This window comes from Spirillospora sp. NPDC049024, from assembly GCF_040649235.1.
Classification (GTDB): Bacteria; Actinomycetota; Actinomycetes; order Streptosporangiales; family Streptosporangiaceae; genus Spirillospora.
In genome coordinates this window covers 1-223,702 of the sequence record NZ_JBEZFD010000011.1, presented here as the reverse complement: position 1 = coordinate 223,702, position 223,702 = coordinate 1, and the positions used below count along the sequence as shown (strand labels likewise).

General features: G+C 72.5%; 206 protein-coding genes, 1 tRNA gene, 1 other RNA gene and 3 pseudogenes (1 of these 211 cut by a window edge). 104 read left to right on the top strand and 107 right to left on the bottom strand.

Annotated elements, in window-relative coordinates:
• On the top strand, positions 1 to 515 hold the 3' portion of the coding sequence (locus tag AB0C21_RS22020; RefSeq protein ID WP_500206501.1) for a glycosyltransferase family 2 protein. 463 nt of this gene lie to the left of the window's left edge; only the last 515 of its 978 coding nucleotides appear in the window; the start codon falls outside the window, past its left edge; its stop codon occupies positions 513 to 515.
• Positions 516 to 545: 30 nt separating this feature from the next.
• Here AB0C21_RS22020 and AB0C21_RS22015 read toward each other — a convergent pair whose 3' ends face one another.
• From AB0C21_RS22015 to AB0C21_RS22005, 3 genes are all read right to left on the bottom strand, one after another.
• Positions 546 to 1,463 (bottom strand): ROK family protein, encoded by a 918-nt coding sequence (locus AB0C21_RS22015; RefSeq protein WP_500206499.1) that lies wholly within the window; start codon positions 1,461 to 1,463, stop codon positions 546 to 548.
• Positions 1,460 to 2,587, bottom strand: coding sequence for a mannose-6-phosphate isomerase, class I (gene manA, locus AB0C21_RS22010; RefSeq protein ID WP_500206497.1), 1,128 nt, complete (start codon positions 2,585 to 2,587; stop codon positions 1,460 to 1,462). The genes AB0C21_RS22015 and manA overlap by 4 nt, the downstream gene beginning before the upstream one ends.
• 445 nt (positions 2,588 to 3,032) lie before the next feature.
• A complete protein-coding gene (locus AB0C21_RS22005) occupies positions 3,033 to 4,235 on the bottom strand; it encodes an MFS transporter (RefSeq protein WP_500206495.1) in 1,203 nt (400 codons plus the stop codon).
• A 105-nt stretch (positions 4,236 to 4,340) separates the two neighbouring features.
• On the opposite strand from AB0C21_RS22005, the gene AB0C21_RS22000 reads away from it, so the two are divergent.
• The 4 genes from AB0C21_RS22000 to AB0C21_RS21985 all read left to right on the top strand — a co-directional run bounded on the left by AB0C21_RS22000 (position 4,341) and on the right by AB0C21_RS21985 (position 7,875).
• Entirely contained in the window at positions 4,341 to 4,820 is a 480-nt protein-coding gene (locus AB0C21_RS22000; protein ID WP_500206493.1) for an Lrp/AsnC family transcriptional regulator, read from the top strand.
• A gap of 79 nt (positions 4,821 to 4,899) precedes the next feature.
• On the top strand, positions 4,900 to 6,633 hold the full coding sequence (locus tag AB0C21_RS21995; RefSeq protein WP_500206491.1) for an AMP-binding protein: 1,734 nt from the start codon (positions 4,900 to 4,902) through the stop codon (positions 6,631 to 6,633).
• Between the two features lie 8 nt (positions 6,634 to 6,641).
• Positions 6,642 to 7,541 (top strand): phosphotransferase family protein, encoded by a 900-nt coding sequence (locus AB0C21_RS21990; protein ID WP_500206489.1) that lies wholly within the window; start codon positions 6,642 to 6,644, stop codon positions 7,539 to 7,541.
• Between the two features lie 67 nt (positions 7,542 to 7,608).
• Positions 7,609 to 7,875: a TFIIB-type zinc ribbon-containing protein gene (locus tag AB0C21_RS21985; RefSeq protein WP_149262329.1), complete on the top strand. Its 267-nt coding sequence runs from the start codon at positions 7,609 to 7,611 to the stop codon at positions 7,873 to 7,875.
• A gap of 55 nt (positions 7,876 to 7,930) precedes the next feature.
• Here the strand turns inward: AB0C21_RS21985 and AB0C21_RS21980 are convergent, their stop codons facing one another.
• Genes AB0C21_RS21980 through AB0C21_RS21970 form a run of 3 tightly spaced genes read right to left on the bottom strand, consistent with a single transcriptional unit; the run spans position 7,931 to position 12,810 of the window.
• The gene (locus AB0C21_RS21980) at positions 7,931 to 10,486 is read right to left on the bottom strand and encodes a polynucleotide kinase-phosphatase (RefSeq protein WP_500206488.1); all 2,556 of its coding nucleotides are present in this window, start codon (positions 10,484 to 10,486) and stop codon (positions 7,931 to 7,933) included.
• Entirely contained in the window at positions 10,483 to 11,931 is a 1,449-nt protein-coding gene (locus AB0C21_RS21975) for a 3' terminal RNA ribose 2'-O-methyltransferase Hen1 (protein ID WP_500206486.1), read from the bottom strand. Before AB0C21_RS21975 ends, AB0C21_RS21980 begins: the two co-directional genes overlap by 4 nt.
• 57 nt (positions 11,932 to 11,988) lie before the next feature.
• A complete protein-coding gene (locus AB0C21_RS21970; protein WP_500206485.1) occupies positions 11,989 to 12,810 on the bottom strand; it encodes a DUF3152 domain-containing protein in 822 nt (273 codons plus the stop codon).
• A 119-nt stretch (positions 12,811 to 12,929) separates the two neighbouring features.
• On the opposite strand from AB0C21_RS21970, the gene AB0C21_RS21965 reads away from it, so the two are divergent.
• Positions 12,930 to 13,760, top strand: coding sequence for a TIGR02452 family protein (locus tag AB0C21_RS21965; protein ID WP_500206483.1), 831 nt, complete (start codon positions 12,930 to 12,932; stop codon positions 13,758 to 13,760).
• A gap of 13 nt (positions 13,761 to 13,773) precedes the next feature.
• On the opposite strand, the gene AB0C21_RS21960 is transcribed toward AB0C21_RS21965, so the two are convergent.
• Positions 13,774 to 14,538, bottom strand: a complete 765-nt coding sequence (locus AB0C21_RS21960; RefSeq protein ID WP_500206482.1) for a TetR/AcrR family transcriptional regulator C-terminal domain-containing protein — start codon at positions 14,536 to 14,538, stop codon at positions 13,774 to 13,776.
• Between the two features lie 167 nt (positions 14,539 to 14,705).
• Between AB0C21_RS21960 and AB0C21_RS21955 the strand changes: the two genes are divergently transcribed.
• The gene (locus tag AB0C21_RS21955; RefSeq protein ID WP_500206480.1) at positions 14,706 to 16,412 is read left to right on the top strand and encodes an MFS transporter; all 1,707 of its coding nucleotides are present in this window, start codon (positions 14,706 to 14,708) and stop codon (positions 16,410 to 16,412) included.
• Between the two features lie 69 nt (positions 16,413 to 16,481).
• Here the strand turns inward: AB0C21_RS21955 and AB0C21_RS21950 are convergent, their stop codons facing one another.
• The gene (locus AB0C21_RS21950; protein WP_500206478.1) at positions 16,482 to 17,408 is read right to left on the bottom strand and encodes an LLM class F420-dependent oxidoreductase; all 927 of its coding nucleotides are present in this window, start codon (positions 17,406 to 17,408) and stop codon (positions 16,482 to 16,484) included.
• A 142-nt stretch (positions 17,409 to 17,550) separates the two neighbouring features.
• On the opposite strand from AB0C21_RS21950, the gene AB0C21_RS21945 reads away from it, so the two are divergent.
• Positions 17,551 to 18,582, top strand: a complete 1,032-nt coding sequence (locus tag AB0C21_RS21945) for a glycoside hydrolase domain-containing protein (protein WP_500206476.1) — start codon at positions 17,551 to 17,553, stop codon at positions 18,580 to 18,582.
• A 1-nt stretch (position 18,583) separates the two neighbouring features.
• Here the strand turns inward: AB0C21_RS21945 and AB0C21_RS21940 are convergent, their stop codons facing one another.
• From AB0C21_RS21940 to AB0C21_RS21930, 3 genes are all read right to left on the bottom strand, one after another.
• Complete coding sequence (locus AB0C21_RS21940) at positions 18,584 to 19,759, bottom strand: GNAT family N-acetyltransferase (RefSeq protein ID WP_500206474.1); 1,176 nt, start codon at positions 19,757 to 19,759, stop codon at positions 18,584 to 18,586.
• A gap of 312 nt (positions 19,760 to 20,071) precedes the next feature.
• Positions 20,072 to 21,862 (bottom strand): helix-turn-helix domain-containing protein, encoded by a 1,791-nt coding sequence (locus AB0C21_RS21935; RefSeq protein ID WP_500206471.1) that lies wholly within the window; start codon positions 21,860 to 21,862, stop codon positions 20,072 to 20,074.
• 753 nt (positions 21,863 to 22,615) lie between these two features.
• A complete protein-coding gene (locus tag AB0C21_RS21930) occupies positions 22,616 to 23,014 on the bottom strand; it encodes a ribbon-helix-helix domain-containing protein (RefSeq protein ID WP_500206469.1) in 399 nt (132 codons plus the stop codon).
• Positions 23,015 to 23,667: 653 nt separating this feature from the next.
• On the opposite strand from AB0C21_RS21930, the gene AB0C21_RS21925 reads away from it, so the two are divergent.
• Positions 23,668 to 24,045, top strand: coding sequence for a hypothetical protein (locus tag AB0C21_RS21925; protein ID WP_500206467.1), 378 nt, complete (start codon positions 23,668 to 23,670; stop codon positions 24,043 to 24,045).
• 175 nt (positions 24,046 to 24,220) lie between these two features.
• On the opposite strand, the gene AB0C21_RS21920 is transcribed toward AB0C21_RS21925, so the two are convergent.
• Positions 24,221 to 25,558: a class I SAM-dependent RNA methyltransferase gene (locus AB0C21_RS21920; protein ID WP_500206465.1), complete on the bottom strand. Its 1,338-nt coding sequence runs from the start codon at positions 25,556 to 25,558 to the stop codon at positions 24,221 to 24,223.
• Positions 25,551 to 27,584 carry an APC family permease gene (locus AB0C21_RS21915; RefSeq protein WP_500206463.1) on the bottom strand — a complete coding sequence of 678 codons (2,034 nt, stop codon included), beginning with the start codon at positions 27,582 to 27,584 and terminating at the stop codon, positions 25,551 to 25,553. The genes AB0C21_RS21920 and AB0C21_RS21915 overlap by 8 nt, the downstream gene beginning before the upstream one ends.
• A 262-nt stretch (positions 27,585 to 27,846) precedes the next feature.
• On the opposite strand from AB0C21_RS21915, the gene AB0C21_RS21910 reads away from it, so the two are divergent.
• Entirely contained in the window at positions 27,847 to 28,512 is a 666-nt protein-coding gene (locus tag AB0C21_RS21910) for a potassium channel family protein (protein ID WP_149262315.1), read from the top strand.
• Positions 28,512 to 29,171: a potassium channel family protein gene (locus AB0C21_RS21905; RefSeq protein ID WP_149262314.1), complete on the top strand. Its 660-nt coding sequence runs from the start codon at positions 28,512 to 28,514 to the stop codon at positions 29,169 to 29,171. The genes AB0C21_RS21910 and AB0C21_RS21905 overlap by 1 nt, the downstream gene beginning before the upstream one ends.
• A 2-nt stretch (positions 29,172 to 29,173) precedes the next feature.
• Here the strand turns inward: AB0C21_RS21905 and AB0C21_RS21900 are convergent, their stop codons facing one another.
• Entirely contained in the window at positions 29,174 to 29,869 is a 696-nt protein-coding gene (locus AB0C21_RS21900) for a DUF3159 domain-containing protein (RefSeq protein WP_500206460.1), read from the bottom strand.
• Positions 29,870 to 29,897: 28 nt separating this feature from the next.
• Entirely contained in the window at positions 29,898 to 30,320 is a 423-nt protein-coding gene (locus AB0C21_RS21895; RefSeq protein ID WP_149262312.1) for an OB-fold nucleic acid binding domain-containing protein, read from the bottom strand.
• Positions 30,321 to 30,460: 140 nt separating this feature from the next.
• Between AB0C21_RS21895 and AB0C21_RS21890 the strand changes: the two genes are divergently transcribed.
• Entirely contained in the window at positions 30,461 to 31,936 is a 1,476-nt protein-coding gene (locus AB0C21_RS21890) for an MFS transporter (RefSeq protein WP_500206458.1), read from the top strand.
• 153 nt (positions 31,937 to 32,089) lie between these two features.
• A complete protein-coding gene (locus AB0C21_RS21885) occupies positions 32,090 to 33,028 on the top strand; it encodes a hypothetical protein (protein WP_500206455.1) in 939 nt (312 codons plus the stop codon).
• Positions 33,029 to 33,071: 43 nt separating this feature from the next.
• On the opposite strand, the gene AB0C21_RS21880 is transcribed toward AB0C21_RS21885, so the two are convergent.
• The 3 genes from AB0C21_RS21880 to AB0C21_RS21870 form a co-directional block, all read right to left on the bottom strand.
• On the bottom strand, positions 33,072 to 33,890 hold the full coding sequence (locus AB0C21_RS21880) for a hypothetical protein (RefSeq protein ID WP_500206453.1): 819 nt from the start codon (positions 33,888 to 33,890) through the stop codon (positions 33,072 to 33,074).
• Positions 33,891 to 33,964: 74 nt separating this feature from the next.
• Positions 33,965 to 35,323 (bottom strand): FtsX-like permease family protein, encoded by a 1,359-nt coding sequence (locus tag AB0C21_RS21875; protein WP_500206451.1) that lies wholly within the window; start codon positions 35,321 to 35,323, stop codon positions 33,965 to 33,967.
• A 2-nt stretch (positions 35,324 to 35,325) separates the two neighbouring features.
• Entirely contained in the window at positions 35,326 to 36,123 is a 798-nt protein-coding gene (locus tag AB0C21_RS21870; protein ID WP_500206449.1) for an ABC transporter ATP-binding protein, read from the bottom strand.
• A 227-nt stretch (positions 36,124 to 36,350) separates the two neighbouring features.
• Here AB0C21_RS21870 and AB0C21_RS21865 point away from each other — a divergent pair, with 227 nt between their 5' ends.
• Both AB0C21_RS21865 and AB0C21_RS21860 read left to right on the top strand, forming a co-directional pair.
• The gene (locus AB0C21_RS21865) at positions 36,351 to 37,631 is read left to right on the top strand and encodes an ArsB/NhaD family transporter (RefSeq protein WP_500206447.1); all 1,281 of its coding nucleotides are present in this window, start codon (positions 36,351 to 36,353) and stop codon (positions 37,629 to 37,631) included.
• An 88-nt stretch (positions 37,632 to 37,719) separates the two neighbouring features.
• Positions 37,720 to 38,379 carry a PIG-L deacetylase family protein gene (locus AB0C21_RS21860; RefSeq protein WP_500206640.1) on the top strand — a complete coding sequence of 220 codons (660 nt, stop codon included), beginning with the start codon at positions 37,720 to 37,722 and terminating at the stop codon, positions 38,377 to 38,379.
• Here AB0C21_RS21860 and AB0C21_RS21855 read toward each other — a convergent pair.
• The 3 genes from AB0C21_RS21855 to dut form a co-directional block, all read right to left on the bottom strand.
• Positions 38,376 to 38,456 (bottom strand): 50S ribosomal protein bL37, encoded by an 81-nt coding sequence (locus AB0C21_RS21855; RefSeq protein WP_486303772.1) that lies wholly within the window; start codon positions 38,454 to 38,456, stop codon positions 38,376 to 38,378. The genes AB0C21_RS21860 and AB0C21_RS21855 overlap by 4 nt on opposite strands.
• A gap of 121 nt (positions 38,457 to 38,577) precedes the next feature.
• Entirely contained in the window at positions 38,578 to 39,402 is an 825-nt protein-coding gene (locus AB0C21_RS21850; protein ID WP_500206445.1) for a DUF3710 domain-containing protein, read from the bottom strand.
• Between the two features lie 3 nt (positions 39,403 to 39,405).
• Positions 39,406 to 39,906 (bottom strand): dUTP diphosphatase, encoded by a 501-nt coding sequence (dut, locus tag AB0C21_RS21845; RefSeq protein ID WP_149262305.1) that lies wholly within the window; start codon positions 39,904 to 39,906, stop codon positions 39,406 to 39,408.
• A gap of 221 nt (positions 39,907 to 40,127) precedes the next feature.
• On the opposite strand from dut, the gene AB0C21_RS21840 reads away from it, so the two are divergent.
• The 9 genes from AB0C21_RS21840 to AB0C21_RS21800 all read left to right on the top strand — a co-directional run bounded on the left by AB0C21_RS21840 (position 40,128) and on the right by AB0C21_RS21800 (position 45,632).
• On the top strand, positions 40,128 to 40,826 hold the full coding sequence (locus AB0C21_RS21840) for a hypothetical protein (protein WP_353819917.1): 699 nt from the start codon (positions 40,128 to 40,130) through the stop codon (positions 40,824 to 40,826).
• Positions 40,823 to 41,383 carry a MauE/DoxX family redox-associated membrane protein gene (locus AB0C21_RS21835; protein ID WP_500206442.1) on the top strand — a complete coding sequence of 187 codons (561 nt, stop codon included), beginning with the start codon at positions 40,823 to 40,825 and terminating at the stop codon, positions 41,381 to 41,383. Before AB0C21_RS21840 ends, AB0C21_RS21835 begins: the two co-directional genes overlap by 4 nt.
• Positions 41,380 to 41,841 carry a hypothetical protein gene (locus AB0C21_RS21830; RefSeq protein WP_500206440.1) on the top strand — a complete coding sequence of 154 codons (462 nt, stop codon included), beginning with the start codon at positions 41,380 to 41,382 and terminating at the stop codon, positions 41,839 to 41,841. The genes AB0C21_RS21835 and AB0C21_RS21830 overlap by 4 nt, the downstream gene beginning before the upstream one ends.
• Positions 41,838 to 42,392 (top strand): hypothetical protein, encoded by a 555-nt coding sequence (locus AB0C21_RS21825; RefSeq protein WP_149262301.1) that lies wholly within the window; start codon positions 41,838 to 41,840, stop codon positions 42,390 to 42,392. Before AB0C21_RS21830 ends, AB0C21_RS21825 begins: the two co-directional genes overlap by 4 nt.
• On the top strand, positions 42,380 to 42,547 hold the full coding sequence (locus tag AB0C21_RS21820; protein WP_168221296.1) for a hypothetical protein: 168 nt from the start codon (positions 42,380 to 42,382) through the stop codon (positions 42,545 to 42,547). The genes AB0C21_RS21825 and AB0C21_RS21820 overlap by 13 nt, the downstream gene beginning before the upstream one ends.
• 18 nt (positions 42,548 to 42,565) lie before the next feature.
• The gene (locus tag AB0C21_RS21815; RefSeq protein WP_500206437.1) at positions 42,566 to 43,120 is read left to right on the top strand and encodes a hypothetical protein; all 555 of its coding nucleotides are present in this window, start codon (positions 42,566 to 42,568) and stop codon (positions 43,118 to 43,120) included.
• Positions 43,121 to 43,155: 35 nt separating this feature from the next.
• Positions 43,156 to 43,518, top strand: a complete 363-nt coding sequence (locus AB0C21_RS21810; RefSeq protein ID WP_500206435.1) for a DUF6412 domain-containing protein — start codon at positions 43,156 to 43,158, stop codon at positions 43,516 to 43,518.
• A gap of 46 nt (positions 43,519 to 43,564) precedes the next feature.
• On the top strand, positions 43,565 to 44,254 hold the full coding sequence (locus tag AB0C21_RS21805) for a YidC/Oxa1 family membrane protein insertase (protein ID WP_500206434.1): 690 nt from the start codon (positions 43,565 to 43,567) through the stop codon (positions 44,252 to 44,254).
• A gap of 76 nt (positions 44,255 to 44,330) precedes the next feature.
• Positions 44,331 to 45,632, top strand: a complete 1,302-nt coding sequence (locus AB0C21_RS21800; protein ID WP_500206432.1) for a cytochrome P450 — start codon at positions 44,331 to 44,333, stop codon at positions 45,630 to 45,632.
• A 34-nt stretch (positions 45,633 to 45,666) separates the two neighbouring features.
• Here AB0C21_RS21800 and AB0C21_RS21795 read toward each other — a convergent pair whose 3' ends face one another.
• Positions 45,667 to 46,554 carry a metal-dependent hydrolase gene (locus AB0C21_RS21795; protein WP_500206430.1) on the bottom strand — a complete coding sequence of 296 codons (888 nt, stop codon included), beginning with the start codon at positions 46,552 to 46,554 and terminating at the stop codon, positions 45,667 to 45,669.
• A 121-nt stretch (positions 46,555 to 46,675) separates the two neighbouring features.
• The gene (gene valS / locus AB0C21_RS21790) at positions 46,676 to 49,201 is read right to left on the bottom strand and encodes a valine--tRNA ligase (RefSeq protein WP_500206428.1); all 2,526 of its coding nucleotides are present in this window, start codon (positions 49,199 to 49,201) and stop codon (positions 46,676 to 46,678) included.
• 128 nt (positions 49,202 to 49,329) lie between these two features.
• Between valS and AB0C21_RS21785 the strand changes: the two genes are divergently transcribed.
• The gene (locus AB0C21_RS21785) at positions 49,330 to 49,617 is read left to right on the top strand and encodes a DUF4235 domain-containing protein (protein ID WP_500206427.1); all 288 of its coding nucleotides are present in this window, start codon (positions 49,330 to 49,332) and stop codon (positions 49,615 to 49,617) included.
• 225 nt (positions 49,618 to 49,842) lie between these two features.
• Here AB0C21_RS21785 and AB0C21_RS21780 read toward each other — a convergent pair whose 3' ends face one another.
• Positions 49,843 to 50,658: a hypothetical protein gene (locus tag AB0C21_RS21780; RefSeq protein WP_500206425.1), complete on the bottom strand. Its 816-nt coding sequence runs from the start codon at positions 50,656 to 50,658 to the stop codon at positions 49,843 to 49,845.
• Positions 50,659 to 50,710: 52 nt separating this feature from the next.
• The gene (locus AB0C21_RS21775) at positions 50,711 to 51,007 is read right to left on the bottom strand and encodes a DUF4193 domain-containing protein (RefSeq protein ID WP_117404125.1); all 297 of its coding nucleotides are present in this window, start codon (positions 51,005 to 51,007) and stop codon (positions 50,711 to 50,713) included.
• Positions 51,008 to 51,511: 504 nt separating this feature from the next.
• On the opposite strand from AB0C21_RS21775, the gene AB0C21_RS21770 reads away from it, so the two are divergent.
• Together AB0C21_RS21770 and AB0C21_RS21765 are read left to right on the top strand one after the other, a co-directional pair.
• On the top strand, positions 51,512 to 53,176 hold the full coding sequence (locus AB0C21_RS21770) for a serine/threonine protein kinase (protein ID WP_500206422.1): 1,665 nt from the start codon (positions 51,512 to 51,514) through the stop codon (positions 53,174 to 53,176).
• A 37-nt stretch (positions 53,177 to 53,213) separates the two neighbouring features.
• A complete protein-coding gene (locus AB0C21_RS21765) occupies positions 53,214 to 55,943 on the top strand; it encodes an ABC transporter substrate-binding protein (RefSeq protein ID WP_500206421.1) in 2,730 nt (909 codons plus the stop codon).
• A gap of 31 nt (positions 55,944 to 55,974) precedes the next feature.
• Here the strand turns inward: AB0C21_RS21765 and AB0C21_RS21760 are convergent, their stop codons facing one another.
• On the bottom strand, positions 55,975 to 57,231 hold the full coding sequence (locus tag AB0C21_RS21760; protein WP_500206638.1) for a sensor histidine kinase: 1,257 nt from the start codon (positions 57,229 to 57,231) through the stop codon (positions 55,975 to 55,977).
• A gap of 104 nt (positions 57,232 to 57,335) precedes the next feature.
• A complete protein-coding gene (locus AB0C21_RS21755) occupies positions 57,336 to 57,989 on the bottom strand; it encodes a response regulator transcription factor (protein ID WP_500206419.1) in 654 nt (217 codons plus the stop codon).
• 302 nt (positions 57,990 to 58,291) lie between these two features.
• Here AB0C21_RS21755 and AB0C21_RS21750 point away from each other — a divergent pair, with 302 nt between their 5' ends.
• Positions 58,292 to 58,468, top strand: coding sequence for a hypothetical protein (locus AB0C21_RS21750; RefSeq protein WP_500206417.1), 177 nt, complete (start codon positions 58,292 to 58,294; stop codon positions 58,466 to 58,468).
• 133 nt (positions 58,469 to 58,601) lie between these two features.
• Here the strand turns inward: AB0C21_RS21750 and AB0C21_RS21745 are convergent, their stop codons facing one another.
• The 3 genes from AB0C21_RS21745 to AB0C21_RS21735 are packed head-to-tail and all read right to left on the bottom strand — an operon-like array spanning position 58,602 to position 61,615.
• Positions 58,602 to 59,411, bottom strand: a complete 810-nt coding sequence (locus tag AB0C21_RS21745) for an inositol monophosphatase family protein (RefSeq protein WP_500206415.1) — start codon at positions 59,409 to 59,411, stop codon at positions 58,602 to 58,604.
• Positions 59,408 to 60,316 (bottom strand): ferrochelatase, encoded by a 909-nt coding sequence (locus AB0C21_RS21740; protein ID WP_500206413.1) that lies wholly within the window; start codon positions 60,314 to 60,316, stop codon positions 59,408 to 59,410. Before AB0C21_RS21740 ends, AB0C21_RS21745 begins: the two co-directional genes overlap by 4 nt.
• Before the next feature lie 45 nt (positions 60,317 to 60,361).
• Complete coding sequence (locus AB0C21_RS21735; RefSeq protein ID WP_500206411.1) at positions 60,362 to 61,615, bottom strand: lytic transglycosylase domain-containing protein; 1,254 nt, start codon at positions 61,613 to 61,615, stop codon at positions 60,362 to 60,364.
• A gap of 142 nt (positions 61,616 to 61,757) precedes the next feature.
• Here AB0C21_RS21735 and AB0C21_RS21730 point away from each other — a divergent pair, with 142 nt between their 5' ends.
• Positions 61,758 to 63,068: a D-arabinono-1,4-lactone oxidase gene (locus AB0C21_RS21730; protein ID WP_500206409.1), complete on the top strand. Its 1,311-nt coding sequence runs from the start codon at positions 61,758 to 61,760 to the stop codon at positions 63,066 to 63,068.
• Here AB0C21_RS21730 and AB0C21_RS21725 read toward each other — a convergent pair.
• Positions 63,065 to 63,979 carry a hypothetical protein gene (locus tag AB0C21_RS21725; protein ID WP_500206408.1) on the bottom strand — a complete coding sequence of 305 codons (915 nt, stop codon included), beginning with the start codon at positions 63,977 to 63,979 and terminating at the stop codon, positions 63,065 to 63,067. The genes AB0C21_RS21730 and AB0C21_RS21725 overlap by 4 nt on opposite strands.
• Positions 63,980 to 64,433: 454 nt before the next feature.
• Between AB0C21_RS21725 and sepH the strand changes: the two genes are divergently transcribed.
• Entirely contained in the window at positions 64,434 to 66,329 is a 1,896-nt protein-coding gene (gene sepH, locus AB0C21_RS21720) for a septation protein SepH (protein ID WP_500206406.1), read from the top strand.
• Here the strand turns inward: sepH and AB0C21_RS21715 are convergent.
• Complete coding sequence (locus AB0C21_RS21715; protein ID WP_500206404.1) at positions 66,301 to 67,743, bottom strand: PH domain-containing protein; 1,443 nt, start codon at positions 67,741 to 67,743, stop codon at positions 66,301 to 66,303. The two genes, sepH and AB0C21_RS21715, sit on opposite strands and share 29 nt — an antisense overlap.
• Positions 67,740 to 68,300: a PH domain-containing protein gene (locus AB0C21_RS21710; RefSeq protein WP_353819902.1), complete on the bottom strand. Its 561-nt coding sequence runs from the start codon at positions 68,298 to 68,300 to the stop codon at positions 67,740 to 67,742. The genes AB0C21_RS21715 and AB0C21_RS21710 overlap by 4 nt, the downstream gene beginning before the upstream one ends.
• Before the next feature lie 335 nt (positions 68,301 to 68,635).
• On the opposite strand from AB0C21_RS21710, the gene AB0C21_RS21705 reads away from it, so the two are divergent.
• Both AB0C21_RS21705 and AB0C21_RS21700 read left to right on the top strand, forming a co-directional pair.
• Positions 68,636 to 69,628, top strand: coding sequence for an ATP-binding cassette domain-containing protein (locus AB0C21_RS21705; RefSeq protein ID WP_500206402.1), 993 nt, complete (start codon positions 68,636 to 68,638; stop codon positions 69,626 to 69,628).
• Positions 69,625 to 70,434, top strand: a complete 810-nt coding sequence (locus AB0C21_RS21700) for an ABC transporter permease (RefSeq protein ID WP_149262283.1) — start codon at positions 69,625 to 69,627, stop codon at positions 70,432 to 70,434. Before AB0C21_RS21705 ends, AB0C21_RS21700 begins: the two co-directional genes overlap by 4 nt.
• An 85-nt stretch (positions 70,435 to 70,519) precedes the next feature.
• Here AB0C21_RS21700 and AB0C21_RS21695 read toward each other — a convergent pair whose 3' ends face one another.
• Positions 70,520 to 71,893, bottom strand: coding sequence for an NAD(P)/FAD-dependent oxidoreductase (locus AB0C21_RS21695; RefSeq protein WP_149262282.1), 1,374 nt, complete (start codon positions 71,891 to 71,893; stop codon positions 70,520 to 70,522).
• A gap of 394 nt (positions 71,894 to 72,287) precedes the next feature.
• Here AB0C21_RS21695 and AB0C21_RS21690 point away from each other — a divergent pair, with 394 nt between their 5' ends.
• The 3 genes from AB0C21_RS21690 (at position 72,288) to AB0C21_RS21680 (ending at position 77,389) form a co-directional block, all read left to right on the top strand.
• Positions 72,288 to 72,869: a YbhB/YbcL family Raf kinase inhibitor-like protein gene (locus AB0C21_RS21690; protein ID WP_149262426.1), complete on the top strand. Its 582-nt coding sequence runs from the start codon at positions 72,288 to 72,290 to the stop codon at positions 72,867 to 72,869.
• Between the two features lie 268 nt (positions 72,870 to 73,137).
• Positions 73,138 to 75,012 (top strand): hypothetical protein, encoded by a 1,875-nt coding sequence (locus tag AB0C21_RS21685; RefSeq protein ID WP_500206399.1) that lies wholly within the window; start codon positions 73,138 to 73,140, stop codon positions 75,010 to 75,012.
• 139 nt (positions 75,013 to 75,151) lie between these two features.
• The gene (locus tag AB0C21_RS21680) at positions 75,152 to 77,389 is read left to right on the top strand and encodes a SulP family inorganic anion transporter (protein ID WP_500206397.1); all 2,238 of its coding nucleotides are present in this window, start codon (positions 75,152 to 75,154) and stop codon (positions 77,387 to 77,389) included.
• Between the two features lie 43 nt (positions 77,390 to 77,432).
• On the opposite strand, the gene AB0C21_RS21675 is transcribed toward AB0C21_RS21680, so the two are convergent.
• Both AB0C21_RS21675 and AB0C21_RS21670 read right to left on the bottom strand, forming a co-directional pair.
• Positions 77,433 to 77,639: a hypothetical protein gene (locus tag AB0C21_RS21675; protein ID WP_500206396.1), complete on the bottom strand. Its 207-nt coding sequence runs from the start codon at positions 77,637 to 77,639 to the stop codon at positions 77,433 to 77,435.
• Between the two features lie 188 nt (positions 77,640 to 77,827).
• The gene (locus AB0C21_RS21670) at positions 77,828 to 80,266 is read right to left on the bottom strand and encodes a glycoside hydrolase family 5 protein (RefSeq protein WP_500206394.1); all 2,439 of its coding nucleotides are present in this window, start codon (positions 80,264 to 80,266) and stop codon (positions 77,828 to 77,830) included.
• Between the two features lie 302 nt (positions 80,267 to 80,568).
• Here AB0C21_RS21670 and AB0C21_RS21665 point away from each other — a divergent pair, with 302 nt between their 5' ends.
• Positions 80,569 to 82,203: an amidohydrolase family protein gene (locus AB0C21_RS21665; RefSeq protein WP_500206392.1), complete on the top strand. Its 1,635-nt coding sequence runs from the start codon at positions 80,569 to 80,571 to the stop codon at positions 82,201 to 82,203.
• A gap of 52 nt (positions 82,204 to 82,255) precedes the next feature.
• Here the strand turns inward: AB0C21_RS21665 and AB0C21_RS21660 are convergent, their stop codons facing one another.
• Positions 82,256 to 82,606, bottom strand: a complete 351-nt coding sequence (locus tag AB0C21_RS21660; protein WP_500206391.1) for a hypothetical protein — start codon at positions 82,604 to 82,606, stop codon at positions 82,256 to 82,258.
• Positions 82,607 to 82,931: 325 nt separating this feature from the next.
• Between AB0C21_RS21660 and AB0C21_RS21655 the strand changes: the two genes are divergently transcribed.
• On the top strand, positions 82,932 to 83,420 hold the full coding sequence (locus AB0C21_RS21655) for a hypothetical protein (RefSeq protein ID WP_500206389.1): 489 nt from the start codon (positions 82,932 to 82,934) through the stop codon (positions 83,418 to 83,420).
• Between the two features lie 57 nt (positions 83,421 to 83,477).
• Here the strand turns inward: AB0C21_RS21655 and AB0C21_RS21650 are convergent, their stop codons facing one another.
• Entirely contained in the window at positions 83,478 to 84,506 is a 1,029-nt protein-coding gene (locus AB0C21_RS21650; protein ID WP_500206387.1) for a hypothetical protein, read from the bottom strand.
• 582 nt (positions 84,507 to 85,088) lie between these two features.
• Here AB0C21_RS21650 and AB0C21_RS21645 point away from each other — a divergent pair.
• Both AB0C21_RS21645 and AB0C21_RS21640 read left to right on the top strand, forming a co-directional pair.
• Positions 85,089 to 86,249, top strand: a complete 1,161-nt coding sequence (locus AB0C21_RS21645; RefSeq protein ID WP_500206386.1) for an AlbA family DNA-binding domain-containing protein — start codon at positions 85,089 to 85,091, stop codon at positions 86,247 to 86,249.
• A gap of 456 nt (positions 86,250 to 86,705) precedes the next feature.
• Positions 86,706 to 87,272, top strand: a complete 567-nt coding sequence (locus tag AB0C21_RS21640; protein ID WP_500206384.1) for an HD domain-containing protein — start codon at positions 86,706 to 86,708, stop codon at positions 87,270 to 87,272.
• Here AB0C21_RS21640 and AB0C21_RS21635 read toward each other — a convergent pair.
• Together AB0C21_RS21635 and AB0C21_RS21630 are read right to left on the bottom strand one after the other, a co-directional pair.
• Positions 87,264 to 87,734, bottom strand: a complete 471-nt coding sequence (locus tag AB0C21_RS21635) for an NUDIX domain-containing protein (protein WP_500206382.1) — start codon at positions 87,732 to 87,734, stop codon at positions 87,264 to 87,266. The genes AB0C21_RS21640 and AB0C21_RS21635 overlap by 9 nt on opposite strands.
• The gene (locus AB0C21_RS21630; RefSeq protein WP_500206380.1) at positions 87,721 to 88,479 is read right to left on the bottom strand and encodes a helix-turn-helix domain-containing protein; all 759 of its coding nucleotides are present in this window, start codon (positions 88,477 to 88,479) and stop codon (positions 87,721 to 87,723) included. Before AB0C21_RS21630 ends, AB0C21_RS21635 begins: the two co-directional genes overlap by 14 nt.
• Before the next feature lie 164 nt (positions 88,480 to 88,643).
• Between AB0C21_RS21630 and AB0C21_RS21625 the strand changes: the two genes are divergently transcribed.
• The 13 genes from AB0C21_RS21625 (at position 88,644) to AB0C21_RS21565 (ending at position 97,012) form a co-directional block, all read left to right on the top strand.
• Entirely contained in the window at positions 88,644 to 88,964 is a 321-nt protein-coding gene (locus AB0C21_RS21625) for a hypothetical protein (RefSeq protein ID WP_500206379.1), read from the top strand.
• Between the two features lie 234 nt (positions 88,965 to 89,198).
• Positions 89,199 to 89,438 (top strand): hypothetical protein, encoded by a 240-nt coding sequence (locus tag AB0C21_RS21620; protein WP_500206377.1) that lies wholly within the window; start codon positions 89,199 to 89,201, stop codon positions 89,436 to 89,438.
• 79 nt (positions 89,439 to 89,517) lie between these two features.
• A complete protein-coding gene (locus AB0C21_RS21615) occupies positions 89,518 to 90,522 on the top strand; it encodes a hypothetical protein (RefSeq protein WP_500206375.1) in 1,005 nt (334 codons plus the stop codon).
• Positions 90,523 to 90,746: 224 nt separating this feature from the next.
• The gene (locus AB0C21_RS21610; RefSeq protein WP_500206373.1) at positions 90,747 to 91,556 is read left to right on the top strand and encodes an FtsK/SpoIIIE domain-containing protein; all 810 of its coding nucleotides are present in this window, start codon (positions 90,747 to 90,749) and stop codon (positions 91,554 to 91,556) included.
• Positions 91,557 to 91,574: 18 nt separating this feature from the next.
• Positions 91,575 to 91,892 carry a hypothetical protein gene (locus tag AB0C21_RS21605; protein WP_500206371.1) on the top strand — a complete coding sequence of 106 codons (318 nt, stop codon included), beginning with the start codon at positions 91,575 to 91,577 and terminating at the stop codon, positions 91,890 to 91,892.
• Complete coding sequence (locus AB0C21_RS21600; RefSeq protein ID WP_500206369.1) at positions 91,889 to 92,230, top strand: hypothetical protein; 342 nt, start codon at positions 91,889 to 91,891, stop codon at positions 92,228 to 92,230. The genes AB0C21_RS21605 and AB0C21_RS21600 overlap by 4 nt, the downstream gene beginning before the upstream one ends.
• 85 nt (positions 92,231 to 92,315) lie before the next feature.
• Positions 92,316 to 92,756, top strand: a complete 441-nt coding sequence (locus AB0C21_RS21595) for an RRQRL motif-containing zinc-binding protein (protein ID WP_500206368.1) — start codon at positions 92,316 to 92,318, stop codon at positions 92,754 to 92,756.
• Complete coding sequence (locus AB0C21_RS21590) at positions 92,753 to 93,049, top strand: hypothetical protein (protein WP_500206367.1); 297 nt, start codon at positions 92,753 to 92,755, stop codon at positions 93,047 to 93,049. The genes AB0C21_RS21595 and AB0C21_RS21590 overlap by 4 nt, the downstream gene beginning before the upstream one ends.
• Positions 93,046 to 93,333 carry a hypothetical protein gene (locus AB0C21_RS21585; protein ID WP_500206366.1) on the top strand — a complete coding sequence of 96 codons (288 nt, stop codon included), beginning with the start codon at positions 93,046 to 93,048 and terminating at the stop codon, positions 93,331 to 93,333. The genes AB0C21_RS21590 and AB0C21_RS21585 overlap by 4 nt, the downstream gene beginning before the upstream one ends.
• Complete coding sequence (locus AB0C21_RS21580; RefSeq protein ID WP_500206364.1) at positions 93,323 to 94,012, top strand: hypothetical protein; 690 nt, start codon at positions 93,323 to 93,325, stop codon at positions 94,010 to 94,012. The genes AB0C21_RS21585 and AB0C21_RS21580 overlap by 11 nt, the downstream gene beginning before the upstream one ends.
• A 164-nt stretch (positions 94,013 to 94,176) precedes the next feature.
• Complete coding sequence (locus tag AB0C21_RS21575) at positions 94,177 to 95,616, top strand: replication initiator (RefSeq protein ID WP_500206363.1); 1,440 nt, start codon at positions 94,177 to 94,179, stop codon at positions 95,614 to 95,616.
• A gap of 17 nt (positions 95,617 to 95,633) precedes the next feature.
• Entirely contained in the window at positions 95,634 to 95,822 is a 189-nt protein-coding gene (locus AB0C21_RS21570) for a helix-turn-helix transcriptional regulator (RefSeq protein ID WP_500206361.1), read from the top strand.
• On the top strand, positions 95,819 to 97,012 hold the full coding sequence (locus tag AB0C21_RS21565) for a tyrosine-type recombinase/integrase (RefSeq protein WP_500206359.1): 1,194 nt from the start codon (positions 95,819 to 95,821) through the stop codon (positions 97,010 to 97,012). Before AB0C21_RS21570 ends, AB0C21_RS21565 begins: the two co-directional genes overlap by 4 nt.
• Positions 97,013 to 97,067: 55 nt before the next feature.
• Here the strand turns inward: AB0C21_RS21565 and rnpB are convergent.
• The 5 genes from rnpB to AB0C21_RS21540 form a co-directional block, all read right to left on the bottom strand.
• An RNA gene (rnpB, locus tag AB0C21_RS21560) (RNase P RNA component class A) lies at positions 97,068 to 97,464 on the bottom strand.
• An 82-nt stretch (positions 97,465 to 97,546) separates the two neighbouring features.
• A complete protein-coding gene (locus tag AB0C21_RS21555; protein WP_500206358.1) occupies positions 97,547 to 97,870 on the bottom strand; it encodes a hypothetical protein in 324 nt (107 codons plus the stop codon).
• A gap of 53 nt (positions 97,871 to 97,923) precedes the next feature.
• Positions 97,924 to 99,027 (bottom strand): bifunctional RNase H/acid phosphatase, encoded by a 1,104-nt coding sequence (locus AB0C21_RS21550; protein ID WP_500206356.1) that lies wholly within the window; start codon positions 99,025 to 99,027, stop codon positions 97,924 to 97,926.
• Complete coding sequence (locus tag AB0C21_RS21545; RefSeq protein WP_149262273.1) at positions 99,024 to 99,767, bottom strand: zinc ribbon domain-containing protein; 744 nt, start codon at positions 99,765 to 99,767, stop codon at positions 99,024 to 99,026. Before AB0C21_RS21545 ends, AB0C21_RS21550 begins: the two co-directional genes overlap by 4 nt.
• Positions 99,764 to 100,585 carry a Nif3-like dinuclear metal center hexameric protein gene (locus AB0C21_RS21540; RefSeq protein ID WP_500206354.1) on the bottom strand — a complete coding sequence of 274 codons (822 nt, stop codon included), beginning with the start codon at positions 100,583 to 100,585 and terminating at the stop codon, positions 99,764 to 99,766. The genes AB0C21_RS21545 and AB0C21_RS21540 overlap by 4 nt, the downstream gene beginning before the upstream one ends.
• A 113-nt stretch (positions 100,586 to 100,698) precedes the next feature.
• Between AB0C21_RS21540 and AB0C21_RS21535 the strand changes: the two genes are divergently transcribed.
• From AB0C21_RS21535 to AB0C21_RS21515, 5 genes and pseudogenes are all read left to right on the top strand, one after another.
• Complete coding sequence (locus tag AB0C21_RS21535; protein ID WP_500206352.1) at positions 100,699 to 101,250, top strand: pyridoxamine 5'-phosphate oxidase family protein; 552 nt, start codon at positions 100,699 to 100,701, stop codon at positions 101,248 to 101,250.
• 45 nt (positions 101,251 to 101,295) lie between these two features.
• Positions 101,296 to 101,640, top strand: coding sequence for a DUF6191 domain-containing protein (locus AB0C21_RS21530; protein WP_500206351.1), 345 nt, complete (start codon positions 101,296 to 101,298; stop codon positions 101,638 to 101,640).
• 52 nt (positions 101,641 to 101,692) lie between these two features.
• The gene (locus AB0C21_RS21525; RefSeq protein ID WP_149262269.1) at positions 101,693 to 102,091 is read left to right on the top strand and encodes a hypothetical protein; all 399 of its coding nucleotides are present in this window, start codon (positions 101,693 to 101,695) and stop codon (positions 102,089 to 102,091) included.
• A 69-nt stretch (positions 102,092 to 102,160) separates the two neighbouring features.
• Positions 102,161 to 102,256: pseudogene (locus AB0C21_RS21520) on the top strand (DUF2510 domain-containing protein); the annotation flags it as partial.
• A 594-nt stretch (positions 102,257 to 102,850) separates the two neighbouring features.
• On the top strand, positions 102,851 to 103,840 hold the full coding sequence (locus AB0C21_RS21515; RefSeq protein WP_500206636.1) for a M48 family metalloprotease: 990 nt from the start codon (positions 102,851 to 102,853) through the stop codon (positions 103,838 to 103,840).
• A 5-nt stretch (positions 103,841 to 103,845) separates the two neighbouring features.
• Here AB0C21_RS21515 and AB0C21_RS21510 read toward each other — a convergent pair whose 3' ends face one another.
• A complete protein-coding gene (locus tag AB0C21_RS21510; protein WP_500206348.1) occupies positions 103,846 to 106,035 on the bottom strand; it encodes a hypothetical protein in 2,190 nt (729 codons plus the stop codon).
• Positions 106,036 to 106,283: 248 nt separating this feature from the next.
• Between AB0C21_RS21510 and AB0C21_RS21505 the strand changes: the two genes are divergently transcribed.
• The gene (locus AB0C21_RS21505) at positions 106,284 to 109,007 is read left to right on the top strand and encodes an ATP-binding protein (protein ID WP_500206346.1); all 2,724 of its coding nucleotides are present in this window, start codon (positions 106,284 to 106,286) and stop codon (positions 109,005 to 109,007) included.
• Positions 109,008 to 109,017: 10 nt separating this feature from the next.
• Here AB0C21_RS21505 and AB0C21_RS21500 read toward each other — a convergent pair whose 3' ends face one another.
• Genes AB0C21_RS21500 through AB0C21_RS21480 form a run of 5 tightly spaced genes read right to left on the bottom strand, consistent with a single transcriptional unit; the run spans position 109,018 to position 122,475 of the window.
• Complete coding sequence (locus AB0C21_RS21500) at positions 109,018 to 109,407, bottom strand: RidA family protein (RefSeq protein ID WP_500206345.1); 390 nt, start codon at positions 109,405 to 109,407, stop codon at positions 109,018 to 109,020.
• A 44-nt stretch (positions 109,408 to 109,451) separates the two neighbouring features.
• Positions 109,452 to 110,183, bottom strand: coding sequence for a maleylpyruvate isomerase family mycothiol-dependent enzyme (locus AB0C21_RS21495; protein ID WP_500206343.1), 732 nt, complete (start codon positions 110,181 to 110,183; stop codon positions 109,452 to 109,454).
• Positions 110,184 to 110,238: 55 nt separating this feature from the next.
• Entirely contained in the window at positions 110,239 to 111,438 is a 1,200-nt protein-coding gene (locus tag AB0C21_RS21490) for a glycosyltransferase (RefSeq protein ID WP_500206341.1), read from the bottom strand.
• A 46-nt stretch (positions 111,439 to 111,484) separates the two neighbouring features.
• Complete coding sequence (locus tag AB0C21_RS21485) at positions 111,485 to 115,801, bottom strand: beta-ketoacyl synthase N-terminal-like domain-containing protein (protein WP_500206340.1); 4,317 nt, start codon at positions 115,799 to 115,801, stop codon at positions 111,485 to 111,487.
• On the bottom strand, positions 115,798 to 122,475 hold the full coding sequence (locus AB0C21_RS21480) for an SDR family NAD(P)-dependent oxidoreductase (RefSeq protein ID WP_500206338.1): 6,678 nt from the start codon (positions 122,473 to 122,475) through the stop codon (positions 115,798 to 115,800). Before AB0C21_RS21480 ends, AB0C21_RS21485 begins: the two co-directional genes overlap by 4 nt.
• A 273-nt stretch (positions 122,476 to 122,748) precedes the next feature.
• On the opposite strand from AB0C21_RS21480, the gene AB0C21_RS21475 reads away from it, so the two are divergent.
• Both AB0C21_RS21475 and AB0C21_RS21470 read left to right on the top strand, forming a co-directional pair.
• Positions 122,749 to 124,509 (top strand): RelA/SpoT family protein, encoded by a 1,761-nt coding sequence (locus tag AB0C21_RS21475; protein ID WP_500206336.1) that lies wholly within the window; start codon positions 122,749 to 122,751, stop codon positions 124,507 to 124,509.
• A gap of 32 nt (positions 124,510 to 124,541) precedes the next feature.
• Entirely contained in the window at positions 124,542 to 124,985 is a 444-nt protein-coding gene (locus AB0C21_RS21470; protein ID WP_149262260.1) for a universal stress protein, read from the top strand.
• Between the two features lie 116 nt (positions 124,986 to 125,101).
• Here AB0C21_RS21470 and AB0C21_RS21465 read toward each other — a convergent pair whose 3' ends face one another.
• Together AB0C21_RS21465 and glnII are read right to left on the bottom strand one after the other, a co-directional pair.
• The gene (locus AB0C21_RS21465; protein ID WP_500206334.1) at positions 125,102 to 125,737 is read right to left on the bottom strand and encodes a hypothetical protein; all 636 of its coding nucleotides are present in this window, start codon (positions 125,735 to 125,737) and stop codon (positions 125,102 to 125,104) included.
• Between the two features lie 208 nt (positions 125,738 to 125,945).
• The gene (gene glnII, locus AB0C21_RS21460) at positions 125,946 to 126,962 is read right to left on the bottom strand and encodes a glutamine synthetase (RefSeq protein WP_500206333.1); all 1,017 of its coding nucleotides are present in this window, start codon (positions 126,960 to 126,962) and stop codon (positions 125,946 to 125,948) included.
• Positions 126,963 to 127,400: 438 nt separating this feature from the next.
• Between glnII and AB0C21_RS21455 the strand changes: the two genes are divergently transcribed.
• A complete protein-coding gene (locus AB0C21_RS21455; protein WP_500206331.1) occupies positions 127,401 to 128,417 on the top strand; it encodes a right-handed parallel beta-helix repeat-containing protein in 1,017 nt (338 codons plus the stop codon).
• A 52-nt stretch (positions 128,418 to 128,469) separates the two neighbouring features.
• Here AB0C21_RS21455 and AB0C21_RS21450 read toward each other — a convergent pair whose 3' ends face one another.
• Complete coding sequence (locus AB0C21_RS21450; RefSeq protein ID WP_500206329.1) at positions 128,470 to 129,429, bottom strand: ArsR/SmtB family transcription factor; 960 nt, start codon at positions 129,427 to 129,429, stop codon at positions 128,470 to 128,472.
• Between the two features lie 75 nt (positions 129,430 to 129,504).
• On the opposite strand from AB0C21_RS21450, the gene AB0C21_RS21445 reads away from it, so the two are divergent.
• Both AB0C21_RS21445 and AB0C21_RS21440 read left to right on the top strand, forming a co-directional pair.
• Positions 129,505 to 130,884, top strand: a complete 1,380-nt coding sequence (locus tag AB0C21_RS21445; RefSeq protein WP_500206327.1) for an alpha/beta hydrolase family protein — start codon at positions 129,505 to 129,507, stop codon at positions 130,882 to 130,884.
• A 116-nt stretch (positions 130,885 to 131,000) separates the two neighbouring features.
• Positions 131,001 to 131,687, top strand: a complete 687-nt coding sequence (locus tag AB0C21_RS21440) for a DUF899 domain-containing protein (protein WP_500206326.1) — start codon at positions 131,001 to 131,003, stop codon at positions 131,685 to 131,687.
• Between the two features lie 68 nt (positions 131,688 to 131,755).
• Here AB0C21_RS21440 and AB0C21_RS21435 read toward each other — a convergent pair whose 3' ends face one another.
• Complete coding sequence (locus tag AB0C21_RS21435) at positions 131,756 to 132,361, bottom strand: hypothetical protein (protein WP_500206324.1); 606 nt, start codon at positions 132,359 to 132,361, stop codon at positions 131,756 to 131,758.
• Between the two features lie 190 nt (positions 132,362 to 132,551).
• On the opposite strand from AB0C21_RS21435, the gene AB0C21_RS21430 reads away from it, so the two are divergent.
• Positions 132,552 to 133,136, top strand: coding sequence for a DUF1877 family protein (locus tag AB0C21_RS21430; protein ID WP_500206322.1), 585 nt, complete (start codon positions 132,552 to 132,554; stop codon positions 133,134 to 133,136).
• Between the two features lie 81 nt (positions 133,137 to 133,217).
• Here the strand turns inward: AB0C21_RS21430 and AB0C21_RS21425 are convergent, their stop codons facing one another.
• Together AB0C21_RS21425 and AB0C21_RS21420 are read right to left on the bottom strand one after the other, a co-directional pair.
• Positions 133,218 to 133,565, bottom strand: coding sequence for a hypothetical protein (locus AB0C21_RS21425; RefSeq protein WP_500206320.1), 348 nt, complete (start codon positions 133,563 to 133,565; stop codon positions 133,218 to 133,220).
• 161 nt (positions 133,566 to 133,726) lie between these two features.
• A pseudogene (locus tag AB0C21_RS21420) lies at positions 133,727 to 133,852 on the bottom strand (DNA-binding transcriptional regulator); the annotation flags it as partial.
• A 62-nt stretch (positions 133,853 to 133,914) separates the two neighbouring features.
• On the opposite strand from AB0C21_RS21420, the pseudogene AB0C21_RS21415 reads away from it, so the two are divergent.
• A pseudogene (locus AB0C21_RS21415) lies at positions 133,915 to 134,307 on the top strand (epoxide hydrolase N-terminal domain-containing protein); the annotation flags it as partial.
• Between the two features lie 891 nt (positions 134,308 to 135,198).
• Here AB0C21_RS21415 and AB0C21_RS21410 read toward each other — a convergent pair.
• The 11 genes from AB0C21_RS21410 to AB0C21_RS21360 form a co-directional block, all read right to left on the bottom strand.
• A complete protein-coding gene (locus AB0C21_RS21410; RefSeq protein WP_500206318.1) occupies positions 135,199 to 135,825 on the bottom strand; it encodes an SMI1/KNR4 family protein in 627 nt (208 codons plus the stop codon).
• Positions 135,826 to 136,106: 281 nt separating this feature from the next.
• On the bottom strand, positions 136,107 to 136,460 hold the full coding sequence (locus AB0C21_RS21405; RefSeq protein ID WP_500206316.1) for a hypothetical protein: 354 nt from the start codon (positions 136,458 to 136,460) through the stop codon (positions 136,107 to 136,109).
• Between the two features lie 131 nt (positions 136,461 to 136,591).
• A tRNA-Val gene (locus AB0C21_RS21400) sits at positions 136,592 to 136,663 on the bottom strand.
• Between the two features lie 64 nt (positions 136,664 to 136,727).
• A complete protein-coding gene (locus AB0C21_RS21395; RefSeq protein ID WP_500206314.1) occupies positions 136,728 to 137,120 on the bottom strand; it encodes a nuclear transport factor 2 family protein in 393 nt (130 codons plus the stop codon).
• 70 nt (positions 137,121 to 137,190) lie between these two features.
• Positions 137,191 to 138,300, bottom strand: a complete 1,110-nt coding sequence (locus tag AB0C21_RS21390; RefSeq protein WP_500206313.1) for a geranylgeranyl reductase family protein — start codon at positions 138,298 to 138,300, stop codon at positions 137,191 to 137,193.
• Positions 138,300 to 138,938 carry a dienelactone hydrolase family protein gene (locus tag AB0C21_RS21385; protein WP_500206312.1) on the bottom strand — a complete coding sequence of 213 codons (639 nt, stop codon included), beginning with the start codon at positions 138,936 to 138,938 and terminating at the stop codon, positions 138,300 to 138,302. Before AB0C21_RS21385 ends, AB0C21_RS21390 begins: the two co-directional genes overlap by 1 nt.
• Positions 138,935 to 139,354, bottom strand: coding sequence for a CBS domain-containing protein (locus AB0C21_RS21380; RefSeq protein WP_500206310.1), 420 nt, complete (start codon positions 139,352 to 139,354; stop codon positions 138,935 to 138,937). The genes AB0C21_RS21385 and AB0C21_RS21380 overlap by 4 nt, the downstream gene beginning before the upstream one ends.
• Positions 139,355 to 139,424: 70 nt before the next feature.
• On the bottom strand, positions 139,425 to 140,333 hold the full coding sequence (locus AB0C21_RS21375; RefSeq protein WP_500206309.1) for a PAC2 family protein: 909 nt from the start codon (positions 140,331 to 140,333) through the stop codon (positions 139,425 to 139,427).
• Between the two features lie 121 nt (positions 140,334 to 140,454).
• A complete protein-coding gene (gene cbbX, locus AB0C21_RS21370) occupies positions 140,455 to 141,429 on the bottom strand; it encodes a CbbX protein (protein ID WP_500206307.1) in 975 nt (324 codons plus the stop codon).
• Positions 141,426 to 141,854 (bottom strand): ribulose bisphosphate carboxylase small subunit, encoded by a 429-nt coding sequence (locus tag AB0C21_RS21365; protein WP_500206305.1) that lies wholly within the window; start codon positions 141,852 to 141,854, stop codon positions 141,426 to 141,428. The genes cbbX and AB0C21_RS21365 overlap by 4 nt, the downstream gene beginning before the upstream one ends.
• Position 141,855: 1 nt before the next feature.
• On the bottom strand, positions 141,856 to 143,289 hold the full coding sequence (locus AB0C21_RS21360; protein WP_500206303.1) for a form I ribulose bisphosphate carboxylase large subunit: 1,434 nt from the start codon (positions 143,287 to 143,289) through the stop codon (positions 141,856 to 141,858).
• Between the two features lie 209 nt (positions 143,290 to 143,498).
• Here AB0C21_RS21360 and AB0C21_RS21355 point away from each other — a divergent pair, with 209 nt between their 5' ends.
• Entirely contained in the window at positions 143,499 to 144,422 is a 924-nt protein-coding gene (locus tag AB0C21_RS21355) for a LysR substrate-binding domain-containing protein (RefSeq protein WP_500206302.1), read from the top strand.
• Here AB0C21_RS21355 and AB0C21_RS21350 read toward each other — a convergent pair.
• Entirely contained in the window at positions 144,379 to 144,555 is a 177-nt protein-coding gene (locus AB0C21_RS21350; RefSeq protein WP_160161069.1) for a hypothetical protein, read from the bottom strand. The genes AB0C21_RS21355 and AB0C21_RS21350 overlap by 44 nt on opposite strands.
• A gap of 125 nt (positions 144,556 to 144,680) precedes the next feature.
• On the opposite strand from AB0C21_RS21350, the gene AB0C21_RS21345 reads away from it, so the two are divergent.
• On the top strand, positions 144,681 to 145,859 hold the full coding sequence (locus tag AB0C21_RS21345) for a saccharopine dehydrogenase family protein (RefSeq protein ID WP_500206300.1): 1,179 nt from the start codon (positions 144,681 to 144,683) through the stop codon (positions 145,857 to 145,859).
• Positions 145,860 to 145,868: 9 nt separating this feature from the next.
• On the opposite strand, the gene AB0C21_RS21340 is transcribed toward AB0C21_RS21345, so the two are convergent.
• Both AB0C21_RS21340 and AB0C21_RS21335 read right to left on the bottom strand, forming a co-directional pair.
• The gene (locus tag AB0C21_RS21340) at positions 145,869 to 147,008 is read right to left on the bottom strand and encodes a GAF domain-containing sensor histidine kinase (protein ID WP_500206298.1); all 1,140 of its coding nucleotides are present in this window, start codon (positions 147,006 to 147,008) and stop codon (positions 145,869 to 145,871) included.
• Positions 147,005 to 147,661, bottom strand: coding sequence for a response regulator (locus AB0C21_RS21335; RefSeq protein ID WP_149262242.1), 657 nt, complete (start codon positions 147,659 to 147,661; stop codon positions 147,005 to 147,007). Before AB0C21_RS21335 ends, AB0C21_RS21340 begins: the two co-directional genes overlap by 4 nt.
• A 180-nt stretch (positions 147,662 to 147,841) precedes the next feature.
• On the opposite strand from AB0C21_RS21335, the gene AB0C21_RS21330 reads away from it, so the two are divergent.
• On the top strand, positions 147,842 to 148,792 hold the full coding sequence (locus AB0C21_RS21330; protein WP_500206296.1) for a phosphoribulokinase: 951 nt from the start codon (positions 147,842 to 147,844) through the stop codon (positions 148,790 to 148,792).
• Between the two features lie 218 nt (positions 148,793 to 149,010).
• Here AB0C21_RS21330 and AB0C21_RS21325 read toward each other — a convergent pair whose 3' ends face one another.
• The 6 genes from AB0C21_RS21325 to AB0C21_RS21300 form a co-directional block, all read right to left on the bottom strand.
• Entirely contained in the window at positions 149,011 to 150,069 is a 1,059-nt protein-coding gene (locus tag AB0C21_RS21325; protein ID WP_500206295.1) for an ion channel, read from the bottom strand.
• Between the two features lie 106 nt (positions 150,070 to 150,175).
• Entirely contained in the window at positions 150,176 to 150,526 is a 351-nt protein-coding gene (locus AB0C21_RS21320; RefSeq protein WP_149262239.1) for a hypothetical protein, read from the bottom strand.
• Between the two features lie 81 nt (positions 150,527 to 150,607).
• Positions 150,608 to 151,081: a peroxiredoxin gene (locus AB0C21_RS21315; RefSeq protein ID WP_149262238.1), complete on the bottom strand. Its 474-nt coding sequence runs from the start codon at positions 151,079 to 151,081 to the stop codon at positions 150,608 to 150,610.
• A 19-nt stretch (positions 151,082 to 151,100) separates the two neighbouring features.
• Positions 151,101 to 151,529, bottom strand: coding sequence for a DUF3052 domain-containing protein (locus AB0C21_RS21310; RefSeq protein WP_149262237.1), 429 nt, complete (start codon positions 151,527 to 151,529; stop codon positions 151,101 to 151,103).
• A gap of 542 nt (positions 151,530 to 152,071) precedes the next feature.
• The gene (locus AB0C21_RS21305; RefSeq protein ID WP_149262236.1) at positions 152,072 to 152,479 is read right to left on the bottom strand and encodes a YjbQ family protein; all 408 of its coding nucleotides are present in this window, start codon (positions 152,477 to 152,479) and stop codon (positions 152,072 to 152,074) included.
• Positions 152,480 to 152,566: 87 nt separating this feature from the next.
• Entirely contained in the window at positions 152,567 to 152,764 is a 198-nt protein-coding gene (locus AB0C21_RS21300) for a DUF1918 domain-containing protein (RefSeq protein WP_500206292.1), read from the bottom strand.
• Between the two features lie 334 nt (positions 152,765 to 153,098).
• Here AB0C21_RS21300 and aceE point away from each other — a divergent pair, with 334 nt between their 5' ends.
• Positions 153,099 to 155,888: a pyruvate dehydrogenase (acetyl-transferring), homodimeric type gene (aceE, locus tag AB0C21_RS21295; RefSeq protein ID WP_500206289.1), complete on the top strand. Its 2,790-nt coding sequence runs from the start codon at positions 153,099 to 153,101 to the stop codon at positions 155,886 to 155,888.
• A 102-nt stretch (positions 155,889 to 155,990) separates the two neighbouring features.
• On the opposite strand, the gene AB0C21_RS21290 is transcribed toward aceE, so the two are convergent.
• Together AB0C21_RS21290 and AB0C21_RS21285 are read right to left on the bottom strand one after the other, a co-directional pair.
• Positions 155,991 to 156,365: a VOC family protein gene (locus AB0C21_RS21290; protein ID WP_500206287.1), complete on the bottom strand. Its 375-nt coding sequence runs from the start codon at positions 156,363 to 156,365 to the stop codon at positions 155,991 to 155,993.
• Positions 156,366 to 156,466: 101 nt separating this feature from the next.
• Positions 156,467 to 157,363: an NAD-dependent epimerase/dehydratase family protein gene (locus AB0C21_RS21285; protein WP_500206285.1), complete on the bottom strand. Its 897-nt coding sequence runs from the start codon at positions 157,361 to 157,363 to the stop codon at positions 156,467 to 156,469.
• Positions 157,364 to 157,490: 127 nt separating this feature from the next.
• Here AB0C21_RS21285 and pdxR point away from each other — a divergent pair, with 127 nt between their 5' ends.
• From pdxR to AB0C21_RS21270, 3 genes are all read left to right on the top strand, one after another.
• On the top strand, positions 157,491 to 158,927 hold the full coding sequence (pdxR, locus tag AB0C21_RS21280; protein ID WP_500206283.1) for a MocR-like pyridoxine biosynthesis transcription factor PdxR: 1,437 nt from the start codon (positions 157,491 to 157,493) through the stop codon (positions 158,925 to 158,927).
• 99 nt (positions 158,928 to 159,026) lie between these two features.
• Positions 159,027 to 159,425, top strand: a complete 399-nt coding sequence (locus AB0C21_RS21275; RefSeq protein ID WP_500206281.1) for a cupin domain-containing protein — start codon at positions 159,027 to 159,029, stop codon at positions 159,423 to 159,425.
• A gap of 45 nt (positions 159,426 to 159,470) precedes the next feature.
• Positions 159,471 to 160,940, top strand: a complete 1,470-nt coding sequence (locus AB0C21_RS21270) for an amidase (RefSeq protein ID WP_500206279.1) — start codon at positions 159,471 to 159,473, stop codon at positions 160,938 to 160,940.
• A gap of 309 nt (positions 160,941 to 161,249) precedes the next feature.
• Here AB0C21_RS21270 and AB0C21_RS21265 read toward each other — a convergent pair whose 3' ends face one another.
• Together AB0C21_RS21265 and AB0C21_RS21260 are read right to left on the bottom strand one after the other, a co-directional pair.
• Positions 161,250 to 161,624: a VOC family protein gene (locus AB0C21_RS21265; protein WP_500206278.1), complete on the bottom strand. Its 375-nt coding sequence runs from the start codon at positions 161,622 to 161,624 to the stop codon at positions 161,250 to 161,252.
• Positions 161,621 to 162,097: an ATP-binding protein gene (locus tag AB0C21_RS21260; RefSeq protein WP_500206276.1), complete on the bottom strand. Its 477-nt coding sequence runs from the start codon at positions 162,095 to 162,097 to the stop codon at positions 161,621 to 161,623. The genes AB0C21_RS21265 and AB0C21_RS21260 overlap by 4 nt, the downstream gene beginning before the upstream one ends.
• A 234-nt stretch (positions 162,098 to 162,331) precedes the next feature.
• Here AB0C21_RS21260 and AB0C21_RS21255 point away from each other — a divergent pair, with 234 nt between their 5' ends.
• From AB0C21_RS21255 to AB0C21_RS21220, 8 genes are all read left to right on the top strand, one after another.
• Entirely contained in the window at positions 162,332 to 163,186 is an 855-nt protein-coding gene (locus AB0C21_RS21255; RefSeq protein ID WP_500206275.1) for a helix-turn-helix domain-containing protein, read from the top strand.
• The gene (locus tag AB0C21_RS21250; protein WP_500206273.1) at positions 163,183 to 163,380 is read left to right on the top strand and encodes a DUF397 domain-containing protein; all 198 of its coding nucleotides are present in this window, start codon (positions 163,183 to 163,185) and stop codon (positions 163,378 to 163,380) included. Before AB0C21_RS21255 ends, AB0C21_RS21250 begins: the two co-directional genes overlap by 4 nt.
• Complete coding sequence (locus tag AB0C21_RS21245; RefSeq protein WP_500206272.1) at positions 163,377 to 163,562, top strand: DUF397 domain-containing protein; 186 nt, start codon at positions 163,377 to 163,379, stop codon at positions 163,560 to 163,562. The genes AB0C21_RS21250 and AB0C21_RS21245 overlap by 4 nt, the downstream gene beginning before the upstream one ends.
• Positions 163,559 to 163,744, top strand: a complete 186-nt coding sequence (locus tag AB0C21_RS21240; protein ID WP_500206271.1) for a DUF397 domain-containing protein — start codon at positions 163,559 to 163,561, stop codon at positions 163,742 to 163,744. The genes AB0C21_RS21245 and AB0C21_RS21240 overlap by 4 nt, the downstream gene beginning before the upstream one ends.
• A gap of 265 nt (positions 163,745 to 164,009) precedes the next feature.
• Positions 164,010 to 164,780 (top strand): carbon-nitrogen hydrolase family protein, encoded by a 771-nt coding sequence (locus AB0C21_RS21235; protein WP_500206270.1) that lies wholly within the window; start codon positions 164,010 to 164,012, stop codon positions 164,778 to 164,780.
• Between the two features lie 395 nt (positions 164,781 to 165,175).
• On the top strand, positions 165,176 to 166,504 hold the full coding sequence (locus AB0C21_RS21230) for an HNH endonuclease signature motif containing protein (protein ID WP_500206269.1): 1,329 nt from the start codon (positions 165,176 to 165,178) through the stop codon (positions 166,502 to 166,504).
• A gap of 384 nt (positions 166,505 to 166,888) precedes the next feature.
• On the top strand, positions 166,889 to 167,023 hold the full coding sequence (locus AB0C21_RS21225; RefSeq protein WP_500206268.1) for a hypothetical protein: 135 nt from the start codon (positions 166,889 to 166,891) through the stop codon (positions 167,021 to 167,023).
• Positions 167,024 to 167,479: 456 nt separating this feature from the next.
• Positions 167,480 to 167,725, top strand: a complete 246-nt coding sequence (locus AB0C21_RS21220) for a hypothetical protein (RefSeq protein ID WP_500206267.1) — start codon at positions 167,480 to 167,482, stop codon at positions 167,723 to 167,725.
• Between the two features lie 96 nt (positions 167,726 to 167,821).
• On the opposite strand, the gene AB0C21_RS21215 is transcribed toward AB0C21_RS21220, so the two are convergent.
• The 4 genes from AB0C21_RS21215 to AB0C21_RS21200 all read right to left on the bottom strand — a co-directional run bounded on the left by AB0C21_RS21215 (position 167,822) and on the right by AB0C21_RS21200 (position 170,812).
• Complete coding sequence (locus tag AB0C21_RS21215; RefSeq protein WP_500206265.1) at positions 167,822 to 168,895, bottom strand: hypothetical protein; 1,074 nt, start codon at positions 168,893 to 168,895, stop codon at positions 167,822 to 167,824.
• Positions 168,896 to 169,079: 184 nt separating this feature from the next.
• The gene (locus AB0C21_RS21210) at positions 169,080 to 169,265 is read right to left on the bottom strand and encodes a hypothetical protein (RefSeq protein WP_500206263.1); all 186 of its coding nucleotides are present in this window, start codon (positions 169,263 to 169,265) and stop codon (positions 169,080 to 169,082) included.
• A 126-nt stretch (positions 169,266 to 169,391) separates the two neighbouring features.
• Entirely contained in the window at positions 169,392 to 170,039 is a 648-nt protein-coding gene (locus AB0C21_RS21205; RefSeq protein ID WP_500206261.1) for a response regulator transcription factor, read from the bottom strand.
• Positions 170,036 to 170,812 (bottom strand): sensor histidine kinase, encoded by a 777-nt coding sequence (locus tag AB0C21_RS21200; RefSeq protein WP_500206260.1) that lies wholly within the window; start codon positions 170,810 to 170,812, stop codon positions 170,036 to 170,038. Before AB0C21_RS21200 ends, AB0C21_RS21205 begins: the two co-directional genes overlap by 4 nt.
• A 139-nt stretch (positions 170,813 to 170,951) precedes the next feature.
• Between AB0C21_RS21200 and AB0C21_RS21195 the strand changes: the two genes are divergently transcribed.
• From AB0C21_RS21195 to AB0C21_RS21185, 3 genes are all read left to right on the top strand, one after another.
• A complete protein-coding gene (locus AB0C21_RS21195) occupies positions 170,952 to 171,626 on the top strand; it encodes an ABC transporter ATP-binding protein (protein WP_149262215.1) in 675 nt (224 codons plus the stop codon).
• Positions 171,623 to 173,923 carry an ABC transporter permease gene (locus tag AB0C21_RS21190; RefSeq protein WP_500206258.1) on the top strand — a complete coding sequence of 767 codons (2,301 nt, stop codon included), beginning with the start codon at positions 171,623 to 171,625 and terminating at the stop codon, positions 173,921 to 173,923. The genes AB0C21_RS21195 and AB0C21_RS21190 overlap by 4 nt, the downstream gene beginning before the upstream one ends.
• 99 nt (positions 173,924 to 174,022) lie before the next feature.
• Entirely contained in the window at positions 174,023 to 174,652 is a 630-nt protein-coding gene (locus tag AB0C21_RS21185) for a dihydrofolate reductase family protein (RefSeq protein WP_500206256.1), read from the top strand.
• A gap of 13 nt (positions 174,653 to 174,665) precedes the next feature.
• On the opposite strand, the gene AB0C21_RS21180 is transcribed toward AB0C21_RS21185, so the two are convergent.
• Both AB0C21_RS21180 and AB0C21_RS21175 read right to left on the bottom strand, forming a co-directional pair.
• On the bottom strand, positions 174,666 to 176,897 hold the full coding sequence (locus tag AB0C21_RS21180) for a sensor histidine kinase (RefSeq protein ID WP_500206254.1): 2,232 nt from the start codon (positions 176,895 to 176,897) through the stop codon (positions 174,666 to 174,668).
• On the bottom strand, positions 176,887 to 177,576 hold the full coding sequence (locus AB0C21_RS21175) for a response regulator transcription factor (protein WP_500206252.1): 690 nt from the start codon (positions 177,574 to 177,576) through the stop codon (positions 176,887 to 176,889). Before AB0C21_RS21175 ends, AB0C21_RS21180 begins: the two co-directional genes overlap by 11 nt.
• 93 nt (positions 177,577 to 177,669) lie before the next feature.
• On the opposite strand from AB0C21_RS21175, the gene AB0C21_RS21170 reads away from it, so the two are divergent.
• Positions 177,670 to 178,434 carry a L,D-transpeptidase gene (locus tag AB0C21_RS21170; RefSeq protein ID WP_500206251.1) on the top strand — a complete coding sequence of 255 codons (765 nt, stop codon included), beginning with the start codon at positions 177,670 to 177,672 and terminating at the stop codon, positions 178,432 to 178,434.
• 22 nt (positions 178,435 to 178,456) lie between these two features.
• A complete protein-coding gene (locus AB0C21_RS21165) occupies positions 178,457 to 178,747 on the top strand; it encodes a hypothetical protein (protein WP_500206249.1) in 291 nt (96 codons plus the stop codon).
• Between the two features lie 53 nt (positions 178,748 to 178,800).
• On the opposite strand, the gene AB0C21_RS21160 is transcribed toward AB0C21_RS21165, so the two are convergent.
• The 6 genes from AB0C21_RS21160 to AB0C21_RS21135 form a co-directional block, all read right to left on the bottom strand.
• Positions 178,801 to 179,946 (bottom strand): hypothetical protein, encoded by a 1,146-nt coding sequence (locus AB0C21_RS21160; RefSeq protein WP_500206247.1) that lies wholly within the window; start codon positions 179,944 to 179,946, stop codon positions 178,801 to 178,803.
• Entirely contained in the window at positions 179,943 to 180,500 is a 558-nt protein-coding gene (locus tag AB0C21_RS21155; protein WP_500206245.1) for an RNA polymerase sigma factor, read from the bottom strand. Before AB0C21_RS21155 ends, AB0C21_RS21160 begins: the two co-directional genes overlap by 4 nt.
• Positions 180,501 to 180,605: 105 nt before the next feature.
• Positions 180,606 to 181,313, bottom strand: coding sequence for a helix-turn-helix transcriptional regulator (locus tag AB0C21_RS21150; RefSeq protein ID WP_500206243.1), 708 nt, complete (start codon positions 181,311 to 181,313; stop codon positions 180,606 to 180,608).
• A gap of 55 nt (positions 181,314 to 181,368) precedes the next feature.
• Positions 181,369 to 183,168, bottom strand: coding sequence for a WD40 repeat domain-containing serine/threonine protein kinase (locus AB0C21_RS21145; RefSeq protein ID WP_500206241.1), 1,800 nt, complete (start codon positions 183,166 to 183,168; stop codon positions 181,369 to 181,371).
• Positions 183,168 to 185,102, bottom strand: coding sequence for a WD40 repeat domain-containing serine/threonine protein kinase (locus tag AB0C21_RS21140; protein WP_500206240.1), 1,935 nt, complete (start codon positions 185,100 to 185,102; stop codon positions 183,168 to 183,170). The genes AB0C21_RS21145 and AB0C21_RS21140 overlap by 1 nt, the downstream gene beginning before the upstream one ends.
• Positions 185,103 to 185,202: 100 nt before the next feature.
• On the bottom strand, positions 185,203 to 186,153 hold the full coding sequence (locus tag AB0C21_RS21135; RefSeq protein ID WP_500206238.1) for an alpha/beta fold hydrolase: 951 nt from the start codon (positions 186,151 to 186,153) through the stop codon (positions 185,203 to 185,205).
• Between the two features lie 183 nt (positions 186,154 to 186,336).
• Between AB0C21_RS21135 and AB0C21_RS21130 the strand changes: the two genes are divergently transcribed.
• Both AB0C21_RS21130 and AB0C21_RS21125 read left to right on the top strand, forming a co-directional pair.
• A complete protein-coding gene (locus tag AB0C21_RS21130; protein WP_500206236.1) occupies positions 186,337 to 187,125 on the top strand; it encodes a 3-hydroxybutyrate dehydrogenase in 789 nt (262 codons plus the stop codon).
• Between the two features lie 11 nt (positions 187,126 to 187,136).
• Positions 187,137 to 189,020 carry a helix-turn-helix domain-containing protein gene (locus AB0C21_RS21125; protein ID WP_500206235.1) on the top strand — a complete coding sequence of 628 codons (1,884 nt, stop codon included), beginning with the start codon at positions 187,137 to 187,139 and terminating at the stop codon, positions 189,018 to 189,020.
• Positions 189,021 to 189,142: 122 nt separating this feature from the next.
• Here AB0C21_RS21125 and AB0C21_RS21120 read toward each other — a convergent pair whose 3' ends face one another.
• The 5 genes from AB0C21_RS21120 to AB0C21_RS21100 all read right to left on the bottom strand — a co-directional run bounded on the left by AB0C21_RS21120 (position 189,143) and on the right by AB0C21_RS21100 (position 193,795).
• On the bottom strand, positions 189,143 to 190,132 hold the full coding sequence (locus AB0C21_RS21120; RefSeq protein ID WP_500206233.1) for a branched-chain amino acid ABC transporter permease: 990 nt from the start codon (positions 190,130 to 190,132) through the stop codon (positions 189,143 to 189,145).
• An 88-nt stretch (positions 190,133 to 190,220) separates the two neighbouring features.
• A complete protein-coding gene (locus AB0C21_RS21115; RefSeq protein ID WP_500206232.1) occupies positions 190,221 to 191,081 on the bottom strand; it encodes a branched-chain amino acid ABC transporter permease in 861 nt (286 codons plus the stop codon).
• A 12-nt stretch (positions 191,082 to 191,093) separates the two neighbouring features.
• Complete coding sequence (locus tag AB0C21_RS21110) at positions 191,094 to 192,332, bottom strand: ABC transporter substrate-binding protein (RefSeq protein ID WP_500206230.1); 1,239 nt, start codon at positions 192,330 to 192,332, stop codon at positions 191,094 to 191,096.
• Positions 192,333 to 192,342: 10 nt separating this feature from the next.
• The gene (locus AB0C21_RS21105; RefSeq protein WP_500206229.1) at positions 192,343 to 193,035 is read right to left on the bottom strand and encodes an ABC transporter ATP-binding protein; all 693 of its coding nucleotides are present in this window, start codon (positions 193,033 to 193,035) and stop codon (positions 192,343 to 192,345) included.
• A complete protein-coding gene (locus tag AB0C21_RS21100; protein ID WP_500206227.1) occupies positions 193,022 to 193,795 on the bottom strand; it encodes an ABC transporter ATP-binding protein in 774 nt (257 codons plus the stop codon). Before AB0C21_RS21100 ends, AB0C21_RS21105 begins: the two co-directional genes overlap by 14 nt.
• A 261-nt stretch (positions 193,796 to 194,056) precedes the next feature.
• Here AB0C21_RS21100 and AB0C21_RS21095 point away from each other — a divergent pair, with 261 nt between their 5' ends.
• Positions 194,057 to 195,418 carry a tannase/feruloyl esterase family alpha/beta hydrolase gene (locus AB0C21_RS21095; protein WP_500206225.1) on the top strand — a complete coding sequence of 454 codons (1,362 nt, stop codon included), beginning with the start codon at positions 194,057 to 194,059 and terminating at the stop codon, positions 195,416 to 195,418.
• 9 nt (positions 195,419 to 195,427) lie between these two features.
• Complete coding sequence (locus AB0C21_RS21090; protein WP_500206224.1) at positions 195,428 to 196,429, top strand: extracellular catalytic domain type 2 short-chain-length polyhydroxyalkanoate depolymerase; 1,002 nt, start codon at positions 195,428 to 195,430, stop codon at positions 196,427 to 196,429.
• Positions 196,430 to 196,432: 3 nt separating this feature from the next.
• On the opposite strand, the gene AB0C21_RS21085 is transcribed toward AB0C21_RS21090, so the two are convergent.
• Positions 196,433 to 197,461 (bottom strand): PHP domain-containing protein, encoded by a 1,029-nt coding sequence (locus AB0C21_RS21085; protein WP_500206223.1) that lies wholly within the window; start codon positions 197,459 to 197,461, stop codon positions 196,433 to 196,435.
• Between the two features lie 84 nt (positions 197,462 to 197,545).
• Between AB0C21_RS21085 and AB0C21_RS21080 the strand changes: the two genes are divergently transcribed.
• From AB0C21_RS21080 to AB0C21_RS21035, 10 genes are all read left to right on the top strand, one after another.
• The gene (locus AB0C21_RS21080) at positions 197,546 to 198,841 is read left to right on the top strand and encodes a sensor histidine kinase (RefSeq protein ID WP_500206221.1); all 1,296 of its coding nucleotides are present in this window, start codon (positions 197,546 to 197,548) and stop codon (positions 198,839 to 198,841) included.
• Entirely contained in the window at positions 198,838 to 199,503 is a 666-nt protein-coding gene (locus AB0C21_RS21075; RefSeq protein WP_500206220.1) for a response regulator, read from the top strand. The genes AB0C21_RS21080 and AB0C21_RS21075 overlap by 4 nt, the downstream gene beginning before the upstream one ends.
• A gap of 150 nt (positions 199,504 to 199,653) precedes the next feature.
• Positions 199,654 to 200,619 (top strand): alpha/beta hydrolase, encoded by a 966-nt coding sequence (locus AB0C21_RS21070; protein ID WP_500206218.1) that lies wholly within the window; start codon positions 199,654 to 199,656, stop codon positions 200,617 to 200,619.
• On the top strand, positions 200,612 to 201,835 hold the full coding sequence (locus tag AB0C21_RS21065) for an acyltransferase family protein (RefSeq protein WP_500206216.1): 1,224 nt from the start codon (positions 200,612 to 200,614) through the stop codon (positions 201,833 to 201,835). The genes AB0C21_RS21070 and AB0C21_RS21065 overlap by 8 nt, the downstream gene beginning before the upstream one ends.
• A 54-nt stretch (positions 201,836 to 201,889) precedes the next feature.
• Positions 201,890 to 202,915 (top strand): alpha/beta hydrolase, encoded by a 1,026-nt coding sequence (locus AB0C21_RS21060; protein ID WP_500206215.1) that lies wholly within the window; start codon positions 201,890 to 201,892, stop codon positions 202,913 to 202,915.
• 114 nt (positions 202,916 to 203,029) lie between these two features.
• Positions 203,030 to 204,160: a PucR family transcriptional regulator gene (locus AB0C21_RS21055; protein ID WP_500206634.1), complete on the top strand. Its 1,131-nt coding sequence runs from the start codon at positions 203,030 to 203,032 to the stop codon at positions 204,158 to 204,160.
• A 138-nt stretch (positions 204,161 to 204,298) separates the two neighbouring features.
• Complete coding sequence (locus AB0C21_RS21050; RefSeq protein ID WP_500206214.1) at positions 204,299 to 205,228, top strand: ACP S-malonyltransferase; 930 nt, start codon at positions 204,299 to 204,301, stop codon at positions 205,226 to 205,228.
• Complete coding sequence (locus AB0C21_RS21045) at positions 205,225 to 206,190, top strand: beta-ketoacyl-ACP synthase III (protein ID WP_500206212.1); 966 nt, start codon at positions 205,225 to 205,227, stop codon at positions 206,188 to 206,190. Before AB0C21_RS21050 ends, AB0C21_RS21045 begins: the two co-directional genes overlap by 4 nt.
• A 56-nt stretch (positions 206,191 to 206,246) precedes the next feature.
• Positions 206,247 to 206,498 (top strand): acyl carrier protein, encoded by a 252-nt coding sequence (locus tag AB0C21_RS21040; RefSeq protein WP_141583250.1) that lies wholly within the window; start codon positions 206,247 to 206,249, stop codon positions 206,496 to 206,498.
• 79 nt (positions 206,499 to 206,577) lie between these two features.
• Positions 206,578 to 207,885 (top strand): beta-ketoacyl-[acyl-carrier-protein] synthase family protein, encoded by a 1,308-nt coding sequence (locus AB0C21_RS21035; RefSeq protein WP_500206210.1) that lies wholly within the window; start codon positions 206,578 to 206,580, stop codon positions 207,883 to 207,885.
• A 90-nt stretch (positions 207,886 to 207,975) separates the two neighbouring features.
• Here the strand turns inward: AB0C21_RS21035 and AB0C21_RS21030 are convergent, their stop codons facing one another.
• The 3 genes from AB0C21_RS21030 to AB0C21_RS21020 form a co-directional block, all read right to left on the bottom strand.
• The gene (locus tag AB0C21_RS21030) at positions 207,976 to 209,133 is read right to left on the bottom strand and encodes a SpoIIE family protein phosphatase (protein ID WP_500206209.1); all 1,158 of its coding nucleotides are present in this window, start codon (positions 209,131 to 209,133) and stop codon (positions 207,976 to 207,978) included.
• Positions 209,117 to 209,944 (bottom strand): alpha/beta fold hydrolase, encoded by an 828-nt coding sequence (locus AB0C21_RS21025; protein WP_500206208.1) that lies wholly within the window; start codon positions 209,942 to 209,944, stop codon positions 209,117 to 209,119. The genes AB0C21_RS21030 and AB0C21_RS21025 overlap by 17 nt, the downstream gene beginning before the upstream one ends.
• 157 nt (positions 209,945 to 210,101) lie before the next feature.
• Complete coding sequence (locus tag AB0C21_RS21020; protein WP_149262183.1) at positions 210,102 to 210,596, bottom strand: DUF3145 domain-containing protein; 495 nt, start codon at positions 210,594 to 210,596, stop codon at positions 210,102 to 210,104.
• Between the two features lie 330 nt (positions 210,597 to 210,926).
• Between AB0C21_RS21020 and AB0C21_RS21015 the strand changes: the two genes are divergently transcribed.
• The 4 genes from AB0C21_RS21015 to AB0C21_RS21000 are packed head-to-tail and all read left to right on the top strand — an operon-like array spanning position 210,927 to position 215,646.
• On the top strand, positions 210,927 to 212,117 hold the full coding sequence (locus AB0C21_RS21015) for a S8 family peptidase (protein WP_500206206.1): 1,191 nt from the start codon (positions 210,927 to 210,929) through the stop codon (positions 212,115 to 212,117).
• A 33-nt stretch (positions 212,118 to 212,150) separates the two neighbouring features.
• The gene (locus AB0C21_RS21010; RefSeq protein WP_149262180.1) at positions 212,151 to 212,690 is read left to right on the top strand and encodes an RNA polymerase sigma factor; all 540 of its coding nucleotides are present in this window, start codon (positions 212,151 to 212,153) and stop codon (positions 212,688 to 212,690) included.
• Positions 212,687 to 213,133, top strand: coding sequence for a hypothetical protein (locus AB0C21_RS21005; RefSeq protein WP_500206204.1), 447 nt, complete (start codon positions 212,687 to 212,689; stop codon positions 213,131 to 213,133). The genes AB0C21_RS21010 and AB0C21_RS21005 overlap by 4 nt, the downstream gene beginning before the upstream one ends.
• Positions 213,130 to 215,646 carry a CHAT domain-containing protein gene (locus AB0C21_RS21000; RefSeq protein WP_500206202.1) on the top strand — a complete coding sequence of 839 codons (2,517 nt, stop codon included), beginning with the start codon at positions 213,130 to 213,132 and terminating at the stop codon, positions 215,644 to 215,646. The genes AB0C21_RS21005 and AB0C21_RS21000 overlap by 4 nt, the downstream gene beginning before the upstream one ends.
• A 19-nt stretch (positions 215,647 to 215,665) precedes the next feature.
• Here AB0C21_RS21000 and AB0C21_RS20995 read toward each other — a convergent pair whose 3' ends face one another.
• The 4 genes from AB0C21_RS20995 to AB0C21_RS20980 form a co-directional block, all read right to left on the bottom strand.
• Positions 215,666 to 216,496, bottom strand: coding sequence for a sulfurtransferase (locus tag AB0C21_RS20995; RefSeq protein WP_500206200.1), 831 nt, complete (start codon positions 216,494 to 216,496; stop codon positions 215,666 to 215,668).
• Between the two features lie 73 nt (positions 216,497 to 216,569).
• Positions 216,570 to 217,727 carry an alkaline phosphatase family protein gene (locus AB0C21_RS20990; protein WP_500206198.1) on the bottom strand — a complete coding sequence of 386 codons (1,158 nt, stop codon included), beginning with the start codon at positions 217,725 to 217,727 and terminating at the stop codon, positions 216,570 to 216,572.
• 5 nt (positions 217,728 to 217,732) lie between these two features.
• Positions 217,733 to 218,314 carry a DUF5998 family protein gene (locus AB0C21_RS20985; protein WP_149262178.1) on the bottom strand — a complete coding sequence of 194 codons (582 nt, stop codon included), beginning with the start codon at positions 218,312 to 218,314 and terminating at the stop codon, positions 217,733 to 217,735.
• A gap of 425 nt (positions 218,315 to 218,739) precedes the next feature.
• Positions 218,740 to 221,178, bottom strand: coding sequence for a bifunctional acetate--CoA ligase family protein/GNAT family N-acetyltransferase (locus AB0C21_RS20980; RefSeq protein ID WP_500206196.1), 2,439 nt, complete (start codon positions 221,176 to 221,178; stop codon positions 218,740 to 218,742).
• Between the two features lie 166 nt (positions 221,179 to 221,344).
• Between AB0C21_RS20980 and AB0C21_RS20975 the strand changes: the two genes are divergently transcribed.
• Complete coding sequence (locus AB0C21_RS20975; RefSeq protein WP_149262176.1) at positions 221,345 to 222,268, top strand: carbohydrate kinase family protein; 924 nt, start codon at positions 221,345 to 221,347, stop codon at positions 222,266 to 222,268.
• A 31-nt stretch (positions 222,269 to 222,299) separates the two neighbouring features.
• Here the strand turns inward: AB0C21_RS20975 and AB0C21_RS20970 are convergent, their stop codons facing one another.
• On the bottom strand, positions 222,300 to 223,325 hold the full coding sequence (locus AB0C21_RS20970; protein WP_200842178.1) for a LysR family transcriptional regulator: 1,026 nt from the start codon (positions 223,323 to 223,325) through the stop codon (positions 222,300 to 222,302).
• Positions 223,326 to 223,702: the final 377 nt, after the last annotated feature.

Genomic DNA, 223,702 nt, shown 5'->3' with positions numbered 1-223,702 from the left:
TCCGCCGCGACGTGTTCCAGGCCGCCGGCGGGTTCGACGAGGCGCTCCGCGACTGCGAGGACGTCGAGTACGCGAGCCGGCTGCACGGGCGCTGCCGCGTCGTGCTCACCGACGCCGTCCAGGGCCGGCACGACGACGGGAGCCGGCTGGCGGGGATCCTCGCCGAGCAGTGGCGCCGGGCCGTCCCGCTCGTGCCGCTGCTGCTCGCCGCGGCCCGGCGGGGCGGCGGGCAGCCCGAGCACGCCAACCGCCCGGCCGGCATCCTCGCCGTGGCGCTGGCGCCGGTGCCGCTGCCGCTCGCCGTCCTGCATCCGGCGTTCCTGGCGCTGAGCGCGGCGTGCGTCCTGGCCTTCGCGGTCTCCGACCCGCCGCTCGTCCGGTTCGTCCACCGGCACCGGGGAACCGCGTTCACCGCCTACTTCCTGCTGGTGCACCTGGCCGTGCACGCCGTCCTCGTCTCGGGGATGGCGTTCGGCGCGCTGCGCCTGTTGCGCCGTCCCGCGCGCGCCGGCTGAGCCACCGCACGCCCGCACCGGCGGTCGGGGTCACAGGGTGGGGCGGAGGGGTTCGCCGGAGGCGAGGAGGGCGAGGGCCGCGGCGCCGTAGAGGCCGGCGTCGCGGTCCAGGGCGGTGGAGGAGACGCGCAGGTCGCGCAGGTGCGGCATGCCCGCCCGGACGCCGATCGCGGTGCGCAGCGGGTCGAGGAGCAGGTCGCCCGCGGCCGCCACGCCGCCGCCGATGACGACGTCGCGGATGTCGAGGACGGAGGCGGTGTTGAGGATCGCGGTGGCGAGGGCGCCGGCGGCGCGGTGGAAGGCCGCGAGCGGGATCGGGGCGCCGGCGCGGGCGGCGGCGGCCAGGGCCCGGGCGTCGGGGCGGCCCGTCGCGGGGGCGAGCGTCCAGCCCTGGGCGAGGGCCCAGCGGACCATGCTGGGGCCGCCGGCGATCGTCTCCAGGCAGCCGCGGGCGCCGCAGACGCAGGGCTCGCCGTCGAGGTCGACGATGACGTGGCCGATGTGGCCCGCGTTGCCGGTGCGCCCCGTCCAGGGGCGGCCGTCGATGACGAGACCGCCGCCGACGCCCGTCGACACGACCATGCCGAGCAGGGAGTCGCACTCGTGCCCGCCGCGCCACCACTCGCCGAGCGCCATGCACTGGGCGTCGCCCGCGAGGGTGACCGGGACGCCGGGGACGAGGCGCTGCACGGCCGCGACGAGCGGGTAGCCGCGCCAGCGGGGGATGTTGATCGGGCTGACCGTGCCGGCCTCGGTGTCGATCGGGCCCGCCGAGCCGATGCCGACGCCGGTCAGCCCCGGGCCGGCGAAGTCGGCGACGAGGCCGCGGAGGGTGGCGGTGGGCGCCTGGCCGACGGGGTGCTCGGCGCGGTCGAGGAGCTTCCCGGCGGCGTCGACGCGGGCCACGGCGAACTTGGTGCCGCCGATGTCGAGGGCGAGGACGGTCATGATCCGATCCCCGGGAGCGCGCGGTAGAGCGTGCCGTGTCCGGTGAGGCGGGCGGCGGGGGCGCCGGCGGGGATGAAGGCGGCCTGGCCGCGGGTGAGGACCAGGGCCGGGTCGGCGGTGAGGCGGGCCTCGCCCTCCAGGCAGAGGAGCGTCTGCGGGAGGCCGGCGGGCAGGGCTTCGGGGGTTTCCGTGAGGTCGTGGCGGACGAGGGTGAACTCCTCGGCGGCCGTCCGGTACCGGCGGTCGGCCGTGGGCTCGACGCGGTGCGGCTTGGACGGCGCGAACTCGACCACGCGCATCAGTTCGGGGACGTCGATGTGCTTGCCGGTGAGCCCGCAGCGCACCACGTTGTCGGAGTTCGCCATGACCTCGATCGCGAGGCCGCCGAGGTAGGAGTGGGGCACTCCGGCGCCCAGGAAGAGGGCCTCGCCGGGCTTGAGCCGGACGTGGTCGAGCAGGAGCGCGGCGAGGACCCCGGGATCGCCGGGGTGGGCGCGGGCGATGTCGGCGTAGACGCCGGTCAGGGCCGGTTCGACCGCGTCCTGGACGGCCCTGGAACGCGCGTCGAGCATCTGGGTGAGGACGGTTCGGAGCGCCTCGGCGGGCGGCGCGGTGCGGAGCGTTCCGATCCACGGGTCCAGTTCGGGGACCTTCAGGTCTTCGAGCAGGTCGGCGGTCTCGGCGGGGTCGCGGAATCCGCAGAGGCCGTGGAACTCGGTGAGGGCGCAGACCATCTCGGGCTTGTGGAAGGGGTCCTTGTAGGTGCGGGTGGGGTCGTCGGCGGGGATGCCCTGCGCCTCCTCCTGGGCGAACCCTGCCTCGGCCTGCGCCGCGGTCGGGTGCACCTGGAGCGACAGCGGCCGCTCGACGGCCAGCACCTTGAGCAGGTACGGCAGCGTGGGGCCGAACCGGTCCACGCACGCGGCGCCCAGCATCCCGACCGGGTCGCGGTCGATGAGGGCGCCGAGAGGCGTCCCGTCCACACGGGACGGGGCGGCGGGATGCGCGCCCGCCCACAGCTCGGCCTGCGGGCGCCCGGTCGGCTCGACGCCGAGCAGTTCGGGCAGCGCGGTCCGCGATCCCCAGTCGTAGGGACGGATCGCGGTGGTCAGCGGCAATGGCACCAACCTGCGCGATCTCCTTGCTCGGGGCACCGTGACCGGACGACGGCGCGCGTGAGGGACAGCGTACAAGCGCCGAGGGGCGAGGCGAACGCGGCTCGGTCGGCCGCGCCGCCGTTTTCGAGTGAACCTGGAGGGTCCTCTCAGCGAACTCATAAGCGGGCCCGGTGTGCGATCGGGCGAGCCTTTAGGATGAGCCCCAGGGGGTGGTGGACGTGGGTAAGCACAACAAACCGGCGACGCGGTCGTGCCCCGGCTGCAACGGGACCGGCACCAGTACCGCCACCCATGAGCGGTGCAACGTGTGCCGGGGCACCGGCCGCATCTGACGCCGGGTCACCGCCGCCGGGTCACCGCCGCCGGGTCACCGCCGCCGGATCACCGCCGCCGGATCACCGCCGCCGGATCACCGCCGCCGGATCACCGCCGCCGGATCACCGCCGCCGGATCACCGCCGCCGGATCTCCGGCTCGACCGGCGCCGGCACCGGCACCGCCTCGGGCGCGCGGCGCCGGGCCTGGCCCAGCGCGACGGCGACCGCCCCGGCGCAGGACGCCCAGGCCAGGGCGGCGTACCCGCCCGCCGACAGGACGGCCGTCGACAGCAGGCTCGCGGCCGCTGCGACCATCCAGACGGCCGCGTCGACGGCGCCCTCGACGTGCGGGCGCTCCGGCTCCGGCAGGTCGCGGGCGAGGCGGGCGCTGCCGCCGACGAAGCAGAGGTTCCACCCGTAGCCGAGCAGGAAGAGCGCCGCGACGCGCCCCTGGGATCCGGACGCGACCGCCGCGAGCGCCGTGGACAGGGCCAGGGTGGCCAGGCCCGCGAGGATCACGGGCCGCGCACCGTACCGGTCGGCCATCCGCCCCGTCACCGGTGACAGGGCGAACATGCCGAGCGTGTGCGCGGCCAGCGTCATGCCGACCGCGCCGAGCCCGTCGCCGTGCATGTGCATGTCCAGCGGCGCGGCCGTCATGACGGCGACCATCACGACCTGCGCGGTGACCATCACCACGAGCGCGGAGCGGGCGGCCGGGGTCTGGGCCAGCCTGCGCAGCGGCGGCGGCGAGCCCTGCGCTCCCGCCCGGCCGCCCGGCCCGCCGGTGGCCGCCGCGGCGGCGAGCGCGCAGGTAAGGACGGCCAGCAGGAACGGGCCGGTGAACGGGGGAAGGCCGGCGCCCGCGGCCGCCGCGCCGGACGGGTCGAGCAGCAGCGGCCCGCCGACCGCCCCGGCCGCCGCGCACCACACCACGAGCCCGATGGCGAAGCCGCGCCGTCCCGCGGGGTGCAGGTCGGCCGCCGCGTACCGGGAGAGCTGGGCGCCCGCGTTGCCGAGGCCGAGCAGCAGCATTCCGAGGCACAGCCCCACGACGTCGCCGTTCGCGACCGCCAGGGCGGCCAGGCAGGCGCCCGCCGCCGCCGCGGCGTAGCCGAGCACGAAGGCGCGCCGCCGGCTCGCCCGTACGAGCCGGGTGAGCGCCAGGGCGCCGATGCCCGTCCCGACGATGCCGACCGTGTTCGGCACGCCTCCCCATGCGGCGCCGAGCCGGTCGGCGGCGACCAGCGTCGCGGTGGCGCTCGCCGCGGCCATGGCCGCGTTCATCAGTGCGGTGCCCGAGCAGAGGGCCGCCATCGGGCGGGATCGCTTCTCCATGCTTTAACGCTAGAAATGCCCATGCCCGGATGGAATGGATGATCACTGGCATTCGGCCCATTCTGCTTGTAGTTTGCAAAGCAGATGCGGGAAGGGACTTTCAAGATGGATCAGACCGACTGGAGCATCCTCGCCGAGCTGCAGCGGGACGGCCGCCTGTCGTTCAACCGGCTGGCGTCCCTGGTGAACCTGTCGCCCCCCGCGGTCGCCGAGCGGGTGCGGCGCCTCGAGGAGTCCGGCGTGATCATCGGCTACCGGGCGCGCGTCGACCCGGCCAGGGTCGGCCAGCCGCTGACCGCCTTCGTGCAGATGCGCTGCGCCCACGGCCGCTGCCTGCTCAAGACGTCCGCCGCCGAGGACCTGCCCGAGGTCACCGAGGTCCACAAGCTGAGCGGCAGCTGGTGCTCGATGCTGAAGGTGCGCGTCGCGTCGATGCAGCACATGGAGGGGCTCCTGGAGCGCCTCGGCGAGCACGGCGAGATGAACTCGCACATCGTCCTGTCGACCGCCTACGAGGGCCGCGCGGTGGAACCCCCCGCCCCCGAGACCCGCGCGGTCACGCGGTCGGAGGGCTGGACCCGCTGACCCGGCGGACCCGATCGCCCGCCCGTGTTCACCTCGCTTCGCGGCGCGCACGGGGCCGAAGATGATTCAATCGGGCGTTATGTGGCACTCGTCACTGCGCTCTTCGCCCTGGCGGCAGTGGTATCAGCGGGGCGTCCCCTGGAAGCTCGACATCCCGGACGTCCCCGTCACACGGCTGCTCGACGATGCCGCGGACCGGTACCCGCGCAGGCCCGCGCTGATCTTCTTCGGGCGGCGGATCTCCTACCGCGAGCTGCGCGAGGCCGCGGACCGCTTCGCCGACGGGCTGCACCGGCTGGGCGTGCAGCCCGGCGACCGGGTCGCGCTGATCCTGCCGAACTGCCCGCAGCTGGTCATCGCGTTCTACGGCGTGCTGCGCAGGGGGGCCGTCGCGGTGCAGCACAACCCCCTCTACACCGAGGAGGAGATGCTCCGGCAGCTCGCCGACTGCGGCGCGCGCGTCGCGGTCGTGCTGGATCGTTCCTACAAGACGGTGAAGGCCGTGCGGTCCCGGCTGGGGCTGGAGCACATCGTCGTGACGTCTCTGGTCGACTTCCTTCCGGCCGCGAAGCGGATCGCCCTGCGGCTCCCGCTCGTCCAGGCGCAGCGGCGGCGCGCGGCAATCTCCGCGGACGTGCCGCACGACCCCGGCCTCGTCCCGTTCAAGGAGTTGCAGAGGCCGCCCGCGCGCCGCGTCCGGCAACTGCCCTTGGAGCCGTCGCGGCACCTGGCCGCCATCCAGTACACCGGCGGGACGGAGGGGCGTCCCAAGGGCGCGATGCTGACGCACCGGAACCTCGTCGCCAACGCCTGCCAGCAGCACGCGTGGGACCTCGACGGGCGCCCCGGCGAGGACGTGACCCTGGCGGTGCTGCCGCTGTTCCACTCGTTCGGGCTGATGAGCTGCCTCGTCGCGCCCGTGATGACGGCCGGGGCCGTGGTGCTGCTCCCCCGCTACGACGGCGACCGCGTGCTCCGGGCGATCCGCAAGTACCGGCCGACCATCTTCCCCGGGGTGCCGACCCTGTACGCGCAGGTGCTCGACAGCCCGGGGTTCCGGCCGGACGACCTGCGCTCGCTGCGCATCTTCATCTCCGGCGCGATGGGGCTGACGCAGAGCACGATCGACCGGCTCGAGAAGGTCGGGGCCAGGGGGCTCATCAACTGCTACGGGCTCACCGAGGCGTCCCCGGCCGTCACGGGCAACCCGCTGGGGGGCGGGGCGCGCAACCTCACGGTCGGGCTGCCGCTGCCCATGACCGACGTCGTCATCGTCGACCAGGACGAGCCGACCAAGGTCCTGCCGCCGGGCGGGACGGGCGAGGTCGTCGTGCGCGGCCCGCAGGTGTTCGCGGGCTACTGGAACGCGCCCCTCGCCACGGCGCAGACCCTGTCGAAGGGCTGGCTCCGCACGGGTGACATCGGGGTGATGGACGAGAAGGGTTTCATCACCATCGTGGACCGCCAGCGGGACATGATCAAGGTGAGCGGCTTCACCGTGTCCCCGTCCGAGGTGGAGAAGGTGCTGCGCCGCCATCCCGCCGTGCACGACTGCGCCGTGGTCGGCGTCCCGGACGCGCGGCGCGGCGAGCGCATCATCGCCCACGTGGTCGAACACCCCGCCTACCCCTTCTCCGAGGACGAGCTGCGCCGGCATTGCGAGCGCTTCCTGTCGCACTACAAGGTGCCCTCCGAGTTCCTCCCCCGGACGGAGCTGCCCCGGAACATGCTGGGCAAAGTCGTCCGGCAGCGGCTGCGGGACGAGTTCGCCGCCTCGGCCGCGGAGCGGATGGGCCCCGCACGGAGTGGTTGACTGGTCGGGTGCACACCGGGACCGTCCAGTCGGAGCTCTTCACACGGCTCGTTCAGATCGGCCGCCGCCAAGGCGCGGAGGACGGGGAGCCGGAGACCCTCTACGACCGGCACGGTGTCCTCGTGGTGCGCGTCGGTGACGTGGTGGTGAAGGCGCACCAGGCCGACCGGGACCACGGAGACGCGTTCCTCCACCGGGTCCGCTTGGCGGGCACGCTTCCGGATCTGATCCTCGGGCCCTTGGGGCCCCCGCTGAGCGTGGACGGCCGCACGGTCACGCTCGCCATGTTCGGTGAGCCCGTGGACCCGTCCGGGGAACTCCCCTGGGAGGAAGGCGCCCGGCTCTTGGCGGGCCTCCACTCGGCGCCCGTCCCTGCCGACGCACCGGTGTGGGGACGTCCGACGCGGGTGGCCCGCCTGGTCTCCCGCCTGGAGGACGGCCCCGCCGAGGACGCGGTGCGCCGGGCGTTCGCCACCCTGCCCGCCTGGATACGCGGCGAGGAGGACGAGCCCCCGGGCCGCGGCCGGCGCCTCATCCACGGCGACTGGCATCTGGGGCAGATGGTCCGCGCGCCGGGCGGGCGATGGCGGCTCATCGACATCGAGGACCTCGGCATGGGCGACCCCGCATGGGACCTCGCGCGTCCCGCGGCGCTCTATTCCGGCGGGGTCCTCTCCCCGCACGAATGGGAGCTTTTCCTGGGCGCGTACAGGGAGGCCGGCGGCCCGGCCGTCCCCGCGCAGGGCAATCCGTGGGCGGCCCTGGACGTTCCCGCCCGAAGTCTTGCGATCCAGATCGCCGCCACGTGCGTCATATCCGCGGGGAGGGAAGAGCGTGCACTCGACGGTGCGGAGCAGGCGATGGTCGACGCCTGCGTGAGAATATCCGCGGCGGGGGACGCGGCATGACGTGGCGCGGAACCTGCCCTACATTTAGCCTCTACCTGGGGATCCATACCGGAAGGACGACAAGGCGATGCACTGCCCTAAGTGTCGTGGCGTGATGCGGACCTACACCCGCAGCGGCGTCCACATCGAGCAATGTGACAGCTGCCGGGGCATCTTCCTCGACTACGGCGAGCTGGAGGCTTTGGCCCAGATGGAGTCGCAGTACCGCGCGGCGCCTCCGCCCGCCTCGGCGCCCGGGTGGGGAGCGCCCGCGCCGGCGGTCCACCACCATCACCACGGCGGGCACCACCGCCCGCACCACGGCGGCGTGTTCCACATGCTCTTCTCCACCTGACCGGGCGGCCGCGGCCCGCCCCGGGTGAGGCGGGCCGTGGCTTGCGCACGACCGGTCAGAGGCGCGGGTCCACCGGCTCGGACTCCAGCGCCAGGACGGCGAAGACCGCCTGGTGGACGCGCCACAGCGGCTCCCCGCCCGCGAGCCGGTCGAGGGCCTCGGCGCCGAGCGCGTGCTCCCGCATCGCCAGGGACCGCTTGCGCCCGAGCGACCGGCGGCGCAGCCGGTCGAGGTGCCTCGGCTCGCGGTAGTCGGGCCCGTAGATGATGCGCAGGTACTCCGGGCCGCGGCACTTGATCCCGGGCTGGACCTTGACGCCCTCCGGGAGCGGCCCCAGCGGCTTGACGACCATGCCCTCGCCGCCCGCCGCGGTGAGCTTCTCCCACCACTCGGTGGCCGCGGCCTCCGACTCCGGCGACCCCAGGTCGACGGTCATCGCACCCGTCCGCCGGACGAGCCCGCTCGCGTCGCTCTCCGCGAGCCGCCCGGCGACGGCCATGTGCCACTCGTGGTCGCGCAGGCCCGCCCAGACGCGGCCTTCCCCGGCGAGGACCTGGAACGGCGCGTAGCGCAGGCCGGTCAGCCCGTCCACCGTCCAGCAGTAGCGCGCGTACGCGTCGCGGAACCGGAACGCGTTCGCGGCCCGCCGGTCGATGTGCTCGCGCAGGTCGCCGACGTCGAGGCCGCGCCCCTCCGCCCGTGCCAGCACATCGGCCGCCACCGGCAGGGCGGCGCAGGCCGCCGCGCCGGTCGCCGCGTACTGCGTGCGGATGAGGTCCATCGCCTTCGCCGACCACGGCAGCAGCTCGCCGTCGAGGACGAGCCATCCGGTCTCCAGCTCGTCCCACAGCCCCGCGGCGCCGATGGCGGCGCGGAGCCGGTCGAGCACCTCGCCGGTTCGGGACGGGTCGCGGAAGAAGGAGCGCCCGGTGCGGGTGTAGACGGCGCCGGTCGTCCCGTCGGCCACGCCGAAGCGCTCCGCGGCCACCGAGGCGTCGCGGCACACGACCGCCACGGCGCGCGAGCCCATGTGCTTCTCCTCGCACACCGTGCGCAGGACGCCCTTCTCCCGGTACGCGGCGAGGGCCTCGGCCGGGTGCTCCAGGTAACCCGGCAGCGACGACGTCTCGGCGGGGGCCATGGTGGGCGGCAGGTAGACGAGCCAGCGCGGGTCGACGGCGAACCGGCTCATCACCTCCAGCGCGGCCAGCGCGTTCTCCTCCCGGACGGAGACGCGGCCCATCAGGCGGGTCTCGACGCCCTGGTTCCCGAGGACGTCCCCGATGTTGAGGACGTCGTTCTCCCGGTGACCGCCCGCGCTGCCCGCGGCCGGCGCCTCCAGCGGACGCGTCGGCTCGTACCAGACCTGCCGCGCCGGAACCGACACCAGCTCGCGCTCCGGATACCGCAGCGCCGTCAGCTTCCCGCCGAACACCGCGCCGGTGTCCAGGCAGATGGTGTTGTTCACCCATTCCGCCTCCGGGACGGGCGTGTGCCCGTACACGACCATCGCCTTGCCCCGGTAGTCGCGCGCCCACGGGTACCGCACGGGCAGCCCGTACTCGTCGGTCTCCCCGGTGGTGTCGCCGTAGAGCGCGAACGAGCGGACCCGTCCGGACGCGCGGCCGTGGTAGTCCTCCTTGAGCCCGGCGTGGGCCACGACGAGGCGGCCCCCGTCCAGGACGTAGTGGGCGATGAGGCCGTCCATGAACCGCAGCGCGTCGTCGCGGAAGCCCTCGTCCTCGGCGGCGAGCTGCTCCAGCGACTCGGCGAGCCCGTGCGCGGTGCGCACCTTGCGCCCGCGCAGCGCGCGGACGAGCTTCGCCTCGTGGTTGCCCGAGACGCAGAGGGCGTCGCCGGCGGCCACCATCCCCATCACCAGGCGCAGCACACCCGGTGTGTCGGGCCCGCGGTCGACCAGGTCGCCGACGAAGACGGCGGACCGCCCGCCGGGGTGGTTCGCCCCCACCGCGCGGCCCTGCGCGTCCCTGAGGATCTCGTAGCCGAGGCCGGCGAGGAGGTCCTCCAGCTCCGCGCGGCAGCCGTGCACGTCGCCGATGACGTCGAACGGGCCGGTCAGCTCGCGCCGGTCGTTCCACGCCTTCTCGTACCGGATCGTCGCGGCGTCGATCTCCTCCGGGCCGGTCAGGAGGTGGACGCGGCGGAACTCGCGGCCCAGCGACCGCATGCCGCGCCTCAGCTCGCGCCGCTGGCGCGGGATGACGTGCGGGGCGAGGTCGCGGTCCGGCCGCCCGGCGTTGCGCTCGGCGGCGAGGCTCTCGGGGACGTCCAGCACGATCGCGACCGACAGGACGTCGTGCTCCCTGGCCAGCCGCAGCAGCGACTCGCGCGCCTTGCTCTGCACGTTGGTCGCGTCCACCACGGTCAGCAGGCCGCGCCGCAGCCGCTTGCCCACGATGTAGTGGAGCAGGTCGAACGCGTCGCCGGTGGCCGACTGGTCGTTCTCGTCGTCCGACACGACCCCGCGGCAGAAGTCCGAGGACACCACCTGGGTCGGCTTGAAGTGCTTGCGCGCGAAGTGCGACTTGCCCGACCCGGACACGCCGACGAGCACGACGAGCCCCATCTCGGGGACCTTGATCTCGGTCATCGGGTGAACACTCCCATCTGCGTCGGCGCGCCGACCTCGGGGTCGTCGTCGCCGACGGGCACGTGGCGGACGCGGTAGCCGTGCTCGGCGGCGACCCGGTCCGCCCAGGCGCGGAACTCGGCCCGCGTCCATTCGAAGCGGTGGTCGGGGTGGCGCATCGCCCCGGGCGCCAGCCCCTCGTAGCGGACGTTGTGCTCGGCGTTCGGCGTCGTCACGACCACCACGCGGGGCGCGGCGTGGCCGAACACGACCCGCTCGACGGCGGTGAGGCGCGGCGGGTCGACGTGCTCGATGACCTCCATCAGCACGGCCGCCTCGTAGCCGCGGAACCGTTCGTCCGCGTAGGTCAGCGCCCCCTGGAAGACCTCCCGGACGCGGGCGCTCTCGCGGTGCGGCTGCTTGTCCAGGCCCGATCGTTTGTCCAGGCGCAGGCGCCGCGAGGCGTGGCCGAGCGCGCGGTACGAGACGTCCGATCCGGAGAGCTCGCTGAAGAACTCGTCCTTGGCCAGCCGGGCCAGCAGCTTCCCGGACCCGCAGCCGAGGTCGATGACCCGGCGGGCGTTCTCGTCCCGCAGCGCCTGCTCCACCGACCGGAGGCGCAGTTCCGAGAGCGGGACGGGCGCGTCCTCCGGCGCCGCCTCTTCCTGGCCCTCCTCGGCGGGGGCCTCCTCCTCGACCTCGATCGGGTCGAGTTCCTCGTCGGGCGCGTCCTCGGCGTCGGCGAGACGCCCGAGCGCGCTCCGGACGAGGGCTCGCCGGTTCGCCAGGTAGCGGCGGGTGATGGAACCGCGGTCGGGATGCGCGGCCAGCCAGCCCTCCCCCGCCCGGATGAGCTTGTCGACCTCGTCGGGCGCCATCCAGTAGTGCTTGGCGTCGTCCAGAACGGGGAGCAGCACGTAGAGCTGGTTGAGGGCGTCGGCGAGGCGCAGCGTCCCGGTCAGCGTGAGCGTCACGTACCGGGAGTCGCCCCAGTCGGGGAAGTCCGGGTCGAGCGGGACGGGCACGGCCGACACGTCCCAGCCGAGCGGGGCGAAGAAGCGCTCCGCCTGGCCGGGGCCGCCCCTGCACGGCAGGGCCGGAAGGACGATCTCCAGCGGGATCGGCGTCTCCGCGAGTTCGGGGCGCAGGTCGCAGCGGCCGCGCATGGCGGTGCGGAAGACGTTCGCCATGGCCGACGCCAGAAGCGACGACGCCGCGTACGGGCGGTCGTTCACGTACTGGCCGAGTGAGAAGTCCGGCGTGCCTCTGCCGCGCGTGCGCACGAGCTCGACCGGGTCGACGTCCAGCAGCAGGGCCGCCGTGCAGCGCTGCTCCTCCACGTCGGGGTAGAAGACGTGCGCCGTGCCGTAGGACTGCTCGAAGCGCTGCACCCGGCCCGGATGCTTGTGCAGGAGGAAGCCCAGGTCGGTCGCCTGGCTCATGGTCGTGGTGATCGTCAGAAGCACGCCCCAAGTGTGGCTGAACGCACCGGACACCCCCATTGATTTTCTGGCGGCGCGGGCTCAGGGCACCGAGGGGCCTTTCACGAACCGGCGCTTGCCGTCGTAGGGCCAGCCGTTGATCCGGCAGCCCTTCAGCCCGAAGATCTGCTGCTGCATGACCGGCGCGAGACGGCCGGGCCCCGCGCACGTCATGTGGCCGAACCCGAGCCGGTGACCGACCTCGTGGTTGATGGTCAGCGCGTGGTAGTGCTCCGGCCGGCCGCGGTAGTAGGTGGTGAGCAACAGCCAGCGCTTCAGGTTGACGACGACCTGCTTGCCCGCGCTGCAGTTCACCTTGCCCTCGGTCGTCATGCCGTAGGCGCCGCAGATCTTGTCGACGGTGCCGGGCGAGGCCAGTTTCACCACGAAGTCGTACGGGCCCGAGCTGACGCGCTTGAAGGCCCACCGCCCGCCTGCGGTCCATCCCTTGGGGTCCGCCAGAATGGCGTCCACGCTTCGCGCGAAGGCCGCAGGGTCCTGCCGTAGACCGCCCTCTACTTCGACCATGTAGCGCATGAGCTTGCCGTGCCCGTGGACCCTGCCGCTTGAGGTGGGACGGGTGAACCTCCCGGTCCCGTTGGCGGGGATGTACGGGGGGCGCTTGGGCTTGACGATGGGCGGGGAGGACGGCTCCGTCTCAACCCTGGCCTGGCTTCCCTGCCCCCGCGCCTCCCCTTCGCCGCTCCTGGGGGACGTCGCACCGGACACTCCGGAACTCGGCCGCAGGTACCAGGCGAGCGCCCCGCCGGCCCCGATCACCAGCACGAGCGCCACGACCGCCGCGACCAGCCCGTACACCCGGCCCCGGCGCGCCCGCTCGAACTCCGCATCCAGGTCGGGCATCCCCCTGCCGGATCCGCCGGTACGCGCTCTGGTCCGCTGCATCGTCGGCCCAGCATGCCAGAAATGATCTTTAAAGGGTTTGCGACCGGGTTTCCCGGGCCAGCAGAATCCAAGGCGACATGAGCAGACATCCCCGCCGGACGACCGCGCAGGAGACCGTGGCCGTCCTCGAACGCGGCGACTACACGGCCCCCTCCGGGCGCACCGTCTCGATCGCCGACGACCTCGCCCGCGCCGTCCAAGGCACCGTCCTGTACCGCCCGGGAGAGCTGGACACGCTTCTCAAGAACCTCCCCGCGTCCCGCGGCGGCCGCGAGACCCTCATCGAGGTCACCGGCGAGACGACGCTCGCCGCCGCGCGGCGCCTGTGCGCCCCGGGGACGACGCCGTTCGCGCTCAACTTCGCCTCCGCGAAGAACCCGGGCGGCGGGTTCCTGAACGGGGCGCACGCCCAGGAGGAAGGGCTGGCCCGCTCGTCGGGCCTGTACAGGTCGCTGCGCTCGGCCAGGGAGTACTACGACTTCCACCGCGCGCAGGGAGACCTCCTCTACAGCGACCACATGATCTACTCGCCGGACGTGCCGGTGTTCCGGGACGACTCCGGGCGGCTGCTGGAGGAGCCGTACGGCGTGACGTTCCTGACCTCGCCCGCCCCGAACCGCGGCGCGATCCGGGACGCCGCCAAGGCCGAGCAGGTCCCCGCGGTGCTGCGGCTGCGCGCTCGCAAGGTGCTCGCCGTGGCGCTCGCCAACGGGCACTCCCGGCTCGTCCTCGGCGCGTGGGGCTGCGGAGTGTTCCGCAACGACCCGGCCGAGGTCGCCGAGGTGTTCGCCGAGGCGCTGCGTCCGGGCGGGGCGTTCGCCGGCCGGTTCGAGCACGTCGTCTTCGCCGTGTGGGACACCGCCGCGGGCGCCCCGAGGCACACGGCCTTCCAGCGCGTCTTCGCCTGACCGTCCTGCTCGCCTAACCGTCCTCCTCCGGGCGGGACGGCTCCTCGATGTAGGAGGCGATTCCCCGGATGAGCAGGTCGAGGCCGAACTCGAAGCGCTCGTCGCCGCCCTCCGAGGTGAGCTCCTCCCCCATCTCGGAGATCATGGGGTAGCGGTCCTTGGGCAGGGCGGCGAAGTACTCCCGGATCTGCTCGATGTACGCGTGGAGGTGCGCCCACGGGTCCTCCGCCCCCGCGGGGGCCTTGGCGTGGTAGACCGTGTCCTCGATGGCGTCGGCGTCGAGGAACATGCCGAGGGTGTCCACGGCGATGGCGGCGATCCTCTTCGGGACGCCTCCGGCGCGCATGAGGGCGAGCTGCGCCTCGGCGATGTCCAGCAGGTGGGGGCCGGTGGGGATGAGGCCCATCGACACCATCGCGATGTCGCGGTGCGAGGTGTAGACGCGGCGGATCTCGGACGCCAGCTCCTTCAGCTGCTCCTGCCAGCGCGCCGGGTCCGGGACGGGGAGCCGGACCTCGGCCGCCACCCGGTCGAGCATCAGCTCGCGCAGCTCCTCCTTGCCCGAGACGTGCGCGTAGAGGGACGCCGGTCCGGTGCCGAGCTCCTGGGCGACCCGGCGCATGGTCACCGCCTCCAGCCCCTCGGCGTCCAGGACGCGGATCGCCGTGTCGACGATGAGCTCCTGCGTGAGCGGCTGCCTGGCCGGCGCGGGCTTGCGCGGCCGGCGACCGGGCGGCGTCGGCATGTCCGGGCGTGCGGCTCGGCCGGATCCAGCCACGTCGGGACCTCCCAATCTCGCGATACATCTTGACTATCGCGAATCGCGATATATCTTCTCTATTGCAGAGAGGATTCCTCGAACACGAACATCGTACTTGACACGAACAGCGTTCGCCCATAGAACGTTGTTCGTAGACAACGAACACTGTTCCCCCGGAGTTCACGATGACCGACACGATCACCTCCCCCTCCCGGGGCACCGCGGACGCCGGCTACCGCTGGCGCTGGGTGGCCCTGTTCGTGATCCTCGCGGGCGAGGTCATGGACATGCTGGACGCGTTGATCACCAACATCGCGGCCCCCACGATCCGCGCCGAGCTCGGCGGGTCGGCCGCCACCATCCAGTGGCTCGCCGCCGGCTACACCCTCGCCATGGCCGTCGGGCTCATCACCGGCGGGCGCCTCGGCGACCTCTACGGCCGCAGGCGGATGTTCCTCGTCGGCGCGGCCGGCTTCACGGTCGGCTCGCTGCTGTGCGGCGTCGCCGTCTCGCCCGGGATGCTGATCGCCGCCCGCGGCATGCAGGGCCTGTTCGGCGCGCTGATGCTGCCGCAGGGCATCGGGATGATCAAGCAGATGTTCTCGGAGAAGGAGATGGGCGCGGCGTTCGCCATGTTCGGGCCGGTGATGGGGCTGTCGTCGGTCGGCGGCCCGGTGCTGGCCGGCTGGCTGGTCGACGCCGACCTGTTCGGCACCGGCTGGCGGATGATCTTCCTGATCAACCTGCCGCTGGGCGCCGCCGCCGTGCTGGCCGGGCTGAGGTTCCTGCCCACCGGGCGCGCCGAGCACGCGTCCCGCCTCGACCTCACCGGCGCGGCCCTCGCCTCCCTCGGCGCCGGCCTGCTGGTCTACCCGCTCGTCCAGGGCCGCGAGCACGACTGGCCCGCCTGGACGTTCGCCATGATGGCCGCCTCCCTGGTCGTCTGGGGCGTGTTCGCCTGGTACGAGGTCCGCATGCAGCGCTCGGGCGGCGACCCGCTGATCGTGCCGAGCCTGTTCCGCAAGCGCGGCTTCACCGGCGGCCTCGTCGTCGGCCTCGTGTTCTTCTCCGGCGTCGCCGGCCTCGGCCTGGTGCTGTCGCTGTTCTTCCAGCTGGGGCTCGGCTACTCCCCGCTGAAGGCCGGGCTCGCGCAGATCCCCTGGTCGGTCGGCATCGTCATCGGGTTCGGCGTCATGCAGGCCGTGCAGCGGCTCGGCCGCAAGCTGATCCACGCGGGCGCCGTCATCATGGCCGCCGGGATCGCCGGGCTCTACTTCACGCTCCAGTACGCCGGGACCGACGTCACCCCCTGGCAGCTCGTCCCCGCCCTGACCGTCACCGGGCTCGGCATGGGACTGCTGATGGGGCCGTTCTTCGACACCGTGCTGGCGGGCGTCGAGCCCGAGGAGACCGGCTCGGCGGGCGGCACGCTCACCGCCGTCCAGCAACTCGGTGCCGCGCTCGGCGCCGCCGTCCTCGGCACGGTCTTCTTCGGGCTGCTCGGCGGGCACGTGGCATCGGCCGCGGACGACGGCGCCGCCGGCCTGCGCCGCGACCTCGCCGCCGCGTCCGTCCCGGCCGCGCAGCAGGAGCGCGTCGTGGACGGCCTGCGCGACTGCGGCCGCGACCGGGCCACCGCCAAGGACGCCGCCGCGGTGCCCGCGTCCTGCCACCGGCTCGAAGAGGACGTGAAGGCCGCCGTCGCCGCCGCACCGCAGTCGGCGCCCGCCGTCCAGAAGGCGGTCGCCGAGGCCGGCGGGCACGCGGCCAGGACCGGGTTCGGCGACGCCATGAAGATCACGCTGTGGGTGGAGGTCGGGCTCCTCGCCCTGACCTTCCTGGTGACGTTCCTGCTTCCGATGCACGCGCGGCCGGAGGAAGAGGCCGCCTGACCGAAGCGGGAGGGCCCGCGCCGGGACTCCCCCGGCGCGGGCCCTCCGCCGTCCGATGGCGCGCCGCCGTCAGACCTTGCTCTGGACCTCCGAGGCCAGCAGCTCCAGGTGCTCCAGGTCGTGCATGTCGAGGACCTGCAGGTAGACGCACTCCGCGCCCAGCTCGCCGAACTTCCCGATCTTGTCGACCAGCTCCTGCGGCGTGCCGGCGAGGCCGTTCTCGCGCAGCTCGGGCACCTCGCGCCCGATGGCCTCGGCGCGTCGCCGCACCTCCGCCTCGTCCCGTCCGCAGCACACGACCTGCGCGGCCGAGTAGACGATCGGCTCGGTCCGGCCCGCCTCGGCGCACGCCGCGCGGACGCGCTCGAACGCGCCGCCGGTGTCCTCGACCCCGTGGAACGGGACGTTGTACTCGTCGGCGTAGGCGGCGGCGAGGCGCGGCGTCCGCTTGGCCCCGAACCCGCCGATGATGATCGGCGGACCGCCCGGCCGCACGGGCTTGGGCAGCGCGGGCGACCCGGTCAGGGTGTAGTGCTCGCCGCTGAAGGAGAAGGTCTCGCCGGACGGCGTCCCCCACAGGCCGGCGAGGATCTGCAACTGCTCCTCAAGCCGCTCGAACCGCTCGCCCAGGCTCGGGAACGGGATGCCGTACGCGGTGTGCTCCTCCTCGAACCACCCCGTCCCGAGGCCGAGGTCGACCCGTCCGCCGCTCATCTGGTCGACCTGCGCGACCGAGATCGCCAGCGGCCCCGGGTACCGGAACGTCCCGGCCGTCACCAGCGTGCCGAGCCTGATCCGGCTGGTCTCCCGGGCTATCGCGCCCAGGGTGATCCACGAGTCGGTCGGGCCCGGCTCACCGCTCACGTCGCCCATCTTGACGAAGTGGTCCGAGCGGAAGAACGCGTCGAAGCCGAGGTCCTCGGCGGCCTTGGCCACGGCCAGCTGCGTCTCGTAGGTCGCCCCCTGCTGGGGCTCGGTGAAGATTCGAAGTCGCATGCTCCCATCCTCGTACGGATCCCGCCGGGGTCGCGCCGCGGGCGGCGCTTACGGACGGTCAACCTCCGCAAACTCCTGCGCCCTATGAGCAAAGGCTGTTAAATCGCCAGGAACCCGACAACCCCCGACACATGGAGCTGACATGGCTGTCTTCGGCGTCGACTACGCGTGGGGCCGCCCCGGCGCGTCCGCGCTGAAACGCGCCGGGGCGAAGTTCGCGTGCCGCTACCTGTCGCACGACACCACCGGCAAGAACCTGACCCGCAAGGAGGCCGACGAGCTGTCCGCCGCGGGCATCTGGCTGGTGGTCGTCTGGGAGTCGACGGCCAAGCGGCCGCTCGCCGGACGGTCCGCGGGCGCGACCGACGCCCGTGACGCCGCCGCCCAGGCCAAGGCGCTCGGCATGCCGGACGACCGTCCCATCTACTTCGCCGCCGACTGGGACGCCACCTCCGGCCAGCAGGACGAGATCAACGCCTACCTGGACGGCGCGGCGAGCGTCCTCGGCCGCGACCGGGTCGGCCTCTACGGCGGCTACGGCCCCGTCAAGCGCGCCTTCGACGCCAAGAAGATCGCCTTCGGGTGGCAGACCTACGCGTGGTCGGGCGGCAGGTGGGACGCACGCGCCCAGCTCCAGCAGTACTCCAACGACCACACGATCAACGGCGTCGGCGTCGACTACGACCGCGCCGTCAAGAGCGACTACGGGCAGTGGCGCGTCGGCGTCTCGCCCGAGGGAGAGGACGACATGCCCGACTACGTGTCCGTCGGCACCGGTGGCGACCACCAGGAGCTGCCTCCCGGCAAGTGGACCGAGGTCACCTGGAGCAAGGAGTACTCCGACAAGGAGCACCAGCACAACGACCCGGGCGGCCCCAGCCTGCTGACCGGGTCCGCCCGCTACAGCCTGTCGGTGAGCGCGGCCCTGAGCGGCGTCCCCGCGGGCACGCTCATCCAGGCCCGGGTGGTCGAGGTCGCGGACGGCGACGCCTCCGACTACCAGATCGGCCCCGTCCAGGACTACATCTCCGTCGGCGACGTCACCAACCTCGTCTACGGCCTCGCCGCCGACACCGTCGAGGCGGGCAAGCGCGTCCGCTTCCAGCTGCTCCACCAGGGCGCCGCCGCCGCGACGATCTCCAAGGCCAGCGCCAAGGTCTTCTTCTGGCGGTGACTCAGAAGTCGTCGTTGATGTAGGGCGCCGAAGGAACGGCCAGGGCGGCCGCCAGCCGGGCGGCCGCACCGGCCGTGTGCTCGGCGACGGCCCCGATCCGGGCCAGGGTGACCGGACTCTGGCCGCCCAGATAGACGGCCGCGAGATCGGCCGCGCTGAAACTCAGGTCCGGGGCCTCGGAGGTCGACTCGCAAACAGGCGCCGCGCCGGTCTTGAGCATCCAGCGCCCCGCGTTCGCCGGAATCCTCGAATCCTCCACCTCCAGGACGAAGGCGTCCTCGGTGGCCCAGGAACGGGCGCGCAGAGCCGCCGGCACGTCGATCAGCCGCAGCCACAGGGCGCCGAACTCCCTCTTGACGGTGACCCGGTCGGGGTCGGCGACCATGTGCGGGAGCAGGTCGTCCACCGGACGGCCCAGCGCCTCGACGCGGGACGTCAGGTCGATCGACGCCAGGAACCCCCAGAGCGCGGCCTCCACCTGAGGCGTGTCGGCGACAAGATCGACCACCCTGACCGTCCCCTCGCGGACCCGGTAGACCGCGTAACCCTCCGGGTGGACGACGATGCGCGGCGCGGTGTACCCGGGCGAGTCCCGGTCGACCGGCCGCAGGATGGCCCGCGCCCACCAGTCGGGATCGCGCACGAGCCCTCCCGGCCGCAGCGAGCGCCGGTGGATGGGATCGAGCACCTCAGGCGCGGACGCGGCATCGACGAGCCGCAGCGGCCGGTCGTCCGGGGTCGTCCGGAACTCCAGCGGACGCGACGTGTCCACCTCCAGGTCGATCGCCCACGTGGCCTGCCCGAACCCGTACCGCCCGTAGATGGCGCCTTGCGACGCCCAGAGCGCCGCCACCGGACGCCCCGCCGCGATGGCGTCGGCGTCCATCCGATCCATCATGGACGTCAGGATCCCCCGGCGCCGATGCGTGGGCAGCACCCCGACGAACGTGATCGCCGAGCAGTCGAGCACCGCTCCCGGGACCGCGAGCCCCATCGGCATGGCCGCCAACTGCCCGACCCTCGTGTCGCCGTCATAGGCGCCGATCCGCTCGGCACGGGTGAGCGGCCACCCGTCCCGCTCGGGGTCGCCGTCGTCCATGGGGAGGTGGAACACCATCCCCGCGAAGTCGACCATGTCGCGAGCATCGGCCTCGGGCACGTCCCTGATCTCGGTCACCCTTCCACGCTAAGCCGCACCGCAACCGATTTTCCGAGGTCAGCCCCGTACGAGGGTGGCGAAGCACTCCCTGTGGAGAGTGCTCGGAAAAGCGTGCTGCTAGGAAGTGCGGAGGTTGCCGGGGTTATCAGCCATGCGCAGTAGGCGCGTCGCTCGTGCGCGTCAACTGCTTCAAGCGTTGGCGACGCTGCGGTGTGGTCCGGTGTGGGCGGTTTGAACCGCGCGGTGAGGTCATCACCCATGCCCCGGTGCCGTCACCGCGCAGGCTCCGCAAAAACATTCGCGTACCACAGCCCAGCCAGGCAGGCCGGGTTAAGCTGCGGCGTCGTAGAAGGGGCGAATGTCACCGTTGGGCGCGAAGCGAAACCCTAACGTCCAGTCACTGAACTTTCTGGTGACGGGGTCGGGATGTTCGTGCAGGCGGGCCAGTAGTTGCTCGGAGAGGTCCGCCTCCGCAGGGGTGTCGACGAGGCGCGGTTGAGCGGTGACGGTGAGCAGGTAAACCAAAGCGCGGGCGACAGGGTAAAAAGACGATTCGGTCTTCTCCGCCAGGTCGCGCAAGGTGGGCTCCAGCGCAGTGCGTATCTGTTTGGCCTTGGCTTCGGCGCCGACGGCGCCGAAACAGTCGCCGATAGCGAAGAGGGCGGCGTGTGTCTCCGAAACCAGGGGGAGGGTCGGGCCGTCGGATTTGAGCCGCTCGTGCAGACGGTTGGTGTGAGTGGTGAGGGTGCGTTCGACGCCACTGTCGCGGTGCTGGAGGAAGCCGAGGGCGAACAGGGCCCGGCATCGCAGCCACGACTCCGCTTTGGAGTGTTTGAGAACTTTGTCGAGCGCTCGAGTCACCGGCTGTGCCCAGCCACCGGTCAGCAGTGTGTCGATGGCTTGGCGCCGGTGCACGCCGGCGTTCTGCAGTAGCGCATGGACGAACAGGGTGATGGTGGCGTTCTGGATGTTGCTGGGCAGATTCTGCTTTCGCAGGTAGTCGGTGGCGTCCTGGACGACGACCTGGCAAGGGTCGTCGATGGCACGCAGATCGTTGCAGACGGGCAGTTCGTGCTGCATCAGGTAGCGTAAAGTCGCCGCTACCCAGCGGAGTCCCGTCGCCGCCTCGGGATGCTCCGCCTCGTTCTCGAAGTCGTTGATCATTTGCTGCAGTTCGCCTTCGACTTCGTCGCGGGAGTGTCCGCGGCCGTCGAGGGTGCGTTCCCACAGGCCGAGCGTGGCGGTACCGCGCTCACGGACCGTTGCCCTGGTGTTACGAGCCCGGGTGAGCAGGAGCCGCTGGATGGTCGCGGCATTGGGCACCGTCCAGGGCGCCGGAAGGCTGATGATCATCTCGAGATCCAGCGAACGGCCGGGATAGACGCTCCGTTCGCGGAGCTCCTCGGCGTCCTCCAGCATCTGGGCGACCCAGACGCTCAGTTCGTCGGCGATCGGCGAATCCTTGCTGATCTTGACCAGTTTGGTGATCGTCCGCCAGACCCTGAATCCCAGTGGCATCTCATGCAGCTCACGCTCGAGAACGTCCTCCATCTCGTCGAAAGCGAAGCCGGCGAGGCTTCCGAGCAGCACGAGGGCGTCGATGTTCCGGGGAGTAGGGGGCGCCGCCCCGATCAGGATCAGCTTGGCGACCAGTCGCTTAATCTGCTCTCTGTAGCGGCTGCGGACCTCGTTGACATGCCCGGTGTTCTGCACCGCCCAGAATGTCGACAGCAGCGCCGACGCATGGGTTAGTACCGCGATCTCGCTGTCCAGCGGAGTGTCCAGCAGCTTGCTCGTCCAGGTGGGAGGGATCTTGGCGGCCAGGCTGGTGCGGCCCGTCAGCCCGCGGAGGCGGACGGCGAGGGAGCTGAGGCCGCCGGTACGGTCCAGCTCGGGAGCGATGCCCACGATGACCTCGTCGAGCTCCTGGAGATGGCGATCTTCGAGCTTCCCGTTGAGCAGGGTCGAGAAGTTCGGTGGCTTGATGCTCAGAGCTCGGGCGACCGCGCCCTGCGAGACCCCGTGATGGCGCATCAGCCAGGCGAGGTTCGCCAGTGTGGCATAGGAGATCAGCTGGTCTGCTGATCGAATATCGGTGATCTCAACCTCACGCAACGGCATTATGGTGATGTACCACCACCGTTATAAGTCAATCATCACTCCTTATGCGGGAAGATATGAGTCACCCCTGGACAGCGCAACACATTGCGTTTCTGACCTGCGACGATGCGCCGGAGTTAGTCTGCCGTGAAGGGGTTCAAGAGGGTTGACTGGCCGATGCCGGTCATGCAACCTGGACGGAACTAAAAGGTCATCGGGGCTCCCTTTCAAAGGCTCGGAGAGCGCCGATGGGACAGAACACTTCCGGGGAGCGACCATGCAGACTGATCGACCGGCTCGGGCATCAGCGATCGAGACTTGTGCCGATCCGGACGAGCAGTGGTGGTACTGCTTCTTCTGCGAGCGGTCCTGGCCGATGGAGCAGTGGCGGCACTCCGTCCAAGGCGCCGATCGTCCGAGCGCCTCCTGGCGCAGCAATCACTACTGCCCGAACGGACACGAGCACGCCGGAGTCGGCCCACACGTATGGCGTGTACCCCGCACCAGTACGGCTCATCGCGCTGACGGCTCGCGGATCACTCCGTTCACCCTGCAGGGAACCGGGGGATGCGGAGGGAGGGAATGAGAGCGGCGCAGCGGGACGGCCACGGAAGGCCATTGACGTGAGCATGGTGGTCCACGAGTACCGATATCCGGCGAGGTGAGGCCTCACCGCTTCACTGGCAAGGCCTCACCTGATCCACAAGTCGGCCGGACGGCCTGGGGAGTGGGTCTCATCTGCGTCCCCCGCGCCCGGTGCACCGGGCCTCTGATCTAGATCACGTAGACCTTGTGAACGCTCTTGTCCGGTTCGATGACCGCGATCTGATTACCGGCCGCAATCTCGTCCTCGAGAAACTTCCAGACCTTGATGGCGGTCCGCACGCCTTCGGTGATCGACAGACCCTTTCTCTCCACCAGCTGACTGAAGATCTCTGAGATCTCCGGGCTGAGGTTCACCGAGAGCCGGACCGGCCGCTCCTTGCCCTGCTGCTTCTTCGTCGTCCTGTCCTTCGCCTGGGGGGTGGACTTCCCTGTGGGCGATGCCATCAGATGCCTCTCCCGGACTCCGTCTTCCGAACGGTCGCGATCTTCATGGCTTTGATCATAGGAACCCGGCAGTACATGGCCGGTGTGCGCGGTGGAGACAGAAAGGCCGCCGACCGCGCTCACCTGGCGCGCCGGTGCCATCGGTATGGCGCGCCGGCCTGCAGGCGGCGCGTGAGCAGACGATCCATGACAATCGGTCCTCCGATCTTGGAACTTACGCAGGGTGGCGCTGATCTCACCTTGTGCACACTAGGAGTGTGGGCCTGGTACGCACCACCTCCAAGTGAAGAACGGTCTAGTTACATAGAAATTACGTGCTGGATACGCCTGGAAGGCGTACACGCGACGTGCTCGCACACATACTGCCTGATCGGAGCCTGCAGATCCACTCACACAGCCCATCAACTCAGACACGGAGGGCAATATTCCCGCCCTCACCTGCAGTTATGTTGTCCATAACGATCACAGTAGATCACCAGACACCGCTAGAGATGCCCCGACATCCAACGAGACATCGATCACAGTCGTACTGGGTGATGAGGTCTTGCTCATCGCATCACCATCTGATGTGGTTTTCATGTGTACTGAAGTACACTCTCGCCATCAACGAGAGGGCCGATCGAACCGGCCTCCGTCCAGCATCCGCTCACAAGCTCGACACGCCCGCCCCTGAAGGGTGCGGCAGGTGCGACCACGATTCCAGGGCCACCGTGCCGTCACCGACTCGACGGGACACCGACCGGCTGCTCACCCTGCAGCCCCCAGGAGGCCAACCCATGTCCGACAAGTCCACTCGCGCCGGGAGTGGCAGCCCGGCGGAGAAGAAACCGGCGCGGGGACCGATCAAGAAGCTCAGAGAGATCGTTCAGCGCAGAGACCTCATCAGCGAGGACCCGCCCCCCGTCGAAGGGACCTCCGCGGAGCCGATCGGCCGGGGCGAGGACCTCGGCCACGTGCGCAAGCAGCGCCAGTGGTTCGGGATCGGCCTGTTCGCGCTGCTGGTCCTGATCATTACGGCGGACCTGATCGGAGCGGCGATCCTGTCCGGCGAGGAGTGGGAGCGCTTCAGTGGCGAGATGCACGACGTTCGCGCGTGGATCTTCTTCATCGTGGGCTCCGTGGTCGGCTTCTACTTCGGCCGCTCGCAGAACTAAGCACCCTCGCGACACGAGAACACGACCGGCCAGACTTCCCCACACGGCGAGTCGCCACGGGCTCGACCATCGTCCGTCGAATGGTCGAGCCTTCGTGTGTCACCACCACGGGGCGCGCGTTGCGCGCCTGACCGGAATAGTCCCGCCGGTGGAGTTATGGCGCTCAGGGCGGCGGTCAGCCCCGTACGAGGGTGGCGAGGCACTCTACGTGGTGGGTCATGGGGAAGGCGTCGAAGGCTCGGAAGGACTCCAGGGTCCAGCCGCGGTCGCTGAAGTAGGCGAGGTCGCGGGCCAGGGTGGCGGGGTCGCAGGAGACGTAGGCGATCTTGCGGTCGGCGAGGCGGGTGATGTGCTCGACGACCTCGCGGCCCGCGCCGGTGCGGGGCGGGTCGAGGACGACCACGTCGGCGCGGCGGACCTTGGCGCCGCCCTGGTGGCCCGCGCCGCGCTTGTTCTGCGTGCGGGAGCCCGAGGACGCGCGGCCGAACTCCAGGTCGGCGACGACCTCCTCCACGGGGCCGCGCTCGATCGAGACGTTCGGCAGGTCGCGCAGGTTGAAGCGGGCGTCGCGGACGGCCTGGCCGTCGGACTCGATGCCCACGACGAGTCCGTCGTCGCCGACGCGCTCGGCCAGGACGCCGGCGAACAGGCCGACGCCGCAGTACAGGTCGAGGGCGATGTCGCCGGGCTTCGGTTCGAGGGCCTCGAGCACGGCGTCGGCGAGCAGTTGGGCGGCGCCCGGGTGCACCTGCCAGAAGCCGCTGCCGCTGACCTGGTAGAGCCGTCCGGAGACCTCTTCGCGGACGTACGGGAGGCCGGCGCCGGGTTCGGGCTTGCCGCGCACGAGGCGGACCGGGACGTCCAGGCGCGGGACGCGGATCTTGCGGCGGTCGCGGCCGCGCAGCACGACCAGGCGGTCGCCCGTGGTCGCCGAGACCACGCCCTCGACGCCGGACGCGCCCGGCCAGCGCTTGCGCTCGATGCCCATCAGCTCCACGCCGGGGTGGGCGATCAGGCACTCGTCCACGGGCTCGATGTCGTGCGAGCGGTGCTTGCGCAGGCCGACGACGCCGGAGGAGACGGAGAACTGGACGCGGGTGCGCCAGCCGAGCCCCGGCGGGGGCGTCACCTCGCCGTCGACCGGGTACGGGACCTCCTCGACGACGACCGTGCGGGTGATCCCGGCGAGCCGTTCGAGCTGCTCCTGCACGACCGCGGCCTTGAGCGCCCGCTGGGCGGGCAGGGAGGCGTGCTGCCAGTCGCAGCCGCCGCACCGGCCGGGGCCGGCGAACGGGCAGGGCGGCTGCACCCGGTCCGGCGACGCCTCGATGATCTCCACGGCGTCGGCGCGGAGGAAGTTCTTCGTGCGGTCGGTGACGCGGGCCCTCACCCGTTCGCCGGGCAGGGCGTGCCGGACGAAGACCACGCGCCCCTCGTGCCGGGCGACGCAGAAACCGCCGTTGGCGACGTTGCCGACCTCCAGTTCGAGGACGTCGGGTTCGAGTTCAGTCACGGTCCGAAACACTACCGGCACCGGGGCGTGCCCCGGTCCGCGGCGGGCGCCGCGACGAGCCCGGCCCCGGCGGCTCCTTGCGTCCCTTGAGGCGGTCGGAGGACTGCAGCTGCCACGCGACGCTCGTCACCATCACGCCGGGCTGGAACAGCAGCCGGCCCTTCAGCCGCAGCGCGCTCTGGTTGTGCAGGAGCTGCTCCCACCAGTGGCCGACGACGTACTCGGGGATGAACACGGTGACGACGTCGCGGGGGCTCTTGCGCCGGATGCCCTTGACGTAGGACAGCACCGGACGGGTGATCTCCCGGTACGGCGAGTCGAGGATCTTCAGCGGGACGGGGATGTCGAGGGCGTCCCACTCCTCCTGGAGGCGCTGCGACTCCTCGGCGTCCACGGCCACGGTCACCGCCTCCAGCGTGGAGGGGCGGGTGGCGCGGGCGTAGGCCAGCGCCCGCAGCGTCGGCTTGTGGATCTTGGAGACGAGCACGATGCCGTGGTTGCGGGCGGGCAGCGCGACGTCCTCGCCGGAGGGCACCAGCTCGGCGGCGACCCGGTCGTAGTGCCGCCTGATCGCCTTCATCAGCAGGAACAGCAGCGGCATCGCGATGCAGACGATGTAGGCGCCGAGCGCGAACTTGGTGATCAGCACGACGACCAGGACGATGCCGGTGAGGGAGGCGCCGAAGGCGTTGATCCCGCGGGAGGTGCGCATCCGGCGGCGCTGCGCCGCGTCGTCCTCGGCGGCGAGGAGCCGGTTCCAGTGCCGGACCATGCCGACCTGGCTGACGGTGAACGACACGAAGACGCCGACGGTGTAGAGCGGGATCAGCCGGCTGACGGACGCGTCGTAGGCGTAGATCAGCAGCCCGGCCATGGTGGCCAGGATGATGATGCCGTTGCTGTAGGCGAGCCGGTCGCCGCGGGTGTGCAGCTGGCGCGGCAGGTAGCGGTTGCGCGCGAGCACCGAGCCGAGCACCGGGAACCCGTTGAACGCGGTGTTGGCGGCGAGGAACAGGATCAGCGCGGTCATCGCGGTGACCAGCGCGAACCCGGGGGTGAAGTTGCTGAACACGGTGTGCGCCACCTGGGCGATCACCGGGTCGGCGTCGGTGACCGGCTTGCCGGTGGACGGGTCGATCAGGTGGCTGCCCTGGTCGGGCTCGGCGAACTTGGCGTCGGTGATGTAGGCGAACGCGGTCACGCCGCCGAACAGCGTCATCGCGACGAGCCCGAGCATCAGCAGGGTCGTGGCGGCGTTCTCGCCCTTGGGCTTGCGGAACGCGGGCACGCCGTTGCTGATCGCCTCGACCCCGGTCAGCGCGGCGCAGCCGGAGGAGAAGGCCCGCAGCAGCAGGAACACGAGGGCGAACCCGGCGAGGCCCATCTCGTCGCCGCGGACCTCGTAGTGCGCCGTCTCGGCCTCCAGGTTGGTGCCCGCGGCCAGGCGGACCAGGCCCCACGCCAGCATGCTGAAGATCGCGAACATGAACAGGTACGTCGGGATCGCGAAGGCGACCCCGGCCTCCTTGAGGCCGCGCAGGTTCCCGAGGGTGAGCAGCACGACGATGGCGATCGCGACCAGGACCTCGTGCGGCTGCATGAACTTCAGCAGCGCGCCGAGGTTCTCCACCCCGGACGACACCGACACCGCCACGGTCAGGACGTAGTCGACCAGCAGCGCGCTGGCCACGAGGACGCCCCAGTTGTCGCCGAGGTTGGTGGTGGCGACCTCGAAGTCGCCGCCGCCGCTCTGGTAGGCCCGGACGTTCTGCCGGTAGGAGGCGACCACGGTCAGCAGGATGACCACGACGGCCGCGGCGAGCCACGGGGTGTAGTGGTACATCACCAGGCCTCCCGCGCCGAGCGCGAGGAGGATCTCCTGCGGGGCGTAGGCGACCGACGAGAGCGCGTCGCTCGCGAAGACGGGCAGCGCGATGCGCTTCTTCAGCAGCTGCTCGTGCTGCTGGGCGCTGCTCAGCGCGCGGCCGAGGAGGAGCCGCTTCGCGAGGTCCGGAACCTTTGACACGCAACGAGACTCTAGCCGCTGCGGACCGGGGCGGATCCCCGGGCCGCCGTCCGCTTCGGGGGGCGCCGGGACGGGCGGCGTCGCCGCCCCCGGGGAATGCTGGTTGGGTAGTACTCGCCTGGGCGGATGTGTAGGTTTGCAGCCCGGCAGGGATCATTCACAGGAAACGGTCCTCGGGTGCGGCACGGTGTCGGCGGCGAATGCCGTGCACGGCGCGGGGGGTACAGGGGGCGCGTCCTCCTGGACGGAAGAGGGAACGGCCGTGCATATCGTGATCATGGGATGCGGGCGGGTCGGCTCGACGCTCGCCCACATCCTGGAGGACAAGGGTCACTCGGTGGCCATCATCGACCAGAGCCCGGAGGCGTTCCGCCGGCTGCGCAGCGGGTTCCGGGGCCGCCGCATCACGGGGTTCGGGTTCGACCGCGAGGTGATCGCCGAGGCGGGCATCGAGCGCGCGTCGGCGTTCGTGGCCGTCAGCAGCGGCGACAACTCCAACATCATCTCCGCGCGGGTGGCGCGCGAGACGTTCGGCGTCGACAACGTCGTGGCCCGGATCTACGACCCGCGCCGGGCGGAGGTCTACCAGCGCCTCGGCATCCCCACGGTCGCGACCGTCCGGTGGACGGCCGACCAGATCCTGCGCCGCCTGCTCCCCGAGGGCGCCGAGCCGCTGTGGCGCGACCCGACCGGCGCGGTCGTCCTCGCCGAACTGGACTCCGGCCACCTGTGGGTGGGCGAGAAGGTCGGCGCGCTGGAGGAGCACGCGCGGACCCGCGTGGCGTTCCTGTCCCGCATGGGCGAGGCGCTCGTCCCCGAGCGGGACACGGTGATCCAGGACGGCGACATCGTGCACATCATGGCCGAGGCCGACGATCTGGAGCGGGTCAACGCCGCCGTCGCGGCGCGAGACGGAGAGGACGCCTGATGCGGGTCGCGATCGCGGGGGCCGGCGCGGTGGGCCGGTCCATCGCCCAGGAGCTGCTGGAGAACGGCCACGAGGTGCTCCTGATCGACAAGAGCCCGAAGGCCATCAAGGTGGAGATGGTGCCGCGCGCCGAGTGGCTGCTCGCCGACGCGTGCGAGATCTCCGCGCTGGACGACGCGGCGCTGGAGCGCTGCCAGGTCGTGGTCGCCTCGTCCGGCGACGACAAGGTCAACCTGGTCGTGTCGCTGCTGGCCAAGACCGAGTACGGGGTCCCCCGGGTGGTCGCGCGGATCAACCACCCGAACAACGAGTGGCTGTTCAACGAGTCGTGGGGTGTGGACGTCGCGGTCTCCACCCCGCGGCTGCTGTCGGCGCTGGTCGAGGAGGCCGTCAGCGTCGGCGACCTCGTCCGGCTGATGACGTTCCGCCAGGGCGAGGCCAACCTGGTGGAGCTGACGCTGCCCGACGACGCCCCGCTCGGCGGCGCGCGGGTCGGCTCCGTGGACTGGCCGCGCGACACCGCCCTGGTGGCGATCCTGCGGGAGGGCCGGGTGCTGGTCCCCTCGTCCGACGACACCCTGGAGCCGGGCGACGAGCTGATGTTCGTGGCCAGCCAGGACGTCGAAGACGAACTCGCGGAGCTCCTAGGCGGCAGGTAGGGCTAGGCGGGCTCTTCGCTCTCGGCCGGAGCGCCGCCCCGGATGGGGGTGCGGCCGCGGGTGAGGAGCCAGACCATGGCGGCCAGGGCGGCGACCTGGAGCGGCCAGCCCATCGCGATCTTGGCGGTGCCGAGCAGGCCGCTCTGGTCGCCGTCGGCGAGGTAGATCGGGTACTGGACGGCGACGCGCACGGCGCAGGGCAGCACGAGCAGCCAGGTGAGCCGGGAGCACAGCCTCACGATGCCGGGGTCGGACCGCCAGGCGGTCGGGTCGCCGGTGACCGATCCGATGATGAAGCCGACGATCGGCCAGCGCACCGCGATCGAGAAGATCATCGCGGCGCCGTAGCCCGCGTTGAGCAGGATGCCGGGCAGGAAGGCGTTCTCGGCCTTGCCCGAGCGCAGCGCGAAGAACGCGGCGATCGCGATGCCGAACAGGCTGTTCAGGACGAACTGCGGGCTGGAGCGCTGCGCGAGCCGGACCAGCAGCAGCAGCACCGCGGCGCCGACCCCGGCGCCGACGGCGAGCTTGACATCCTCCGCGGCCATGTAGGTGCCGGTGAAGGCGATCGTCGGCACCGCCGCCTCGACCATGCCGCGCACGCCGCCGAGCGCCTTGTTGAGCTGGGCCCGGACGGCCGCCTCGACGGTGTCGTGGGCGGCGGCCTCCCGCGCGGTGTCCGTTTCCAGTTCGCTCACGTCGCTCTCCCGGCGGCTCGTCGCGGCCTCACGCGCCGCCGCGCAACTCGTATCGCGGATTGAACATGACCTTGCGCCCGTCCTGCTCGCTCACCAATCCCTCGGCGCGCAGCCGGCGCCCCGGGTCGATCCCGGCGATCTTGCGGCGGCCGAGCCAGACCAGGTTGATCACATCGGTGCCGTCGTAGAGCTCGGCCTCCAGGGCGGGGGCGCCGCCCCGGGGACGGAGCGTCACCGTACGCAGCGTACCCGCTACGCAGTGCCGCTTGCGCGTGCCGCACTCGGTGATCGGCGTCGCACCCTCGTCGCCGGTGGTCTTCTGCAGCTCCTCGGCCTCGAGCTCGGCCTTGCTGGACGCCATGCGCCGCAGAAAGCGCCGCAGCCCGCCCTTGCCGCGCTCCCGCTCGCGGGGCTCCGCCCCCGGCGGCGTGCTGGCCGAAACCTCGTCCATACCTCGAAGCGTATGGCATCCCCGGACGAAGCGGACCCCTTGCCCCGCCGCCGGATCGAAGCCGGTTCCACTGTGGAATGAAGCATTCCGTTCTACTATTATCGGAACAGAGCATTCCGCTCCAAGTGGAAGGACGGATCATGACCGCCACCCTCGAAACCCCGGCCGCCGGGACCGGGACCCGCCCCGGCGACGGCGCCGCGCAGGCCCCGCGCCGCTGGCTCGGCCTCTCGGCGATCCTGGCCGCCACCCTGCTGAACCTGCTCGACTCCACCGTGGTGAACGTGGCCGCGCCCGCGATCCGCGCGGACCTCGGCGGGTCGTACTCCGCGCTGCAGTGGACGGCCGCCGGCTACACGCTCGCCCTCGCGGTGGCGCTGCTGACCGGCGGCCGGCTCGGCGACATGTTCGGGCGGCGGCCCGTCCTGCTCGCGGGGGCGGCCGGGTTCATGGCGATGTCGGTGGCGTGCGCGTTCGCCTGGTCGCCGGAGAGCCTGATCGCCGCCCGGGTCGCGCAGGGGCTGTGCGCCGCGGTGATGGTCCCGCAGGGGTTCGGGCTGATCCGGGACCTGTTCGGCCGGGACACCGGGAAGGCGTTCGCGCTGTTCGGGCCGGTGATCGGGCTGGCCACCATCCTCGGTCCGGTGGTCGCGGGCCTGCTGATCGACGCCGACCTCTTCGGCACCGGCTGGCGCGCGATCTTCCTGGTGAACGTGCCGGTCGGCGCCTACGCGCTGGCCGTGGGCGCCCGGGCGCTGCCCGCCCCGGCGGCCGCGGACCGGTCGGGCGGCCTGGACGGCGCCGGGATGCTGCTCGGCGGCCTCGGCATGAGCATGCTGGTGTACCCGCTCGTCCAGGGCCGCGAGCTCGGCTGGCCCGCCTGGTCGCTCGCGCTGCTCGCCGGCTCGGTCCCCGTCCTCGCCCTGTTCGCCCTGCACCAGCTGCGCCGCACCCGCCGGGGCCGGACGCCGCTGGTCCGGCTGAGCGTGTTCGCCAACCGGGCCTACGCCTCCGGGGTCCTGTTCGTCATCGTCTTCTTCGGCGCGATCGCCGGGTTCTCGCTCGCCACCGGCCTCTTCCTCCAGCTCGGCCTCGGCTACACGCCGCTGGCCGCGAGCCTGGCCATGTCGTCCTGGGCGGTCGGGGCGTTCGCCGGGTCGGCGTTCAGCGGCATGACCATGACCAGGCTCGGCCGCAGGATCCTGCACCTCGGCCTGGCGCTGATGGCCGCGGGCCTGACCGCCCTGTACGCGGTGTTCGAGGCGGTCGGGACGGGCGTCGGCGGCTGGCACCTGGCCGCGCCGCTGCTGCTGTTCGGCGCCGGCATGGGCATGATCTTCGTCCCGCTGTTCGACGTCATCGTCGCGGGCATCGCCGACCACGAGGTGGGCTCCGGCTCGGCCGCGCTGGAGTCGGTCCAGCAGCTCGGCGCGTCCCTCGGCATCGCGGTCCTCGGCACGGTCTTCTTCGGGGCGATCGGCGCCCCGGTGGCCGGGCGCTTCCTGGCGCCGGCCGCACTGGAGGCCGCGGAGCAGGTCACCGCCCTGACCGCCGGCCTCACCGCCGCCGCGTTCCTGATCGCCTTCCTGCTCCCCCGAGGCGCCCGCGCGCACTGATCCCACCCGGTCCCGCGCCCGGCCCGCCGTCCGTCAGGGGCGGCGGGCCGGGCATCCGCGCGGCCGGCCCGCTCCGCCCTCCGGACCGGCACCGATGGTCGAGATGTCGACGCTCGGCGGACAGATGATCACGGTCGCCGGTACCGTGCGCGGATGATCACTCCTGTGGAGGGCGGCCCGTACCGGTGCGCCCTGGTCATCCAGTGGGAAGACGAGGTCGACGACTCGCTCCTGAGCGCGCTCGCCGACGCGACGGGCCTGACGTTCGCGTACTACGGAAACGGCGGTTTCGGCGGTGAGACGCTCGCGGACGTGTACGTCGACGACTCGGGCCGGAACCTTCTGATCGAGGTGACGGCCGACGAGGCCGAGGCGAAGGCCGTGTTCGTCCGCGCGGAGTCCGCGGAGAAGGCCGTCGCGATCCGGGCGGTCGTGGGCGAGCACTTCGAGGTCTGGACAGAGCAGACGCTGCGCGCGCAACTGGAGGAGGATCTCCCCGAAGGGCCATGGGCGCTCATCCCGATGATGATGGCCACAGGCGGCGCGGAGCCCGCTCCGGAGACCGCGGACCTGCTGCAGCGCGCTCTCGGCCACGGTGATGACAAGGTCCGGTCGGCGGCCGAGTACGCGCGGACGGTCGCCGCGGAACTGGTCCATCCGCCGGTGGTGATGCGGGAGGCGCCCCGGGAGCGGCCGACGGGCGTCCTCGCCCCCGCGCGGCCGGTGGAGGGCGAGGAGGACTGGGTCACGGTCCGGCCGGGGACCCCGGGCCGGACCATCCCACGCCCGGTCTTCTGGGTCCGCCTCGCCACCGATGACGCCGAGAAACCCGCCGTCTGGGCTTATACGGAGAACTGGAACATCGCCGTCATCGGCAGGGACACCGACGGCTCGGGCTGGAAGGAGGCCATTTACACGACCATGGACGAGGGGACCGCCCTCCACATCGTCGAGCACCCGGCGCTCGGCACCGTCGTCCATATCGCCGCGCACGGGACGCACGCCGAGGCGACGGCCGCAGCGCTCCGGGAGGCCCTCGGCGGCGAGATCCTGGACGGGCCGCCGTCCGGTCTGGAACGCACGGCCCCGTGACTCTGCCGGGGAGCGGCGAGTCGCCCGACCGGGGGTGGGCGGTTCAGGCGGTCGCGAAGCGGAAGGCGGAGATCGCGATGACCGCCGCCGCCACCGCCCAGTAGGCGCCGGAGGCGAAGGCGACGGCGCGGACCCGGCGGGCCTCGGGCAGGGCGGTGAAGGTGAGCAGCCAGGCCAGCAGCGGCAGGACGAGGATCGCGTGCATCGTCACGAAGTGCGCCGGCTTCAGCGCGGCGACGACGTGGTAGGCGGCCTGCTGGTCGCCGGACCGCACCGTCGTGACGCCGCGGGCGATCATCGCCGCACCGGAGGCCAGGGCGAGCACCAGCGCGGCGAAGCCGGAGCGGACGGCCAGCCGCATGCTCGGCGCGACCTCCTCGTTCCGGCGGAAGGACGCGACCGCGAGCGCGACCAGCGTGACCACGAGGACGCCGCCGCCCGCCGCGAGCATCCGGGTGACGGCCGTGTCGAACGCCGTCTCCTCGTTGAAGTGGGACGGCACCTTGCGCCACGCCTGGAGGGTGATGAGGGCGACCTCCACGACGCAGTCGGCCGCGAACACGCCGAGGATCGCGGTCCGCGCGCGGTCGCCGAGCCGGACGGACACGCTGACCCACGCGATCGTCAGCAGCGTCAGGCCGAACGAGAGCCCGAAGGTCACGGGCTTGCGCCACGACACCGGCCCCGTCCACGGACCGCCGTCCACCGCGAACACGGCCAGGTGCAGCAGGCCGGAGGCCATCAGCGCGGCGCCGATCGCGTAGGCGGCGCGCTCGACGCGCCGGCCGTCCGTCCAGGGAGCCCCCGGTCCCTGGACGGCCGCCGGGAACGCGCCGCGGGAAGCCTCCACCTGTCCGGCCATGGTCGGCCCCCTTTGAAGTGAGTGAGTGCTCACCCAGTATGGACGAGCACCCACGCGCGGGACAAGGGAGGCGGTCAGCGCAGGGCCGCCTCCACGGCCGGGACGGCGATCGCGCGTCGCGTCGCGGCCCAGCTCGTCACGCCGGTCAGGACGGCGGCGAGGGCGACCACCGCGAGGAACGTCCCGACGTTCCCGGGCGGGACGGCGGAGTCGCGGCGGGCGAGGCCGAACGCCACGATCGTGAAGGCCGAGGCGACCGTCCCGCAGACCACGCCGGTGACCGTCAGCACCGCCGACTCCAGCGCGGCCGCGGTGAGCACCTGGCGCGGGGTCGCGCCCGCGAGCCGGGTCTGGCCGAACTCGCGGCGCCGGTGCGCGGTCGCCGCGATCAGCGTGTTGACCAGCATGATCGCCGTGAACAGCACCACCATGCCGATGACGACGAAGTTGAGCGTCTCGATGCCCTTCTGGTCGAGCGTCTTGGAGAGGCCGGCCGCGTCCATCGCCTCGTTCTCGATGGCCTGGGCGTAGAGCGTGCCGACCGCGGTCCCGACGAACAGGATGATCGGCGTGACCGCGGAGGCCAGGGCGCCCGCCCGGCGGCGCATCGTGGCCGCCGCGAGGTCCCCGGCCGCGCCGCCGAGCGCCCGCATCGGCCCGGCCGCCAGCGCCGTCGCACCGCGCATGATCGCCGGCGCCAGCAGGGCCAGCCCGATCCCGGCGAAGATGTCGGCCTGCCCGGAGGTCGCCATGGCGTCGCTGCCCTTGCCGTCCATCACCGTGAGCGTGGTGACCACCTCGCCGACGGCGACCAGCAGGAACAGCACCGCGAACACGATCCGCTTCCGGCTGAGCCGCGCGTCCCCGATGGCGGCGGCCGTCATCGACTCGGTCACCCGGACGCGCGTGGCGCGGCGCGCGGTGATCAGCGCGGCGGCGACCGCGGACACGAGCGTCACGCCGATCCCGAGCGACAGCGCGGCGGGGCCGAAGCGGTAGCCGATGTCCGCGGGGACCTGGTCGGTGCCGTGCAGCAGCCCGAGCAGGGCACGGCCGGCCGGGTAGGCGGGCACGACCGCGAGCAGCGCCGCCGCCGCGGCCAGGCCCGCCGCCTCGCCGACGATCATCCGGGCGAGCTGCGCCGGGGTCGCGCCGACGCTCTTGAGCAGCGCGATCTCCGACGCCCGCTGCCGCACCGACAGGGTCAGCGTCGAGGTCACCGCGAACACCACCAGCAGCAGCCCCCAGCCGCCGACGACGGACGCCATCGTGACCAGGGTCTCCCGGGCCTCGCCCGTCGCCCCGCTCGCCTCGGCCGTGTCGAGCATCGAGGCGAACGCCATGATCATCGTCGCGCCGAGGAACATCGCGAGGAAACTCGCCGTGAAGGCGCTCGCGCGGCGGCGCAGGGAGCGCAGAGCCAGCTCGACCATGGTCACGCCTCCGCCATCGTGCGCTGGCGCTCGACCTCGTCGGCCAGGCGCGTCATCCGCTCCGCCACGGTCTCCGCGGTCGGCGCGGCCTGGTATCCAACGATCCGCCCGTCCGCCAGGTACAGCACGGAGTCGGCGAAGGACGCGGCGACCGGGTCGTGGGTCACCATCACCACCGTCTGCCCGAACGCCCGCACCGACTCGCGCAGCAGGCCCAGCACATCGCGGGCGCTCCGGGTGTCGAGCGCGCCGGTCGGCTCGTCGGCGAACAGCACCCGCGGCGCGGTGACCAGCGCCCGCGCGATCGCCACCCGCTGCTGCTGCCCGCCGGACAGCTCCGCGGGCAGGTGGCCGAGCCGGTCGCCGAGGCCCACCCGGTCCAGGACGGCCCGCGCCCGGTCCCTGTCCACCTTGCGGCCGGCGAGCTTCAGGGGGAGCACCGTGTTCTGCATGACCGACAGCGTCGGCAGCAGGTTGAACTGCTGGAAGACGAAGCCGATCCGCTCCCGCCGGAACCTCGTCAGCGCCGCCTCCCCGTCGCCCGTCAACTCCGCGCCGTCGACGAAGACGCGGCCCTCGGTGGGACGGTCCAGACCGGCCGCGCACTGCAGGAGGGTGCTCTTGCCGGACCCGGACGGGCCCATGACCGCGGTGAACGACCCGGTCGGCAGCGACAGCGACACCCCGTCCAGCGCCACCACCCGGTTGCCCTCGGCGCCGTACACCCTGCGCACGTTCTCCAGCCGGAGCGCCTCCCCCGGCGCCTGCCGCGCCGGCTCCGCTCCCCTGCGTCCGAACATCGTCCTCACCTCCGCCCGGCGCCCCGGGCGGGCGCCTCCGGAACACGAAGCTACGGACGCGCGGGGCCGCCGGGGATGGGTCCAGCACGCCGATGGGGGTAGGCAAAACCCCACCATCGCCGGGCCCGGTTTCGCCCGCGGAGCGCCGGGCGGGTTAGAGTCGCCCGAGGTGCGCCGGGAAGTCTGGTCGGCAGGTCCCGTCATCCGCATGCCGTCCAGGGGGTTGAGTGCAGGCCACGGCCGCGATCGTCATCTTCGTCTGCGCGTACGTGCTGATCGCGTCGGAGAAGGTGCCCCGGACGGCGGTGGCGCTCGGCGGCGCGGGCCTGATGCTCCTGCTGCACGTCACCGACGCCGAGGCCGCGTTCTTCTCCCCCGAGTCCGGGATCGACTGGAACGTCGTCTTCCTGCTGCTCGGCATGATGGTCATCGTCTCGGTGCTGCGCCGGACGGGCCTGTTCGAGTACGTGGCGATCTGGGCCGCCAAGCGCGCGCGGGGGCGCCCCTACCGGCTAATGGTGATGCTGATCGTGCTCACCGCGGTGGCGTCCGCGCTGCTGGACAACGTCACCACCGTCCTGCTGATCGCGCCCGTCACCTTCCTCGTCTGCGAGCGGCTCGCGCTGCGCCCCGAGCCGTACCTGATCGCGGAGGTCATGGCGTCCAACATCGGCGGCACCGCGACGCTGGTCGGCGACCCGCCCAACATCATCATCGCCAGCCGGGGCGGCCTGTCGTTCAACGACTTCCTGGTCAACCTGGCGCCGCTGGTCGTCGTGCTGCTGGTCGTGTTCTGCCTGCTGGCCCGGTGGCTGTTCCGCTCGGCGTTCCGCTACGACCCGGACCTCGCCGCCGAGGTCATGGAGCTGGAGGAGCGGGAGGCCATCACCGACCGCCGGCTCCTCGCCCAGGGGCTCGCCGTCCTCGCCGTCGTCATCGCGGCGTTCGTGCTGCACCCCGTCCTGCACTACGAGCCGTCCGTGGTCGCGCTGCTCGGCGCCGGGCTGCTCGTCGCCGCGACCAAGGTGACCACCGAGGAGGCCCTCAGCGAGGTCGAGTGGCCCACGCTGGTGTTCTTCGCCGGCCTCTTCGTGATGGTCGGCGGGCTGGTCGAGACCGGGGTCATCGGAGAGGTCTCCAGGGCCGCGGCGGACGCCACCGACGGCCGCCTCGGCGTCGCCGCGATGCTGCTGCTGTGGGCGTCCGCCGGGCTGTCGGCGATCGTGGACAACATCCCCTACGTCGCGACGATGAGCCCGATCGTCGCCGACCTCGTCCAGCAGCACCCCGGCGCCCAGGGGCACGTGCTGTGGTGGGCCCTCGCCCTCGGCGCCGATCTCGGCGGCAACGCCACCGCCATCGGGGCCAGCGCCAACGTGGTCGTGCTCGGCATCGCCGCCCGCAACGGCACGCCCATCAGCTTCTGGTACTTCACCCGCTACGGCATCATCGTCACCCTCGTGACGATCGCCCTGTCGACCCCCTACCTCTGGCTCCGCTATCTGTGATCGCCGGCTGCCCGCAAACGCCGGCCCGATCCGGGAGGATGGGGGGATGGACGAGGTGCCTGAGGACTGGGAACGCGCGCTCGCGATCGTGGCGCACCCCGACGACCTGGAGTACGGGACGTCGGCGGCGATCGCCAGGTGGACGGGCCAGGGCAAGAGCGTGACGGAGGTACTGGCCACCCGCGGGGAGGCCGGGATCGACTCGATGGACCCCGACGAGGTGCGGCGGATCCGCAGCGCCGAGCAGGTCGAGGCGGCGCGGATCGTCGGCGTGGACACCGTCGAGTTCCTCGACCTGCCGGACGGCATGCTGGAATACGGCCTGCCGCTGCGGCGGACGCTCGCCGCGGCGATCCGGCGGCACCGGCCCGAGGTGGTGCTGTCACTGAACTTCCGCGAGACGTTCCCCGGCGGCGGCTTCAACATGGCCGACCACCGGGTGCTCGGACTCGCGGTCGCGGACGCGATCCGGGACGCGGCGAACCGGTGGGTGTTCCGCGACCTCGGGCTCGAACCGTGGCAGGGCGTCCGGTTCGCGCTGTTCGGCGGGTCGCCGGAGCCCACCCACTACGTGGACGTCACCGGGCACCTGCGGGCCGGCATCGACTCGCTGCTCGCGCACCGCGTGTACTTCGCGGGCCTCGGCGACGGGTTCGACGCCGAGGCGTTCCTCACCGGCATGGCCGAGGAGGGCGGGAAGGCCGCGGGCGTCGAGCACGCGATGGCCTTCGAGATGATCGGGAGCTAGCGGCGGGCGTTGGGCCGCTTGCCCTTGTTGTGCTTGCTCCGCTTGCGGGCCCGGCGCTTGCGCGTCTTCTTCGACATGTCCCGATTGACCGCCCGCAGGGCGGTCCAAGGCAAGCGGTCGGCCGGGCGCAAGCGGCACGAACCCGCCCGGCCGCACGTCCGAAAAGGCGTGCGGCCGGGCGGGCCGGTGCTGGTCCGGTCAGCGGACCTCGGTGATCTCCGGGCCGCGCTCGAACGGGTCGAAGGTCTCCACGGCCTCTTCCTCCCCGTCCTCGCCGGCCTCGCTGAACTCCTTGGGGATCTGCAGCTCCAGGAGCTCGCGGGGCGGCATCGGGGCGTCGCCGCGGTGCACGACCACGCCGCTCAGCACGTCCTCCAGGACCTGCCACTGCTCCTCGTCCTCGATCGCGGCGCCCTGCACCACGGCCTGCAGGAACCAGCGGGGGCCGTCGACGCCGAGGAAGCGGATGATCTGCGGCGCCCAGCCCTGCTCGACGAACTCCGCCGGGATCTGCTCGCGGACCTCCTGCGGCATCTCGGCGAGGACCTCCTCGGTCAGCGCCGCGGGGACCATCGCCAGCAGCTCGGGGCCGAACGGGCCCTCGCCCTCCTGGGTCTGGCCCTGAGCCTCCTCCTGGATGTCCTTGGCGGTCTCACGGCGCACGTCCTCCCAGATGCCGCTGCGCTTCGGCGCGGCGAACACCTGGAGCTGCATGGCGCTCTCCTCGTACTGCACCAGCACGGCGACGGGCCGCCCGTCGAGCGGGTTGCCCTCCTCGTCGACCTGGGTCGCCTCGAAGTTCACCTGGAAGCCCAGCCCCGGCGCGACCGGCACCTGGAGGGATCCGAAGTCCAGCCGCTGCATCTCGGGGAAGGAGTCCTCGGAATCCCACGGGCCGCCCGCGGACTCCGCCTTGGCCGACCCCGCCTCGGCGGGAGCGTCCTCGGCGTTCTCCGCCTGCTCCTCGGTCACCTCGGGACCCTCCGCGGGCTCCTCGGCCTGCCGGCGACGTCCAAAAGCCACGACTCACACTCCTTCTCGACTGTGCTCATTGTCCCCGGATCGCGGGGCCGGGCCGAATCCGCCGGTGGAGCCGAACCCGCCGGTTCCGCGCGCCGATCCGGGAAGCTCGGTGACCTCGTGGAACACCGCGTGCTCGACCCGCTGGACGACCATCTGCGCAATGCGGTCTCCGCGCCGCAGCCTCACCGTGGCGCGGGGGTCGGTGTTCAGCAGGGTCACCTTGATCTCACCCCGATAGCCGGCGTCGACCGTACCGGGTGCGTTGACGATGGTCACCCCCAACCTAGCGCCCAATCCGGAGCGGGGGTGAATGAAAGCGGCGTAGCCGTCCGGCAGCGCGATCGCCATCCCGGTGGGGACGACGGCGCGCTCCCCCGGCGCCAGTTCCACGTCGGCGGCCGCGACCAGATCGGCGCCCGCGTCGCCCGCGTGGGCGTACCGCGGCAGGGGCAGCTCCGGATCCAGCCGCCGGACCAGCACATCGACCTTGCTCACGGGCTCCACCTCACGCGTACCTGCCGGAGAACCACACGACCCTACCCAGGCGGCGGGCGGCGGCCGCGGCCGAAACGCCGCCGCCGCGCGAGTCCGGCAGTTGACCCTACCCGTTCCCGGCCATGACCACTTCCGGAAGGTTTGGCCCCGAAGTGAAGTATCACGCGTAGCGTCACCATTGTTACCCGCGGTGGCTCTTGGGGGACGCGTTTCCCCAGGAAGGGGACGACATGGGCACACGCGAGCGGGCCGTCACCCACCGGTCCCTGGACGGCGTGCGGATCCGGCTCACGGGCGACCACGACCTGCGGCGGCCGTGCACGTCGGTGGCCCGGATCGCCGGCGGCGGACGGCTCCACGAGATCTCCAGCGGCACCCGCGAGGACGCGCTGGCCTGGGCGTCCGACATCGGGGTCGACCGCTTCGAGCAGGAGTTCCGCATCCAGGGCGGGCGGCTGCGGGTCGGCCGGACGGCGACCCGCGACGCCGAGACGGGGCTGAGCGACCCCGTCCTCGCGGCCGTGTGGGAGGGCCGCCGCCACGCCGTGTTCACGCACCTCTACCACGGGCGCCCGGCGGACGCGGTGGCGTTCTTCGACACGGTGCGCCTGACCGAGCACGAGGACGGGATCACCGCCGTGCCGCGCGGCCGGGCACGCCGGCCCGAGCCCGCCGAGATGGTCAAGGAGGTGCCGGGGATCGGCCTGCTGGAGATCACCGCGCTGACCTCGGTGACGCGCAAGCGGCTGCCGCCCTGGCGCGGCGCCTCGGTCGCGGGCGGCGAACTGTTCCGGGACGCCGTGGAGGGGCAGGGCCCCTACTTCCTGCTCGCGCTGCGGTCGCTGCTGGTGACCGTCCTGCCCGAGGAGGACCGAGTGCGGGACGTCCCCCGGCGGCTCGCGGGTCTGGCGGTCGAGGCGATCCGGTGACCGGGCTGCTCGCCGGGATCGCGGCGGTCGCGGTCCCGCTCGTCCTGCTGGCGTCGCTGGCCGGGCAGGTCAGGCGCCCGGCGGCGCTGGCCGCCGCGGTGCGGGCGCACCGGGTGCTCCCCGCCGCCCTCGCCGGGGCGGTCGCGGCGGCCGTGATCGCGGCGGAGGCGCTGATCGGCGCCGCCGGCGCGGCGGCGCTCCTGCTCCGGCTGGACGGCCCGGCGCGCGCGGCCGGCGGGGCGGCTGCCGCCCTGCTGGCCCTGTACGCGGTCTACGGAGCGCACGTGGCCCGCACCCGGCGCGGCGTCCCCTGCGGATGCGGGGGCGCCGGCACGCCGATGACCGGGTGGGTCGCGGGACGCGCCGCCGCGCTCTGCGCGCTCGCCCTCCCCCTCGCCCTGCACGGGCCGCCCGCCGGGCCCACCGCGTACGAGTGGTCGATCGAGGTCGCGGCGGGCCTGGCGTTCGCCGTCCTCCTCTGGACGCTCCCGCACGCGATGACCGTTGAGAACTCGGCCGTGGCGAGCACGGCCGCGGACAGGAGGACGGCCGGATGAGCTTCCAGAACAGCGCGCTCCTGCTGTCGTGGGTGGCGATCCTGCTGCTCGCCCTGGTGGTCGCCGGCCTCGTCCGGCAGGTCCACGCGCTCAGCCCGGGGGCGTCCCGGCCCGCCGCGCTCGGCCCCGCCGCGGGCGCGCCCGCGCCCGCCTTCGACCGGCTCGGGCCCGGCCTGCTGCTCTTCCTGGACCGCGACTGCGGCGTCTGCGCCGACGTCCTCGCCGCCGTCCCGTCCGACCGGCCGCTGCACGCGATCTTCGCCGGGGCGGCGCCCGAGGACGCGTCCCGTCCGGGCGTGACCGTCCTCGCCGGCGAGCAGGACGGCCTGTTCGCCGACTACCGCGTCCCCGCCACCCCGTTCGCCGTGCTGGTCGGCGCGGACGGGCGCGTGCGGGCCGCCGAGCCCGTCGGCTCCTCCGAAGCCCTCCGCGCACTCACCCTGGAGGCCGCACGATGATCGAACTCGAAGACGTCCCGCCGCTGCGCGGCCCGCGCCCGGAAGGGGCGCAGCGCGTCCGGCGGCGCCCGGCGCCCGCGGACGAGCCGCGGTTCCGCCCGGTGCGCCGCAGCGTCCTCACCGGGCTCGCCGCGGCGGGCGCCACCGCCGGGCTGAAGGCCCTCGGCGTGTTCCCGCCCGCGCGGGAGGCGCTCGCCTCGGGCTTCCAGCTGGTCGGCTACTACGACATCTATCCGCGCTGCCCCTCCTACGCGGCCAACCACAACTGCTCCCCGGGCTGCGGGCCCAGCCTGGTGTGCAGCGTGTGCTGCCGGACGAGCGGGAAGTACAAGGGCTTCCACAAGTCGGGCGTGTCGGATCCGGGGCGCTACAAGCTGCGCCCCAACCAGTGCTACGGCGGCGGCTACGACGGCTGGCTCTGGGCCTACGCCAAGAGCTGCGGAAGCTGCAAGAAGGGCGTCACCTGGCGCTGCCACGACGGCTGGAAGAAGTCCAAGAAGGGCAACTGGTACAAGACCATCTGCCGCAAGGCGATGGCGTGCAAGAACTGACCGCGGGGCGGCTGCGGCGAGGCGCGTCCGACCCGCTCCTCCCCGTGGCCGCCCTCGCGCTCCTGGCGGTGTCGGCCGCCGCCCTGGACGCCGCCGTCCTGTGCTGGGGGTCGATCGGCGCGCTCGCCGGGTTCTCCCTGTCGGGGAGCGTTTGAACGCGCAACAGCGAATCCGTGCTGTTCTCGCCAGGTTGGCGGGCCCCCGTACGGCAGGGCGAGGTCCTGGCCGTCTTCACCCTCGGGCTCCTGCTCGGGGGCACGCTCACCGCGGCGGTGGTCTGGCTGCTGTCCGGCCTTTCCGCCCCGCTCCCGGCACCGGCCCGCACCGCCGCGATCCTCGCCCTCGCCGGGCTGGGGGCCGCGCGTGAGGCCGGGCTGGTCCGCGTCCCCCTTCCGCAGAACGCCCGCCAGATCCCCCAGGAGGTCCTGCAAGCGCACCTCCGCCGGGGCGCGCTCCAGTTCGGCTTCGAGCTCGGCACCGGCGTCCGCACCTACGTCCCGGCCACGGCCCCCTACGTCCTGGCCCTGGGCCTGCTTCTCGCCCGCGAGGACCCGCTCACCACCGTCCTGGCCGGCACGTTCTTCGGCGCCGGGCGCGCCCTGAGCGCCCTCCTGACCTACCTGGCCCGCGACGAGCACCGGGACGCCGCGCTGGCCGTCCGGATGCCGGCCGTGAAGACCGCGACGGCGATCGCCTCCCTGGCCGCCCTCGCCCTGCTGCTCCTGTGATCGAGGCCGCCCATGTCGATCAAGTCCCCTCCCGCATGGGAGACTGGGCCCACCTCGCCGTCACTGGAGAGCCGTCGCCCACCGGGAAGGCACCGTTCGTGCTCTGGTCGCTGCTGATCGCCCTGCTGCTGCGGGTGTTCGCCGTGGCCGAGTGGGCGGGGACGGCGCCCGGGCAGTCGGTCCTGGCCACGCTGGGCGCGCTGACCGTGGCGGGGCTCCTGGTGCTCGCGGCGGTGCGGGTCCGCGCGGCCCGGCAGGGGCACGGCGCGGCGCGGGCGCGGCTGCGGACGACCCTGCGCGAGAGGACGCTGCGGACCGCCTTCCTGCCGCAGCGCGATCCGGACGCGGCGGGACGGCCCCGTCCGCGCGCTCCCGGAACGGGGATCGCGGCCGCCTGAGCGCGGCCGGAACGCCATCGATCCCCCTCTTCCGGAAGGTTCTCCCATGTTCGACGTTCCCGTTTCGATCGCCGCCGCCCTCCTGGGCGGGCTGGCGGACGCCCTGGACCCGGTGGCCGGCGGCCTGGCCACCGCGCTGGCGATCGTGCTGTTCACCGCCGGGGTGCGGCTGGCGCTCGTCCCGCTCGCGGTCTCGGCCGCCAGGGGCGAGCGGGCGCGGGCCCGGCTCATGCCGAAGGTCCAGGCTCTGCAGAAGAAGCACGCGAAGAACCCGCAGCGGCTCCAGCGGGAGATGGCCGCGCTGTACGAGGCGGAGGGCGCCACGCCGGTGGCCGGGTGCCTGCCGATGGTCGCGCAGGTCCCGTTCTTCATGGTCATGTACCGGCTGTTCGTGTCGGCGACGGTCGCCGGGCACCAGAACGCGCTGCTCGCGCACACGCTGCTCGCGGCGCCGCTCGGGCAGAACTGGATCGGCGTCCTCGGCGGGGGCCTGCTCTCGCCGCCCTCGCTCGTCTTCCTCGGGCTGTTCGCGCTGCTGGCGGTCGTGGCCGCGGTCACGTCGCGGCGGGTGACCGCCGAGGGGCCGGCCGGCGCCCTCGCGCGGGTGATGCCGTTCGGGACGATCGCCGTGGCGGCGTTCGTGCCCCTCGCGGCGGGGTTGTACCTGCTCACGTCCGGTGCGTGGACGGCCGCCGAGCGCGCCGTCCTGCACCGCCGGGCCACCGCGGCGGTCTGATCGCCCTTGACGGATGTCCGGATGGCTGGGTTCGATGGCAACCGAACGGCGTTCTGACTTTCGAGGGCGGTGTGCGGTGACGACGACGGCGCGGGCGGGCACCCAGGGCGGCCCGCCGGAGGACGACCTGTCGGACCTGGCCTTCTGGTCGCTGCCGCCGGAGCGGCGGCTGGCGGCGTTCGCGCGGCTGCGCGAGCGCGAGCATCCGGCGTTCTTCCCGGAGCTCAAGCTGCCGTTCATCCGGACCGGGCCCGGCTACTACGCGCTCACCCGGCACGCGGACGTGGTGGAGGCCAGCCGGACGCCGGACGTCTTCAGCAGCGAGCCGTGCTCGAACAGCATCGCCGACCTGCCCCGGTACATGGCCCGCTACTTCGGCTCGATGATCAACATGGACGACCCGCGGCACGCCAAGATCCGCCGGATCGTGTCGCGGGCGTTCACCCCGCGCGTCCTCGCCAAGCTGGAGACCGACCTGCAGGCGACCGCGACGCGGATCGTGGACGACCTGGAGCGCAAGGGGTCGGCCGACTTCGTCACCGACGTCGCGGCGCGGCTGCCCGTGCAGGTCATCTGCGACATGATGGGCATCCCCGAGCGGGTCCGCCCGATGGTGTACGACCGGACGAACATCATCCTGGGGCTCGGCGACCCCGAGTACACCGGCGGCAAGGACGTGATCCGGGAGGGCATCACCCGGATCGGCGTCCTGTACGGGCTGCTGATGGCGATGTCCGCGGGGTACGAGCTGAACCACCTGGCGATGAAGCTCGCCCGCAGGCGCCGCCGGCACCCCGGCGACGACCTCGTGTCGCGGCTGGTCTCGGCCAACGTGGACGGGGAGTCGCTGACCGACCAGGAGATCGGCTCGTTCTTCATCCTGCTCGTCGTGGCCGGCAACGAGACGACCCGCAACGCAATGACGCACGGGCTGAAGCTGTTCACCGACAACCCCGAGCAGCGGGCCCTGCTGATGGAGGACTTCGACGCCCGCATCCCCGGCGCGGTCGAGGAGATCGTCCGGATGGCGACGCCGGTCATCCAGTTCCGGCGGACCGTGACCCGCGACCACGAGATGAACGGCCACCGGTACCGGGCGGGCGACAAGGTCCTGCTGTTCTACAACTCCGCGAACCGCGACGCGGAGGTGTTCACGGACCCGGACGTCTTCGACATCACCCGCTCCCCCAACCCGCACGTCGGGTTCGGCGGCCCCGGCCCGCACTTCTGCCTGGGCGCGAACCTGGCCCGGCAGGAGATCACGGTGATGTTCCGGGAGCTGTTCACCCGCGTCCCGAACATCCGGGCGAGCGGCGAGCCGCAGATGCTCTACTCCAACTTCATCAACGGCATCAAGCACCTGCCCTGCACGCTGTGAGCGGCGGGCCCGCGCTCCGAGGGGGCGCCGCGGCTCAGGAAGCCGGGCGTCCGGCGGCCCGCGCCGCCGGCGACACCGCGAGGTAGTCCAGCGCCCGCTGCGTCGAGCACACGCGGGACGGATGGTAGTCGCGCCGCAGGTACGCGCGGCCGGCGGAGATCATGAACCGGTTGCTGGGGAACAGCCCGCGCCGCACCGCCCGCCGGTAGTCGCGGATCCGCGGGCGGACGCCCTTCAGCGTCGGGTCGGCCCGGCACAGGAACACCGCTCCGGCGTACACCATCAGGGGCAGCGCGAGGACGCCGAGGAAGAACGCGATGAACCGCATCCAGTACCGCCCGGCCACATGCTGGTAGACGTCGAACGCGACGGACCGGTGCTCGACCTCCTCGGCGCCGTGCCAGCGCAGCAGGTCCATCATCGTCGGGTCGGCGCCTGCCTCGTCCAGTTCGCGGGCGTCCAGGATCCACTGGCCGAGGACCGCCGTGTAGTGCTCGATGCCCGCGATGACGCCGATCCGGACGAACAGCCAGCGCTTGCGGGGCAGGAACGGGATCCAGCACCGGTCGCCGAGGATCCGCCGGAACACCCACTCGATCCGGGCGGTGAGCGGCCGCGGGTCGAGGCCCTGCTCCAGCATCTGCCGGTCCAGGACGCCCTGGTGGGAGTAGGCGTGCACGGCCTCCTGACCCATGAAGCCCTTGACCTCGCGGTAGAGGCGCTCGTCGTCCTGGACGAGCGGCAGCGCCTCCTTGTAGACGTGCACGAACCACCGCTCGCCGGCGGGCAGCAGCAGATGCAGGACGTTGATGAAGTGGGTGGCGACGGGCTCGCCCGGGATCCAGTGCAGCGGCGTGTCCGCCCAGTCGAACCTCACCCGCCGCGGGGCGATGACGGGGTGCCGCTCGTCGATCTCGCTCATCCCGTCTCCCTCTCCCGCCGCGCCGGGCCGGGCCGCGCCGCGCACCCGGCGCGCACCCAATTAGACTAGTAATCTAATATGTGGACGCGCCGGATCCGCGTCAAGGCCCGGCCGGGGTGATCTACGTCGTGGGGGCGAGCACGACGTCGACGGTGAGCGCGGCGGGTGCGGACTCCAGCGTCAGCTCGGCGATCCGCCCGGCGGCGGCCAGGTCGGGCCGCGCGATGTGCGTCACCTCCGCGCCCCGGACGACCGCGCGGGACACGTCGGCGCGCATCGACGCCCTGGCCTCGGACTTGGCCTTGCGGACCTGCCGGAGCGCCTCGCCGGTGGCCGCGAGGACAGCGGGGTCGCCGCCCGGCGGCAGCTCGGCGGCGGACGGCCACTCGGCCGTGTGCACCGATCCGTGCCGCCACCACGACCAGACCTCCTCGGTCACGAACGGCAGCACGGGCGCGAACAGGCGCAGCAGGACCGACAGCGCCGAGCGCAGCGCGGCCCGCGCCGACAGCGCCTCGGGGCCGTCCCCGTAGGCGCGGGCCTTGACCAGCTCCAGGTAGTCGTCGCAGAACTCCCAGAAGAACCGCTCCGTGCGCTCCAGAGCACGCGCCCAGTCGTAGCCCTCGAACGCCTCGGTCGCCTCGTGGACGACCCCGGCCAGCGCCGCCAGCATCGCCTTGTCCAGCGGCTCGGTGACCACCGCGGCCGGGCCCGCCTCGCCGAGCCCGAGCACGAACTTCGAGGCGTTGAGGATCTTGATGGCGAGGCGGCGGCCGACCTTGATCTGGCCGGTGTCGAACGCGGTGTCGGTGCCGGGGCGCCCGCTCGCCGCCCAGTAGCGGACGGCGTCGGAGCCGTACTCGCGCAGCAGGTCGATCGGCGTGACGACGTTGCCCTTGGACTTCGACATCTTCTTGCGGTCGGGGTCGAGGATCCACCCGGACAGGGTGGTGCCCTTCCACGGCAGCGTGCCCTGCTCCAGGTGCGCGCGGACGACCGTGCAGAACAGCCACGTCCGGATGATGTCGTGCCCCTGCGGCCGCAGGTCGAAGGGGAAGACGCGGCCGAACAGGTCGGTGTCGCGCTCCCAGCCGCCCGCGATCTGCGGGGTGAGCGAGGAGGTCGCCCAGGTGTCCATGATGTCGGGGTCGCCGGTGAAGCCGCCCGGCCTGCCGCGCTGCGCCTCGGTGAAGCCGGGCGGGACGTCGGACGAGGGGTCGACCGGCAGCGCGTCCTCGGCCGGCACGATCGGGTCGGCGTGCACCGGCTCGCCGGCGTCGTCCAGCCGGTACCAGACGGGGATCGGCACGCCGAAGAACCGCTGCCGCGAGATCAGCCAGTCGCCGTTCAGCCCCTCGACCCAGTTCTCGTAGCGGGCCCGCATGTAGCCGGGGTGCCACTCCAGCTCCCGGCCGCGCGCGAGCATCTCCGCGCGGACGCCCTCGTCGCGGCCGCCGTTGCGGATGTACCACTGCCGGGTCGTGACGATCTCGAGCGGCTTGCTGCCCTTCTCGTAGAACTTCACCGGCCGGCTGATCCTGCGGGGCTCGCCGTCCAGGTCGCCGGACTCGCGCAGCAGCTCGACGACGCGCTCCTTGGCCGAGAAGACCGTCCTGCCCGCCAGCTCCGCGTACGGCTCCGCCGCGACGCCCTCCGGCGGATCGGCGGCCAGCCGCCCGTCCCAGCCGATGATCGCGCGGGTCGGCAGGTCAAGCTCGCGCCACCAGGTGACGTCCGTGACGTCGCCGAACGTGCAGATCATCGCGATCCCGGAGCCCTTGTCCGGCTCGGCCAGCCGGTGCGCGACGACCGGGACCTCCACGCCGAACAGCGGCGTGCGCACGGTCGTCCCGAACAGCTCCTGGTACCGCTCGTCGTCGGGGTGCGCGACCAGCGCGACGCAGGCGGGCAGAAGCTCCGGCCGCGTCGTCTCGATGTAGACCGGGCGCTCGTCGCCGTGGAACCGGATCCGGTAGAACGCGCCGGGGTGCTCGCGGTCCTCCAATTCGGCCTGCGCCACGGCGGTGCGGAAGGTGACGTCCCACAGCGTCGGCGCTTCGGAGAGGTACGCCTCGCCGCGCGCCAGGTTGCGCAGGAACGCGCGCTGGGACGCCGTCCGGGCGGCGCGCCCGATGGTCGTGTAGAGCAGGCTCCAGTCGACCGAGAGGCCGACGCGGCGCCACACCTCCTCGAACGCCTTCTCGTCGACCTCGGTGAGGCGCTCGCAGAGCTCGATGAAATTGCGCCGCGAGACCGGCTGCTGGCGCTTGGCGTCGGGCTTGGCCGGAGGCTCGAATCCCGGATCGTAGGGAAGGGACGGTTCGCACCGGACGCCGAAGTGGTTCTGCACGCGGCGCTCGGTCGGCAGGCCGTTATCGTCCCAGCCCATCGGGTAGAAGACCGCCCGACCGCGCATGCGGTGGTACCGGGCGATGGTGTCGGTTTGGGTGTAGGAGAAGACGTGGCCGACGTGGAGGGAGCCGCTCACGGTGGGCGGCGGGGTGTCGATCGAGTACACCTCGCCGCGCGGCCTGGTGCGGTCGAAGCGGTAGACGCCGCCCTCCTCCCAGGCGCGTACCCATGTGTCCTCCAGGCCGTCCAGGGAGGGCTTCGGAGGGACGTTCGGAGTACGCGGCTGCTCTGTCATGAGGCCAATCGTATTGACATCGGCCCGGATCGCATGCCGATTACCGGCGCCGACGCGGCGATCACCTGCACCGCCCGGGGCAGGCGGTTCCGGTAGCGTCGGAGACGACAGGACGAGAGAGGACCAACATGGCGGACAAGGGCGACATCGGCTGGCGGGTGATGGCCGGGGCGGCCGCATTCGCGGGCGGCTTCGTCGCGAAGAAAGTGATCACGCTGGCCTGGAAGAAGAGCACCGGCAAGGAGCCGCCGACCAATCCCGAGTCCCCCGAGGTGGCGCTGTCCGAGGCGATCGGGTGGGCCGTGGTGATGGGGGTCGGCATGGAGGTCGCGCGGCTGCTCGCCACCCGCGCCGCCGCCCACCAGTGGGCCAAGAGCACCGGCCAGAGCCCGTCCCATCTCAAGGCCGAGGTCTGAGACGCCCCGGACGGGGGCCCGGCCCCCGTCCGGCGGGTGAACGCGCCGTGGCCGGTCCCTTCGTCGATGGAAGGGACCGGCCACGGCGCGTTCTCGTCCGGTCGGGTCTTCGCGAAGGGGCTCGCCGGGTGCGGCGAGCCGTTCCCTCGATGCCCGGTCGTGCCGCCTAGGGGGAGGGCGGCGTACCGGGGGTTCAGACGGCGTACCAGGGGTTCGGGCTGGGTGCTAGGGGTTCAGGCGGGGCTGGTCACTGGGGAGCGGGGGCAGGCTGCCGGCGATCTCCCTGAGGTCGCCCCGGACCTTCAGGGCCAGCGCCCTGGTCGCGGAGCGGTTGAGCGCGGCCCCGGCCGCGGCGCCGGTGAGGAGGGGGCCCATGGTGGACAGGCTCCGGCCGAAGACGCGGAGCATCCGCTTGCGCAGCGCGCTCTTGGCGGCCGTGCCGAGAGCGCTGGTCAGGGAACCGCTCTCCAGGGGGTTGACACCGCGCTGCCGCGCCCAGGACGTCACGAACGCCGCGCCGCGCGCGGTCCCGCTGCCCTGGACGCTGACGCCGTAGACCTCGTGCAGCTCGGCGATCATCTTCACCTCGATGGCCGCGACGACGAGCGTCTCGGCGGCGAGCTGGGCCGGCGCCGTCAGCAGCAGCGGCGGGGCTGCGAACTCCACGGCCGCCAGCGCGCCGCCGGCGGCGCCCACGGCGGTGGTGGCGTTGCCGGCCGCCTTGACGATCCGGTCGGCGAGCTCCTCCCCCATCACCCCGTGGTGGTGGGCCTGGAGGGTCTCCAGATCGCGGATCGGGATGTGCGGGGCCGCCGCCACGAGCAGGTCGGCGAGCCACCTGCCGCGCGCGACGCCCGCGGCGCCCACTCTGCGGGCGCTCTGGCCGAGCAGTCCGGCCAGTCGCCCGAGCAGGCGGCCGCGGGTCTCGCGGTCCATGTCCTCGTCGGAGGTGAGCCTGCCGATCAGCTCACCCAGCTCCGTGGAGCCGTCGCCGCGCGCCGGCTCCACCTCGCCGCGACGCGGTTCGTCCTCTCCCGTCACCCGTCCTCTCCCGTCACGCGGCCACTCCCGGTCACCTGGCGGCGACCGCCGGTCAGGCGGCGCATTCGCGGCAGACCGGCTGACCGTTCTTCTCGGTGGCCAGCTGGCTGCGGTGGTGCACCAGGAAGCAGCGCGTGCAGGTGAACTCGTCGGCCTGCCGGGGGACCACCCGGAAGGTGAGCTCCTCGTTCGACAGGTCGGCGCCCGGCAGCTCGGCGACCTCGCCGGCGTCCAGGTCCTCGTCGATGATGCTGGCGGCCTTGTCGGCGCGCCGGGCCTGGAGCTCCTGGAGGCTGTCCTCGCTCAGGTCGTCGTCTGTCTTACGTGGGCTGTCGTAGTCGGTCGCCATCTTCTATCTCCATCCCCCTCAGTGCTTTATGCGCCCCGTCGCGCGGATCTAACGCACGGGGGGCCGTTCTTGTGCCCGATCCGGGCGGGAAATTCTGTCACGTTTGGTGACCTGCGACACACGAGGCGCGACCGTTCCCACGAGTGACTCCCGTCACCCGGCTCATTCCTCGCACTGTGTCTTCGGTCACACACCCGCCGGATGCCACGGCCCTGCAAGGGGCCGGAGCACCTGCCGGGGATCCCGCGGCGGCGGGGATCATATCGGTCCCGGGAGGGTTGTGCGCACCGACCGGCCGGGCGCGGCGGGACGGCCCGATCCGGCTGCCGGAACACCGAACCGGACGCATCAGTGAAACGTCTGAACTAACGCGATATCGTGCCCGCCTGAGGTTGGGGGCGGGCCCCCTGCGGGGGTCAGCCCGGCGATCGCCGGCAGGGGACCCCCGCGAGCGGGTCCGGCGCACAATGTCGCAGACATCACTGCGGGTCAATGGAGGGTCAGATGCCGGATGCCGCTCCGCTGGAGCCGGGCGATCCTAGGGCACTCGGACGGTACGAGGTCATTGGACGACTGGGCGCCGGGGGCCAGGGCGCCGTCTTCCTGGGCAAGGCGCCCAACGGGGAGTACGTCGCCGTCAAGCTGCTGCACGCGCAGATGGCGAACGATCCCGCCGCGCGCGCCCGGTTCACCCGCGAGGTGGCGGCGGCGCAGAAGGTCGAGCCCTTCTGCACGGCGCGGGTCCTGGAGGCCGACGTCCAGGGCGACCAGCCCTACGTCGTCAGCGAGTTCATCGACGGGCCGTCCCTGCACGACGTGGTCGCGCACGACGGACCGCGGAGCGCGGCGGAACTGGAGCGGCTCGCGATCGGCACGGTGACCGCGCTCGCGGCCATCCACGAGGCCGGGATCGTGCACCGCGACTTCAAGCCGAACAACGTCATGCTGGCCGCGGACGGCCCGCGCGTCGTCGACTTCGGCATCGCGCGGACGGTCAACTCGCAGGAGAGCGCCGTCACCGCGACGGGCATGGTGGTGGGCACGCCGGGCTACCTCGCGCCCGAGCAGCTCACCGGCGCGCCCCTGACCCCGGCGGTCGACATCTTCGCCTGGGGCGCGACCATGGTGTTCGCCGCCACCGGGCAGTCGCCGTTCGAGGCCGAGACGCTGCCGGTCATCATCAACCGGATCCTCAACGAGGAGCCCGACCTGTCGGCGCTTCCCCCGGGCCCGGTGCGCGACCTGGTCGGGCGCTGCCTGTCCAAGGACGCCGGCCTGCGCCCCCCGGCGGCGCAGCTGCTGCTGAACCTGCTCGGCCACGTCGGCGCCGCGCCCGCGAACCAGGGCGCCGGGCAGGAGGACCTGCTCAACCAGGGCACCCGGATCGCCTCGCAGCTTCCGCCGCCGCCCCCGGTGCCGCCGGCGCCGCGGCCCCAGCCGCAGCAGCAGCCGATCACCCCGCCGCCGATGCCGCTGCACCAGGGCGGGATGGGCGGCCCGGCCACGCCGCCGCCGCAGCCGATCACGCCGCCGCCGATGGCGATGTACCAGGGCGGGGCGATGCCGCCGCAGACGCCGCCGCCGCCGATGCAGATGCCGCCCGGCCCGCCGGGCCCGCAGTACGGGCCGCCGCCGAAGCAGTCCAGCTCCGCCGGGCCGATCATCGCGATCGGCTGCGGCGCGCTCGCGCTGATCGTGATCCTGGTGGTCGTGGTGCTCGCCATCATCGGCGCCAACAGCGACGACGACCCGCCGACGCCGACCTACTCGCCGCCGAACACCTACACGCCGAGCGAGACGCCGACCACGAGCACCACGGGCGGGCTGCTCGGGAACTTCACCGGCGACGGCAACCAGCCGAACGCCGGGTCGGGCCACACCCGGTTCAACGTCAAGTTCTCCCTGCTCTACTCCAGCGGCGTCGCGACGTACAGCTACCCGTCCGGCGCGCAGGACAACTGCTACACCCGGCTCTCGCTGCTGTCCGGCGACGAGAACAGCTCGAAGATCGAGTACCGGGAGACGCCGATGGCGGGGATGGACCCGAAGGAGTGCGCGTCCGGGTACGTCACGTTCATCCCGTCCTCCAGCACCACGATGCGGTGGGAGTGGCGCCAGCTCCAGTCCGAGACGACCGCGACCGCGTACGGGACCGTGTCCAAGTCATGACCGGGACCTCCAGGTCGATGTCCGAGATCTCCAAGGCATGACCGGGGTCGCCCCCCTCCGCGAGGGCGACCCCTCCCGGCTCGGCGCGTACCGGCTGACCGGCCTCCTCGGCGAGGGCGGGCAGGGCGCCGTCTACCTCGGGGAGGACGAACCGGGCCACCGGGTCGCCGTGAAGCTGCTGCACGCGCGCTTCAGCGGCGACCCGAAGGCCCGCTCGCGGTTCGCGGCCGAGGTCGCGGTCGCCAAGCGGGTGTCCGCGTTCTGCACGGCCCGCGTCCTGGACTCCGACGTCGACGGCGACCGCCCCTACATCGTCAGCGAGTACATCGACGGGCCGGCGCTGTCGCGGGTGCTGGCGCAGGACGGCCCGCGGCGCGGCGCCGACCTGGACCGGCTGGCGATCGGGACGATGACGGCGCTCGCCGCGATCCACCAGGCGGGGGTCGTGCACCGCGACTTCAAGCCCGCCAACGTGCTGCTCGCGCCGGACGGCCCGCGGGTGATCGACTTCGGCATCGCGCGGGCGCTGGACGCCACCGGGACCATGTCGAGCACCGCGGTCGGCACGCCCGCCTACATGGCGCCGGAGCAGATCTCCGGGGCGCGGGTAGGACCGGCCGCCGACGTGTTCGCGTGGGGCGCCACGATGGTCTACGCGGCGAGCGGGCGGCCGGCGTTCGGGCAGGACTCGATCCCCGCGGTGATGCACCGCATCCTGAACATGGCGCCCGACCTCGGCGAGCTTCCCGACCCGCTGCGCGGCATCGTGGCCAACTGCCTCAGCAAGGACCCGGCACTGCGCCCCGCCTCCCAGCAGGTCCTCGCGCACCTGCTGGCGCTGGCCGGAAGCCTGCCCCAGCCCGTCGGTCCGCGCGGCGGCGAGGACGCCGTGATGCTCACCCAGGGCGCCCGGACGGCGGCCGCCGAGTCCGCACGGCTGCGGACGCAGACGCCGCCGCCGGTCCCGACGCCTTTCCAGGCCGGGCCCTCCATGCCGCAGACGCCGCCGCCCATGCCCGGCCCGACGTGGCCCTCCCCCGCTCCACCGCTCAACGGGAACACGCCCCCGACGTGGGCGTCCGTCTCCGCGCCGGGAGTCGACTTCACCAAGCCGTCCGGCACCCGCAGGAAGCCCGGCATCGGCGTCCTCGCCGGTGTCGGCGGCGCCGTGCTGGCCGTGCTGACGCTCGCCGCCGCCGTGGCTTGGGTCCAGTTCCGCGGGGACGACCGCCCCAGCGCGGTGGACGACGGCGGACGGATCGGCGGGACGCTGCCGGTCATGATGGCGTCGCCGGGCACCGCGAACGGCGAGATCGACCCGTCCCACGCCGTCGCCGGCACCGAGCGGTTCCTCACCAAGCAGCTGTTCACGGGCCTCACCGAGGTCGGCGCCGACGGCGTCGCGCGCAACCGGCTCGCCACGGCGGTCAAGCCGGACGCGCGGTGCGGGACGTGGAGCATCACGATCAAGGGCGGGACGACCTTCAGCGACGGCCAGCCGGTCGACGCGGAGGCGTTCGCGCGCGGCTGGGCGCGCAGCGCGGCGGAGAAGACCGGCGCCGCGCCCTACCTGATGAACGACATCGAGGGGTACGCCTCGGTGGCGGGCGCCGGGAGCGGAGAGCTGCCCGGCGTCAAGGCGATCTCGGCGACATCGCTGGTGGTCACGCTCACCACCCCCAACTGCGACTTCGCGGCCCGGCTGTCCGAACCGGCGTTCATGCCCGCTCCGCAGACGGCGGGCAAGCCCGACGACGCGGCGTTCAACACCCGTCCGATCGGCAACGGCCCGTTCAAGGTGCAGGACTACCGCAAGGACGCGTCGGTCTCCCTCGTCCGCAACGACAGATGGGCGTTCGGCAGGACCAGGCTGGACGGCGTGACCGTGACGCTGAACGGCGACACGACCAAGAACCAGGCCTCCTACGCGGCCGGGCGGGCCGACTGGTACGCGGTCGGCACCGAGGAGATGGCGTCGGTGCCGAGGACGGGTCTGGCCTCCGGTCCCCTGCCGTTCACCCGGATGCTCGTACCGATCACCGCCCGGGGTCCGATGGCGTCGAAGGACGCGCGGCAGGCCGTCTCCTACGCCCTCGACCGGAGCAAGCTCAGCACGGCACTCGGCGGCTTCTCCAAGCCCGCGCACGGCATCGTCCCGGTGTCCGTCCCCGGATTCGGCAAGCCGGGCGTCTGCCCGTCCTGCGATGGGACGGACCCGGAGAAGGCGAAGACGCTGGCCGCCCGGGCGGGGCTGCGGCCCGGGACGGCCATCCGGCTCTACTACCGCGAGTCGCCCGTCGACCGGCGGCTCGCCGCGGTCGTGGGCGCACAACTGAGGTCGGTGCTCGGCCTGCGGGTCGAGGAGAAGCGCTACCCCATCACCGAGTTCACGAAGTACCGCGGCGACGTCATGTCCAAGGACGCGTCCGGGCTGGCCTTCCTGCCCTACGGCCCCGACTATCCGGGCGCCTACACGATGCTGTGGCCGCTTCTGGGCGGTGTCCAGAGCACCGACACGGGGTTCTACAACCTGGGCAAATGGAGTAGCGCCTCCTTCAACAGGACGGTCTCCCAAGCGCTCACGACCGCGGCGCCGGCCGAGCGCACGGCCCTGTTCCGGCAGGCCGAGAAGACGGCGCTGGACGACATGGCCCTCATCCCGCTCCTGAACGACGCCCGGGTCGCCGTGGTCCGGCCCGGCAGGTACCTCAAGCTGGGGGTGGACTACGACGGCGACCCGACCGCGGCCGCCGCCGCGCTGAAGTAGCCGCGGCGGCGCCGCGCTCAGGTGGCCGCGCTCACGCGGCGGGCGGGAGCCGGACGGTGACGATCAGCCCGCCGCCCGGCCGCGGCACCGCGTAGACGGCGCCGCGGTGCGCCAGCACCACCGAGCGGACGATCGACAGGCCGAGCCCCGCGCCCTTGGAGGACTCGACGCGGTCGGCGTTCAGCCGCCGGAACGGCTCGAACAGCCGCTCCACCTCGTAGGCGGGAACGACGGGCCCGGTGTTCTCGACCTGGACGGTGGCGTAGCCCTCCAGCATGCCGGTCCGGATCCACAGCTCGCCGCCGTCCTCGACGTTGTGCTTGATCGCGTTCTCGACGAGGTTGGACACCAGGTGCTCCAGCAGCACCGGGTCGCCGAGCGCCGTCCCGGACGTCAACTCGGGGTGGACGGCCACGTCGTTGTCGTGGTCGCGGCGCGCCGACTGCTCCAGCACCGCCGCCGCCACCTCCGCCAGGTCGACCGGCGTGCGGGCGGTCAGCTCCCGCTCGCTGCGGGCGAGCAGCAGCAGCCCCTCGATGAGCCGCTCGTGCCGGGCGTTGGTCGCCAGCAGCGTCCGGCCGACGGCGCGCAGGTCGTCGGAGGCCTCCGGGTCGCCGAGCGCCACCTCCAGCAGCGTCCGGTTGATCGCGAGCGGGGTGCGCAGCTCGTGCGAGGCGTTGGCGACGAACCGGCGCTGGGTGTCGAACGCCTGCCCGAGCCGCTCCAGCATCGCGTCGAACGTGTCGGCCAGCTCCTTGATCTCGTCGTCCGGGCCCTCCAGCGCTATCCGCTCGTGCAGCGTGCTCTCCGACAGCCGGCGCGCGGTGGTGGTGACCCGCTGCAGGGGGCTGAGGGCGCGGTCGGCGACGAACCAGCCGAGCACCAGGGTGATGACGCCCACCCCGCCGAGCGCGAGCAGCGACCGCCCGACGAGCTGCCGCATCGTCTGCTCGACGAACTGGCGCTGCAGCTCGGCCGACTCCTCGGCGGAGATGCCGAGGCCGATCACCTTGACGTTGCCGAGGATGTTGGCCATCAGCACCGACATCACGAACAGCAGCAGCGCGCCCGCCATGAAGAACAGCAGCCCGTAGAGCAGGGTGAGCCGCAGCCGCACGCTCATCCGGCCGGGCAGCACGGGCACCTGGCCGAACGGCCCGGCGCCCTCGCCGCGCCACATGCCCTTCGCGGCCGGGTACGGCTGGGGGACCTGCTGCGGGCCGGGGCGCCTCCACCGGCCGCCGCGCCGGGCCCCGGCGTCGCCGGCCTCGCCGGCCACGGCCGTCACGGACGCCGGCTGCGCGGCCCGCGCGCCGTCCCCCGCGGGCGGGTTCGGGCGGGCGCCGTCGTCCTGCGGCCCGCCCGGACGGTTCTGGGGTGCGGTCTCCTCGGTCACAGCCGGTATCCCACTCCCGGCACGGTCTCGATCACCGGGGGGTCGCCGAGCTTCTTGCGCAGCGTCATCATCGTGACCCGGACCACGTTGGTGAACGGGTCGATGTGCTCGTCCCACGCCTTCTCCAGCAGGTGCTCGGAGCTGACGACGGCGCCGTCGGCGCTCAGCAGCACCTCCAGCACCGCGAACTCCTTGCGGGTGAGCTCCACGGGGCGGCCGTCGCGCGAGACCTCGCGGCGGGCCGGGTCGAGGGTGATCCCGGCGCGCTCCAGCACGGGCGGCAGCGGCGCGGCGGCGCGCCGGCCGAGGGCCCGCACCCGGGCGATCAGCTCGGCGAACGCGAACGGCTTGGCCAGGTAGTCGTCGGCGCCGATGGACAGCCCCTCGACCCGGTCGTCCAGCTCCCCCGCCGCCGTCAGCATGATGATCCGCGCCGGGTAGCGCTGCGCCACGAGCTGCTTGCAGACGTCGTCGCCGTGCACCTTGGGCAGGTCGCGGTCCAGCACGATCACGTCGTACTCGTTGACCCCCGTGCGCTCCAGCGCGCCCGCCCCGTCGTAGGCCACGTCCACGGCCAGCGTCTGCCGGCGCAGGCCGGTGGCGATCGCGTCGGCGAGCACGCGCTCGTCCTCGACGACTAGAACACGCAAGGGTCCCCCTTCTGGTCGGGGCACGGGCGGCCCCGTGGTTCGAGAATGCACGTGGTTCGAGCATGCACGCGGTCCAAGCATGCACGCGCTCCGCGCGTGCGTGCGCCACCGCGTCCGGCCGTTCACCGTGCCCGCTTCAGATATGCCATGGAAGCCGTAAGACGCCCGTAAGCAGGTGTTCCTCTTCTGGTACGCCAGATCGTGATCTCACCGACGCAAGAATCCGCGAAAATTGCACCGGCGGACAGGTTTGACTCAAGCCTAGGCCTGGGTAGGCATGGGCACGATCCGGGAGGAGGCCCATGGGCGAGTTGTCACGCATGATCCAGCAGCGGCTCGACGACGCGTACGCGTCGCTGCGGAGCGCCCACGCGGATGGTGACACCTACATGGCGGACATTCGCCAGGAGGAGATCGACGACCTGCGCCGGATCGCAGCGAACAACGACATCGGCGTCGAACCGCCCCGCTGCGACTGACCCGCCGTCGCAAGGCGCTGTCCGTGACGGGGAGCCCGGGGCCCGGTCCCGCGCTCCCCGTTTCGGTGTCCGCCCCTGTCTCGGTGCCCGCCCGTCCTCGCCGGTCCCGGCCCTCGCCGGGCGCCGTCCCGCGTCAGTCCCTGGTCGGGTCGAGGGGGGCCAGCAGGTCGTGCAGCGCCTCGAAGGTGCCCGGTCCGGCGGCGATGGTCAGCTCGGGGCCCGGGGCCGCGCCGTGCAGGCCCTCGACGCGCCCGCCCGCCTCCCGGACGATCAGCCCGCCGGCCGCGATGTCCCAGGCCTGGACGCCGCGCTCGTAGTAGGCGTCCGCCCGCCCGGCGGCGAGGGAGCACAGGTCCACGCAGCACGACCCGCCCCGGCGGATGTCGCGGATGTTCGGCAGCACCCCGGTGAGGACCTCCGCCTGCCGCGCCCGCCGTCCCGCGTCGTAGCCGAACCCGGTGGACACGAGCGCCCTGCCGAGCGGCACGTCCGCGTTGACGCGGAGCTCGCGCGCGCCCGACCTGGTGTGCTGCAGGGCGCCGCCGCCGCGCACAGCCGTGTAGGTCTCGCCGCGGCGCGGGATCTCCACCACCCCGGCGACGGCCTCGCCGTCGACCTCGGCGGCGATGCTCACCGCCCAGTCGGGCAGGTCGTAGAGGTAGTTCACGGTCCCGTCGATCGGGTCGACCACCCAGCGCACGCCGCTCGCGCCGTCCTGAGTGCCGCCCTCCTCGCCGAGGAAGCCGTCGCCGGGCCGCACCGCCCTGATCCGCTCGATGATCAGCCGTTCGGCGGCCCGGTCCATCTGGGTGACGACGTCGGTGGGCGACGACTTGGTCTGGACGACGTCCGGGCCGCCGGCGGGGCGCTTGTCGACCAGCATCCGGCCCGCCTCGCGGGCGGTCGCCGCGGCGAGCTCCAGCAGCTCGTCGGCCAGGCTCATGAGACCTCTTCGAGAAGGTGGCGGGGAAGGGAGGCGAAGCGCGGGTCGCTTCCGGGCGTGGCGGCGCGCACGAACGCGAGCCCGAGCTCGGAGGCCCGCTCCGCGGCCTCGACGTCGAGGTCGTACTTGACCTCCATGTGGTCGGAGACGAACCCGATCGGCACCACCGCGACGGCGCGGACGCCCTGCCCGTGGAGGCCGTCCAGGTGGTCGGTGATCTGCGGGTCCAGCCACGGCTGGCTCGGGGGCCCGCTGCGGCTCTGGTACACGAGATCCCAGGGCGCCCCGGGGGCCGCCCGCTCCGCGACCGTCTGCGCGGCCGTGTGCAGCTCGGCGGTGTAGAGCTCCTGGTTGGGCTGGGACAGGGGCACGCTGTGGGCGGTGAAGACCAGCCGCGCGCCTCCGGGCAGGCGGCTCAGCGCGTCCTTGGCCGCGTCCACGAACGGATCGATGAAACCGGGCCGGTCCGCGTAGACGGGGAGCTTGTCGATCTCGGGGGCGCCCGGGACCTCCTCGCGGGCGCGCGCGATGTCGGCGAGGTACTGGTCGTTCGTCGAGTAGCCGCTGTAGGCGGACGTGACGAACGCGGCCGCGCGCCGGATCCCGTCCTCCTTCATCTGCCGGACGGTGTCGGCGAGGTAGGGGGTCCAGTTCCGGTTGCCCCAGTACACCGGCAGGTCCACGCCGTGGGCGGCGAAGTCGGCCTCGATCGCGGCCTTGAGGTCGCGGCACTGCTGGTTGATCGGGCTGACCCCGCCGAACAGGAAGTAGTGCTCCCCCACCTCCTCGAGGCGCTCCTTGGGGATGTTGCGGCCCCTGGTGACGTTCTCCAGGAACGGGACGACCTCTTCGGGCCCCTCCGGCCCTCCGAAGGACAGCAGTAGCAATGCGTCGTACGACGTCATGCGTCCATCCAATCAGCCACGGCCGCGATCACCCGCCAGGGGTGGTCACTCGTAGCGCGCCGAGTAGGCGTTCGCCAGATTGAGGACCTTCTGGACGTACCAGTCGGCGTGGTTGTACTGCCAGACGGCCCGGTAGAGCTGCTTCCCGCCGCGGCCCGCCCCGTTGGCGCACAGGTACTTGGCCGCTCCGGGGATGGCGTCGTAGGGGTTCGTGATGTCGGCCTTGCCGTCGCCGTCGCCGTCCACCCCGTACGCCTTCCAGGTGGAGGGCAGGAACTGCATCGGGCCGAGCGCGCCCGCGCTGGAGCGGCCGGCGTTGCGCCCGTGGTCGCTCTCGACCTGGCCGATCGCCGCGAGGACCGTCCAGGACAGGCCGCGGCAGCTCTTGGCCGCCTGCTTGTAGAGGTCCAGGTAGCTGCCGGGCCGGCCGCCGTCGGCGGGCGCCTGGTACTTGGTGTCGTGCAGGTTCAGGACGCTCGTGCCCGGGCCGAGGATCTTGGTCACGGCCTGGACGACCTTGCCGGGGCTCACCCCCGGCGCGTTGACGAGGACCGCCACGTTCGGGACGAGCCCCATCTCCTCGCCGGACTTCCTGCTGACGAGCATGTCGATGCCGGGCAGGCCGAGCGGCCCGGAGCCGCCCATGGTCAGCCTCGGCATCGTCCGCGCCACCACCGGGTACTGGTAGCCGCGGTTGAGCTGGAGCTGCTGGGCGGCGGCGGGCGACACGACGAACTGGTTCCCGGCCAGGGCCGCCCACAGGTCGGTCTTCTTCGCCGTCCCGGGCGGCGTCCAGGAGCGGAACGCCGAGGGGTCCACGGCGAACGCGTTCACCTGGCGGCCCTGGAGCTGGACGGCGCCGCCCGCGACCGCCGCCACGTCCCTGACCTTGCCGAGCTTCGCGATCCGGGCGATCTTGGCGGCGGGGATCGAGCCGGTGCCGACGGCGAGCACGTCCGGCGGCACCACGCGGCGCAGCGGCGCGACCTGGCCGCCGGTGGCCACGTTGACCGGGTCGCCCGGCCGCACGCTGGGCGGCGCCGCCTCTTGCGGGTCGGTCTTGCCGGGCTTCTCCGTCTTCGTGGTCAGCGCCGCGTAGACGCCGCCGGAGGTGCTGGCGACGGCCAGGACCGCGATGCCGCCGATGAGGAACGGCAGCGCCCGGCCGCCCCGCCGCTGCGGTGCGTTCTTCCCCCGCGGATCCCGCTTCTTCTTCTCGGGCCGCGGCCTCGGCGGGCGGGCGGCGGGCGCCTCGCCGCCGCCGGGCGCGCCGGTGCGCGGAGCTGAAGGAGGAGCCACAACATTTCCCCACGAGTGTCGCTACGGACGGTTGACCTGCTGTGGTTACCGGATCGTACGGTATCGCCGACTCTGTGCCCCCGATCGGGCTCCCGAAAAATGTGAACTTTCCTCACGATCGATTCGTGAGTAGAGTCACCGCATGTCCCCAGCGACCAACCAGAAGTGGCAGAACTGGGCGGGAAACCAGCAGGCCGCGCCGCACCGCGCCGCCACGCCGGGCAGCGCCGACGAGGTGGCCGCCGCCGTCCGCTCGGCCGCCGACGACGGCCTCACCATCCGCATGACCGGCACCGGGCACTCCTTCACCGGAGCGGCCGTCGCCGAGGGCGTCCTGCTCCGCCCCACCGCGCTCACCGCGGTCCGCTCCGTCGACACCGCGACGGGCCTCGTCACCGTCGAGGCGGGGCTGCCGCTGCACGCGCTCAACCGCGTCCTGGAGGAGCACGGTCTCGCGCTGGCCAACATGGGCGACATCCAGGAGCAGACCGTCGCGGGCGCGCTGCAGACCGCCACGCACGGCACCGGGCGCGACGCCGCCGGGCTCGCCTCCCAGGTCGCGGCCCTGGAACTCGTCCTGGCCGACGGCGCCCTGGTCACCTGCTCGCACGAGGAGCGTCCCGACCTGTTCGCCGCGGCCCTCGCCGGGCTCGGCGCGCTCGGCGTCGTCACCGCCATCACCTGGCGGACCGTCCCGGCGTTCCTGCTGCAGGCGCAGGAGGCGCCGATGAAGTGGGACGAGGTGCTCGCGCGCGTGGACGAGTTCGACGCCGCCAACGAGCACTTCGAGTTCTACTGGTTCCCCCACACCGAGGGCTGCCTGACCAAGCGCAACAACCGCGTCGAGGGGCCCGCGCAGCCGCTGTCCAAGTTCAAGCACTGGATGGACGACCAGTTCCTGTCGAACACGGTCTTCGGAGCCGTCAACAAGGTGACGCACCGAGCGCCCGCCACGGCGCCGTTCGTGAACGGCATCTCCGCCAAGGCGCTCGGGGCCCGCACCTACAGCGACACCTCGTACAAGGTCTTCACCAGCCCCCGGACGGTCCGCTTCAAGGAGCAGGAGTACGCGATCCCGCGCGAGGAGCTCGTGCCCGCGCTGCGCGAACTGCGCTCCCTGTTCGCCAAGCGGGACTGGCGGATCAGCTTCCCCATCGAGGTCCGGCTGCTTCCCTCCGAGGACGCCTGGCTGTCGATGGCGCACGGGCGCAGGAGCGCGTTCATCGCCGTGCACGTCTACCACCGCGACCCGCACGAGGACTACTTCCGCGGCGTCGAGGACCTCCTGACCGGGTTCGACGGCCGCCCGCACTGGGGCAAGCTCCACACCCGCGACGCCGCCTACCTGGAGAAGGCGTATCCCAGGTTCGGCGACTTCCGCGCCCTGCGCGACGAGCTGGATCCCGACCGCCGCTTCGCCAACCCCTACACGAGGCAGGTCTTCGGCGACTAGTCGCCGGGGGTGGTGCCGCCCTGCGGGTCGGGGACGCCCTGGCCGCCGTCCTGCGGGCCCTGGGTGGTCGTGGGCGCCTGCGGGGTCGTCGGCGCCGTCGTCGGCGCGGTCGTGGGCGCCTGGGTCGGCTGCTCGGTGGGCTCCGACGTCCCAGGGGACGGGGAGCTCGGGCCGCCGGAGGGCGTCTCACCCGTGGGCGTGCCGCTCGGCGAGGTGCCGGGCTCCTCTGTGGTGCCGCCGGAGGGCGCCTGCGACGGCGTGTCGGCCGGCTGCCCGCTCCCCCCGCCGTCGAAGACCTTGGTGACGGTCAGGCCCTTGCCGCTCGCGCCGCCGACGGGCTTGCCGGTGCCCGCCTCGTAGATCGTGATCCCGCCGAGGACCACGGCGAACACCGCCGCCGAGGAGACCACCAGCGTCACCCAGTGCGCCTTGGCCCACTCGACCGTGCTCTGCCACGCCGAGCGGCGGACGACCTGGCGCACCGCGTCCTCGCCGGCCTCCTCCGCGAGCGAGGCGGCGACCGTCTGCACCGGGTCCAGGCGCGTGGCGCCCGGATCTCCGCCGGGATCGAGCCGCGTGGCGTTCGGGTCGCCGCCGAGGGCCACCGGGTCGAGCCGCGTCGCGTTCGGGTCGCCGGACCACACCGCCGTGCGGGTCGGGTCGGAGCTCCTCGCCTCGTCCGCGGCCCCCTCGGCCGCGTCCCGGCGCCGGACCGCCGCCTGCAGGTGCGTCAGCTCCTTGATCTGCGCCCGGCCCTGGTCGAGGTAGTGCTTGCCCACGGCCGACCCCGCCGTGGAGATGACGCTCATCAGCGCCGCACCGATGATCGTCCCGTACACGCCCAGGTAGGACGCTCCCAGCGCGGCGACCGCCGTCGCCGCCGCACTCGCGATCAGCTGCGTCGTACTCACATCCGGCAGCTTGCGCGGCATCGCCTGACTCACCCCTTTCCTGTTGTTCCCTCTCGCCACGGACACCCCGAAGAGAAACCGATCGGGAGCACGCGGGTGTTCCTGCCCACGACGTGACGCTCGCAACGTCGGATCCGCGGGGCGTTCACGAGCCCGTCAGGAACGGTGTGGAAAAGGATGGACAAGAATCGCGCAGAGCGCCCCCTCGCCGGTCGCGGCACCGGCAAGCTTGGGCAGGTGCCCTCTTCGACCTCGTGAAGAGGGCTTCGAGAGCGGCGATGTTCGGACATGCCGGGTACGGTGCTGGCAGCAGGTGTGTCCGAAAGAGAGACTCGGGAACCCGGGGGAAGGGCACGCATGCGCCCTCGGTGGGCATCGGACGGCCGACCGGTGAGAGCACGGTCGCGCGGTCCGGCGTCCTCCGTGCCGTCTGGACAGGGCAGGAAGGACACGCATGCAGGAGCTGCGCCTCGTCGCGGTCAGCGAGGACGGTACGTACCTCGTCCTGGCCACCGCGGGCCGAGGCACCCGGTTCACCCTGCCCGTCGACGACCGGCTCCGCGCCGCGGTCCGTGGGCACTTCTCCCGCCTCGGCCAGTTCGAGATCGAAGTGGAGAGTCCCTTGCGCCCCAAGGAGATCCAGGCCCGCATCCGGTCCGGGGAGACCGCGGAGGAGATCGCCGAGTCGGCGGGCATCCCGGTCGAACGCGTCCGCTGGTTCGAGGGTCCGGTCCTGCAGGAACGCGAATACATGGCCCAGCAGGCGCAGCGCGTCGCCGTCCGCCGTCCCGGCGAGTCGACCCCGGGCCCGCCGCTCGGCGAGACCGTCGAGGAGCGCCTCGGCCGCGGCGGCGTCGACCTGGAAGAGGTCGAGTGGGACTCCTGGAAGTGCGAGGACAACACCTGGCGCGTCCGGCTGTCCTTCTTCGAGGGCGGCCGCCCGCACGCCGCCGAGTGGACGTTCGACCCGCGCCGCCGGCACGTCTCCCCGCTCGACGAGGTCGCCGCCCGGCTCACCTCCGTCGAGTGGGACGACGACGCGCTCTCCGACACCGTCACCCCGCTCGTCCCGCGCCGTCCCGCGATGAAGGTCGTCTCCAGCGACCGCGACACCGCGCCCTACGGCCGCGACACCGCGCCCTACGGCCGCGACACCGTGTCCCACGGCCGCGAAACCGTGTCCCAGGACCGCGGCATCGCGCCCGGCGGCCGCGAGTTCACCGCCCGGGGCCTGCCCGCCGAGCCGGAGCAGCCGGGGGCCCCCGAGCCGCTGCGCGCGGCGGAGCCCCGCGCGTACATCGTCGAGCGCGGCCGCATGGTCGATCCCCGGCCCGCTTTCCGCGAGGCGTCCGAGACGCCGTCGCTGCGCGAGGCCACGCAGCCCGGCCGGCCCGCGCACGGCCACGAGGCGTCTCGTCCCGGCCCGCCGGCCGAGGAGGCGGGTCAGGACGCGCCCTCCGCCGAGACGCCCGCCGACGAGGCCGTCACGCCCGTCCAGAGCGAGGAGCCGCGCGACGCCGCCGGGGCGGCGGAGCCCGCCGAGGCCACCGCATCCGCCGAGGGGCACGACGAGAGCGCGGCCGCCTTGGGGCACGAGACCGCCGAGCCCGGCGAGGCCGCCGAGGCGGTCGCCGAGAGCACCGCCGATGAGGCCGCCGCCGAAGAGGCACTGCCCGCCGAGGACGTCCAGCAGCGGGAAGACGAGGCCGCCGCCTCCGAGGAGACCGAAGCGCTCGACGCGGAGGGCCCCGGAGAGGCTCGCGAAGAGGAGCACGCTTCCGCGGAACCGGCGGAGACGGATCTCCCGGAGCAGGCGCCCGAGGCACGCGACGACCACGAGGCCGACGAAGCGCACAAGGCAGACGAAGCGCACAAGGCAGACGCCACGCCCGAGACGGACGACGCACCGGAGGCCGCGGCGTCCGCCGCGCCCGCCGAGCCGGTCGAGGCCACGCCGGAGCCGCCTGCCCCGGCCGGGCCCGCCGAGGCCCCGCAGGCGCCGCCCGCCGCCCGGCCCCGGGTCGAGGCCGACGCGCCGCGCGCCCCCGAGGAGGAGCGGAAGGCCGCGCCGGTCCGCAAGCCCGCTCCGCCCCGCGAGCCCGCCGCCGAGAGCAAGCCCGCCGCGCCGCAGCGGCAGCCCGCGCGGCCGCCCGCCAAGAAGAAGCCGGCGGGCCGGCCCGCCATGCCCGCCGCTCAGGACAAGCCGGCCACCGGCTCGCCCGCCGCCGCCGCGGCGGCCGGGGAGTCCCCCGCCGCGCAGCGTCCGGCCCGGCGGCGCAAGGCGAAGGGCAAGCGCGCCTCCGTCCCGTCCTGGGACGAGATCATGTTCGGTGCCCGCCGGCCCGAATAGGCTCGGCGTCGGCACCGGGCGTCCCGTCCAGGAACGGGGTCAGCCACTCGGGCGTGATGGCGGCGGCGAGCGCCACGGCGTCGTCCTCGGACATGTCGGTCGCCGAGCAGCCGCCGTCGCCCGCGCCCACGGCGGCGAAGAGGGTGGCGAGGCCGAGCCTGCGCTGGAAGAGCGTCTGGCGCATCCGCCAGCCGATGACGGCCGAGTGCTCGACGACGACCTGGCGGCGGCGCAGTGAGCCCGACCGCACCGTGAGGCGCTCCCCGTCGGTGGCGTGGCCGAGCTGGCGGTAGCGGTCCAGGCCCAGCGGCACCGCGAGGACGGCCGGGACCGCGCACGCGCAGGCGACCCAGGGCTGTCCCGCGAGGACGGCGAGCACGCCGACGCCGACCGGAGCCGCCATCGCGCGGACGACGCGGCGGCTCCGCGCGGCCGGCGGGTGGGCGGTCAGCGGCCCCGGGACGTTCCCGACGACGCGCGCGGCGAGGGCCTCGGCGGCGGACCGCGGCGCGGCGGGCATCAGCCGCCCCCGCTGGGCGGCGTCCCCGAGCCCGGTGATGAGGGCGCCGAGGCGGGTCACGCCCGCCGCCCGCTCGAACGGGTTGTCGGCGAGCTCGACGCCCCGGAGGCGGCGGCGTTCGAGGGAGACGCTGCGGCGGGTGACGAGGCCGCGCTCGGCGACGACCGACCCGTCCCGCTCGTGGACGGTGAAGTCCCAGTTGAAGAGGGTGAAGGCGATCACCGACATGACGGGCATCGCGATCAGCGTCAGGATGATCAGCGCGAGGACCAGGGCGGTGGGGAGCCCCACCACGTCGTGTCCCAGGCTCTCCACGCGCTCCCGCGTGATGAGGCCGAGGTCGTCGCCGAGGTTGTAGACGGTGCCGAGGAGGCTGCCCGCCAGCGCGAAGGGCGTGAGCAGGTAGGCGCCGCTGAGCGGGGCGTACAGGTACCAGCGCCGGCGCATGCGGCCGAGCACGCGCCGCGGCGGTACCTCGGCGTCGCGCGCCAGCAGGACGCCGCGCAGCCGCTCCGCCTCGGCGCGGGAGACCGCATTCAGCTCCGCCTCCCCGCCGTCCGCGCCGGCGTCGATCTGCACGACCGCCAGCCCGAGCAGCCGGTGCGGGAGGGACGCGCTGATGTCCACGCCCCGGATCCGGTCGCGCGGGATGCTCTTGACCGACCGGCCGATGAGCGCGCGCCGGAACTCGATCCGGTCGTCGTGCAGGACGTAGGTGAACGTCACCCAGTTCGCGACGTGGAAGACAAGGCCGAAGGCCAGCCCCACGAGCGTGAAGTAGAACGCCGTGGACAGCCCGCCCACGAGCAGGCCCGTCGCACCGGCGGCCAGCAGGGCGATGAGCTCGCGGACCGCGCCGACGACGAAGGTGAGCGGGTGCAGGCGTGCGGTCACGTCGCGTCGTCGCGGAGGTCGTGCGCGCGGTGCGCGAGGTCTTCGGCGAGCCGCGTCGCCACGTCCACGGGCAGGCCGGAGACCTCTGAGGAGCCGGCGTGGGAGGCGGTGTTCACCTCGATGGTGGCCAGGCCCAGCATCCGTTCGATCAGGCCCTGCTTGCTGTCGACGGTCTGGATGCGCCCGACGGGCACCAGCAGCCACTCGCGGCTGAACCAGCCGGTGCGGGTGTAGACGACGTCGGCGCTGACCTCCCAGCGGTGGACGCGGTACCGCCACACGGGCGCGACCGCGACCATGAGCAGCCCCGCGCCGCCGACGATGTAGGGCAGCCAGCCGATCCGGCCGGTCAGCCAGCCGGGCGGCGCGTCCCAGCCGGCGTCGCCGACCCAGGCGGCCACGCCGAGGGCGAGACCGAACGCGAGGCCCCACAGCAGCAGGTACTCGATGGCCCAGTGCGCGATGGCGCGGGGCGAGACCCGGTGCTCGGGCGGCCGCAGCCGCGGCGGGTGCGGCCCCCCGCCGTCCCTCCGGCGACCGCGCCGCACCGACGTCACACCGCGAGTCTAGAACCCCGGGGGTGCCCTTTCGCCGTGCCGCGGGCCGGGAACGGCCAGGGAACAGGCGGCACGATTCCCGGCGCGGCGACGTTTCTGTCAGTAGCGCGTGCGAGATTGTCGGGAGAGCAAGGAGATCCGCTGCGCAGAAGATCGTCGGCATCGCGGGTTTGTCAGTGGGGCATGCGAGGTTTGTGGCGTGGTTCACGCCGCCGGCCGTGCTGTGCCCGGGCGGCGGGAAATTCGGATGCACCTGACCCGGACTCCGTCTACTTTTGCTGGCTCCCCGGCCGCGGGGGGCACCGGCGTCCGGCAACCGAGTCCTAGGAGATCCCATGACCTACGCGATCCAGGCCGACGGCCTGGAGAAGCGGTTCGGTGAGACCCGGGCGCTGGACGGCGTCTCCCTCACCGCCGAAGCCGGCACGGTCCTCGGCGTGCTGGGGCCGAACGGCGCCGGCAAGACGACCATGACCCGGATCCTCGCCACGCTGATCGAGCCGAGCGGCGGCACCGCCCGGGTCGGCGGCTACGACGTGGTGAGGGAGGCGCACAAGGTGCGCCAGCTGATCGGGCTGACCGGCCAGTACGCCGGGGTCGACGAGATGCTGACCGGCACCGAGAACCTCGTCCTGATCGGGCGGCTGCTCGGCCTGCCGCGCCGGGAGTCCCGGGCGCGCGCCGGCGAGCTGCTGGAGCGCTTCCAGCTGACCGATGCCGCCGAGCGCGCCGCCAAGACGTACTCGGGCGGTATGCGCCGCCGCCTCGACCTGGCGGCGAGCCTCGTCGGGCGCCCGCAGATCCTGTTCCTGGACGAGCCGACCACGGGCCTCGACCCGCGCAGCCGCAACGGGCTCTGGGACATCGTCCGCGGCCTGACCGACGACGGCGTCACCGTGCTGCTCACCACGCAGTACCTGGAGGAGGCCGACCAGCTCGCCGACGACATCATCGTGATCGACCGCGGCCAGGCCATCGCGCACGGCACGTCCGACATGCTGAAGGCCCAGGTCGGCGGGCAGGTGCTGGAGGTCAGGCCGGTCGACGCGGCGGACGTGGCCGCGGTGGAGCGGATCGTCGGGGAGCTGGCCGAGGCCGTCCCGGAGGTCCGCGACGACCTGGTCAGCGCGCCGATCACCGACCCGCAGCTGATGCCCGCCGTGGTCCGCCGCCTCGACGAGGCGGGCGTCGCCGTCGGCGAGCTGTCGCTGCGCAAGTCCAGCCTGGACGAGGTGTTCTTCGCCCTCACCGGCCACCACACCGACGACATCGACGCCGAGGCCGGCGAACTGGAGAAGCAGGCCGACAAGGAAGGTGCCTCCGCATGACCACCGCGACGCTCGCGCCGCAGGAGCTGTCCAAGCGGGTCGCGCCCGCCACGGCCCTGCGCAACACGGTCACGCTGGCCTGGCGCAACCTCGTCCAGATCAAGCACAACCCGATGGAGCTGCTCGACCTGTCGATCCAGCCCATCATGTTCGTGCTGCTGTTCGCCTACGTGTTCGGCCCGCCGATGAAGGGCAGCGTCGAGGCGTACCTGCCGATCGTGATCCCCGGCATCATCGCCCAGAACGCCCTGTTCGCCGGGATGAGCACCGGGTTCGGGCTGAACACCGACATCACCAAGGGCGTGTTCGACCGGTTCCGGAGCCTGCCGATCGCGCGCAGCGCCCCGCTCGCCGGGCGGATCATCGCCGACACCGTCAAGCAGGCGTGGTCGATGACGATCCTGCTGCTGGTCGGGTTCGCGATCGGCTTCCGGGTGGAGACGAACGTGCTGGCGGTGGGCGGCGCGTTCCTGCTGCTGCTGGCCTTCGCGATCCTGTTCTCCTGGACGTCGGTCTTCATCGCGATGAAGGTCAACGAGCCGGAGAAGGTGCAGATCTTCGGCTTTGTGGTGATCTTCCCGCTGAGCTTCCTCAGCACCGCGTTCATCCCGTCCACGAAGGGCATCCCCGGCTGGCTGGCGTTCTGCATGGACAACAGCCCGGTGACCCAGCTCGTCGAGGCGATGCGCGGCCTGCTGGTCGGCGGCCCCGTCCTGCAGCACGCCTGGATCGCGCTCGCGTGGGGCGTGGGCATCTCGCTGGTGTTCGCCCCCCTGTCCCTGCGCGCCTTCAAGCAGCGCGCCTGAGAACCGGGCCTGAAAACGGGGAACGCCCCGGCGGTCGGGTGACCGCCGGGGCGTTCTCGAGCGAACCGAGGCGCGTTCGACCGGGTCAGGCCGCGTTCTGGTCGGCCTTCGCCTTCGCCTTGGCGTCGTCGAGGGCCGCGAGCTGGAAGTCGGCGCGCGGCTGCTCGATGGTCGCGAGCGAGACGGTCTCGCGCTTGAGGAACAGCGCGAGCGTCCAGTCCGCGATGACGCGGATCTTGCGGTTGAAGGTCGGGACCATCGCGCCGTGGTAGCTGCGGTGGAAGAACCACGCGGGCCAGCCCTTGAGCTTGATGCCGAGGGGGTTGGCCACGCCCTTGTGCAGGCCGAGGCCCGCGACGGCGCCGAGGTTGCCGTGCACGTAGGGCTTGAGGGTCTTGCCGCGCAGCGACCGGACGATGTTGTCGCCGAGCAGCTTGGCCTGCCGGACGGCGTGCTGGGCGTTCGGCGGGCAGAACTGGCCGTCCTCGGTGAGGTCCGGGATCGCGGCGTTGTCGCCCGCGGTGAACGCGCGGACGAGGCCCTCGATGGTGAGGTACTCGGTGCCCTTCACGCGGCCGCGCTCGTCCAGCGGCAGGTCGCCGTGCCGCACGACCGGCGACGGCTTGACGCCCGCGTTCCACACGAGGGTGCCGGCCGGGAAGCTGCTGCCGTCCGACAGCTCGATCTGCCCGTCCACCGCCGACTGCAGGAAGGTGTTCATCTTCACGGCGATGCCGCGCCCGCGCAGCTGCTCGGCGGTCCACTTGCCCATGTCGGGGCCGACCTCCGGCAGGATGCGGCCGGTCGCCTCGACCAGGATGAACCGCAGGTCCTGCGGGGTGACCTTGCGCATGTACTTGGTCGCGTCGCGGGTCATGTCCTCGAGCTCGGCGACCGCCTCGACGCCGGCGAACCCGCCGCCGACGAACACGAAGGTCAGCGCCTTGCGGCGCAGCTCGACGTCGTCGGTCGACTCGGCGATCTCCAGCTGCTCCAGGATGTGGTTGCGCAGGTGGATGGCCTCGCCGACGGTCTTCAGGCTGATGCCGTTCTCGGCGAGCCCGGGGATCGGCAGCAGCCGCGGCACCGCGCCGGCCGCCATGACCAGGTAGTCGTAGGAGATCCGCTCGGGCGGTCCGGCCAGGGGCTGGACGATCGCCCATCGCTCGTCGTGGTTCAGCTCGGTGACGCGCGCCTTGCGGACGGTGCACTTCGGCAGCACCCGGCGCAGCGGGACGACGACGTGCCGCGGGGAGATGTTCCCGGCGGCGGCCTCGGGCAGGAACGGCTGGTACGTCATGTACGAGTTGGGGTCGACGACGGTGACCCTGACCTCGCCCCTCCTCAGCTCCCGCTTCAGCTTCTTCTGCAGGCGAAGAGCGGTGTACATGCCCACATAGCCGCCACCCACGATGAGGATGTGGGGAGCGCCAGGGGTTCCCTCGGCGGTCCTGGCCATTGCGGCCCTCCAATGTCACGGTCGGCTTGTGAAGACATTCACAAACTAGCGGATGGAACGTGCCCTTCACCAACCAGGAACCAGGAAAGAACCGATGAACTTCCCGTGCGGGTAAACGAAGGGCCCGTATCGGGTGTGAAACCCGCCACTCCTTCCCCAAACACGGGATGGAACGGGGCAAAGTACGCATGACGAACGTCACAGGCCGCCCTGCCGGGCGGCGCCTCCCCGGGGCGCGGCGAACCGCCCGTCCCACCCCCGAGAAAGCCCTATGGTTGGGGCGGACGAGGAAGGGGGCGCCGGCGGCGGGACGCACGCGGCCGAGAACCGGGGGCCGAGACGACGGCGGCCCGGCGGCGCGCGGCGTACGATCTCGCCCTGGAGCGTATCGATGATGAGCAGAGACCGGCGTTCGATCATGGCCGCGGCGGGCGCCCTCGCACTCGCCGGGGCGCTCAGCGGCTGCGGGCTGATCGGCCAGCCGGAGAACGAGAGCGCCGAGCTGTCGGAGTGGTTCACCGTGACCAGCCCGGTCTTCCGCGATGGGCGGGAGTTGCCCCCGAGATACGGCTGCACGACGTACCCTGGCGGGCAGGGCAAGACCCCGCCGCTCCGGTGGTCGGCGCCCGCCGGGACCAAGTCGTTCGCGATCGTGATGGACGACCCGGACGCCTCCGGCGGCGCCAAGGTCCACTGGGTGATCGCGGGCATCGACGGCACCGTGAACGAGCTGGTCGAAGGCGCCCGGCTGGACGGGACCGTCGTGGGTTTGAACACTGGCAAGAAGGCGGGCTACGCGCCCCCGTGCCCGCCCAAGGGAGAGAAGCATCGGTACCGGTTCAGCATCTACGCGCTGGACGATCCGGCACCGTTCAAGAACGGCGCGGCTTTGAAGGACTCGCTCCCCGCGATCGCCGAGCACACGGTGGGCCGCGGGCGGATCACCGGGAACTTCGGCGGCGAGCAGGCGCGTTGACCGTGGAGCCTGAGAGCACAGGGTCAGGGCGGGGCCCCTCCGGGGGCGGAGCTGTCAGGGGTGTGCGGATCGGCGGAGTTGGCCGATCGGCACGCGCCGTGTGAGGGTAAATGTGCGCGAAGGGTGTGACAACGGTCATAGCGGTCGGACAGAATCGGGGTAAGCCAAGGCGGCGGAAACCCGTGACTATCCGGACGCTGGCGACAATCGGGACGGACCCGCGGTCCGCGCTGGCGACTCTCGCCGGGCCAAGGCATTGGGTGGTGGCATGACTTCTTACATCGTGGTCTTCGGCCTCATTGTGGTCGTCGTCCTCGTGGTCGTCCTCGTGGCCCTCGGCCTGCGAGCCAGCAGGGCGGGAGGCGATGACGACGACGACTGGATGGACGACGAGCCGCAGAAGCAGCCGCGCGGCCGCCGAGGAGTCCCTCCGCCGCAGGAGCAGATGGGCGGCCCGGACGAGTACGGCCCCGGCTACGACGAGGGCTACGACGGCGGCTACGACCGCGCGCCCGAGCCCGTCCCCGACCGCCGCGTCGCCGGCGGCGGAGGCGGCCCGCTCGCCGCTCCCACCTCCGGCCCGCCCCCGTCCGCCCCGCCTCCCCCGCCGCCGGGCCACGCGTCCGACGAGATGGAGGACGACGACTACTGGGCGACGATCACCTTCGACAAGCCCAAGTTCCCGTGGCAGCACGACGAGGGCGGCGCGCGGCAGGAGCCCGACCCGGCCGCCGACCCCCTGAACGCGCCGCAGGGCCCCCCGCCCGAGCAGCCGGCCGTCGAGCCGCCCGGCCTCACCCAGCCCGTCTCGCTGGGCGCCGACGGCACCGTCCTCAACGGCCTCGGCGGCGGGACCGGCCCGCAGCAGGCTCCCCAGGGCCCCGGCGGCTTCCAGGGCGGCTCCCCGTTCCCGGGCAACGACCCGGGCGCGACGTCGCTCGACCCCATCCCGGCCGACCTGGCCGGGCCGGGCGGCTCCGGCGTGCAGGGCCCCTTCGGCGGCCCCGGCGCGCCCGACCAGCCGGTGTACGGCGGTCAGGAGCCCCAGCCCGCGTACGGCGCCGCCGACTACGGCCCCGGCGACTCCTCCTACGGCGGCCAGGACCAGTACGGGAGCCAGGACCAGTACGGGAGCCAGGACCAGTACGGCGGGCAGGACCAGTACGGCGGAGGCCAGGACCAGTACGGCGGCGACCAGCCGCAGTACGGCGTCCCCGAGCAGCCGCAGTACGGCACCCAGGAGCCGTCCTACGGCGACTACACCTCCGACCCGCTCGGCAGCGGCCGTCCGGCCGCCGGCCCGCCGCCCGGAGGCCGCCAGGACTACGACATGCCGCTCGGCCCGTCCGGTCCCGGCGGGGCCCTCGGCGGCGACCCGCTCGGGCTGCCGCTCGGCCGTCCCGAGGAGCCGCCGGCGCCGCCCGCGCCGCCGGTCCCTTCCGCGCCCGCACCGGCGGCGCACGGCGGCCCCGGCGGAGGCTCCGACACCGACGGCCACAAGCTCCCGACCGTCGACGAACTGCTCCAGCGCATCCAGTCCGACCGCCAGCGGTCGACGGGCCCGGCGCCGTCGTCCGACCCGGGCGGCTCCTACGGCGGCTCCCTGAACGACCCGCTGAGCGACCCGCTGGGCACCGGCTCGTACGGGACGAGCTCGACCGGCGCGCCGAGCACCGGCAACACCGGCCCGTGGCCGGCGCCGTCCGGCGGTCAGGGCGGCTATGACCCGGGAGCCGGGTCCGGCCAGGGCTACGACTCCGGGATGGGCGCTCCGTCCGGGTACGGGCAGGGCCAGCAGAGCGACGGCTACCCGACCGCCCCGGCCTACGGCGACTCCCAGCGCTACGACGACCCGCTCGGCGGATTCGGCGGCGGCGGCGAGAGCGGCTCCGGCGGCTCCGGTGCCTACGGCGACTTCAGCGGCAGCAGCTACAACGGCGGAAACGACCCGCTGGCCGCGCCGCACGACCAGGGCACCGGCGGCTACCCCGACCCCAACGCCACGCAGGCGTACGGGTCGGGCTACTACGGCGGCGCGCCCCAGCAGCAGGGCGGCGGCTACCCGCAGGGCGGCCAGCAGAACGACAACCCCCCGTACGGCTCCCGCCAGCAGGCCGACGACTGGGAGAACTACCGCCGCTGACCACCGCGCGTTCTACCCGCGCATCCGACCCGCACAGTCGACCGAGGGCCGCCGGATCCGTCCGGCGGCCCTCGTCTTGTCGGGACCGAGCACCGCTGGTTCTGATTGAATACGTTGTGTGACTATAAAGCCACCGAGCGTGTCCACTCTGCGGCGCGACCTGCTCGCCTCGTTCGTCGTGTTCCTGGTCGCGATCCCGCTCTCGCTGGGCATCGCCGTCGCCTCCGGCGCGCCCGTCGCGGCCGGGCTGATCGCCGCCGTCGCCGGCGGCATCGTCGCGGGCCTGATCGGCGGCTCGCCGCTCCAGGTCAGCGGCCCGGCCGCCGGACTGACCGTCCTGGTCGCCGGCCTCGTGCAGACCTACGGCTGGCGCGCCACCTGCACGATCACCATGCTCGCCGGGCTGGTGCAGATCCTGCTCGGCGCGAGCCGGGTCGCGCGCGCCGCCCTCGTGGTCTCCCCCGCAGTCGTGCACGGGATGCTCGCCGGGGTCGGCATCCTGATCGTCCTAGCCCAGGTGCACGTGGTCCTCGGAGGCAGCCCCCAGGAGTCGGCCGTCACGAACCTGCTGGAGTTCCCCGGGCAGCTCGCGCGGCCGCACACCCAGTCCGCGCTCGTCGCCGGGCTGACGGTCCTCGTCGTGCTGGGCTGGTCCCGGCTGCCGCGGATCGCGGCGCTCCGCCTCGTCCCGGGCCCGCTGCCCGCCGTCGTCCTGGCCACCGCCGTCGCGTGGGCCCTCGACTGGCGGGTGCCGCGCGTCGACCTGCCGGCCTCGCTGCTGGACGACTGGAGCACCCCCGTCATGCCGCAGGGGACGCTGTTCGGCATCACCGGCGCGGTCCTCTCCGTGGCGCTCGTGGCCGCCGTCGAGTCCCTGCTGTGCAGCGTCGCGGTCGACCGCGCGCGGCCCGCCGGCGTCCCGCCCGCCGACCTCGACCGCGACCTGCTCGGCCAGGGCGCCGCGAACGCCGTCTCCGGCGTGCTGGGCGGCCTCCCGGTCACCGGCGTGATCGTCCGCAGCACCGCCAACGTCGAGGCGGGCGGCCGCACCCGGCTGTCCCCCGTCCTGCACGGCGTCTGGGTCCTCGTGCTCGCCCTGGCCTGCGGGCCGCTCATCGAGCAGGTCCCGCTGGCGGCGCTCGCCGCGCTGCTGGTCGTGCTCGGCGTCCGGCTGGCCGACCTGTCCCGGGTCCGCGACCTGCGCCACCACCGGGAGGCGCCGGCCTACTTCGTCACCCTCGGCGGCGTCGTGCTGTTCGGACTCGGCGAGGGCGTCCTGCTCGGCGTCGGTGTCATGGCGGTGCTGGCCCTGCGCCGGCTGACCCGGCTCTCGGTCCGGACGGAGCAGCTCGTCCCCGACCCCGCGGACGCCCTCGCCCCGCCCCGCTGGCACGTGGTCGTCGAGGGCACGTTCACCTTCCTGGGCGTCCCCCGCGTGGCCCGGGCGCTCCAGCGGATCCCGGCGGACGGCAGCGTCGATCTGGACCTCAACGTCGACTTCATGGATCATGCCGCGTTCGACGCCGTCCACCGCTGGCGGCTGGCGCACGAACGCCAAGGAGGGAGGGTCGACATCGACGAGGTACACGAGGCTTGGTATGAAAGAGCTGTGACAGGCGATATGTCCCAACCGGCCAAGACTCCGCCCCCTGCCCGCTGGTGGGCGCCGTGGTCGAACCGGCGGCGGCGCTCCGAGACCGAACTCGACGCACCCGAGATGTCCCCCGCGGACGTCCTGCTGAACGGCGTCCGCGAGTACCACGGGCGCACGGCCCAGCTGGTCCGGCCGATCATGGCCGAGCTGGCGATGGAGCAGAAACCGCAGCACCTGTTCATCACCTGCGTCGACTCGCGCATCGTGCCCAACATCATCACCGCGAGCGGCCCCGGCGACCTGTTCATCAACAGGAACGTCGGCGCCCTGGTGCCCCGGCACGGCTCCCGGACGCCCGACGACTCCGTCGCGGCCACCGTCGAGTACGCCGTCAACGTCCTGGACATCAAGACGATCACGGTGTGCGGCCACTCCAACTGCGGTGCGATGGCCGCGCTGCTCGCCGGCGGCGCCGAGGTCGAGCACCTCAAGGGCCTGTCGCGCTGGCTGAAGCACGGCAACCACAGCCTCGCCCGCTTCCTGGCCGAGAAGCCGTCCGGCGACGAGCAGCCCCTCACCCGCCTCTGCAAGATCAACGTGATGCAGCAGCTCGACAACCTGCTGACCTATCCGTGGCTCCGGGAGCGGGTCGAGGCCGGCGAGATCGAGCTCGTGGGCCTCTACCTGGACCTCGGCACCGCCACCGTCGAGGTCTTCGACCAGGCCGGCGGCGCCTTCGCCCCCGTCCTGGACGAGGCCCCGCAGCCCGGGTCCCGCACGTGAAAGCGCGGGTCGTCCCCGGCCGGACGACCCGCGCTCAAGCTTCCTACCAGCGCCCGACGAGCTCCTCGTCGGCGCGCCCGTAATCCCGTACGTACATCCCCGTCACGCGGCGCGCCCGGCGCGAACGCCGGTCCGACGCCGGAAGGAACAGCGCGTCGCGCCGGCTGGCGCGCGAGAAGTCCCACAGGTACACCAGGCTGCCCAGCATCCCGGCGACCACGATGGCCACGAACACGATGACGATCACCATCGCTCCTTTCCACGGGGCTCAGCACCCGGCCCCGCCGCCGTCACCGATCAGGGCGATCAGCTCTTACCCGAACGGTAAGCGCCCCGTATGAAACCCTCTGTGTCGTGTGACCCGTTTCAAGAGAGTCTCCGTCCCCACCCCACCACCACGGGAAATCACACACGCGGACGGCCGTCCCGCCTCGGGCCTCAGCCGATCGTCAGGCGGTACGAGCCGCGGGCGCAGCCGGTGACCCGCCAGCCGCCCTCGACCCGCCGGGTCTCGATGCGGTCGACGCCGGACCCGGCGGGGACGGGCCGGTCCTCGCCGGGCACCCAGACGTCCAGGTCGCAGACGCCGCCCGACGTCCTCCCGGTGAGGGCGAACTCCCGGGGCCCCGCGGCCTTCTCCCCCGGCCTGCCGCCGGGCACGGAACGCAGGGAGGTGAGGACGCCCGGGGCCGCGCGCGGGTAGGCGCGCGAGATCTCCTGGACGGCCACCGCGTCGCGCGGCAGGAACCGTCCCGTCGCGCAGTCGAGGTTGTTGAGTCCGTTGCCGGTCGGCTCGGCGCCGTTCTGCGGATCACCGCACGCCTGCTTCCACACCCAGAACGCTCCGCCGAGCCGGTCGTCGTCCTCTTGGCGGGCGTAACGGCGCAGCTTCCCGGCCACCGCGCCCTCGTCGCCCCAGTAGCCCCATTCGCCGCTCCACACCGGCATGTCGCGGGCGGCCCGCCGGGCGAGGACGAACCCGTGCTCGACGGAGGTCATGACGGGCAGGCCGAGCGAGGCGTCCATGGTGATCGACTCGGCGTACAGGTGGGGTGCGAACACGATGTCGGGATCGGAGGTGAAGGAGCCGCGCGGCAGCGCGTCGAACCCGGTCCCGGACCAGAAGATGCTCGGCTCGACGAACAGCGGATGGGGGCGGGCCTCGGCGGCGCGGACCGCCCGCAGGACGCGGTCGTAGAACCGGCCGAGCAGCAGCGTCGAGGTCAGCGGCGCCTGCTCGCCGAAGCCCGGTTCGTTGAGCGGGTCGAACCCGGCGACCGCGGGATCGGCGCCGACGCGTGCGGCGAGCATCCCCCACGCCTTCACCAGGCGGCTCTGCACGCCGTCGCGGTCGTAGTAGAAGTTGGTGAACGCCCGGTTCCCGGCGGGCGAGATGTCGCGCCCGGTGAACTGGCAGCGGGGCGCGCCGTCGGTCTTGGTGGCCCATGCGGGCGCGCCGTCGTAGCCGTCCATTCTGGACGTGCCGAGGGGGCAGGAGGTTCCGGCCGGGGTGGGCGCCTTGCTCCAGCCGTCCTGATGCATGTCGATCACCGTGTACAGCCCATGCCGCTTCGCCCAGGCCACGGCCTGGTCGATCTGGCGCAGGTAGCCCTCGTCGTACTGGGCGGGGCGCGGTTCGATCCGCGACCACGAGACCCCGAGGCGCACCACGTTCAGGCCGAGCGCGGCCATCTGCGCGAAGTCGTCTTCGCTGAGCGGCAGTACGGCCGGGACGCCCGGGCGCGGCGCGTAGAAGTCGACCAGCTGGTTGACGTTCACCCCGCGCAGGAGAACCTGCCGCCCCGCACCGTCGACGATCCGGGGCCGCTTTCCCCGGACGACCCGGAGCGGCGACAGCTCCGTCCCGCGGGCGGCGGCCGGACCCGCGGCGGCGGGCTTGCGGACGGCGGGCGCCGGCCCCGGCCGCGCGAAGGCCGCCACTCCCGCGGTCCCGATCAGGACGGCCGCCGCGAACAGGGCGAATGCCGGGACGGTCCGCTTCACCGGCCGACGGAGAGCGCCGCGCGCGGCGAGGAGGGCGAGCAGAGCGGGCAGCCAGCCGAAGGCGATGCCGAGCGACGCGCCCTCGGCGAGCCTGACCCACAACGCGGCCGGCGTCTGCAGCGGAGCGCCGGGCCCGTCCAGGATCACCAGCCCGGCGACCTGGACGGCGCCGAGCACGAGGCCCGCCCACATCGCGGCCAGCCACCCGCCGAGGAAGGCCCCGGCGGCCCCGCGGGAGCGGCGTGCGAAGGTCCGCTGGGTGCGGGCGAGCGCGAGGAGGAGGACCAGCAGGCCGGCGGCGAGCCCGGCCGCTCCGCCCTGCGGGGACGCGGACGGCAGCCCGTGCGGCAGATCGCGCGACCAGTGCGACGCGATCCATGGTCCGGTCGCGGCGACCCCCGCCACGTTCACGGCCGCCAGCGGCCAGTGCGCCCGGTGCGCCGGCTCCCCGCCGCCGCGCTCCCCGGTCCGCCAGGGCAGGGTCGCCGCCGCGGGGACCAGCCCGTACAGGGCCGCCTTCGGCACGGTGAAGCTCGTCGCCCACAGCACGTCCGCGAAGTTCGGCCCGGGTGCGGTCGCCGCCACCGGCATGACGGCCTTCGCGACCACGGCGGCCAGGACGAACCCCGCCCAGACCGTCGCGAACCGCGCCCGCCGTCCCAGATGCCCGAAGGCCGCGGTGACCAGCGCCGTCCCCAGGAGCAGCAAGGGGACGTAAACGACCAGAGGTACGGCCTGCCATCGGGCGGCGGGGATCCAGCGGCCGGGCGTCCCCAGCAACGCGAAGTACCCGACCGGGTCGATCAGCGCCCCGCCGAGCACGAGCATCAGGACGGCACCCACGACCGTCGGCACGAGCCGCCGCGAACCCATGCGATCTCCTAGCACCGGGGAACGTCAAAATACATGAACGAATCTCATGTTTGCCAGACCCCCGCTCGGAGAGCGAGCACCTGTCAGCGAACCGGTCGAGCGAAGGGCCTCTGGAAGCCCACGCGGACCTGAGCGGATCAATGAGGGATGCGCGGGAGGTGTCGACGCACGACCCCGACCACCCCCGGCACGGTGGGACTCAAGCACACGGGCACCAAAAATGAAAAGTATTCACTTTTGGTGCCCGGTCTGGTACTGATCTTGTGCAGACCCGAAGGCACTTCTCCCCCAAGGTGTGACGAATGCCCCTCCCCCGCCTCCGCGCCGTGCTCGCGGTACTGTCGGTCGCCCTGCTCGTGGCGCCGACGCCGTCCGCGGCCGCGGGCGACACCCCGGTCGTGGACGTCGGCGCGACCGGTGCACCGTTCACGGGCACCACCGCCGGCGGGCAGGTGCGCGGATACCTCGACGCGCACAGCCATCTGATGTCCTACCTGGGCTTCGGCGGGTCGCTGATGTGCGGTGAGACGTTCGATCCGGGCGGTCCGGCCGCCGCCCTCAAGGACTGCCCGGACCACAGCCCGAACGGCGTCCCCGCCTGGTTCGAGAACTTCACCCGCAAGGGCACCCCGATCGGCTCCCACGACACCACCGGGTGGCCGACGTTCAAGGACTGGCCGGCCCGCGACTCGTACACGCACCAGCAGGCCTGGTACAAGTGGGTCGAGCGGTCGTGGCGGGCCGGGCAGCGCGTCCTGGTGAACCAACTCGTCGACAACCGGACGCTCTGCGAGATCTACCCGCTGAAGAAGTACCCGTGTGACGAGATGGAGACCATCCGGCGCCAGGCCGCGGCCACCTACGCCCTCCAGGACTTCGTCGACCGCGAGAACGGCGGCGCGGGCAAGGGCTGGTTCCGCGTGGTGACCAGCCCTCAGCAGGCGCGGCGGGTCATCGAACAGGGCAAGCTCGCCGTCGTGCTGGGCATCGAGACCTCCGAGCCGTTCGGCTGCCGCGAGGTGTACGGCAAGCCCCGATGCACCAAGGCCGACATCGACGAGGGCCTGGACGAGGTGCAGAAGCTCGGCGTCTCGTCGATGTTCCTGTGCCACAAGTTCGACAACGCGCTGTGCGGCGTCCGGTACGACTCCGACGCCACGGGCGTCATCATGAACCTCGGCCAGTTCGTCGGGTCGGGGCGGTTCTGGCAGGCCGACCGCTGCACGGCGCCCGAGCACGACAATCCGATCATGCCGTCCGGGCAGCTCGGCGACCTGCTCGCCGGGCCGCTCAGCGGGCTGCGCGGGCTCGGCGTGACGGTGCCGGTGTATCCGAGCGCGCCGCTGTGCAACGCCAAGGGGCTCACCGACCTCGGCGCGTACACGCTGCGCAGCATGATCAGGCGCAAGATGATCGTCGAGCTGGACCACATGAGCGCCAAGGCGGCCAGCCGGTCGCTGGACCTGCTGGAGAAGGCGCACTACTCCGGCGTGGTCTCCTCGCACAGCTGGTCGGACGAGCACTACCTGAGCCGCGTCTACCGGCTCGGCGGCATGGTCACCTCCTACGCCTCGTCCGCCCCGCAGTTCATCGCGGGATGGAAGCAGGCCAGGGCGCAGGCCGCGCCCGGGTACCTGTTCGGCTACGGGTACGGCCTGGACGCCAACGGGATGGGGCCGCTGCCCGCGCCGCGGACCACCGCCGCCGAGGACCCGCTGAAGTATCCGTTCAGGTCCCCGATCGACCCCGGTGTCACGCTCACCAAGCAGAAGACCGGCGTGCGGACGTGGGACCTCAACACCGACGGCGTCGCCAACTACGGCCTCGTCCCGGACTGGATCGCCGACCTCCGGCACGTCGGCGGCCACCGGATCACCGACGACATGGCCAAGGGCGCCGAGGCGTACCTGGAAATGTGGCAGCGCGCGAAGAAGTGACCCGTTGTGGCGAACGTCGGACGGCTGGACATGGCCTAAAACAACGCAGGCATCACGGTTCCGCCAGATGACCGGGCAACGTCGAACGCAGGCGGTTTATCGTCCTCAAGACCTCGGCGCGGTTCTTGGCCGTCTTGAGCCACGTGGGCAGGCGCTCCACCAGGCTCGCAGGCGCCCACGCGACAAGGTCTCCGCGTTCGCGCAGCTTCGCGGCCACATAGGCCTCCAGCAGATCGAGATGACGGACGTTGTAGGCCCACAGCACATGTCCACAGCAACTCGCCTGCAACCACACCGGCCGCTGAAAGAAGGGATCGACCTGGCCCCCAAGGACAGCAGAGCTGACCGTCTCGTCCTTGAAGTAGCCACACGCCGCACACCGCAACCGCCGACGAAGGTCCATGAATCCACCCGAACCAGCCTCGGCGTTCTCGACAACCCCAGGACGCGGCAGGACGACAGCGCAACCCTCACACCTAGGGCACTTCACCAGCACCTCGTCAATGAAGTCGTACCCGTACTTGCGTTCCCGCCGATCTCGAAACCGATCAGGGTCCGCCGCACTCCCAATCACCCGATCAGCCTGACAGAAGACCATCCCAACCCCGACCCCTCAGGCAAGACGAACCGCCCGCGCCGGACGGCACGTGGGGCGGGGAATCGGCCTGTAAGCCGGAGTCCTCGCGGTGTGATGTGCCCTCGCGACGCCCTGCGGCCAGAATGACCGGATGCTCGCTGATGACGTAGATCTCTGGCAGCTGCTGCGGTCGCTCGATGACCCGGACCACCTGGAATTCCCCGCCGGCTTCGACCACCGACAGGTCCGGGCCTGTTTCGAGCGGCTCGCCCAGCGCCTCGACACCGACTTCGACTGCCGATGCGACGTGGACCGGCATGTTCAGGACGCCGGCCTTCACGGCCGCATCGACATCCCCTCGTCGGCCACCGCCGGCCGTCGCCGGTTGGTCATCAGCGTCAGCAACTTCGGCGGTCTGGCTGTCCTGTCCGTCGACAACCCCGGCATCTGGACCGATGCCGAAGCGGCCGAGCTGTTGCATCCCGACGACGCCCGGCCGATCCGTGCCGCTCTTGTCGACCTCGGTTACCGCCTCATCCCCGAAGAGCCCCTCTGGCGCCGGTACGACGGCGTCTGGGATCCAGCCGTCTTCGCGCCTGCGAACGCGACATGGTGGACCCGCTACTTCGACTACCTCTGAACCGAAGCACACCGAAACGACCGAGACCGGGCGGCTTTCGGGCTTGCGCCGCTTACCTCACCGGTTCGCCCTACCGGTGGCGGCCTGCCGTTTGTTGTTCCGGCGGGCGGCTGCGGGGTGGATCTCGGCGGGGGTGATGGTGACGCTGCCGACATATCCGGTGGTGGTGATCGCCCAGGCGGTGCTCTTCGGGCCGACCGCGGTGGCTATGGGAGTGTCCGGGAGGGGGGTGGCGTTGATCAGACGGCCTGTGCGGATGTCCCAGATCCGTAGTGACGTGCCCACCGTGGCCGCCAGGGCGGGACGGCCGTGGACGAGCCCGAGGGACGGGTTCTTCAGTTCGAGATCGCCCAAGCCCGGGCCGCAGGGTTCCCGGCGCGCCAGGTCCCAGACCTGGAAGTCGCGCCAGTTGACCTTGAACAGGGCCACGGGACGCCGGTTCAAAGCCCACGGGCCCCATCGGTACCCGCGGACCAGAAACGGCGGGCCGACCGGTTCATCAGAAATCGGGTCCCACAGCCTGCTGGTGTGTTCGGGACCGTCGCAGCCGAGCCAGAGGTAGGGCCGCCCACCGATCGATACCGGACTGGGGTCTGCCCATCCTTCGGGCGTGGTCCAGGTGCGCAGCACCCGGTTCCCGTTGCGCCACTCGCGGAACCTCGCAGTGCGTTCATCGCAGGTCAGAATGGTCAGGCGGCCGTCCAGCAGCGCGGGGGCCAACTCGAAGAAGGCGCCGTCATCTTCGGGTACGGGCTCCTCGATGAACTCGAGGCCTTTCGGGGTCACCCGCTGGACGCAGTACCCACTGGCTCGGAGACTGATGTAAAGGATGTAGGTGCCGTCCGGCGCGCTGAAGCCGGTGAAGTGGTCCGCGGGATCGTTCCACCACTCCTGGTGGTGATATTCCGCGTCGATGACCTCGCCCGTGGCGGCATCACGCACATCCACGCGGTTATAGCCGTCCTCGTCGCAGTACAGCCCGGTCAAGAGGATCCGGCCGTCGATGTCGACGGCGCGCAACGCGCCGGTGATGTGCTCTGAACGGCCTTCCGCAAGGCCCGGATACTCCCAACGCGATTGCCGCATGAGGAAAGTATCCTCTCGCCGCCTATGGCGATGTGCTCCAGTGCGCCAGTGGCGTCGCTCGCGTGAGCGCCGATCTGAAGAGCGTGGGGCGGACGAGTCGGCCTGTAAGCCGGGTTCTTCGCGGGCACCCAGCATGGCCTGCGCAGACACCGCCCCTGCGTCACGACCAGGCGTTTCGGCACTCGTCGACTCTCATCGCTTCGCACCTGATCGCGCGCTTATGTGCCCTGCATGTGCCCGACTTCAAGCGGTTCACCTGAGCGCTCAGCACAGCGCTTGACCAGCCAGAGCCGGTACGCGTTACTGGGGCGAGGACGTTGGTCGATCCGCCGTCAAGAGGTTGTTGACGTCAGTGCGCCCTTGGTCACGCCCGTCCAGTCGATGGCGTCTCGCTCGCCCCAGGCCGTGACTGGACTCGAACCAGTGGTGAACGATGTAGATCATTTTCGGCTGGTTCCCGACCCAGCTCAGCACGTCCCCGCTCGGCCGGGGTTGTTCTCACTGGTTCACCCTAGATGACTCTCCTTCGTGTGAGACCATCTCAACATGGGCGGATCCTCATCGGATGGCAATACTCACAACATGGACTACCGAAAACTCCCCGAATTTCATGTGCGCAATAGTCAAGCAGTGATCCACAGTAGAAATAACTGGGATTTCGAATCATCCGAGCAAGACATCAAGAGTTGTTCGATAAAGGACATCCGATCGACCATGCTCGAAATTATTGAGCCTAATTTGCCCAGCAAAAATGGACCATACTACACGGCGGGTGTCGAAATACTTGGTTCTCTGACAATTAGGGTAGATATATCCGAATCACTAGATAGTCCATGGGAATCCGGCTGGACTCATCTTGAAGTAGCGCCGGATGGCCAAATGATGCTAATAGTATCGGCTTTTGCTATGCGCGAGATGGCACCCATTGATTTCCGCGATACTATCGCAGCCCTAGGCAGCCGAGAAAATTATCAACTGATCGACATCAGCCCTTTCGATGACTACGGCACGGGTTATCGGGACGAGGACAATTCTGATGTGGAAGCCAGGCGTTTCGAGCTTTACTTTCTCGTGCCATCAGTTGTGGGAAGCATTGCGGACGTCATTAGATTTGCTCGCCAAATAGAACAAGAAGTATATTTTTATAGACTCGGCATCAGATCACCCAAAGTAGTTGAGAGAATTATACAGATGGGCCAAGTGGAGCGTCTCGTAGGTATGCGCGAAAATATTTGGCTGGATGTTAAGGCGTATGGCTACGAGATGGGCAAGAACGAAAACCAGTGGAAATTTGAACTAGCATCAGATGTTGCTTGTTTTGCCAATTCAGAGCATGGCGGCATAATAGTCGTAGGGATAGCCACCAAGAACAGGAGTGGACATAATGAGGTCCTAAAAAAAGTGACACCCGTTCCAGTTGACGAGACGCGCATTCAACGATATCTAACATCAATAGACGAGCGCGTTCATCCGCCCGTTTCGGGGCTGAATGCCGGAGAAGTTCCGTTTGATGACGGCATGGTAGTGTATCTATCAATACCTCCACAACTAGAGGAGAACAAACCCTTCCTCGTACAAGGTGCTTTTTGGGATGGAAAGTACCAAGGAGGGGCAATATTCATTCCCCGCAGAAGAGATGAATATTCGATTCCTGTCAAGGCGCGTGAGATACACACGATGCTTGTGGCTGGACGTTCTCTCCTGCGATCTGGACAGATTCCTCCACCACGTCCAGAAGGTTAAGAGCTGGACGGGTCCGGACTTGCGTGGGGGCGGGGCCTCGTAGCCTGGACCGGCGGACGGGCTGGCGCTGCCGCCTGCCCGCATTGGCCCGTCGTGAGGCCCCGCGCGGGGTCCCCGCGCAAGTCGGGAACCGGCCAGCGGCACGGACGCGGCCAGCTCGGCCCGTGACTGGTCTCCGTCTTCCCGCGGCCCCGTGAATTCTGCTGCTCTTCGCGCCTGCCGACCGGCGTCGGCCTGGTCCCGTAGCCGGCGCCCAAGCAGAGGCGGAGGGCCAGGCGCCGAGTCGGCGGCGCGTGCGGCCCGGTTCTCGGGCCGCCTTGAAGACGTACAGAAAGTCTGCACAGAAGCGGAACGGCATACCTGTCGGGTCTCAGGACCTGACAGCGGAACGGCATACCGCAGCGGCCGGAGATACCAAAACGCTGTAGGCCCGTGCGGCCGTCGGTCATACGGGCTATGGTCACGCGTATGTCTCTGATCAGGTGGGCGTACGACCTTGCTGAGGAGTGTCTTGCCCAAGACAACCCTCGTCGGTGGGCTCACTGTCAGGGAGCTGCTCGACAGGCTCGAAAGCTGCGTGACGTTGCCGGTCCTGATGCTGACCTACTCGAAGCCGCCGCGATTCTTCATGACATCGGTTACGCGACTCCTCTAGCTCGTTTGGGTTTCCATCCACTTGATGGGGCTCACTACTTGCGGAAGGCCAAGGCACCGGCACGGCTGGTCAATCTGGTTGCTCATCACTCATTCGCCGCTCTGGAAGCAAGGCTGCGCGGGATTCAAGACGAGTTCGTTGGCTTCGAGGATGAGGGTCCTACGGCTGTCAGAGACGGCTTGTGGTTGTGTGATCTGACGACGATGCCTGATGGTGCCGAGACAACGCCAGAAGAGAGACGCGCGGAGATAGAGCAGCGTTATGGTCGCCAAAGTCTCGTGGGCAGATTCGTCGCTGAGGCTGCTCACGAACAGGGGGCCGCTATCGCCCGGACCAAGAGCCGACTAAGGAATGCCGTGTCAGCCTAGGTAAGGCGTGCTCCTGTCCTCGATCGCATGCGAAATGCGCAGCATCATGGACGGATGGATGCGCAAGCCTTTGATCTCGGATGCCTCGATCCACTCCACGCGACGGGATTCTGAGCTTTCTCGCAGTTTTCCGCCGAGAGGGGCAGCATGGAAGCAAATCGAGAACTCTTGGCGCACCTCGCCATCATCGTAGGCGATCACATGGCGTGGATCCGAATAGATGCCGCTTAGTCCAGTGATACCCACGTTGATGCCGGTCTCTTCGCGGACTTCCCGGATAGCTGCATCCTCAACTGATTCACCAATGTCTTGGGCTCCGCCAGGAAGAGCCCAAAGGCCGTTGTCGGTTCGCTTGATGAGGAGCACCCGGCCGCGTTCGTCGCGGACGGCCACTGTCACTGCCACCACGATGCTGTTCGCTCGGGGGGCAGCAGGGTCATCGTAGTAGTCAGTCTTCGGCATCGCTCCATGGTACCGGGACGCTCTTGTTCCAGACTGCGTCGAAGCTTGTGGTGTAGGTACTGAACATGTCACCGGCGGACAAGCGTCGAAGGTGGAGCGCTGGCGCATGGGGAGCGGTCACACCGTACACATGCGGGTTGGCAATCAGCTCGTTGTCGAATCGGTAGATTGAGTTGTACAGCACGGTCGCATGCTGTCGAAGCTCGATTCCATCTGTATTACGGAGTGGCTGGAAGAAAGCAAGCGCGTGCCCGATCTTAGCCGGGATCGCATGCTTGCCAATGCCTTCGTCGATGCTTCGCTGGATGATGGTTTCGCTCGACGGGTCGCCAAATAGGAGACGTACCCGTGCTCCCGAGGACGCCTTGGCTTGAAGCTTGGCGAGAAGGTCGTGTTTCTCGGTGAGGAACATGCCGACGTACACGAGTATGTCGATGTTGTCCTTGGCCTTATCGAGCAATCGGTCCCAGAGCTCAGCCGGGACCATGCTGCGGTGGGGATAGACCTTGACGATCTCAGACTCGTTGACTCGGGCCGCCTGGGTCTCGGTCAGGGCATCCGGCCACAAGTACTGTTCGCCCTCGCGCAGAAGGGCGGCTATTCGGTGACGGTACTTCGGGTAGGGCTTGCGGCCTGTGGTGATCCAACGTTCGACGGTCTTGGGGTCGACGCCAAGCTCCTCTGCCAGCTGTTCCGGGGAGAGACCTTTGGACAGCATGGCGTCCTTCAAGCGCTCGTTGCTCACTGGAACTCCTTGGGGGACGACTCGGGACGACTTTATGGTATGACAGACGTCCCTAGTTGTCTCCCCTTGTAGTGAAGTCGTCCCATCACATCCAGGCACCTTTGTGACAGCCAAAGGGAAGCGCACCGAGAGGCGGTGCGGCCCTGGATCGAAGGGAGAGCTCAGTGAAGCTCTACGTGGACACCAGCGCGAAGCAGATCATGGTGTCGAAGGACCCGGTGGAGAAGACCGACCAGAACGGTCGTCAGCGGACCGAGCGGAACACGGGCCGGCCGATGTGGTCGACGCAGGTGTTCGTCCAGGACAACGACGGCGGCGAGGTCATCACCATCACGACGGCGGGTGAGAGGCCGAACGTGAAGGTGGGGCAGTTCGTCACCGTGTCCGAGCTGGAGGCCCTGCCCTGGGCGACCAACGGGCGCAACGGCGTTGCGTTCCGCGCGGTCGAGCTCAAGGCGGCCGCTTCCCCGGCGGTCTCGAAGTAACCGGGCTGTTCTTCTGCGATCAGCTCGCGGTGTCTGTCGCAGGCGCTGACCGTCTGCTCACTCCCTGAGTGACCGGGGGCGGCGTTCTCATCCGCTCCCCAACGTGTGCGGGCCGGTTCAAATGGACCGGCCGCACTGTTCCCCCATTCCCCTCCTGATAGCGGAGGGAGGTGCCGACGAATGGCACCGAAATACATCCCACCACCTGGCCGCACGAGTTACAGCGTGTGGCCCATGACCGATCTCACCGACCCGAGAAAGAAGGTCATCATGCACAACTACCACTACCTCGTCACGCTCCAGTCTCCCGAGACGGGGCAAACCATCACCGTGTCCGGCGAGATCAACATTCCGCCGACCGTTACGCGCTCCGAGTTCTTCACCAAGCTGCTCGCGCAGCTCACCGGCAAGCACTTCCCCAGCGGAGACGCCGTCGTCCTGTTCTTCGACCTGCAGCCGAACAGCCTCGGCTGACACAAGTGCGGGGCCTGGAGGACTCACATTCCTCCGGCCCCGCCAATCCGAATCCCACCAGCTCATGGAAGGACGAATCGTGTCCAAGTCTACGCGTCTGCCCGTCTTCGGGCGAGGCTCGTCCGGCCGTTCCGGTCGGCGTGGCGGAACCGTCACCCTGATCGAGGACCGCGTCACCCGGTCCTACACCCGCACGGCGAAGACTGCGCTGTACGTCGTCACGGCCGTCGTTGGCCTGCTCGCCGCGGTCGTCGCCGCCTCCTACCTGCACCCCATCGTCGCCCTGGTCGCCGGTCTGGCGATCGGGCTCGCGGTCGCGCTGCCCACCGCCGGAATCATCGCGGCCTGGCCCGTCATCCGAGTCGTCTGGTGGTGGCTGCCCGAGATCACCGTCTCCGGCCTGATCGTGGCCGGGTTTGTGATCGTCTCCGACCACACCGGCCTCGTCGGCCGGGTCGTCATCGTCGGCTTGGTGGCCGGTGTGCCCGCCGCCATCTCGCCCGTACGGCGGCGCATCGTCTCCTACGCCTGGTGCCTGATCTCCCGGCACCGTCTGCGCGCCTGCTTCAACGAATTCATCATCTCCAACCGGTCGGGGTCTCTCCCGCTCATCCTGTGGGCCATGCCCACTCCGGTCGGGGAACGCATCTGGATCTGGCTGCGTCCCGGCCTGGCGGTCTCCGATCTCGAAAACCGTCTCGACAAGATCGCGGTCGCCTGCTGGGCCGCCAACGTCACCGTGGAACGGGCCTCGTCCCGCAACGCCGCGTTTCTGCGTATCGACATCAAGCGCCGCAACGCGCTGACCGGCACCGTGAACTCGCCGCTGGTCGACATGGTCGACCCGAACACCCCTGCCACGGTCAAGACCACGACCACCGCTCCGGTGCCGACCGCGCTGGATCTGCCCGACATTCCGGCACCCTCGCCGGTGCCCGACACCATCCCGCGCATCGACAAGCGCACCGAGCGGGCCGACAAGAAGCCGGCCTCCGCACCCTCCCCGGCGCCTGCTTCGGGAGCTGCTCCGGCTCCGAAGACGGCCAAGTCCGTGACGCCGGACGACGTCCTCGACTGGGTGTAACGCCCGGTTCCCGCATCTCGGCGCCGCTGGCGTCATGCCACGACCGGTGACCGTCACCGGTGACCGGCGTCCCTGCACCTGAGGGACGCCCCTTCGCTGCCCGTTCCGGCCTGGGCATGAGGTCACCCGTCGCGGTCGGCCTCGTGCCCGGGTCCCTACCGAAGGGACCTTCTCCAATGGCATCACCGACTGTCCCGCCCTCGGCCGCCGTGCCGGTGGGACCGATGCTGTCGATGTTCGACCCCGTCTATCTGGGCGTCGACGAGTTTGGCGCACCCGTCTACGTGGTGCTGCCCTACCGAAACATGCTGATCGCCGGGGAGCCCGGCGGCGGCAAGTCCGGCCTGATCCAGAACATCACCGCGCACAGTTTCCTGGCGGCCGGTACCCGGCCGGTGCTGCTGGACCCCAAGCTCGTCGAGCTGGGCATGTGGGCCGACCTCGCCGAAGAGTTCGTCGGACCCGACATCGACCACGCCCTGACCACGCTGCGGCGTGTGCAGCAGGTCATGAACAACCGCTACGCCTGGCTGCTGGCCCACAACCGCCGCAAGATCACCGCTGCCGACGGCGTCTCGGTGATTCCCGTCATCCTCGATGAGCTGGCCTACTACTCGGCCACCATCGGCACCCGCGAACAGCAGACCGAGTTCATCGGCCTGGTCCGCGACATCGTCGCCCGCGGGCGTGCCTGCGCGATCCCCGTCATCGCCGCCACCCAGCGACCCAGCGTCGACATCATCCCGACCAGCTTGCGCGACATCTTCGGATTCCGCGTCGCGTTCCGCTGCACCACTCCCAACAGCAGCGACATCATCCTCGGCCACGGCTGGGCCCACTCGGGATTCAACGCCGCCACCATCGCCCCGACCGACCAGGGCGTGGCCTATCTGATCGCCGAAGGCGGCGTCCCGGCCCTGTTCAAGGCCGCCTACCTGCGCGACGAGCAGATCAACAACCTGGCCGACCACGCCACCTGGATCCGCTCCCGCTCCGCCTCGACCTCCCGGCCCGCCACACGGCTGGCCGCCTGACACCCGGAAGGGCACCTGATGCATCCGCAACCCCCGACCCGTGTCCTGATCACCACCATCACCCCCGAGATCAACGGCTACACCGGTATCTGCCTGGTGTGCTTCGAACCCCACACCGTCGCCATCGGCGACTACACCCGGCTGGGCGAATGGGCCCGCGAACACACCTGCAACCCCGACCGCGCCCACGTCGTCGCCGAGCTGATCGGCGACCGCATCGCCCGATGCCTGTACTGCGGCTCCACCGACGTCTACGAGACCCGTGTCGTTGTCGACGAACGCACCACCGACATGGCGCTGACCTGCGGCGCCTGCCACGGAGTGTGGGCCCAATGATCCACAAGTACTACCGGCCCAACGGCAAACCCGACTGGGGACGCTGGGTCATGGAATGCGATGGCTGCCACTGCCGCGCCTACCTGCTGAGCACCGAAAACCCCGAGTGGCTCGTCACCGCCTGGCCGGACATGAACATCTACTGCCCGGACTGCTTCAACGGCTGGGCCGACCAGCTCATCACCAGCGCCCTGCGCTGTCCTGACTGCGACTGCATCGACCTGCGCATCTGGCCCGGCAACTGGAACGCCGAAGCTGAGGACCAGCATCCGGGCCTGATCGACTGCGCCCACTGCGGCGCGATCCTCATCGTCGAAGAACCGCCTTCCTGGTTCTGACGCGGCTGAGGGCCGGACCTCTCGCCAAAGACTTCCGGCCCTCCGCCTCACACCCACACCCCTCACGTGAAGGACGTGGACACCCATGCACGCTACCCACTACACGCACGCCCCGACCAGCGCCGCGCGCGTCCCCCAGTTGGACGCCACGGTGCGTGGGCGCATGATCTACCTCAAGTACTACGACCCCACCGGGGCCCGGTTCGGTATCCCCACCTACCCCTACCGGTGGGCACCCCAAGGTCTGCTCACCGCCCGCCAGCTGCGGGCTGAGGGCCTTCGCCCCGGCGGGCAACCGGTCTTCGCGCAGATCCTGTGGCGCGATGGCGCCCGTGTCGCCTACCTCTACCGCCGCGACCTGGCCAAGCCCAAGCGCACCGCCACCCCCGCGCAGCGCGCCGCCATCGACAAGGCTCTACGCGCCCGGCGGACCTGCTCCACCTGCGGGCGCGTGCGCTGGTACTACATCCCGCGCTCGCTGGGCGAATGCCTCGACTGCGCCGAACAGTCCGGGAGCCTGGCATGAGCGACTTCATCGTCAACAGCTCCTTGACACCCAACCGCCCCCGGCGCGTGGTCGAGAACGACGAATACGCCGCGTTCCTGCGCCGCATCCTGCGCGCCTATAGCCGCCGTATCGCCTCCGGCGACGTCGAAGCCCTCGCCTACCTCGCCGAGGTCACCGACGAACTCCACACCATCACCCAACAGGCCGTCACCGGCCTACGCGCCTACGGCTACTCCTGGGCCGACATCGCCCGGCCGCTGGGCATCACCCGCCAAGCCGCCCAACAGCGCTGGGGCGGTGAGGCCCGATGACCACCAAACCCACCCTCGAACCGGCTACCGGCGGCCTGCGCGATGCCACCTGCGGCGTCATCCTGCTCGCCACCGCCAACATCTGCGGCCGTCCCGCCGTCGCCTACCTGGTCGGCGGCTGCGTCCACGAGCACATCTCCGAAGGCTACTTCTGCGCCGACCACCGCGGCCACGGCCTGGCCTCCGGATTCAACTGCCGGACCTGCTGGTTCGCCACCGAACCCCACCCGTGCCCGGTCCTGGCCCGCGACATGACCTCCGAGGTGATCCCCCATGAAGGGTGAACGCGTCGAGAACCTTCTCCAGGTCCTCATCCTGCTGCTGGTCGGCACCATGGCCGGTGCCGCTTCCTTCACCCACGTCCACGACTGGACCATGGCCAACAGCCCGAACGGAACCGGCGACTGGTTCGGCTGGGCCAACGCCGTCATCTCCGAACTCACCCCCACCGCCGCCGGACTGGAGATCCGCCGACGCAAGCGCAACCACCAGCACATCGGCTACCCCATGGCGGTCCTAGTCGCCGCCGCAAGCCTGTCCATCGCCGCACAACTTGCGGTCGCCAAACCCGGCCCCACCGGCTGGCTCCTGGCCGCCGTCCCGGCCCTGGCCTTCCTGGCCCTGTCCAAACTCGTGCTGTCGCGCACTACGGCCACACAGCCGGCCTCCGTGCCTGGCATCGAGCACACCACCCAGGCCGACACCACAGCGGTCCCGGTGGATCTTCCCGCCCTGGAAGCCGAACACCACACCGCCGTCGTTGCCGAGAATCCGGCCGAATCGATTCCGCCGCACCTGATCACCGGTGCCCGAATGGCGGCCTTCACCCACCAACAGACCACCGGTCAACCGATCACTACTGACGCGCTCGCCGAACACCTCGGCATCCCCACCGGCCAAGCGGCCGTGATCCTGCGCGAACTCCAGGCACCCGCCCCCACCAGTGAAGGGGACCGCCTGTGACCCACATCCCGGCGTCCGGTTCGACGCTGGCTCTCGCACCCGGAACCGCTTCCCCGGTCCCGGGTACGGGGGCGAACACCGAACCCCGCCAGCTCTCCCTACCTGCCTCCCGGCTGCGGCCCTCCCGCATCACCCGTCGCAAGGTCCTGGGCACCGACACCGCCTTGGAGCGCGCCGGAGAGGGCTACTTCGACTGGCTCGACCACGTCTGGCCCGCCGCCGGATGTTCACACCCCGTCCGGCTGTTCGGAGACCTCGATGTTGTCGACACCCGGACTGGTGAACTCACCCGCACCCTGGCCACGTCCGCGATGCCGGACGGCGTGATCTACAAGGCGTGCGGGAACCGCCGGGCCACCGTCTGCCCCGCCTGCGCCGACACCTACCGCCGCGACGCCTTCCAGCTCATCCGCTCCGGCCTGGCCGGAGGCAAAACCGTCCCTGCCACCGTCGCTCGGCACCCGGCCGTCTTCGCCACCTTTACCGCGCCGTCCTTCGGACCCGTCCACACCCGCCACGTCCGCCGTCACACCTGTACCGACAAAGCGCGCTGCAACTGCCGCCCCGAACCCTGCTACGCCCGCCACGACCTGCCCGTCTGCCAGCACGGCCACCCGGCCGCCTGCTTCGCCCGCCATAACCCTGGCGACGAACGCCTCGGGCAACCGCTCTGCTCCGACTGCTACGACCACGACCATCACGCGGTCTGGAACAACCAAGCGGGCGAACTCTGGCGACGCACCAAACAGGCCATTACCCGCCGTCTCAACAAGCTCGCCCGCGCACGCGGCCTGGCCCCCGTACGGGTCTCCCACGGCAAGGTCGCCGAATTCCAAGCCCGCGGCGCCATCCACTTCCACGCCCTGCTCCGCCTCGACGGCGTCGACGAAAGCGACCTGGCCGCTATCATCCCGCCCCCGCCGGGCATCACCGCTGCCGACCTCGACGACGCCGTTCGGCAAGCCGCTGCGCACATCACCTGCATCACCGAACCCCACCCCGCCCGGCCCGACGGCTGGCCCATCACCTGGGGACGACAGGTCGACGTACGTATCATCAGCCTGCACGGCGAGTCCGTCAGTGACGCCATGGTGGCCGGTTACCTCGCCAAATACGCCACCAAAGGCACCGAGGTCACCGGACACACCTCCCGCCGCCTCCACGACCACAACATCGGTCTCTACGCCGACCCCGCCGGCACCCACACCCAACGCCTCGTCCACGCGGCCTGGACCCTCGGCGAACACCCCGGCTTCGAATCCCTGCGCCGCTGGGCGCACATGCTCGGCTTCGGCGGCCACTTCCTCACCAAAGCCCGCCACTACTCGGTCACCTTCGCCGCCCTACGCGCCGCACGCGTCCACTACCGCCGCACCCAACCCCAAGGAGCGGACTACTCCGACGAGCGGCTCGAACGTCAAGACGACCTTGACACCGAAACCACGACCGTCCTCGCCCGCCTGTCCTACGTCGGCTCCGGCTGGAAGACCACCGGAGACGCCCTCCTGGCCAACACCGCCGCCGACCAAGCCCGCCGACGACACCAAGCCGGACGTGAAGACCTCGCCCATGAACTTGCCTCGGACAGTTCCCTAGCCGCCTGATGATTGGAGATCAGCCCGTGGACCTCGAACGAGATCGAACCTGGACGCCGGACGAGGTGGCGCGTTTCCTCGGTATCCCGAAAGCCACTCTCTACCAATGGCGCTACCTCGGCATCGGCCCGAAAGCCGGTCGCGTCGGCCGCCACCTGCGCTACCTGCCAGAAGACGTCATCGCCTGGTTCCGGGAGCAGCAGAACGCGGCATGAGCGTCTACGACCGCTGGCACAAGAGCCACCCGAAGCAAGGTGATCAGCCTTGCCGGGAGCACAGCCGTGGCAAGAACAAGCTGTATCCCACGGCTGATCACCTGAAGGGCGACCGGTGGCAAGTTCGCTGGCGGGACGAGAACGGGCAGCAGCAGAAGCGCAGCTTCCCCAAGAAGGCCGGTACTGATCCGGAGATCTGCGCCGAAGCGTTCGACGCCCAGCGGAAGGCCGATACCGACAGAGGCGAGTGGATCGACCCTCGTCTCGGCCGGACGCCCTTCCGGGACTACGCGCCGGTCTGGATGAAGTCCCGACTGCACAAGCCGGGGACGGTCGACACCTACGAGCGGCACCTCCGCAACCACATCAACCCGGCCTTCGGCGGCCTGGGCCTGGCCGCCATTCGTGCCACCACCGTGCAGCAGTGGGTCAAAGACCTCCAGGCCGTCAAGGGCCTCGCTCCCCGCACGGTCGAAACCATCTACGGCATCTTCTCCAGCATCATGCGCGGCGCCATCCGGGACGGGTATCTGCGCAAGAGTCCGTGCATCGACATCCGGTTGCCCGACATCTCCCCCACGGTCGTCCGGCTGTTGTCACCGGTGCAGGTGGTCACACTGGCTGCCGCGATGCCCGAGCGGTACGGGCTCCTGGTGCTCCTCGGCGCGGGGGCCGGCCTTCGACAGGGCGAGGCGTTCGGGTTGGCGTTGGACCGCGTCGACCGAGCTACAGGCATGATCACGATTGACCAACAGGTGGTCGTGGTTGACCGACGGCCTATCCTCGCCTCTCCCAAGACTCTGGCCTCGGTGCGGGACGTGCCTATGCCGGGCTTCGTCTTGGACGCGGTCCTTAAGCAGGTCGAGCTGCTCAGTCTCGAACCCGATGACGTGCTGTGCCGGACGGCGCGTGGCACGCTGCTGCGGCGGGACTACTTCAACAAGAGGGTTTGGAAGCCTGCTATCGCGGTGGCCGGGCTGCCGGACGACACCACGTTTCACGACCTGCGGCACACCTTCGCGAGCACGGCCCTGGCTGAGGGTGTGCCGATCTCCGAGGTATCGCGGTGGCTCGGGCACAAGTCCATCACCACGACCGTGGATCTCTACGGGCACCTTGTGCCAGAGGCCAGCGGCCGTGCCCGTAGCGCGCTGGATCGGGCGTTCAAGCCGGTGCTCGATGTGCCCTGAAAGTGCCCTGAGCGATCTTGGAGCCGATTGCGCTCCTGGTCAGGGGCATTGGGGGCGGACGAGTCGGCCTGTAAGCCGGGTTCTGTGCCCGTCGTCCCTTGCGGGGCGGCGGGTGACGGCCATCCATCTCGGGCCGCCGTTGCCGGCGGTCTCCAGCGGTCTACCCGCAGGCTCGGGCGGGCCGCCCTCAGGCACCTGCGCGGGGCCTCTTGCGGGGCCCCTTCTTGACCTTGCTCCGGGTGGGGTTTACCTAGCCGCCCACGTCACCGTGGGCGCTGGTGAGCTCTTACCTCACCGTTTCACCCTTACCACCGGCGGACCGGTGGCGGTCTGCTTTCTGTGGCACTGTCCCGCGGGTCACCCCGGGTCGGCGTTACCGACCACCCTGCCCTGTGGAGCCCGGACTTTCCTCGACGGGGATCGCTCCCCGACGCGGCCGTCCGGCCGGCTCGTCCGCCGTCCACCAAGGTTAGCGGGTGCGTGAGCGACTTGCGCACCGCGGCTGATCAAGGGTGCGCAAGTCGACTCACGGACCTAGGGGAGGGTGCTCAGGGCTTCGTCCAGGCGGGTTTCGGGGAGGGTGTGGTCCTCCATCTGGCCGGCGAGGAAGCGGTCGTAGGCGGCCATGTCGAGGTGGCCGTGGCCGCACAGGGCGGTGAGGATGACCTTGGGTTCGCCGGTCTCGGCGCAGCGGCGGGCCTCTTCGACGGCGGCGGCCAGGGCGTGGGTGGGTTCGGGGGCCGGGACGATGCCCTCCGTGCGGGCGAACAGGACGCCGGCCTCGAAGCATTCGCTCTGGGGCTTCGCGGTGGCGTCGAAGATGCCGAGCTCGTACATGTGGGAGAGCAGCGGCGCCATGCCGTGGTAGCGGAGGCCGCCCGCGTGGATGGGGTCGGGGACGAAGTCGTGGGTCAGGCCGGTAGATGGTGGGTGTCGTTGAAGAACCGAAGAGTCGCGGGGCCGTCGCCGTACCAGTCGATGGACGTCAGCGCCGCCACGTCGAGGTGCATCCGGTACAGGGACGGCATGGGCGCGCCCAGGGCGTCCTTGACCAGCAGCTTGATCGGGGTGACGTGCGAGACGACCAGGACCGTCTGCTCGCGGTAGCGGACCTTCAGCTTGTCCAGGGCCGTGCGGACGCGGCGCGACACCTGGGCGAAGCTCTCCCCGCCGGGCGGGGCTGCTCCGGGGTCGGCGAGCCACGCCTTCAACTCGCCCGGCCAGCCCTTGCCCGCCTCGGCGAACGTGAGGCCCTCCCAGTCGCCGAAGTCGGTCTCGCGGAAGCCGTCCTCGACCCGGACCTCCAGGCCGGTGACGGCGGCGACCTCGGCGGCCGTGTCGCGGCAGCGGGACAGGGGCGAGGTGACGATCGCGTCGATCCCGCGGTCCTTGAGGGCGAGGGCGGCGGCGCGCGCCTGGGCGAGGCCGTTCGGGGTGAGCGGGACGTCGCCGATCCCTGCGAAGCGCTTCTCGACCGACAGCGGCGTCTCACCGTGCCGGAGCAGGAGCGTGGTCGTCGGCGTGGACGAGACGGGCCGGGGCGGCGGCTCGGGCTCGCCCGGCGTCTCCTCGACCTTGCGGGTCCAGTGCTCGCCGCGGGCGGCGGCGTCCATGGCCTCGTTGGCGAGCCGGTCGGCGTGCGCGTTGCGGTTGCGGGGGATCCAGCCGTAGGACACCGAGCCCAGCGCGGCGGCCAGCTCGCGGGCCTCCAGTGCCAGCGGCACCATGTCCGGGTGCTTGATCTTCCAGCGGCCCGACATCTGCTCCACGACGAGCTTGGAGTCCATCCGGACCTCGACGCGGGCGGACGGGTCGATCCCGGCGGCCGCGGCCAGCCCGGCGATCAGCCCCCGGTACTCGGCGACGTTGTTGGTGGCGTGGCCGATCGACTCGGCGACCTCCGCGAGCACCTCGCCGGTCAGCGCGTCGCGGACGAGCGCCCCGTACCCGGCGGGGCCGGGGTTGCCGCGCGAGCCCCCGTCGGCCTCGACGACCAGCTTCCGGCCGGCGCTCACAGACCCGACTCGGGCGTCCGGACGAGGATGCGGCGGCACTCCTCGCAGCGGATGACCTCGTCCTCGGCGGCGGCCCGGATGCGGTTCAGGTCGACGGTGTTCAGCGCGAGGTGGCAGCCCTGGCAGGCGCCGCGGAACAGCTTGGCCGCGCCGACGCCGCCGAACTGGCCGCGCAGCTTCTCGTAGAGGCCGAGCAGGTCGTCCGGGACGTCCTTGGCGACGGCGGTGCGCGCGGCGCTCGACGCCCCGGCCTCGTCGTCGATCTCCCGCTGGGCGGCGTCGCGGCGCTCGGCGAGCGCGGCCAGCTCCTGCTCGGCGGCGGCCTGCTCGGACCGCAGCGCCGACACCCGGCCCTCCGCCTCCTCGGTCCGCTCCATGATCTCCAGCACGACCTCCTCCAGGTCGGACTGGCGGCGCTGCAGCGACTCGATCTCGGCCTGCAGGCTGCTGAGGTCCTTCGCCGAGGTCACCTGCCCCGAGTCGAGGCGCTTCTGGTCGCGGTCGGCGCGGGTGCGGACCTGGTCGACGTCCTGCTCGGCCTTCTTCTGCTCCCGCCGCAGGTCGCCGACCTCCGTCTCGGCCGCCACGATCGCGTCGCGCAGCTCGGTCAGGCGGCCCTCCAGCCGCTCGATCTCCGCCAGCTCGGGCAGGGTGCGGCGGCGGTGCGCCAGCCGGTCGAGGGAGCTGTCGAGGTCCTGCAGGTCGATCAGGCGAAGCTGGGCTTGCGGTGCGGCTTTCACTGTGCTCCTTCGTCGTGAAGGGTCCACGCGTCGGTGACGAGCGTGGACACCCGTGTCTCCAACTTGCCCGCTTCCGGGGACGACCTGGCGAGGCTCCGCTCGGCGTCGGCGAGCCAGGGCCACTCGGTCGCCCAGTGCGCCGCGTCCACCAGGGCGGGGCCGCCGTGCTCGGCGAACTCCGACGCGGGGTGGTGGCGCAGGTCGGCGGTGAGGTAGGCGTCGACACCTGCGGCCCGCGCGGTGCCGAGCAGGGAGTCGCCCGCGCCGCCGCAGACGGCGACCGTGCGGACGGGGCGGTCCGGATCTCCGGCCGCCCGCACCCCCCAGGCGGTGGACGGCAGCCCGGCGGCGGCGCGCCGGGTGAACTCCCGCAGCGCGACCGGCTCGTCCAGCTCCCCGATCCGGCCGAGGCCGCGGCGCGGATCGTCGTCGGCGGGGACCATCGGGCGCAGCTCGCCGGTGAGGCCGACGGCCCGCGCCAGCGCGTCCGACACCCCGGGTGCGGCCCGGTCGGCGTTGGTGTGCGCGGTGTGCAGCGCGATCCCATTCGTGATCATGCGGTGGACGAGCCGGCCCTTCGGCGTGGTGGCGGCGACCGAGTGCACCCCGCGCAGCAGCAGCGGATGGTGCGTGACCACGAGGTCGGCCTCCCACTCCAGCGCCTCGTCGATCACGGCGGCGACGGGGTCGACCGCGAACAGCACCCGCCGTACCTCCTGGGCGGGATCTCCGCAGACGAGGCCGACGGCGTCCCAGGACTCCGCCCACGCGGGCGGGTAGAGCTCCTCCAAAGCGGAGATGACATGGGATAGGCGCACGTCCCGCAGGCTACCGCGCCTGGGCGCTCCCAACGAGCCACCGAGCGTCACCCCGAGACGCCAAGGTCTGTAACGATATGGGACGGACAGTGCACGACCGAGGGAGGAACGCCATGTCGGCCGCCGGCGCCGCCGCGGAACCGGAGCCCATCCAGCCCATCCGAACCGTCGAGCCCAAGGCGGAACGTCCGTACATGCCGGGCTACGGCATCCAGGGACCGAACGAGGGGAGCGGCCTGCTGCCGTGGTCCTGGGCCGTGGAGCGGCTGCGGGCCGCCCGCAACTTCTGGGTGTGCACGGTGCGGCCGGACGGACGTCCGCACGCCATGCCGGTCTGGGGCGCCTGGTCGGGCGAGGCCCTGCTGTTCAGCAGCGCGGCCCCGTCCCGGAAGATGGTGAACCTGCGGGCGAACCCGCAGGTCGTGGTCACCACGGAGGAGGCCGAGAACCCGGTGGTCATCGAGGGCCGCGCCGAGATCCTCACCGATCCGCGCGACCTACAGCGGTTCATCGACCTGGTCAACTCCAAGTACGCCACGCGCTATCGTGTCGATTTCCTGGACCCGGAGGTGAACGCCACCGTCGCGGTGCGGCCACAGTCGGTGTTCGGGCTCCGCCAGGGAGATTTCACCGGTTCTCCCACCCGGTGGTCGTTCGTAACCTGAATGTCCGCTGGGATCATTCTGGAGACTCATCGCGTTGGAGAGTGTGTGAAGTCACCCTTTCGCCGCCGCAAGCGCGTCAAGGGCCGTCCGATGGGCAACCGCCCGGAGGCGGCCGAGCCGGAGACCATCGAGTGGCCCCGCGAGGGGACGGGCAAGTCGTCCCTGATGGGGGCCATCCGAGGCGACGGCGAGACCGGCGCCGGCTTCGGCGGCGGCATGTTCGAGGACCTCGCCTCCGCCTTCGAGGGCTCCAAGAAGGTCAAGCAGGAGGAGCAGGAGCGGCAGAAGGTGCTCCGCCAGGACGACCACGAGCAGACCGGATCCGGCAACGTCCGCGACAACCTGGACTCGGGCAAGATCCGGATCCGGCGCACGCCGCCGGCACCGTGAGCTCACCGGATCGCTCTCGAACATAGGTTCGAATCCGGGTTATCCTGCCCTCGTGAGCACCTACGTTCCGCCCGGCTGGCCCTCGCAGGTGCATCCACCGGGCACCGACCGTTTCGAGGACACCGCCCTCGCCTGGCTGCTCGAGCTCGTCCCGCCCGAGTACCGGCGCTACGGCGTCCTGCGCCGCTACCCCCTCGCCCTCGCCCGGATGGCCCGCCACCACGTGAACGCGTCCGTGGAGGCGGCCCGGGAGGGCTTCCGCACGGCGCGCGTCGACCTCGGCGCCGTCGTCCCCCCGCACGGCATCGAGTCCGTCCTGGAGGCCTACCGCCGCGAGGGCGCCCGCCTCGTCGCCCTCCTCCACGCGATCGAACTCGTCGAGACGGCCCTGCGCGGCCTCGCCGAGCCGGACGATCCCACCCATCGCCGCCCCTTCACCCCCAAGCTGTGACCGGCGTGTTGACGCTGTGTCGCGCCGTGCGCAAGCCTTGATCTGTTCCTTACGGGAGGCGGGGTTCCGGTGAGCGCACCACCTGGGTGGTACCCAGATCCGGAGTTGATGGGCCGCGAACGCTACTGGGACGGCCAGACGTGGACCGACCAGTCGCGCCCCTACAACCCCCGCGCCCGCCGCCGCGCCTCCCTGAACGCCGAAACCGGCCCCACCCCGCCCCCGCGCCCACCCGCACCCCGCCCCGAGCCCCCCGCTCCACCATCACCCCCGCCCTCCCCCCACCCGCCGCTCGCCGGCCCGCCCCCTTCCCCACAGACGCCACCCCCGAAAACACCCGCCCCAAAAGCACCACCCTTCCCCCGGCCACCGCGCTCAGGCCCTGAGCCGCCCCACCCCGCAACGCCCCCTCCGTCCCCGCCTGCCGCGCGCCCCGCGGCCGAGACCCCGCCCGCTCCTCGCCCGCCCTCACAAGAGGCTCGGAGCGAATCACCCGCGCCTCCTCCACCAAGCCTCAGCACCCCACCCACACCAAGGCCTCCCGCACCGTCCCCGCCCCCACCAGCGCCCCAACCCGCAACCGCTCCCCCACCCCGACCTGCCCAGCCGCCGCCTTTGGAGGAAGCGCGGTTCGAAGCGCCTGCGGCTCCTCCGCCGAGGCTCGGGCGGCCGCGCACGCCGCCGCCGCGGCGGGAAGCTCCGGGTTCTGCGACGGCGCCGCTGCTGCCTGGGGAGGCGCCGGCGTTGGAGGAGGCTCGGATGGAGACGACGGCGCCGCCGTCGGCGGGGCTTCGTAAGCCGCACTCCCCGCAGGTCTCGGTGCCGCGTTCCGCCGGGCCGGTGCGTCGGCTGCCGTCGCAGGTGCCGCGCGCGGCCGCAGCCGGCCAGACGCCGCCCGTGGACGAGCCGGTCCAGCGCTACCTCCCGCCGGGGCAGCCGCAGGGCACGCCGTCCGGGCGGGCCAGTGTCGCGATCGGGCTGGTCGTGGCGGTCGAAGGGGTCGTGGTCGCGGCCGTGGCCTTCGGGCTGCGTTCCGTCTGGCCTGGTTGGGGCGCCCTTGCACTGATTGTTTTCTGGGGGATCCTTCTGCTGGCGCCCCTGACGGCCCGGCGCTCGTACGGGTACCGGGAGCCGGACGAGGCCGAGCGCGCCCGGCTGGAGCACGCGTGGCGCTACGTGCAGCAGCACGCCGGCGTCAGCGGCTACCGGCTCGTGGTCGTCGAGTCGGACGGGCTGAACGCGTGCAGGCCCTCGGTGCGCACGGTGGCGGTCACGTCGCAGTCGGCGCGCGAGCTGCCGCCCGGGGGCCTCGCCGCCGTCCTCGCCCACGAACTGGGGCATCTCCAGGGGTGGCGGGCGGTGCCTGCGTTCGTGCACGCGCAGGTGACGCTTCCGCACCGTGTGCTGCAGTGGGCGCTGCGTACGGTGTGGTCCCCGATCGGCCCGATGTGGAAGCGGGCCGTCGAGTGGCACCGGCCGATCGGCTTCCTGGGGGTGTTCCTGCTGGCCGCGGTCGCCGTGGTCATGACGGTCGTGGTCGCGCTACCGGCGGCGCTCGCCTACGCCGCCTCGCTGGGGGCGCGCCTGCTGAGCGCCGCGGGCGAGGCGCGGGCGGACGCGGCGGCGGTGCGGATGGGGTTCGGCGCCGGCCTGGTCGCGGCCGTGGAGCACCGCATCGAGCATCAGCCGGACGGGCTGCCGCTCCCCCTCGTCCGGCGGGCCGAGGCACTGCGCCGCCGGCTCGGCTGAGCCGGTCAGCCCTTCCCGCCGAACAGCGGCGGCGGCCCCTGCCGGGGGTCGCCGGGCGTCCGCGGGCCGGTCTGCTGCCCGGGCGGCGGGCCGGGCTGGGACGAGAGGGGCGCGCGCGGCGGGGGCGGCACGGGCGGGGTCGCCCACTGGGGAGCGGACGGCGTGCCCCACTGCTGAACCTGGGGCTGGGCCTGCGTCAGCGGGCCCGGCGCGGTCAGGGCCGCGCCGGGGGCGGGGAGCGCCTGCTGCGGGGCGGGCGGGTCCGGGAGGGGGCCGGTGGTGACGCGGTCGAGCGTGATGATGGCCGGGTCGCATTCGACGGGCGTGATCGTGCGGCCGCCGCCGGGCGCCGACTCGACGAGCAGCAGGGCGTGGTCGGGCAGGTGCTGGAGCGTGACGGGTTCGACGACGTACTCGTACACGCGCTGCGTGGTGTCGGCGTCGCTCCAGTTGGTGCCCTCCGCGTAGGAGTAGGCGGCCGACCAGTTCCGCGACGTGGAGGTGGAGGTGCCCTCGGTGTCGCTGCGGCTGGTGGAGCCGCCCCGGTTGCTGCCGCGCTGGTAGGACGTCGAGCGGTCCGGGAAGAGCCCGAACATCTCGCCGCCCGAGTAGGTGGTTCCGGACGAGCGGCTCGTCCCCCAGCTCCGGGACGTCCCCGTCGTGCGGCTGGTGCTGTGGGTCTCGGAGTCGCCCGCGCCCTCGGTGTCGGTGGTGGTGTGGGACTCGTTCCCGCCGACGTTCTTGGTGATCTGCGACAGGACGAACCGGTGGTCGCGCCCGATGAAGTCGGCCGCGCGGGCCGCGTCCTCGTGGTTGCCGAGCCGCATGAACGCGACGGCGCCGCCGCCGATCATCTCCGCGGACGTCTCCCGCAGCCGCCGGAACAGCAGGGTCAGCGGGACGCCGCGCCGCTCGCAGGCGTCCGACAGCCGTTCCAGGTGGCGGCGGGCCAGCTCGTCCGCGCCGGCGACGACCAGGGCGGGGGTGGAGTCCTGCGACGCGGTGATGCGGTGCGTCACCCACTGGACGACGAGGTCGGTGAGCAGCTCGGAACGGACGTTGCGGGCCTGGCTGTCCAGCGCGACGCAGGTCAGGTAGCCGGCCCCCTCCTTCTCGGCGGGCTCGGTCCCGAGGTCCTCCAGCGGGTGGACGTAGGACTCGATCCGCGACAGGTTCGCGTGGGCCTGCCGCCGGTACTCGACGGTGAACAGCTCGTTGGCGATGTGCCGCCGCTCCTCGCGGGTCAGCGCGTCGCCGTCGTCGGGCTCGCCCATCAGGGCGCGCAGGGCCGCCGCGATCCGGCCGAGCGTGACGTTCCCGCCGAGCGCGCCGCACACCTTGGTCAGGATCCGGTCGTCCATGCTGCGGTCGGCCCGCGCGGCGTCGGGCGTCCCGCCGTGCATGGACTCGACGATCGCGTCCACCAGCTCGCGGGGCGGCATGTCGGCCAGCAGACCGGACGAGGCCTGGCGGCTGGGCAGCAGCTGCGCGTCGACGCCCACCCACGCGGCCTGGGCCAGCTCGACGAGTTCGCGGCTGACGACCTCGCGGGACAGGTCGAGGACCAGCAGCGGCTGGACGGCGAGGGTGGACGTCCCGTACGTGGTGAGCAGCGCCTCCCACGCCCAGAGCGTCCCGCCGAACACGTCCAGGCGGCGGCCGGGGCGCGGGGCCGCGCCCCACTCGGGAAGCCCGTCCAGCCGCGCGCGCTCAGCGGCGTCGTGCGCCTGCTTGCGCGCGTGCCACTGCCGCGCCTGGTCCTGGTAGCCGCCGATGATCTGCTGCTGGGCCAGTTCGTGGGCCTGCCGGGCGCTCTGCCGCTGCCGCACGGCCCACCACGTCAGCGCCGCGCCGGGGGCCAGTGCGATGAGGGCCAGCAGGAGCGGGCCGATGGAGAGGGGCGACCGCACCGTCTGGGTGCCGCTGGCCGAGCAGGCGGCGAACAGCACGAGGACCATCGCGATCGCCGCGCTCACCGGGAGCGTCCGGTTCAGCCTGCGCTGGGCGAGCTGCTCGGTCTGCGCGACCCGGCGCGCCAGGTACTCCGGCAGCGCCTGCTGCCGGGGCGGCGCCTCCGGGAACGGGCGCAGGAACCACCACCGGTCGCGGAACACCCAGCCGAGACGGGGGTCGGGGGTGAAGAGCCTCTCGCGGCGCGACAGCAATCCTCCGTGGTCGACCGGACCGCCCCTCACGATCTGAACCCCGTCCTCTCCCCGGTGCCGGCGCGGGCCACGCCTGTCCCGGCCCGCTCGTGATGCCGCAAACAACCCAAGCAGATTGACACGGAACTTGTCAGGCCCAACGTCAGGAATCGGCCTTCCCAAAGGTGACCTTGCTCAATAGCCTGACTGCCCATGACGTTGGACCGAGGCGGGATCCCGAAACAAGCCGACCGTTCGCCCCTCCGCCGCGCGACCGGAACACGCCGGGGCCGCTGACCATGTGGGACGTCGTGCGCGGCCTTCCGGTGTGCCGGCTGACGGAGGTCCCCCGCCCGGACGAGACGGACGGACGGGACGAGTGGCGCGACCAGCGGCTCGCGGCGCTGGTGTCGGCCTACCACGCGGGCAAGGAGCCGGTCCTCGTCGGCTGGCGGCGCGCGGAGGCGTTCGGCCCCACGGAGGTGTTCGTCGGCGGGGACGGGCTCGTCGCCGACCGCGACGGGAGCGCCGCGACCCTCAGCCTCCCCGCAGGCGGGCGCGGGACGCTGCTGGCCGAGGGCCTCGCCGAGGACGCGATGGCGCACTGGGTGAGCATCGGCGGCATCGCCGACGGCCTGCTCGTGGACGACCCGCCGCCGGAGGAGCCCGCGAGGCCGTCCCTGGAGGACGGCCTGCTCTCGGTGTGGATGCAGCCGTTCGCCTGGATGCTGGTCGCCGAGCCCGTCGACCCGGACGAGGCGCAGCGCCTAGCCGACGACCTGGCGGACCGGCAGCAGCGCGCCCGCGCGATGGCGGAGATGTCGCCGGAGGACTCGGTCGCGGCCGACCGGCTGGAGAAGCGGCACCGCGAGCTGCGCCAGGCCGCCACGTCCGGCCTCTGGCGGGTGCACCTGGCGGCCGGGGCGGCCACGCCCCGGGCCGCCGCCCGGGTCGCGGCGCTCGTGTGCGCGTCGGCGGACCTCGGCCGCCTGCCGTACGCGCTGGTCCCCGGGGCGGCGGGGCCGTTCGAGGCGAGCACGCAGCTCGTCGCGGCGCTGGCCCGCCCGCCGGTCCGGGAGGTCGCCGGGGTCCGGTTCGTGATGCGGCCGGATTTCGACGTCACGCCCGAGTCGCCCGACACCGGGGTCCGGCTGGGACGGGTCCTGGACCGCAACCGCCGCGACGTGGGCCCGATGTCGCTGCCGCTGTCCAGCCTGAACCGGCACACGTTCGTGTGCGGCGCGACCGGCGCCGGGAAGTCGCAGACCGTCCGGTCGCTGCTCACGGCCGCGTCGGCGGCGGGCCTGCCGTGGCTGGTGGTCGAGCCCGCGAAGGCCGAGTACCGGCTGATGGCGGCGCGCCTCCCGGACGCGGAGGTCGTCACGATCCGCCCCGGGGACGCGGAGGCGATCGCGGCCGGGATCAACCCGCTCGAACCCTCGACCGGGCCCGACGGGCGGCCGTTCCCGCTCCAGACGCACGCCGACCTCGTCCGCGCCCTGTTCCTCGCGGCGTTCGAGGCCGACGAGCCGTTCCCGCAGGTGCTCGCGGGGGCGCTGACCCGCTGCTACGAGCGGCTCGGCTGGGACCTCGCGCTCGGCGAGCCGGCCGTCCCGGGCACCTCGCCCCGCTACCCGACCCTCGCCGACCTCCAGGCCACCGCCGAGCAGGTCGTCGACGAGATCGGCTACGGGCAGGAGATCACCGACAACGTGCGCGGCTTCATCCGGGTCCGGCTGTCCAGCCTGCGGCTCGGCACGACCGGGCGGTTCTTCGAGGGCGGCCACCCGATCGACTTCGACGCGCTGCTCGCCCGCAACGTCGTCCTGGAGATCGAGGACGTCGGGGACGACCGCGACAAGGCGTTCCTGATGGGCACCGTGCTGGTCCGGCTGGTCGAGCACCTGCGGCTCCGGCAGCGCCAGGGCGCCCCGACCGGGCTGCGGCACCTCAGCGTGTTCGAGGAGGCGCACCGGCTGCTGCGGCGCAGCGAGCAGGCGGGGCCCGCGTCCCACGCCGTGGAGACGTTCGCGAGCCTGCTGGCGGAGATCCGCGCGTACGGCGAGGGGCTGATCGTGGCGGAGCAGATCCCCTCCAAGCTCGTCCCGGACGTCATCAAGAACACCGCCGTCAAGATCGTCCACCGGCTGCCGGCGCAGGACGACCGGGACGCGGTCGGCGCCACCATGAACATCACCGACGCGCAGTCGCAGTTCCTCGTCACGCTCACGCCGGGCGAGGGCGCGGTGTTCACCGACGGCATGGACTACCCGCACCTGGTCCGGATGCCGGACGGCTCGCACCTGGAGGAGGCCGCGCCGCCGACGGCCTCGCCCCGCGTGCTGGTGGCCCCCCGCAGCGGCACGTGCGGGCAGGACTGCCGCGACTCGCCCTGCACGCTGCGGGACATGCGCGCCGCCCAGCGCGCCCTGGCCGACCGCCCGGAGCTCGTGGTGTGGGCGGAGCTCGCGGCCGCCGCCCACCTGACCGGCTGGGGCGCCCCGCACCCGCCGTCCTCCGTGCTGGACGGCCTGCCGCCCCGGCTCCGCGACTGCGCCGCCTCCCACGCGGTGGACGCGGCCGTCGCGTCCCGGGCCGCGCCCGCCGGGCTGGCGGACCATCTGTCCGCGATGCTGCGGGGCGCGCCGTGCGCCGGGGACGAGACGGGGTTCTTCGCCGCCCCCTACCGCTGGTGCCTCGTCCTGGAGCAGCTCGGCGAGGCCCACAAGGCGGACCCCGACGGAGGGCGCCATCCGATGAGCGGGGAATGGGAGGCCCGCCACGGACGCGCGATCCCCGGCGGCACGCTCACCGAGCAGTTCCGCGCCGTCAACGCCTGGTGGACCCGCGACCAGCGCGACCTCTCCGCCCGCGACCTGGCGGTCTGGGGCACCGCCCGGACGCTGGAGACGGTGGTGGGCGCCCAGCGCGACGACCCCGACTGGCCCGACCGCCTCCGCGACGCGACGTCCGGCTTCGGCGACCTCGGCGGCCTGCTCGACGCCTACCTGTCCACCGGGTAGCCGCCCGCCGCTATCCGTTCGCCCGCCGCGCGTCGACCTCGATCTCGATCTTCATGCGGGGGTCGGCGAGCCCGCACACCTGCATCGTCGCGGCGGGCCGCACCTCGCCGAAGCGGCGCCGCAGCGCCGGCCAGCAGGGCTCGAAGTCCGCGCGGTCGGGCAGCAGGTACCGGACGCGCACGACGTCGGCGAACGTGCAGCCCGCCTCCGCGAGCGCGGCCTCGATGTTGCGGAGGCACTGCTCGGCCTGCTCCACCACGTCGTCGGAGATCGTCATGGTGGCGTAGTCGAACCCGGTCGTGCCCGAGACGTGCACCCGGTCGCCGTCCACCACGGCGCGGGCGTAGCCGATCTGCTCCTCGAACGTCGAACCGCTGAGGATCGCGCGTCGTTCCGTCATGGTCGAGATTATGGAGCCCTCGTCCCTCCGGCCCCTTCGCCGGGTCAGGCGGCGTAGTTGCGGAGGACGCGCAGGGCGTCGGCGCCGTGCGGGCCCTCGGCCGTGAGGCCGGTCCGCGCGGGCGTGAGGCGGCGTGCGCCGAGCCGGCAGAAGTCGGAGGCCGGGCCGGTGATCCGGGACGGGGCGGAGGGGTCGCCGAGCGACCACCGCGTTCCGTCCGGGGCGGTGAGGTCGCAGAAGACGGGGGCGTCCGGCAGTCCCTCGACGGCGAAGGCGTAGGGCAGCGTGCGGTGGGCCAGCCAGGCGATGTGGCGGAGCCGCTCGGTGTCGGGGTAGGGGACGCCCAGCGGGACGGCGATGTCCAGCGCGTGCGCCCAGTGCTCGGCGAGCCGGGTGGTGGCGAGGGTGCGCGGGGACAGCGACGTCCGCACCCACGGCAGGCGCGTGCCCGGCGGGTGGGCGCGCAGGGCGTCCGGGGTGGCGAAGGCGGCCGCGCGCCAGCGCGCCAGCAGGTCGGCGGGCGGGGCGCCGCGCTCGGCGGCGACCAGGTCCGCGGCCATCCCGTCCACGGAGGTCTCGGCGGACGGCAGGAAGGCCTCCTGCCCCTCGGACGGCCCGCTGATCATCTCCTCGGTCTGGGCGAGGTGCAGGACGACGTCGGAGACGCTCCAGCCCTCGGCGTCGGACGGCCGGTCCCACTGCTCGGCCGTCAGGGACGCCAGCACCGCGTCCAGCCGACGGTACTCCGCGGCCAGGTCGTCGAAGATGTCCGCCATGGCGGCACGCTACCGACTTATGTTCGGGTTCGCCCGCCTTCGGCGGCCCGCGCGGTCACGCGAGCTTCTCCAGGCGGTCGGCTGCCTCGGCGGCGCCGCCCGCCTCGGCGAAGGACTCCCGGACGCGCCCGGCGGCGGCCCGGTGCGGGCCGTCGGCCAGGACGGCGGCCAGCGCGTCCCGCAGCTCGTCCGGCCGGACCCGGTCGAACGGGACGGAGATCCCCGCCCCGGCGCGCTCCACCAGCCCCGCGATGACCGGCTGGTCATTCCTGATCGGCGCCGCCACCAGCGGGACGCCGTGGGACAGCGACTCGCACACGGTGCCGTAGCCGCCGTCGCAGACGACCGCCGACATCCGTTCGAGCAGCCTGGGCCGCGGGACGTGCTCGCGGACGATGACGTTCGGCGGCGCCTCGCCCATCGCCCCGGGCGGCGCCGTGAAGACCGCCTGGACGTCCAGGTCGCGGACGGCCTCGGCGGCGACCCGGAGGAACCGCTCGCCGAACGAATGGTCGCCGGTGACCAGCAAGGCGGGACGGCCGTCCAGCCGGTCCCACGGGAACGCGCAGGGCGCGGGACGGCCGAGGACGGGACCCACGAAGGCGAAGTGGTCGGGGAAGAACGAGACGTCGCCGAGCAGCGCGCCGGTGGCGAAGACCAGCACGAGGTGGTCGGAGAAGCGCAGGTCGAGCAGGTCGTCGATGCCGTGGTCGAGCTGGAACCCGCCGATCCGCTCGCGCACCCGCTCCTCGTCCTCCGGCCGGTCGGCGAGCGGCCGGGTGAACTCGACCGGCGTCGCCGCGCAGGTGGCCCAGGGGATCTCGCGGCGCCGGGCGGCGACGGGCGCGGCGAGCACGAGCTGGTCACTGACCACGACGTCCGGGCGGAACCGATCGATCGCCGTCTCGACGCCGGGCATCATCGCGTGGCCGAGCGGGACGGCGAACTCCTCCCAGAGCGAGCGCAGTGCGTCGGGGCCCTCCGGCCGGAGCCGCGCCGTGGCGTCGTCGCCGGCGCTGAAGATCCGCGCACCGGAGCGCAGCAGGGGTTCGAGCGACGGGCGGTGGCCCGTCCAGGCGATCTTGTGGCCGCGGCGGGCGAGCTCGGCGGCGGCCGCGGCGGCCGGAGCGACCCGCCCGGCCCCGCCCCGGGCCGGCGGCGGCACCGCGAACAGGAAGCGGCGCGACGGGGTGCGCGCCCGCGCGACCCCCGGGTCGCCGAGCAGGGACGGAACGCGGACGCGGCGCGCGCTCACCGCCCGGCCCCCGCGGTCATCTGGCCGCCGGTGTGCTCGACGTCGTTCATGCTCGCGTCTCCTCCATGTCGGCCGTGCCGGACGCGGCGGTCCAGGCCACGACGTGTCCTTCGAGTTCGCGGGTCTCCACCGTGGTGACCGTGCCGCCGGCGGCGATCAGGAGCCGTTCGGCGTCGGCGACGGTCACGACGAGCTCCGGACGCTCCGCTCCGGGGCCCGCTCCCCGCAGCAGCGCCTGCAGCACCGCCTGCTTGGCCGCGCGGATCCGGGCGTCCTCGCCCTCGGGGGCGAGCCCGATGCCGGCCTCCTCGCGGCCGGGCCTGACCAGGGCCGCGCCCAGGTCGGCGTCCGAGGCGATCGCGAGGGTGAGCGGCTCGTCGAACGGCCCCGTGACGACCGGCCCGTCCCGGACGGTGAGCTCGGCCGGGAACAGCGGCCCGTGCCCCTCGCGCCAGAGGTGGTGGCGGACGGCGTCCTTGGCCGCGATCCGTCCGAGCAGCCACGGCCCCTGCTCGAACGGCGGGAGTGCCTCGTACTCGGCGCGCTCGCGGGCGCAGAGGTACTGGCGCATCAGCAGGTCGCGGGACGCGGTGCCGTCCCACCGCCTGCGTGCCAGGCACCAGCCGCCGGGCTGCGGTTCCGCCGTTCCGGAGACCTCCGGGGTGAACTTCATCCGCCAGAGCGCCTCGTCGGTGTAGAAGCGGTGGGCCGTCCACCCGTCGATGCGGCACCACACCGTCCCGGTCTCCGCGACCCCGCTCTCTCTGACCATCTCCGCCGAGCAGCGCATGGTGGTGTCGGTCAGGGACTGGTTCCAGATGGTCGTGTCCAGGTGCTCCCCGGGGGACGGTGGAGGCCCGTAGAAGGCGACCCGTTCGATCCCGACGGGGAACACGGTCTGGTTGGTGTCGCCGTACACCTGGAGCCAGTGGGCGCAGAGCTGCCCCGCGCTGTCCAGGAGCGCGCCGGGCGTGGGCAGGGAGGTCAGGACGGCTCGCACACCGTCCTCCGCGAGGGCCGTGAGCTCGGCGACGCCGCGGAAGAGCGGCCCCTGGAACATCCACCGCTCCTCGTAGAGCCGTTCGGCGGTGACGATGGGCGGCCCCTCGATGGTCAGCGGCGTGCGGTCCGGCGGGGGCGGCGCCGGGTGGCGCTCGGCGAGCAGGACCGTCCCGTCCGCGTGGCCGTGGACGACGACCTTCACCTTGCGCGGGCGTCCGGCCGCCTGGATGAGGTAGGCGCGGATGTCGGCGGCGGTCGGCGGCGCCGCGACGAGCCAGCGGACCGCGCGGACGTTCTCGAACCCGACGACCACCAGGCCGGGCAGCAGCTCGCGCGCCGCCTCGGCCATGACCTCCAGCAGCACGGCCAGCGGCACGGTCGGGAACCGGTCCGACATGTCCGGCCAGTCGGGAGGCAGCGGGACGAGGCAGTGGTCCCTCAGCCACGGCATCGTCTCCACCGAGAAGACGCGCGAGGTGTTCAGCTCCGCGGCCACCGGCGACAAGTCCTCCCCCTGCGCGGACTCGCCGGGCGCGTCCTCCCCCTGCGCGTTCTCGCCCGGCACGGCCGGGGGCGCCGGTCCCCCGCCGAGCGCCTCCAGGACCGACTGCGCCCCGCTCGTCGCGTCGTCGAACAGGGCCTCCAGCTCGGCCAGCACGGGATCGTCGGCCGGCAACCGCGGCAGGTCCCGGGCGAGCCGGAGGGGCTCCACCGCCCCGTCCAGCCTCACCAGCGGGGTCCCGAGGTCCAGGCGCATGCCCGCGGCGGGCGGCGGGGACGGCGGGGACGCGCCGTAGCCCTCGGCCCACAGCGCGGCGACGACGCGGCGGAGCTGGGCCATCCCGTCGCGCTTCGGCACGTTGACGGCGATCGCGAGGTGCTCGCGGGTGCCGAGGCGGTCGGCGACGAAGCCGGGGAGGCCGCCCGGCCCGACCTGGACGAACGCCCGCACGTGCGCCGTGCCGTACAGCTCCTCGACCAGCTCGCTGAACCGGACGGGTTCGCGCAGGTGGCGCCCGACCAGCTCGCGCACGTCGGCCGGGCGGCGCGGGAACGGCGCGACCGTCGTCGCCGACCACAGCGGGACGCGGGGCTCGCGGATGTCCAGCGCCTCGAACGCGCGCCGCACCCGCTTCTCGTAGGCCTCGGCGTACGGGGTGTGGAGAGCCCACCGGAACGGGAGCTCCTGCCCGAGCACCCCTTCGGAGGCGAGCCGTCCCAGCAGCTCGCGGACGTCCCCGGACGGCCCGCAGACCACCGACTGGTGCGGGCAGTCGTCGTGGCTGACGACGACGCCGGACCGCCCGCCCGCGGCCTCCCGCGCGCGGCCCCCGCCGCAGCCGAGCGCCGCGTACACGAGGCCCGGGACTTCGAGGGCCTCGCCGTCGAGGGCGCCGAGGAGCGCCTCGACCGCGTCCGCGCCGCAGACCCCGGCGGCGGCCATCGCCGCCCACTCGCCGAGGCCGTGGCCCGCCGCGGCGTCCGGCTCGACACCGAGCTCCGCGAGCGCCGCGGTCAGCAGCCGGCCGACGCGGATCACGTCGGCCGCGTGCCCGGCCAGGTCGGTGCGGCCGGTCAGCTCGGGCACGGGCAGGCCGAAGTGCGCGGCGACGTCGGCCACGCGCGGGTCGAAGGCGGGCTCGAAACCGGGGTAGAGGAACGCGAGCCGCCCGCCGTCCGCGAGGAGGGGGCGGGGCGAGAACCACACGTCGCTGCGGCCGCGCCAGGCGGTCCCGCGCTGGACGACGGCCCGCGCCAGGTCGAGCCTGCGCGCCGTGGGGCCGACGATGGCGAGCCGGCACGGAAGGTCGGGGGCGTCGTCGCCGACCCGGGCGAGAAGCTCCTCGTCGGAGGCGGACAGGGCCTCGGCCAGTTCATCGGTCGTGCGCGCGGCCAGCCGCAGGGCGCCCTCCTCCGACCGCGGCGCGCCGAGCCGGCGCCGCCGGGGCCTGCGCGCGGCGGGCGGCTCCTCCAGCACCACGTGCGCGTTGGCGCCGCCGAACCCGAAGGCGTTGACCGCCGCCCTGCGGGGGCCGCCGTCCCGGGCCCACTCCGCGGCCTCCCGGACGAGCCGCAGCCGGCCGCCCTCCAGCGCCGGATGCGGGTCGTCCGCGTGCAGCGTCGGCGGCAGGACGCCGTCGCGCAGCGCGAACGCCGCCTTGAGCAGCCCGGCGATCCCGGCGGCCGGCATCGCATGCCCGATCATCGACTTGACCGAGCCGAGCCCGATCGGCGGACCGTCGGTCCCGAAGACCCGGCGCATTGTCGCCAGCTCGGCCGCGTCGCCCGCCGGGGTCGCAGTGCCGTGCGCCTCGATCAGCCCCACCGCGCCAGGGGCGGCCGGGGCGAGGCCCGCGTCCCGCCACGCCCGCTCGACCGCCAGGACCTGCCCGTCCACCGGCGGGCTCAGGACGCTCGCGGCACGGCCGTCGCTGGACGACCCGGCGCCGAGGACCACCGCGTGGATCCGGTCCCCGGCCCGCACGGCGTCCGCCAGCCGCTTCAGCAGGACGACGCCCGTCCCCTCGGCCAGGAGCGTCCCGTCGGCGCCCCGGTCGAACGGCCGGATCGTCTCGCTCGGGCTCAGCGCGCGGAGCCGGCTGAAGACGCTCCACACGGTCGGGTGGTGGGCGTGGTGGACGCCGCCTGCGAGCATCGCGTCGGTCTGCCCCGTACGCAGCGCCCGAACCGCGTGTTCGACCGCGAGCAGCGACGACGCGCACGCCGCGTCCAGCGTGTAGGCGGGACCGCGCAGGTCGAACCGGTCGGCGATGAGGGCCGCGGCGAAGCCCGGCGGCGGCCCGGCGGCGTCCGGCCCGTCCGGGCCGAGCCGCTCGCAGAACGCCCGGCGGATCTCCGCCAGCCGCCGCGGCCCGAGTTCGGGCACCAGCTCGCCGAGGATGCCGGCGACCTGGTGGGAGGTCCTGACCCGCTGGTCGGACCGCGCCGCGCCCGGGGTGATGTAGCCGCCGCGCCCGAGGACCACGCCGATCCGGGACCGGTCGGGCAGGCGCTCGTCGCCGCCCGCGTCCGCGATCGCGTCCCCCGCCGCGCGCAGCGCCAGCAGGTGGTCGGGCTCCATGCCCCGCACCGCCGCGGGCGGGATGCCGAACCGGGCCGGGTCGACGACGGCCAGGTCGTCGACGAACCCGCCGCGCCGGCAGTAGAACCTGTCGCTCTCCGGCTCCCGCCCGTAGGCGTCCGGGTCGTAGTAGAGCGCGGGGTCCCAGCGTCCGGGCGGCACGTCGCCGATCGCGTCGAACCCGTCGAGGACGTTGCGCCACAGCTCGGCCGCCGACCCCGCGCCCGGGAACACCGCCCCGGCCCCGACGATCGCGATCGGCTCGCCCGCGTCGCTCACCGGACGGCCCCCGTCAGCACGACCCGCGTCCCGTCCCCGTGCGCGATCTCCCTGAGCAGGGCGGCCGCCCCGGCGCTCGGGTCGATCAGCCCGATGCCGCGCCGCGCGTACTCGCGCACCAGCTCGGGCGACGCCGTGCCGCCCGTGCCGCCGCCCATGCCGTCGCCCGCCCACGGCCCCCAGTCGGCCACGAGCACCCGCCCGCGCAGCCGTGCTCGCCACACATGCGCGAGCGTGCCGCACGCGTCGCCCGCCGCCGCCCGGTCGGCCTGCCCGGGGTGGCCGTGCACGCCGGCGAGGCCGCCGAAGACGACGAAGAACCCGAGACCGGGGTGGACGGCCTGGACGAGCGCGGCGGCGCCGTCCACCTTCGTCCGGTACACCCGCGCGAACGACTCGGGCGTCTTGTCGCGGATGAGCCGGTCCTCCGCGACCCCGGCGCCGTGGACCACCCCGTCCAGCCGGCGGTGCCGCCGGTAGACGTCGTCCACCACGGCCCGCACGGCGGCCGGGTCCCGCACGTCCGCCGCGTGGTACCGGACGGAGGCGGCGTGCTCGCGCAGGGCGGCCAGAGTCCGGCGGATCCCGCGTTCGGCGAGGATCCTGCGGACCGTCGCCTCGATCTCGGCGGGGCGCTGCTCGCCGCGCGCGACGAGCGCCCGGCGCAGCCCGGCCTCGTCCTCGGCGACGGGGAACTCCGGGGCGCCCGCCGGCTCCGGGGTGCGGCCCACCAGTTCGATGTGGCACCCGCTCGTCCGGGCGAACTCCAGGGCGACCCGCGCGGTGATGCCCCGCGCGCCCCCGGTCAGCAGGACGACGCCGTCCGGGCCGAGGTCCGGCGCGTCCCCGGCGGGCGGTTCGGCGGGGACCAGGTCCAGGCCGCGGCGCAGTCCGCCCTCGTACCCGACCGCGACCGGCGCCTCGGCGGCCAGCAGCTCGGCGAGGATCCGCTGCGCGATCACGCGGGGGGTGGCCTCGGTGTCGACGTCCAGCGCGCGGACGAGCGTCTCCGGATACTCCAGCGCGGCGGTCCGGGCCAGCCCGCGAAGGCCCGCCCCCGGTCCCGGGTCCCCGATGGCGCCGCCGCCGGACCGGCGCCCGGACGCCTCCCCGGCGCCGCTCGCGAGCACCAGCCAACGCAGCCCGCCGACCAGCGCCTGCCGGACGCCCCGGAACGCCCGCGGCAGCACGCGCGTCGCTCCGGGCCGCAGCGCCGCCAGATGGACGAGCCCGTCGCAGGGCCCGTCGACGTCCGGCGCGACACGCGCCCGCGCGCCGTGCCGCTCCAGCAGGTCGGCCAGTTCGAGCGCGACGCCGCACCCGTCGTCCACGACCAGGAACCGCCTGCCCGCGAACACCGTCCCCGAGTCGGGCGGGACCGGCAGGGCGTCCAGCTCCACGACCCGCGGGACCTGACGCACCACCCGCGGCGCGGTCGGGACCTTGGGCAGCTGCGTGGTCCCCGCATGGCCCCCGGGACGCGCGGGACGCGCAACGGAAGGCTCCAGGGCGGCGGCTTCCGGAACGGCGGACTCCCGAACAGCGGGCTCCGAAGCGGCAGGCTCCGCAACGGCGGGCTCTGGAATGGCGGGCTCTGGAACGGCGGGCTCTGGAACGGCGGACTCCCGAACAGCGGACTCCCGAACAGCGGACTCCCGAACAGCGGACTCCAGAGCGGAGGGCTCCGGAAGGGCGGGGCGCGGTGGCTCCGCGGGCGCGTCCTCGCGGTCGCTCCCGGTGCGGGCGCTGATCACGGCGCGGGCGGCGGCGGGCACGTCCCGCGCGGCCTCGGCGCGCTCACCGGCGCCCGGCCGTTCCGCGGGCTCCTCCCCGTCCGGCTCCTCCGCCTGCGCCGCCTCCCTCGGCAGCGTCTCCCCCGGCAGGACGGGCCGCGGCGCGGGAACGGGATGCGGCGCCGCGTCCCGTCCCGCCGCATCTCTTCCCGCCCGAGCCGGGGCCGGGCCCGCGGCCGACAGGTGCCGCAGGACCACCTCGCGCTGCGCCGCGATCACCTCGCGGCTCGTGCGCAGGTACTCCAGGACGGCGGCCTCCGAGGCGCCCGGGCCGGGACCCGGGATGCGCTCGGCGGGGCGGAGCACGCCCGCCGGGTACCCGCCGTCGGCGGTGCGGACGAGACGGCCGCCGACGACCCACCCCGGCGCCGGAACGGGCCCGGAGAGCGGGCGGGCGTCGCGCCCGGCGAACAGGGGCAGCGGGTCGACCGGGACGCCGGCGGCGGCCAGCCGGGCGAGCGCGCTCAGCAGCGCCGCCAGGCCGTTCTCGCCGGGCACGTCGCAGCTCACGGCGGTGTGCGGCCGGTCGCCGAGGATCCTGCCGACGAGGCCGGTGAGGACCCGCCCGGGGCCCGCCTCGACGAAGGTGCGGGCGCCCGCGGCGTACATCGCCTCGACCTGCTCGACGAAGCGGACAGGTGCGGCGAGCTGCCCCGCGAGGATGCCGGCCAGCTCGGACGGGTCGCTCTCGTACGGCGCCGCCGTCGCGTTCGACCAGACCGGGAACGCGGGCGAGCGCAGGTCGCGGCCGAGCAGCTCGGTGTGCAGGCCCGCCGAGGCGGCGGCGACGAGCGGGCTGTGGAACGCGCACGCGACCGGGAGCCGCTCGGCCTGCAGGCCCGCGTCCGCCAGGGCGCCCAACGCCAGGTCGACTCCCGCGGAGGTCCCGGAGATCACGACCTGGCGCGGCCCGTTGTGCTGGGCGATGACGACGCCGCTCGCGTCCGGCAGCGCCGCGCGCACCTGGGCGGGCGTCGCGCTCACCGCCGCCATCGCGCCCGCCTCCGCCCCGGCGGCGGCCAGGATCGCCTCGGCCCGCGCGGCGCTCAGGCCGATCATGTCGGCGTCCTCGAACACGCCGGCGGCGCACAGCGCGACGAGTTCGCCGCAGCCGTGCCCGGCGGCGAGGTCGGGATGCACGCCGACCGCGGTCAGCAGCCGGTGCACGGCCAGCCCGGCGATGCCGAGGGCGGGCTGCGCGACGCGCGGGTCGGCGAACTCCGCCCGAAGGCGGCGGCCCTCCGGCCGGGTGAACACCCTGGGCGGGAACATCGCGGCCGCGTACCGCCCGCCGGCGTGCCGCAGGAGGCGCTGGAGGCGGGGGAAGGCGACGAAGAGGTCGGCGAGCATGCCGGGCCGCCGACTGCCCTGGCCAGGGAAGAGGAACGCGACCTGCCCGGCCCCGCCCTGCTCGCCGGACCCGACCTGCTCGCCGCACCCGACGAAGACGCCTGGCGACGGACGGAACTCGGCGGCGTGCGTGAGCTTCTCCCGGAGGTCGTCGAGGTCCGAGGCGACCAGCGCCACCTGCACCGGTCCGTCGAGCGAGGCGGCGGTCCTGGCGAGGTCGCGCAGCCGGGGCCCGCCGGTCAGCAGCTCCGCGAGACGGCCGATCGCGGCGCGGGCGGCCGGGCGGTCGGCCCCGCGGATCAGGAACAGCTCGGCCGGCCACTCGGCGAGCCCGGACACCGGCTCGGGAGCGCCGTCGTAGCCGGACAGGACGGCGTGGAAGCTCGCGCCGCCGACACCGGAGCCGCTCACCCCCGCGTACCGCTCCCCCGGTTCGGCGGCCCACGGCCGGGCACCGCCGCCGAACGCGAACGGGCCGTCCGGCGTCCACTCCGGGTTCGGGCGGACGAGGTGCAGGGTGCCCGGCAGCACGCCCGTGTGCAGCGCGTACGCGGTCTTGACGAGCCCGGCGAGGCCCGCCGCGCGCCCGGTGTGCCCGATCTGGGACTTCACCGACCCGAGCGTCACGCTCCCCGGTGCGGCCGCGCGGAACACCGAGGCGAGGGCCGCCAGCTCCGTCCTGTCGCCCGCCTCGGTGCCGGCGCCGTCCGCCTCGACGAGGCCCACGGCGGCGGGTGGCACGCCCGCGCGCTCGTAGGCGCGTTCCAGGGCGCGGCGCCGCCCCTCGGGCCGGGGCGCGGCGAGGTCGGGAGAACGGCCGTCGCTCGCCCCGGCGACCGCCTTGACCACCGCGTAGATCCGGTCGCCGTCGCGCTCGGCGTCCGCGAGGCGCTTGAGGACCACGCACGCGACGCCCTCACCGGGCGCGACGCCGTCGGCCGCCGAGTCGAACGCGGCGCAGCGCCCGGACGGCGACAGCGCGCCCTCCGAGGCGCGGAGCAGGTAATCGTGGACGCCGTCGCGCAGGTCGGCGCCGCCGCACAGCACCATGTCGCTCGTCCCGGAGGCGAGCTCCTTGCAGGCCGCGTCGAGCGCGGCCAGCGAGGCGGCGCCGCCGGCGTCCACGGTGTGGGTCGCGCCGCCGAGGTCGAGCCGGTTCGCGACCCGCGCGGCGATCATGCTGGTGAGGACGCCGGGGAGGGAGTCCGCGGTCGGCCGCGGGAGCTGCTCGTCCAGGCCGGGAGGCACCTCGCCGTAGTAGGACGGGAGCGCCGCGCGCATCCCGTAGGCGGTGCCGAGGTCGCCGCCCGATCCCGCACCGAAGACCACCGACGTGCGGGACCGGTCGAACGGGCGGTCGGCGTACCCGGCGTCCGCCAGCGCGCGGGACGCGACCTCCAGCGACAGGAGCTGGATCGGGTCGACACGGCCGAGCACGCCGGGCGGGATCCCGTGGGCGAGCGCGTCGAACGGTACGTCGGGGATGAATCCGCCGCACTTCGCCGAGGTCCTGTCTCGGGACGGCGCGCCGACGCCGCCGACGGTGACCGAGTCGACGCCGCCGACAGTGACCGAGTCGACGCCGCCGACGATGTTCGCCCAGTACCGCGCGGCGTCGGAGGCCCCCGGGAGGACGCAGTCCATCCCGATGATCGCGATGTCGGCCGGGCGGCCGCCGCCCGCGGGCGCCGCGGGCCCGGTGGCGCCCAGCTCAGCAGCGCGGGCTGCCAGGAAGGCGGTCGCGCCGGAGGTGACCTGCTCGTGCAGGACGGCGATCCGGGTCGTGGCCGACCGGAGCGCGGCGGCCTGCCCCATCGGGTAGAGGCCGTCGGAGCGCTGGACGTCCGCGTCCACCGGGGTGTCGCGGCGCAGCCCCCTGCTCGCGACGCGCAGGCGGCCGAGGTTCAGCTTCTCCAGGCGGCGCCACACCTCCTCGCGCGGCGTGCCGACCTGCTCCAGCTCGCGGCGGGTCTCCTCGAACACCTGGACGTAGGGGGTGCGGGCGCAGCGGGTCGCGTGGCCGGGCGCGGACTCCAGCAGGGCCGTCCCGGCGCAGCCGAGCGCGACCTCCTGGTAGCCGGGCGGGATCGCGCCGGCCGCGACCGCCTCGGTGGTGAACAGGTACGCGGTGCCCATCAGGACGCGGACGCCGGCGCCGCGCTCGGCCAGCGGCCCGGCGAGCGCGGCGACCATGGCGGCGGACCGCTCGTCGTGGACGCCGCCCGCGAACATCACCGAGAGCTCGCGCGGGTCGCCGTCGAACGCCGTCAGCCGGTCGACCTGCGCGTCCCAGAGCGGAAGGCTCGCGCGCGGCCCGACGCGGCCCCCGCATTCCCCGCCCTCGAACACGAACCTGCGCGCGCCCTCGGCCAGGAACCGGTCCAGCAGTTCCGGGGACGGCGCGTGCAGGTACGTCCTGGTCCCGGCGGCCTCCAGCGGCGCGGCCTCCGCCGGGCCGCCGCCCGCGATGATCGCGTAGGGCGGGGCGGCCTCGCGGATCGCGGCGAGCTGCGCCTCCCGCAGCTCCGGCGGCGCGATCCCGAGCACGCCGGCGCCCCAGGGCCGTTCGCCGAGCCGGTCCGCGGTCTCGCGCAGCAGCGCCCGCACCCGGCCGGGATCGGTCAGGCCGAGCGCGAGGAACGGCAGGCCGCCGTCCTGCGCGACCGCGCCCGCGAACGCGGAGCCGTCGGTGACCAGCGTCATGGGGCCCTGCGCGACGACCGGTTCGCCGCGCGGCGCGAGCGGCTCGGCCCGCACGGCGGCCCGCAGGTGCAGGTCGATCTGCTCCCGGACGGCCCCCACCACTCCCCCGGCGGTCTTGTACCGCCCGGCGAGCGCGGCGGCGAGCGGCCCGTCGACCGCGGTCCCGGTCCCGTCCATCGCCACCGGGGCGGACGCGGCATTGGACGGCTCCGCCTCCCGGACCCGCGCGAGCTGGACGTCCAGGACGACCCCGGCCGCGCCCCCGGCGACCGCCGCCGCGGCGGAGTGCGGCCCGATCCCGCCCGCCGCGTACACCGGCACCTCGGGCTCGGCCAGCAGGTGCTGCAGCAGGACGAACGTGGTCAGGTCGCCGGCGCGCCCGCCCGCCTCGCGGCCCCGCGCGACGAGCCCCGCGTCGTGGGCGAGGTCCTGCGCGACGGCGGTGGCGGCGGCGGCCTCGTCCGGGCTCACGACCTCCACGAGCAGGCGGCGCCCGCGGGCGAACCCGGCGACGTCCGGCGCGCCGTCCGTCCACAGCAGGGGCCCGTCGACCAGGACGGTGCCGGCGGCCTCGGGGATCTCCTCCGGCCGGATCCGGCACCCGGCGGGCACGCGGACGCCGAACGGGCCCGTCCACCAGCGGGTGACGTCGGCCAGGGCGGCGAGCGCGGACGCTCGGTCGGCGCCGAGGTCGAGCACCCCGGTGCCGCCGGCCCGGCAGACCGCGACGGCGAGCCGGGCCGCGGGCCGGCCGGACGGGGCGACCCCGATGATCTCGGGCCGGGGCCGCTCGCCCCGGCCCCCGTCGTGCCCGGCCCTGTCCGTCATGCACTGCCCCCCGACGTCCCGCGCGGCCCGGCGCGTGACCGGCGCGGCTCGCAACAACGGTCCGCAACACTACGGTCGGCGACCTGCCGATCACGGAGGCGACACACCCGGGAACGGTCGTATGGCGGCGCGGCAAAGGAGATTGGAACGTCCCTTGACACGGCATGGGCCGGAGATGGCCCTGCGCGGGTCTCGCCCCCGCGCCGCCACATACCGCATAATGGCGATCACAGTCCGTGGCGGTGTGCCGCGGACGGGCCAGGCGGGGGCGCGATGGCGACGCTGAATCCGGCGACGGGACGGTTCCGCCTCCCGGCGCGGCGACGAGCGGCGGCGGGCGGCGGCCCGGACCCCGTGCGGGCCGCCCTCGCGCCCCTGCTCGCCGCCCACCGCACCGCCCAGCGCACCGCCCACGGGGCCGGGCCCGGCCGACCGGGCGGCCTGCCCGCGCGGTCCGCCGAGGCCGAGCTGCTGCGCGGCTACGCGGTGGCCGAGCGCATGCACCGCGGCCAGCTCCGCAAGTCCGGCGCCCCGTACATCACCCATCCGCTGGCCGTCGCGCTGATCCTCGCCGGGATGGGCCTGGACACCACGACCCTGGTCGCCGCGCTCCTGCACGACACCGTCGAGGACACCCCGTACACGCTCGGGGAGCTCCGCGCCGACTTCGGCGACGAGATCGCGGTGCTGGTGGACGGGGTCACCAAGCTGGACGGCAGGCGCTGGGGCGACCGCGCCGAGGCCGAGACGTTCCGCAAGATCGTGCTGGCCGCGGCGGCCGACCTGCGGGTCCTGGTGATCAAGCTGGCGGACCGGCTGCACAACCTGCGGACGCTGCGCCACCAGCCCGAGCACAAGCGCGCCCGCTACGCCCAGGCGTCCCACGAGCTGCTGGTCCCGTTCGCGGACCGGCTCGGCATCCACGTCCTCAAGCGGGAGATGGACGACCTCGCCTTCGCCGCCCGGCATCCGGCGGAGCACGAGGCGACGCGGCTCGCCGTCCGGGCGGCGCTGAGCCGGGCGGGTCCGACGTTCGGGCCCGCGACGGCACTGCTGCGCCCCTCGCTCGCCGAGCACGGCGTCAAGGCGCGGGTGGGGGTCAGGCCGTCCCACCTGTACGCGGTGCACCAGGCGTTCGGCGGCGGCCTGGCCGGGCTCCGGCCGTGCGAGGCGGCGCGGCTCCTGCTGCTGGTGGACGGCTCCGCCGGCGACTGCTACATCGCGCTCGGCGCCGTCCACGCCGCGCTGCACCCCGTGGCCGGGCAGGTCCGCGACTTCATCGCGACACCGAAGGACAACCTCTACCGCTCGCTGCACACCCGGGTGATCAGCCCGGACGGCGACCCGTTCGAAGTGATCATCCGCACCGAGGCGATGCACCCGGTCGCCGAGTACGGCATCGTCGCGCACATCAGGGACGCGGGCGGCGACACCGGCCCCACTGTCGCCGAGCGCCGCGACCTGGTGTGGCTGAGCCGGCTGCTGGCCTGGCAGTCGGGCGCGCCGTCCGCGGAGTTCCTGGACCGGCTGCGCGCCGACCTCGCCGCCGGCCACGTCGCCGCGTTCACCACCCGGGGCGACATCGTCCCGCTCCCCGCGGGCGCGACCGCGCTCGACTTCGCCTACGCGCTCGGCCCCGGCACCGGCGACCGCTGCATCGGCGCCCTCGTCAACGGCCGGCTCGCGCCCATGTCGGTGCAGATCCGCAGCGGCAACGTCGTGCAGATCCTCACCGACCCGGCGGGCGCCCCCTCCGAGGACTGGCTCGGCTTCGCCGTCTCGGTGCCCGCGCGCCTTCACATCCAGCGGCGGCTCGCCTCGCACCGCGCCGAGCAGGACGCCGAGGCCGGGCGGCGCCGCCTCGTCCGGGCGCTGGCGGGACGCGACGTCGACCTGCTCGCCGCCGAGGCGCGCGGAGACTCCCTCGCCGTCGCCCGCGACCTCGGCTACTCCGACGCCGACGCGATGTACGCGGCCCTCGGCACCGGCGCCCTCGGCCTCGACGACCTAATGGCCCGCTTCGTCCGCCCCTGAACTCCCGATTACGCTGGTTCCGTGGTGATCACATGAAGGCGTTCGAGTACGGCGTCGACGGGCCGAAAGTGATCGTGGCGGGGGTGGACGGCTCCGAGACGTCGCTGCGCGCCGGGGCGTACGCGTGGGGGCTCGCGCGCCGCGGCGGCGCCCGGCTCGTCGTCGTGCACGTCGCGCACGTCGCCTCGATGGGCAGCCTCACCCCGGGCGGCGCCGCCGCGCTGCGCGAGACCGCCGACGAGATCTCCGCGCAGATCCAGCGGGAGCTGGAGGCCGCCGCGGGACGTGGGGAGGTCCGCTACGACTTCGTCACCGAGATGGGCGACCCCTACACCGTGCTCGCCCGCGTCGCCGACGAGTCCCGCGCGGACGCCGTGATCGTCGGCGCCTCGGCGCAGGCCGGGCACCGGCTGATCGGGTCCGTCGCCGTCCGGCTGGTCAAGGCGGGGCGGTGGCCGGTGACCGTCGTGCCCTGAGGTCCTCCCGCGCGAGCTTCGGCTCACGGCCCCGGACGAGGCGGTGGACGTGCAGGTGCGGCGGCGGCTCCGGCACGTCCGGGTCGTCTCCTCGGCGGCCCCCGACCCGCTGACGATCACGGTCGGGCGCGTCTGAACGGGCCGTCCCACGGGAACTGCCGGGTGGAGGCCGCGACCACGGCGCACAGCAGCGCCACCACGGCCGACCCGCCGGCCAGGTTGATCCCGGACGTCGCGAGCGCCGCGTCGAGCCTGCCGTGCAGCGTCAGCGGCAGGATCGTCAGCAGCACCACCGCGATCCCGCCGATCCAGGCGAACGCCCGGACCGGGCGCGCCGCCGACGACAGCAGCAGGTGCATCAGCGCGGTGGCCTGGATCGTCGCCGCCGAGGCGCACAGCGCGTAGCTGGCCGCGGCGGGCGCGGCGGCGGTGTGGTCGCCCGCGAACACCGGCACCTCGACGCCGAACGCCGACCGCAGCCCGATCACCACGGCGAACGAGAGGCCCCCGCCGACCAGCGCGGCGGAGATCCCCGTCCACCACAGCGGGCGCAGCGGCGGTCCGGCCCCTTCCCTGGAGACCTCCTCGTGGAGCGCGATGAAGTCCTCGTACCGTTTGGGCGGCGCTTCCATCGGGCGCCGCCGCGCCGCGGAGGGGCAGCGGAACGAGCGTTCCCACGGCCGCGGCGCTGGGCGGCCGGCGTGCCTGCCCGGCAGGCCACCGGAGTCCCGCCCGAAGGATGAGTCGGGCATGGTGCCTCCCCCGGTGCGAACGTAGGAGTGCTACCCGGGGCCCTAGGGAGGAATTCGCGCAACGTCACCATTTTGCAGATGTTTGGCCGCGTTCCCCCGTATGGCAGAACACGGCGGAGCCCCGGGGAGCGCGCTGCTCCCCGGGGCTCCGAAGCCGCTCGGACCGGGCCCGTTCAGTCCGTTCCGGCAGGCCGAACCCGCGGGCCGGTCAGACCAGGCCGGCCTTCTCCAGCGCCGCGCAGCAGGTGCCCGTGATCAGGCGGGCCACCACGTACGGGTCGACGTTGGCGTTCGGACGGCGGTCCTCGATGTAGCCCTTCTTGTCCACCTCGACCTGCCACGGGATGCGCACCGAGGCGCCGCGGTTCGACACGCCGTAGCTGAACTCGCTCCACGGGGCCGTCTCGTGCATGCCGGTCAGCCGCCGCTCGATGTCGGCGCCGTACCCGGCGACGTGCTCCTGCGCCTTCTCGGCGAGCGCCTCGCACGCCGCGATGATCGCGTCGTAGCCCTCGCGCATGGCCTTGGTGGAGAAGTTGGTGTGCGCGCCGGCGCCGTTCCAGTCGCCCTCGACCGGCTTCGGGTCGAGCGTCGCGGACACGTCGTGGTTCTCGGCGATGCGGTAGAGCAGCCACCGGGCGACCCACAGGTGGTCGCCGACCTCGAGCGTGCCCGCCGGGCCGATCTGGAACTCCCACTGGCCGGGCATGACCTCGGCGTTGATGCCGGAGATCTTCAGGCCCGCGGCCAGGCAGGCGTCCAGGTGCTCCTCGACGATGTCGCGGCCGAACACCTCGTCCGCGCCCACGCCGCAGTAGTAGAAGCCCTGCGGGGCCGGGTAGCCGCGCTCCGGGAAGCCGAGCGGGCGGCCGTCCTTGTAGAAGGTGTACTCCTGCTCGATGCCGTACCAGGAGTCCTGGGCCGCGTACTGCTCGGCCACGGGCCGCAGCTTGGCCCGGGTGTTGGTCTCGTGGGGCGTGCCGTCGACGAGGTAGACCTCGCACAGCACCAGCTTGTTGTCCCCGCCCCTGATCGGGTCGGGGCAGGAGAAGACCGGCTTCAGCACGCAGTCCGAGTGGTCGCCGGGCGCCTGGTTCGTGCTGGACCCGTCGAACCCCCAGTCCGGCAGGTCGGCCCCGTCGGCGAGGATCCTCGTCTTCGACCGCAGCCGGGCGGTCGGCTCGGTGCCGTCGATCCAGATGTACTCGGCCTTGTAGCTCAACATCGGTCCCTTCGTCGCTGCCGGGCCTTGCGGGTTCGGCCTCACAGAACGTGCCAACTGGGCATTTCGCACCTGTTGCCCTTTTGTGAACGGCATGTAACACGCAACGCGACCTGCTGAGACGTTCCTCACACGCCGCGCCCGAAGGCCGGCCCGGGCGTCCGAGAACGCCCCGCACACCCCACCGAAGCGCCCCTAAGCATCCGATACAAGACAATAAGGCAATTTTTCGCCATTTACTAAACCTTATCTCCCGCCCAGGCCGAACCCTCGCATGTTTCTTTAACTCCTCCACACCGGCCGCATGATCAGTTCGGTTCATGATGAGCGAGGATCCGTAGCAAAGGTCCCGATCAAGGAGCCGTAGAACGGGGGAAGAGAATGAAGCGAGTATTCGCGGCCTCAGTGGGCACGGCCGTCGCAGTCACGGGGTTCGCCTCCATGGCGCCGGCGAGCCAGGCGGCCGACGGCGGCAGGCACCGCGTCCACGTGGTGAAGCCCGGCCATTCGATCCAGCGGGCGGTCGACCGCGCCCGGCCCGGCGACACCATCCTGCTCAAGGCGGGCCGCTACGAGGGCGGCGTCCTCGTCCGCAAGCGCCTCACCATCCGCGGCGAGGGGAACAGGACCATCCTGCGCCCGGGCCGCCACGACCACTGCGCGAAGGCCAAGGCGCCCGGCATGGGGATCTGCGTGGTCGGCACGCCGCGCCACAAGGTCCACGGGGTGACGATCCGGAACCTGACCGTATGGGGTTTCAAGAACACCGGCGTCTACGGCATGCACACCGACCGCCTCAGCGTCCTGGCCGTCCTGGCCAAGAACAACGGTGAGTACGGCATCACCGAGTTCCGCTCCACGCGCGGCCGGTTCCTCTGGAACTGGACCATCGACAACCGCGAGGACGCCGGCCTGTACGTCGGCGACACCCCCGACGCGCGCGGGACCGTCGTCGCCGGCAACCACAGCCTCGGCAACACCCTCGGCGTCCTCGTCCGTCACGCCCACCACGTCGTGGTCCGCGACAACGAGGCCGCCGGCAACTGCGTCGGCATCGCCCTGGTGGACGACGGCCAGGTGGGCGGCCAGGGCCACAACGCGGTCTGGAAGAACAAGGTCGTCAAGAACAACCGGACCTGCGAAGCGCACGAGGACGTCCCCGCGCTCGGCGGCACGGGCATCCTGCTCGTCGGCGGTGAGCACAACACGATCGCCAAGAACGTCGTGAAGTACAACCGCGGGTCGCTGCCCTCCTCCGGCGGGATCGTCCTTCTTCCGGGCGAGCCCCCGAGGAACGGCCACGCCCGCCCTGCCCGGTTCAACCTGATCGAGGACAACGTCGCACTGCGGAACGCTCCGTTCGACCTGGTCGACAGGAGCGGCAGCAGGACCAACCGCTTCCGCGACAACAAGTGCCGGACCTCGGACCCGCGCCACCTCTGCAGGCACCACCACTGAGCGGAGACGCCACTGGCAGGACCCCGCTCCCGTACCCGGGAGCGGGGTCCTCTCACTCCTGCGGGCCTCCGCCGCGCAGGAACCGCTCCCCGAGCGGCGTCAGCGCGTGGTGCACCGTCTTGCCCCGGCGCTCGCTGGTGAGGAGCCCGGCGCCGCGCAGGGCGGTGGCGTGCTGGGAGGCGGACGCCGCGCTGACCCCGAGCCGGGCCGCCAGCGTCCCGGTCGTGAGCTCCCCGTCCGCGCCCACAAGCCGGATCACAGCGGCCCTGGTCCGCCCGAACACCTGCGGCAGGGTGTCGCCCGTTCCGGTGAGCGGCCGGGACGAGGGGACCACCACGGTCGCGGGGCCGGCGCCGACGACCATGACGCGCGGCCCGGTCACGAACACCGAGGGGATGAGCAGGAGCCCGCGCCCGCCGAGGTGGACGTCCCCGTCGCGCAACGTCTCGACCTCCAGCACCGGGGCCGTCCAGCGGATGGCGGGATGCAGGCTCCCGAGCAGGCCGCCGATCCCGTCGCGGGCCATCGTCCGGGCGTGCCGGGACGCCTCGGCGCACAGGTGGTCGCTGAGGTCGGACCACGAGTCGGCCAGCGCGGCGCTGTGGAAGTCGCGGAGCCCGCGGACCAGCGCCCGCATGGTCTCCCCGTCCCCGCCGGCGAGACGGGGCAGCCATGAGGCCGGCGGCCGCGGGCCGTGCGAGCGCTCCAGCTCGTCGCGGATCCGCCGGACGGGCGTCGAGGCGACGGCGTCCAGCTCCGATTCGAACCCCGGCACCACCGTGTACGGCGTCAGGAAGTCGGGGAACCAGCGTCCGGGCGGCACCAGGTCGAGCAGCAGGCGGGACGGGCCGGTGAGCCCGGCGCGCGTCCGCGACCGCCAGCCGCCGGGAATCGGCTCCGGCCCGACGGCGCGCAGGGCCTGGGCCCCGAGAACGGTCTGGGCGATCGGCGAGAGGCCGGGGGTGATGCGAATCCGGGTGAGGTCCTCATAGTCGAGCCAGAGCCGGAGCATGGGTCGGAGAATACGACATTTAACCTATTTCTGAAATCATTGCACCCGGCGCGGAACGTGCTGGAAGGTGCGGGCATGAATCGACTCCGCCTGTTCTGCCGCGCCGTTCCGCTGATGGTGTTCGCCGCCGTGGCCGCGGTCGCCCTCCCCGTCCGCGCCGACGACGGCATGAGCGTCCGCGAGGGCGACATCAACGGGGTCCCCTACCGCGTCGAGGTCCCCGCCCGCTGGAACGGGACGCTGCTGCTGTGGAGCCACGGCGCGTACAGCCTGGAGTTCCCGGCGCCCTCGGAGATATCGCTGACGAACCACCCGGCCACCCGGCAGTGGCTGCTCGACCACGGGTACGCGCTCGCGGCCTCGCAGTTCCGCGTCGCGCAGGGCTGGGGGGTGGTCGAATCCGGGCTGAAGGACCAGATCGACCTGCTCGACTGGTTCACCGCGAACGTCGGAAAGCCCCGGCGCACCGTGTCGGCGGGCTCGTCCGCCGGCGGCCTGACCTCGGTGCTCCTGGCGGAACGCAACCCCGGCCGCTTCGCCGGCGTCGCCTCCCTCTGCGGAGTGCTCGGCGGCACGACGGGCCACTTCAACAGCGCCCTCGACACCAACTTCGCGGTCAAGACGCTCCTGGCGCCCGACCTGGAACTGGTGCGCATCAAGGACCCGCAGGCCAACACGTCCAGCGCTCGGCGGGCCCTCGGCACCGCCCTGGGCGACCCCAGCGGCCGCGCCCGCCTCGCGCTCGCCGCCGCCCTCGCGGACATCCCCGGCCGCTACACCTCGCGGGCACCCGCGCCGGACACGGTCGCCGGCCAGGTGGAGCAGCAGGTCTACTACGCCGCGTACGACCGCGGCGCCTTCTGGGGCGCCAACCGCGCCGACATCGAGAAGCGCGCGGGCGGCAACCCGTCCTGGAACACCGGTGTGGACTACCGGACGCTCCTCGCCCGCTCCAGCCAGAAGGCCCTGGTCAAGCGCGCCTACCGTGAGGCCGGCCTGAGCCTGCGCGACGACCTCGCCCGCCTGAACGCGGCACCGCGCGTCAAGGCGGACCCCGCCGCCGTCCGCTACCTCGGCCGGTACGGCACCCCCACCGGCCGGACCCCGTCACCGGTCGTCACGCTGCACTCGACGGGCGACGGCAACGTCCCGCCGGAGAACCAGCGCTGGTACGCCGAACACGTGCGCAACCCGGCGAACCTGAGGCAGCTCTACGTCGACCGCGGCTACCACTGCTCCTTCACCGCCTCCGAAGAGATCGCGACGCTGCGGACGCTGCTCACCCGGATGAACACCCACCGCTGGCCGGACACGCGACCGGCGACCCTCAACCGCTTCGCCGCCACGCTCGCCCCCGACTACCAGACGGTGTTCGACATGGACCCCGAGCCCGGCATGCACCCCACGACCCCGTCCTTCACCTACCACCACCCGGGCCGATACCTGCGTCCGTAACGCGCTCGTCGCGCAGAGGCCATGGTCCGCGGGGGCGAACCATGGCCTCTGTGCGATGAGTTCGGCGGTCGAGCGGAGTCCACCCATGGAGACCCTGCCGCAACCCTGGAGGAGCGATGACCGCCAAGGCCCTGCCACCCGTCGTGGACGCCGAGACCTGGCGTCGACAGCTCGACGAGCTGCGCGCCCGAGAGAAGGCCGCGACCCGCGAACTCGACGCGATCGCCGCCCAGCGCCGCCGCCTGCCCATGGTCGAGATGCCCGAGTACACCCTGGAGGGCGAAGAGGGCCCGGTCAGCCTGGCCGAGATCTTCGACGGGAAGTCCCAGCTGATCGTCTACAACCACATGTGGTTCCCCGGCGAGAAGTGGCAGTGCCCGGGCTGCACGGGCTTCACGTCCCAGTTCACCCGCTTGGAGTTCCTGGACGCCTACGACGCGCGCTTCGTCATCGTCACCCAGGGCCCGATCGACGAGGCCCTCGCCTACAAGAAGCGCGTCGGCAACAAGATGACCTGGTACTCCACCGCGAACAGCTCCTTCGGCACCGACGTGGGCGCCCCTCCCGGCGGCGGCTTCGCGGTCAACGTCTTCCTGCGCGACGGCGACACCGTCTACCGCACCTGGCACACCAACGGCCGGGGCACCGAGCAGCTCAGCCACGCCTTCCCCCTGATCGACCTGCTCCCCTACGGCCGCCAGGAAGAATGGCAGGACGTCCCCGAAGGCTGGCCCCAGTCCCCCACCTACAGCCGCTGGCCGGGCTCCGAGGAGATAGCCGCCCACTACGGCGAGGACGCCTGACACCCGCTGCCTCACAGCCGACCGCCCCAGGCCGTGATCCGCCGAGTGGGGTCACGGCCTGGGGCGGCTCACTTCGGCAGCCGGGCCGCGATCCTCCTCGCCAAGCCCTCAACCTGTGCCTTCTCCGCATCACCCGGCTGGACGTGCGTGCGCGCCGAAACGTCCACCACCGCGTTGGAGACGCGGAACTTGACGTGAATGTCGAAGACCTCGACCTTGGCCAGGATGAGGACATAGCTCGCCCTGTCGGTAATGCCGTAGCCCTGCTCACCGACATCCACGGACGTCAAAGCAGATTGCCTGCGCATACGGTTCTCGCGCCAGATCCTCAACGACTCCGCGGCCCGCTCCGGCCCGCTCCCCTCCCGGCTCCCGTACTTGGTCTCGACGAAGACCCGCACAGTCCGAAAAGGCCGGTCCACTCCCGGCGGGACGCTGCTCCACTTGCACTCCGATCGGACGTCGCCATCACCGAACCCCAGGAGCGTGCGTGGCCGGGAGTCACCAGGCTCCCGCGCACCCGCCGAAACCAGAGGCGCGAGAACCGCCGCATCGGGCATGAGGGCACAGGCGTCCAGGGCGTCGAACCGTCCATCCGAGTTCAACAGCCCGAGCCACCGGGCAGCCGCCACCCCACCCCCGCCCACCATGGCGGCAAACGCGACGCCGAGCACCAGGATCCGTCGCCGAGCCCAACCACACGAACCGTCACCACTCACGCCGGAAGCGTGACACAACCACAGCATTCACCCACGCACAAAGGGCGAGATACTCGTCCTCCTGCAAGATTTGGTCGGCTGTTGTGCCGGCGCGGGGGACCGTCCAGCCCGAACGGCGAACAGGACGAGCAGGAGCCGGAGGGCCATGGGCTACTGGATGTGGCTGACCAGATACGACGGTGCCGAGGTCGCGGCCTTGCTCGATCACCCGCACGGCTTGCACGCGGGCCTCGAGCGGCTGCGGAACGTCTGGGAAGACCTGCCCTCCGACCTCGGCTACGACCCGTCCGGCGCCCTGTGCAAACTCGAGGAGATCGATACCCACAGGGCCTGGGACGCCCTGCACGTCCTGCTGACCGGCCACCCGAACGAGGACTACGAGCAAGCCTCAGGAGACCCGCCCGCCCGCGACGTGGTGATGGGCGGCCTAGTCATGAACGAAACCGGGAAAGGCTCCCTCCTACACGTCCCGCGCCTCCTACGTCCCGACCGGGTACGAGCGGTGGACGCCTTCCTACGCGACCTAGACCACGACACCCTGATCCGTGAACGCCACGCGCACCTAAAGGAACTCCAGCCCTACTCCTTCGAAGGCTGGGGTCGCCTCCCAAACGGCGAGGACGCCGACATGGTGGAAAAAGGCGTCCTAGCAAAGGCCTTCGACACCGTCCGCGACTTCTACGCCCGCGCCGCCACCGCCGGCAACGCCGTCATCAAAGAGATCGCTTAGGCGAACTGACAGCGCGTCCGCGTTGAAGAACGCGATGCACCCCCACCCAGCGGCAGAGCGCCTCCACTGGACAGCCCGGAGTCAAAGACCCCCGTTGGAGCCATCTTCCTCCCCGAATCGGACGACCTCGACGCGGCAGCCTTCATCCTCAACCGATCCGAAGCGGAGTACGGCGTCGGTCGGCGGGAGGCCGGCCGTTCGAAGCAGCGGCTCAACACTCCTGAACAGGGCATCGGCGTCCGGACCGTAGAGGTATATCTGTGCGTTGCCGGCACCGAACTCGTGCCCGTCCAGTTCACCGCTCCCCGCCGCTGCCAGTGCCGCTTCGAGCCGATCCTCCAGCTCGTAGACCGCGTCCCGTTCCGCCTCTTCCCCAAAGCCGTCGCCTGTGAGGACGAAGTTCACGAACACCGCATGCTCATCGGACACCGACGACTCCTGTGGATCAGACGCAAGAACTCCCCGCACACTAGAGGCACCCTCTGACACCACGCCCGGTGCCGGAACGCCCGCGCCCATCGACCAATGGCCCAGGGCCGCCTCCCAGGTGGCAGGCAAACCGCTCCCCCACCCAAACTTCCCGTCGGTTATCGTTCCGCACCCAGCGCGCCGGCCGTGGCGTCCACCGGATAGCCCAGTTCCCGCAGCCGCTCCACATCCCGTCATGTCTGCAGAAGGGACAGCAGCCTGAGAAGTCGCGGCGAGGTCTCCGCCATGCTGTCAATCCTGCTTCAAACTAGGACAGAACCCGACCCAGGCGGCTCCCAGCGTCTTCGCCATGACGAAGATCAACCCGTTCCGCATCCCCCAAGCCGACCTGGACGACCTCCACGACCGCCTGGCCCGCACCCGCTGGCCCGACGACCTGCCCGGCACCGGCTGGTCGTACGGCGTCCCGTCCTCCTACGCCAAGGAGCTGGCCGAGTACTGGCGGACCGGCTACAACTGGCGGCGGCACGAGGCGGCGCTCAACGAGTACCCGCAGTTCACCACCGAGATCGACGGCCAGAAAATCCACTTCCTGCATGTCCGGTCCCCCGAACCGGACGCGCTCCCGCTGATCCTCGCCCACGGCTGGCCCGGCTCGATCGCCGAGTTCATGAAGATCATCGGCCCGCCCACCGCCCCTCGCGCCCACGGCGGCGACCCGTCCGACGCCTTCCACGTCGTGGCACTTCGCCGCAATGGAAGCCCGCACCCAACTACTAACCGACATCCGCAACTTCTTCCACCAACTCCGCTGACCCGTCTTAGCGCCAGCCAATTGCAGGCCGGTTAGTTGCGCCCCCGTTTCCGATCTCGGAAACGGGGCTTTATTACCGGTGGGCGTGGCAGCTTCCAAACCTGCGGCATGAGGGGTCGACTACGTCGCATGTTGAATGTCGTTGCGCATTGCCAAGCGGAGACGCTCCAGAGCCTCGATATATGGACGGTGGACCTCGTCCCATTCCAGCGAAGGCGGCTCACCCTCCGGAGACGTCGGGTAACTGACACGCACTTCGGTCGTCGCGACCAAATTCCTGATCTGCCGAAGCGCTCTGTAGACCGTGTCCGCCGCTTCAGCCACACCCGGCGAGGCAATCATGGTGACTTCATACCTCAGCGCCAACGTAGCGTTGCGCCGCCAGATCTCCCGGAGCTCCGCAGTCGGCGCAGGAGTGCCCTGCCCAGTCGCCAACGATTGGATTTCGGAATCCGTGCGAACCAAGGCCTGAAGATACTCGGCGTAAGTCTGACGCCTCACATTATCCAACTCCCGAACTCGCTCCCGCCTAAAACGGGACCGGTCGGCCAGGAGGGTAGATCCGACACCTATAACAGCACCGAGCAGGGTACTCAGGGGGGCCACCCAGTCCACGGAAGGAATCTCCTGTTCAGCGAGTGCGCATACCTCGCATTGAGCAGCGCACATGATCGGGCAGTGACGTGGCAGTTCCGGTCTGGCCGTCGGGGTTCTCGCTCAGTGCAATAGTGCCGTACGTCAGAGCCGATGTCCTTGGCCACGACGACGACGGTCCTGTGCGAGCTAGCCGGGCGGCGGTGGGCAACGCGTGGCTGCCGATCAGTCGAACGGCTGAGCGGAGCCAGCGGTCCAGCCGAGTACACCGTCTTCAACAAGCTGGGGTAGGTGGCGGCGGTGCTGGTAGAGGCTCTGCCCGGTCTCCAGGCTGGTGGCGATGGCGGCCATCATCTCCGAAAGTGAGGAGAAGCCCTCGGACGACTCCACGCGGTCCCATTCCCGGATCGCTCCGGCCCGTCCTCCAGCCCGTTGGTCGATGGTCCAGTGGATTCCTGAGTCTGTGCTGGAGGCGAAGCACACCCACGACGGATGCCACCACGGATCCAGGTCGTCTTCGTCCTCGTCTTCATCGGGGTTTCCGAGGATCCGCATGTGACCGTCGTAGTCGTCTTCAATCTCTTCCAGGGACAGCGGCCTGGTCCACATGGGCAGGAAGTGGGCGATGCCCATCCGGTCGACCTGCCCGATCTCCGGGTCGGTCGTCCCGTTATGCCACAGCAGCAGAGTCGCCAGGTCGACCGGTACGGGCACGCCCATCCGGGTGAAGGTGTCGCCGATCTGCTCGGGAGCGGCAGGAGGGTTGAGGGTCTGATAACTGGCCCAAGCGTGCTCGGCGAGCCATACATCGATCCGGTACAACGATTCCGGGAGAGGTGGTGTCCTGATCACGCCGCGAATCCTGCCAAACACCGCCGACAACAGACAGCGGCGCGTCCTCGTGACCGTCGGAGACCGGACTGGGGCGGCCTTTCGCGCCCCCTGGTGCGTTCGCCGGCACCACAGCAGCCAACGGCAGACCGTTCGTGTCGATGCTGTCCGATCAGGGGATCCCCATCGAGGACATCTCGCCGCTGGTCGGTCACACGTTGGTGCCCGAGACCGTCTACCGGTTGCAGGTCCGGGCGGTGATGGAGAAGGGCGCGACCTCCATGGACACCTCCCCCCGAGTCCTAGGTGAGGTGGCAGAGCGTTCCGCAGAGAGGGCAGAAGGCGCGCTTGGCCGTCGAGGTAACAGCCAGCCCGCAGTCGGGGCAGTGGCCCTGTTCATACAGCGCCGGCTCGGGGCCGAAGCCGCCGTCGTAGTAGTCACGGTCCGGCCAGGCGAGGGCCTCGATCAACGGCTGCGCCGACGATGGATCTTCATCTGACGGGCGGGAGACTTCAGCGAGGACGAGCACCGAGGACATGATGCTGCCTTCTTCGCCGTGCGCTGGCAGTACACGGCGGAGAACGTCGACCAGTTCGGGGAGATCCAGGCGGAGCAAGTCCTGCGCCAGACGGTCGCGCTCATCGTCGTTGGTCACGGGCAGCAGGCTACTCAGCCCGGCTGCCCGGGCCCGAAGAACGTTCCTGTTCTCCGGGCTGGTCACTCAGTTGGTCACTCACAAGATCGAAGGCCATGATCCGCGAGGGCGGATCATGGCCTCTACCTGGGTGGGCGCGGACGGTTTCGAACCGCCGACTCCTCGCTTGTAAGGCGAGTGCTCTACCCCTGAGCTACGCGCCCGCGTTGCCGGGAAAGCGTACCTGGTTCTTGGGGGCGATCGCGAAGCGGCGGGGGGCGGGGCGGGTCAGGCCATGGCCTCGCGGACCAGGTGGGTGTCGGTGAACTGCTCGAAGTCGGTGATCTTTCCCGCCTGGACCCGCCAGACGTGGACGAAGCGGACGCGCATGCCCTTGCCGGTCTCGCGGTAGGTGCCCGAGTAGTGGCCGATCGCTACGACGGTGCCGTTGCCGCCGTCGATCAGTTCGTCGGGGTCGGCGCGGAAGCCCTTCCACTCCTTGGCGAGGCGGCCGAACACGCCGGCCTTGATGGCGTCCGTGCCTACGTAGGTGCCCGCGTAGGGGAAACCGGCCATCTCGGTCCATGCCACGCTCTCGGCGAACTTCTCGACCATGCCGGCCAGGTCGCCGCGGGCCGACGCCTCGTAGTGGGCCTTGACGATGTCGTATGCCTCGCTCATGTGGTGTCCTCCCGTGTCGACGAGTCTGTCCAGCCCAGCGTCCCAGAGTGCCTTGGTTGCGCGGTCAGGGTCAGGTGGGTAGGCCGCCTAGGAGGCGTAGGGCCGTGCGCATCAGGGGTGGGTGAGCGAGGCCTTGGTGGGTTGCCAGGCGCATGATGTGGGGGTTTTCCAGGGCGCGGGTGAAGGCTCGGCCTAGGGCGAAGGGGGCGCTGTTCGCGCGGTTGACGGCGGTCGGGTACTTCCGCAGGACGTGTTCGGGGAACGGGGAGCGGAAGGCCGATGTGATCACTTCGGCGGCCAGGCGGCCTGCTTCCAGAGCGTAGGAGATTCCCTCGCCGCTGGACGGGTTGACCATGCCGCCGGAGTCGCCCGCGAGGAGGACGCCCGGCAGGTAGTGGGGGCGGCGGCTGAAGCCCATGGGGAGGGCCGCGCCGTGTAGGGGGCCGACCGCGTTGTCTTCCGTGAAGCCCCAGGACGGGGGCAGGGAGGCTAGCCAGCGGGAGCAGAGACGGTGGTAGTCGGGGTGGTCGGTGCGCAGGAACGCGACGCCGACGTTGCAGGTGCCGTCGCCCATGCCGAAGATCCAGCCGTATCCGGCGGGCGCCAGGTCGAGTTGGATTTCGAGGTACTCGTCGTCGTGGCGGGGGCTGCGGAAGTAGCGGCGGCCCGCGATGCCGATGGGGCGGTCGCGGCGTGGACGCAGGCCGAGCGCTACCGAGAGGCGGGACGAGGCTCCGTCGGCGGCGACGACCAGGCGTGCCTTGTGGGTTCCGGTGGAGGTGCGGACGCCTTGCACACGGCCGTTCGCCGTCAGCGGTGCCGTCACCTTGGTGTTCTCTCGGAGGGTCGCGCCGGCGCGGACGGCGTTGCGGGCCAGGATCTCGTCCAGGTCGGCCCGGGTGCGGGTGAGGCCCAGGCCGCCGTCCGGCCAGGGCAGTTCTAGGCGGCGGTCCCCGCCGAGTAACCGGACGCCTTTGGTCGGGAACCAGCCGGGGCCGGTGAGATCGATGCCTAGGGACTTCAGCTCTTGGACGGCCCTCGGCGTCAGCCCGTCGCCGCACACCTTCTCGCGCGGGAACGAGGTCTTCTCCAGCACTAGGACGTCGAGGCCGGAGCGGGCGAGGTGGGTCGCGGCGGACGAGCCCGCGGGGCCCGCGCCCACCACGATGACGTCGTGCATCACAGGTACCGATTGAACCAGTCGGCGGCCTGCGCGGTGACCTCTTCGAGCGCTCCGGGCTCCTCGAACAGATGGGTCGCGCCGGAGATCACATGGACCTCGGAGACGGGGAGGCTGCGGTGCGCCTGCTCGTTCAGCTCCAGCACCTCGGTGTCGCGCCCGCCGACGAGCAGCAGTACAGGGGCCTGGACCTGCGGTAGGGACGGCCCCGCCAGGTCGGGGCGCCCGCCGCGGGAGACCACCGCGGCGATCTTCTCGGGACGGGCCGCGGCGGCGCCGAGGGCGGCGGCCGCGCCGGTGCTCGCGCCGAACAGGCCGATGGGGAGGCCCGCCGTGTGCGGGGCGGCTTCGAGGCCCTCGGCGAGGCCGTCGACCGCGCCGACGAGCCGCCGGGTGAGCAGGTCGATGTCGAAGCGGAGGGCCGCGGTCACCCGGTCGGCCTCCTCCTCGGGCTCGGTGAGCAGGTCGATGAGGAGCGTCCCGATCCCGGCCGCGTTGAGGCCTTCGGCGACCGCGCGGTTGCGGGGGCTGTGCCGGGAGCTGCCGCTGCCGTGCGCGAACAGGACGACGCCCCGTGAGCCGTCCGGTATCACCAGATCGCCCGGCAGCTCGGCGTCCGGCAGCGTCAGCGTGATCATATGTTCGGCGGCTCCGCGCTGATGTCGGCGAGGGCCGAGCGCTCGTCGCGCTGGACGGCCAGGTCGCCGATGGACACCATGCCGATCGGGCGGTCGCCGTCCACGACCGGGAGCCGGCGGACGGCGTGCGCCCGCATCAGCCGCACGGCCTCATCGGCGTCCGCGGCGGGCTCGACGGTGATCATGTTGGTGCTGCAGATGTCGGAGACGGCCGTGCGGGCCATGTCGCGGTACTCCGCCACGGCTCGGACGACGATGTCGCGGTCGGTGACCAGGCCCAGCAGCCGCCCATCGTGGACCACCAGGACGTCGCCGATGCCGTGCCGGCGCATGAGGTCCCCGACCTCGACCAGGTTCGTGTCCGGGGACACCGCCACGGGCACGGGCGTCATCACTTCGTTCACTCTCTGGGACATGCGAGACCTCCTCCCCCGGCTCCCTCGGAGGCTCGCGTACCCAGCGGCGGGCGGGATATGTCCGTGCCGGCTAGGCGGGCGTGTCGGGGCCTTCCCGCTCGGCGAGGAAGCGCTCGAACTGGGCGCCGAGCTCCTCGGCGGTCGGCATGTCCTGCGACTCGGCGAGGAGGTTGTCGCGCTCGGCGGCGCCCGCGAAGGCGTCGTACTGCTGCTCCAGCGCCCGGACGACCTTCTCGACCTCGTCGTTGCCGTCCACCTGCTCGGCGATCTCGGCGTCGGTCGCGGCGGCGGCCTCGCGGAGCCGGTCGACCGGCAGCACCAGCCCCGTCGCGGCGATGACGGCCTCCATGGCGGCGACCGCCGCGGCCGGGTAGGCGGACTGCGCCAGGTAGTGCGGGACGTGGACGGCGAACCCGACGGCGTCGTGGCCGGCCTCGCCTAGCCGCAGCTCCAGCAGGCCCGCGACGCTGCCGGGCACCTGCACCTTGTCGAACCAGGAGTTGCGGGTGATCAGCTCCGGCCGGGTGGCGTGCGAGGTGGTACCGACGGGACGGGTGTGCGGGACGCCCATCGGGATGCCGTGGAAACCGACGACCAGCTCGACGCCGAGCCGCTTCACCAGGTGCAGGACGGACGCGGTGAAGCCCTCCCACAGCCGGTCGGGCTCCGGGCCGGACAGCAGCAGGAACGGGCTGCCCACCTCGTCGTGCAGCAGCCGGACGACCAGCTCGGGCGCCTCGTAGGTGGCCCAGTGGTCGCGGTCGAAGGTCATCGGCGGCCGGCGCGCCCGGTAGTCGATCAGGGAGTCGACGTCGAAGCGGGCGATGACCCGGTGCTCCAGTGCCTCCAGGAGGTGCTCCCGCACGAGCTGCCCGGTGGACCCCGCGTCCACGAAGCCGTCCAGGCTGTGCAGAAGCACCGGACCCGTCATCTCCGGCACGTCGGAGTCGAGCTCGTACAGATCCTCAGGGTTAAGCAACTTCTCCCCCACCTCTACTGGCCTCAGCCCAAGAGTATCCATTGGGGTGGGACAGGTGCCGGGGCGTCAGGGCGTCCGGCACCCGTCCCGCCGCGGAGGGGAAGGCGGGCCGGCGGTCGGCTCAGGTGGCTTCCTTGAAGACTCGGCTGGTCAGGAAGTCCTCGGGGTGGAGAGTGGTCAGGGCCTCGCGGTCCACTTCGCCGGGATGGGCCAGGAGGCGGTTGGCGTGCCGCAGGCGGGCGCGTTCTATCGCGTTGCGGACGGACCGGGCGTTGGCGAAGCGGGGCCGGGCCCGGCGGCGGTCCAGGTACTCGCGGAAGACCGGCTCGGTCTCGGGGGCGAGGGTGTAGCCCTCGCGGTCCATCATGAGGCGGCCGATGGCCTCCAGCTCGGCGGGCTCGTAGTCGGGGAAGTCGATGTGGTGGGCGATGCGGGAGCTCATGCCGGGGTTGGACGCGAAGAAGGAGTCCATGCGGTCCTTGTAGCCGGCGAGGACGACCACCAGGTCGTCGCGCTGGTTCTCCATGACCTGGAGGAGGATCTCGATGGCCTCCTGCCCGTAGTCCCGCTCGTTCTCGGCCCGGTACAGGTAGTACGCCTCGTCGATGAACAGGACGCCGCCCATGGCGCGCTTCAGGACCTCCTTCGTCTTGGGCGCGGTGTGGCCGACGTACTGGCCCACGAGGTCGTCGCGGGTGACGGAGACGAGGTGGCCGCGGCGGATGTAGCCGAGGCGGTGCAGGAGCTCGGCGAGCCGGACGGCCACGGACGTCTTGCCCGTCCCGGGGCTGCCGGTGAAGCACATGTGCAGGTTGGGGCGTCCCGAGTCGATGCCGAACCGGGCCCGGACGCGGTCGACGAGCAGCAGCGCGGCGATCTCCCGGATGCGGGTCTTGACCGGGGCGAGGCCGACGAGCTCGGCGTCCAAGGCATCGAGGACGGAGTCGACCTGGGAGTCGGCGCGCTCCTTGGCGAGGTCGACGCGGGCGTCCGCGGGGAGCGGCTCCGCGGTGGGGGCCTCCTGGAGGTCCACCGGGGAGCCGTTCCGCCGCATGCCGAAGCCCTGCCGCGTCCCGGCGCCGGGGCTTTCGCTCAACGTCCCGCTCCGTACCGGTCGCCCTCGGGACGGTCGAGGGCGTAGGGGTGCATCGTGTAGCGGACGCGCCGGTCGGAGGTCTCCGCGCGGTCGAGCCGGAAGCCGGGCTCCTCGGCCGGGCGCTGGACGATGAACGACAGCGCCGTCGTCTGCCGCCCGTAGCGGGCGTCGTAGGCGTTCAGCCGGACGTAGTGGCCGGGGTAGGCCTTGCGGCACTCGTTGACCTCGTACAGGACGCCGGCCGGGTCGGTGAGGTCGAACATCGGCAGGCCCCACATCTCCCAGTAGGAGTTGCGCGGGTGGGGGTCGTCGGTGAACTCGACCGAGCAGGGCCAGCCCTGGTCCAGGGCGTAGGCGATCTGCTTGGCGATGTCCTCGTCGGTGAGGTCGGGCAGGTAGGAGAAGGTGCCTTGGGTGATCCGCATGTCACACGCTCACGGGGGTCTCGACGGCGTCGGGGGTGTCGGTGGACTCGTAGGTGAAGGTGATGTCGCCCCAGGTGGACAGGGCGATGTCGAGTTCACGGCTGTGCTTGGCGGCGGCCCGCAGGATGTCGGGCCCCTCGGCGAGGTAGTCGCGGCCCTCGTTCCGCGCCTTGATCATCGCTTCCAGTGCGACGCGGTTGGCGGCGGCCCCGGCGGCGATGCCCATCGGGTGGCCGATCGTCCCGCCGCCGAACTGGAGGATGGAGTCCTCGCCGAGGTAGTGCAGGAGCTGGTGCATCTGCCCGGCGTGGATGCCGCCGGACGCGACGGGCATCGTCCCCGGCATCGACGCCCACTCCTGGTCGAAGTACAGGCCCTTCACCGGGTCGGCCTCCACCTTGTCCAGGCGGAGGGTGTCGTAGTAGCCGCGGACGCTGTTCGGGTCGCCTTCGAGCTTGCCGACGACCGTCCCGGCGTGGATGTGGTCGACGCCCGCGAGGCGCATCCACTTGGCGATGACGCGGAAGTTCACGCCGTGGGTCTTCTGCCGCGTGTACGTGGAGTGGCCCGCGCGGTGCAGGTGCAGGATGACGCCGTTCCTGCGCGCCCACTTGGCCATCGACTGGATGGCCGTGTAGCCGATGGTGAGGTCGATCATCACGATGACGCTGCCGAGCTCCTTGGCGAACTCGGCGCGCTCGTACATGTCCTCCATCGTCGCGGCGGTGACGTTGAGGTAGTGGCCCTTGACCTCGCCCGTCGCGGCCTGCGCCCGGTTGACGCCCTCCATGCAGTACAGGAAGCGGTCGCGCCAGCGCATGAAGGGCTGGGAGTTGATGTTCTCGTCGTCCTTGGTGAAGTCCAGGCCGCCGCGGAGGGCCTCGTAGACGACGCGCCCGTAGTTGCGGGCCGACAGGCCGAGCTTGGGCTTGACGGTCGCGCCCAGCAGCGGGCGGCCGAACTTGCCGAGGTACTCGCGCTCCATGACGATGCCGTGCGCCGGGCCCTGGAACGTCTTCACGTAGTGGGGCGGGATCCGCATGTCCTCCAGGCGCAGCGCCTTCAGCGCCTTGAACCCGAAGACGTTCCCGATGATGGACGACGTCAGGTTCGCGATCGACCCCTCCTCGAACAGGTCGAGGTCGTAGGCGATGTAGGCGATGAACTGGTTGTCCTGCCCGGGGACGGGCTCAACCTTGTAGCACTTGCCCTGGTAGTTCTCGTAGGAGGTGAGCCGGTCGGTCCACACGACCGTCCAGGTCGCGGTGGACGACTCGCCCGCGACGGCCGCGCCGGCCTCCTCCGGCGGCACGCCCTGCTGGGGGGTGATGCGGAAGGCGGCGAGGATGTCGCTGTCCTTCGGCTCGTAGTCCGGGCGCCAGTAGCCCATCTCCGCGTAGGGGATCACGCCCGCCGACCATCTGCCCGCGCTCATCGCCGCTCTCCTTCAGCCGAAGCGTTGGATGGGCGGGACGCGGCGCGCCGCCCCGGTGGAGGACGGCATGTCCCAGGGGATGGGGTGGAGCGCCGCGTCCCGGCCACGTGGAACCGTGACGCGTCCGAGCTTCGCCTCCCGATACTTGCGATGTCCATCAAGTGTTCTACGGTGACCGTTGAGCATTCGCTTGAACGAGGAGGCCGGACGTGACGGAGGCGCGGCTGCGGGCGCTCGTCGCGCTCGCCGACACCGGGTCCGTGCGGTCGGCGGCGCGGCGGCTGTACGTGACCGAGTCGGCGGTGTCGGCGGCGGTCGCGGCGCTGACCCGCGAGCTGGGCGTCCCGCTCGTCCGGCGGGAGGGGCGCGGCGTCCGGCTGACCGGCGCGGGCACGGTCTACGCCGGGTACGCGCGGCAGGTGCTCGGGCTGCTGGAGGAGGGGCGGGCGGCGGCGCGCGGGGCGGCCGACCCGAAGCGCGGGCCGCTGCGGCTGGCGGCGGTGACGACGGCCGCCGACCAGATCCTCCCCGAGCTGCTGGCCTCGTTCCGGTCGCGCTGGCCGGACGTGGAGCTGGCGCTCGAGGTGGGGCCGCGCCGCCAGGTGTGGAGCAGCCTCGCCGCGCACGAGGCCGACCTCGTGCTGGCGGGCCGCCCGCCCGCGGACGTCGCGGCTACCGTGCTGGCGAGGCGGCCGAACGAGCTGGTCGTGGTGGGCGCGCCGGACCTCGCGGCCGGCTTCGCCCTCGCCCGCACGCCGTGGGTGATGCGCGAGCCCGGGTCGGGGACGCGGGCGAGCGCGGACGCCTACCTGGCCGAGCGGGAGGCGGCGCCGCCGCGGCTCGTGCTCGGCTCGAACGGCGCGGTGATCGCGGGCGCGGCGGCGGGGCTCGGGGTGGCGCTGGTCTCGCGGGACGCCGTCGGCGCGGAGCTGGACGCCGGGCGGCTCGTCGTGGTCGACGCCCCGGGCATGCCGCTGGACCGGCCGTGGCACGCGGTCGCGGGCGCCGCGCCGACCGCGACGACGCTGCTGTTCGTCCGGCACCTGCTGGAGGCCCCCGGCTGGCGCCCCGCCACGCCGAGCGCCGCGGCTACGGCAGGCTCCAGAGGGAGACCGACAGCAGGCCCAGGCTGACGGCGATCAGGATCATCGCGACGGACCGCCCGCCCTCGCCGGACGGGGCCTCGTTCCGGCGCCTCACAAGCACCGCGAGCGCCACTAGGAAGCCCGCGGCGACCACGTCCATCGCCACGGCAAGCCAGGTCATAGCCACACCAATCGCATCATCGGAGCCACCCTAGAGGAGTGCGGTCCCTCACATCGGCGGGCCCGCGCGCATGAACGCGCCCGAACACGACAGAATCGTGTTCGGACTCGTGAAAGGGGGCCTCCATGACCGCCGACCGCCCGTACGACATCGTCCTGTTCGGCGCCACCGGCTTCACCGGCGCCCTCACCGCCGAGTACCTCGCCCGGAACGCCGATCCGGGCACGCGGTGGGCGCTGGCCGGACGCAACCAGGCGAAGCTCGCGGCCGTGCGCGACCGGCTGGCGGAGCTGGACCCGGCGTGCGCCGACCTGCCGCTGCTGCACGCCGACACCACCGACGCGGCGTCCATCGAGGAGATCGCCGAATCGGCACGGGTCGTCATCACGACGGTCGGCCCCTACGTCAAGTACGGCGAGCCCCTGGTGGCGGCGTGCGCGCGCGCCGGCACGGACTACGTCGACCTCACCGGCGAGCCCACGTTCGTCGACCGGATGTACGTGAAGTACCACGACGACGCGGTGCGCAGCGGGGCCCGGATCGTGCACGCCTGCGGGTTCGACTCCATCCCGCACGACCTCGGCGCGTACTACACGGTCAAGCAGCTCCCGGAAGGCGTCCCCCTGCACGTCGAGGGGTTCCTGCGGGTCCGCGGGGACGCCTCCGGCGGCACCCTGCACTCGGCCGTCGGCATCTTCGGCGACACCGCCGGCATGATCCGCGCCGAGCGCGAGCGCCGCCAGGTGGAGGACCGCCCCGCCGGGCGCACCGTCCGGATCTCCCGCCGCCCGGCGCCGAAGGCCCGCATAGGCGACGGCTGGACGCTCCCGCTGCCCACCATCGACCCGCAGATCGTGGTCCGGTCCGCAGCCGCCCTCGACCGGTACGGGCCCGACTTCTCCTACGGCCACTACGTCGCGGTCAAGCGGTTCGCCACGGCGGCGGGGATGGCGGCGGGCTCGGGCGCCCTGCTCGCCCTCGCGACGCTGCCCCCGACCCGCAGCCTCCTGCTGCGGCTCCGGACGCCCGGCGACGGCCCGTCGGAGGAGCGGCGCGCCCGCAACTGGTTCAGCGTGAAGTTCGTCGGGGAGGGCGGCGGCAGGCGCGTCGTGACCGAGGTCGCGGGCGGTGACCCCGGCTACACCGAGACGGCGAAGATGCTCGCCGAGTCGGCGCTGTGCCTCGCCCACGACGACCTGCCCGAGACGTCCGGCCAGGTCACGACGGCCACCGCGATGGGCGACGCGCTGATCGACCGGCTCGTCAAGGCCGGGATCACCTTCCGCGTCCTCGACGCGGGCTGAGCCCCGGCTTCAGGGTCGGCGGCGGCCGGGGATGGGGATGATCGCCTCGACGGTCGTGCCGACGCCGGGGCGGCTCGTCACCGCGACCCGGCCGCCGAGCAGCTCGGCGCGCTCCCGCATGCCGCGCAGCCCGTAGGAGTCGGGGCGGCGGCCCCGGCCGCCCCGCGCGAGGACGTCCCCCATCGAGAAGCCGGCCCCGTCGTCGGCGACCTTCAGCCGGACCCGGTCGCTGGAGTGCTCCAGCAGCAGGTCCACGCGGTTCGCCGAAGCGTGCCGCAGGCAGTTGCCGACCGCCTCCTGCGCGATCCGGTACAGCGCGGTCTGCACGTGGTCGGGCAGCTCGTCCTCCAGCTCGCCCTCGACGGTCACCGTCACGTCGAGCGGGCCGGGGCCGTCCCCGGCCTCCCGGGCGAGGGTGGCGAGCGCCGCCGACAGGCCGAGGTCGTCCAGGACGGGCGGGCGCAGCCCCCCGATCGCCGCGCGGGTCTCGGCCGCGGCCAGCTCGCACAGCCGCCGCGCCATCATGATCTGCGCGAGCCCCTCGGGATGGTGCTCGGGCAGCGCCCGCTCGGCCGCCGACAGGTGGAAGCCGAGGCTGGCGAGCCGCTGGGCGATGCCGTCGTGGATCTCCCGGCTCAGCCGCGACCGCTCGGCCTCCTGCGCCTCGACGGCCCGCTCGGCGAACCGCTCGGCCGCGTGCTCGCGCTCGCGGGCCGTGCGCAGCCGGCGGCACGACGACAGCACCGGCCCGAACAGCCCGGCGAGCGCGGTGACGAGCGCGACGTCGTCGGGCGGGCACGGGCCGGCGGACCGGACGTCCACGACGGCGATCACGATCCCGTCGGCGTGCACGGGGATCGCGGCGCCCCGCCCGTCCGGGTGCGTGCGGGCCCGGCCGTGCGCCGCGACCCAGCCGACCTCGCCCTCCCCCAGCGGGACGGGCTCGCCGCGCCATTCCAGGACGCGCTCCTCGTCGTCCAGGACGTACACGTCGCAGAACGTCAGCGTCCGCGCGGACCGGACGACCAGCTCGGCGAGCTTGTCGGCCATCCACGGCAGCTCGCGGTCGGAGCAGGCCACGCCCGCGACGCGGACGAGCAGGTCGCTCCCCCGCTCGGCGAGGAGTTCGAGGGGCCGGACACCGGTCACCGGAACAGCCCCTCGCGGAGCGCGACGGCGATCGCGGCCGACCGGTCGGCCACCTCCAGCTTGCGGTACAGGGCGCGCAGGTGGCTCTTGACGGTCTCCTCGCTGAGCACGAGCCGGGCGGCGATCGCCTTGTTGGACAGGCCGCCCACCAGCAGCGACAGCACCTCGCTCTCGCGCTGGGTGAGGCCGCGGTTGGCGCCGGGCCAGAACTCGCCGCGGGTGAGCCGGGCCGCGGTCACCGCCATCCGCCCGGCGAGCGTCGGGTCGACGACGGTCTCGCCCTGCGCGACCTCCTCCAGCCGCCGGACCAGCTCCGGGCCGTCCACCCGCTTGAGCAGGTAGCCGCCGGCTCCCGCGCGCAGCGCCTCGAAGACGTACTGCTCGTCGTCGTAGACCGACAGGAACACCACCCGGGACTCCGGGACGCGGCCGGTGATGAGGCGGCACAGGTCGAGCCCGCTCTCGGGGCCGAGCCGCACGTCCAGCAGGACGACGTCCGGGCGCAGCGTGGTGACCAGCCGGGTCGCCTCGTCCCCCGTCCCCGCCTGCCCGACGACGCGCACCCGGCCGGAGAACCCGGCCAGCATCGCCGTCAGCCCGGCGAGGATCATCTCGTGGTCGTCGACCAGGACGACGCGTACGGGGACACCCATTCCGGCACGATAACAACCGGAAGCTACTCACCAGTAGCCCCCGTTGGGAAAGGCGCCGCGCGGTTTCACCCCCGGTCTCACCTGATTGGGGGACGCTCCGCCGCGCCGACGCGCTTAGGCTGCACAGCGAAAACTGAATTCCGCAGGACGGAGGAGCCAGTGCCCCATCGGATCGTGCATATGCTCCGGGCGCGCGGGTCGGGCCGCCGCCCCGTCATGCTCGCCATCGCGGGGGACAGCGCGGCGGGCAAGACCACTCTGACCAGGGGGCTTGTGCGGTGCCTGGGGGCGGACCGGATGACGGCGGTCTGCGTGGACGACTACCACCGCTACGACCGCGCCGAGCGCGCCGGGAAGCCGTTCACGGCGCTGCACCCCGACTGCAACCACATCGACATCATGGAGCAGCACCTCCAGCTGCTGTCGATGGGCGAGCCGATCCTGAAGCCGGTCTACGACCACGCGACCGGCGAGCTCGTCCGGCCGGAGCTGGTCGAGCCCCGCGACTTCGTGATCGTGGAGGGGCTGCTCCCGCTGCACACCCGGCTCGCGCGGGCCTGCTTCGACATCACCGTCTACCTGGACCCGCCCGAGCCGCTGCGGCACTCCTGGAAGGTGCGGCGCGACTGCGAGAAGCGCGGCTACAGCCCTGAGCAGGTGATGGCGGAGCTGGCCCGGCGCGAGCCCGAAAGCGCCGCCTACATCCGCCCGCAGCGCAAGCACGCCGACATCGTGGTCCGGTTCGCGCCCGTCGCCGGCCGCCTCGACCCGCCCGGCACCCCGCTGTCGGCCGAGCTGCTGCTGCGCCCCACCATCGACCACCCGGAGCTGGCCGACGTCCTGGAGAGCGGCCCCGGCGACGGCGAGACCGCCATGCACCTGCGCCTCCACCGCGACACCGACGGCCGTCCGGTGGACGCGCTGCACGTCCACGGGTACGTCTCGCCCGAGGAGTCGCAGGTCGTCAAGAAGGCGATCTGGGAGCGCCTCGGCCCCCGCGCCGGGGCCGCCCTGCCCGATCCGGACGCACTCGGCCGCATCGGCGACACCGGCACCAGCGACCCGCTCGCCATCACCCAGTTGCTGCTGCTCTACCACCTGCTCGACGCGGACCACCGCCAAGCAGCGTGAACGGAGCGAACGGGGGTGTGGGGGGTCGCCCCCCACAAGCAACACGCATGAGTGAAGCGAACCGGGGGGTGTGGGGGGTCGCCCCCCACAAGCAACACGCTTGAGACTCCGCGTGCGTGCGGGGAGGCCCCGGGGCCTTGGACCTGTGCCCCGGGCCGCACGTCCGCGGCCGCCGGGAGGGCGTCCTGAGCGGGCGCGAGGGGCGCCCTCCCGGTTCTCTACAGCTCGTTCCAGGGGATCTCGGGGCGGTCGATGGCGACGACCGCGAGCGACTGGCCGCCCCGGATCCTCTCGTCGGGCTCGGGCGCCAGACGGAAGCGGGCGTCCGGGCGGTGCGAGTCGCCCACGGCGAGGAGCGTGTTCCCCCGGCGGAGGAGGAAGACCGCCACGTCGATCCGGGTCCACTCGCCGGCGTCCTCGGGGATGTCGACGCGGTACAGGGTGCCGTCGCTGTCGAGCGTGCTCGCCAGGTCGTGGTAGATGGCGGCGATGCCCGGGTTGCGGATCGCCGCCGCCGTCACGGCGGGATCGTCGATGTCGACCGGCTCGATGTTCTCGCCGACCAGCCGGAGGGCCTCGGTGATCTCTGCGCGGCGCCCGCCGTCGCGCACCCCGGCCAGCAGATGGACGGACGGGTCCCCGTTGCGCCGCAGGTAGGCCTCGACGGTCAGCATCACCCGGACCGTCTCGTCGTCGCTGCGGCCGACCACCAGGACCGTCCGCGCGTGCTCCAGGCAGGCCCGCTCGAAGGCGGTGTCGTCGAACACCACCACGTCGTACAGCTCCGGGTCGGGGTTCTCCCCCGCCAGCTCGCCCGGCCAGAAGACCGTCACCACCTGTGTCTTCGCGAACTGCGGGTCGGCGCGCAGCTGCCGGATGATGCCGACCAGCCCCTCACGCTCGTACCCGACGATCACGATGTGCCGTCGCCTGTGCAGCCGCGCCTGGCCGTTGGCCCTCATGGCCCGTCCCTTCCCCATCCAGAGCGTCAGCTCGGCGAACATCACCAGCCCCGCGGTCAGCCCCGCGATCATGACGAGCACCCCGCCGACCCGGCCGCCGACCGTGGCCGGGGCCAGGTCGCCGTAACCGGTGGTCGTGCCGCTGACCAGGAAGTACCAGATGTACTCGTGCGGCTTCTTGATCTCGGCTCCGGGCTCCTCGAACACCGCGATGAGCAGCCAGCCCGCCACGAAGGCGGTGAGGAGGACCAGCGCGGGCACGCGCCACGTCCGCCCGGTGATCCGGTGCACCAGGCGCATCAGCACGATCGGCATCCGCGAAGAGTCCCACCAGGCAAAATGCCGCGTCAAGCCTGGAAGAGCCGGGGTTGCCCCAGTTCGGCCCGGAGCGGGGGTACGCGTCCAGATCCGGCCGGTCTCCTCAGAGCGCGGGACCCCGTTTCAGGACGCGCGATAGCGCCGCCGCGACCTCCTCGGACAGGCCGCCGTCGGCGGGCGGCTGAGCGCCCGAGTGCACCAGGTCGGCCTGGTCGGGCTCCTCCCGGACGGCGTCGCGGGTATGGCCGCAGTCACGGCACTCCACCTCGCCGAGCCGGCAGACCAGCGCGGCCGAGCCGCACTCCGAGCAGTGGTCCAGCTCGTCCGCCCAGTCGTGGACGACCTGGCACCGAGGACAGATCAGGACCTGGTGGTCCGCCCGGACCCCGCGCTTCCACGGGCTCGCCCCGCGCACGGGGTCGGTCTGCCGCGCCCCGCAGCGAAAGCAGGGCATCACACCTCCAGGGGTGCGGGGGCCGGTTCCGGCCATCCGGTCCGGATGGCCGCGAAATGAGCCGGAACCGGTCCGGTTCGCTCAGAGCCCGGCGAGCGCCTTGCGGTACTCGTCGATGTCACGTGCGTCCGGGATCGCGTTCACGACCTTCCAGCGGACCACGCCCTCGGTGTCGATGATGAAGGTGCCGCGCTGCGCGACGCCCCTGACCTCGTCGAACACCCCGTAGCGCTGGGCCGTCCCGCCGTGCGGCCAGAAGTCGGCCAGCAGCGGGAACGGGAAGCCCTCCTGATCGGACCAGGCCCGCAGCGCGAACATCGAGTCGACGGAGACCGCGAGCACCTGCACGTCGTCGCCGGCGCCGTCCCCGGCGACCAGGCTGGACAGCTCGTCGCGGAGCGCGCACAGCTCGCCCGTGCACACGCCGCTGAACGCCAGCGGATAGAACACCAGGACGACGTTCCTGCCGCCCCGGAAGTCCGACAGCCTCACCGGAGTGCCGTGCTGGTCCTTCAGCTCGAAGTCCGGTGCGGTGTCGCCTACGTTGACCGCCAAGATCTCTCCAGCCCCGGCGCTACTTGCGCACCTTGGGGGCGACCAGCCGCGTGCCGGACCACTCCCGGGCCGCGCTGACGCTGCTGGTCTGCGACAGGCCGGCGGTCTGCGCGGCCTCGCCGATGTCGCTCGGCTCCACGTGCCCGTCCCGGCCCGCCTTCGGCGTCAGCAGCCAGATGTTGCCGCCGCCGGTGAGCGGGATCATCGCGTCGGTCAGGCCTTCGAACAGGTCGCCGTCCTCCTCGCGCCACCACAGCAGCACGATGTCGACCACGTCCTCGTAGTCCTCGTCGACCAGCTCGTTCCCCGTGAGTTCCTCGACGGAGCGGCGGAGCTCCTCGTCGACGTCCTCGTCGTAGCCGATCTCCTGCACCACCTGGCCCGGCTTGAGGCCGAGCCGTTCGGCCAGGCTGCGCTCAGACTGCGCCTGACCCGCGGTCGCGCTCACGAAAGTCCTCCCATTGTCGTCAGTCCGCACGGTTCGAGCCCTTGTCGCTCTCGGCCCCCCTGGACGGGCGGCCCGCCCGCACCTGTGCGGTGTTTGCGGGACAGTCCACACAAGTGAGGGCCCCTTGCGCAAGTGTCTTCCCGGCTTTTGGTGACCCCATTGGCCCGATTACGAAGATCCCGGTCACCGGACGCCCACCGACCGTGATACTGGCCCGCTCAACTCCGTACCCCGCAGAGAGGCGCCCGGCCGCACCTTGAGGTTCACGCTGCTCAACCCTGCACCATGCGGCAGGACGACCTCCCACACTCGCCGGTTTACCGTGCTCATTCCTACAGCATGTAGCGAAACGACCCCCGACACCCCGCGATTCGCGGTGCTCAACCCTGCACCATGTGGAGGGACGACCCCCCACACCCCCCGGTTCGCGCCGCTCAACCCTGCACCATGTGGAGAGACGACCCCCCACACCCCCCGGTTCGCGCCGCTCAACCCTGCACCTTGTGGGGGGACGACCCCCCACACCCCCCGGTTCGCGCTGCTCATCCTTTGAGAAACGACAGCCGAACCTGCCGATCGGGGTTGTCGACATTAAGGTCGACCAAGGCCACCGACTGCCAAGTGCCCAGCGCGAGGCGTCCGCCCACGACCGGCAGGGTCGCGAACGGGGGCACGAGGGCGGGCATCACGTGCGACCGGCCGTGGCCCCGCGAGCCGTGCGCGTGCCGCCAGCGGTCGTCCGCGGGCAGCAGGTCGCCCAGGGCCGCCAGCAGGTCGTCGTCGCTGCCGGAGCCCAGCTCGATGATCGCCACGCCGGCGGTCGCGTGCGGGACGAAGACGTGCAGGAGCCCGTCACCACCCGCGGACGCGGCGAAACGCTCGCATTCCGCCGTGATGTCGTGCACGGCCTCGCCCGTACCGGTGGTCACCCGGACCACGGTGCTCTCCATGATCCCGTGTCTACCCCATCCGCGGCACCGGACGCATCCGCTCCGAGACAGAACCGCACGGGGACGGATCCGGGGCCGGTGCCGCGGCTAGCGGGACGCCTTGGCGCGCGGTTCGATGACCGCGTCCGGCCCCGGGTACACGAGGGCCTCGTGGCCGTCGTCGAACCTGACCAGGTACGGCGGGCCGCCGTCCTTGCCCCGCACCTCGACGATCTCGCCCATGCGGTCGGGCTGCCCCACCACGTTGGCGTGGACGTGCAGCCGGTCTCCGATCTTTCCGTTCATCCTTCCCCCAAGCTCACCCGTCCGCCGCCGGGGCGGACCGTGCCGGGCAGGTGGGCGCTCGTCGGCTCCCAGGGTGCTCGTCGCCCCCAGCCTCATACCTTCCCCGCACCCGGCTGGAGGGAATCTCCCGGGGACCGTGAAAAAGGTGGTCGCACCGGGTCGGCCCCCGCGCTGACCGGGGACAATGGTTACTGGTTGGTAGAGATGCGTTAGCCGAGATTAGCGGCGACGATGGATCACGAACCGAGGCGACGAACAGTCTGCCGGGACCGGTGGCCTCCCGCGCGGCGGCCCAGGTCTGACCAGCACAGACGGTAAGGACAGAGGGGACCCCGTGGCTTCCGGACGTCAACGCTTTTCGATCATCAGCGACGGGCTGCCGAGCCAGCTGCCCGACATCAACCCGGACGAGACCCGGGAGTGGCTGGAGTCGCTGGACACGGTCATCAAGACCGAGGGCCGCGGCAGGGCGCGCTACGTGATGCTGCGGCTCCTGGAAAGGGCGCGTGAACTCCAGGTCGGCGTACCCGGCCTGCGCAGCACCGACTTCATCAACACGATCCCGCCGGAGTCGGAGCCCTGGTTCCCCGGCGACGAGCATGTGGAACGGCGCATCCGCGCCTACATCCGGTGGAACGCCGCGATCATGGTGTCGCGGGCGAACCGCCCCGAACTCGGCGTCGGCGGCCACATCGCCACCTACGCCTCCGCCGCCTCGCTCTACGAGGTGGGCTTCAACCACTTCTTCCGCGGCAAGGACCACGGCGAGTCCGGCGACCAGGTGTTCATCCAGGGGCACGCGGCGCCCGGCATCTACGCGCGCGCGTTCCTCGAGGGACGGCTGCCCGAGGAGAAGCTCGACGGGTTCCGCCAGGAGCACTCGCACCCCGGCGGCGGCCTGTCGTCCTACCCGCACCCGCGGCTCATGCCGGACTTCTGGGAGTTCCCCACGGTGTCCATGGGCCTGACCGCGATCGACTCGGTGTACCAGGCCCGGTTCAACCGGTACCTGTACAACCGCAAGATCAAGGACACGTCCCGCTCGCACGTGTGGGCGTTCCTCGGCGACGGCGAGATGGGCGAGCCGGAGTCGCTCGGCGCGATCGGCCTCGCCGCCCGCGAGGAGCTCGACAACCTCACCTTCGTCGTCAACTGCAACCTCCAGCAGCTCGACGGCCCGGTGCGCGGCAACGGGAAGATCATCCAGGAGCTGGAGTCGTTCTTCCGCGGCGCCGGCTGGAACGTCATCAAGGTCATCTGGGGCCGCGACTGGGACCCGCTGCTCGCGCAGGACGTCGACGGCGTCCTGGTCAACCAGATGAACACGACCCCCGACGGCCAGTTCCAGACGTTCACCGTCGAGTCCGGCGAGTACATCCGGGAGAAGTTCTTCGGCGCCGACCCCCGGCTGCGCAAGATCGTCCAGCACCTGTCGGACGACGAGCTGCGCAAGCTGTCGCGCGGCGGGCACGACTACCGCAAGGTCTACGCGGCGTTCAAGGCCGCCCGCGAGCACGTCGGGCAGCCGACCGTGATCCTCGCGCACACCATCAAGGGCTGGACGCTCGGCTCCGACTTCGAGGCCCGCAACGCCACCCACCAGATGAAGAAGCTCACCAAGGCCGAGCTGAAGGAGTTCCGGGACCGCCTCTACCTGGACATCCCCGACTCGGCGCTGGAGCAGCCGCTGCCGCCCTACTACCACCCGGGCGAGGACTCCGAAGAGATCCAGTACATGCGCGAGCGCCGCGCCGCCCTCGGCGGGTTCCTGCCGAAGCGGGTCGTGCGGGCCAAGCCGCTCAAGCTGCCCGGCGACCCCGTCTACAGCGAGCTGAAGAAGGGGTCCGGCAAGCAGAACATCGCGACGACCATGGCGTTCGTCCGGCTGCTCAAGGACCTGATCAAGGACGAGAACATCGGCGCCCGGTTCGTACCGATCGCCCCGGACGAGTACCGCACGTTCGGCATGGACTCGCTGTTCCCCACGTCCAAGATCTACTCGCCGCACGGGCAGACCTACGACGCGGTCGACCGCAAGCTGCTGCTGTCGTACAAGGAGGCCGAAAGCGGCCAGATGCTCCACGAGGGCATCAGCGAGGCCGGCTCGATGGCGTCCACCATCGCGGCGGGCACCGCGTACGCCACGCACGGCGAGCACATGATCCCGGTCTACATCTTCTACTCGATGTTCGGGTTCCAGCGGACCGGCGACCAGATGTGGGCGCTCGGCGACCAGATGGGCCGCGGGTTCCTGCTCGGCGCCACCGCCGGCCGCACCACGCTCACCGGTGAGGGCCTCCAGCACGCCGACGGCCACTCCCCGCTGCTCGCGGCGTCCAACCCGGCGTGCGTCCACTACGACCCGACGTGGGCGTTCGAGCTGGCCCACATCGTGAAGGACGCGCTGCGCCGCATGTACGGGTCGTCCGAGGAGCACCCCAACGGCGAGGACGTCTTCTACTACCTCACCGTCTACAACGAGCCGTACCAGCAGCCCGCCGAGCCCGAGAACCTCGACGTCGACGGGCTCCTCAAGGGCCTGTACCGGCACAAGGCCGCCCCGGAGGTCGCCTCCGGGAACGGCGAGGCCCCGCGGGCGCAGATCCTCGCGTCCGGCGTCGGCGGCCGGTGGGCCCTGGAGGCGCAGCGGCTCCTCGCCGAGGACTGGGGCGTCGCCGCGGACGTGTGGTCGGCCACCTCGTGGAACGAGCTGGCCCGCGAGGCCCGCGCCTGCGACGACTGGAACCTGCTGAACCCCGACGCCGAGCAGCGCGTCCCGTACGTCAGCCGGGTCCTCGACAACGTCGCCGGGCCGATCGTCGCGGTGTCGGACTACATGCGCGCCGTGCCCGACCAGATCGCGCCGTGGGTCCACGGTGACTACACCTCGCTCGGCACGGACGGGTTCGGGTTCTCCGACACCCGCGCCGCCGCCCGCCGGTTCTTCAACGTGGACGCCGCGTCGATCGTCCTCGCGGTGCTCACCCGCCTCGCCCGCCACGGCGAGATCAAGCCGGAGACCCTGACCGAGGCGATCCGGCGCTACAAGCTGGACGCCGAGGTCAGCGACGTCTTCGCAGGCGGCGTCGGCAGCGCAGAAAGCAACACGGGCGGCGACGCCTGAGGTTGAGGCCCGAAGGGGTGATCGCGGAGGTGTAGGCCGCGATCACCGCCGGGCGCGGTGAGGGCCCCGAGGTTCGCCTCGGGGCCCTCTCCATGTCCGCGTCTAGGACGCGGGCGGGGTGAACACGCCGAAGGTGTTGCCGGACGGGTCCTGCAAGTAGGCGAACTTGAGGCCGTTGGTCGTGGTCAGGGGCGGCATGGCGACCTTGCCGCCGGACTTCACGGTCTGGTCGCAGACGGCTTCGACGTCCTCCACGAGCACCAGGAACATCGCGTGGTTGCGGGACGCGTCCGGCTCGTGGGAGATGCCGCCTGACGGCATGTCGGCGCCCGGGTAGGTGACCAGGTCGTAGCCGTCGGCGTCGGGGTCGAGCGCGAACTGCCAGCCGAACATGTCGCCGTAGAAGCGGCGGGCCTCCTCCGGCGCGTCGGTACCGACCTGGAACCACGTGACGGTGTTGAAAGCGGGAACGTTCATTGGTCTCCTCCTCGAAACGCTGCTGCCGACAGCGTGGAAGAGCCCCGCGACAACCCCATGTCGGAGTTTCCGAACGAATTCGATCCGAGCGATCTTTCTCCTCAGGTCCTCCCGGCCCCCTCCATCGTGGTGAAGCCGGTCCGCCAGCTGGAATGGCGGGGCTGCCAGCCGAACGATCTCGCGCGGGCGTTCCTCGCTCCGCGCTGCCAGCCCGCGCGGCCGGTGGCCGGAGGCGGGGGCGGAGCCCCGAACGCGGCGGCCAGGACGGGCAGCCAGTCCCGGGCGGCCGCCGGGTCGTCGTCGACGATGTTGACCGGGCCGCTCGGCCAGTCGAGGGCGGCGACCGCGGCCCTGGCGGCGTCCTCCACGTGGACGAAGGAGGTGACGCCGTCGTCGGCCTGCAACCGGCCGACGAAGGCGGCGGCCCCGCCGGCGTCGCCCTCCCCCCGGAGCACGTCGGCGACGAGACCGTCCGGCGAGTACCAGGTCCCCGGCCCGTAGAAGGTGCCGTAGCGCAGGACGACGTGCTCGTCCAGTTCGGCGGCCGTCTCCTCCAGGGCCGTGATGCCGCCGATCATGTTCGACCGCGGCGGAGGGGCCGACCGGTCGAGGGGGACGTCCTCACCGGCCGGCGCGTCCCCGGGCGCGTAGGCCCAGGCGACGGACTGCGCGACGATGCGGGTCACGCCGGCCCGCACCGCGGCGTCGACGAGGTTGCGCGTGCCCTCCCTGCGGATCCGCCCGTTGTCGGCGGGCGTGCCCTTCGCCAGCGCGGTGAGCTGGTGGATCATGGTGTCGGGGGATGCGGCCGCGACCGCCCCGGCCAGGCCGTCGGCGTCGAACACGTCGACCTGGACGGGGGTGGCGCCTTGCGCGCGCAACCGGTCCAGCCCTGCCCGGGTCCGGGCGGTACCGGTGACCTGGTGTCCGGCCTCGAGGAGAAGCGGCACCAAGAACCGGCCCACGGCGCCTGTGGCGCCGGCGACGAAGACGCGCACGGCGGGCTCCTTTCTCTGCGGATCTTCGATGGGCCCCCGTGGCCGGGCATGACGGGGCAGTCGAGCGGCCCGGCCTCCGGGCACCGCCAACCTACGAGCGGAGCGGCCCACTAGGCTGGGCCATTGCATGGACGAAAGATTGGACAGCTTCGCGCCTCCTCTCGGGCCGGGCTTCGGTCCGGAGCTGCTCCTGCAGATCCCGCCCCGTGGCGGCCGGCGGCGGGCGGTCGAGGAGGCGCTGCGGTCCGCGATCCGCGACGGGCGGCTCAGGGCCGGGACGCGGCTGCCCTCCAGCAGGGAGCTCGCCGCCCAGCTCGGGCTGGCCCGCGGGACCGTGGCCGCCGCCTACGAGCAGCTGGTCGCCGAGGGCTGGCTCACCTCACGTTCCGGATCCGGCACGCGCGTCGCGGCCGGGGCCTCCACGCCGGCCTCCACCGCGCCGGAGCGCCCGGTCCCGGCGGCGCCGCGCCATGACCTGCGACCCGGCCAGGCGGACAGCAGCTCCTTCCCGCGCGACTCCTGGGGCCGCGCCATGCGCCACGTCCTGCGGGAGGCGCCTGCCGACGCCTTCGCCCGAGGCGACGCCAGGGGGCGCCTGGAGTTGCGCACGACGCTGGCCGCCTATCTGGGCCGCGTGCGCGGGGTCCGTGTCGACCCGTCCCATGTGGTCGTCTGCTCCGGGTTCACGCAGGCGCTCGCCCTGCTCACCGAGGTCTTCGCCGAGCTCGGGACGGGCCGCGTCGCGATGGAGAACCCGGCGGTCGGCAACCATGTCCGCATCGTCTCCTCCCGTCTGGACGTGGCCGACATCGCCGTGGACGCCGACGGGATGTCCTGCGCGGAGCTGTCCGCCTCCGGGGCCGGGGTCGCCGTGTGCACGCCGGCGCACCAGTTCCCGCTCGGGATGAGCATGGCGCCCGCACGCCGCGCCGACCTGCTGGCGTGGGCGGACGAGAACCTCGGCTGGATCGTCGAGGACGACTACGACGGGGAGTTCCGCTACGACCGCAAGCCCGTCGGCGCGCTCCAGGCCCGCCGGCCGTCCCGCGTCGTGTACGCCGGGTCGGCCAGCAAGAGCCTCGGCCCGGCGGTGCGGCTCGGCTGGATCGCCTGCCCGCCGCCGCTGCTCGAACCGCTGGTCGAGGCCAAGCGCCGGGCGCAACCGACGAGCCCGCTCGAACAGCTCGCACTCGCCCGCCTGATCGACTCCGGCGGCTACGACCGCCACCTGCGCACGGTCCGCCGCTCCTACCGCCACCGCCGCGACCTGCTCGCCGAGGCGGTGGCCTCCCGGCTGCCGCGCACGCGGGTGCGCGGGATCGAGGCGGGCCTGCACGCCATCCTCGAACTGCCGTCCGGCCCGCCTGACGAGGCGGCGTTGACGGCCGCCCTGCGCCTCGCGTCGGTCGACGTGCACGCGCTCGGCGCCTACCTGCGCGCTCCCCTCGACCGGGAACCGCGGCCCCCATCGCTGGTCGTCGGGTACGGCAGCCCGCCGGCACGCGCCTACCGGCCCGCGATCGACGCCCTGGTCGGCCGCCTGAGCGAACTCGGCACCGGCTGACCGGACGGGAGCGGTCGGCTCCGCGGCACCAAGCAGCCCAATGATCTGACCACCGAACGGCCCATCCGATGGGGCCGATCGGGTCCTAGCGTGCCGGGCATGGAAGACACGCAAGAGTCGGGCACCGTCCTGACGTTGCTCGCGGAGCAGCAGCCGTCGATCCCTGACGGGGCCTGCGCGATGACGGTCCTCGTCGAACTGCCTCCCGGCGATCCGGGCACCCCGCCGCACCGCCACGCGGGCCCGGTGTTCGGCTACATGCTCGAAGGGGAAATGGTCTTCGAACTCGAAGGCGAGCCCGAGCGGGTGGTCCGCGCCGGCGAGACGTTCTGGGAACCCGGCGGCGACGTCATCCACTACCAGGCGGCCAACAACCTCACCGACGGGTGGAGCCGATTCGTCGCCGTGATGATGTGCGTCCCCGGCCGGCCGATGCTCACGCTGGTGGACGACGAGGAGCTCCGGCAGCGGCGAGACCGCCGCGCACCCCGCGACTGACCCCGCGCCACGCCCCGAAGCCCTTCAGATGAGAAAAGAGCAGAGATGACGAACCGTTCTCCGGACCGGACACCGGAACCCGGACCGGCCCCCCTCGACACGCCCCTCGACATCTATGACGCGGTCGGGCTCGCCGAACTGATCAGGAACGGCGACCTGCGCGAGAAGGAGGTCCTCGAACTGGTGGCCGACCGGATCGCCACGCGCGATCCGGCCATCAACGCCCTCGTCGCCACCCGCCTGGACGAGGCACGCGACGAGGTGGCACGGGGACTGCCGGACGGGCCGCTCCGCGGCGTCCCGATCGGGATCAAGGACCTCTACTGCGACGTGGCCGGCCTGCCCTCGACCCACGGCAGCCGGATGTTCGAGCACGCGGTCGCGAAGCGGGACGCCGACCTGGTCATCCGCTACCGCGCGGCGGGGCTCGCCGTCCTCGGCAAGACCAACACGGCGGAGTTCGGCGCCAGCGCCAGCACCGAGCCCGCGCTGCACGGGCCGACGAGGAACCCCTGGAACCCCGCCTACTCCGCGGGCGGCTCCAGCGGCGGGGCGGCCGCCGCCGTCGCGGCGGGCATTCTGCCCGCCGCGCACGCCACCGATGCCGCCGGGTCCATCCGCATCCCGGCCTCCGCCTGCGGGCTGTTCGGCATGAAGCCGTCCCGCGGCCTGGTCTGGAACGGTCCGCGGGCCAGTGCCCTGTCGGTCCCGATGGCCGTCTCCCACGCGGTGACCCGGACGGTGCGCGACAGCGCGGCCCTGCTGGACGCCGCCGCCGGAGCCGTCCCCGGCGCGCCGTTCGCGACCCCCGCCATGGAGGAGCCCTTCTCGGCGGCGGTGCGGCGGCCGCCGGTGCGCCTGCGCATCGGCTACACCACGGTCGCTCCCGACGGCACCCCCGTCGATCCCGAGATCGCCGCCGCCGTCGAAGAGGCCGCCGCGTTGTTCGAACGCCTGGGGCACGAGGTCCGCGCCGCCGGGCCCTCGTTCGATCCGGACCTTCCGGGCAGGGCCCTGGACGTGCTGTTCGGCGCCGGGCTGCGCGGCCTGGTCGACACCGTGGTCCGTGCCCGCGGCCGCGCCCTCGGCGACGACGAACTGGAGCCGATGACCCGGCGGCAGTACGAGGAGGCGGCCGGCGTCACCGGCAGCGCCGTCCTCCACGCCTTGCAGGAGACGGAACAACTCGGCCGCACGGTCGCGGGGTTCTACGCGGATCACGACATCTGGCTGAGCCCCACCCTGCCCGCACCACCGCCCCGCCTGGGCGTCCTGGACACCGCCGTCCCCGGCACGGCCGACGTGATCGCCCGGTACACCGTGTTCACCCGGATCGCCAACCTGACCGGGCAGCCCGCGGCGTCCCTCCCCTTCGGGCGCGACGCCGCGGGCCTGCCGATCGGCGTCCAGATCACGGCACCGCACGGCCACGACGCGGTCGTCCTGCGGCTGTCAGCCCAGTTCGAAGAGGCCGCCCCGTGGGACTGGACGGCCCCCCGACCTCCCACGGCCTGAGCACGGCTCATCCACCGGCCGAGGGCCGCGGGCGGCACGCGGAACCCCATGATCCCTGCGCTCGCAGCCCGGCACCAGGTCATCCGGGTCGACCTCCCGGGCTGCGGGCCGTCACGGCCCGCGCCGTCGTACGACCTACCCGACCGGGGCGGCCCGCGGGGCCGGGCTGCTGGACGACCTCGCGGGCTCGCTCATCCTGATCGGCACCGCCCCGCGTCCGGACGCGCCCTGCGACGGCCGCGCGTCCGATGAACCTCCCGGACGACCTGGTCACCGGAGTCCAGGCCCTCACGTCCCGCTCGATGAGGCCTAGGGCGCGGGCGGGGTGAAGACGCCGAAGGTGTTGCCGGACGGGTCCTGCAAGTAGGCGAACTTGAGGCCGTTGTTCGTGGTCAGAGGCGGCATGGCGACCTTGCCGCCGGACTTCACGGTCTGGTCGCAGACGGCGTCGACGTCCTCCACCAGCACCAGGAACATCGCGTGGTTGCGGGACGCGTCCGGCTCATGAGAGATGCCACCGGACGGCATGTCGGCCCCCGGGTAGCTGACCAGGTCATAGCCGTCGCTGTCGGGGTCGAGCGCGAACTGCCAGCCGAACATCTCGCCATAGAACCGGCGGGCCTCCTCCGGCGCGTCGGTACCGACCTGGAACCACGTGACGGTGTTGAAAGCGGGAACAGTCATGGTTCTCCTCCTTGGAACGCTGCTGCCGACAGCGCGGAAGAGCCCCGCGACAACCCCATGTCGGAGTTTCCGAACGAGTTCGCGAAACGGAACTCCGCCCACACGATCGTGCGGTCCCCGTCCGTCCGGTACCCCCAGCGGTCCGAGAGGGCTTCGACGATCCGCATCCCGCGCCCGCTCTCGGCGCCGTCCTCCGCCTTGACGCGGGGGCGCCTGCCGTCCGCCCCGTCGTCGGCGACCTCCAAGCGGTGAATGCCCTCTCCGACCAGGAGGCTGACCGTCACCCAGCCGCCGTCACCCGAGGCCGTGTGGAGGATGGCGTTGCAGACGGTTTCGCTCCCGACCGTCATCAGGTCGTCCAGCGCGGGATGGGCCGGGGGCAGCATGTCCCGCAGGAACCGCCGCGCGTTCGCCACCGACCTGGGGACGCCCGGCAACGTGATCGCGCCGACCACGACCAGGTCGCCGCTCATCACCCCGCCACCCACGACACGCCGGGCCGCGCCGCCGAGTGCCGCGCCTCCCATCCCACCGGAATTCTTCTCGTCTCGGGCGCTCCCATCGTGCGCCTCCCTTCGGTTCGGAGTCGCCCGCCACACTCACCGCCCGAAGCCCTCGTGTCAGGCGGCCTGAACGTTCCCCGACTGAACGTTCAACCGCCCGCGTTTCCGTGCACGAGCCACCACACTCGGTGACATTCTTAAAAGATGCCTTCCGGGAACGCCCCCACCGTTCGCCAGCGCCGGATCGGCTCGGCGCTCCGCAAAGCCCGCGACCGCCACAACCTGACCGTCGCCACCGTCGCCCGCCGCTTCGGCCGCTCCCAGGGCTGGGTGAGCATGGTCGAGAACGGCCTCCAGTTCGTCGCCCCCGAGGAACTCAGCGACTTACTCGACTTCTACGAGATCGAGGACGGCCCCCTCCGCGAATCCCTCCTCCACCTCGCCACCCACAAACCCGGCACATGGGTACGCGAGCGCGAGGGCCGCATCTCAGCCGCAGCCCTCGACCTCGCCAGCCTGGAGGAAGACGCCGCAAAGATCCGCACCTTTCAGTCCACCATCGTCCCGGGACTTCTCCAGATCCCCGACTACATCCGAAAGATCATTGCGATCGGCCCCGCTAAGAATTCCCATGTCGCCAAGACCCTGGTTGACTTCCGCATATCTCGCCAGCGGGTATTGAGCCGCCCTGATCCGCCTCGCTACGTGCCGATCATCGCAGAATCAATCCTCCACTACCAGGTCGGCGGCGATCCCGAGATACGCCGCGCCCAGGTTCGAAGGCTAGCTGAAGCTGCACGACTCGATCATGTGAGCCTGCACGTGCTTCCCTGGTCAGCAGGCGAGTACCTCGGACTCACCACCCCCTTCCATCTGCTCTCCCTACGCCCACCTGGACGGCTCACTGTGACCGTGGTTGATCAGCTTGGTCAGAGCATCTTTGTGGAGGACGACGATGAGGTCGCCACGCACGAGCAGACCTTCGCGCAATTGCTGTCTGTATCGCTCAGCAGAACCGCTTCTATGAAGCTCATAGACGAGATAGCGTCACAAACATGAGCTTTTCCGATCCACCCCAGGCCCGATGGCGCAAGAGCACACATAGCGGCCCGGACGAAGGCGAGTGCGTCGAGATCGCCGTCCTTAGCGGCCACGTCGGCATCCGCGACAGCAAGAACCCCGCCGCCGGACACCTCACCCTCACGCGCCAGAACTTCGCCGCCCTTCTCACCCGCCTCGCCGCACAGCCATGACCACGCCGCCCCACTGGCGCAAGAGCAGCCACAGCGGCGGCAACGAGGGCAACTGCGTCGAGATCGCCGACCTCGACGGCCACACCGGCATCCGCGACAGCAAAAACCCGGCCGCCAGACACCTCGTCCTCACCCGCCGGGCGTTCACCACCCTCCTAAACGACCTGACGTCACAACCATGAGAGCCACCAGCCGCTGGCGGAAGAGCACCTACAGCGGCGGCGACGAAGGCAACTGCGTCGAGATCGCCGACCTCCACGACCACATCGGCATCCGCGACAGCAAGAACCCCGCCGCCGGACACCTCACCCTCACCCGCCAACACTTCACCAGCCTCCTGGCCCATCTGGCATCACAACCGTGATCGCTGACCGGGACACAATCGCCCGCTCCCACGAACGCCTTAAGGGCCGCCACAGCCCGGCTCACCCCACGTGGGTAGGCCGAACTGGTGCGCATGCACGGCACCGGCGACTACACCATCACCGAGCTGATGGAGCTATTCTCCGCTGGTGGGGCGACGGCGTACCGCGTCCTGAACCGCGTATCCGACCAACCGAAGGGCCACCCTGAGGCAAGCCCTCGGGGAGGCCACAGGCGTGAAGCACTCGGCTGGTTCACTTTCGGTGATGGTCGCGCAGATGAAGGTCAGCTGGGTGATCGAGGAGAATCTGGAGCGAATCAGCCAGATTGTGGCCCGGGGACGCGCCGACGACCTCATACTCCTCCCCGAAGGAGCGCTATCGGGATACGGCACCGACCTGTCACCACTGCAGGACCACTCCCGGATCACAGATGTAGAACTGGCGGCCCGACACGTGGCCGATCTTGCACAACGACATGAGATCCACCTGTTCTGCGGGTCGCTGGCCTGGGACCGCGGCGCGTGGAGGAACGCTGTGTTCTACTGCGGCCCTGATGGCCAGCGGTGGGTCTATCACAAGGTCAATCTGGCCATGAGTGAAAGAGACCACCTGCGGCCTGGGGACCGGCTGGCGCCAGTGTCCCTGTCCACTCAGACAGGCACGGTCACCGTGGGGGTGCAGATCTGCCGCGAGATCCGCTTCCCCGAACAGTGGCGCCATCTCGTCGACGCCGGCGCCGACCTGCTGCTCTTCCCCACTCACGCAGCCAACCCAACCGAACCCGCCGGTGTCTGGCGCAGCCACCTCATCAGCCGAGCCGCCGAGAACCAGCGGTTCGTCCTGGCCTGCAACGCCGCCGAACCCCTCCAACACTGCCCCAGCATGATCGTCAACCCTCGCGGCGAGGTTCTCGCAGAGACCGCCTCCGCCGACCCCGAACTGCTGCGGGCGACCATCGACTTGAACCAGACCATCGACTTGAACCAGACCAGCAACTGGTACCTCGACCAGCGACAGGACCTGACCAGCACCTGATCCGGGGTCAGACACGCAGGCGCAGCCTGACTCCCCTTTGAGAGATGGATCCCACGTTTAGGAATCCCCTCAATAGAGCGAGGAGTTTGGTGTCGGGTCGCCCGCCCGGCCCGCCGACCGTGCGCGGAGGGCCGGACGCCCGACTGATCCCCGGTCCCGACTGCAGGTGGCTTGCCTCGTAGCGGGACACTCCCTCCGCTGACCAGATTAACCCTTTAGTTGTTTTTGTGGTGCCGGGCTACTTTGAGGGGAATGCTCGACTTCTGCAAGTATGTAAATCGGATTCCACTTTCTCCGGGTCTCACCTATCCCCACGGTAACAATAATCAGCCTCCAATCTCGCGTCTATTGGTCCACCTGTTCGATATACTCTGTGCATGTGTTCGGTCACGGATATGGATCTCGGTGTGGCGTCCACCCAGGAGTTGGTGGACGCCGCCGCCGCGATCGCCGCCGAACTCGCCGCCCGCCCCGCCCCCGAATCCCCAGCGGCTTGCATGGAACTCGCCGAGACGCTAGCCGCCGCCTCCGACGCCCACGAGGCCGCGCTGGCCGGGTTCATCGCCCGAGTCGACGCGACAGGTGAGACGCGCCGGTGGGGGTTCCCCTCCACGCAGGCGTGGCTGCGGTCCCGACTGGGCATGCGCGACGCGCGCGCCAGGGAGCGCGTCACCCTGGCCCGCCATATCCACCGGCTCCCTGTGGTCGCCGAACTCCTGGCCAGAGGTGAGTTGTCCTACGGCTACGCCACCACGGTCGCCGACGCCGTCGCCCGCCTCGACGATGACGACTGCGCCAAGGCCGAGACCCTGCTGCTGGACATGATCGGCCAGGGCTTCTCGGCAGGGAAGGTCGCCGTGTTCGGCCGGCGCATCCGCGAGGTGATCGCCGAACGCGACGGGCACGAGCAGCCCCCCGACGACGTCCAACGCGGGTATGAGCGGTCCTGGATCACCTCCACCCGCTCGCTGGACGGCGGCCGCTACTTCAACGGCTGGCTCAACCCCGAGGACGCCGCCGTCTGGGACGGCACCCTGGCGCCCCTGGCCAAACCGGCCGGGCCCGACGACCACCGCGACCTGCCCGAGCGCACCGCCGCCGCCCTGTCGAGTGTGCTGGCCGGTGGGCACAAGGCCACCAAGGTCACCGTCATCTGCGACCTCGAAACCCTTACCGGCGGCCACACACCCGCGAGGTCTACCGACGGCACACCAATCCCCGCGCCGCAGGCCCGCCGCATCGCCCTGGCCGCCGGAGTCTCACCCCTGCTGCTGGGGAACGGCCACGCGCCGCTGTACCTGGGCCACCGGGTCCGGTTCGCCACCGCCGCCCAACGCCAAGTCCTGGAAACCCTCTACCCCACCTGCGCGGTGCACGGCTGCGAAGTCCCCGGAATCTTGTGCGAAGTCGACCACGTCAACGGATGGGCCCTCGGCAACAGCCCCACCGACATCGACAAACTCGCCCTGTGCTGCGGATGGCACAACCGCTACAAACACACCAACCCCCAACACATCCACACCACCCAAGACCCCGCCACCGGCCGCTACCTCTACCGGCTCCACCCACCCGGCACACCAACCACCCACCCACCGACCACCAATCCGCGCACAGTCGAGCCAGGCACAGTCGAGCCAGGCACAGTCGAGCCAGGCACAGTCGAGCCAGGCACAGTCGAGCCAGGCACAGTCGAGCCGCGCACAACCCTCAACTGGGCCGCCTGACCAGCGGCGCGCGGACGGCGGAGCCGGGACAAACCGCTCACCCGGCCCGGACGGGGCAGCAGCGCTTGTTCTTGGCGTGCTCTCTCCCACCAACGGCAACGAGGAGGGCGATTCAGTAATGCAGTAACCCGCGTTCCCAACCTCACGCGACAGAACAGCAGAGGTGGCCGGGGTGCAGACTCATCGAGTGCACCCAAGCCCCTAAGGAATCCGAGTTCATCGCCGAGATCGACCGTGAGGCCGTGTTCTCCGCCCGCAGGGGGAAGCTGCGGGCCCTACGCACCTCCGCCTGGTGCGGATGGCGGGCGGTGCCCTCTTCGTCGTGATCGCAGCGCTGACAGCCATGCGCGTCCCCCAGGGGCGGCATGGGAAGTCACCTGGCTGATGCTCCTGCCAGGCCCGATCCCGTGGCTCGGATCGTGGCGCCAGTTCGCCGCCCTCCGGCATCTGGAAGAGACCTGGAACACCATGGGCGTCCCCGCGGTCGCGATGCGCATGTCCGCCCATGGGCTGCGCTGAAGTACCGACGCTGCGCCCGATCGCGTCTTCCTGCCCTGGTCTGCGATCACCGGCTTCCGGCTCAGGACTGTGGCGCGGGCAGCAAGCTCCTGGTGCTCGATCCAGTGCCGGGGCTCAGCGCCGGCGCCCCGGGTGTCTCCGGTCTGGATCACCCGGACGTGCAGCGCGTCCTGCACCACAAGGTGTTCGGCATTCAGGGGCTCCACTTCGCCGTGAGGGCGTCGCCAGTCGGTCGAGGAGATTGACCGGGCACTGGCCCATTTCACTGAGCCTTTTTCAGCGGCAGCTTCGGAGGCGCTGGTCACAGCATGATCGCGGATGGCGTGGGCGATGCCGGACGTCAAGAAGCCCCTGGTAGGACGGTTGATCTCTCACAACCCCCGTCCCCACCAGAGGCAGCTTCACATAAGCCACACCCGGCCCCCTTGAACCACCACCCCATTGTTATGGCCTCGCATGCTTTCGTACCGTGCTTCGCTGCCTTTGTCGCGCCGGAACCTGACCTACGCCACCGGTGTGGTCCGCCGCCACCGCCAGGCCATCGGCCGCAAGGGCCGCTGCCTGCCTGCGGGCATGCAGGCCCTGATGACCCTGGTCCACCTGCGCGAAGGCGAGACTTGCGCCGAGGCCGCGCTGCCGGCGATCCGTCCACCCGCGGCAGCGCCTGGTGCGGTGACCACGAACGCTCACCGGGTCGGGTGACATGCGGGGCATGGTCCTCAGCACGACCGAGCGGGTGGATCCCCAGGCTGTCCATAGGCTGTCCCTGGCCGGCCACGCGGCCCTGCCGGGAAGGGCTCAGATCACTTTGATGACCCACTCGCCCTTCGCCTCCACATGGAGGAAGACCGAGCCCGCCACCTGACCCTCAGCGGACGAGATCCCCTTGCCGGACAGGACGTGGGGGCCCCGGTGGAACTCCGGGGTCAGTTCGGTGACGGAGTACCTGCCCCCTTCCCTGTGCTGCATCTGGATCCGCGCCGCTCCGCCGACGTAGCGGAAGATGAACGGACCGCGTGAGCCGACGGCGCGCTCGATGACCGGAACGGTGTCACTGGCCTGCAACCATGCCGACCACGTGCCGTTGCCCGTGATGCGCAGTTGGACGGGCCAGTCTGTCTGCAGGGAGAGCGGCCGCACTATGCGGAACGGTGACGGCACATCAGCCAGCCGCACGGCCTTTCCCTGCTGGACGTGTTCGATCCGCCCGCCTTCGTGGAGACGGGCGACGACCAGCGACGGGACCTCCCAGTCGGGGCGGTGCAGCAGCGCTTCGCCTTTGCCTCGCCCTTTGACGTGGTGCTTCGCGCCCAGGTCCGGGGGCGCCACTCTGAACGGCCCAGGTCGCTTCGCCGGACGGGGAGGTCGGGGCACCTGTTTCGGCTCGCGTGGCCGGCGCGTGTCACCGATGTCCCCCGCCCGCTTGGTGCGAGTTTCCGGCCGGACGCCCGTCGCGATCGGCGGCAGCCCCTCGGTGAGGCGGATCGCGTCCGCGGCGCACACGTGGACGTCGCGCGCGGCGCCGCCCGGCGGGGCCCACGCGACACAGTCCACGGACGGGCCGTGGCGGGGGTCGAAGAAGCAGAGGGGCCGTCCCGTCAGGGCGGCATTGACGCGGGCGAGCGCGCGGCGTCCCTGGTCGAGACTCCGCAGGACGTCGGCGGCGTCCCCACGGTCACGGTCGCCCAGGAAGTCCAGCTTGGCCTGCTCGTACGCGTCCAGCGCGCGGCCGTAGTCGGCCATCAGGTCAAGGTCGGCGCCATGTTCGCCCGGGTCGAGCGGCAACCGTGCGAGTTCCTCGCCGAACGCGGTGATCTCCGCTTCGATCTCCGCCAGCTCGTCCTCGCGCCGCCGCTTGAAGATTCCGAACAATCTCGCCCCCCCACGATCGGGGTGATCGTACCGACACGATCGCTTCCTGCACGATCCTCTACCGCAAGCCGGGACATGACCTCCTCGATCCGGTCCGGCCTGGCGTCGAAGTCGGGGTCGACTGAGATCTTCCAGCGTGTCACCCACCCCGGTGGACGTTCGTGCTCACCGCACTAGCCAGGGGTCAGTAGGAGTAACCCGCGAACCTTCCCGGTATGCGTTTGCCGTCCATGGCAGCCCGCTCGCCGCCCGGCCAAGGCAGGCCACCGAAGCCGGCGAGGGCGGTCGCTGCCACGACATGGCGGAGCCACCGCAGGGCCCAGCCGTTCAGGTCGGCGGCCTCGCAGAGCAGATCGTCCTCAGAACGCACAAGCCCATCATCGCCTCGGGCCCGGGCTTGCCGCCCGCCGCGGCCGGTCCCGGCCGCACCGCCGCCTAAGTCCAGGTCACGTCACGCCCACCAGCACCTGGCCAGGGTCCGGCTGCGCTTGTCAGGTCACTTTGGGGTGCCGGGTACTACTAGGCCTGATTCGTAGGCGACTACTACCGCTTGGGCTCGGTCGCGTAGGCCTAGTTTGGCGAAGATGCGGGTTACGTGGGTTTTGACCGTTGCCTCGCTCAGGTGGAGGTGGGCGGCCAGTTCGGTGTTGGAGAGGCCGCCGCCTACCAGGCGGAGCACCTCTTTCTCGCGCGGGGTCAGGACGTCCAGGCCCTGGGGTGTCGGGGCGGGGCGGGCGAATCGCTCCACGAGGCGGCGGGTTATGGAGGGGGCTAGCAGTGCGTCGCCGGTCTCTATGAGCTTCACCGACGCCACCAGGTGTTCGGGGGTGACGTCCTTCAGGAGGAAGCCGCTGGCGCCGGCGGCCAGGGCGGAGTACACGTATTGGTCGAGGTCGAACGTCGTCAGGATCAGTACGCGGCATGCGGGGTCGTCGGCTAGGACGCGGCGGGTGGCCTCCAGGCCGTCCATTCCGGGCATTCGGATGTCCATGAGGACCACGTCCGGTCGGAGGCGACGTGCGGCGGTCACCGCCTCCAGGCCGTCGGCGGCCTCGCCGACGACCTCGATCCCGGATCTGCTGAGGATCATCCGGAAGCCGCCGCGTACCAGTGTCTGGTCGTCGGCGATCAGCACCTTGGTCACGGCCGCTCCAGGGGGATGCGTGCCCGCACGCGGTAGCCGCCGCCCAGGCGGCGCCGGGCGTCGAGGTCGCCGCCGTAGACGGCGACTCGTTCGCGAAGGCCGGCCAGACCCCGGCCGCCCTTGTTCTCGGGTGGGGCGGGGCCGGTCCCGGTGAGCACGCTCGGGCCGGTGTTGAGGACCTCCAGGCGCAGGTTCCGTCTCCCGTAGGTCACCGTCACCTCCGCCGTCGCCCCGGCGGTGCCGTGCTTCAGGGCGTTGGTGAGCGCCTCCTGGACGATGCGATACCCGGTGGCGTCGATCCCGACGGGCAGCGGGCACGGTTCGCCGGTCACGGTCACGTCGACGGGCAGGCCCGCGAACGCGATCCGGTCGACCAGGGTTCCGAGGTGCGCCAGCGACGGCTGCGGGGCGAACGCCTCACCGTCGCCGTCCGGGGCGGGGGCGAGCACGCCGAGCAGGTTCCGCAGTTCGGTCATCGCCTCCCGGCCGGTCCGCTCGACGGCCAGCAGCGCGTCCTCGGCCTCGCCGTCGACGCCGTGCCGGGCCGCGCCCGCCTGGACGACCATGACGCTGACGCTGTGGCTGACGATGTCGTGCAGGTCCCGGGCCACCCGGGCCCGCTCCTCCTCGACGGCCCGGCGCGCGGCGCCCTCGCGTTCACGTTCCAGCAGCCAGGTTCGCGCCCCGAGCTCGGCGCGGCGCCTGCGCCGCTCCCACAGGGCCCATGTGGACGGGATCGCGGCGAGGAGGGGCACGAGCCACGCGGGCAGCATCCGCCCATCCTGCCGCCAGACCGGGACGGAACGCATCATTCTGGCGGGCCAGGACCGTACATCCCTCGGATGACCCGGGCCCGTACTTACATCCAGGACCCGACGCGCGGGCGGGGGCGGGGCTCGTACCGTCACCGCCATGGAACCGATGGTCCAGCTGATGGACGTACGCAAGGAGTACGGCGAGACCGCCGCGCTCGCGGGGGTGACCCTCGACATCCAGGCCGGTCAGGCCGTCGCGGTGATGGGCCCGTCGGGGTCGGGCAAGTCGACCCTCCTCAACATGATCGCCGGCCTGGACCGGCCCACCTCGGGCACGGTGGTGGTGCGCGGCGAGGACATCACGGCGATGGGCGAGGCCGAGCTGGCCCGGTACCGGCGCCGTCGCATCGGCATGGTCTTCCAGTTCTTCAACCTGCTCGACGACCTGCCGGTGCTGGAGAACGTGATGCTGGCGGCCCAGCTGCTCGGCACCTCGCGCAAGCAGGCGCAGAGCCGCGCGCTGGAGCTGCTCGACGAGCTGGGCATCGCCGACCGGCGCAACGCCTACCCGGTGGTGCTGTCGGGCGGGGAGCGGCAGCGGGTCGGCGTCGCCCGCGCGCTGATGAACCGACCCGCCCTGCTGCTGGCCGACGAGCCGACCGGCGCGCTCGACTCGCGGGCCGGGGAGCAGGTCATGGACCTGCTGCTGGACCTCAACCAGATCGGCCAGACCCTCCTCATCGTCACCCACGACGAGCGGCTCGCCACCCGGGTCGCCGACCGGGTCGTGGCGTTCGAGGACGGCCGCGTGGCCGCCGAGGTGACCCGGTGAGGGCCGTGTGGCAGGCCGCGCGGTTCGCGGTGCGGCGGCGCAGGCTGCAGACGACCATCATCACGCTGGTGCTGCTGGTGTCGACCGGGACGGTCGTGCTCGCGCTGGGCCTGCTCGCCACCGTGGACGGTCCGTACGACAAGGCGTTCGCGCGGCAGCACGGCGCCCATCTGACGGTCTCCTACGACCCCGCGAAGGCGACGGCCGCGCAGGTCGCGGCGTCGGCGTCCCGGCCGGGCGTGACGGCGGCGGGCGGCCCGTTCCGCTCGCAGGTCGTGAACGTCCCGGAGGAGGCCGACCGGACCCGTCCGGGGCTGCTTCCGCCCGGCCCCTTCACGGTCACCGAGCGGATCGGCCGCGCCGACGACCCCGTCGACCGCCTGGCGCTCAGGAGCGGCCGCTGGGCCACCGCCCCCGGCGAGATCGTGCTGGGCACCGACTACGCGCGGTTCCCGTTCGACCCGATCGGGCGGAAGGTGACCTTCAGCAACGGGGGGACCTTCACCATCGTCGGAATCGGCCGGTCGATCACCCGGTCCTCCCAGGCGTGGGTGGCGCCCGGGCAGCTGACCGCTCCGGACGGCCTACAGATGCTCTACCGGCTCGCCGACCCGAACGCCCCGGCCGGCACCGTCACCGCCGGGCTGCCGGCGACCGCGAGCCAGACCTATCTCGTCTCCCGCCAGCAGGCCACCGAGGCGGGGACCACCGTCATCCCGTTCCTGGTCGCGTTCGGGATCGCCGGACTGATCGTCGCGGTGCTCATCATCGGCAACGTGGTCAGCGGCGCGGTCGTGTCGGGATTCCGGCACATCGGCGTCCTCAAGTCCCTCGGCTTCACCCCCGCCCAGGTCACCGGCGTCTACCTGGTGATGATCGCGATACCGGGGCTGCTGGGCAGCATGGCCGGGATCGCGACCGGCAACGTCCTGGCCGGAATGATCACCACCACGCTGGGTGACTCGTTCGACCTGCCGACCGCCAGTGGCGTCTCGGTCTGGGTGGACGTCCTGGCCTTCACCGGCGTGCTCGCCGTCGCCGTCGTCACCGCGCTGGTGCCGGCCGTCCGGGCGGGCCGGATCCCGACGGCGGTCGCGGTCAGCGCGGGCGCGGCGACGCGGCGGGGCCGGGCCCTGCGGGTGCAGCGGGCGCTGGCCCGGACGCGGCTGCCGCGCCCCGTCAGCCTGGGCCTGGGACTGCCGTTCGCCCGGCCGGGCCGCACCGCGATGACCGTCACCGCCGTCGCGTTCGGGGTGGCGGCGGTGACGTTCGCCTCCGGCCTCAACCGGTCCCTCAACGCCTACCTCACCGACTCGGAACTCACCGACACCGTCCAGGTCATAGTCCCCCTCGACGGCGGCCGGACGGTCTCGCTGGCCGGCCGGCCCGGCACCGCCAAGGTCGCGGTCACGCGCTTCGAGCAGGTGCACGTGCCCGGGTTCGACCGGCCGGTGCAGGTCAAGGCCTACCAGGGGGGCACCGCCGACCGGCACGGCTACCGGATGGTGCACGGCCGCTGGCTCAGCGGGCCGGGCGAGGCCGTCGTGGGCGACCCGTTCCTGAAGACCGGCGGCAAGAAGATCGGTGACACCGTCGTCGTGACCGTGGACGGCAGGAAGGCCGCCCTGCGGATCGTCGGGACGGCGCTCGTGGACGGCGGCGACACCGTCCTCACGGACTGGGCGTCCCTCACCTCGCTTTTCGACCGCGAGAAGCCGGCAGCGTCCCCGGAATCCTCCGGCCCGCGCACCGGCATGGTGACCTCTCTTCTGGAGGTCACCCTCACCCCCGGCACCTCCCCGAAGGACTACGCCGCCGCGCTCAGCGCTGACGGGATCCCGGCCCACCCGGCCGCCGAGGGCGTCGAATCCGGCCAGGTGATCCTCCTCGGGCTCCTCACCCTGCTGACCCTGGGGCTGACCACGGTCGCCGGACTCGGGGTGTTCAACACGGTGATCCTCAACACCAAGGACCGGGCCCGCGACTTCGGCGTCCTGAAATCGCTGGGCGCGACACCGGGGCAGGTCCTGACGGTCGTGCTCGCCTCGATGGCCGTGCTCGGCCTGGTCGGCGGACTCATCGGACTGCCGCTGGGCGTGGCCGCCCACCATGTGGTGCTGCCGGCCATGGCCGACACCGGCGGCCTCGTCCTCCCCTACGGCCTCCTGGAGATCTTCCCGTGGCCGCTGATGCTCCTGTCCGTCCTGGCGGGCGTCGCGATCGCCCTGCTCGGCGCCCTGATCCCGGCGGGCCGGGCGTCCCGGATCAAGACGGCGGCGGTCCTGCACTCGGAGTGACCCCGGCGGGTACGAAGCCGGATACCGGGGCGGCGATGAGTCCGGCGGCGCCCGCGGGTCTACCTCGTGACCGGGAAAATCAACCCATCGGGAGCAGCCATGGGCCTCATCCATATCGAGATGTTCGCGACCCTCGACCTCGTCGGGCAGGCGCCCGGCGGCCCCGAGGAGGACCCGCTGGGGTTCCCCTTCGGCGGCTGGCAGGCGCCGCTGATGAACGACGTCACCGGGGGCCAGATCCTCGCCGCGTACGAGGGCACGGACGCCCTCCTGCTCGGCAGGCGGACGTACGACATCTTCGCCGCCTACTGGCCGCACCAGGACGGCGAGGGAGACGAGATCGCCAAGCTGTTCAACAGCATTCCGAAGTACGTGGCCTCCCGCGGCAGGCCCGACCTGTCGTGGGAGGGGTCCACCCAGCTCGGCCCGGACCTGGCCGGGGCGGTCCGCGAGATCCGTGACCGGCACGAGCACGTCAAGGTCGTCGGGAGCCTGAACCTCGTGCAGACACTCCTGCACGAAAAGCTCTTCGACCGCCTCGACCTCTGGATCCACCCGATCGTGCTCGGCGTCGGGAAGAAGCTGTTCGACGGCGGCGAGGTGCCCGCGAACGTCACGCTCCTCGAACCGCCGGCGGCCAGCCCGAACGGCACCGTGTACCTGCGCTACGGCCTCGCCGAAGGCACACCAGAGACGGGCGACATGACCGCATCCGACCAGAACGGCTGAAGCCGCCCGGCACCTAGGCGCGGCCCGGTGAACCCGGCAGTCGCAGGACGAACGTCGCACCTCGGCCCGGCTCGCTGCGCACCGCCGCGGATCCGCCGTGCGCCTCGGCCAGCTGCCGCACGATGGCCAGGCCCAGTCCGCTGCCGCCGGTCTGGCGGCTGCGCGACTTCTCGGCCCTCCAGAACCGGTCGAAGACGTGCGGCAGGTGCTCGGGCGCGATGCCCGGCCCGGTGTCGGCGACCTCGATCAGCACGTCGTCGCCGTCGGCGTGCGCGCGCAGGCTCACCCGCCCGCCCGCCGGGGTGTAGCGGACCGCGTTGGCGAGCAGGTTGCCGACCGCCTGCCGCAGCCGCACCGGGTCGGCCTCCAGGTGCGGCCGGCCGGTCACCTCGGCGGTCAGCACCAGTTCGGCGGCCTCGGCCGCGGCCCGGTAGACGGTCGCGATCTGCTCGACCAGGTCGGCCACGTCGACCGGCTCGGGGTGCAGCCGCAGCTTGCCCACGTCGGCGAGCGCGAGCTGCTGGAGGTCGTCGACGATGTGCTGCAGCAGCGTGGCCTCCTCGACCAGCGACGCGGTCAGCGCCGGGCCCAGGTCGGCCACGCCGTCCTGGGCGGCCTCCAGCCAGCCCCGGATGTTGCTCAGCGGCGTGCGCAGCTCGTGCGACACGTCGCTGACCATCGCCCTGCGCTGCCGCTCCAGGCGGTCCAGGTGCTCGGACATCTCGTTGAACGCGGTGCCCAGCTCGCCGACCTCGCCCTTGGCGCGCACCGCGACCCGCGCCGAGCCGTCGCCGGCCCGCATCCGGCGGGCCGCCGCGGTGACCGCCCGCACCGGCCGCGCCAGCCGGGTGGCGACGAGGACGCTGACCCCGACCGCCAGGACGAGGATCACCGCGGTGACCCCCGCGATGCCGTACGGGTCGATGGCCGGGGCACGGTCGTCCGACGAGCCGATGTAGAGCAGCGCGGCCGGCGCGACGTACGGCTTCAGCTGGGTGCGGCGCGCGGTGGCCAGGCACTCGGCGGCCGACGCCGGAGCGGCCGGCGTGCCGGTCTCGTCCAGCCACACGTCGACCTGGCCTCCGCGGCACCGCCGGACCAGGGCGGTGAGCTGGTCGAGCGCGCGCCTCTCGGTGGCGGTCGGACCGGGTGCGTCCGGCGAGCACGACACGGGCGGCGCCGAGGGCTCCGGCACCGGGGTGGACCGGTCCGCCGGCCGCCCGCCGGGCGCGCTGCTCGGCAGGCCGGGCACGGTGGTCGGCACGCCGGGCGATGAGCCGGGCGTGGCCCCCGGCCGCTGCGACTCCTCCACCGGCCGGGTCGGCGGCGAGGAAGGCTTCGGCGTCGGCGAGAGCGCACCCGGCGACGTCACGACCGCGCCGACGAGCCGGACCGCTCCGCCGCCGGACGACCGCGCGGACTGCACTCGCGGCGGGGAAGGAACGTATCCGGGGAGCGCGCCCGGACGGGTCGCGGCCAGCGGCTCCACGGCGACGCCGACGGCCGCTCCGCCGGCGGACGGCCGCGCGAGCGCCGCTCGCGGCGGGGAAGGGACGTATCCGGGGAGCGCGGCCGGCGGCTCCACGGCGACGACGGGCGCTCCGCCGGCGGACGGTCGATCGAGCCCCGCTCGCGGTGGGGTAGGGGCGTAGCCGGAAGGCGCGCCGACGGGTGCGCCCGGACGGGTCGGGCCCGGCGCCGGGCCGCCCTCGCGGCGGAGGTACGGGCGGCCGCCTGGGCCGACGACGACCGCGGCGCGCTGGCCCTCGCGGCGCAGGCACGCCGCCTGGGCGTCGACCTCCCGGCGCAGCCGTACCCGCTCGGCGTCCGGCAGCAGAAACGGCCCGGCCGCACGCGCGTCGATCCGGTCGGTGGCCGCGCCCGGCCCCAGTGAGACGTCCACGGCGAGCGGGTCGACGACGGCCGAGGGACGCGCCGGCAGCGGCGGACGGCCGGCCGCCGAGTCCGCGATCCGGGCGCCGCCCTCGGTCGCCAGCGCGACCCGCTGGCCGCTCTCCCGGGCCAGCCCGCGCACGGTCCCCTCGACGCCGTCCCAGCGCGGGTGGCTCGCCGCATAACCGAGGAGCGCGTCGTTGATCCGGGCGTCCCGGGCGAGCGTCCGCCCCTGGCGCTGCCGGATCTCGCCCGAAGTGCTGCGCGCCGCCAGCCACGCGGTCGCCACGATCGAGCACACCGCGATCAGCACCGAGCTGGCGACCAGCCGGACCAGCAGGCTATGGCGCACGGTCGCCGACCAGCTTGTACCCGACGCCGTACACGGTGCACAGCCGGACCGGCCGCCGGGGCTCCGGCTCGATCTTCTTGCGCAGGTTCTTCACGTGCACATCGACCGTGCGCTCGGTGATGAAGCGGTCGAAGCCGTGCAGGTGCTCCAGGAGCTGCGCCCGGGTGAGGACCCGGCCGGGCCGCGCGGCCAGCGCCTCCAGGATGCGGAACTCGGCGGGCGTGCACTCGACCTCGCGCTCGTCCGCGAGGACCGTGTGCCGTTCGGGGTCCACCGTGATGCCGCCGACCCGGTAGACCCGCTCGCCGCTCCCCCGCCCGGTCCGCCGCAGCAGCGTGCGCACCCGGGCCATCAGCTCGCGCGGGCTGTACGGCTTGGTGACGTAGTCGTCGGCGCCGAGGTCGAGGCCGCGCAGCAGGTCGTCCTCGGTCGAGCGGGCGGTCAGCATGAGCACCGGGACGTCGGACTCGGCGCGCAGCCCGCGGCACACGTCGAGGCCGTCGACCTCCGGCATCATCACGTCGAGCAGCACGAGGTCGGGGCGGCGCGCGCGGGCCTCGTCGAGCGCGGCCCGCCCGTCGTGGACGACGACCACCGAGTGCCCCTCGCGCTGGAGATAGCGGCGCAGCAGCTCCGCCTGCTTCGTGTCGTCCTCCGCGACCAGGACATTCGCGCACATGGTTCGTGAGCGTAGCCAAACCCCGGCCGGCACCACGGGATCATCACATCGGCCTCACAGGTTCTTCACAGTCCTCGGCCAGCATCTCGCGGCATGCGCCAAGTCAAGATCCACACCGGCACCCTGCCGGCCGCCGGCCTGATCGCCGTATTGATCGCCGGACTGGCCGGCTGCGGCTCGTCGGACGACGGCGGATCGGGGGACGGCCCGTCCGGCACGGGCCGGCCGGTCGCCGCCGAGCCGCAGCGGTCAGGGCGGCAGCGTGCCGAGATAGCGACCGTGCGCGGCCGCCAGATCGCCGTGCACAAGCAGAAGGGCGACGGCGCGGCCTGGAAGACGCTGTCCAGCCCCAACGCGATGGGCGCCACCCGGGTCTTCCTCGTCGAGGCCAAGGACGGCGGCTGGCTCAAGGTGCTGCTGCCGATCCGGCCCAACGGCAGCACCGGCTGGGTCAAGGCGTCCGACGTCACGCTGTCGTCGACGTCCCACCGCGTGGAGATCGACCCGAGGGCGTTCACGTTCACCGTCTTCGACGGCGACAGGGTGCTGCGCACCGGCAAGGTCGCCACCGGCGAGGGCGGCACCCCGACCCCGGCCGGACGCTACTACTTCACCGAGCTGGTCAAACCGCCGAACCCGGGCGGCGCCTACGGCGCGTACGCCTTCGGGCTGAGCGGCTTCTCGCCGACGCTGAAGACGTTCGCGGGCGGCCCCGGGCAGCTCGCCGTCCACGGCACGAACAAGGCGTCGGCGCTGGGCAGCAGGGTCAGCCACGGCTGCGTGCGGGTCGGCAACGACGACATCACCTGGATGGCCAAGAACCTGGCGATCGGCACGCCTGTCGTCGTCAAGAAATGAAACAACACCGGAAGGAACATCGATGCGCCTGAAGTCACTCGTCGCGGCCGTCGCGCTGGGCGTCGGCCTGGCGGGCACCGGGATGGCCGCCGCCGAGGCCGCCACCGCCACTCCCCACCCGTCCGCCTCCCCCGGCGCCCCGACCCCGCGCCCCAGCGTTTCGGCTCCGCCCACGCGCCCCGGCGCCCCGGCTCCCCAGCCTCCCGGCGCCACGCTCCCGCCGCAGCGCCCCGGTGCCCCGGCGCCCAGCCAGCCGCCCGTCGCCCAGCCCCCGGGCAAGCCCATCCCCAAGATGCCGAACTACACCGGCTGACCGCGACCGCGGGCCCGCACGTCTCCCGTCGTGCGGGCCCGCCGCCGTCTGGGTCAGCGGGCGGGGACGCCTCCGATCTCGTTCACCCAGCCCTGGCGCTCGAAGGCCAGGTACTCGCCTCCGGCCGCCTTGCCTGGGAGGGCGGCGCCATGCTCCTCGTAGTCGAGGAGTTGGGCGCTCGTGCGGTCCACGACGAGCCGCGCGCCGGTGCCCTGGACGGTGATGGCCATGCCGAGCCTGCCCATCCGGTCCTTGATCTGTCCGGTGACGCGGACGGACGGGGTGCGCGCCAGGATCCGGTAGAGGGCCGCCCGGGTGCCAGGTGTGGTGGGGGCCATGAACAGGTCCCAGGCGCTGACGAAAACGTACTCGCCGAAGTCGGCCGGGGCGGTGTACCCGTGCGCGCCGCCCCGGCGGTCCTGCTGCCACAGCCGGCGCAGGTAGCTCTCCAGGGCGGTGTCGGTCGCCGGCAGCTTCGCGATCGTCTTCCACTCGATCTCATGTGACCCGATGACGGGGTTCACCAGGTGCGAGCGCTTGCGGTAGGTGACCGTGCTCGGCTTCGAGGCGGTCGTGCCGCCGTTGACGTCGAGCGGCGGCGAGCCCGCCGCCTTCCAGGCGGCCTCGTCCTTCTTCGTGGGGAAGGTGAGCTCGATGTCCAGCGGTCCGTGTGAACGGAACCGCATGCCGGTCCCGGCCTGGGTGCACGCCCAGTCCTCGAAGCTGCTCGCGGTCCGCGCCTGGAAGTTCTGGGACCTGCCCCGGGGCTTGCCCTTGGGCGTCGGTACGCCCGGGCCGGGCTTGAAGGGCTTGATGTCCTGCCACATGCGGGTCCGCTTGTACCAGCAGGTCCCTTGGGTGGCGGGCTGCTCGGCGGCCGTCTTCGCGCTGGCCAGCAGGAATGCGCGGGTGTCGATCGCCTCGTCATGGCCGGAGCGGGGGCCGTCGCCGGGGCCGTCCGACGGCATGCCGACGGCCACCGCCGTCGCGGCCGCCGCCACCGCGGTCACGCCGGCGGCGAGGGCCAGCCGCCGGACCGGCCGCCGCGCCGGCACCGCGCGCGGATTCTCGGCCGAGGCGGCTGCGCGCGCACGGACCTGCGCCACGTCGGGACGCCGCGCGAAGGCGTCGTCGGCGAGTTCGGCGGCCGCCGCGGGCCTCAGGGCGACGATCAGGTTGTCGAGCTCGTCCTGCTTCATTGCTTCTCCTGGATGACTCGCGGGCGCGGGGCGCGTCCGTGCGCTCGCGCCGTGCTTTCCCGGGACGCCTCGATCGCCCTGGCCAGCCGGCGGCGCCCCCGGTGCAGCCGGACGATGAAGGCGGTGCGGGAGCAGCCCGCGGCCCGGGCCGCCTCCGCGGGGGCCAGCCCGTGCCAGGCGGTCAGGGTGACCGCTTCGGCCTCCTTGGCGGGAAGGGCGCGCAGGGCGGCCAGCGCCTGGTCGCGGGCGATGAGGTGCTCGGCGACGTCCCAGGCGTGCAGGTCGGCGTCGGTGGTGAGGCCGGCGAGCCGCTCGACCAGCCCGCGCGCCCGGCCCGCCGCGCCGTGCGACTGGCGGACCAGGTTCCTGGCCACGCCGAGCAGCCACGGCAGCGCCTGGTCGGGGATCTCATCGATCTTCCGCCACGCGACGGTGAACACCTCGCCCGTCAGGTCCTCGGCGGCCTGAGGGGAGGCCCGCAGCACGACGTAGCCGAAGACGTTGCGGTAGTACGTCTCGTAGAGGCGGGTGAATCGGGCCTCTTGCTCGTCCACGCCACCTCCTCTCTTCTCGGAACCGGTACGCCGAGAAGTCGGAGAAGGCCGCAGCGGATTACATGACGGGCCGGGAATCCTTCGGCGACCGCACCACGGCGGTGGTCAGATGAGTTCGAGGGGCCGGAAGGTGTAGTCGGACGGGATGTCGTCGTGCATCGCCTCGACGGGGCGTTCGGGGGCGGTCTCCTCCAGGAGGGCGGCGCGGCGGACGCGGTCGGTGCGGAACACGCGGCGCTCGCCTCGCATGCGGCACCAGGCCGTCAGGTACCAGCCTTCGCCGGACGCGGTGAAGGCGACCGGCTCGACGTCGCGCTCGGTCTCGGTGCCCGCGCGGTCGACGTAGGTGAGGCGGACCACCTGGCGCGTGCGGATGGCCTCCTCCAGGACGCTCGGCACGGACGCCGGATCGCTGCCCTCGGCAGGGGTCAGGAAGCGGACGCGCTGGGCCAGTTCGCGGGCCGAGGCGCTGTCGGCGGCCGACATCGCGGCGACGATCTTGTGCAGGGCGGTGCGGGCTGCCCGGGAGTACGGGGAGCCGCCGGCCCGGGACAGGGTGATCGCGACGGCGACCGCCTCGGCGGGGGTGAAGTTCAGCGGCGGCAGCGTCCGGCTCTTGTCGAGGGTGTAGCCGCCGCCCCGGCCCACGTCCGCGAAGACCGGCACCCCGGCCTGCTGGAGCGCGCCGATGTCGCGCTCGATCGTGCGGACGCTCACCTCGTACCGCGCGGCCAGCTCCCGCGCGCTGACCCGGCGCGGGGCGCACGCGCGCAGCTCCTCCACCAGGGCGTACAAGCGGTCGGTGCGGTTCACGCGCCGACCGTACGCCCCGGGTCCGACAATTCCCGGCTGGTCCGACAATTCCCGGCTAAGAGAAGTGCCAGAGGCGAACGCTCCCGTTGGAGCTGCCGGCTCCGGCGGCCAGGAGCCGGCCGTCCGGGCTGAACGCCAGGGCCGTCCCGTCCGACCTCTCCCATTCGAGTGTCGCGAACCGGTCGCCGGTGCGCGTGTCCCACAGCCTGATCGTCCCGTCGTGGGCCGCGCTGGCCAGGGCCCGGCCATCGGGGGTGAACGCCAGTGCCTGGACGGTCCCCTCGTGTCCTCTCAGGTCCCGGATCCGCTTCCCGGCTCGCAGGTCCAGGATCCGGACCGCCCACGTGGCCTGGTCCGGATGCGTCTTGTCCCAGATGTCGGTAGCGGCGGTCCGCCCGTCCGGGGCGAAGGCGAACAGCACGTTGATGGCGCCGGCGACGGCGTTCGCGATGTCCCGGCCCGCCCGCAGGTCGTGGACCTGGACGTCGCCGCCGCCGCTGACGGCGATCCGGTCGCCGGTCGCGTCGAACGTCAGCCGGGTGGCGTCGTTGCGCGGTGCGAACGCGCCTGTGCGGCGACCGGTCGAGGTGTCCCAGAGTTCGACGCCGTTCGCTCCGACGGTGGCCAGGGTCCGGCCGTCATCGCTGAACGCCTTGGTGAACGTCCTGCCCACGGGCATGATCGTCCGGAGCCGGGCGCCGGTGGCCGCGTCCCAGAGCTGGATCGGGCCCCTGCCCCGCAGCGTCGCCAGCAGCCGCCCGTCCCCGCTGAGCGCCGTGAGCTGGTCGGCGCCCTCGTCGCCCAGCTCGTGCGCGGTTCCGCGGCCGGTCGCGACCGTCCACCGCCAGATCTGCTGCGCCCCCGCACAGACCAGCGTCTTCGAGTCCGGCGTGAAGGCGAGCCGGAACGTCGCGACCGGTCCACCGGCGAGCACGACCGGCCGAGGGTTCTTCAGCGGCGCGGCGTCCTCTTCCGACCGCCGCCACAGCAGCGCGGGCAATCCGAGGACGGCCGCGACGCCCGCCGCCGCTCCCCCCGCCAGGACGGTGCGGCGCCCCGTCCGGCCGGGCGGCGCCGCCAGCAGCCGGGCCGCCTCGGCGGGCGCCGGCCGCCGGTCCGGTTCCTTGGCCAGGCACGCCTCGATCGCGGGCCGCAGCTCGGCGGGCACGCCGGTCAGGTCCGGCGGGGCGCTGACGATCCGGTGGACGATCCCCGGCACGTTCTCGGCGTCGAACGGTCCGCGCCCGGTCGCGGCGAAGGCCAGGACGCAGCCCAGGGAGAACACGTCCGACGCCGGGCCCGCCGTGTCCGCGCGGACCTGCTCGGGCGACATGAACGCGTACGTGCCGACGACCGCGCCGGTGGACGTCAGCGCGGTGGCGTCGGCGGCCCGGGCGATGCCGAAGTCGATGATGCGCGGGCCGTCCGGCGACATGATGACATTGCCGGGCTTGAGGTCCCGGTGCACCAGCCCGCTCGCGTGGATCGCCGCCAGGCCCTCGGCCAGCGCGGCACCGAGCACGCGGACGGCGGGGACGTCCAGCGGCGCGGCCTCGCGCAGGGACGGGCCGGGGACGTAGGCGGTCGCCATCCACGGTTCGGCCGCCTCCGGATCGGCGTCCACCACCTGCGCGGTGTAGAAACCGCCCACCTTCCGGGCCGCCTCGACCTCGCGCGCGAACCGCACCCGGAAACGGGCATCCTGCGCGTACTCGGCGCGGATCACCTTGACCGCGACCCGGCGGCCGCCGGGGGTGGCGCCGAGGAACACCTCCCCCATGCCACCCGCACCGAGCCTGCCCTCCAGCCGGTACGGGCCGATCCTGCGGGGGTCGCCGTCGCGCAGGGAGTCCATCAGCGCAGCCTCCACAGGTTCACGGCGGCCTCTCCGCGGCGATCGCTGCCGCCGGCCACCGTCCGGCCGTCCGGGGAGAGCGCGAGTCCCGTGATCCGCCCGCCGGTCCCGGCCAGGGTGGCGGTCACCCGCCGCGTCGCCAGGTCCCACAGCCGGGCCGTGAGGTCGGTGCCGGCGGCGGCCAGCACCGCGCCGTCCGCGCTGACGGCGACCTGGGCGACGTCCCCGGTGAGGCCGGAGTCGAGGACGCCGGTGACGCGGACGCGAGCGGCGTCCCACAGCCGGATCGTGCCCCCGCCCCCTGCGGTGACCAGGGTCCGGCCGTCCGGGGTCAGGGCCAGCGAACTGGTCTTCTTCCCCCGGTCGGCGACGTGGGCGATCGGGCTGCGGGTGCGGACGTCCCACACCCGCACGGAACCCGGTTCGGCGCGGCCTTGGAAGCCGTTCATCCCGGCCATGACCCGGCGGCCGTCCCGGCTGAACACCACGGCGTTCACACCGTCGGCACCTGGGAGGTCGCCGAGGACGCGTCCGGTCGCGGCGTCCCACAGCCGGTCCGGCCCGGCGAGGATCCCGCCGTCCGGACTGAACGCGAGAGCGTTGGCGCGGGTGCCCTCGGCGCGGAGCGTCCGCAGTGGGCGGGGCTGCCGCGTGTCCGCCGATCCGACGTCCCAGAGGCGGACGGTGGCGTTCATATGGCCAACGGCCAGTACTTTTCCGTCCGGGCTGAACGCCAGGGCGTCCACTCCGGTGGGGGCACGCAGCTCGTGGATGACGTGGCCTGCGGCAAACTCCCACAGGTACAGGGTCTCCCCCCGCGTCCCGCCGCAGACCAGGATGCGGCCGTCCGGGCCGAACGCCACCGCCTCGATCGGCTGCCCGTTCCTGGTGAGCGTCGTGGTGGGCGGCCGCATGGCGTCGCCGGGCGGTGCGGACGGCGCTGCCCGGGACCGCCCGCCGCCCCGGGCGAGCAGGAATGCCGACACCCCGGCGGCGGCCGCCGCCGCGCCGGCCAGCACCGTCCGGCGCGGCGTCCCGATGGCGGGCCGGACCTGATCCGCCACCCGGGTGAACAGCATCGTGCGGCGCTCCACCGTGCGGTCGGCGTCCGGGGCCGCCGGGCGTGCGGCGGCCGGCGGGACGGCGTGCGGGTCGGCGAGGTGGGCGAGGATCCGGTCGGTGCCCGGACGGCCGGCCGGGTCCTTGGCCAGGGAGGCCGTCACGAGCGGGCGCAGCGAGTCCGCCAGCCCGTCAAGCTCGGGCGGCTCGTTGAGGACGCGGTGCACGATGGCCGGGATCGTCGCGGCGTCGAACGGGCTGCGCCCCGTCGCGGCGAAGGCGAGAACGCAGCCCAGCGCGAACACGTCGGCGGGCGGCCCGGACGGCTCGCCCCGCACCTGCTCGGGCGACATGTAGGCGTAGGTGCCGAGGACGGCGCCGTCGGCGGTGAGCGATCTCGCGTCGGCGGCCCGGGCGATGCCGAAGTCGATGATGCGCGGGCCGTCCGGCGACATGATGACATTGCCCGGCTTGAGGTCCCGGTGCACCAGCCCGCTCGCGTGGATCGCCGCCAGCCCCTCGGCCAGCGCCGCCCCGAGCCCGGCCACCTCGGCGGCGGGCAGCGGGACGACGTCCCGCAGGGACGGGCCGGGAATGTAGGCGGTCGCCATCCACGGCTCGGGCGCCTCCGGATCGGCGTCCACGACCTGCGCGGTGTAGAAACCGCCCACCTTCCGGGCCGCCTCGATCTCACGCGCGAACCGCGCGCGGAACTCCTGCCGGTCCAGGTGCTCGGCGCGGACGATCTTCACCGCGACCTGCCGGCCGCCCGCCGACACGCCGAGGAACACCTCGCCCATCCCGCCGGAGCCGAGCCGCCCCTCCAGCCGGTACGGGCCGATCCGGCGCGGGTCGCCGTCGCGCAGCGCGTCCACAGGGCGCTCCCGTACTCATCCGGCTGTGATCTTGGGAACGATTGGGAACGATATCGCCGCCCCGGCGATCGTCCCTCCCGGTACGGCGGTCCTCGCGCCCCTAGAGGGCGCGGAGGAAGGCGATCAGGGCCTCGTTGACCTCGGCGGGGCGCTCCTGCTGCGTCCAGTGGCCGCATCCGGACAGCCAGACGGTCTCGCGCAGGTTCGGCACGAAGTCGCGCATCGAGTCGACGGCGTCGCGGGCGCCGACGGCGACGAGGTCGCGGTCGCCCGCGATGTAGAGGGCGGGCGGGCCGATGGGGGCGCGGTGCCAGGCGGCGGTGAGCTCCCAGTTGCGGTCGAGGTTGCGGTACCAGTTGACGGGGCCGCTGAAGCCGCTCTCCGCGTACTCCTCGACGTAGGCGGCGATGTCGTCCTCGGTCAGCCAGGCGGGCAGCTTCTCCGGGTCGGGGAGGCCGTCGAGGAAGCCGCCGCCCTCCGGGGCGATCAGCGGCGGGCACGGGCCGTCGCCGGACACCCCGTACAGCATCCGCCGGAACGTGGCGGCCCGGTCGCGGTCGAGTTCGGCCTCCGGGACGTCCGGCTGCTGGAAGTGGACCATGTAGAAGCCGTCGCCGAACATCCGGCGCATGGACTCCACGGGCGGCCTGCTGCTGCGCGGCCGGTGCGGCACCGAGAGGCCGACCACGCCGCGCACCTTGTCGGAGCGCATCTGCGCGACGGCCCAGGCGACGGGGGCGCCCCAGTCGTGGCCGACGACGACGGCGCGGTCCGCGCCGAGCCGGTCGACGAGCCCGACCGCGTCCCCGGCCAGGTGCAGGATCGAGTACTGGTCGGCTTCCGCGGGGCCGCCCGTCCGGGCGTAGCCGCGCTGGTCGGGCGCGACGGCGTGGAACCCGGCCTCGGCGAGCGCGGAGAGCTGGTGCCGCCACGAGTACCAGCACTCGGGGAAGCCGTGCAGGAGGAGCACGAGCGGCCCTTCGCCCGCCTCGGCGACGTGCATGCGCAGGCCGCTCTCCGACCGGACGTAGCGGTGCGTGATCTCGTGCATTCATACCCCTCACGGCATGGGCGGCCCGTGCGGGCCCAACGGTAGCCCCCCGGACCGGCGCCCCGGACGCGGGTGAGGAAAGGGCGGGGAAACGGCCGAATCCGGCGGCCCCATACCGTCCGGCGGTGGATTGTGTGCGCGGGCCACATGGGAGCGCGGGGCCGCGCTCCATAGGTTCTGCGCATGACGAGCGTGACACCGCGGCCTGCCGCGGGGACTTCGGGGACGCTGGATCTGGCGGGCAGGCGCGCCCTGGTCACCGGCGGCGCGAGCGGGATCGGGCGCGCCTGCGCCCGGCGGCTCGCGGCGGCGGGGGCCGAGGTGGTGGTGGCCGACATAGACGGGGCCGCGGCGGAGCGGACGGCGGCCGAGTTCGGCGGCGTCCCGCTCCTGGCCGACCTCGCCGACGTGGACGCGCTCGACGGGCTGGCCGCCGGTGTGGACATCCTGGTCAACAACGCCGGGATCCAGCATGTGGCGCCCGTCCAGGACTTCCCGCCGGAGACCTTCGCGCGGATCCTGCGGCTGATGGTGGAGGCGCCGTTCCGGCTGGTGCGGGACGCGCTGCCCGGCATGTACGAGCGCGGCTGGGGCCGCATCGTCAACATCTCGTCCGTGCACGGCCTGCGGGCCTCGCCGTACAAGTCGGCCTACGTGACGGCGAAGCACGGCCTCGAAGGACTGTCCAAGGTGATCGCGCTGGAGGGCGCCCCGCACGGTGTGACGTCCAACTGCGTCAACCCCGCCTACGTCCGGACCCCGCTGGTGGAGAACCAGATCGCCGACCAGGCGCGCACGCACGGCCTGCAGGAGGACGAGGTCGTCGAGCGGATCATGCTCGACCACGCCGCCGTGAAGCGGCTGATCGAGCCCGACGAGGTGGCCGAACTCGTGGCCTATCTGTGCTCGCCGCCCGCCTCGATGGTGACCGGCACGTCCGTGGCACTCGACGGCGGCTGGACGGCGCACTGAGAATGGGCCGTATGACCTGCGGCGTCTTCCTCGAACTGCTGGCCCGGGAGGCCTCCCCCGTCGAGTTCGAGGGTCCCCTCGTCCAGGCGCGGGCGGAGGGCGCGTCTCCCGCCGTCCTGGAGGAGCTGGAGGCGGCCAAGCTGGCCGCGCTGCGGGTCCGGATGATCATGCGGAGGCACGCCCGGCGGGAGACCGAGCTGGCCGCGCTGTTCGAGACCGCGGGCGACCTCGCCGGGCTGCGCGACCTCGACTCGGTGCTGGAGGCCATCACCCGCCGGGCGCGGCGGCTGCTGAGCGCCGACATCGCCTACCTGACGCTGAACGACGACGAGCGCGGCGACACCTACATGCGGGTGACCGACGGGGCGGTGTCGGCGGCGTTCCGGCAGCTGAGGCTGCCGATGGGCACCGGGCTCGTCGGCCTGGTCGCGCAGACCGCGATGCCCTACAACAGCGCCCACTACCTCGGGGACGCGCAGTTCGAGCACCGCGGGTTCATCGACGACGCGGTCGCGGAGGAGGGCCTGGTCGCGATCCTCGGCGTGCCGATGCGGCTGGGCAGCCGGGTCATCGGGGTGCTGACGGCCGCGAACCGCAGCGAGCGCCCGTTCGACCAGGAGGAGGTGGCGCTGCTCGGCTCGCTCGCCGCGCACGCCGCCATCGCCATCGACAACGCGCGCCTCCTGGAGGAGACCCGCACCGCCCTGGCCGAGCTGAGCACCGCCAACGAGGAGGTCAAGGCGCGCAGCGCGGCCGTGGAGCGGGCGGCGCGCGCGCACGACCGGATGACCGCCGTCGTGGTCCGGGGCGGCGGCGTGGAAGACGTCGGCGCCGTCGTGACCGAGCTGCTGGGCGGCACCCTCCACGTCCTGGACGCCGACGGCCGCCGGCTCGCGACGACCGGCGCCGCTTCGGAGCCCCTCACCGACGACGAGCTGGACGGGGTGTCCGCCTCGGCGCACTCCGCACGCGCGCAGGGCCGGACAGTCCGGCGCGGCGACCTGTGGATCGCCTCGGTCTCCACCGGCGACGAGATGCTCGGCACGCTGGTCCTGCGCACCGCCGAAGAGGTGGACGACGCCGACCAGCGGATCCTGGAGCGCGCGGCCCTCGTCACCGCCCTGCTGCTGCTGTTCCAGCGCAGCGCCACCGAGGCCGAGGGGCGGGTGCGCGGCGAGCTGCTGGACGACCTGCTGTCCGGCCGCCGGACCGGCGCCGAGGCGCTGACGGCCCGGGCGCGGCGCGTCGGCGTCGACCTGAGCGCCCCGCACGTGCTGCTGTGCGCCAAGTACGACTCCCGCGAGCACCGTCCCCGCGCCGCCTTCTGGGCCTCGTCCTTCGCGGCCGTCGAGCACGGCCTGGCCGCCTCGCGCGCGGAGGAGATCGTCCTGCTGCTGCCGGGCGACCGGCCGGGCGACGCCGCGCGCCGCGTGGCCAAGGAGCTCGGCGCCTCCCTCGGCGGGCCCGCGACGGTCGGCGCGGCCGGCCCTGTCCGCGACCCGGGCGGGGTCGCCTCCGCCCACCGGGAGGCGCAGCGCTGCGCCGACGCGCTGCTGGCCCTCGGGCGCCGCGGCGACGGTGCCGGCGCGTCCGAGCTCGGCTTCGTCGGCCTGCTCATCGGGGACGACCGCGACGTGACCGGCTTCCTCGGGAGCGCGCTCGGGCCCGTCCTCGACTACGACGAGCGGCGCGGCACGGCCCTCGTCCAGACCCTGGAGGCCTACTTCGGGACGGGCGGCAGCCTGTCGCGGACGGCCGAGCGCATGCACATCCACGTCAACACCGTGAGCCAGCGCCTCGACCGCATCGCCCGCCTCCTCGGCGACGACTGGCAGACCCCCGAGCGGGCCCTCGAACTCCAACTCGCCCTGCGCCTCCACCGTCTTTCCCGCTGACCCCCACTTTCCCGCTGACCCCGTTCTTTCCCGCTAGACCGCCTCTCCCGCTGACAGGCCCCGCATGCCGAAGCGGCGCGCCGCCCCCTCGGGGACGGCGCGCCGCGCGCTCGGGTCGGGTGTCAGACGGAGGCCTCGACCTTGGTGTCGCTGTTCTCGGGCTCGGGACGGGCCCGGGACGTGCGGGCCGCGAGCAGGTCGCGCGCGGTGCCCCAGACGCCGCGGCGGAACAGCAGCACCACCACGATGAAGATCGCGCCGGTGATGATCCCGGTCTCCTCGAACCCGGCGGTGGCCAGGTAGTCGTTCAGCTCCACGATCAGCGCGGCGCCGATGGCACCGCCCCACAGGGTGCCGATGCCGCCGAGGACGACCATCATCACGGCCTGGCCCGAGGTCGTCCAGTAGACGCCCTGGAGGGACGCGAAGCCGTGCCCGACGGTGAACAGCCCGCCCGCGAGGCCCGACAGGGCCGCCGACAGGACGAACGCCAGCAGCTTGTAGCGGTCGATGCTGTAGCCGAGCGCCCGCGCCCTGTTCGGGTTGTCGCGGATGGACATCAGGACCCGGCCGAAGGGCGACCGGACGATGCGCCAGGCGGCGAACAGCCCGGCCAGGACGAACGGCAGCGCCGCGTAGTAGAAGAAGAACGGGTCGGACAGGTCCAGCCCGAACAGCTCCCTGGGGATGCCCTGCAGGCCGTTCTCGCCGCCCGTCGCCTCCCTCCACTGGTTGGCGATGAAGTACACCATCTGCGCGAAGGCCAGCGTGACCATCGCGAAGTAGATGCCGCGCAGCCGCACCGACAGGAAGCCGATCGGGACCGCCAGCGCCGCGGCGAAGGCGGCGCCGCCCAGCACGGCCACGGGGAACGGGAGCCCGGAGTGCAGCGCGATCAGGCCGGTGGCGTACGCCGAGCCGCCCCAGAACGCCGCGTGCCCGAACGACAGGAGCCCGGTGAAGCCGAGCAGCAGGTCGACGGCGGCCGCGAACAGCGCCCAGCAGACGATGTCGAGGGCGACCGGCGGATAGATGAACCAGGGCAGGACGAGCGCCGCGACCAGCCCCACGGCCAGCAGGACCGGCCGTCCGGCCAGCTTGGAGAGGATCACAGGATCTCCTCTGAAATCACGGGATCTCGGGCGGTCACAGCATCTCCAGCGGTCACAGCATCTCCAGCGGTCACAGCATCTCCAGCGGTCACAGGGCCTCCTCGCGTCCGAACAGGCCGGCGGGGCGCCACAGCAGCACGGCGGCCATCAGGATGAACACCAGCGTCTGCGACAGCGACGGGACGTAGTAGTTGCCGAGGGCCGAGACGAGCCCGACCGCGAACCCGGCGGCGACCGAGCCGAACACCGAGCCGAGGCCGCCGATCACGACCACCGCGAACACCGTGATGATCAGGTCGGAGCCCATCAGCGGGTTGACCGCCCGCATCGGCGCGGCGAGCACGCCGGCGAACGCGGCGAGCGCGATGCCGAACCCGAACACCGGCGTCACCCAGCGGGCGACGTCGATGCCGAGGGCGCGCGACAGCTCGGGCCGCTCGGTCGCCGCCCGGACGATCATGCCGACGCGGGTGCGGGTCAGCACCACCCACACGGCGCCGCACACCAGGACCGACACCGCCAGCACGAACACCTGGTACGTCGGGTAGGTGAACAGGCCGAGGTCGATCGACCCGTCCAGCGCGGACGGGCGCGGGTAGGGCTGCGACTGCACCCCGTACTTGCGCTTCACGAGGTCCTGCAGGATCAGCGCGAGCCCGAAGGTGAACAGGAAGTTGTAGAGCGGGTCCAGCGGCGCGAGCCGGTGGATGAACAGCCGCTCCAGCAGCACGCCCGCGACCCCGAGGACGACGGGCACGATCAGCAGCGCGAGCCAGAAGTTCACGCCGAAGGAGTCGAGCAGCACGAAGGAGCCGAACGCGCCGAGCATGTAGAACGCGCCGTGCGCGAAGTTGACCACGCCCAGCATCCCGAAGATGACGGCCAGGCCGAGGGCGAGCAGGGCGTAGAACGCCCCGCCCACCAGCCCGTTGAACGCCTGTTGCAGCACGTCGCGGCCCGCCTAGAGGGAGCAGGACGGGTCGGGCTGCTGGAACGCCTCCGCCGCCGGGATCGTGCTGAGGATCTTCTCGTAGTCCCAGGGCTCCTTGACCTCGCTCGACGGCTTGACCTCGGCGACGTAGGCGTCGTGGGTGAGCAGGTGGTCCTCGGCGCGGATCGTGCCGGTGGAGGTGAAGGCGTCGTTGACCTTGGCGCCCTCGAGCTGCTTCACGACGTCGTCGGACTTGTCGGTGCCGCCGCGCTGCACGGCCTCCAGGTACTGGAGGGCCGCCGAGTAGTCGGCCGCCTGCACGGCCGTCGGGCGGGCGCCGGTCTTGGCCTTGAACTTGTCGGCCCAGGCGCGGTTGCTCTGGTTGGCGTTCCAGTACCAGAAGTCGGTGAAGCGCGTCCCGGCGAGGGCGTCCGAGCCGAGCGAGTGGATGTCGGTGATGAACATCAGGCCCGCGGCGAGCTTCACGCCCTTGTCGCGCAGCTTGTACTCGTTGTACTGCTTCACCAGGTTGACGAGGTCACCGCCGGCCTGCATGGCGCCGAGCACCTGCGGCTTGGGCTTCAGGCCGGGCGCCTTCAGCAGGAACGTGGAGAAGTTGTCGTTCGGGAACGGCGTCGGGTCGCTCTTCACGACGCTGCCCCCGGCGCCCTTGATGGCCGCCGTGAACGTCCTCTGCATGTCCTGCCCGAACGCGTAGTCCGGGTAGACGATGTACCAGTTCTTACCGCCGTCCTTGGTGACGCCGGTGCCCGTGCCGTGGGCCAGCATGTAGCTGTTGTAGCCGTAGTGGAAGGTGTACTTGTTGCACTGCTTGCCTTCCAGCTCGGTCGTCGCGGCGCCGACGTCGATGAACAGCTTCTTCTTGTTCTTGGCGACGGTGGCGACGGCGAGCGCGGCGGACGAGGTGGGCACGTCCAGGATCAGGTCGGCCTGCTTGCGGTCGTAGAGCTCCTGGGCCTTGGAGTTGGCGACCTCGGGCTTGTTCTGGTGGTCGGCGGAAATGACCTCGATCTTGTCGGTGACGGCCTTGTCGCCGTACTTGGCCTTGAAGTCGGCGACGGCCATCTTCACCGCCTCGACGGCGTTCTTGCCCGACAGGTCGGCGTACACGCCGGACTGGTCGGTCAGCACCGACAGCACGATCTTGTCGTCGCTGATCTTGCCCCCGCCCCCGCCGGGTCCGCCCGCGCAGCCGGCCAGCAGCGCTCCGGCGGTCGCGAGCGCGGCCGAGCGTCCGAGAACTCTCATCGGGGTCTCCCTATATTCCGAGGTACTGGAGGAGTTCGCTCTCGCGGGCGCGGACCTCGTCGTTGTCCATGGACTCGACGATCCGGCCCTCGGCGAGCAGGTGGTGGCGGTCGGCGACGGTCGCGGCGAAGTGCACGTTCTGCTCGATGAGCAGGACGGTCACCCCGGCCGCCTTGACCTCGCGGAGGATGTCGCCGATCTGCTGGACGATCAGCGGCGACAGGCCCTCGGTGGGCTCGTCGCACAGGAGCAGGCGGGCGCCGGTCCGCAGCACCCGGGCGAGCGCGAGCATCTGCTGCTCGCCGCCCGACAGCTTCGTCCCGGGGAAGCGGCGCCGCTCCCGCAGGCGCGGGAAGGTCTCGTACACCCGCTCCAGCGACCACGGGTCGGGACCCATCGCGGGCGGCAGGGTGAGGTTCTCCTCCACCGAGAGCGTCGCGAAGATGCCGCGGTCGTCGGGGACGTAGCCGAGGCCCCGGCGGGCGCGCTTGTGCGGGCTCATCGAGGAGATGTCCTCGTCCAGGAAGCGGACCGTTCCCGACGCCCCCTTGTGCAGCCCCATCAGGGAGCGCAGGAGCGTGGTCTTGCCGGCGCCGTTGCGTCCGACGAGGGTGACGATCTCCCCCTCGTCGACGTGCAGCGACACCTCGCGCAGGGCCTGGGCCTCGCCGTACCAGGCGGACAGTCCGTCAATGCGCAGCATTGGAGTCTCCGAGGTAGGCGGTGACGACGCGGGGGTCGTGGCGGATCTCGGCGTAGGGGCCCTCCACGAGGACCTGGCCGTGCTGCAGGACGGTGACCCTGTCGGCGAGGCTGGAGACGACGCTCATGTTGTGCTCGACCATGACCACGGTCCGCCCGTCCCGCACCTTCTTGATGAGGTCGACGGTGCGGCCGACGTCCTCGACGCCCATGCCGGCGGTCGGCTCGTCCAGGAGCAGCACCTTCGGGTCCAGCGCGAGGGCCAGCGCCAGTTCGAGGGCGCGCTTGCGGCCGTACGCCAGGGCCCCGGCCGGGACGTCCGCGTGCCCGTCCAGCCCGACCTGCCCGAGCAGCTCGGCGGCGCGGTCGGAGTGGCGGTCGAGGGCCTTGTCCGACCGCCAGAACCGCCAGCCGAGGCCCGTCCGCCCGGCGAGCGCGAGCTCGACGTGCTGGCGCGGGGTCAGCTCCGCGAACAGGCTCGTGATCTGGAAGGACCTGGCGAGGCCGAGCTTCGCGATCAGCTCCGGGCGCCGCCCGGCCAGCTCGTGCGCGCCGAGCCGCACGCTGCCCGCGGTCGGCTTCAGGAATCCGGTCAGCAGGTTGAACAGCGTGGTCTTGCCGGCGCCGTTCGGCCCCACCAGCGCGTGGACGGACCCTTCGGCGATGTCGAGGTCCACCCCGTCCACGGCCCTGAAGCCGCGGAACTCCCTGACCAGGCCGCGCGCCGCCAGCACCGGGGCCTTTCGGTCCGGGTCGCCCATGCGCCCTCCTCGCGCTCGTCGTGGACGACCCGAACCACACTCGGGCCGCCGTGACCGGGAACGCTAGGTGGGACCCGCGGACCGGACCATGTGACCGGGACCCACATTCGGACGGCCGGATACGGGTGTGAGCCACATCACGCGCAGGTCACGACCACGGGCACATGGCGGCTTCGCCGGATATGTGGGCGGTCCACGTGGCAGCGGTCACAAGCGGCGCCCACCATGGCGGGCACCTGACATCCGTCCCGAGGAGCCGGAATGCCGATCGTCCGCCCTGCTCTTACCGCTGGCACCGCCCTTACCGCCGGCACCGTGGCCGGCGCCCTCACCGCGGCCCTGGCCTTTCCCCTGGCCGCGCACGCGCAGGCCCCGCAGGCCGGCGCGCGGCAGAGCCCCGGCTGCGCGTCCGGGCTCGCGGTGCCGGGAGCGGAGAAGCAGAAGGCCGCCTGCCTCGACGACCTCACGACCGCCGGGACGGTCGGCTCCGGCCACACCGTCCCCGCCGACTGGGCCGGGCTGCACGCCGCGGGCACGCGCAACCCGTCCGGCGTCCCGGGCGTCCAGCTGGACGGCTACTTCCCGGACACCTCGACGTTCAACACCAACAACGGCTGGAACCACGACGCCCAGTTCGTCATCCGCCTGCCCGAGCGCTGGAACGGCGGGCTCGTCGTCGCCGGCTCGCCCGGCAACCGGCGCCAGTACGCCAACGACTTCACCATCTCCGACTGGGCGCTCGCCAAGGGCTACGCCTACGCCGCGACGGACAAGGGCAACAGCGGCACCGAGTTCTACAAGGACGGCCGCCGCCCCGGCGACGCCGTCGTGGAGTGGAACGACCGGGTGACGCAGCTGACGCGGGCCGCCAAGAAGGTCGTGGCGCAGCGGTACGGCCGGACTCCTCGCCGCACCTACGCGGCGGGCATCTCCAACGGCGGCTACCTCGTCCGGTGGCAGCTGGAGAACCGCCCGGAGCTGTACGACGGCGGGATCGACGCGGAAGGCACGCTCTGGCGCGCCGGCGGCCCGAACCTGTTCACCTACCTGCCGAAGATCCTGCGCGCCTACCCGTCCTACGCGGCCACCGGCGATCCGTCCGCGCACGAAGCGCTCCTGAACGCCGGTCTCGCCCCGGGCTCGGAGTTCCTCTGGCCGTTCCACAACCAGGTCTATTGGGAGCTCACCCAGCGCATCTACCGGCAAGAGTTCGACCCGAACTACACCGGAAAGGAGGCCGACTACAACTACGCCGCACGTCCGAAGGAGGTCCGCCGTGCCGTCGCCCGCGTGGCGCTCACGGGCAGGATCCGCAAGCCCCTGATCACCCTGCACGGCACCTACGACTCGCTCCTGCCCATCACCACCGACTCCGACGTCTACGCGAAACTCGTCCGCGCCAAGGGGAAGGCGCCCTACCGCTACTACCGCCTGGAGGCCGCCAACCACGTCGACGGCCTCTACGACTCCTTCCCCGACCGCCTGCGCCCGCTCCTGCCCTGCATGCGCACGGCCTTCACGGCCATGGAGTCCTGGACGCAGAACGGCGCCACCCCACCGAAGAGCGCCACACTCCCCCGCCCCACGTCGGGCGACCCCGTGAACACCTGCTCCCTCAGCTAGGGGAACTCCATGAAACCCACCCCGTTCCTCGCGGCCGCCGCGCTCGCCTTAACGACCGTCAGCGCGTCCCCCGCGTCCGCGGCCGCCGCCACGCTTCCCCGACACTCGATCAGCGCCTCGTACGTCAGCGGCGTCTCGTCCGGCGGCTACATGGCCGACCAGCTCCACATCGCCTACTCCGGGACGTTCCGGGGCGCCGGCATCTTCACCGCCGGGCCCTACCACTGCGCGCGGGGCAACGTGACGACCGCGCAGCTCGCGTGCATGAACGACCTCTACGACGACAACCCCGCCGAACTGGAGCGGACGGCGCGCGACCGGTCGGCGCAGGGAAGCGTCGACCCCGTGAGCAACCTGTCCGGGCATCCGGTGTGGATCTACCACGGGGCGAACGACTCGACCGTGAAGAAGTCGGTCAACGACGACCTCGCCGGGTTCTACCGGGACTTCGGGTCCGCCGTCTCCTACAACACGACCTCGCAGGCCGGGCACGCCTGGGTGAGCCCGATCGGCCCGAACCCCTGCTCGGCCACCTACAGCCCGTACATCAACAAGTGCGGTGACGACCCCGAGCGCTCGATGCTGGGGCATCTGTTCGGGTCCGTGGCCTCGCCCGCCTCGTCGCCCGGCGGGACGCTCATGGAGTTCGACCAGAACGCCTACGCGCCGGGCGGGAGCGCCTCGTCCATCAGCATGGACGCGACTGGCTACGCCTACGTCCCGGCGAGCTGCCAGTCGGGGACGTGCAGGCTGATGGTGGCGCTGCACGGATGCCAGCAGGGGCGCAGCGTCGTCGGGAACACGTTCGCGACCAAGACCTACCTCAACGAGTACGCCGACACCAACGGCATGATCGTCCTGTATCCGCAGGCCACCGCGTCCAGCTGGCTGGGCGGCAACCCCCAGGGCTGCTGGAACTGGTGGGGCTACGGCGGCGACACCGCCTACGACATGAAGGGCGGCAAGCAGATCGAGACCATCATGCGCATGGTCCACGCCCTCGGCGGCTGACCGTCACGGCTTCGAGCGCGTCCAGGCCAGGAGGTCGTCGGCGCAAAGCGTGTTGACGATCTGGGACGCGGGGACGCCGCACCGGGCGGCTCGCTCGCAGCCGAACGGCTGCCAGTCGAGCTGCCCGGGCGCGTGGGCGTCGGAGTCGACGGAGAACCGGCAGCCCGCCTCGACCGCCAGGCGCAGCAGGCGCTTCGGCGGATCGAGGCGCTCCGGGCGCGAGTTGATCTCGACGGCGACGTCGTAGGCGGCGCAGGCGTCGAAGACGAGGGCGGCGTCGAACTCCGACTCCGGGCGCAGGCCGCCTCGCCTGCCGCCGGCCTTCACGATGCGCCCCGTGCAGTGGCCGAGGACGTTCACGCGCGGGTTCGCGATCGCGGCGACCATCCGCTTGGTCATCGCGACGCGGTCCATGCGGAGCTTGGAGTGGACGCTGGCGACGACGACGTCCAGGCGGTCGAGCAGGTCGGGCTCCTGGTCGAGGGCGCCGTCCTCCAGGATGTCGACCTCGATGCCCGTCAGGATGCGGAAGGGCGCCAGGGACTCGTTGATCTCGGCCACCACGTCGAGCTGGCGGCGCAGGCGGTCGGCGGACAGGCCGTTGGCGACCTTCAGGCGCGGCGAGTGGTCGGTGAGCGCGAGGTACTCGTGGCCCAGGGAGCGGGCGGTCTCGGCCATCTCCAGGATCGGGGACCCGCCGTCCGACCAGTCGCTGTGGGTGTGCAGGTCGCCCTTCAGCGCGGAGCGGAGCGCGGCCGTGGCCTCGTCCAGCGGCTCGCCCTCGGTGGCCTCCAGCCGCCGCAGGTAGACGGGGGTCTCGCCGCGCAGCGCCTCCTCGACCACCAGGGCGGTGACCTTGCCGATGCCGGGCAGCGCGGTGAGCGTCCCGTCGCGGGCGCGGTCGGCCAGCTCGTCCGGGGCCGTCTCCTCCACGCGGTCGGCGGCGGTGCGGAAGGCCCGCACGCGGTAGGTCGGCTCGTGGGCGCGCTCCAGAAGGAACGCGATGCGGCGCAGCGCTTCGACGGGCTCCACGCCTCGCACCGTACCCAGGTATGACCCGGCACGTCCCACCCCGGTGTCATCCGAGTGAGACCGGGGCTCCCTAGCCTGGTCCCCATGGCCGGCGAGAACCTCACACTGCGCGGCGTCCTGCGGGACGTGCTGCTCGCCGCCGCCGTGACCGGCAGGGCGGACCCGGCCCCGCTGAACCGGCCGTGGCCGCTGCTGCTGCGCTGGACGCGGTACATCGGCGTCGGGCGGCTGCCGTACGGGCTGGTGACGAACCTGTTCGGCCTGGCCCTCACCGTCGGGCTCGTCGCCGGGACGGTGTCGCTGCTGTCCACCGAGACGCTGCGGCGCGGCATCTACGTGTCCGACGGGACGAAGCTGTTCATCGCCGTGGCGGTGACGGCGCCGCTGGCGCTGCGCGACCGGCATCCGCTCGGCGCGTGGCGGCTGAGCTTCCTGGCGATGGCGCTGATCGACGTCGACGGCTGGCTGACCGTCCCCTTCGTCCCGGCGGGCTCGGTCGCGGCGCTCGTCGCCGTGTACACGGTCGCGGTGCGCTGCTCGCGCGACATCACGCTGGGCGTCGGGCTCATCTCGTTCGCCGGGCTGTGGATCAAGGCACCGGAGACCGGGCCCGGGGCGTCGGTGCTGCTCCTGCTGGCGCTCACGGTGGGCTACGCCGTCCGGGTCCGGCAGACGTCCCGGCGCGAGCTGGCCGAGCAGGAGAAGCGGCACCAGGACGCCGAGGCGGTGCTGACCGAGCGGCAGCGGATCGCGCGCGAGCTGCACGACGTCGTCGCCCACCACATGTCGATGATCGCGATCCAGGCGGAGGCGGCGCCGTACAAGGTGGAGTCCGTCCCGGACGAGACGCGCCGCGACCTCGCCGAGATCCGCGCGACCGCGCTGGACGCGCTGACGGAGCTGCGCCGCGTCCTCGGCGTCCTGCGCGCGGAGGACGGCGCCGAGACCGCACCGCAGCCCAGCCTGGCGCGCCTGGACGAGCTGGTCGGCAACGCGCGCGGCGCCGGCCTGCGCGTCGAGACGCGGCTGAGCGGCGACCTCGCCGGGCTTCCCCCCGGCGTCGGGCTCACCGCGTACCGGATCCTCCAGGAGGCGCTGAGCAACGCCATGCGGCACGCGCCCGGCTCCCGGGTCGAGGTCGACGTGTCCTGTGATGACGGCATTTCCGGTGATGGCGGCGTAGTGTTGCTCGGCGTCGTCAACGGCCCGCCCGCCGGGGGCCGAGGCTCCGTGCCGCCCCTTCCGGGCGGCGGCCACGGGCTGGTCGGGATGCGGGAGCGGGCCGCCGCGCTGGGCGGCGAGCTCACCGCCCGCCCCACGCCCGAGGGAGGATTCGCCGTGACCGCATCGCTGCCGGTGAAGGCGCGGGAAGCGACGTGACGATCCGGGTCGTGATCGTCGACGACCAGGGCATGGTGCGCACCGGCTTCGGCGTGCTGCTGAACGCCCAGCCCGACATCGAGGTCGCGGGCGAGGCCGCCGACGGCGCCGAGGGCCTGCGCCGCATCGCGGAGCTGCGTCCCGACGTGGTGCTGATGGACGTCCGGATGCCGGTGATGGACGGCCTGGAGGCGACCCGCCGGCTCCTCGCGGACGCCGGGGACGACGCCCCGAAGGTCCTCATGCTGACCACGTTCGACCTCGACGACTACGTCTACGAGGCGCTGCGGGCGGGGGCCAGCGGGTTCCTGCTCAAGGACGCGTCCGCGACCGAGCTGGCCGACGCGGTGCGGGTGGTGGCGGCGGGCGACGCACTGCTGTCCCCGTCGGTCACGCGGCGGCTCATCGCGGAGTTCTCGCGGCTCGGCGGGCCGCGCGCGCCGTCCCGCAAGCGGCTGGAGCAGCTGACCCAGCGGGAGACCGAGGTGCTCGCGCTGGTGGCGCGCGGGCTGTCCAACGGCGAGATCGCGGGGCGGCTCGTCGTCGCCGAGCAGACCGTCAAGACCCACTTCGGGCGGATCCTGATGAAGCTCGGGCTGCGGGACCGCCCGCAGGCGATCGTCTACGCCTACGAGGTGGGGCTGGTGCGGCCCGGCGACTGACGCCCGGCCGCCGCCGTCATACCTGGGACGCACCCGTCATACCGGGGGCGCACGGCGCGGGACGGCACCGCGGGCCGATGTGCTCTTATACGTCCGATTTCTACCTTCCTGATCAGTGCTCCACTCCACTGACCAGGAAGGACGCGCGGGATGCCCAGCGTTCGCAGGACCCTCGCCGTTCAGAGAAGCCTCGCCGCCGTGTCGGTGCTGGCCGCCACCGGCTCGGCGACCGCCGCAGGGCATGCCGAGGTGTACGCGCCGCCGGCCGCGGCGCCCGCCCTGGCGCCGTCCGCCCTCGGCGCCCGCTACGAGACGACCGGCCGGGACATCACCCGCGCGCTGGCCACCGCCAGGCGCGTCCACGACGAGGGGCGGGCGCGGGTCCTCGCCTCCTTCCTGGCGCCTGACCGGCGGTTCCTGTCGTTCGACCCGCGAGGCGACGGGCGCGCTGTGGAGGTCCTGGGCGATCTGGAGCACGCCGACCGGATCGCGGTGGTCGTGCCGGGCGCGGACAACTCGCTGGCCGACTACGACTCGCCCAAGTTCGTCGGCGGCGGCAGCCGGGCGCTCTACCGGCAGGCCCGCGACGCCGCGCCCGGCGCGCGGATCGCCGTCATCGCCTGGCTCGGCTACGACTCGCCCTCGACGCTGAGCACGAGCGCCCTGACGAGCGGAAGCGCCGAGAAGGGGGCGCGCGGTCTCGAACGTCTCCTCACCGGCGTGCACCGCGTGAACGGAAAGGCCCGCTTCGCCCTGCTCTGCCACAGCTACGGCTCGGTGGTCTGCGGCAAGGCCGCGCGGCGGCTCGCGCCCCTGCCGGTGGACGAGATCGCTCTGTTCGGCAGTCCCGGCACCACCGTTCGCCACGTGTCCGGCCTGGGGACGTCCGCCCGCGTGTGGGCGGGCCGGTCCAAGGGCGACTGGGTGCGGTACGTGCCCCACGTCCGCTTTGCCGGGCTCGGCTTCGGGGCCGATCCCGTCACTCCCGGCTTCGGCGCGTTGCGCTTCGACGCCGGGACGGGCCCGCACAGCGGCTACCTGAAGCCCGGGTCCCTCGCGCTGAGCAACCTCGCCCTGATCGCCCTCGGCCGCGACGCGGAGGTCACCCATGTCTGAAGCCCAGGCCTACGACCAAGCCCAGGACCATGAAGAGGGCAAGGACCATGAAGAGGGCAAGGGCCGCGAAGAGGGCAAGAACCGCGACGGGGCCGTGGACGCGCTGCGCGCCTTCGCGATCCTCGGCGTCGTGCTCGGCCACTGGCTCGTCACCGCGCTCGTCGTGGACGGCCCTGGCCACCGGCTGCACGTCACCAGCCCCCTCAAGACGATGCCCGAACTGGCCCCCATCTCCTGGGTCCTGCAAACGCTCGCCGTCTTCTTCTTCGTCGGCGGCTACTCGGCGGCCAAGAGCCTGCGTCCCGGCGAGGCCTGGGGCCGCCGCCTGCGGCGGCGCCTGGCGCGCTTCGCGCGGCCCCTGCCCGCGCTGGGGCTCGTCTGGCTCCCCGTCGCCGCGGCCCTGTCATGGGCCGGGTTCTCGGGGAGCAGCATCCGCGTCCTCGTCGAGCTGGTGCTGAGCCCGCTGTGGTTCCTCTGCGTCTACGTGGTGCTGACGGCGCTCACCCCGCTCATCGCCACCGCGTGGAACCGGTTCGGGATCGCGGGCGCGGCGGTCCTCGCCACCGCGACCGCCGGGATCGACGTCGGCCGGTTCGCCCTCGGCGCACCCGGCTGGACGGGCTGGGCCACCGTCCTCACCGCCTGGCTCCTGCCGTTCTATCTCGGCATCGGCTGGGCGGACGGAGCGCTGCGGTCCCGCAGGGCCGGGCTCGCCCTGCTGGGCGGGGGCGCCGCGTCGGCCGCGCTCCTCGTCCTGTTCGCCGGATACCCGGCGAGCATGGTCGGCGTCCCCGGCGCCGCGGTCTCCAACCTCAGCCCGCCCACCCTCGCCGCGGTCGCGTTCGGCCTCGCCCAGACGGGCCTCGCCGTCCTGCTGCACGGGCCCCTGACCCGCTGGACGCGGCGCGCGGGGCCCCGTTCGGTGATCGCCGCGGCCAACCGCTCCGCGATGGCGATCTACCTCTGGCACCAGACCGCGATGATCTCCGTCACCGTGGGGGCGCTGCTCGCGTTCGGTAGGCTGAACGGGTTGCACACCGTGCCCGACCAGCCGGAATGGGTCGCCGAGCGGCTCGCCTGGCTGGTCGCCTTCGGTGGCGCGCTCGCCGCCGGCAGGGCGGTGGCCGCCGCCCGGAGGCCGCGGCCGCTCGTGCGCGGCACCGCCCCGGGAACCAACCCGGCCCCCGGCCCGTACATCTCCAGAGGCGTCTCCTGACCCGCCAGGGGGTGAGCCGAACCCGCACCGATCTTCGATGGTAGAAAGGCGACGATGCCGCCGCACCTCACGACGACCTCGCCGCGCCCCGGGCGACGGCACGCCCGCCGGCTCCGGCGGGCCACGGCCGCCGCCGCCTCCATCGGAGTGGTGATGCTGACCACCGCGGGGACGGGCCACGCCGACCCCTACGCGGCCCCCGTCGCGGTCCCCAAGATGGCCCCCTCGACGCTGGACGTCCGGTACGCGGCCGAGCGCGGCTCCATCGAGAAGGCCCTCAAGACGGCGGAGAAGGTCGGCGACGCCCCGCGGCAGAAGGCGCTCGGAGGGTTCCTCCAGCCCGGACGCCACTTCCTGTACTTCGACCCGCGCGGCCGGGGCCGGGCCATCGAGGTGATCGGCGACCTCACCCGGGCGCAGCGCGTCGCGGTGCTCGTCCCGGGCGCCGACACCACGCTGTCCTCGTTCGACAAGCGGGGCGGCAAGCCGTGGTCGACGCCGGGCGGGGGCGCCCGCGCCGTCTACGCGCAGGCCCGCGCCGCATCGCCGGAGCCCGGGCTGGCGGTCGTCGCCTGGCTCGGCTACGCGGCCCCCAAGACGTTCAGCGGCGACGTCCTCACCAGCGACCGGGCCACCGAAGGCGCCGTCCAGCTCCGCAAGTTCATGAAGGGCGTCCACCAGGTCAACCCCCGCGCGAGCGTGGGCCTCCTCTGCCACAGCTACGGATCCGTGGTCTGCGGCCGCGCCGCGTTGGACGGCTCCAACAGCGCCGCCTGGAAGCAGGTCACCGACATCGCCCTCTACGGCAGCCCGGGAACGACCGCCTGGTCGGCGTCCAAGTTCGGCGGGACGGCCCGCGTCTGGGCCGGGCGGGGCGCGACCGACTGGATGGAGGACGTCCCGCACGTGCGGATCTTCGGGCTGGGGCTCGGCCCCGACCCGGTCTCCCGCGGCTTCGGCGCGCGGGTCTTCGACGCCGGGGGCGGCGGCCACAGCGACTACCTCGCACCCGGTTCCGCGTCCCTGCGCAACCTCACCGGCATCGCGCTCGGGCACGCCTCCGAGGTGACCCGCGGCTGACCCGTTTGCTCACTTCCGGCCAGGACACCGCGGGTGTGGTGGCACCCTGGGGTGGTGAACACCGCGAACGACGCCGAGATCCGCGAGCAGACCACCCAGCGCCTGGAGAAGGCGATGGGGACCTTCGGCACCGCGGCGCTGAGCAGCATGGAGGAGCAGCTCCCCTGGTTCCGCCGCATGCCCGCCGACCAGCGCTCCTGGATCGGGCTCGTCGCGCAGGCCGGCATCGCCGCGTTCGTGGAGTGGTTCAAGAGCAACGAGCGGAGCCGCCCGGCCATCGCCGGTGAGGTGTTCGGCACCGCGCCGCGCGAGCTGCTGCGCTCCATCAAGCTCCAGCACACCATCGACATGATCCGCGTCATCATCGACGTGGTGGAGACCCGGCTCGCCGAGCTGGCCGCGCCCGGCGGCGAGGCCCAGCTGCGCGAGGCCATCCTGCGCTACACCCGTGACGTGGCGTTCGGCGCCGCCCAGGTCTACGCCCGCGCCGCCGAGACCCGCGCCGCCTGGGACGCCCGCCTGGAGGCCCTCGTCGTCAACGCGGTGCTGCGCGACGAGGTCGACGACGGCATGCACTCCTGGGCCGCCGCGCTCGGCTGGACCTCCAAGCCCGTCACCGTCATCGCGGGCTTCACCCCGGAGGACGAGGAGCCCGAGGTCACCATCGACCAGATGCAGCTCGCCGCGCGCCGCGCCCGCGCCGACGTGCTCGCCGGCGTCCAGGGGCACCGGGTCGTCGTGATCGTCGGCGGCGACACCGACCCCATGGAGGCCGCCCGCCCGATCGCCGCCAAGTGCGGGCCGGGCCCGGTCGTCGTCGGCCCGCAGGTCGCCGACCTCTACGAGTCCACGAGCTCCGCCCGCGCCGCCGTCGCGGGCCTCCGCGCCGCCGCCGGCTGGCCGGACGCGCCCCGTCCCGTCCTCGCCTCCGAGCTCCTGCCCGAGCGCGCCCTCGACGGCGACGACGAGGCGCGCCGCTACCTGGTGGAGAGCGTCTACAACCCGATGCTCGCCGCCGGCGCCCCGCTCCTCGACACGCTCACCACCTACCTCGAGCAGGGCTCCTCCCTGGAGGCCACCGCCCGGCTCCTGTTCGTCCACCCCAACACCGTCCGCTACCGGCTGCGGCGGGTCAGCGAGCTGACCGGCCTCGCCCCCACCGACGGCCGCAACGCCTTCACGCTCCGCATCGCCCTCGTCCTCGGCCGCTTCCACTCCCGCGCCGCCAGGGGCCAGGGGCAGTGACCGGCGTCGCACCGGCGCGTTGGCCGGTGCTTACAGGCGCTCACCAGGGTTCCTTGTAGGGGTCGTACAAAGCGCCAAGACCAAAGTTCGTCGTGATCGGCATCGTGGGCGCGACCACATGACGGCAGGCTGGACGCTGTGATACTCCTCGCATCGCCCGGCCAGGGCGCCCAGACCCCCGGCTTCCTGCAGCCATGGCTAGAGATACCCGGAGTCGCCGACCGGCTCGCGTGGTGGTCGGCGGTCACGGGTCTCGACCTGGTCCGCTACGGGACGGTCGCGGACGCCGAGGAGATCCGTGACACCGCGGTCGCGCAGCCGCTGCTCGTCGCCGCCGCGCTCGCCGCCTGCGAGGTGCTCTACGAGGACGCCCCCGCCGGCAGGCCGGGGCCGGACGCCGTCGCCGGGCACAGCGTCGGCGAGCTGGCCGCCGCCGCGATCGCCGGGGTGCTGACCCCCGAGGCCGCGCTGGTTTTGGTCCGGGAGCGGGGCCGGGCGATGGCCGAGGCCGCCGCCGTCACCGAGACCGGCATGACGGCCGTGCTCGGCGGCGATGCCGACGAGGTCCTCGCCGCGATCGACAAGCACGGGCTCACCCCCGCCAACGTCAACGGCGCCGGCCAGGTCGTCGCCGCCGGGACGACCGAGCGGCTCGCGCGGTTCGCCGAGGAGCCGCCCGCCAAGGCGCGGCTGCGGTCGCTGTCGGTCGCGGGCGCGTTCCACACCGAGCACATGGAGCCCGCCGTCGGCGTCCTGCGGCGGCTGGCGCCCGGCGTCCCCGTCGAGGACCCGCGGGCGAAGCTGCTCCAGAACCGCGACGGCGCCGTGGTCGAGGACGGCCGCGAGTTCCTCGCCCGGCTCGTCGAGCAGGTCAGCGCCCCCGTCCGCTGGGACTCGTGCATGGCGACCATGCGGGAGCTCGGCGTCACCGGGATCATCGAGCTGCCGCCCGCCGGGACGCTCACCGGGCTCGCCCGGCGCGAGCTGAAGGGCGTCGAGCTGGTCGCCCTCAAGACCCCCGCCGACCTGGACAAGGCCCGCGAGCTGATCAAGGCGGACGCGTCATGACCGCGCTCACCATCCCCGAGGCGGCGGCCGGCGCCCGCATCCTGGCGTTCGGCGACTACCGCCCCGCCCGCATCGTCACCAACGACGAGCTCGCCGAGACCGTCGACACCAACGACGAGTGGATCCGCAGCCGCGTCGGCATCTCCGAGCGGCGCATCGCCGGAGACGACGAGGGCATCGTCGAGCTCGGCGTGCACGCGGCGGGCAAGGCGCTCGCGGGCAGCGGCCTCGCCCCCTCCGACATCGACCTCGTGATCCTCGCGACCTGCTCGGCGGAGACGCCGATGCCGGGGCACGCCGCGCAGGTCGCGCACCGCCTCGGCATCGAGGCGCCCGGCGCCTTCGACCTCAACGCCGCGTGCGCCGGCTTCTGCTACGCGCTCGGCACCGCCAGCGCCGCCGTCCGGGCCGGCAGCGCCCGCAACGTGCTGGTGATCGGCGCGGAGAAGATGTCCCAGTGGGTGGACTGGACCGACCGCTCCACCTGCATCATCTTCGCCGACGGGGCGGGCGCGGCGGTCGTCGCGCCGAGCGAGGCCCCCGGCATCGGCCCGGTCGTGTGGGGCAGCGCCGGCGACAAGTACGACAAGATCATCATTGACGACCGCAACTCGTTCATCCGGCAGGAGGGGCAGGCGGTGTTCCGCTGGGCCACCAGCGCCATCGCGCCCATCGCCCTCCAGGCGTGCGAGCGGGCCGGGGTGAAGCCCGAGGAGCTCGCGGCGGTCGTCCCGCACCAGGCCAACCTGCGGATCATCGAGGCGATCGCCCGCAAGGTGAAGGCCTCCAACGCCGTCGTGGCCGACGACATCGTGCAGTCCGGCAACACCTCGGGCGCCTCGATCCCGCTGGCCCTGTCCCGAATGATCGAACGCGGCGACGTGCCGTCCGGCGCCCCGGCCCTGCTGGTCGGGTTCGGCGCCGGACTGTCCTACGCTGCCCAAGTCATCCAGATCCCGTAGGCCGTCACGCCTGAACGCAGGCTCTGGACCAACCCACCGAAGGAGAACGCAGAACCATGGCAGTCGCCACCGAACAGCAGATCCTGGACGGCCTCGCCGAGATCATCGACGAGATCGTCGGCATCGACAAGTCCGAGGTCACCCCGGAGAAGAACTTCATCGACGACCTCGACATCGACTCGCTGTCGATGGTCGAGATCGCGGTGGCCGCCCAGGACAAGTTCGGCGTCGAGATCCCCGACGACGAGCTGCGCAACCTGAAGACGGTCAAGGACGTCATCAACTTCGTCCAGAACCTGCAGAGCTGAGCCGCGGGAGGGCGCGCCGCCACCCGGGAGGCGGCGCGCCCTGCCCTCCTCCCCTCACAGTCCGCAAGGAGCACCCAATATGAGCAAGAGCCAGACCAGGGTCGTCGTGACCGGTCTCGGTGCAACGACCCCACTCGGCGGCGACCTGCCGTCGACCTGGTCCGCCCTGCTCGCCGGCGAGTCCGGTATCCGCAAGCTGGACTGGGAGGGCGTCGAGGACCTGCCGGTCCGGTTCGCCGCGACGCTGAAGGTCGACCCGTCCGAGGTGATGCCGAAGCAGAACCTGCGCCGGCTCGACCGCAACCAGGCGATCGCGCTGATCGCCGCGCGCGAGGCCTGGACGAGCGCCGGGTTCGCCGCGCCGACGGGCGGCAAGCCGCAGAAGGGCATGGAGCGCCCCGGCGTCGAGGGCGGCTTCACCGTGGACGGCGAGCGCCTCGGCGTGGTGCTGTCCAGCGGCATCGGCGGCCTGCACACCGCCCTGAACAGCTATGACGTCTTCCGGGAGAAGGGCTGGTCGCGGGTCTCGCCCTTCACCGTCCCGATGCTGATGCCGAACGGCGCCTCCGGGCACGTCGGCATCGAGTTCGGCGCGATGGCCGGCTCGCACGCCCTGGTCAGCGCCTGCGCGTCCAGCGGCGAGGCCGTCGGGTACGCCATCGACATGATCCGCGCGGGCCGCGCCGACGTGGTGATCTGCGGTGGCACCGAGTCGTGCATACACCCCCTGCAGATGGCCTCGTTCGGGGCGATGCGCGCGATGTCGACCCGCAACGAGGAGCCGGAGCGCGCGTCCCGGCCCTACGACAAGAACCGCGACGGGTTCGTGCTCGGCGAGGGCGCCGCCGTGATGATCCTGGAGTCGGAGGAGCACGCCCGCGCCCGCGGCGCGAACATCCACGGCTTCGCGGCCGGCTGCGGCTACTCCGGCGACGCCTACGACATCGTGCTGCCCGACCCGTCCGGCTCGGGGCAGGCGAAGGCGATGCAGCGGGCCCTCAAGGACGCGGGCCTGGAGCCGACCGACCTCGTCCACATCAACGCGCACGCCACCTCCACCCCCGCGGGCGACGTCGCGGAGCTCGCCTCCATCAAGGCGGGGCTCGGCGAGGAGGCCGCCCGCCAGGTGGTCATCACCGCGACCAAGTCGATGACCGGGCACCTGCTCGGCGGCGCCGGCGCGCTCGAGTCGATCTTCACGGTGCTCGCGCTCAAGGAGGGGCTCGTCCCCTTCGTGGCGAACCTGGAGGACATCGACGACGAGGTCGACCTCGACATCGCCCGCGACGAGCCCCGCAAGCTCCCGGACGGCCCGGCAGCGGCGCTCAACAACTCGTTCGGATTCGGCGGCCACAACGTGTCGGTCGCCTTCCAGCGCGCTCTCTGATCCGTCTCGTCGAACGGCCCGGCCGGGGTTCCCGCCGGGCCGTTCGCGTGCGCTCGTCCGGCCGCGCCCGTCCGGCCCGCGCTCGTTCGTTCATGGGACCTTGAGGGTGACGAGCGCGATGTCGTCGCGCGGCACGCCGTCCTGGAAGTCCAGGACGCGGTCGGCGACGCGGGCGGTGATGCCGTCGGCGTCGAGGGCCCGCACCTCCGACAGCAGGTCGGCGAGCCGTTCCTCGCCGAACAGCTCCGCGTCGCTGCGCGCCTCGCTGACGCCGTCGGTGAAGAAGAGGACGGCGTCGCCGGACCGCAGCTCCACGGCCTCGTCGGCGAGCACCACGTCCTCGAACACGCCGAGCAGGTCGCCGGTCCGGCCGATGGACCGCACCTCGCCCGCGGCGGTGCCCAGAAGCGGCGCGGGATGCCCGCCGAGCGAGACCGTCAGGAGCGGCCCGCCGCCCGGACCGCGCTCGATACCGGCGTAGACGGCGGTGCAGAACCGCTCCGCGCGGGGGCGCAGCAGGGACGAGTTCAGCCTGCGGAGGACGCCGGCGGGCGAGTCGGCCTCCGTGGCGACGGCCCGCACCGTGTGCCGCGCCAGGCTCGTCACCACCGCGGCCTCGACCCCCTTGCCGCACACGTCCCCCAGCACCAGCCCCCACCGGTCGGGAGAGACCTCGAACACGTCGTAGAAGTCCCCTCCCACCTCGTCGCCGGCCCCGGCCGGGCGGTAGGCGCCGCCCACCTCCAGGCCGGGCACGGGCGGCAGCGCGGGCGGGATGAAGCTGCGCTGGAGGGTCTCGGCGAGCTGCCGGACGCGCGCCTCCGACTCCCGCGCGCGGCCGCGGGCGTGGAGCAGCTCCCGCTCGTACTCCCGGCGGTCGGTGGCCTGGAAGACGCTCACCAGGACGGCGGCGGGCCCGCCCGGCTCCTCCGGGTGCAGCGTCGAGTTGACCAGGACGGGCAGCCGCTCGCCGTCCGCGCACCTCAGGTCGACGGCGATCTCCCGGACCTCGCCCTGCATGGTCAGCAGTGGTGTGAAGTGCGTCTCGTAGTAGATGCGGTCCCCGATCGGGAGCAGCTCCTGGAAGCGCGTGCCGCCGAGCAGGTCTTCGGCGCGGTGGCCCGTCCAGTCGAGGAACGTCCGGTTGACCCTGGTGATCGTGCCGTCCGGGCGCAGCGACAGGTAGCCGCAGGGCGCGTGCTCGTAGAGGGTGCGCAGGCGGGCGAGTTCGTCATCCGTGCCGGCCATCGCGGCCACCCGGAACCTTCGCCAGGAAATCCCTGATCGCCGCGATCGTCTCCTCGGGCGCGCTCAGGTTGGGGCAGTGCCCGGTCGCCTTCATCCTCACCAGCTCGCTCCCGGGGATGGCGCGGTGCACGTACTCCCCCACCGCCTCCGGGGCGATGATGTCGTCCGAGCACTGCAGGAGCAGCGCCGGGACGCTCAGTTCGGCCAGGTCGGCCCGGTTGTCGGACAGGAAGGTCACGCGCGCGAACTGCCGCATGATCGCGGGGTCGGTGCGGCAGAAGGAGTTGGTCAGCTCCCGGCCCAGCTCGGGCCGTTCCGGATTCCCCATGATCAGCGGCGCCATCCGGCTGGACCAGCCGAGATAGTTGCTCTCCAGCGACTCGAGGAGCTCGGTGATGTCGGCGCCGGTGAACCCGCCGACGTAGTCGCCCTCGTCGACGTAGCGGGGCGAGGGGCCGACCAGCACGAGGCCGGCGAAGCGGTCCGGCTCCCGGTTGGCCGCCAGCACGCCGATCATCGCGCTGACGGAGTGCCCGACGAAGACCACGTCGCGGAGGCCCAGTTCGTGGACGATGTCCAGGACGTCCTCGGCGTAGGCGTCCAGGGTGTCGTACCGGTCCGGCGAGTAGGCCGCCAGATCCGAGTCCCCCATCCCGACGTGGTCGAAGAGGACGACCCGATGGTCGGCCTCGAAGGCGGGCGCGGTGAGCCGCCACATCGTCTGGTCGCAGCCGAACCCGTGCGCGAAGAGGAGGGGCTGCTCTGACCGTCGGCCCAGGTCGTGGACGTTGTTGCGGGTCAATGCGGTCATTGCCCCAGCCTGCCCCGGACCTCCCGTTTCCACACCTCCCGGGCCGCCCGGTCGCGGGCGTGAGCGCCTCCCGATCGGGCGGAGCGTACGCGTTGCGGGACGGGTACGCTTCGCGCGGACGGCGCCCGGCCGGCCGTTCGGACGGCGGCCGGGCGGCTCAGACGGCGGCGTGCAGCCAGCGGACGGGGGCGCCGTCGCCGGCCCTGCGGAAGGGCTCCAGCTCGTTGTCCCACGGCGTGCCGAGCAGCCGGTCGAGCTCCTGCTCCAGGGCGGTCTTGCCGACGGCGGCGTTCGCCATCACCGCGCGGAGCCGGTCTTCGGGGATCATGATGTCGCCGTTGGCGCCGATGACCCCCGTGAACACCCCGAGGGACGGGGTGAAGCTGAAGCGGACGCCGTCGGTGCCGGGCGTCGGATCCTCGGTGGCCTCGAACCGCACCAGTTTCCAGTTGCGCAGCGCGGAGGTGATGCCCGCGGCGGTGCCGGGCCTGCCCTCCCAATGAAGCTCGGCGCGCAGGGTTCCGGGCGCGGCCGGCTGATCTGCCCACTCAAGGGAAACGGGCACCCCAAGAACACCTGCGGCGGCCCACTCGATGTGCGGGCTCAGCGCAGGTGGCGCGGAGTGGACGTAAAAAACGCCACGTGCGGTCACCGGACCTCCTGGATCTGTACCGAGGCTCGTCTTCCCCTACGGCCTCGTACGTCCCAAGTCGGCGTCCGCGTCCCTCATTGTGCATCATCGGCCCGAGTCGCACCACCGGGAGTTCGCAGTTTGTTGAACGCTTGAACACAGGATGCACATCGTTCACCCGGCACTTCCGGCAAGATCCACTATTGCGGGCGCCCCGCCGCCGTGCCCGCGCCCCGGAGTGAGACTCCTCACCGAGCCGCGTTCGGCCACCTTCGGCCCTCAACTGGACACGCTGAGTCATTGGGCGGGCACGATGGGCGAAGGGGGCCGGTTCGTGGAGAGCGAGGGGCGATGTTCGATCAACAGGCGCGGCTCGACCGGGTGCTGGCGCGGCATCCGGACGCGGTCGTGGTGGAGCCGATGCCGGGGCGGCCGGCGCTGGTCCGCCGGGACGAGATCCTGGTCGCCGGGCGGGACGCCGGCGCGGCCGAGGCGCTGGTGCGGCGCTGGTTCGACTCGCGCCACGACGAGGGCGGCGTCGCGCGGCTGCGGCTGCGCGCCCCCGCGAAGGTCGACGTGTGCGAGCTGGCGTCCGTGCTCGGCGGCGCCGACCGGCGGCACCGCAGGCTGAGCGTGTCGCCGAACCACCTCGTCCTCGGCCAGCCGATGTGGTGGAGCGGCCCCGCGGACCTGCCCCGGCCCGCCGCTCCCCTGCCCGCGCCGAGGCGCGCCCCCGTCCGGCGGGACGTGACGGTCGCGATCCTGGACACCGGCCTGGCGCCGCACCCCTGGTACGAGGACGAGGAGTGGTTCCGCGAGCAGCGGGACGAGGTGGCGGAGGTCCTGGACGCCGATCTCGACTTCACGCTGGACGCGCAGGCCGGGCACGGGACGTTCATCGCGGGCGTCGTCCTGTCGCAGGCGCCGTCCGCCGTGCTGCGGGCCCGCCGCGTCATAGGCGGCGACGGGGTCGGCGACGAGCTGGACGTGATCCGGGCGCTGGAGTGGCTCGCCGCCTGGGGCCGCGCCGACGTCGTCAACATCTCGCTCGGCTGCCACACCTACGACGACCGGCCCTCGCCGGTGCTGTCCCAGGCGGTCACCGCGCTCGGCCGCCGCACGGTCGTCGCGGCGTGCGCGGGGAACGCGGCGACGGACCGCCCGTTCTGGCCCGCCGCGATGAAGCCGGTCATCGGGGTCGGCGCCCTGGACGGCGACGACCGGGCCTGGTTCTCCAACCACGGCTGGTGGGTGGACGCGTGCGCGCAGGGCGTCGGCCTGGCCAGCGCCTTCGTCCGGTTCGACGGCCCCCGCGCCGCGGTGAACGGGTCCGATCCCGACCGGTTCGAGGGCTTCGCGACATGGAGCGGGACGTCCTTCGCGACGCCGGTCGTGGCGGGCCGGATCGCCGCCGTCGCGGCGGAGGAGGGCATCGGCGCGCCCGAGGCGGCCGACCGCGTCCTGGATCCCGCGCGGCACCCGGTTCTTCCGGGTCTCGGCACCGAAGTCCACACTGCGTCATCGGTCGATGCCTTAGGGTGAAAGTGGAGCAGGGGGCCTCGGTAGGAGACTTCGGTGGCCCATAGGGACGATGCCCATAGGGACGACACGGACGAGCTGGTGGTCCGGGCACGCGACGGCGACGGGGACGCGTGGGCCCGGCTGGTCGAGCGGCACAGCGGGCTGCTGTGGTCGATCGCCCGCTCGTACGGTTTGAACGACGCGGACGCGGGCGACGCCGTGCAGACGACATGGCTGCGGCTGGTGGAGCGCATCGGGGAGCTGCGCGAGCCGGCCGCCGCGGCGTGCTGGCTGGCCACGACCGCGCGGAACGAGAGCCTGCGGCTGGCGCGCCGGCGCGGTCGTCCGCTTCCGCCGGTGCCCGCGCCGCGCGCGGCGGAACCCGAGCCCGACCGGGTGGTCGCGGCGCGCGAGCGGCTCGGCCTGGTCGGCGCGGCGCTGGAGCGGCTGCCGCTGCGCTGCCGGACGCTGCTGCGGCTGTTCGCGCTCGCACCGAGCCACGCCGAGCTGGCCGCCGCCCTCGGCATCCCCGTCGGCAGCGTCGGCCCCACGCGGGCGCGCTGCCTGGAGTCGCTGCGGAGGCTCGTCCCGTGAACGACGACGAGCTGATGGCGGGGATCCGCGAGACGTTCGAGGTCCTCGACCCCGTGCCGCCGGCCGTCCTCGCGGCGGCCCGCGCGTCGATCGCGTGGCGGGCGCCGTCCGCGCGGCTGGCGGAGCTGGCGCACGACCAGGACGGGCACCCGGCCGGGGTGCGCGGCGGCCGGCCCCGGACCCTGACGTTCACCTGCCCCGCCGCGACGGTCGAGATCGAGGTTTCCCCGGACGGCCGGTACCGGGAGGTCCACGGGCGGCTGGACCCGGCCGCCCCGGCGCTCGTCGAGGTCCGCCACCGCGACCTGCCGCCGGGCGGGGCCACGGCGCGCACGGACCCGGCCGGCATGTTCTGGCTGCCGCGCGTCCCGTCCGGGCTGGTGAGCCTGATCCTGCGGCTGGACGACGGGACGTCGATCGTCACGAGCTGGATCCGGCTGTGACCGGGCGCGACGAGCGCGCCCTGCTGCGGCTGGCGGCCGAGGCCCCCGCGACCGCACTCACCCGCGCGCTCGCGTTGCTGGAGGACGGCGGCGGGATCCTGCCCTTGCGCGTGGCCGGCCTGGCCGCCAAGGAACTGGGGCGGCTGGACGAGGGGGTCGCCTTCCTCCAACGCGCCCTGGAACTGGCGTCCGGGTCCGATCCGTATGCGGCGGCGCAGGTGCGGATGAACCTCGTCGGGCTGCTCACGGCGCGCGGCGAGGTCACCGAGGCGCTCGCCCACGCTCGCCGGGCGGCGTCCGTCCTGCACGGTCCCGACGCCGACCGCCTGGCCGCGAACACGGCAGGCGCTCTCGCGCGGGCCGGACGTCTGGAGGAGGCACACGAGGTCGCCGTGCAGGCCCTGCCCCGGTTGCGTGAAGGGCACGACCCCGCCGCGCTCAACGGCCTGCTCACCAACCTCGGCCTGGCACGGGCGTTCCGCGGCGACTACGACGGCGCGGAGGAGGCTCTGGCCGAAGCCGTCGCCGTGGGGGAAGCCGCCGGGTTACGCCACCAGACGGCCATGGCGAAGGGGAACCTGGCGTTCACGGTGTCGCGGCGTGGCGACGTCCCGCGCGCGCTTCGCCTCTTCGCAGAGGCCGAACCGGGCCTGACCGGTGAGCGCCTGGCACAGTGCCGGTTCGACCAGGCGGAGACCCTCATCATGGCCGGTCTGCCAGGGGAGGCGCGTCCTGTCCTCACCGCCGCCTTGGAGGCCGCCACAACGAACGGCTACGGATGCGACATCGCGGACGGCTACCTGCTCCTCGCCCACGCCGAACTGGCCGACGGGAATTCCGAACAGGCCACCGTGGCGGCCGAGCGGGCCCGCACGACGTTCGCCCAGCAGAACCGCACAGGGTGGGCGCTCCTGGCCGAGCACGTGCTGCTCAAGGTCCGGTGGGCGTCCGGGGAGCGCTCGCCCGTCCTGCTCCGCTCCGCCACGGCGGCGGCAGAACGGCTGGAGGGCGCCGGCTGGGCGGACGCCGCCGACGAGGCCCGCATCATCGCCGCGCGCGTGGCGCTGTCACTGGGCCGCCCTGCAGGCCATCTCCTGGCCTCCGTCCGGCGGACGTGCGGCCCGGCCTCGGCCCGGATCGCCGCCTGGCACGCGATAGCCCTCGAACGCTCCTCCCGGGACGCCCGCAGGGGCGCGCTCGCGGCGGTGCGCGCCGGGCTGGAGGTCACCGAGGAGCACGCGGAGGTCCTGGACGCGCTCGACCTGCGCGCCCGCGCGGCGGGCCTGGCCGCGGAGCTGGCGGAGCTCGGCCTCCGCCTGTCCGGGTCGGCGCGGGAGCTGCTCGCCGTGGAGGAGCGGCGGCGGGCCATCGCGCGGCCCGTCCGCGTCCGCCCGCCCAAGGACCCCGAGCGCGCCGCGGCGCTGACGGCGCTGCGCGCCCTCAGCGTCGACCGCACCGCCGACACGGCCCGCGGCGGAGCCCCGTCCGCCGCGGCGGCGGACCTGGCCGAGCTGGAGGACAGGATCCGCGAACGGACGCGCCGCCGCCCGTCCGGCGCGTCCCCGGGACGCCCGGCCACGGCCGGCGCGGTGGCCGCCGCGCTAAGCGACCGCGCCCTCGTCGAGCTGATCGCGATCGGCGGCGAGCTGCACGCCGTCACCGTCGCGGGCGGCCGCCTCCGCCGGCACCGCCTCGGCGCGCAGGAGGAGGCGCTGCGCGAGACCGTCCTGCTCCGCTTCGCGGCCCGCCGCCTCGCCGAGGACGGCCGCCGGCCGGAGCCGTCCGCCCTCACGGGTGCGGCGGAACGCCTCGACCGCCTCCTACTCGATCCGCTTCACGCCGTCCTGGGCGACCGGGAACTGGTGATCGCTCCGACGGGCGCGCTGCACGGGCTGCCCTGGGCGGCCCTCCCGTCCCTGGCCGGACGCCCGGTCACGATCGTCCCGTCCGCACGGGCCTGGCTCCAGGCCTGCACGCGCGCCCCCTCCGACGGGCATGCCGTCCTCGTGGCGGGCCCCGACCTTCTGCACGCCGACCGTGAGATCGCCGCCCTCCGCCGCCTCCACCCGGACGCCGTCGTCCTGGACGGGCCCGACGCCCGCGCCGAGCCCGTCCGCGACGCCCTGGAAGGGGCCGCCCTCGCCCACATCGCCGCCCACGGCGAGTTCCACCAGGGCAACGCCCTGTTCTCGCGCCTGCGCCTGGCCGACGGCCCGCTCATGGTCCACGACCTTGACGAGCTGACCGATCCGCCGCACCTGATCGTCCTGTCCGCGTGCGACATCGGCCGCGCCGACGAGGGCGACGCCGTCCTCGGCATGGCCGGCGCCCTCCTCGCCCTCGGCACCGCCACCGTCATCGCCAGCGTCCTGCCCGTCCGGGACGACGCGACCCCCGCCTTCATGACCGCCTTCCATACGGCCCTGGCTGACGGCCTGGCCCCCTCCCGGGCGCTGGCCGCCATCCCCCGGACCCCGGCCACCGCCGGTTTCCTGGCCATGGGCGCCGGCTGAGACGGGCCCGGAGCGCGGGTCAGCCGTCGCCGGTGGCGACCGGGTTGCCGGGGTCGGTCACCCAGTTCGACCAGGACCCCACGTAGAGGGCGGCCGGGATGCCGGCGAGGTGGAGGGCGAGGATCTCGTGCGCGGCGGTGACGCCCGAGCCGCAGTAGGCGCCGACGTCGAGGGCGTCGGTGGCGCCGAGCTGGGCGAACCGCTCGCGCAGCAGTTCGGGCGGCAGGAACCGGCCGTCGACGCCGACGTTGCCGGACGTGGGGGCGTTGCGCGCGCCCGGGATGTGCCCGGCGACGGGGTCGACCGGCTCCTGCTCGCCGCGGTAGCGCTCGGCGGCGCGGGCGTCCAGCAGCACCCCCGCCCGGGCCAGCTCCGCGGCGCCCTCGGCGTCCAGCACGGGCAGGCGGCCGGGGTCGGCGGTGAAGCCGCCCGGCTTGACCTCGGGCTCGGCGGTGCTCACCGCGTGCCCGGCCTCCGCCCAGGCGCGGTACCCGCCGTCCAGGACGCGGACCCGCTCGTGCCCGAAGTAGCGCAGCGACCACCAGACCCGGGCGGCCGCCGTGGAGTCGGCGTCGTCGTACACCACGACCAGGCTGTCGGCCGAGACGCCGGCGCGGCGCATCGCGGCCTCGAAGGCGGCGGGGTCCGGCAGGGGGTGGCGCCCGCCGGGGCCGGGCGGCCCGGCCACGTCGCGGTCGAGGTCGACGAACACGGCACCCGGCAGGTGCCCCTTGCGGTAGGACTCGATCCCCGGCGGTCCGGCCAGATGCCATCGCACGTCCAGCAGGACCACGTTCGCCTGTCCTCGGAGCAGCCGGTCCAGCGCGGGCACTTCGATGAGAGGGTGCACATCGCCAGTTTGGCCGTCGTTGCCCCGATTAGGGAGGGGCGAATCCGGGTTCATCTCAACTCCGCACGGGATCTCAGGGCCGGGACGCGGTGAGCAGCGGCACCAGTTGCTCGGCCGGGACGAGGGAGCCGTGCATGCCGACCATCCGGTCCAGCCAGGGCTCCCGCTCGGACGCGGTGATCGCGAGGTCGGCGTGCGGGACGGCGATCACGTCGCCGACGCGTTCCAGCATCCCGGGGCCGATCCGGCCGAACCATCCGTTCTCCGCCGCCTGCTCGCTGCTGACGACCCATGCCCGGTCGCCCAGCAGGGCCGTCCAGGCGGCGAGCACGTCGTCGTGGGCGCCCGGCTCGCTGTAGACGTAGCGGGCACGGGCGTCCCCGCCGAGCAGGGCGACGCCCTCCCCCAGTTCGGGGACGGTGTCGGCGTCGATCCGCTCGCCCGGGTCGACCATGCCGTGGTCGGCGGTCACGTGCAGGGACGACCCCGGCGGCAGCACGGACGCGATCTCCTGCGCGAGGAGGTCGACGAACCGCAGCTGGTGCCGCCAGTCGGCCGACCCGACCCCGAACCGGTGGCCGGTCGCGTCGAGGTCGCCGTGGTAGACGGTGACGTAGGACCGGTCGCCGCGGCGCAGGGCCAGCTCGGCGCGGCCGACCAGCTGGCCGAGGCCGGCGGCTCCCACGTAGTCGGCGCCCCGCGCGGTGGCGCGGCTGAGGCTCGACTTCCGGTACAGGGGGTTCGACACGTACGCCACCTCGACGCCGTCCGCCGCCGCCCGGCCGTAGACGGTCGGGACCGGCTGGAACGTCTCGGGGTCGACGGTGTCGTCCCCCCAGCGCAGGAGGTTCAGCAGCCGGCCGGTGCCGGGGACCGCGACCTGCACGCCGAGCAGGCCGTGCTCACCGGGCGGGGCGCCGGTCGCCAGCGAGCCGAGGCTGCTGACGGTCGTCGCCGGGAACCCGGCGGTGATCGGGCCGCCTTCCAGCGCGTTCAGGAAGGGCGCCTCGGCGGGGTGGGCCTTCAGCTGCTCCCAGCCGAGGCCGTCGACCAGCAGCACGCAGACGCGCGGCACGGCGGGCAGGCCGAGGACGTTGGGCGCGCCCGGGACGCCCAGCGCGGCCAGCGCGGAAACCGGCAGGTCGGCCAGCGCGCCCTCTCCGTAACGCGGGACGGGCGGTGCGGCGATGGGCGCGCCTTGGCGGGGCTCGCCGCCCCCTCCGGCGGGCACCCCGCTCACTTGGCGGTCGCGGCGGACAGTTCCTCGGCGAACGCCAGCACCTGGCTCACGGCGTCCGCGCCGTCCGCGGCCTCGCTGACCCGCAGCGACAGGTCGTCGGCGGTGACGCTGCCGGTGTAGCCGTGGTCGGCCTCGCAGTTCTCGTCGCCGCACGTCGCGGGTTCGAGGTCGATGTGGGCGATGGCGCCCCAGCCGATGGTCAGCACCACCTCGGTGGGCGGCACCCCGGGCACGTAGGAGGCCGGGTCGGGGACCACCCGCGTCACCGCCACCGACTGGACGCGCTCCAGCTTGACGGCCTCGGTCGTGGTGGACGCGTGCGGCCGGGTCATGCCCTCGCCGGGCGGGTGCTCGTCGGTGTGGCACACCAGCAGCCGGCTCGCCGACAGCACGAGCACGGTCACGTGCCGCCGCACCTCCATCGCCGGGTCGAAGGTCGCCTCGTGGTGGACGACGTAGGCGACGACGCGCTCGTCCCCCACGGCCGACTCGACCGCGTCCGCGACCAGGGCGGGGTAATATCCGCTGCGCTCGATCGCCGTGCGCAGACCACTGACGGTCGCTCGGGTTTCCCTCATGGCCCCATCCTGCCCTGTCCGGGGCCGGACGCGCACATGACCGGCACGGCACACGGTCATATGTCCCCGCGCGGGGTAGGGGGTGGGCATGGACGAGCATCCACTGCCGACCCCGCCGCCGGTGCCCCCGCCCACGCCGGACCCGGCTCCTCCCCCGCAGCCCCCCGTGCCGCCCGAGCCTCCGCCCGGCCCCACGCCGGGGCCCGCACCGCAGCCCCCCGGCCCCGTCCCGCCGGGGCCTTCGCCCGAGCCCGTGCCGCCCGGACCGCCCCCGGAGCCCACCCCGCCCGGCCCGGCACCGGAGCCGGTGCCGCCCGCGCCGCCTCCCGAGCCGATCCCGCCGGGGCCCGAGCCGGATCCCGTCCCGCCGACGCCGCGGCCCAGCCCTCCCCCGCCCCCGGGGTGAGACGACGGCCCGACCCGGGTCAGAGGTGGCGCGGCTCCAGTTCGGGACGCGGCCCGAGGGGGCGTCCCAGCGTCAGCCTGACCGCGCGCACCGCGACACCGGACGCGCCGACCATGACGGGGTTCAGCTCCAGCCGCGCCACCTCGGGGAGGTCGTAGCCGAGGCGGGACGCGCGCAGCAGCAGCTCCTCAAGGGCCCCGAGGTTCACCGGATCGGCGCCGCGGTGCCCGAGCAGCAGCGGCGCGGTGCGGATCGCACGGATCATCTCGGCCGCCTCCGCGTCCGCGAGCGGCGACAGGCGGTAGGCGCGGTCCTCCAGCAGCTCGGCGGTCTCGTCGGCGATCCCGAAGGAGATCAGCGCGCCGAACGAGGGGTCCTCCCGGACCACGATGCGGGTCGCGACCCCGTCCGTGCCGCCGGCGAGCCCGATGCCGTAGCACGCCAGCAGCTCCACCGCCTGCTCCGGCGCGACCTCGACGGGGCCGCCGTCGCCCAGCCACCCGGCGACCAGTTCCCGCGCCTTGGCGCGGTCCACGTCCTCGAACGCCGGCATGCGGCCGGCGGGACGCTGCCGCCACTGCGCGTACCGGATCACGTACGCGAGCGCCCTGACGGCGTCTTCGGGCGAGGCGTAGGACGGCACGGAGCCCTCCGCGGCCATCCCGTCCGGGCCGGTGACGCGCAGCTCGGCGGGCATGCCCTCGGTGCCGAGGTAGGTCGCCACGATCGGCTTCCTGCCCTCGGCGGCCAGCCGGAGGATCTTCTCGGGGACGCGGACGTCGAAGCCGCCGATCGTCGGGGGCGTGAACAGCGCCACGACCGCGTCGACCGAGTCGTCGTCCAGCGCCCCGGCGAGGGCGGCCTCGTAGTCGTCGGCGTCGGCGCTCGGGCCGAGGTCGATGCGGGGCCGCACCTCCAGGCCGAGCGCGACGGCCTCGTCCTGCGCCAGCAGGCCCAGCGAGTTGGAGTTGTCGATGATCGCGATGCGGTCGCCGGCCGGGAGCGGCTGGTAGGCCAGCACCTGCGCCACGTCGAACAGCTCCGCGAGGTCCTCCACCCGGATCACGCCTGCCTGCTCGAACAGCGCGCTGACCGCGTGGTCGGGCAGGGTGAGCGCCCGCGCCGCGTGCCCGATCGGGACGCCCTGCGTGCTGCGGCCGCTCTTCACCGCCACGATCGGCTTGCGGCGGCCGAGCCTGCGCGCCAGCCGCGCGAACTTGCGGGGGTTGCCCAGCGACTCCAGATAGAGCAGGACGGCCCTGGTCGCCGGGTCCTCCTCCCAGTACTGCATGAGGTCGTTGCCGGAGACGTCCGCCCGGTTCCCCGCCGAGACGAACGTGGACAGCCCGAGACCGCGTTCGGCCGTCCGCTGCAAGATGGCGATGCCCAGCGCACCGGACTGGGAGAAGAACCCCACCGGGCCGCGTCCCGGCATGGTCGGCGCCAGGGTCGCGTTCAGCCGCACGTCGGTGTCGGTGTTGGCGATGCCCAGGCAGTTGGGGCCGACCACCCGCATCCCGTAGGCGCGCGCAAGCCGCACCAGTTGCTCTTGGGCGGCGCGCCCCTCTTCCCCTACCTCGCCGAAGCCGGACGACACGACGACCAGCCCCCGCACGCCCTTGCCCGCGCACTCCTCCACGACCTCGTGGACGGCGTCGGCGCGCACGGCCACGACGGCGAGGTCCACATCGTCCGGGATCTCCAGGACCGACGCGTACGCGCGGACCCCGGCCACCGCGACCGCCGACGGATGCACCGGGTACACCGGTCCGCTGAAGTCGCCGGCGAGCAGGTTCCGCAGGACGGTCTGCCCCACGCTGTGCTCGGCCCGGCTCGCGCCGATCACCGCCACCGACCGCGGGAACAGCAGCCGCTGGATCGACCGCGACTCGGCCCGGTGCTCGCGCGCCGTCATGACCTCCAGCGAGGTGTCGGTCGGCTCCAGGTCGAGGACGAGCTCGATCACGCCCTCCTCGAAGCGCTGCTCCGCCTGGTACCCCGCCTCCCGGAACACCCGGGTCATCCGGCGGTTGTCGGGCAGGACGCTCGCCACGAACCGGCGCACGCCCCGCTCCCGCGCCGCCGCTGCGATGTGCTCCAGCAGCACGGCGCCGAGCCCGCGGCCCTGGTGCGCGTCCTCCACGAGGAACGCCACCTCCGCCGTCTCCGGCCGGTCGGCCAGGCTGTCGTAGCGGACGACCGCCACCATCTCCCCGGCGATCGTGGCGATCAGCGCGACACGCCGGTCGTAGTCGACGGTCGTGAAGTGCTCGACGTCGCGGTCCGACAGGTGGGGGCGCGGGGAGAAGAACCGGTAGTAGATCGACTCCGGGGACAGCCGCGCGTGGAACGTGCGCAGGAGCTCGGCGTCCTCGGGCCGGATGGGACGCAGATGGGCCGTCCCGCCGTCGCTGAGGACGACGTCGGCCTCCCACTGGTCCGGGTAACGCTCGGTCACGTACCCGAGGGTAAGGCACGGATGCGTCACGGCCCCCGCGAAGAAAAACGGGCTTCCTCGGTTTCGCTGCGCGTTCGAGACCTAATCGGGGCTCGAGAGCTGTTACGGTCGAGCACACGCCCTGAATGCCGCTCGCGCGGGCCGTGTTGATCGAGGTGATGACTCCATGACGCGCGTGGTCGTGGTCGGCGATCTTATGACAGACACCGTGGCTCGTGCCGCGTATCCCCTTGCGAAGGGGAGCGACACGCCCGCCGCCGTGACAACCCACGGTGGCGGCTCCGGTGCGAACGTGGCCGCATGGCTCGCCGTGGAAGGGACCGACGCCGCCTTCGTCGGCCGCCGCGGCTCCGACATCGCGGGCCGTAACCGGGACATGGAGTTGATGGGCTACGGCGTCGACGCCCGCCTCGTCATGGACCAGGAGCGCCCCACCGGCACCTGCGTGGTCATGGTCACCCACAAGGGCGACCGGACGATGCTGTCGGACCCCGGCGCCAACGCCGCCCTCCTCCCGGAGGACATCGAGCGCTGCAAGGACCTGTTCTCCCAGGGCACCCACCTGCACCTGTCCGGGTACTCCCTGATCAACGAGGGCTCCCGCAAGGCGGCCATCCACACCCTCGACATCGCCCGCAAGGCGCAGATGTCGGTCTCCGTGGACGGCGGCTCCTCCTCCCCGCTCAAGCGGATGGGCGCCGAGCCCTTCCTGGAGTGGACGCAGGGCGCCCGCCTCCTGGTCGTCAACGCCAAGGAGGCCGAGATCCTCACCGGCCGCGACACCCCGGAGCAGGCCGCCAAGGTGCTGACCGCCTGGTACCCCCAGGTCGTCATCAAGAGCGGCGCCGACGGCGCCCTCTGGTACACCAACGGCCGCCCCGAGCCGGTCACCGTCGCGGCGGAGCCCGTCGAGAAGATCGTCGACGGCACCGGCGCCGGCGACGCGTTCGTCGCCGGGTTCCTCCCGCCCTGGCTGGACGGCAAGCAGCCGGCCGACGCGCTCACCGCGGGCTGCCGCCTGGCCGCCCGCGCCATGCAGCACCTGGGCGCCCGCCCCACCCTCGACGTGGTCGACAACCAGATCAAGTAGGGGCGGCCCGGTCCCCCAGGGGCAGCGCCCGTCAGGCGAGCGGGGTGTAGGTGCGGACGTCCTCCTTGACCGCGTCCCAGAGGCGGTTGAGGGGGTGCCCCGCGTCGTAGCGTTCGAGATCGGCGCGGCGGACGAAGGCGCCCGTCATGAGCTCGGCCTTGGGCTCCAGGTCGTCGTGCAACTTGATCGCGCGGAGCGGGACGGCATCGGGGTCCTCCTGCGCCGCCATCCCCCGCCCGATCGAACCCGTGACGATCATGCAGCCGCGCACGAACCCGGAGCGCAGCAGCGACAGCCCGTAGTGCAGGTCGTCGATGTCGGCGACGACGCTCAGGCGCTCGCGGAAGTTCGTCCCGTACCAGGTGGCGAGCAGGTCGGCGACGAGCCCGGCGGGCGGCACCACCAGCGGGATCCGGCCGAGGCGGCTGGTCTCCACGGGGGTGTCGGGCAGCTCCCCCTCCGGCAGGTTGGTGAGCAGCAGCGCCTGGCCCCGGGCGTACTCGATGACCTCGTACTCCTTCAGGCGCAGGTCGCCCTCCGGGGTGCTGACGATGCTGCCGCAGATGAGGTCGACCTGGCGGGTCTCCAGCCGGGACCACAGGTCCTTGGTGCGGACGTGGGCGACCTTGAACTCGACCTCCCGCTGCCGGAACTCCTCCGAGACCCGGTCCCAGGCCCGGGAGACGATCGGCAGGGTGAACTCGGTCGTCCCGACCGTCAGCATCCGGCCGAGGCGGCGCCGGCTCCAGTGAATGGACTCCAGCCATTTCTCGAAGGTCGTGCGCGCCAGTTCGACCGTGGTCTCCCCCGTCGGGGTGAACAGGTAGTCCTTCCCGCGCCCCTGCCGGACGGTCAGGACCTCGCCGCACAGCACCTGGCTGTTGCGGTTCAGCGTGTCGAGCTGCTTCTGGACGCTCGACTGCTCGCGGCCCAGCACCCTGGCCGCCCGTAGCGCCGACCCCGTCTCGTGCACCACCAGCAGCGTCCGGAGCTGGTCGAACGTCATGTCCAGCAGGCCGGGCGGACACTCCAGGAGCGAGTCGAGGGTCGGGGACATGGGGTGGGACATTACTACCTCATCCGGCGCGTCGCGGAAATGGCCGCGCGGTCAACTAAGCGGGAAATGATGACATTTCCGCCTGAACTTATCTCAAGATGTTCTGCCAAACAACTGGACAGAGTTTTCTAACCTCTAGAACACTTTCCTTCGAGCCGCTCCACCGCCGCCGTCACCCGTCCCACTCCCAGGACGGCGGCGCTCCCGGGCGTGCCTCGGCGGTGCCGGCCGCCGAGGCCGCCGCCCGGCGCTGACTCCCGTTCGCCGCGGCTCTTCTCCGCCGCGGCGCCGGGACCGGACGCCGGGGCCGGGGGGGGGGCGCCCGCCCCGGCCCGCCCCCCCACCCACCCCCCCCCACGGAAAAGAAAACGCAGTAC

What these genes read in the sequence shown, in the direction of transcription:
- AB0C21_RS21335 (WP_149262242.1), bottom strand. Translation starts at nt 147,661, where the DNA reads ATGGGTGTCCCCGTACGCGTCGTCCTGGTCGACGACCACGAGATGATC.
- pdxR (WP_500206283.1), top strand. Translation starts at nt 157,491, where the DNA reads ATGGACGAAAGATTGGACAGCTTCGCGCCTCCTCTCGGGCCGGGCTTC.
- AB0C21_RS21225 (WP_500206268.1), top strand. Translation starts at nt 166,889, where the DNA reads ATGCTCCTGCCAGGCCCGATCCCGTGGCTCGGATCGTGGCGCCAGTTC.
- AB0C21_RS21635 (WP_500206382.1), bottom strand. Translation starts at nt 87,734, where the DNA reads ATGCCGAAGACTGACTACTACGATGACCCTGCTGCCCCCCGAGCGAAC.
- AB0C21_RS21325 (WP_500206295.1), bottom strand. Translation starts at nt 150,069, where the DNA reads ATGCCGATCGTGCTGATGCGCCTGGTGCACCGGATCACCGGGCGGACG.
- AB0C21_RS21675 (WP_500206396.1), bottom strand. Translation starts at nt 77,639, where the DNA reads ATGGTGATCGTCATCGTGTTCGTGGCCATCGTGGTCGCCGGGATGCTG.
- AB0C21_RS21765 (WP_500206421.1), top strand. Translation starts at nt 53,214, where the DNA reads ATGACCGGGGTCGCCCCCCTCCGCGAGGGCGACCCCTCCCGGCTCGGC.
- AB0C21_RS21605 (WP_500206371.1), top strand. Translation starts at nt 91,575, where the DNA reads ATGCATCCGCAACCCCCGACCCGTGTCCTGATCACCACCATCACCCCC.
- AB0C21_RS21830 (WP_500206440.1), top strand. Translation starts at nt 41,380, where the DNA reads ATGAGCTTCCAGAACAGCGCGCTCCTGCTGTCGTGGGTGGCGATCCTG.
- AB0C21_RS21620 (WP_500206377.1), top strand. Translation starts at nt 89,199, where the DNA reads ATGACCGATCTCACCGACCCGAGAAAGAAGGTCATCATGCACAACTAC.
- AB0C21_RS21515 (WP_500206636.1), top strand. Translation starts at nt 102,851, where the DNA reads ATGGAGACGACGGCGCCGCCGTCGGCGGGGCTTCGTAAGCCGCACTCC.
- AB0C21_RS21650 (WP_500206387.1), bottom strand. Translation starts at nt 84,506, where the DNA reads ATGCGGCAATCGCGTTGGGAGTATCCGGGCCTTGCGGAAGGCCGTTCA.
- AB0C21_RS21430 (WP_500206322.1), top strand. Translation starts at nt 132,552, where the DNA reads ATGGGCTACTGGATGTGGCTGACCAGATACGACGGTGCCGAGGTCGCG.
- AB0C21_RS21730 (WP_500206409.1), top strand. Translation starts at nt 61,758, where the DNA reads ATGTCCCCAGCGACCAACCAGAAGTGGCAGAACTGGGCGGGAAACCAG.
- AB0C21_RS21090 (WP_500206224.1), top strand. Translation starts at nt 195,428, where the DNA reads ATGAAACCCACCCCGTTCCTCGCGGCCGCCGCGCTCGCCTTAACGACC.
- glnII (WP_500206333.1), bottom strand. Translation starts at nt 126,962, where the DNA reads ATGTTGAGCTACAAGGCCGAGTACATCTGGATCGACGGCACCGAGCCG.
- AB0C21_RS21080 (WP_500206221.1), top strand. Translation starts at nt 197,546, where the DNA reads ATGGCCGGCGAGAACCTCACACTGCGCGGCGTCCTGCGGGACGTGCTG.
- AB0C21_RS21330 (WP_500206296.1), top strand. Translation starts at nt 147,842, where the DNA reads ATGCTCCGGGCGCGCGGGTCGGGCCGCCGCCCCGTCATGCTCGCCATC.
- AB0C21_RS21985 (WP_149262329.1), top strand. Translation starts at nt 7,609, where the DNA reads ATGCACTGCCCTAAGTGTCGTGGCGTGATGCGGACCTACACCCGCAGC.
- AB0C21_RS21890 (WP_500206458.1), top strand. Translation starts at nt 30,461, where the DNA reads ATGACCGCCACCCTCGAAACCCCGGCCGCCGGGACCGGGACCCGCCCC.
- AB0C21_RS21445 (WP_500206327.1), top strand. Translation starts at nt 129,505, where the DNA reads ATGAATCGACTCCGCCTGTTCTGCCGCGCCGTTCCGCTGATGGTGTTC.
- AB0C21_RS21185 (WP_500206256.1), top strand. Translation starts at nt 174,023, where the DNA reads ATGGGCCTCATCCATATCGAGATGTTCGCGACCCTCGACCTCGTCGGG.
- AB0C21_RS21935 (WP_500206471.1), bottom strand. Translation starts at nt 21,862, where the DNA reads ATGCCGTTGCGTGAGGTTGAGATCACCGATATTCGATCAGCAGACCAG.
- AB0C21_RS21805 (WP_500206434.1), top strand. Translation starts at nt 43,565, where the DNA reads ATGTTCGACGTTCCCGTTTCGATCGCCGCCGCCCTCCTGGGCGGGCTG.
- AB0C21_RS21110 (WP_500206230.1), bottom strand. Translation starts at nt 192,332, where the DNA reads ATGAGAGTTCTCGGACGCTCGGCCGCGCTCGCGACCGCCGGAGCGCTG.
- AB0C21_RS21970 (WP_500206485.1), bottom strand. Translation starts at nt 12,810, where the DNA reads ATGCCCGACCTGGATGCGGAGTTCGAGCGGGCGCGCCGGGGCCGGGTG.
- AB0C21_RS21585 (WP_500206366.1), top strand. Translation starts at nt 93,046, where the DNA reads ATGACCACCAAACCCACCCTCGAACCGGCTACCGGCGGCCTGCGCGAT.
- AB0C21_RS21135 (WP_500206238.1), bottom strand. Translation starts at nt 186,153, where the DNA reads ATGCACGAGATCACGCACCGCTACGTCCGGTCGGAGAGCGGCCTGCGC.
- AB0C21_RS21395 (WP_500206314.1), bottom strand. Translation starts at nt 137,120, where the DNA reads ATGAGCGAGGCATACGACATCGTCAAGGCCCACTACGAGGCGTCGGCC.
- AB0C21_RS21230 (WP_500206269.1), top strand. Translation starts at nt 165,176, where the DNA reads ATGGATCTCGGTGTGGCGTCCACCCAGGAGTTGGTGGACGCCGCCGCC.
- AB0C21_RS21670 (WP_500206394.1), bottom strand. Translation starts at nt 80,266, where the DNA reads ATGGGTTCGCGGCGGCTCGTGCCGACGGTCGTGGGTGCCGTCCTGATG.
- AB0C21_RS21320 (WP_149262239.1), bottom strand. Translation starts at nt 150,526, where the DNA reads ATGCCCTGCTTTCGCTGCGGGGCGCGGCAGACCGACCCCGTGCGCGGG.
- AB0C21_RS21825 (WP_149262301.1), top strand. Translation starts at nt 41,838, where the DNA reads ATGATCGAACTCGAAGACGTCCCGCCGCTGCGCGGCCCGCGCCCGGAA.
- AB0C21_RS21770 (WP_500206422.1), top strand. Translation starts at nt 51,512, where the DNA reads ATGCCGGATGCCGCTCCGCTGGAGCCGGGCGATCCTAGGGCACTCGGA.
- AB0C21_RS21600 (WP_500206369.1), top strand. Translation starts at nt 91,889, where the DNA reads ATGATCCACAAGTACTACCGGCCCAACGGCAAACCCGACTGGGGACGC.
- AB0C21_RS21685 (WP_500206399.1), top strand. Translation starts at nt 73,138, where the DNA reads ATGACTTCTTACATCGTGGTCTTCGGCCTCATTGTGGTCGTCGTCCTC.
- AB0C21_RS21795 (WP_500206430.1), bottom strand. Translation starts at nt 46,554, where the DNA reads ATGAGCGAGATCGACGAGCGGCACCCCGTCATCGCCCCGCGGCGGGTG.
- AB0C21_RS21105 (WP_500206229.1), bottom strand. Translation starts at nt 193,035, where the DNA reads ATGCTGCGCATTGACGGACTGTCCGCCTGGTACGGCGAGGCCCAGGCC.
- AB0C21_RS21855 (WP_486303772.1), bottom strand. Translation starts at nt 38,456, where the DNA reads ATGTCGAAGAAGACGCGCAAGCGCCGGGCCCGCAAGCGGAGCAAGCAC.
- AB0C21_RS21475 (WP_500206336.1), top strand. Translation starts at nt 122,749, where the DNA reads ATGGCGACGCTGAATCCGGCGACGGGACGGTTCCGCCTCCCGGCGCGG.
- AB0C21_RS21070 (WP_500206218.1), top strand. Translation starts at nt 199,654, where the DNA reads ATGCCCAGCGTTCGCAGGACCCTCGCCGTTCAGAGAAGCCTCGCCGCC.
- AB0C21_RS21160 (WP_500206247.1), bottom strand. Translation starts at nt 179,946, where the DNA reads ATGAAGCAGGACGAGCTCGACAACCTGATCGTCGCCCTGAGGCCCGCG.
- AB0C21_RS21880 (WP_500206453.1), bottom strand. Translation starts at nt 33,890, where the DNA reads ATGGCCGGACAGGTGGAGGCTTCCCGCGGCGCGTTCCCGGCGGCCGTC.
- AB0C21_RS21895 (WP_149262312.1), bottom strand. Translation starts at nt 30,320, where the DNA reads ATGGACGAGGTTTCGGCCAGCACGCCGCCGGGGGCGGAGCCCCGCGAG.
- AB0C21_RS21125 (WP_500206235.1), top strand. Translation starts at nt 187,137, where the DNA reads ATGACCTGCGGCGTCTTCCTCGAACTGCTGGCCCGGGAGGCCTCCCCC.
- AB0C21_RS21745 (WP_500206415.1), bottom strand. Translation starts at nt 59,411, where the DNA reads ATGAGCCTGGCCGACGAGCTGCTGGAGCTCGCCGCGGCGACCGCCCGC.
- AB0C21_RS21640 (WP_500206384.1), top strand. Translation starts at nt 86,706, where the DNA reads ATGGTCACGCGTATGTCTCTGATCAGGTGGGCGTACGACCTTGCTGAG.
- AB0C21_RS21035 (WP_500206210.1), top strand. Translation starts at nt 206,578, where the DNA reads ATGAGCAAGAGCCAGACCAGGGTCGTCGTGACCGGTCTCGGTGCAACG.
- AB0C21_RS21610 (WP_500206373.1), top strand. Translation starts at nt 90,747, where the DNA reads ATGCTGTCGATGTTCGACCCCGTCTATCTGGGCGTCGACGAGTTTGGC.
- AB0C21_RS21695 (WP_149262282.1), bottom strand. Translation starts at nt 71,893, where the DNA reads ATGGCCAGGACCGCCGAGGGAACCCCTGGCGCTCCCCACATCCTCATC.
- AB0C21_RS21465 (WP_500206334.1), bottom strand. Translation starts at nt 125,737, where the DNA reads ATGCCCGACTCATCCTTCGGGCGGGACTCCGGTGGCCTGCCGGGCAGG.
- AB0C21_RS21450 (WP_500206329.1), bottom strand. Translation starts at nt 129,429, where the DNA reads ATGCTCCGGCTCTGGCTCGACTATGAGGACCTCACCCGGATTCGCATC.
- AB0C21_RS21345 (WP_500206300.1), top strand. Translation starts at nt 144,681, where the DNA reads ATGACCGCCGACCGCCCGTACGACATCGTCCTGTTCGGCGCCACCGGC.
- AB0C21_RS21965 (WP_500206483.1), top strand. Translation starts at nt 12,930, where the DNA reads ATGAGCAGACATCCCCGCCGGACGACCGCGCAGGAGACCGTGGCCGTC.
- AB0C21_RS21980 (WP_500206488.1), bottom strand. Translation starts at nt 10,486, where the DNA reads ATGACCGAGATCAAGGTCCCCGAGATGGGGCTCGTCGTGCTCGTCGGC.
- AB0C21_RS22015 (WP_500206499.1), bottom strand. Translation starts at nt 1,463, where the DNA reads ATGACCGTCCTCGCCCTCGACATCGGCGGCACCAAGTTCGCCGTGGCC.
- AB0C21_RS21495 (WP_500206343.1), bottom strand. Translation starts at nt 110,183, where the DNA reads ATGGCGGACATCTTCGACGACCTGGCCGCGGAGTACCGTCGGCTGGAC.
- AB0C21_RS21385 (WP_500206312.1), bottom strand. Translation starts at nt 138,938, where the DNA reads ATGATCACGCTGACGCTGCCGGACGCCGAGCTGCCGGGCGATCTGGTG.
- AB0C21_RS21905 (WP_149262314.1), top strand. Translation starts at nt 28,512, where the DNA reads ATGCGGGTCGCGATCGCGGGGGCCGGCGCGGTGGGCCGGTCCATCGCC.
- valS (WP_500206428.1), bottom strand. Translation starts at nt 49,201, where the DNA reads ATGACAGAGCAGCCGCGTACTCCGAACGTCCCTCCGAAGCCCTCCCTG.
- AB0C21_RS21455 (WP_500206331.1), top strand. Translation starts at nt 127,401, where the DNA reads ATGGCGCCGGCGAGCCAGGCGGCCGACGGCGGCAGGCACCGCGTCCAC.
- AB0C21_RS21195 (WP_149262215.1), top strand. Translation starts at nt 170,952, where the DNA reads ATGGAACCGATGGTCCAGCTGATGGACGTACGCAAGGAGTACGGCGAG.
- AB0C21_RS21165 (WP_500206249.1), top strand. Translation starts at nt 178,457, where the DNA reads ATGCGCCTGAAGTCACTCGTCGCGGCCGTCGCGCTGGGCGTCGGCCTG.
- AB0C21_RS21240 (WP_500206271.1), top strand. Translation starts at nt 163,559, where the DNA reads ATGAGAGCCACCAGCCGCTGGCGGAAGAGCACCTACAGCGGCGGCGAC.
- AB0C21_RS21950 (WP_500206478.1), bottom strand. Translation starts at nt 17,408, where the DNA reads ATGCGACTTCGAATCTTCACCGAGCCCCAGCAGGGGGCGACCTACGAG.
- AB0C21_RS21645 (WP_500206386.1), top strand. Translation starts at nt 85,089, where the DNA reads ATGGACTACCGAAAACTCCCCGAATTTCATGTGCGCAATAGTCAAGCA.
- AB0C21_RS21705 (WP_500206402.1), top strand. Translation starts at nt 68,636, where the DNA reads ATGACCTACGCGATCCAGGCCGACGGCCTGGAGAAGCGGTTCGGTGAG.
- AB0C21_RS20985 (WP_149262178.1), bottom strand. Translation starts at nt 218,314, where the DNA reads ATGAGGGAAACCCGAGCGACCGTCAGTGGTCTGCGCACGGCGATCGAG.
- sepH (WP_500206406.1), top strand. Translation starts at nt 64,434, where the DNA reads ATGCAGGAGCTGCGCCTCGTCGCGGTCAGCGAGGACGGTACGTACCTC.
- AB0C21_RS21025 (WP_500206208.1), bottom strand. Translation starts at nt 209,944, where the DNA reads ATGACCGCATTGACCCGCAACAACGTCCACGACCTGGGCCGACGGTCA.
- AB0C21_RS21840 (WP_353819917.1), top strand. Translation starts at nt 40,128, where the DNA reads ATGGGCACACGCGAGCGGGCCGTCACCCACCGGTCCCTGGACGGCGTG.
- AB0C21_RS22005 (WP_500206495.1), bottom strand. Translation starts at nt 4,235, where the DNA reads ATGGAGAAGCGATCCCGCCCGATGGCGGCCCTCTGCTCGGGCACCGCA.
- AB0C21_RS21055 (WP_500206634.1), top strand. Translation starts at nt 203,030, where the DNA reads ATGGGGACCTTCGGCACCGCGGCGCTGAGCAGCATGGAGGAGCAGCTC.
- AB0C21_RS21095 (WP_500206225.1), top strand. Translation starts at nt 194,057, where the DNA reads ATGCCGATCGTCCGCCCTGCTCTTACCGCTGGCACCGCCCTTACCGCC.
- AB0C21_RS21030 (WP_500206209.1), bottom strand. Translation starts at nt 209,133, where the DNA reads ATGGCCGGCACGGATGACGAACTCGCCCGCCTGCGCACCCTCTACGAG.
- AB0C21_RS21885 (WP_500206455.1), top strand. Translation starts at nt 32,090, where the DNA reads ATGATCACTCCTGTGGAGGGCGGCCCGTACCGGTGCGCCCTGGTCATC.
- AB0C21_RS21440 (WP_500206326.1), top strand. Translation starts at nt 131,001, where the DNA reads ATGACCGCCAAGGCCCTGCCACCCGTCGTGGACGCCGAGACCTGGCGT.
- AB0C21_RS21700 (WP_149262283.1), top strand. Translation starts at nt 69,625, where the DNA reads ATGACCACCGCGACGCTCGCGCCGCAGGAGCTGTCCAAGCGGGTCGCG.
- AB0C21_RS21170 (WP_500206251.1), top strand. Translation starts at nt 177,670, where the DNA reads ATGCGCCAAGTCAAGATCCACACCGGCACCCTGCCGGCCGCCGGCCTG.
- AB0C21_RS21945 (WP_500206476.1), top strand. Translation starts at nt 17,551, where the DNA reads ATGGCTGTCTTCGGCGTCGACTACGCGTGGGGCCGCCCCGGCGCGTCC.
- AB0C21_RS21655 (WP_500206389.1), top strand. Translation starts at nt 82,932, where the DNA reads ATGCTCGCTGATGACGTAGATCTCTGGCAGCTGCTGCGGTCGCTCGAT.
- AB0C21_RS21555 (WP_500206358.1), bottom strand. Translation starts at nt 97,870, where the DNA reads ATGGCGCCGCTGCTCTCCCACATGTACGAGCTCGGCATCTTCGACGCC.
- AB0C21_RS22000 (WP_500206493.1), top strand. Translation starts at nt 4,341, where the DNA reads ATGGATCAGACCGACTGGAGCATCCTCGCCGAGCTGCAGCGGGACGGC.
- AB0C21_RS21220 (WP_500206267.1), top strand. Translation starts at nt 167,480, where the DNA reads ATGCTTTCGTACCGTGCTTCGCTGCCTTTGTCGCGCCGGAACCTGACC.
- AB0C21_RS21775 (WP_117404125.1), bottom strand. Translation starts at nt 51,007, where the DNA reads ATGGCGACCGACTACGACAGCCCACGTAAGACAGACGACGACCTGAGC.
- AB0C21_RS21390 (WP_500206313.1), bottom strand. Translation starts at nt 138,300, where the DNA reads ATGCACGACGTCATCGTGGTGGGCGCGGGCCCCGCGGGCTCGTCCGCC.
- AB0C21_RS21870 (WP_500206449.1), bottom strand. Translation starts at nt 36,123, where the DNA reads ATGTTCGGACGCAGGGGAGCGGAGCCGGCGCGGCAGGCGCCGGGGGAG.
- AB0C21_RS21065 (WP_500206216.1), top strand. Translation starts at nt 200,612, where the DNA reads ATGTCTGAAGCCCAGGCCTACGACCAAGCCCAGGACCATGAAGAGGGC.
- AB0C21_RS21245 (WP_500206272.1), top strand. Translation starts at nt 163,377, where the DNA reads ATGACCACGCCGCCCCACTGGCGCAAGAGCAGCCACAGCGGCGGCAAC.
- AB0C21_RS21350 (WP_160161069.1), bottom strand. Translation starts at nt 144,555, where the DNA reads ATGACCTGGCTTGCCGTGGCGATGGACGTGGTCGCCGCGGGCTTCCTA.
- AB0C21_RS21500 (WP_500206345.1), bottom strand. Translation starts at nt 109,407, where the DNA reads ATGACGGAACGACGCGCGATCCTCAGCGGTTCGACGTTCGAGGAGCAG.
- AB0C21_RS21590 (WP_500206367.1), top strand. Translation starts at nt 92,753, where the DNA reads ATGAGCGACTTCATCGTCAACAGCTCCTTGACACCCAACCGCCCCCGG.
- AB0C21_RS21810 (WP_500206435.1), top strand. Translation starts at nt 43,156, where the DNA reads ATGGGAGACTGGGCCCACCTCGCCGTCACTGGAGAGCCGTCGCCCACC.
- AB0C21_RS20975 (WP_149262176.1), top strand. Translation starts at nt 221,345, where the DNA reads ATGACGCGCGTGGTCGTGGTCGGCGATCTTATGACAGACACCGTGGCT.
- AB0C21_RS21665 (WP_500206392.1), top strand. Translation starts at nt 80,569, where the DNA reads ATGCCCCTCCCCCGCCTCCGCGCCGTGCTCGCGGTACTGTCGGTCGCC.
- AB0C21_RS21660 (WP_500206391.1), bottom strand. Translation starts at nt 82,606, where the DNA reads ATGGACCTTCGTCGGCGGTTGCGGTGTGCGGCGTGTGGCTACTTCAAG.
- AB0C21_RS21265 (WP_500206278.1), bottom strand. Translation starts at nt 161,624, where the DNA reads ATGACTGTTCCCGCTTTCAACACCGTCACGTGGTTCCAGGTCGGTACC.
- AB0C21_RS21300 (WP_500206292.1), bottom strand. Translation starts at nt 152,764, where the DNA reads ATGAACGGAAAGATCGGAGACCGGCTGCACGTCCACGCCAACGTGGTG.
- AB0C21_RS21275 (WP_500206281.1), top strand. Translation starts at nt 159,027, where the DNA reads ATGGAAGACACGCAAGAGTCGGGCACCGTCCTGACGTTGCTCGCGGAG.
- AB0C21_RS21875 (WP_500206451.1), bottom strand. Translation starts at nt 35,323, where the DNA reads ATGGTCGAGCTGGCTCTGCGCTCCCTGCGCCGCCGCGCGAGCGCCTTC.
- AB0C21_RS21740 (WP_500206413.1), bottom strand. Translation starts at nt 60,316, where the DNA reads ATGACGTCGTACGACGCATTGCTACTGCTGTCCTTCGGAGGGCCGGAG.
- AB0C21_RS21235 (WP_500206270.1), top strand. Translation starts at nt 164,010, where the DNA reads ATGGTCGCGCAGATGAAGGTCAGCTGGGTGATCGAGGAGAATCTGGAG.
- AB0C21_RS21470 (WP_149262260.1), top strand. Translation starts at nt 124,542, where the DNA reads ATGAAGGCGTTCGAGTACGGCGTCGACGGGCCGAAAGTGATCGTGGCG.
- AB0C21_RS21270 (WP_500206279.1), top strand. Translation starts at nt 159,471, where the DNA reads ATGACGAACCGTTCTCCGGACCGGACACCGGAACCCGGACCGGCCCCC.
- AB0C21_RS21690 (WP_149262426.1), top strand. Translation starts at nt 72,288, where the DNA reads ATGAGCAGAGACCGGCGTTCGATCATGGCCGCGGCGGGCGCCCTCGCA.
- AB0C21_RS21130 (WP_500206236.1), top strand. Translation starts at nt 186,337, where the DNA reads ATGACGAGCGTGACACCGCGGCCTGCCGCGGGGACTTCGGGGACGCTG.
- AB0C21_RS21595 (WP_500206368.1), top strand. Translation starts at nt 92,316, where the DNA reads ATGCACGCTACCCACTACACGCACGCCCCGACCAGCGCCGCGCGCGTC.
- AB0C21_RS21535 (WP_500206352.1), top strand. Translation starts at nt 100,699, where the DNA reads ATGTCGGCCGCCGGCGCCGCCGCGGAACCGGAGCCCATCCAGCCCATC.
- AB0C21_RS21100 (WP_500206227.1), bottom strand. Translation starts at nt 193,795, where the DNA reads ATGGGCGACCCGGACCGAAAGGCCCCGGTGCTGGCGGCGCGCGGCCTG.
- AB0C21_RS21480 (WP_500206338.1), bottom strand. Translation starts at nt 122,475, where the DNA reads ATGACGGACAGGGCCGGGCACGACGGGGGCCGGGGCGAGCGGCCCCGG.
- AB0C21_RS21505 (WP_500206346.1), top strand. Translation starts at nt 106,284, where the DNA reads ATGTGGGACGTCGTGCGCGGCCTTCCGGTGTGCCGGCTGACGGAGGTC.
- AB0C21_RS20970 (WP_200842178.1), bottom strand. Translation starts at nt 223,325, where the DNA reads ATGTCCCCGACCCTCGACTCGCTCCTGGAGTGTCCGCCCGGCCTGCTG.
- AB0C21_RS21255 (WP_500206275.1), top strand. Translation starts at nt 162,332, where the DNA reads ATGCCTTCCGGGAACGCCCCCACCGTTCGCCAGCGCCGGATCGGCTCG.
- AB0C21_RS21175 (WP_500206252.1), bottom strand. Translation starts at nt 177,576, where the DNA reads ATGTGCGCGAATGTCCTGGTCGCGGAGGACGACACGAAGCAGGCGGAG.
- AB0C21_RS21290 (WP_500206287.1), bottom strand. Translation starts at nt 156,365, where the DNA reads ATGAACGTTCCCGCTTTCAACACCGTCACGTGGTTCCAGGTCGGTACC.
- AB0C21_RS21060 (WP_500206215.1), top strand. Translation starts at nt 201,890, where the DNA reads ATGCCGCCGCACCTCACGACGACCTCGCCGCGCCCCGGGCGACGGCAC.
- AB0C21_RS21360 (WP_500206303.1), bottom strand. Translation starts at nt 143,289, where the DNA reads ATGAGCGCGGGCAGATGGTCGGCGGGCGTGATCCCCTACGCGGAGATG.
- AB0C21_RS21200 (WP_500206260.1), bottom strand. Translation starts at nt 170,812, where the DNA reads ATGCTGCCCGCGTGGCTCGTGCCCCTCCTCGCCGCGATCCCGTCCACA.
- AB0C21_RS21260 (WP_500206276.1), bottom strand. Translation starts at nt 162,097, where the DNA reads ATGAGCGGCGACCTGGTCGTGGTCGGCGCGATCACGTTGCCGGGCGTC.
- AB0C21_RS21955 (WP_500206480.1), top strand. Translation starts at nt 14,706, where the DNA reads ATGACCGACACGATCACCTCCCCCTCCCGGGGCACCGCGGACGCCGGC.
- AB0C21_RS21750 (WP_500206417.1), top strand. Translation starts at nt 58,292, where the DNA reads ATGGGCGAGTTGTCACGCATGATCCAGCAGCGGCTCGACGACGCGTAC.
- AB0C21_RS21145 (WP_500206241.1), bottom strand. Translation starts at nt 183,168, where the DNA reads ATGGACTCCCTGCGCGACGGCGACCCCCGCAGGATCGGCCCGTACCGG.
- AB0C21_RS21045 (WP_500206212.1), top strand. Translation starts at nt 205,225, where the DNA reads ATGACCGCGCTCACCATCCCCGAGGCGGCGGCCGGCGCCCGCATCCTG.
- AB0C21_RS21040 (WP_141583250.1), top strand. Translation starts at nt 206,247, where the DNA reads ATGGCAGTCGCCACCGAACAGCAGATCCTGGACGGCCTCGCCGAGATC.
- AB0C21_RS21305 (WP_149262236.1), bottom strand. Translation starts at nt 152,479, where the DNA reads ATGGAGAGCACCGTGGTCCGGGTGACCACCGGTACGGGCGAGGCCGTG.
- AB0C21_RS21250 (WP_500206273.1), top strand. Translation starts at nt 163,183, where the DNA reads ATGAGCTTTTCCGATCCACCCCAGGCCCGATGGCGCAAGAGCACACAT.
- AB0C21_RS21015 (WP_500206206.1), top strand. Translation starts at nt 210,927, where the DNA reads ATGTTCGATCAACAGGCGCGGCTCGACCGGGTGCTGGCGCGGCATCCG.
- AB0C21_RS21995 (WP_500206491.1), top strand. Translation starts at nt 4,900, where the DNA reads ATGTGGCACTCGTCACTGCGCTCTTCGCCCTGGCGGCAGTGGTATCAG.
- AB0C21_RS21365 (WP_500206305.1), bottom strand. Translation starts at nt 141,854, where the DNA reads ATGCGGATCACCCAAGGCACCTTCTCCTACCTGCCCGACCTCACCGAC.
- AB0C21_RS21580 (WP_500206364.1), top strand. Translation starts at nt 93,323, where the DNA reads ATGAAGGGTGAACGCGTCGAGAACCTTCTCCAGGTCCTCATCCTGCTG.
- AB0C21_RS21785 (WP_500206427.1), top strand. Translation starts at nt 49,330, where the DNA reads ATGGCGGACAAGGGCGACATCGGCTGGCGGGTGATGGCCGGGGCGGCC.
- AB0C21_RS21380 (WP_500206310.1), bottom strand. Translation starts at nt 139,354, where the DNA reads ATGTCCCAGAGAGTGAACGAAGTGATGACGCCCGTGCCCGTGGCGGTG.
- AB0C21_RS21565 (WP_500206359.1), top strand. Translation starts at nt 95,819, where the DNA reads ATGAGCGTCTACGACCGCTGGCACAAGAGCCACCCGAAGCAAGGTGAT.
- AB0C21_RS21925 (WP_500206467.1), top strand. Translation starts at nt 23,668, where the DNA reads ATGTCCGACAAGTCCACTCGCGCCGGGAGTGGCAGCCCGGCGGAGAAG.